Origin of the sequence: Nocardia shimofusensis NBRC 100134, from assembly GCF_001613125.1 — a bacterium.
Lineage (GTDB): Bacteria > Actinomycetota > Actinomycetes > Mycobacteriales > Mycobacteriaceae > Nocardia > Nocardia shimofusensis.
Genome location: NZ_BDBT01000003.1, coordinates 1 through 230,686 on the forward strand (window position 1 = coordinate 1; position 230,686 = coordinate 230,686).

The window sequence follows — 230,686 nt, forward strand, 5'->3', positions numbered from 1 at the left end:
GGGCCGCGGCGCCCGCCGCCTCGGCCGGACCGTCCGCGGTGCGGCGGTGCGGCGGGAGCGAGTTCGACGATGTGGCGCAGACCGTCGCCGTCGAGCGCGACGACCAGATCCGCCCCCGGTGTCCACTGCTGTTCGGCGATGCCTGTCAGCATGCCCGGCACCGGTTGCGGGCAACGCAGATCGGGGATCACCGCATCGCTGCGGTAGCGGTGGATGCCGGCCCGGCCGGACGCGTCGACGGGCAGTCGCACCCGTGTGCGCCAGCCACCGGTGGCCTCGGCGAAGCGCTCCGAGATCGGCTCCACGGTCACCTCGCGATCGAGTCCGCCGATACGGCGCAGCAGCTCACCGACGACCGAGGCCTTCAGTGCGCGCTGCGCCGCGGGAGTGGCGTACGCGAAGTCGCAACAGCCCGCGCCGCCGGGGCCGGAGACCGGGCACGTGCTGGGCACCCGGTCGGCGGAGGCCTCCAGGATCTCGATCGCGTCCGCACGACAGAACCCGCCGCCTGCGTCCTCGGTGACCCGAGCGAGCACCGACTCCCCCGGCAGTCCGTGCCGGACGAAGACCACCCGGCCCTCGTGCCTGCCGACGCAGAACCCGCCGTGTCCGGGCGGTCCGAGCCGGATCTCGAAGGTCTCGCCCAGCCAGTCGCTCACCTGATCACTACCGTTCGTGTCGTCCCCGCCGTTCCCTGGACAACTGCCCTCCCCCGGGTCGCCGCCGTTGCCCACTTCACTGTTGATCCCTGCCTTGCCGCTGATCCCCGTAGCCGCGCCGGACCGATCCCGGCGCATTGATCATCCCTGGCTGTTTGGCGGAGGCAGACGAACTGAGCTGCCACGGCACGCTGGTCACCATGACGCCCGGCTCGAACAGCAGCCTGCCCTTGAGCCGCAGCGCGCTCTGGTTGTGCAGCACCTGCTCCCACCAGCGCCCCACCACGTATTCGGGGATGAAGACCGTCACCACGGTGCGTGGGGAATCGCGGCGAACCCGCTTGACGTAATCGAGCACCGGCTTGGTGACCTCGCGATACGGCGACTCGATCACCTTGAGCGGCACCGTGACCTCGCTGCGCTCCCATTCACGCACCAGCGCCCTGGTGTCCTCGTCGTCGACGTTGACGGTGATCGCCTCCAGCATGTCGGGGCGGGCGGCGCGCGCGTAGACCAGCGCCCGCCGGGTCGGCAGGTGCAACTTGGAGACCAGCACGATCGCGTGCGACCGGCTGGGCAGCACGGGGTCCCATTCGTATTCGTCGAGTTCCTTGGCGACCGCGTCGTAGTGGCGCCGGATCATCTTCATCACCACGAAGACCACGACCATCAGCAGGATCGCGATCCAGGCGCCGGCGAAGAACTTCGTCACCAGCACGATGATCAGCACCGCGCCGGTGGCGGTCAGGCCGACGGCGTTGACCACCCGCGAACGCTTCATCCGGGCGCGATGCGACGGATCGGTCTCGGTGCGCAGGTGTCGCGTCCAGTGGCGGAGCATGCCCGTCTGGCTCAACACGAACGAGACGAACACCCCGACGATGTAGAGCTGGATCAACTTGGTCACCTCGGCGCCGAAGGCGACCACGAAGGCGATCGCCGCGCCGGAGAGGAACAGGATGCCGTTGCTGAACGCGAGCCGGTCGCCGCGGGTGTGCAACTGGCGCGGCAGATAGCGGTCCTGGGCGAGAATCGAGCCGAGCACCGGGAAGCCGTTGAACGCGGTGTTGGCGGCCAGCACCAGGATGAGCGCGGTGACGATGGTGACGAAGAAGAATCCGATGGGGAAGCCGTCGAACACCGTGCCGGCGAGCTGGGCGATGAGCGTCTTCTGGTGGTAGTCCTCGGGCGCTCCGGTCAGATGGTCGACGTCGTGGGCGTAGACCACGCCGATCTTCTGCGCCAGTATCAGCATGCCCATCAGCAGTGTTATCGCGAGGACCCCCAGCAGCAGCAGCGTGGTCGCGGCATTGCGGGACTTCGGTTTGCGGAAGGCGGGAACGCCGTTGCTGATCGCCTCGACACCGGTGAGCGCGGCGCAGCCGGAGGAGAACGAGCGTGCGATCAGGAACACGAAAGCCATCCCGTAGAGATGCTCCTCCTCGGCATCCAACCCGAACCCGGCGGACTCGGCACGCAGCGGTTCGCCGAGCACGTAGGTCTGGATCAGCCCCCAGCCGAGCATCAGGAACATGCCGAACATGAAGGCGTAGGTGGGAATCGCGAACATGGTGCCGGATTCGCGTACGCCGCGCAGATTGAGCGCGGTCAGGATCGCGATGGCCACCACCGCGAACAGCACCTTGTGGGTGTTGACGAACGGGATCGCCGAGCCGATGTTGGCGGCCGCCGACGAGATGGACACCGCCACGGTGAGCACGTAGTCGACCAGCAGCGCGCTGCCCACCGTGAGTCCCGCGGTCGGGCCGATATTGGTGGTCGCCACCTCGTAGTCGCCGCCGCCGGAGGGGTAGGCGTGCACATTCTGCCGATAGCTGGCGACCACGATCGCCATCACGAACGCGACCGCCAGGCCCACCCAGGGCGCGTAGAGATAGGCCGACACGCCAGCGACGGACAGCATGAGGAGGATCTCCTCGGGCGCGTATGCCACCGAGGACAACGCGTCGGAGGCGAAGACCGGCAGCGCGATGCGCTTCGGCAGCAAAGTGTTCCCCAGCGAGTCGCTGCGAAAGGGCCTGCCCAGCAGCATGCGCTTGGCTGCTGTCGTCAACTTGGACACCGGAGCGAGCATAGATCCCCGGACGCTTGTGCGCGCCGGGGGTCGGCGAACGCGCCGCAGACCGGGTTTGGCGCTGTTCACGGTGGGGAAACCGGCCCTCGGGCAACCGGGCGGGTAGGTTGTGAGCGCACCGCCGCTCGCCCGGTCCCACGGACCGTCCCCCCGGGTGGGCAGGGCGCGTGCGGCGGCGGTGATGTCAGCAGGAACGAGGGTTGTGCGGTGTTCGTAGTTGTCATGGGGTGCGGGCGGGTCGGCTCGGCACTGGCGCGTGCCCTGGTGCGGGTCGGACACGAGGTCACCGTCATCGACCGGGACTCCAGCGCCTTCCTGCGGCTCGGCGAGGATTTCGCCGGTCAGCGCGTGGTCGGCGTCGGCTTCGATCGCGACGTGCTGACCCGGGCGGGACTCGGGCGCGCGGACGCCTTCGCGGCGGTCTCCTCCGGTGACAACTCCAACATCATCTCCGCGCGGGTCGCGCGGGAGACCTTCGGTGTCGAGCGGGTCGTGGCCCGTATCTACGACGCCAAGCGCGCGGCCGTCTACGAACGCCTCGGCATCCCCACCATCGCCACCGTGCCGTGGACCACCGACCGGTTCCTGCGCACGATCATCGGCGACACCGGCACCACCACCTGGCGCGAACCCACCGGCACGGTCGCGGTCACCCAGCTCGCACTGCACGAGGACTGGTTCGGCCGCACCGTGCAGGATCTGGAGCGGGCGGTCCGCGGCCGGGTGTCGTTCGTGCTGAGATTCGGGCAGGCGCTGCTGCCCGAGAGCAAGACCATCGTGCAGGCCGATGACATCGTGTATGTGGCGGTGCCCTCCGGCCAGGTCGGCGAGGCCGTCGCGGTGGCGGGCGAGCCCCCTGTGAAAGAGGACTGATCATGAAGGTGGCCATCGCGGGCGCGGGCGCTGTCGGGCGTTCGATCGCCAGGGAACTGTTGCGCGGCGGGCATCGGGTGATGCTGCTGGAACGCCAACTCGACCACATCGACCACCAGGCCATCCCGGACGCGGTGTGGGTGCACGCCGACGCCTGCGAACTCGCGCTGCTCGAGGACGCCGAGCTGGAGACCTACGAGGTGGTCATCGCGGCGACCGGCGACGACAAGGTGAATCTGGTGCACAGCCTGCTGGCCAAGACCGAGTTCGGCGTACGCCGGGTGGTGGCGCGGGTCAACGATCCGCGCAACGAGTGGCTGTTCGATTCGGCGTGGGGCGTGGACGTGGCCGTGTCGACCCCACGGCTGCTCGCCTCGCTGGTGGAGGAAGCGGTCTCGGTGGGCGATCTGGTGCGCCTGATGACGCTGCGCCAGGGTCAGGCCAACCTGGTGGAGATCACTCTGCCCAGCGACACCGCGCTCGCGGGCAAGCCGGTACGGGCGCTCACCTTGCCGCGCGACGCCGCGCTGGTGACGATCCTGCGCGGCGGCCGGGTCATCGTGCCGCAGGCCGACGACCCGTTCGAGGGCGAGGACGAGTTGTTGTTCGTGACCTCGGTGGAGGCCGAGGAGGATCTGCGCGTGGCGCTGGCCGACCACGGCATCAGGCCGTAACACCCCGATACGTCTGCTGCCCGGTCGGTTCCCGTCATGCGGCGGTCTCGAACTGCGCGCGCAGCTTGTTGAGCGCGCGGTGCTGCATGACCCGGACGACACCGGGGCTGGTGCCGATGGCCTCGGCTGTCTGAGCGGCCGACCAGCCGAGCACGATGCGCATGACCAGCACCTCCCGATGGGCGGGCGCGAGCACCTTCATCAGTTCCCTGGTGGCGGCGCGGCGCTCCAGGGCCAGCGCCCACTCCTCCGGGCCCGCCTCGGTGGTCGGGGTGTCGGGCACTTCGGCCACCGGGTAGGTCGGGTGCACCTGCGAGCGACGGAAGGCGTCGGCGACCTTGTTGGCGGCGATGCCGTAGACGAACGCCAGGAAGGACTTGCCCTGGTCCTGGTAGCGCGGCATCGCCTTGACCGTCGCCATCAGCACCTCCTGCACCACATCGTCGGCGGTGACCTGCAGATGCGCGGTGTTGCCCAGCTTGGCGCCGCAGTAACGACGCACCAGCGGGTGGATCGCGCGCAGGATGTCGGAGATCGCGCGCTGATCACCGGCGGCGGCCGGGCCGATCAGCTTCTCCACCTCGGCGGCCACCCGGCGGCTCTCGGTGAGTGCGGGCCCCGCGGGGGCGTGGGTGCGGTTCCTGGTGCGGGTCTGCTTCTCGATTGCCATCGGTGCGGTCCAATCTCGGGAGATCGTTCACGTTTTTCGTGTCGATAACGATCGTCCGTCGAACAGGACCCGGCGACCAGATACCCCAGGGTGGGTACCTGCCCACCTCTGCGGGTGTCTTCGCGCACCCCCGCCCATCGAAGCCGCTGCGGCAACGCGAGATTCGATAGGCCGCGGCTGGGGCTACGCGCCGGAGTGCACCGGCAGATGGCCTGCCCGGCGCACCGCCCAGATGGTGACGCCGAACGCGACCGCCGTCAGCGGCCAGCCCATGCCGATCCGGGCGGCGGCCAGCCAGCCCGTCTGGTCGGAGTCGTAGAGTTCGGACTGCACCAGGTACCTGGCGCCGAACACCAGCGCCCAGATGGCGGTCGCGACATCGTAGAGACGCACCAGGCGACGGTCGGAGCGCCACACCGAGCCGTGGCCGTTGAGCGCACCCCAGATCACCCCGACCAGCGGTCTGCGCACCAGGATGGACAGCACGAACCCGGCCGCGTAGACCAGGCTGGTGTAGATGCCGAACAGGAAGTAGCCCTTGGCCTCACCCATCCGCCAGGCGATGAACGCGCAGATGCCGACGCCGACGAAACCGGAGATGGCGGGTTGGATCGGGCTGCGGCGGATCAGCCGCCAGATCAGAATCGCGGCGGCCGCGCCGAGCGCCGCCCAGAGCGCGGCGGTGAGCCCGAAGAAACTGTTGACCGGGACGAAGACCACGACCGGGACCGTCGAGTAGATCAGGCCGCTGAAACCGCCCATCTGCTCGAGCAGAGTCTGCTCGGTGCGCGGCACCTCGGCGGCCTCGGTGTGGGGGGACGTCTGCTGCTCGGGTGCGGTGGCTCGTACCGGTGCGTCGGCCGGCGAGCCGAAGTCGGCGCCGTTGTCGTGGCTGGATGGCATACGTGTCAGCTGTTCCCGCGCAATTCGTAGTAGGGGTTGAAGATCACCTTGCGTCCGTCGCGTTCGCCGATACGGCCGCGTACCAGCAGACGGCGTCCCGGCTCGATGCCGGGAATCCGGCGGCGGCCGATCCAGACCAAGGCGATCGCGTCGGTGCCGTCGAAGAACTCGGCCTGCACACTGGCGCCCGCCGACTTGGAACACGCTTCCACACTGCGGAGCCGCCCGAGCATGGTGACTTCCTCACCGCGACGGCAGTCCGCCACCCGGCACGCGCCCGACGCGTCGGCTGTCTCGGCGAGTTCTTCTGCGTCGAGTTGATCGATGTCCTCGGTCAACCGCCGGCTCAGACGTCGGAAGTAACTCGAGGCTGCGGATGGCATGGCAAGCACTCCTGCTCTCGGTCGTACACCCGCCACTGTAGAGCCCCGGCAGCACCCCCGCTACGCTCGACCCGATGTTCGACTCACCACACCCGGCGATCCCGCGGCAGTGCGTGCCCGCGCGCGTGGTCGCGCTGCCCGGGACCGGCTCCGATGCCGATTTCGCCCGGCGCGCGTTCGGATCCGCGGCCGCCGAGCGCGGTCTGCGATTTCGCGCTGTGGAACCCGATCCCCGGGACGTGGTGGCCGGTTACCGCGCGGCGCTGGACGAAGCCGCCGAGGACGGTCCGGTGCTGGTCGCCGGGATCTCCCTGGGCGCGGCGGTAGCCGTGGAATGGGCTGCCGCCAGATCGGAACGGGCTGCCTCCGCTGCGGCGGTGGCCGGGGTGGTGGCGGCGCTGCCCGCCTGGACCGGACCCGACACGACCGGATGTCCGGCCGCGCTGTCCGCCGCGTATACCGCTGCGCGCCTGCGGGCCGACGGGCTCGAGGCAGTGATCGAGCAGATGCGGGCCGGCAGCCCGGGCTGGCTGGGCGCGGCGCTGACCCAGTCGTGGCGTTCGCAGTGGCCGTGGCTGCCCGGGGCGCTCGAGGAGGCCGCGGCCTATGCGTGGCCCGATGCCGAGCGGCTCGCGGCGCTGAACGTGCCGGTCGCGGTGATCGCCACGACCGACGATCCGGTCCACCCGCTCGCGGTCGGCGAGCGCTGGGCGGCGTTGATCCCCGGCGCGACCCTGGACTGTCTCACCCTCGACGAGCTGGGCGCCGATCCGTCCGTGCTCGGGCACCGTGGATTCGCTGCCCTGTCACGGGTGCTGCCGCCGATCGCCGCGCCGGTCGCGTCCGAGGCGGCACCGGTCGGCTGACTTCGCCCCCGATCTCCGACCCGCTCCCATCGAAAAACCCGCTCCGATGCCTCCCGGGGCCGGAGCGGGTTCGGAAGTGCCGACAGTCAGTTCAGCCCGAGCTGCTGCATGGCCGAGCCGCCGGTTCCGCGCCGGGGCTCCTGCGGCACCGGCTGCGGAGTCGGCACCGGCTGCGGCTGCTGCGGGGCGGCCTGCTGCTGTTGCGCCTGTACCTGCGCCTGATGGGCGGCGGCGAGCTGCTCGGCCAGCTGCGCGGGCAGCACCACCGGCAAGGGATCGCGCACGGGCAGCGGATCGGTCCCACGGCGCACCACGGTCTCGGCCATGATCGCGCGCGCGGCGGCGACCAGCGGCAGACCTTCCGCCGCGGCGCCCGACGGGCCCGCCGCGACCAAGCGCACCATCCAGCGGTAGCCGTCGACGCCGATGAACCGCAGGTCCGCGGTCGCGGTCTCGGCGTGCAGTTCCCGGCCCCACGGGCCGGTCTCCACCGAGACCCGCGCGCCGTCCTTGCGCAGTGATTCGGCCAGGTCGGCGGCCACTGTGCGCCACTGGCCGGGCGACTTCGGCGCCGCGTAGGCCGCGACGGTGATCCGTCCGTGCTCGGTGGCCAGGTGCACCGCTTGCGGCGCGCCATCGGGGGTCATCTCCACCTGCAGCTGACCACCGGGCGGGACCGGCAGGATCACCGAGCCGAGATCGAGGCGCTGATCGGTGACGTTCTCGAGCAGTTCGGCGACATCGTCGTAGTCATAGGGGCCGGTGCGCTGTTCGCCCGGTCCGGCCGCGGCGGGGGCGCCGTCGTACCCGGCGTCGTAGCCCACGTCCTCGTAGTCCTCCGCGTAGCCGGACTCGTAGTCGTCGTACCCGTCGTCGGTGTACCCGTCGTCGCCGTATGCGTCGTCGCTGTACTCGTCGTCGCCGTACTCGACGTCGCCGTATCTGTCGCTGTCACGCTTCTTCTTACCGAAAAGTCCCATGTCACCCCTCCTGACCGGCGCGCGCCATGTGCTGCGCGCCCGGCGTCAAGCTCGCATGTCCACCGCTGGAGCCGTAACCACCGGCGCCACGTGTCGTGTCGTCGAGCTCGTCGACCTCGACGAAATCCACCAGTTCCACGCGCTGGACGAGCAACTGCGCGATCCGGTCGCCCCGGCGCAGCTCGATCGGCTCGCGGGGATCGTGATTGATCAGGCAGACCTTGATCTCCCCGCGATAGCCGGCGTCGACGGTGCCCGGAGTGTTCACCACCGACAGGCCGGTCTTGGCGGCCAGCCCGGAACGCGGATGGATCAGCCCCACGGTGCCGACCGGCAGGGCCACGGCGATGCCGGTGCCCACCAGCGCACGCTCCCCCGGCGCCAGCACGACGTCCTGGGTGGTGCACAGATCCACCCCGGCATCACCGGGATGGGCGCGGGAAGGTACCGGGATACCCGGATCCAGTCGCCGCAGCGGTATCGCTGAAAGTGCGCTCACATCGGACGAGCCTACGCGCACCTGGGCGGCGCGCAGCGGTGACGGTGACTTACTGTGGAAATGTGTCGGACCAGCCCAACCCGTCGTCGACCGAGCCTCGCGACAGCACCGTGACCGCCTACCGAGAGCGCCTCTGGGTGCCCTGGTGGTGGTGGCCGATCGGCTTCGGTGTCACCGCGCTGCTGGCCGCCGAGATCCAGATGGCCACGGGCGGTTCCTACGGCTGGCTGCCCTACGTGTTGCTGTTCCCGGTGCCGGTGTGGGTGCTCGTGTGGTTGAGCAGGCACAAGGTGCAGGTGAACCCGGATGCGTCGGGAACGCCGGAACTGCACGTGGGTCGGGCCCACCTGCCGGTGAACTTCGTCGCGCGCGCCGCGATCGTGGCGCCCAGCGCGAAGAGCGCGGCGCTGGGCCGTCAACTCGACCCGGCCGCCTATGTCCAGCACCGCCCCTGGGTGGGGCCGATGGTGCTGCTCGTCCTCGACGATCCGGACGATCCGACGCCCTACTGGCTCGTCAGTACACGTGAACCAGAACAGGTTCTGGCCGCGCTCGGACTACCGAGCGCGGGATGAGAATCTCCCGCTCGGCCCTGGCCGGAGGCCGGCCGGACCGGCGATGACGCCGGCGATCAGGCGGCGCAATCCATGCAGATCAGCTGACCGCCCGCCTCGCTGGCCAGCCTGCTGCGGTGATGCACCAGGAAGCAGCTGGAACAGGTGAACTCGTCGGCCTGTTTGGGAACCACTCGGACCGAAAGAACTTCCTCGGACAGGTCTGCGCCGGGAAGCTCGAACGACTCCGCGGTATCGGATTCGTCGATATCCACGACGGCGGACTGTGCCTCGTTGCGACGAGCCTTCAGCTCCTCCAGCGAATCCTCCGACACATCGTCGGACTCGGTACGCCTCGGTGCGTCATAGTCGGTTGCCATGTCGTCTTCCCCTCGTCCTTACTCCGTATATCCCGGACCGGCAGCGCCCACGCGGCGATTCCTACCCGGAACCGAACGTGAACCCGCACCGCCCCGCCGGTGGTGCACATCACAAGTGCTCCGCCTCGCGCATCAGGACGGATCCGGCGGACCCTTACCCGATTGCGCTCGGTAAACGCAGGACATGCCCTACTTGTTCCCGCGACCGACCACCGAATTGTCCGCCGATGTTTCGATCTGGGCCGCCAGACAATAGCGGACCCGTAGACAAAAGTCGCAATCAAAACTCACCGTTGGCGAAACCGATCGGGAATCGACACCGAGTCGGCGACGCATCGAGACCAACCGCCGCCTCCGGTCACACTTTTCGTAGAGTGTGCTGGTGGTTTCACTGATCACCGAAGGCAGCGCGACCGATCCTCAGGGTCGCCTCTATCCTCGGCGTCGCCCGCGCGCGTGGCTCATCATGCTCGGCGTCCTCGCACTGATCTGCTCGATCGTCTGGATCAAGGCGCTGACCACCGAGAACACCGACACCACGGCGATGGCGTGCAACTCGCCGAGCCCGGCCACCGAGCCGGGCGCGGAAGCCGCGCCCGCGCTGGGGCAGCGGGTCGGCGCGTCACGGCTGCAGGACGTCGAACCCGCGGCGCTCGCCCAGTCCAGGGTGCGCGTGCTCAATGCCAACAATCAGCGCGGCCAAGCCGCGCACGTGGCCTCCCGCCTCGGCGATCTGGGCTTCGCGAGTACCCCGGACACTCAATACGGTAACGATCCGATCTACACCAACGGCGACCTGGAATGCACCGGCCAGATCCGCTTCGGAGTGAACGGCAGGCCGGCCGCCGCCTCGGTGCAGCTGGTCGCGCCGTGTGCGGAACTGATCGAGGATCAGCGCGAGGACGACACCGTCGACCTGGTGCTCGGCTCGCTGTTCCGGGACGTGCAGCCCAACAACGACGCCGAAGAGGTGTTGCGCTCGCTCAAGAACCCGGCCCCGGGCGACAGCCCGAAGATCGACATCGACCTGCTGGCGGCCGCCCGCACCGCGCACTGCTGACCAAGCGCCCCTGCCCGCGAGGCCGCGCTCCGATCGGAGCGCGGCCTCGGCGTCTGTCCGGGGCCGTTCGGTCTACTCGTCCGGGATCGGCTCCGTCGCGCCCGCCGCCGCCAACAGTGCCGCGAGGTCGTCGGCGATACCCGGGGCCGCGGCGACCACCAGATCGCCCTGTGCACCGGTGTGCGAGGCGGGCGGCAGAGTGAGCAGTGCGCCCGCCTCGGCGGCGATCAGGGCGCCCGCACCCCAGTCCCACGGATTGAGCCCGTGCTCGAAGTAGGCGTCCACGCGACCGGCGGCCACGTGGCACAGATCGAGCGCGGCCGCGCCGAACCTGCGGATGTCGCGGATCTCCGGTAGTACCCGGCCGATGATCTCGGCCTGGCGGGTCCGTCTGCCGCGCCCATAGGCGAAGCCGGTCGCGACCAGCGCGAGATCCAGCTCGGCGGCCGGTGAGCAGGTCAAGTGTTCGACCGCACCGTCGGTGGATGCCGCGGTCGCGCCCGCGCCCAGACCGGCGCTGTAGGTCACCCCGTGCGCTACGTCGACCACCGCGCCCGCCACCGAGCGACCGCCGCGCATGGCCGCGACCGAGACGGCGTAGCCGGGCACGCCGTAGAGGAAGTTCACCGTCCCGTCGATGGGGTCGACCACCCAGGCGACCGCGTCGTCGGCGCCGAGGCTGCTGCCGCCGCCTTCCTCGCCGAGGATCGCCTCGCCGGGGCGCTGCGCGGCGAGCAGTTCGCGGATCAGCTCCTCGGACTCGGTGTCGACCACGGTCACCGGATCGGTCGCGTGCGACTTGGTCCGGACCGAGTCCGATCCCTCGCCGGTTCCCGGGCCGAACACCTCCGGGCGGCGAGCACGGACATGCGCGGCGGCGCGTTCGGCGAGTTCGACCGCGGTGCGGCGCAGGTCCGCCACGGTCTCGGGAGATTCGGCGACGGCGTGGGTTGCTGATCTTGTCGAGTGCGGCACGCCTCCATCGCTACCACAGATCCCGGCCGCGAGGCGGCGCGCGGACCGCTGCCGGGCGCCGCCGAGGCACGCATTGCCCGTGCGGTAGGACATCCGGCGGCCCGATCGGACATAATCGCCTGTCATCACAGGAGTCGGCTACGCAGAACGAGGGGTTGTCATGTCCGCTCGGGGGCACGCATTCGGTATCGATATCGGCGGCAGCGGCGTGAAGGGCGCTGCGGTCGACTTGGCCACCGGCGAGCTGGTCCACGAACGGATCAAGATCGCCACGCCACGCCCGGCGACCCCTGACGCCGTCGCGGACACCACCGCCCGGCTCGTGGCCGAGGCGGGCTGGGACGGACCGGTGGGGATCACCATGCCCGCGGTGGTTCTCGGCGGCGTCACCCGCACCGCCGCCAACATCGACAAGAGCTGGATCGGCACGGACGCGCGGACACTGTTCTCCACCGCGCTCGGCGGGCGCGAGGTGACCGTGCTCAACGACGCCGACGCAGCCGGGCTCGCCGAGGACCGTTACGGCGCGGCGGCGGAATACAGCGGTCTGGTCCTGCTGCTCACCTTCGGCACGGGCATCGGCTCGGCCCTGCTCTACAACGGCACCCTGGTGCCCAACTCGGAGCTGGGTCATCTCGAGATCGGCGGCATGGAGGCCGAGCATCGGGCCGCCGCCTCGGTGAAGGACCGGCGCGGACTCGGCTACGAACAGTGGGCCACCGAGGTCTCCACCGTGCTCTCCGGCCTCGAGGATCTGTTCTGGCCGAACGTGATCGTCGCGGGCGGCGGCATCAGCCGCGACGCCGACCGGTGGATTCCCTTGCTCACCAACCGGACTCCGGTGGTCGCGGCGCGCCTGCGCAACACCGCGGGAATCGTGGGCGCGGCGATGGCCGTGGAGACACACCTGGTGCCGTGACCTGCGCGCACAACACCGCTCCGGCGAGGACCGGCGCGCGGGAACGCGGCATCGTGCCATGAGTACCCTGGTCGGATAGTTACAATGGAACATGCCCGGCGGAGAGCCGGAGCCCGACCGGCCCTCCGCCGGTGAAACCCGACAGACCGCTCCGCCGGAACACAACTCTGGCGTGACGCCGCACGAGACCGTCACGAAAGGGCGTACGTGGTAGCCACGACCCGTCAGACCGCCGGTTCGGCCGACGCCGACTCCGAAGAATCCACCGCAGCTCGGCCGGTCCGCAAGGCTGCCGCCAAGAAGGCACCGGCCAAGAAGGCCGCTGCCAAGAAGGCGCCCGCCAAGAAGGCCGCGAACGCGGGGAAGGCCGCTGCCAAGAAGGCGCCTGCGAAGAAGGCCACCACCAAGAAGGCCGGTGCCGACGGTGAGCCCGGCGCCGACGAGCCGATCGACGACGAAGCCATCGACCTCGCCGATCTCGACGACATCGAGGTGGACGAGACCGACCTCGCCGAGGACGGCGAATTGGTCGAGGCCACCGAGGAGGCGGCCGAGGAAGAAGCCGACGAGCCCACCCCCGCCGACAAGGCCTCCGGCGACTTCGTCTGGGACGAGGAGGAATCCGAGGCCCTGCGCCAGGCCCGCAAGGACGCCGAGCTCACCGCCTCGGCGGACTCGGTGCGCGCCTACCTCAAGCAAATCGGCAAGGTCGCGCTGCTCAACGCCGAGGAGGAGGTCGAACTCGCCAAGCGCATCGAGGCAGGCCTCTACGCGGCGGAGAAGATGCGCGAGTTCGCCGAGACCGGCGAGAAGCTGCCGGTCGCGATGCGCCGCGACTTCAACTGGATCGTGCGCGACGGCAACCGCGCCAAGAACCACCTGCTCGAGGCCAACCTGCGACTGGTCGTCTCGCTGGCCAAGCGCTACACCGGTCGCGGCATGGCGTTCCTGGACCTCATCCAGGAAGGCAACCTCGGTCTGATCCGCGCGGTCGAGAAGTTCGACTACACCAAGGGCTACAAGTTCTCGACGTACGCCACCTGGTGGATCCGCCAGGCGATCACCCGCGCGATGGCCGACCAGGCCCGCACCATCCGTATCCCGGTGCACATGGTCGAGGTCATCAACAAGCTCGGTCGCATCCAGCGCGAGTTGCTCCAGGACCTCGGCCGTGAGCCGACTCCGGAGGAGCTGGCCAAGGAAATGGACATCACCCCGGAGAAGGTCCTCGAGATCCAGCAGTACGCGCGCGAGCCCATCTCGCTGGATCAGACCATCGGTGACGAGGGCGACAGCCAGCTCGGCGATTTCATCGAGGACTCCGAGGCCGTCGTCGCGGTCGACGCGGTGAGCTTCACCCTGCTGCAGGATCAGCTGCAGTCGGTGCTCGAGACGCTGTCCGAGCGTGAGGCGGGCGTGGTGCGGCTGCGTTTCGGCCTCACCGACGGCCAGCCGCGGACCCTGGACGAGATCGGTCAGGTCTACGGCGTGACCCGCGAGCGCATCCGGCAGATCGAATCCAAGACGATGAGCAAGCTGCGGCACCCCAGCCGCTCCCAGGTGCTGCGGGACTACTTGGACTAGCACTCGGGACAAGTTCTCGGCAACGCTACGGCGCCCGGCGGTCACCACCGCCGGGCGTCATCTCTTCCCTGGTTCGCCCGACTCTTCCCGGCGCTACGCGCGGCGGCCGGTGCCGACCGGGCGAACCCACGCGCCGAAACCGCCGAGCACCCGCTCAAAACGTGATCGAGACCACTTGTTGTTGCCACACTTTCGCTGTCCGGTCCACGCTCGCCTGACGTACAGTCTGTCGCAATCATTCGTCATCGCCGGGGGTCTCGGCCCGGCTCTGGGGTTTTACACGTGCTCGACATTCACCACTTCAGTTACGGCTGGTTGACACCCCTGCTGGCCTACGTCATGTCCTTCACCGGGTCGTTGCTGGGACTGCAGTGCGCCATGCGGGCGCGCTCGGGCACCAGCAGACCGATCTGGCTCACCCTGTCCGCACTGTCGATCGGCGGGGCAGGAATCTGGGTCATGCACTTCATCGCCATGCTCGGCTTCTCGATCCAGGGAGCCGAGGTCCGCTACGACGTGCCGCTCACCTTGCTCAGCGCGGTGTGCGCGATCACACTCAGCGGACTCGGGCTGTTCCTGGTGGTGCGCCCGCGACCGTCGGTGGCGATGGTGGCCGGTGGCGGCGCGGTGACCGGAATCGGCATCGCCGCCATGCATTACGTGGGGATGGCCGCGCTGCGAACCGACGCGGCGATCGAGTACCAGCCGTTGCTGGTGGTGCTGTCGGTGCTGATCGCGATCGCGGCGGCCGGCGGCGCGCTGTGGTTCGCGGTGCGCGTGGAGGGACTGCTGAGCACAGTCGGCGCGGCGGCGATCATGGCGCTGGCCACCTCCGGTATGCATTACACCGGGATGGCGAGCCTAGAGGCGCAGTCCGGACACCGGCACGGCCCGCCCGAAGGCGCGGGCGCGATGCAGTTGCTGGTGCCGTTGATCGTCGGGATCAGCATCGTCACCATGCTCCTGCTCATCACGGTGAGCCTGACCTCGATCGAGCGGGCCGTCGACCTGCCGCCACTGGAACCGGTTCAGGTGCGTCCCGCCGCGGACGATTTCGCCACCGGTCCGCTGCCCGTCGTCCGTGCGGGCCAGCACGCCCGACCGTCGGCCGTTCCGGAATCCCGTGCGGTGACATCCTCGCGCCCGGCTGCCGCGCCCGCGGCTGCGGCGCCGCCCGCGGGATATCGTCTGCCGCCCGCGCATCGGACGCCGGAGCCCGTCGCGCCGGCGGCGCCCGAGCCCGCGCCGCGGCGGCAGGAGCCCAACCAGAGCCGGCCGAACCGGGGGAAGTCCGCGCCCCAACCGGTCGCCGCCGCCCAGACATCCGGGACGCAGTATTGGCCGACGACCGACGACATCCGGCGGCGCGGCAAATCCTGAGCATCGCCGCGGCGATCGTCACGCATACCGCGCTGTCCGGCCGGCCGCCGCTGCCTCAGCGGCGGCCGGGATCGTCCTCGGCGAGCGCGGCGAACACCCCGTCGGGACCGGGACCGAAGTCCGTCACGGCGGTCACCGCTTCCAGTGGCAGCGGGCCGTAGAGGTGTGGGAAGAGCATCCCGTCGGGATCGCCGGGCACGCCGGGCTCCCAGCGGATCGGGGCTCCGACGCGGCGGGCGTCGACGTGCAGCAGGATCAGGTCGCGGCGGCCGCGGAACAGACGGTTCGCAGGCAGGTGGACCTGCGCCGGGGACGACAGATGCACGAACCCCGACTCGGCGAGCGACGGTGGCCGGTACTGCCCCGCATGCGACGCGGCCGACCAGTCGTCGCGGGTGCAGAGGTGAACGAGCAGCTGGGTGTCCGCGCGCACGGATTCGTCTCCCATCGGGCCGGGGGTACGGGCGCCCGGAGCCACCGGGAGCATCACACAAGCTTCACACAGGAGCCTGGGGGCTCTTCACCGGTCACGTCTTGACTCGGTGGGGAGAGAAAGGTGGTGCCGGTGACATGATCAGCTGGCGGAAGAAGACGGCCGCGCTCGCGGCGGGAGCGACGCTCGGTGTCGCGGGAGTCGTCACGGCTGTCGCGGTGGCGCAGGACCTCGTGCCGACGCAGCAGTCGGACGAGGGCGCCGCGGGAGTTCTGTCCGCGCGGGAACTGTCCGATCTGCGGACGATGCGGGAGGAGGAGCGGATGGCGCACGATCTGTACCACCGGTTCGCGCAGCAATGGGGGGCGAGAGTCTTCGAGCGCGTCTCCGCGAGCGAACAGCGCCACTACGAGGCCGTCGGCGCGCTGCTCGCGCGGTATGGGATCGAGGACCCCTCGGCCGGGTCGCCTGCCGGAACGTACACCGTGCCGGAGGTCCAAGGCGATTACGACAGATGGCTCGCACGCGGCCTGAACTCCGTCGAGGAGGCGTACGCGGTCGGAGCCGAACTCGAGACCGCCGATATCGCCGATCTGACCGCCGCGACGGAAGCGAGTGACGAGGAGGCGATCGACAGCGTGTACGGGAAGCTGCGCACCGGCTCCGAACACCATCTGCGCGCCTTCGAGGCGGCCGCGAACGGGGAGCTGCCGAGCGGCGGGCACGGCCGAGGGATGGGGCAGGGCAACGGTCCTGGGCAGGACGGCGGCCACGGCGAGCCGCACAAGTCCGGCCGAGGAGCGCACCACCCCGCATAGCCTCCGGCATCCTGGATGCCCGTCCCGCGCCACAGCGCAGGGACTCGATCGTCGGCTACTCGCCTGGCAACGGCAGTCGCAGGGTGAAGCGCGCTCCCCGGCCGCGACCGGGCGAGTCGGCCGACAACTCGCCGCCGTGAGCGCGCGCGATGTCGCGGCTGATGGTCAGGCCGATGCCGGAGCCGAGATCGTGCTCGCCACGGCGCCGGGAGGGAACTCGATAGAAGCGCTCGAAGATCCGCTCCACCTCGTCCGAATCCAGCCCCTCGCCGGTGTCGGTGACGGTGACGACGGCCGCGTCCCTGGTCGAGGTCAGATCCACTTGTACGCCGCCGGTCTCGGTCGCGGCGAGGGCGTTGCCGAGCAGATTGGTCAGCACCTGTGTGATTCGGTCGGCATCGGCCCACACCACGATCGGCCGGGGCGGCGGCCGCACCGACACGCTCAGCCCGGCGTCGTCGAACTGCGGGCGCAGCCTGGCCGCCACCTGTGTGGCGAGCGCGCCCAGATCGACGTCGGTCACGAGCAGATCCAGCCGGCCCTCCTCCGCCCGTGACAGGGTGGACAGGTCGTCGGCGAGCCTGCGCAATCTGCCCACTTCGGTGTCGATCCTGACCAGTTCGGAGGTCGGGAAGACGCCGTCGAGGACGCCTTCGGCGTAGCCGTCGATCACCGTCAACGGGGTGCGCATCTCGTGGGCGACCTCCGACAGCAGCCGCACTCGCCTGGCTTCGGTGTCGCCGAGGCGGATGGCCAGATCATTGATGTCGGCGGCGAGCGCGGCGAGTTCGGCCTCCGGTGGCACGGGTATGCGGTGCCGGTAGTCGCCGGTGGCGATCGCGCGGGTCCCCGACCGCAGCGACCGCAGCGATCGCAGGAGTCGCCACGACGACAACAGGCCCAGTGCGGTGGCCGCGACGACTCCGGCGAGCACCCCGAGCAGCAATGCCGTCGTCACGGCCTCGGCGACCACCTCGCGCAAGGGGGCGAACCCGTTCCCACGGTTGCGACCGCCATACGGCCCGGCGGCGCGTTCTTCGAACAACACCGGTGCCGCGGCCCGGACGACGGCGAAGGTGACCAGGATTGCCACCACGGCGACCAGGAGATGGGAGAGGAACAGCCGCGTCGTCAGACTCGGGATCGGGTATCGGCGCCATCCCGGATTCATCGGTCCGCTCCGGCCGGAGCCACGAATTTGTAGCCGACACCGCGGACGGTGCCGATGAAGCGCGGCGCGCCGGCGTCGTCGCCCAGCGTCCGGCGGATGCTGCGGATGTGCACGTCCACGACCCGTTCGTCACCGAAGAAGTCGCCGCCCCACACCTTTTCGAGCAGTTGCCGGCGTGAGTACACCCGGCCCGGCGCCCGGGCCAGCGCCAGGAGCAGGTCGAACTCGAGAGCCGACAGTTGCACCGGCGTACCGTCGACCGTCACCTCTCTGGTGTCGGGGTCGACAGTCAGGCCGGAGGCCGCCACCCGCGAGGTCGCAAGGCCGGTGTCCCGGGCGCGGCGCAGCACGGCGCGAACGCGAGCGGCGACCTCGCGCGGCGCGAACGGTTTGGTGATGTAGTCGTCGGCGCCCGCCGCCAGTCCCACCAGCTTGTCGGCCTCCTCGGAGCGAGCGGTCACCAGCACGACGTAGACGTCGGAGAATCCGCGGATCCGGCGCAGCACCTCGAGCCCGTCGAAGTCGGGCAGCCGGATGTCGAGCAGCACCAGGTCGGGGCGAAAGGACCGCGCGAGCGCTACCGCGTGCGAGCCTGTCGCTGCTTCGGCGACGCGGTAGCCGTCGGCCTCGAGATAGCCACGCAGAACGCGGCGGATGTGCGGTTCGTCGTCGACGACGAGAACGCTGCGAGGCACGGTCTCCCCCTTTCGATCCGGCGGGCCGGTCCGACCGGCGGTCCGTGGCGGCGAAGTGCCGGGCAGCGAAGTGTCGGGCAGCGACGCAGCGTCAGTCGACGTGTTCGACCGGCAGGCCCAGGGTGATCCAGTCGTGCAGGCCGCCACGGTAATACGCGAGCGCGGCGGCGGGGTGGCCTGCCTCGATCAGCTCCCGGATGGCCGTCGGCGACTGCGGGCACTGGGGGCCGTTGCAGAACACCACGGTCGTGCCCGCCGGGTCCAGTTCGCCGCGGCGCTCGACGATCTCGCCGTGTGGGACGTTGAGCGCCCCGGGCAGGCTCACGCCGCCGCGCGAGTCGGGGACTCGGGTGTCGACCAACCGGGCGCCTGCGCGGACCAGCTCGATGACCTCCAATTCTCCGACCGTGGGAACCCCGGCGGCGCACTGCAGCGGTTGCAGCTCCCCCCAGGTGGTCTCGACCGTCACCAGGTCGGCTTCGCCCTCGACCGGGCGGGGAACGTTCTGCGGGTCTCCGGTCCGGGTGCGAGGCGCCCGGGACATCGGTGCGTTGTCGTTCGCCATGGCACCGAGCGTAGCTCCGGTCGGCCGAAGAACCGGGGAATCACCGAGCGCCCGCCTACGTACGCGCAGACGGGCGTCGGCGCCGAACGCGGTCAGCGGAAGAGCGAACGCAGCGTCGTGGCCTGGCCCCGGGAGGGGGCGGCCTTCTGTTCGCAGCTGCACCGCTGCGCGGCGGGCACGGAACGCATGACGGCGTCGACGTGCTGTCCGCAGCCGCCCCAGCCGGTCTTTCCGCACTTCGGGCATGCGACGGGATAACACATGGGATTCTCCTCTAATCGGGTGACGACGATAGGTCCAGCCGCGGGTCGGCGCCCGCGGCGGCTTTCTTGCTCAGCTGCCCGCTGTGGGGCTCGGTTACGCGGGGACGTGCGCCTCCGCCCAGGCGTTGTAGCCGCCGAGCAGGTCGGAGACGTTCTCGAAACCCTGGGCCCGCAGCAGCGAGGCCGCCACGCTCGAGCGCCATCCACCCGCGCAATGCACGACGATCGGCTTGCCGGTGGGCACATGCTCGAGGCGAGTCCGCAGCTGCGCCAAGGGGATCGGCACAGCACCCGGAATGACGCCGAACTCGCGTTCGCCGGGATTGCGGATGTCGACCAGCGTCACCGCGTCCGCGGCCAGCAACTCGTCGAGTTGCTCGATGGAAGTGCGCGGCGCGGGCTCGACCAGGTCGGTCAGCTCGGCCGGGAACATCCCGTCGTGGTCGACATTCAGATACCCGATCGCGTTGTCGGAACCGATGCGCGCCAGCCGCATCGCCGCGTCCTGTTCCTCACCGGGATAGGTGATCAGCACGATTCGCTCACCCACCTCGGCGACCATGCCGCCGGTCTCGGCGAATCGGCCGTCGAACCCGACATTGACCGAGCCGCGCAGGTGCCCGGCGGCGAAGTCGTCCACGCTGCGCGCGTCGAGCACCCGGGTGCCCGCCACGAGCTCGGTGCGCACCTGTGCCGGGGAGATCTCCGGGATGGTGCGGGCCTGGTCGAGCAGCGGGTGGACGGTCTTGTTCAACCCGGCGTCGACGGAGAAGTACGCGGGGGCGGCGGGCTGGCCTTCGGTGACCAACGCCACGAACTGTTGCTCGGTCATCGGCTGCACCGCCGGATTGGTCATCCGCTGCTCCCCGATCGTCGAGGTCAGCTCGGCCGACAGATTCTTGCCGCACGAGGAACCCGCGCCGTGGGCAGGCATGACGACCACCGGGTCGGGCAGAGCCAGCAACTTCTGGTGCACCGTGTGGTACATCGCCCGCGCGAGGTCCTCGGTGGACGAGTCGCCGATGTTGACCAGATCGGGCCGGCCGACGTCGCCGATGAACAGCGAGTCGCCGGTGAGCACTGCGGCCGGGGTCGCGCCCGGGTGCTCGCGCACCAGCACCGAGATCGATTCCCAGGTGTGCCCCGGAGTGGACAAGATCTCGAGATCCACCTCGCCGAGGGACAGGTGTTCGCCGTCGCGGAGGCGACGGATCGGGTAGTCCGCCTCGGCGGCTTCGCCGAAGCCGATCCATGCCCCGGTCGCCTCGAGCAACTCCAGGTGGCCGGAGACGAAGTCCGCGTGGAAGTGCGTGTTGATGACGCCTTCGATGGTCAGGCCGTGCTTGGCCGCGTCGTCGAGGTACTCGGTGACATCCCGGCGAGGATCGACCACCACTGCCCGGCCGGTGCTCTCGTCACCGATCAGGTACGACGCGTGCGACAGGCACTCGATGTAGTACTGCTCGAGAATCATGCGTTCCTCCGTGAGCGGGCCGGATGTGTTTCCGGGGATGTGGACAGAATGCCATATACCCCCTAGGGTATGTCAAATACCCCCCTAGGTATTCCCCGGACGTTCCGTCACCCCCCCACCGAGGAGTTCTGCCATGAAGGAAATCGACACCGTGAACTTCGCCCGCGCCTGGGAATCCGGCGCCACCGTGCTGGACGTACGCGAGGACTACGAGTACGCCCAGGCGCATGTGCCGGGGACCACGTGGATTCCGCTCGGTCAGTTGCCCGACCGCCTGGCGGACGTGCCACCCGGCGAGATCGTGTACGTCGTCTGCGCCAGCGGCAATCGCAGCAAGCAGGGAGCGCGGATTCTCGAATCCGCGGGCCGCGCTGCCGTCTCGGTCGCCGGCGGAACCGCCGCGTGGTTGCGCGCGGGCCACCCCGTCGAACACGGCCTGGCGGCCGTCACCGACAGGAGCTGATCGTGATCGCGCTGACAGTCGCACTGGCGGTCCTGGTCGGCATCACGCTCGGCCTGCTCGGCGGCGGAGGGTCCATCCTGACCGTCCCGTTGCTCGCCTACGTCGCGGGAATGGACGCCAAAGAGGCCATCGCCACCTCATTGCTCGTCGTGGGCGTGACCAGCGCGGTCGGCGCGATCTCCCACGCACGGGCAGGTCGCGTCCAATGGCGCACCGGCATCCTGTTCGGTTTCGCCGGGATGGCGGGCGCCTACGCGGGTGGCCTGCTCTCGCGGTTCATCCCCGGCAGCATCCTGCTGCTCGCCTTCGCCGCGATGATGATCGCCACCGCCATCGCCATGCTGCGCGGCCGCAAGAACACGACCGGGTCCGCCGAGGCGCCGCACGCCATGCCGGTGGGCAAGATCGTGCTCGACGGCGCCGTCGTCGGCTTGGTGACCGGCCTGGTCGGCGCGGGCGGTGGATTCCTCGTGGTGCCCGCCCTGGCGCTGCTCGGCGGACTGCCCATGCCGGTGGCCGTCGGCACCTCGCTCATCGTCATCGCCATGAAGTCCATCGCCGGCCTCGGCGGGTACCTGTCCGCCGTGCAGATCGACTGGCGCCTCGCGGCGATGGTCACCGGCGCGGCCGTGGTCGGCAGTCTGATCGGCGGCCGGCTGACCGCCGTGGTCGATCCGGAGGCACTGCGCAAGGGCTTCGGCTGGTTCGTCCTGGCCATGTCCTCGGTCATCCTGGCCCAGGAACTCCACCCGGCGGTCGGCGCGGCCACGGCAGCGCTCACGCTCGCGGCCGCGAGCGCCACCTACGCCTGCGGGCGCAGCGAGCACTGCCCACTGCGACGACTCCCCCGGCGACCCGAGGCGGCGGTCCCCGCCGTCTGAGCCGAGGGGCGATGGGACGACATCGGCGACCCACCACCGACAGCGACGGAGGCTGCCGACAACGAAGATGACGAAACGTGCGTGTGAGTGTCACAGCGCACGGGTAGTCTCCAATCAGACCAACTGGACAGGCGTCAATCACGGGGTGATCGAGGGTGTTTCGATCCGGGACCGAGTGTGTTCGCTCTGGGCGAAATCCCAGGTCGTGTTAGAGAAAACACACCGGATTCCCTACGGGAACAAACCCCGCGGCGCGAACGTCTGACAGAGTAGTCATACCACTGCTGGGAAGTAGCGGTAGCGAGCTCGTGGTGAGTGACCACGAGCCCCACACCAGGTGAACGGACTAGTGCCGGGAGCCAGGACGGAGGAGTCATGCCAGGAACCCTGACTAGCACCCCACTGACCGCGGTCGATCGTTGCGACCGTTGCGGGGCTGCCGCCCGTGTGCGCGCAGTGCTGCCCGCCGGTGGAGAGTTGCTCTTCTGCCAGCATCACGCGAACGAACACATGGATCGACTGCGTGAGCTCGAGGCCGTCATCGACACGGAATCGGCTCCCGCCCCCTGAATCCCGCTTCGCGATGATTTCTCGCTCCGACGTTCTCGCGTCCTGACACAACAGCATCGAACAACAGAAGATCGTCTTCCCCGGCAGCGGGCGACCCCCTCGGTCGCCCGCTGTCGGTGTCTCCCGGCAGTTCACCGAAGGGGCCGCTACCGGTGTGCGGCGGCTATAAGTGCAGGTCGGCGAGAATGCCGTCGATGAGCTTGGCCAGGCCGAAGGCGTAGGCGCCATCCGGATCAGCGGGCGCCTGATGGATCTCGCCGACCGCTTGTCCCACCCTGGTCGCCAGCGGGAACTCCGAGCCGGGCATCACCCGCGCCAACTCCGGGCCGACCTGTTCCCACCACTGCGCGTCACTGACCTCCCCGGTCTCCCTGGTCGCGGCGACCGCCAGCCGCGCGTTGCCGGTGGCGAAATCGGTGAGCACCGCGATCACCCGGTCCATCTCGACATCGGACAGCCCGATCCCGTCGATGGCCATGAGTTGCCGTTCGTAGCGCCGCATCCGGCCGGGGCCGAGCACCAACCGCCACGGCGGCACCTCCAGCATCCACGGATGGGCGATGATCTCGGCGCGGACGCCGTCGGCGATCGCGGCCATCCGAGCACGGACATCGGCCGCGGGATCGATCGGCCGGTCCCGGTCGGCGACGGCGTCGACCATGAGGACGGTCAGCGCTTCCTTGCTGGGCACGTAGGTGTACACGCTCATCGGGCGAAGGCCGAGTTCCGCGGCGATGGCGCGGATGGATATCTTCTCGTACCCCTCGCGGTCGGCGAGCGCGACGGCCGCCGCGACCACCTCGTCGACGCTGACCGCAGGTTTGGGCCCACGCGCGACCGGCCTGCCGGGCAGTGAGTGCCGCCACAGCAGAGTGAGCAATCGCCCGGCCGCACCGGGGTCGTCCTGGGCCACGTTCCTCCTCATGTGTTCCGAACAGCGGCATGGCGCCGTGCCGCAACGCTACCCATGCCGGCACAGCCGACGATCGCCCCGTATACCCCGCCGGGAACAAAGTCCGTACGGTGTACGTTATCCCGACGCATCATCGAACGCGACGCCCGGAGGTAGTCCTGCCTGTCCCCGAATCCACCGCGCCCACCATTCCCGCTCCCGGCACCACCACGCCGACTGTCGGCACCATCGAGCCCGGGGCCGACCAGCGCCGGGTGGCGAGCCAGGCTACCTACCTCCCCGATCGGCACCTGTTCGCGCTGTGGACCTGGTCCGGCCGCGCACCCGGCGGCGCCCCCGCCGAACTGGGCACTACCGAGCGCATCCCCTTGGTCGTTCCCGTCGGTGACCGGCTGGAGGTGACCGAGGTCGACTGCGCTCTGATCACCCCGCACGAACTTTCCGAGATCTCGTCCATATCGGCCACTCCCTCGCTGCTCGCCTGGCAGAACGTAGTGCGCGGGGCCACGCCCGCGCCGACGATTCCCTTGGCCGCACACGCGATCCCCGACGCCGTGGGCGAGTCGGTGCTCGCCCCCGCCACGGCATTGCGGGCGCTGGCCACCACCGAGGCCGTCACCGCCGAACTCATCGGCGCCCTGCGCGCGGACCTGCGCGGCTATCAGGCGCGCGGGGTGGGCTGGCTCCGCGAGACCGTCGAGGCCCACGGCGGCGCGATCCTCGCCGACGAGATGGGGCTGGGAAAGACGGTGCAGGCCATCGGTTTCCTGCTCGGCCGCGCCGACGGACCGCAGCTGGTGGTCTGTCCGACCTCGCTGGTGGGCAACTGGGTGCACGAGATCGAACGGTTCGCGCCCGGTCTCCGGCCGCGCGCCTGGCGAGGCGGTGACCTGGACACCGAGCCGGGCACGGTCGTGGTGGCCGGCTACCCGACGCTGCGCCTGCACGGCGAGCGACTGGCCCCGGCGCGGTGGCGCAGTCTGATCTTCGACGAGGCGCAGGCACTGAAGAATCCCCGCACGCAGGTGGCGAAGGCGGCTCGCTCGCTCACCGCCGAAGCGCGCGTCGCCCTCACCGGCACCCCCGTGGAGAATCGGCTCGACGAGCTGTGGGCGCTGCTGCATCTGGTCGCGCCGCGACTGTTCGCGCACCGCACCCAGTTCCGTCGGCGCTTCGTCCGCCCCATCGAGGAGGGATCGCCGAGCGCGCCCGCCCGGTTGCGGGCCGCCGTCGAACCGGTCCTGCTGGCCAGGACCAAAGGCCAGGTCGCCGCCGCGCTGCCCGCCAAGATCCAGGTGGACCTGCGCTGCGATCTCACCGAGGAACAGCAACGGCTCTACGACGATCTGCTGGCGCGGGCCGTGGACGACGGCTTCGGCGACGGCGCGCAACGACAGAGCCGCGTGCTCGCCGCGCTCACCGCACTCAAACAGGTCTGCAACCACCCCGGCCTGATCACCGGCGACCTGATCGAACTCGGCGGGCGCAGCGGCAAATTCGACCTGTGCACCGACATCGTCGCCGCCAACCTGGCGACCGGCTCGCCCACCCTCGTCTTCACGCAGTACCGGCAGACCGGCGAACTGCTCGTCCGGCATCTGGCCGAACAGTTCGCGGTCACCGCACCGTTCTTCCACGGCGGCCTGAACCAGGCCGAGCGCGCTCGCATCGTCGCGGACTTCCAGTCCGAGGACGGCCCGCCGGTACTGGTACTGAGCTTGCGCGCCGCGGGCACCGGCCTGACGCTGACCCGCGCCGCCGACGTCATCCACTACGACCGCTGGTGGAATCCGGCGGTGGAGGCACAGGCTTCCGATCGGGTCCATCGGATCGGTCAGACCCGCACCGTCACCGTCACCACGTTGACCTCGGACACCACCGTGGAGGAACACATCGCGGGGATGCACGACCGCAAATCGGCGCTGACCGACCTGTCCGGCGCCTCCGCGGTGGCCGCGCTGGCGAAGCTCGACGACGAGCAACTGATCGAGATTCTGCGACGGAAGCGGGGAAACTGATGGCGGACAACGAATTCGGCTACACCGCATGGGGCATGGATTGGGTGCGCCTGGCCGAGCCGCTGCACCGCACGCGCCCCGAACCGCTGCTGCCCCGCGCCCGCAGTATCGCGCGCAACCACGGGGTCGGCCTCGAGATCGAGGGCAGGATCGTGCGCGCGCACATCCACCGCGGCGGGCAGGCGTCGGTCAGCCATCTCGAAGTCGAACCGATGCCGCGCACGATCGTCTCGGCGATCGCCGAGATCGTCTCCGACCCCGGACAACTCACCGATGACACCCATCGCGCGCTGATCGACGCGGGTATCGCCCTCGCGCCCGTTCTGAGCAGCACCGACTGTTCCTGCTCGGCCCGCACGGCGTACTGCCTGCACGTCTTCGCCGTGCTGTACTCCCTCGCCCGCCGCGTCGACGAGAATCCGCGGCTGGCATTGGAGTTGCGAGGCTACTTCGATGCGGACCCCCTCGAGGCGAACGTGGATGCTCCGCCGCCGCGATGGATACCGCTGCACGCGATCGACCCGACCGGCTACTTCGAGCCGGCCCGGTGAGGCCGATCAGGCATTGGTGCCGCTGTCGACGGTGAGCACGGCGCCGGTGATGCTGCGGCCCGATTCACCGGCGAGGAAGGCCACCGCGGCGGCGATGTCGGCGGTGGAACCGAACCGGCCGAGCGCGGTGAGCCCGACCTGCGCGGACGCGTGATCGCCGGCGGCCGGATTCATGTCGGTGTCGGTCGCGCCGGGCTGCACCAGGTTGACGGTGATGCCGCGCGGGCCGAGTTCACGGGCGAGCGCCCTGGTGAAGCCGTTGAGAGCGGACTTGCTGAGGTTGTAGAGCGACAGCCCGCCGAAGGGGGCGTGATCGGTGAGATTGGTGCCGATGCCGATGATCCGGCCACCCGCGCCCATGTGCTTCAGTGCGGCCTGCGCGGCTACGAAGGCGGCGCGCGCGTGCACGTTCAGCGCCTCGTCCACCTCGTCGAGGGTGAACTCCTCGAAGGGCTTGCTCGGAAAGATGCCCGCGTTGTTGACCAGGACATCGAGCCCGCCGAACTCGTCGGCGGTCCGGTGCACGGCGGATACCACCGCCGCGGCATCGGCGCTGTCGGCGCGGATGGCCGCGGCGCGCCTGCCCAGCGCTCGGATCTCGCCGACGACCGCGGCGGCGGCCGACTCGCCGTTGCGGTAGGTCACCGCCACGTCGGCGCCCTCGGCCGCCAACTGGCGGGCGATCTGCGCCCCTATTCCTCGACTCCCCCCGGTGACCAGCGCCTTCTTACCTTCGAGACCTGCCATCGCCGACCCTTTCTTATTTTTGTATCGATCACTACAAAAGTATCTGATCTCATGAGGTGCCGCTGAGTCAAGCGGTATCTTCAGTCGGTCGGTACAGAAAGGAGCTCGGCGTGGCCAACCGTGGACGTCCCCGCGCCTTCGACCGGACCGAGGCGCTGCGTCGGGCCATGGAGGTGTTCTGGGAACACGGCTACGAGGCCACCTCGATGAGCGACCTGACCGCCGCGATGGGCATCAACTCGCCCAGCCTCTACGCCGCCTTCGGCGACAAGGAGGCTCTCTTCCGGGCCGCGATCGAGTTGTACGGCAGCACATTCGGCAGTTACACCGCCCGCGCCCTGAGTGAGCAGCAGACCGCGCGGGCCGCCGTCGAGACGATGCTGCGCGACAACGTCCGCGTCTACACCCGCGCGGACGTGCCCCACGGTTGCATGGTCGTGCTCGCCGGATCGGCATACACGACACGCAATTCCGGTGTCCGCGACTTCCTGTCGGATAAACGCCGACAGACGAACGAGGACATCAGGCAGCGGCTCGAACGCGGAATCCGCGACGGTGATCTACCCGCCGGGACCGACACCGCCGCACTGGCGCGCTTCTACACCACGGTCCTCTACGGCCTGTCCGTCCAGGCCAGGGACGGCGCGGCGCCGGAGGAACTCGATGCCGCCGTCGACTGCGCGCTGACCGCCTGGCCGTCGAGCTGACCAGCCCAGACACGGGATTTTCCTGCGCTACGAGCCACCTGCCAGCGACCCTGCGCCGCCGCTCCGGAACCTCGGTTCGGCACTCGCTCACCGCGCGGGGCGCATCTGCGGGTCGTGATCACCGACGACGCAGAGCGGCGATCCGGTCGTGCAACTGCTCGGCGGAGGCCAATGCCGTCGGCGGACCACCGCATTCGCGCCGCAACTCGCCGTGGATGACGCCGTGCGGTTTGCCGGTGCGGTGGTGGTGCATGGCGACCAGGCTGTTGAGCTCGCGGCGCAACTCGCCCAGTCGATCGGCGGTGGCGACCCGCTCGGTCGCCGCGGCGACGGCGGGGCCCGCGACCGGCTGCGGCGCCGACAGGGCCGAGCGTTCGGCGACCTGCTTGGACTGACGCTCGCGGAGCAGGGCGCGCATCTGGTCGGCGTCGAGCAGGCCGGGGATGCCCAGGTAGTCGGCCTCCTCGTCGCTGCCCGCGAAGGTGGCGGTGCCGAACGAGTCACCGTCGTAGATCACCTGGTCGAGTTCGGCGTCGGCGGCCAGAGCGACGAACTTGCGCTCCTCCTCGCCCGGCTCGTCCTTCTGCTTGGCCGCGTCGATGAGCAGTTCGTCGTCGAGGCCGTTCTTCTCCCGGTGCGGCTTGCCGATGACATGGTCACGTTGCAGTTCCAGCTGCGCGGCCAGGTCGAGCAGCACCGGCACCGACGGCAGGAACACACTGGCGGTCTCCCCCTGCCGCCGGGCACGCACGAACCGGCCGATCGCCTGCGCGAAGTACAGCGGGGTCGCCGCGCTGGTCGCGTAGACACCGACGGCCAGGCGCGGTACGTCGACGCCCTCGGACACCATGCGCACCGCGACCATCCACGGCGTGGTGCTCTCGCTGAACTCGGCGATGCGTTTGGACGAGCTCGGGTCGTCGGACAGCACGAGGGTGGGTTTGGTCCCGCTGATGTGTTCGAGCAATTCGGCGTAGTCGCGGGCGCGTTCCTGATCGGTGGCGATCACCAGACCACCCGCGTCGGCCATGCCGGATTCGCGTTTCTGCCGCAGCCGGATGTCGGCGGCGCGCAGGACCGCGGAGATCCAGTCACCCGCCGGATCGAGGGCGGTGCGCCAGGCTCGGGCGGTCTGTTCGGGGCTGAGCGGCTCGCCCAGACGCGCGGAGTGCTCCTCCCCCGCACTGTCGCGCCAGTGCGCGTCACCGGAGTAGGCCAGGAACACCACCGGGCGCACGACGCCGTCGGCCAACGCCTCGGCATAGCCGTAGGTGTGGTCGGCGCGCGATTTCGGGAACCCGGATTCGTCGGGTTCGTAGGTGACGAAAGGGATCTGGCTGTCGTCGGAGCGGAACGGCGTACCGGTCAGCGCCAGCCTGCGGGTCGCGTCGCCGAACGCCTCGGCCGTCGCCTCGCCCCAGCTCTTGGCATCGCCCGCATGGTGGATCTCGTCGAGGATCACCAGCGTGCGGCGGTTCTCGGTGCGCACCCGGTGCCGAGTGGGATGGGCGGCGACCTGTGCGTAGGTGACGACGACGCCGTGGTAGTCGCCGGAGGTGCCGCCCGTGGAGTTGGAGAAGCGCGAGTCGAGCTGGATGCCGTTGCGCACCGCGGAGGCCGCCCACTGATGCTTGAGGTGCTCGGTGGGCGCGACCACGGTCACCTGATCCACCGTGCGATCAGCCAGCAACTCCGCGGCGACCCGCAGGGCGAAGGTGGTCTTACCGGCCCCGGGGGTAGCCACCGCGAGGAAGTCGCGCGGCTTGGTGGCCAGGTACTTGGTCAGGGCTCGTCGCTGCCATGCGCGGAGGGAGCCACCACCCGAACTCCTCGCCGCGCCACCTTCCGAACCTGTCACGGCAATGACAGTAGCGGCCCGCGGCGGCGACTCGCCAAACCGACTCGGCAGCGTCACAGCGATTCGCGCCGGCCTGCGACGAGCGTCACAGACCCGCGCGGACGCACCGCCTGCCACCGACACGGAACCACCGTGGCCCGGCGCACCGGCACCGAGTGCGGGATGCTGTAAGCACCATGAACGACGACAGCCCGCTATCCGAAGCACTCGCTGTGACCCCGGAGGTCCACGGCGGCGGTGCGGGCGCGCCCACACCGGGGGCCGGACGCCTCAGCACCCGGCTCCGGCACGCGGGCAGGCAGACGCGCAGAGTGGCGGTCCGGGTGGCGGTCAAGGCGTGGGGCGATTCGATCTTCGCCAAGGCGGCGACAGCGGCGTTCTGGCAAACCTTGTCCCTGGCGCCGCTACTGCTGGGGCTGCTCGGCAGCCTCGGCTATGTGGGCGGCTGGTTCGGGCCCGACACCGTCGAGATCGTCGAATCGAAGATCCTTGCCTTCAGCCGGGATCTGTTCAGCGAAGCGGTGGTAACCGAACTCATCGAGCCGACCGTGACCGATGTGCTCGGGCAGGGGCGCGGCGCGGTGGTCTCGTTCGGCTTCGTGTTGTCGCTGTGGGCGGGTTCCTCGGCGATGGCGACCTTCGTCGACGCCATCGTGGAGGCCCACGATCAGCAGGACGCCAGGCACCCGGTGTGGCAGCGGGTGTACGCGCTGCTGCTGTACGTGCAATTCCTGATCGCCGCGGTGTTCATCCTGCCGCTGGTGGCGCTGGGACCTCAGCTGATCGGGCGGATCCTGCCGGGTTCCTGGCGCGAACCGGGCCTGCGACTGATCGACTCGTTCTACTACCCGGCGGTCGGACTACTGCTGATCGTGGGTCTGACCACGTTGTACAAGTCGGCGCTGCACAAGTCGCTGCCGTGGCATCGGCTCTTCGGCGGGGCACTGGTGGCGGGTGTGTTCTTCATGACGGCCAGCGAAGGGCTGCGACGCTACCTGTCCTGGATCACCGGGACGGGCGTCAGCTACGGCGCGCTGGCCACCCCCATCGCCTTTCTGCTGTTCACGTTCTTCCTGGGCTTCGCGGTGGTGCTCGGCGCGGAGTTCAACGCCACGGTGCAGGAGTTCTGGCCCGCGCGCGCCACCCGTCTCGAGCAGATGCGGGAGTGGCTGAGCAATCAGGTGCGCGGGGACAGCGGCCCGACGCAGGACGAGCGCGGCTGGGCGATCCCCAGCGAGGCCGACAGTGAATCGGCGGACGTCGACGGCTCGCGGCGCAGCGACGAACCGGGCGAGTGCGCACCGGACGTCACGAACAGCCGGACCTCCGACGCGATCACCGGGCGGGCGGCGGACGAGGTCGCTGTCGGCCCGGCCACGCGGGGCGACGAGCCGACGAGGTCGCTCCCCAGCGCGGGCTGAGGGACCGCGACGGTCAGTCGCCGCCCTTGCGCAGGGTCTCGTAGACCTTCTTGCAGTCCGGGCACACCGGCGAACCGGGCTTGGGCGAGCGGGTCACCGGGAAGACCTCGCCGCACAGCGCGACCACCATGGTGCCCATGACAGCGCTCTCGGCGATCTTGTTCTTCTTCACATAGTGGAAGAACTTGGGGACATCGTCGCCCGTCGTCTCGTCGGTGCTCGTATCCGGGCGAGCCAGGGTATCGGTACTCACGGCATCCATGATGCCGCATGGCCGCCCGCCCGGCACAACACCACCGCCCGGCACGAATCCCGCGAGGCGCGACCACCACGGCCGACGCGCACCGGGTCGATCCGACCTCGGGGTGTCGCGGACAAGCCCGGAGTGCAAGACTCGTAGGTATGCAGCAGCACGGCGACGCTCCCGACGCCGACGGCGGCCGCGGCGATCGCCGCGACACCTCGGCGGCTTCTTCCCGATCCAAGGGCTATTTCCCGAAAGGCGACTTCCCGGGCAACGAACACCGCCGTGCCGCGCTCATCACCGAGGCCGCGCCGTCGCTGGAGGATCAGCATCGCTCGCGGGTGCGCCGCTACACGATCCTGATGGCGATCCGCATCCCGGCGCTGATCCTGGCCGCGGTCGCCTACAGCCTCTGGGGTAGCGCGCTGATCTCGCTGCTCATCATCGGCGCGTCCATTCCGCTGCCGTGGGTGGCGGTGCTCATCGCCAACGACCGCCCGCCGCGCCGCCGCGACGAGCCCAGCCGCTGGGACCGGCCGCGCCCCGCGCTCGAGGCGCGCACGCACGACGCCATCGACGGCTGAGTCCGGCGCACGCATGATTCGATGGGTCTGGACGTTCATCGATCGTCCCGAGGACCGGTTCGAATCCTGTCTGCGGTTCTGGTCCACCATCACCGGCACCACGCCCTCGCCCCGGCGCGGTGAGCACGCCGAGTTCCTCACCTTGCTGCCCGGCCCGGCCCACGGTACGAGCGCGGCGATCAAGATGCAGTCGGTCGGCGGCGCCGGCGGCACCCACCTCGATCTCGATGTCGAGGACATCCCCGCCGCGCGGAGCGCAGCCCTGGCCCTGGGCGCCGTCCCGGTCGCCGACCATCCCGACTACACGGTTCTGCGCTCCCCCGGCGGTCTGCTGTTCTGCCTCACCCCCGCCGCGCCCGAGGCCGGCACGCCCGCCCCTGCGGTCGACGCCCCCGACAGCACCCGTTCCCGGCTGGACCAGATCTGCGTGGACATCGGCACGAGTGATCACCCCCGCGAAAGCGCCTTCTGGCGGGATTTGACCGGATGGGCGCACACCACGGGCAGGCGCCCCGAGTTCTCCCGCCTGCGCGCCGGCGCGCCCATGCCGGTGTCGCTGCTGCTGCAACGCCTGGACGAGGACCGGCCGACAGGCGCACACATCGATCTGTCGTCCAGCGATATCCAGGCGACCGCCACTTGGCACGAATCCCTCGGCGCTCGCGTGGTCGCGCGCTTCGAACACTGGATCGTGCTGCACGACCCGGCGGGCGTGGCGTACTGCGTGACCGCCCGCGACCCGGACGGCGTCTGAACTCCGGCGCGCGATCTCCCGCAAGCTGCCCGTCCGCGGCGGCGACACCGGCGGCTGATCGATTCGGTGCAGACCAGCGCGCCGTCTCCGACTGGTACCCGGCCCCTCCGGGAGCGCTCGCACGGCGGTGGCAGAGTTACCGCTGTGCACACCGACCGAACGACCACCGGTTCCCTGCTCACCGCGCTGTGCCCGGATCTGCGCTCGGCGCTGACCCGGGTGCGTTACGACGCCGACACCCTGCTCGACGTGCTCGGCCCCGACGTGCACGCCGCGCTCGGCCGTTCCGAGCCGGTACCGGTGCGCCGCGCCGCGCGCGACGCCGGTGACCTCGGCACCCTGATCAGGCTGCTGTTGCTGGGCGACGGAATGCCCGCGCGCGAGGTCGCCGCCGCGCTGGCTCCGCTCGACCTCGACCGGGCAGTCGCCGCCGGCCTACTCGAGCGCGACGGCGACGAGGTCAGGGCGGCACTGGACCTACGGCCGTTGGACGCGGGCTCGGGCAACCGCTGGATCCTGTCCGACCTCGACGACTCGATGCGTCGGCGCACCCTCGCCGAGGACCATGTGCTCGGCGTCGGCCACGCCTCGCTGTCGCTGTTGCGAGCCACCCCGACCCGGCCGGTCGGCACGGTACTCGACCTGGGCACCGGCTGCGGCGTGCAGGCGGTGCACGCCGCCTCCTACGCGAACGCGGTCACCGGCACCGATGTGAACCCACGCGCCCTGTGGCTGGCCGAGGCCACCGCGGCGCTGAACGGGCTCGACATCGAACTGCTCGAGGGATCGTGGTTCGACCCCGTGGCCGGGCGCCGGTTCGACCAGGTGGTCGCGAACCCGCCGTTCGTGGTCGGCCCCGCCCGGATCGAACACACCTACCGCGATTCGGGGCTGGCGCTCGACGGCGCCAGCGAACTGGTGATCTCCCGGGCGGCGGACCTGCTCGCTCCCGGCGGCACCGCCGCGATGCTGTCGGCCTGGGTGCACGCCGAGGGCGAGGACTGGCGTTCGCGGGTCTCGTCCTGGCTGCCCGACCACGGTGTCGACGCCTGGATCGTGCAGCGCGATGTCGCCGATCCCGCCCTCTATGTCGGCACCTGGTTGCGTGACGCGGGTTCGGACCCGCGCGATCCGGCCGCGCAGGCCCGCGCCGAGCAGTGGCTCGACGCTTTCACCGCCGCCGAGGTCGAGGGCATCGGTTTCGGGTTCGTCTATCTGCGCGCCATCGACGGCCCCAGCGAACTGCTCGCCGAGGAACTCACGCACGGGTTCGACGATCCGCTCGGTGATGAGGCGACCCGGTACTTCGAGCGGTCGGCCTGGCTGCGCGCCGTCGCCGCCGACCCGGGCGTCGCCTGGTCCTCGCGCTTCGAGGTCGACGCGAACACCGCGCTCGAGCGGGTCAGCCTGCCCGGCGCGGACGGCTGGCACGAATGCATCGCGCGCCTGCACCGCGGCGACGGCCCCCGCTGGCAGCACGAAGTGGACGAGGCGACCATCTCCTTGGTCGCGGGAATGCGACCGGACGGTCTGCCGTTGTACGACGTGGTCGAACTCCTCGCGCTCGCCCGTGGTGCGGACGAGGTATCCGCGGATTTGGCCGCCGATGCGTTGTCCGTGGTCTGCGGTCTCGTGCGGCACGGTCTCGTCCGGCCGGTTTCCTGACGGCCGTACGGGAACAACCGCGGCCGTCACGGCCCGCCGGCGGCGGCGCAGGCACCGGACTCCGGCGTGGGTTCCCGATCGGGCGTTCTCAGGAACTTCTCAGATGCTGCGCGAAAACCCGCAGCTCAGAGCTGTTTATCACACTGGGAGCGGGGAACTTTCTCTTTGTCGGGTCCGTTGATCGGATGAGACACCACCGACAGGAGGCAAGTCATGACCAGCCCCGCCACCACTCGTGTGCGCCCCAGCGATTCCGACCTCGACGCCCAGAGCCCTGCTGCCGACCTGGTACGTGTGTACCTCAACGGGATCGGCCGCACGGCGCTGCTGACGGCTGCCGACGAGGTCGAGCTGGCCAAGCGCATCGAGGCGGGCCTCTACGCTCAGCACCTGCTGGAGACGGGCAAGCGCCTTTCGGCCGCGAAGAAGAAGGATCTCGCCTTCCTCGTGCGCGACGGCCAGGCCGCCCGCTCGCACCTGCTCGAAGCCAATCTGCGGCTCGTGGTCTCCCTCGCCAAGCGCTACACCGGTCGCGGCATGCCGCTGCTCGACCTGATCCAGGAGGGCAACCTCGGCCTGATCCGGGCTATGGAGAAGTTCGACTACGCCAAGGGCTTCAAGTTCTCCACCTACGCGACCTGGTGGATCCGCCAGGCGATCACCCGTGGCATGGCCGATCAGAGCCGCACGATCCGGCTCCCGGTCCATCTCGTCGAGCAGGTCAACAAGCTCGCTCGGATCAAGCGGGAATTGCACCAGCAGCTGGGCCGAGAGGCCACCGACGCAGAATTGTCCGCCGAGTCGGGCATCCCCGTGGAGAAGATCGCCGACCTGCTCGACCACAGTCGTGACCCGGTGAGCCTGGACATGCCGGTCGGCAACGACGAAGAGGCCCCGCTCGGCGATTTCATCGAGGATTCCGAGGCCACCTCGGCCGAGTCCGCGGTGATCGCCGGTCTGCTGCACCACGACGTGCGCAGCGTGCTGTCCACCCTCGACGAGCGTGAACAGCAGGTCATCCGGCTGCGCTTCGGACTGGACGACGGCCAGCCGCGCACCCTCGATCAGATCGGCAAGCTGTTCGGTCTCTCCCGCGAGCGGGTGCGCCAGATCGAGCGAGAGGTCATGTCCAAGTTGCGCAAGGGCGAGCGGGCGGACCGGCTGCGCGCCTACGCGAGCTGACAGACGGTCCCACCGCCGACAGACCGATGCCGGGTCGCTCCAGCGGAGCGACCCGGCATTTTCGCTGTTCACCGACCGGATGTGATCGAAGGGCCGGACGGCGGAGCGCGGCGATCAGGTCGCGTCGACCTCGATGTCGTAGTTGACCGTGTCCCCCTCCACCGAGGTGACGGTCACCGTCATGGTGCGGGTGACGCCGTCGGCGGTCAGGCTGCACTCCATGACGGCGCCGACCTCGCCCTTCAGATCGTCGGGGCAGTCGACGTTCTCGGGCTCCTGCCCGACCTGATCGGCCAGCGTCTGCGTGACGGAGCGTTCCAGGTCGGTTTCCTCGACGGTGGGCGTGCTCGAGCCGATGTTCACCGAGCAGCCTGCCGCGGTGAGGCAGGCGAGCGCGATCAGTCCGGCGAGACGACGAGCATTCATAGGTACGACCTTCCTGGCGGGGACCGCGTCCCCTTCTCCGGCACGCGTCGAATCCCACCATAGATCGCGGCCTGCACCTGCGCTGTTAACGCCGAGCATCCGGAAGCGACCGATTCGCAACCGGCTGCAGTGTCCGGATCATCCGGACGGCATCCCTGCTACGCGATCTTCGGCACTCATGCTTCGGCACTCATGCCAGCCTGCGCGGGCCTTCGTCGAATCGGCTCGGTTCGGGACCGATACGCCCGCGGGCGTAGAGGATTTCGGCCGAGGTCGGCGATGCCAGCACCGGATCGAATGCCAGTTCACGCATCTCGGGTAGATCGTCGAACAGCGCCGAAATCCGTTGTGCCAGTTCCACGAGCGCGCCCTTGTCCACGCGCGGGCTGGCCGGAGTGCCGGACAGCAGCGGGGCGGCACGGGGTGCGTCGATCAACGCGGCCGCTTCGGACTCGGTGAGCGGCAGCGCACGGTAGGCCCGGTCGCCGAGCATTTCGATGATCAGCCCGGACAGCCCGAATTCGATCACCGACCCGAACGACGGATCGTCCTGCACCCGCAGTATGCAACCGACGCCCTTGGTCGCCATCCGCTGGATGTGCAGGACCGGGTCGCCACACATCCGTACCAGGTCGAGATAGGCCTGACGCACCGCCTCCGGGCGCCACAGGTCCAACCGCACACCGCTGAGATCGGCTCGCTTGCGCCATATTTCACCGGTCGCCTTGGCCGCCACCGGATAGCCGAGTTCCTCGGCCGCCGCCACCGCCGCGTCCGCGTCGCGGACCTCGCGGAACTCGACGACCGGAATGCCGTAGCAGTTGAGCAGTTCCACCACTTCCAGATCGGTCAGTCTGCGCCCGCCCGATTCGGCCATCCACGTCGCCACCAACGCCGCCGCCCGGTCGGCGTCGATGCCGTCCGGACGAACCACCGTCGAGGCAGGCCGGTCGCGCCACCGGGCGTAGCGGTGGACCCGAGCCAGCGCCCGGGCGGCCCGTTCCGGATCGGGATAGGACGGGATCGAACCACGGACCGCCATGCCGTTGCGGCCGCGCACCGAGAGCAGATTCGGCAGGCCCTGTTCGGCGACGAAGGTCGTGAGGATGGGCTTGCCCGCCTCAGGGACCGCCGCCGAAGCCGCACGGATGGCATCGGCGAAACTGGCCATCGGCACCGGCACCGGCGGCGCGAACACCACGATCAGCGCATCGCAGGCATCGTCGCGCAGCGCCTCGACCACCGCGTCTAGGTAGGCGCCGGGTGTGGCGTGCGGTCCCACGTTCACCGGTTCGGCGACCTCGAGCCCTTCGCCGCGTGCCGCGTCGACGGCCAGCCAGCTCAACGCGGTGCTGTTGGAGATCACCGCCAGGCGCGGCCCGCGGGGCAGCGGCTGATACCCGAGCATCGCCGCGCAGTCGAACAGTTCGGAGATGGAGTCGACCTGCACGATGCCTGCCTGGGCGAACAGGTCGCGCACGATGGATCGGTCGATGTCACCGCCCGGCCGCCGCGTGCGCACCGAACGTCCGCTGCTCACCGCCACGATCGGTTTGGTACGCGCGACACGACGCGCGATCCGCGAGAACTTGCGCGGATTGCCGAAACTCTCCAGATACAGCAGCACCACATCGGTGGCCGGGTCGGTGTCCCAGTACTGCAGCAGGTCGTTGCCCGACACGTCGGCGCGATTGCCCGCCGAGGCGAACGTCGACAGCCCCAGATTCCGCGCCGCGGCCTCACCGAGGATCGCCACGCCCAGCGGCCCGGACTGACAGAAGAAGCCGATGCGCCCACGCGGCGGCAGTACCGAGGCCAACGTCGCGTTCATCGCGACGGCCGGATCGTTGTTCGCGATGCCCAGCGCGCTCGGCCCGACCACCCGCATACCGTGCCCGCGCGCGGCGGCCACGAGTTCGCGTTCGGCGGCCAGCCCCTCGGGACCGGTCTCGGCGAACCCGGCGGTCAGCACCACCAGCCCTTTGACGCCCTTGGCGAGACAGTCGTCGAGCACCGAGTCGATCTCCTGCGCGGGCACCGCCACCACCGCGAGGTCGACCTCGTCGGGAATCTCGCGCACCGTGGCGTAGGCCCGCACACCCCGTACCGATCTGCGATTCGGGTTGACCGGGAACACCGGCCCCTGGAAGCTGCCGGACAGCAGGTTGGCCAGCACCGCACCGCCGACCCGACCGGTCCCCGGCGTCGCGCCGATCACCGCGATCGACCGCGGCGCGAGCAGATTGCCGACGCTACGTGCCTCGGAGGCCCGCTCACGCGCATCGCGCACCGAGACCAGCGCCTCGGTCGGGTCGATGGCGAACTCGAGATGTAGCACAGTGCCGTCGCGGCTGCGTTCGACCTGGTAGCCGGCTTCCCGGAAGACGGTCACCATGGCGAAGTTCTCGGCGAGGACTTCCGCGACGAAGGTCTGGATCCGGTTCTCCGCCGCCGCGCCCGCCAGATGCTCGAGCAGGATCGATCCCAGACCGCGCCCCTGATGTTCGTCGGCGACGACGAAGGCCACCTCGGCCGCGCGCGGACCCGGCCGGTCGATGAGTTCGTAGCGGCCCACCGCGATGATCGCGTCGCCCAGTTCGGCGACCAGCCCGACGCGATCGCGGTAGTCGACGTGGGTGGTGCGGTGCAGATCCTTCGGTGAGATCCGCGGGTACGGGCCGAAGTAGCGCAGGTATCTGGTGCGATCGGACAGCGCGGTGTGGAAGGCCTGCATCCTGTCGGCGTCGTCGGGGACGATCGGCCGCAATCGCACCACACCGCCGTCGGAGGCCAGCACATCGGCGAACCAGTGTTGCGGCGGGGCGATGGCCGGTGCCTCGGTGTCGGGCGATGTGTCCGCGGTGCTCGCCCCGGCGAGGGTGTCAGGGGTCGGGTCAGTCACGGGGATCCTCCGGGTCCAGTCCGAGTAGCGCGAAACTCGCGCGGCGGGTGGCGAGTACTGCGGAATCGACCGAACGTTGTGCTCGGTCGACGCGGGCGTCCCCGGTCTCGACCGTGCCGCCCGGCCCGTCCCACGGACGATATGCGCTGTCGCCGCCGTCGCCCATCGTGCTCGGCGGCTCGACCGCGGGCGCGGCGGCGCGCACCAGATCCGTCCACGAGGCCGGGATCGGCGTCGCCGGGTCCACGTCGCGACCCAGCGCCGCGGCCAGCAGATGCGTCCACGCGCGCGGCACCACCCGCACGAGCCCGTACCCGCCGCCGCCGAGTGCCAGCCAGCGGCCCTCGGCGTAGCGGTCGGCCAGCTCGCGCATCGCCAGAATCGCCGCGCGCTGGCCGTCCACGGTCAGTTCGAGATCGGCCAGCGGGTCTTCCCGATGGGTGTCCGCGCCGCACTGGCTGATGATGATCTGCGGCCGGAACGCCGCGATCGCGCCGGGCACGACGGCATGGAATCCGCGCAGCCACTGCGCATCCCTGGTCCCCGGCAGCAGCGCCAGATTGACGGCGGTGCCCTCCGCCGCGCCGAGACCCGCTTCGTCGGGCCAGCCGGTGTTGGGCCACAGGGTCGCCGGATGCTGATGGATCGAGATCGTCAGCACGCGCGGGTCGGTGTAGAAGGCGCGCTGCACGCCGTCACCGTGGTGGACGTCGACGTCGATGTAGGCGATGCGGTCGTAGCCGTGATCGAGTAGCCACGAAATCGCCACAGCCGCATCGTTGTAGATGCAGAAGCCCGCCGCCGAGGACGGCATGGCGTGATGCATGCCCCCGCCGATGCTCACCGCCCGGCGGGTGCGCCCCTCGGCGATCGCCCGCGCGGCCGCCAGCGTGCCGCCCACGATCACCGAGGCCGCCTGGTGCATTCCCGGGAACACCGGGTTGTCCGCCGAGCCGAGTCCGTAGGGCGGTGAGACGGGCTCCCCCGGCGGCTGTATCGCGTGCTCGACGGCTTCGATGTAGTCGGCGGTGTGGATGCGCAGCAGTTCCCCGCGTCCGCACTCGGCCGGCTCGAGAGTCTCCACGCCGTCGAGTATTCCCAGGCTGCGGGCCAGCGCCATCGTCAGTTTCAGGCGCGCGGGTTTCATCGGGTGCCGCGGTGTCCAGGTGTAGTCCAGGAACCGGTCCGACCAGACGACGGTGCCGGTATCTGCCGGTGCGGCGTGACCGGGAGGCGGCGCCGAGGATGCAGTGGCCATGGGCGCAACGGTACGCGGGAAGGGACGGACCCCGTCCGCCGTTGTCATGCAGTAGAAATATGGCATGAGCGCACGCGGCGACAGGCCGTGCGCCGACAAGGTCCCCGTTGCGGCGTGTTCGAATGAGCCGGTAACCGTGTGTACCGCCGTGCCTGGGTAGAATTCGTGCAGACGAAGGGGTAACTGGTGAAGGATCTGGTCGACACCACGGAGATGTATCTCCGTACCATCTACGACCTCGAGGAGGAAGGCGTCGTGCCGCTGCGCGCACGCATCGCCGAGCGCCTCGAGCAGAGCGGGCCGACCGTCAGCCAGACCGTGGCGCGGATGGAACGTGACGGGCTCCTGCTCGTGGCAGGCGACCGGCACCTGGAGTTGACCGACAAGGGCCGCAGCATGGCAGTCGCGGTCATGCGCAAACACCGGCTCGCCGAGCGGTTGCTGGTCGACATCATCGGCTTGGACTGGCAGAACGTGCACGCCGAGGCGTGCCGCTGGGAGCACGTGATGAGCGAGGACGTCGAACGTCGTCTCGTCGAGGTGCTCAATCACCCGACCACCTCTCCTTACGGCAACCCCATCCCCGGTCTCGACGAACTCGGCATCGCCGCGCCCCGGCACTACGAGGAGCAGTTGATCCGGCTCTCCGATCTGCCGCACGGCCTCGGTCAGGCAGTGGTGGTCCGCCGTCTCGCCGAGCACATCCAGAACGACCCCGAGGTGATCGGCCGACTGCGCGAGGCGGGCGTGGTTCCCGACGCTCGGGTGACCGTCGAGTCCAGGCCCGGCGCGGTGATCATCACGGTGCCCGGTCACTCGGAATTCGAACTGTCCGACGAGATGGCGCACGCCGTCCAGGTGAAGCTGGCCTGATACATGAAACTTCTCGTGACGGGTGGCGCGGGCTACGTCGGCGGCGTCTGCGCCCAGGTATTGGTGGAAGACGGCCACGAGGTCGTGGTCGTCGACGATCTGTCGACCGGGAACGCCGAGGGTGTGCCCACCGGGGCGCGTTTCGTCGAAGGCGATGTCGCCGAGGCCGGCGCCGATCTGCTGGCCGCCGAGACCTTCGACGGTGTGCTGCATTTCGCTGCGCAATCGCTGGTCGGCGAGTCGGTGCAGCGGCCGGAACAGTACTGGCACGGCAATGTGGTGACCACTCTGTCGCTGCTCGAGGCGATCCGCCGGACCGGTACCCCGCGGCTGGTGTTCTCCTCGACCGCCGCGGTGTACGGCGAGCCGGAGCAGGTGCCGATCACCGAGGACGCCCCGACGCGCCCCACCAATCCCTACGGTGCGACCAAACTCGCCATCGATCACGCCATCTCCTCCTACGCCGTCGCGCACGGGCTGGCCGCGACCAGCCTGCGCTATTTCAATGTCGCGGGCGCCTACGGCGGTCTCGGCGAGAACCGGGTGGTGGAAACCCATCTCATCCCCTTGGTGCTGCAGGTGGCGCTCGGGCACCGGCCCGCGATCTCGGTGTTCGGCACCGACTGGCCGACCCCGGACGGCACCGCGATCCGCGACTACATCCACATCAGGGACCTGGCCGACGCGCATCTGCTCGCGCTGACCACCTCCGAGCCCGGCTCCCACCGCATCTACAACTTGGGCAGCGGCACGGGTTTTTCGGTGCGCGAGGTCATATCGGCATGCCAACGGGTCACCGGACTGCCGATCGCCGTGCAGGACGCGCCGCGCCGGGCGGGCGACCCGGCGGTGCTGATCGCCTCCAGCGAGCGCGCGATCACCGACCTCGGCTGGAAGCCCCAGCACACCGATCTCGACGAGATCGTCTCCGACGCCTGGGGTTTCCTGCGTTCGCTCGGTTCACGCGCGCACAGCGCCCGCTGAGCCGCCGGGGCGCTCACCGCCTCATCGGCCCCAGATCGACGCCGAGGCAGGCGGCCGTGTCGTACCCGCTGCGCGCCAGCTTGCGCAGATGACTCGGCCGCATCCCCGCCCGCAGGGCGGTGTCGAGCAGGACGGCCATCGCGTGCGTCGGGTCGGCGCGCAGCGCGACCTCGAGCGCGATGCCCGCGAAGGGCCCGTCGCCGCGCACGTAGGCGCTGTAGGCCACCAGCGTGGCCGGATCGGCGCGGTCGGGACCGGTGCAAGCGCGAGCCAGCCGCATCCACAATCGCTCCGCCGCGTCCGCGTGATCGCCGACAGCCAATCCGAAAAGCGCGTCACGGACCGCTCGTTCGCGCAGCGTGACGAGCGCGGCGGCGATCTCCTCCGCATCCGGGATCGTTCCCGATTCCATCGCCGCGATCTGCTGGAGCACGCCTTCCAGTGCACGCCTGCGATATCCGAGCACGTCGCCGCAGCGCAGCGCCCGGACGAATCCGGTCCGCGCCCGAGTGGCGACCGAGCCGATCCGTGCGGCGACGTTCGCGCGCAATTCCTCGTCGGGCTCGAGCAAGGCGACCAGTTCGTCCCGTGAGGGCAGGATCGCCCGGCCTTCCAGCACGTTCGCCAGCGCCACCGCCGAGGCGGCGGGGTCGGGCAATTTGCCCACTCGCGGCGATCCGGACAGGTTCCACCACGGCATTCCGGCGGCGATGCCGCGGGTCGCCCAGGCCCCGCCGACACGCAGTCCTTCGCGCTCGAAGCACCGCACCACCCGGCTCATCAAGCGCGTCCCGGAAAAACCCGCGGTGGCCTCCGAGACGGCCGGCGTGACGAGCCGATCGTCGACCATCACCGCCAGCACATCCCTGCTCTGCGAGGTCGTGGCGATATTCACCGTGCACGCGGCATACCTCGCGGCGGCCTCGGCGACGCGGCCCTCGCCGGGTTCGAGGTCGAATCGGACCACCGATCGGATCTCGGCGACCCCCGCCAGCGCCGCCTCGGGCCCGAGCACCGCCACCACGAGGGACCGTTGTGGGAAGAACCCGACCAGCGCGGGCAGCGCCGCGATCAGCTCCCCCACCGCGTCGAGCCGCAGCCGCTGTTCGGGACCGCTCGCCCCGTAGCGCGGCGCCGCCTCACCGCATTCGGTGGTGACGTCGACCGGCGGCGGCAACACCACACCCGCGAGCGGATCCGGCAGCGAGTCGTCGGTCGGCGGCACACCGACCCACCACGGAGCCGAGCGCGTGAATCGCTCCTGCTCAGGCGCCTCGCCGGACCGCCCATCCGACCGGCTCGCCGTCGGAGAGATGCCCCCGGGGGACACCCCCTGCGACGACTGAGCGGGGACCTGTGGCCCGCCGGGCGCGCCATCGGATTCGCGCTCCGGGCGCGGCCGACGCGAGGACAGGACCGTGGGCCGCACACATACCCCGCCACGCAGGCCGGCGGAACGCGGGCCACGGACGCCGGAGCCGGTCTTCGGCGGAATCGGTACCGAGGCCGGCACAGATTCCGGTTCCGACGCCGACGCGGGCGCCGACTCGGCGGCCGGAGCCGACGCCGACGTGGGAGCCGGAGCCGACGCTGACGCGGGGGCCGGAGCCGACGCCGACGCCGGTACCGGAGCCAGACCCTGAGCCGGAGCCGGTACCGACGCGGGGGCCGGAGCCGACGCCGAGGCGGGGGCCGGAGCCGGAGCCGACGCCGACGCGAGTGCCGGAGCCGACTTCGGGGCTGGTGCCGGAGCCGGTGCCGACGCCGGAGCCGGAGTCGATTTCGGGACCGGTGCCGGGAACCGAGACGAGACCGACCCCGGCACCGACCTCGATTCCGACGCCGAACCGTCTCGTGGCCGGGACTGCACCGGATGAAGCGCGGTGTCCACCGGCCCCGGCGCACCGGCGCACGGGACCGCGGGCCGCCTGCTCGACGGCACGGACGAACCGGTGCGCGACGCGGCGTCACCGGCGGGATTCAGTGGTGTGCTGGTCATGCCGCCGAGACTGCCCGCACACCCCACTGCGCCGCGCGCCGCGACCTGGGCTTTTGTCGAGCCTGTGGATAACCGCCCGGCTGTGGACAACCGCTGGGCAAGCGAGTCCGTCTAGCCGGCGGCGACCTTGTCCACCGCCGTGGCGAACAGTTCTTCCAGCGCCGCGTCGTCCTGCGGCCCGTCGCCGAAGATCATGTAGGTGACCAGTACCCGCACATCGCCGACCTGGGCGACGTACGTACGCATCCGTTGTGTCAGACCGACCCCGCCCACATCGGGCGCTACGACGCGTTGCAGCGACAGCGAGTCGTCCGCGTCCACGGCCGGGGCCGTGCCGAGCGTCGTCGTCACGGTCGTCGTCGGCCCGACGCCCGTCACGCGGATCTCGCCGCAGCGACGCACCTGTTCGGCCAGCGACGACAGCGGGATTGCGGTGCGCACGAGTTCGACGGTGAGCGTCGCGCGGTTCTCCTCCGAGGTGCCGACCGCCACCGCGGTGTGGTCGGGGCCGTACTGCTGCTCCGGTGGCGCGCAGTCCGCGGGATCCACCTGGGCGCCACGGGCGACCCCGTCGAGGTCGCCCGCCGCTTGGGCGGCGGCGTCCGGGGGCAGCACGACGGCGGGGTAGCGATCGGGGAACTGCGCGGGATCGGGGAGCAACGAGACCAGTTGGGCGTCGTTGCGCTCACCTACCGTGGCGCGCTCGACGGCGACCGGCGCGCCGTCGACGGTGGACCCGCACCCTGTCAGCATCGCCATGCCGACCGCGAGTGTCAGGACCGACGACCGGCCACGACCGCGAAGCCGACGATTGCCAAGCACCATGATCACCCGCCCACTGTGCCGCACCCCCGCTCGCCCCTGGCGATGCCACGCCGACCGGCAACCGGCCTGCGGCGCAGGCGAGGTTGCGCGCCGCGGCCCCGATCCGGTAATCACCCCTGTCGGGGAGCCGACGGGAATGCCGGGTACGGCGCGGACGTTGGTTCATCCCAATGGGTCGCAGTCCCGATCACGTTCGGTGTGTGTCGCCGCGATGAGGGACAATGGACACCGGTTCCCCGCCACGCCATCCGGGTACGGCAGGAGCGCCCGGGCAACCGTGGTGAAGGAACGCGCAGGAAGGAGTACGCGATGGATTACGAGTCGCGAATGTACGAACTGGAGTTTCCCGCTCCGCAGCTGTCGTCGGCCGACGGCTCGGGCCCGGTTCTCGTGCACGGGCTCGAAGGGTTCACCGACGCGGGCCACGCCGTGCGGCTGGCGACCACACACCTGCGCGAGAGCCTGGAGAGCGAACTGGTCGCCTCGTTCGACGTGGACGAGCTGCTCGACTACCGATCGCGCCGGCCGCTGATGACGTTCAAGAACGATCACTTCTCCGACTACGCCGAGCCGGAACTGAATCTGTGGGCGCTGCGCGATACCACAGGCACGCCGTTCCTGCTGCTGTCCGGTGTGGAACCGGATCTGCGCTGGGAGAAGTTCACCACCGCCGTCCGGCTGCTCGCCGAGCAACTCGGGGTGCGCCGCAGCATCGGTCTGAGCGCGATCCCGATGGCCATCCCGCACACCCGCCCGCTGAGCGTCACCGCGCATGCCTCCGACAGCGCGCTGATCGGCGAGCACCAGCGCTGGCCGGGTGAGCTGCAGGTGCCCGGCAGCGCGTCGTCGCTGCTGGAGTACCGGCTGGCCCAGCACGGGCACGAATCGCTCGGATTCTCCGTGCACGTTCCGCACTATCTGGCCCAGACCGCCTACCCGGCGGCGGCACAGACCTTGCTGGAGAACGTCGCGGGCAACGCCGGGCTGGAGTTGCCGCTGGCCGCCCTGGGCGAGTCCGCGGCCCGGGTGCTCGAGCAGGTCAACGAGCACATCGCGGGCAATCCCGAGGTGGAGACCGTCGTGCAGGCGCTCGAGCGTCAGTACGACAGCTTCGTGACGGCCCAGGAGCGCCAGTCCAGCCTGCTGGCCGCCGAGCAGGATCTGCCCAGCGGCGAGGAGCTGGGTGCGGAGTTCGAACGTTTCCTGGCCGAGCAGGCCGGTTACGACGGTGACGAGGACTGATCCGTAAGCTGCTCGGAGTGGATCTGACCGAGCTGCTCGACATTCCAGGGACCGACGCCGACGCGCTGTACGAGTCGTTCGGCATGTGGGCCGCCGAGCAGGGCACGCCACTGTATCCGGCCCAGGACGAGGCGGTGCTCGAGCTCGCCTCCGGCGCCAACGTCATTCTCGCGACGCCCACCGGTTCCGGTAAGTCCCTGGTCGCGGTCGCCGCCCACCTGTTCGCGCTCACCCAGGGCATCCGCAGCTACTACACCGCACCGATCAAGGCGCTGGTGAGCGAGAAGTTCTTCGCGTTGTGCGAGGTGTTCGGCGCGGACAATGTCGGCATGGTGACCGGCGACGCCTCGGTCAACGCCGACGCGCCGATCATCTGCGCGACCGCGGAGATCCTGGCGAATCTGGCATTGCGGCAGGGGCCGGACGCCGACCTCGGTCAGGTCGTGATGGACGAGTTCCATTTCTACGCCGATCCGGATCGCGGTTGGGCCTGGCAGGTACCGCTGCTGGAGTTGCCGCGCGCGCAGTTCCTGCTGATGTCGGCGACTCTGGGCACAGTCGATTTCTTCGCCGAGGATCTGCGGCGGCGCACCGGCCGGGAGACCGCGATCGTGGCGGGTGCCGAACGTCCGGTGCCGCTGCATTTCTCGTATGTCAGGACGCCGATCACCGAGACGCTCGAGGAACTGGTCACCACCCATCAGGCACCGGTCTACGTCGTGCACTTCACCCAGGCCGCCGCGCTCGAGCGGGCCCAAGCGCTCACCAGCGTCAATTTCGCCACCCGGGCCGAGAAGGACGCGATCGCGGCCGCCCTGGGCGAATTCCGGTTCGCCGCCGGCTTCGGCAAGACGCTGTCGCGACTGATCCGCCACGGCATCGGCGTGCATCACGCGGGCATGCTGCCCAAATACCGCAGACTGGTGGAGAAGCTGGCCCAGGACGGGCTGCTGAAGGTGGTGTGCGGCACCGACACGCTCGGCGTGGGCATCAATGTGCCGATCCGCACCGTGCTGCTGACCGGTCTGACGAAATACGACGGTGTGCGCACCCGGCGTCTGAACGCGCGCGAATTCCACCAGATCGCCGGACGCGCGGGCCGCGCGGGCTACGACACCGTCGGCTCGGTCGTCGTGCAGGCTCCCGAACACGAGGTGGAGAACGCGCGACTGCTGGCCAAGGCGGGCGACGATCCGAAGAAGCAACGCAAGGTGCAGCGGCGCAAACCGCCGGAGGGATTCGTCTCCTGGAGCGAGGAGACCTTCGACCGGCTCGTGGCTGCCACCCCCGAACCGATGGTGTCGCGCTTCAAAGTCACCAACGCCATGCTGCTGAACGTGATCGCCCGGCCCGGAAACTGCTTCCAGGCGATGCGCCATCTGCTCGAGGACAATCACGAACCGCGCCCGGCCCAGCGCAGGCACATCGTCCGCGCGGTGCGCCTGTACCGTGCCCTGCGCGACGCCGGCGTAGTGCAGCAACTCGACGAACCCGACGCTCAGGGCCGCTACGCCCGGCTGACCGTGGACCTGCAGCGCGATTTCGCCCTCGACCAGCCGCTGTCCCCGTTCGCCCTGGCCGCCCTCGACCTGCTCGACAAGGACTCGCCCACCTACACCCTCGATGTCATCTCGCTGATCGAGTCGACGCTCGAGGACCCGCGCCAGCTGGTGATGGCCCAGCAGCACAAGGCGCGCGGCGAAGCGGTCGCGGAGATGAAAGCAGACGGCATCGATTACGACCAGCGGATGGAACTGCTGGAAGAGGTGACCTGGCCCAAGCCGCTGGCCGAGCTGATCGAGCCCGCCTACGAGACCTACCGCGCCGGACACCCCTGGGTGTCGGAGTTCGCCCCCGCCCCGAAGTCGGTGGTGCGCGACATGATCGAGCGCGCCATGACCTTCGCCGAACTGATCTCCTACTACGAGCTGGCTCGCTCCGAGGGAGTGGTGCTGCGCTACCTGGCCGACGCCTATCGCGCGCTGCGCCGCACCGTGCCGGATTCGGCGCGCACCGAGGAACTCGATGACATCGTCGAGTGGCTCGGCGAACTCATCCGGCAGGTGGACTCGAGCCTGCTCGACGAATGGGAACAGCTCACCAATCCCGGCGCCGAGGCCGACGCCGACCAGGTCGCCTTCGGCGCGGAGACCGTCCGCCCGATCACCGCCAACGAGCGCTCCTTCCGGGTGCTGGTGCGCAATGCGATGTTCCGGCGCGTGGAGCTGGCCGCGCGCAGGCGCTGGGACGAACTGGACGAGCTGGACCAACGCGGCACCGGACCGGACTGGGAGAGCGCGCTGGAACCGTACTTCGCCGAGTACGACAGCATCGGCACCGATCAGAACGCCCGCGGCCCGAGGCTGTTCCAGGTCGAGCAGCGCACCGGCTTCTGGGATGTGCGCCAGACACTCGACGACCCGGCGGGCGATCACGGCTGGGCGGTGCGCGCGGTGGTGGATCTGGAAGCCTCGGATGCGGCGGGCGAGGTCGTATTCGACGAGGTCACGGTAGTGGCGGGCTGACCGCGGAACCGGTTGCCCGCCGGGTGCGGACCGTGAACCGAGACGGCCCGGCGAGCGGTTGCCGCGGATTCGTTTCCCGGTCGGGGCCGCTGATACTCTCTGCGCTGCTGCCCACGCGAAAGTGCCCACGCGAAAGATCAACTATGCCCGAATCTCCGTACCTTGTCATCCACCCGGAGCGTGTCCGCCGGAATTTCCGCGCACTCGATGCCGCGGTCGCCGGCCGTGTGCCCGGCGATGCGCGCATCCGGTACGCGGTGAAGGCGAGCCCGGTGCCGGAGCTCATCCGGCTGCTGGACGACGAGGGCGCGGAATTCGACGTGGCCAGCATCGGCGAGATCGCGCTGTGCCTCGGGCTGGGCGTGGCAGCGGACAAGCTCTGCTACGGCAACACGGTCAAGAAGGCCGCCGACATCGCGCGCGCGTACGCCGACGGGGTGCGCCGCTTCGCCTTCGACACCGAGGAGGACCTGCTGCGCATCGCCGAGCACGCGCCGGGTTCGCAGGTGGAGTGCCGTTTCCTGGCCTCGGCCCCACAGTCGCGCACGCCTTTCGGCACCAAGTTCGGCTGCGCGCCCGAGGAGGCGCTGCGGTTGCTGGTGCGCGCCCGCGACCTCGGGCTGTCCCCGGCCGGGCCGTACTTCCACGTGGGCTCCCAGCAACTGGACCCGAACGCGTGGCGGATCGGCATCGAGCAGGCCGGGCAGATCGCGAAAGCACTGGCCGACAAAGAGATTTCGGTCACTTCGGTGAACATCGGCGGCGGGCTGCCGATCGCCTACGCCGACGCCGCGCCGGACCTCGGCGAGATCGCCGCCGTGATCACCGAGACCGCCCTGCGCTGCCTGCCCGCCACCGCCACCCTGGTCGTCGAGCCGGGGCGGGCGCTGGTCGGCAACGCGGGCACCATCCACGCCGAAGTCGTCGCGGTGCGCATCGCGCCGGACGGACGTCGCTGGGTCTATCTCGACATCGGCCGCTACAACGGCATGGCCGAGACGGAGAACGAGTACATCGCCTACCGCTTCGTCACCGAACGCGACGGAGACCCCGTCGACGAGGCTGTGGTGGCCGGTCCTACCTGCGACGGCGACGATGTACTGTATCAACGCACGCGGGTCCTTCTGCCGACCACGTTGCGAGCCGGTGATCGCATCCAGATCCTCGACACCGGCGCATATACCGCGAGCTATTCGTCGGTGTCCTTCAATGGTTTTCCGCCCTTGACCGTTCATGTCTCGGGCGCTGAGCGAGAGTGAGTTTGCCTATGACGGCGGAATTCACCGGTTGGCATGTGCTGGCCGAGTTCGGTGGTGTCGACACAGACCTGTGCGACGATCTCGAACGACTCGAATCGGCGTTGCGTGAGTCTCTGATCGCGGCGGGCGTCACTATCTGCGATGTCGTACACAAGAAGTTCGAACCGCAGGGGGTGACCGTCCTCGCGCTGTTGTCGGAGTCCCACGCCTCGATTCACACCTATCCGGAGTCCGGCGAGATCTTCGTCGACGTCTTCACCTGCGGCAGCATCGGTGCGGGCGCGACGAAAGCCGTGGACCTGCTGCGAGACGCCTTGTCCCCCAAGGATGTCCGCATGCAGGTGATTCAGCGCGGGCACGGCTCGCAGCGGATCGAGGAACCGGTGGGCGCAGGCCTGACCCGGATCTGGGATCTGCACGAGGTGATCGTCGACACGAACACCCCGTTCCAGCACATGGTGATCGCGCGCACCGAGCAGGGCATCAGCCTGTTCTCCGACGACGACCGCCAGTCCACCGAGTTCTCCCAGCTCACCTACCACGAGGCCATGATGGTTCCGGCTTTCGTGCTCGCGGAGAAGCTGGATTCGGTGCTGATCATCGGGTCCGGCGAGGGCGTGGCCAGCCAGATGTCGGTCGCGGCGGGCGCCACCCGCGTCGACCACGTCGACATCGACCAGCTCGAGGTCGAGTTGTGCGCGCAGCACCTGCCCTACGGCTACACCAGCGACGAGCTGGCCGCCGCGGTGCGCGGCGAGGGACCGATCACCGTGCACTACGCCGACGGCTGGGACTTCCTGCAGAAAGCGCAGCAGGCGGGCACCCGCTACGACGTCATCGTGATCGACCTGCCCGACGAACGGGTGGAGGACGCCCAGCACAATCGTCTCTACGAGGCGGAGTTCCTGTCCCGCTGTAAGGCGCTGCTCGCTCCCGGCGGCGTGCTCAGCGCGCAGGCCGGATGCGCGACGATGTGGCGCAACGAGACCCTCAAGCGGTCCTGGCAGCGGTTCCACGAGCAGTTCGGCACCGTCGTGCACTACGGCAGCGACGAGCACGAGTGGTCGTTCCTGTTCGGCTTGGTGGACCGGATCGAGGATCCGGTGCCCGGCATGGTCGACCGCCTGGTCACCTTGCCCTACCGGCCGGAGACGGTCGACGCGCGCGCCCTGGTGCGTGGCGCGGTCGAACCGCACGCGTTGCGCGCGGGTAGCTGAACCTCGCGAACGGTGTCCCGACGGCGCCGGACGGCTACGGCTGTCCGGCGCCGTCGGCGTCGGCTGTGCCGGCTGTGTCGGCTGTGTCGATGACGGTGGCCTGAATCCTCTGCCACGGAGCTCCCATCGGCCGGTGCGCCCGGATGATCGCGGCCAGATGCTCGTAGTCCGGCGCGCGGACGCTCGAGGACCGGAACACCAGCCCGATCGTGCGTCCCGGCGCCGGTGCGGCAAACCGCGCGACATCCAGTGAGCCGCGCCCGGTCTCGGTAGCCACGGCCATCTCCGGAATGAGAGTCACACCGAGTCCGCCCGCTACGCACTGCACCACCGTCGCCAGCGACGCGGCCCTCGTGTCGCCCACCGCCGGGGGTGGATCCACCGACGTGGTGCGGCACAGTTCCATCGTCTGGTCGCGGAGGCAGTGCCCCTCGTCGAGCAACAGCAGGGGCAGTCCGGCCAGCACGCCGGGAGCCAGGTCGGCCCGGCCCGCCAGCTCGTGGCCGGGCGGAGTGACCAGCACGAATTCTTCGGTGAACAAGGGGATCTCGGTCAGTCCCGGCCCGTCGCCGGGCAGCGCGAGCAGGGCGATGTCGAGCACGCCGGTGCGCAGCCCCTCGAGCAGCCGGGCGGTCTGGTCCTCGACGATCTGCGGCACCAGGGTGGGCAGCCGGTCGCGCAGCGGTCTGAGCAGGCCGGGCAGAATGTAGGGCGCCACGGTCGGGATGATGCCCATCCGCAACGGCCCGCCCAGGGCATCGCCGGTCGCCGAGGCGACGAAGCGGTCGGCGGCCTCGAGGGTCGCGAGCGCTTGGGGCAGCAACCGCATCCCGGCGGCGGTGACGAGGACCCGCCGGGTGCTTCGCTCGATCAGCTGTAGCCCGAGCCCGTTCTCCAGCGCGGCGAGCCCCTGCGACAGTGTGGGTTGACTCACACCCAAACGCGAAGCGGCCGTGCCGAAATGGCGATGCTCGGCGATTGCCGCGAACGCACGCAGCTGTGACAGGGTGGGCTGATAAGTCTGATCGGCCATACCTATCAGTCTAGTGCCACTGATCACCTTTACCTTTCGAAGGGTACTGGGCAAGATGAGTCGGGAAGCGTGAATTCACCGAAACGAACGAGGAGAAACAGCATGGCCCTGCTGACCATCGGCGACCAGTTCCCGGCGTACAACCTCACCGCGGTGATCGGCGGTGACCTGTCGAAGGTCGACGCTCAGCAGCCCGACGACTACTTCACCCAGATCACCAGCGACGACCACGCGGGCAAGTGGCGCATCGTCTTCTTCTGGCCGAAGGACTTCACCTTCGTCTGCCCGACCGAGATCGCCGCCTTCGGCAAGCTGAACGACGAGTTCGCCGATCGCGATGCCCAGGTGCTCGGCGCCTCGGTCGACAACGAGTTCGTGCACTTCCAGTGGCGCGCCCAGCACGAGGATCTCAAGACCCTCCCCTTCCCGATGCTCTCGGACCTCAAGCGTGAACTGGCCTCGGCCACCGGCGTTCTCAACGCCGACGGCGTCGCCGACCGCGCGACCTTCATCGTCGACCCGAACAACGAGATCCAGTTCGTCTCGGTGACCGCGGGTTCGGTGGGCCGCAACGTCGACGAGGTGCTGCGCGTGCTCGACGCCCTGCAGTCCGACGAGCTGTGCGCCTGCAACTGGAAGAAGGGCGATCCGACCATCAACGCCGGCGAGCTGCTCTCCGCCAGCGTCTGAGTCGAACCGACCACTCCTCCCTTTTCCGCTCCCCGAGGGGAGCGGAACCTTTTCCACTCCCCTCGGGGATCTCCCTCCCCTGCCGCCCGCCGGATGGCGGCCTACCGCGAAAGAGGTCATGAAGATGAGCATTGAGAACCTGAAGAACTCCCTTCCCGAGTACGCCAAGGACCTCAAGCTCAATCTGTCCTCCATCGCCCGGACCACCGTGCTGAACGAGCAGCAGCTGTGGGGCACACTGCTGGCCTCGGCCGCCGCCACCCGCTCGGCCACCACGCTGCGCGAGATCGCCGAGGAAGCCGCCGACGTGCTGTCGGAGGAGGCGTACAACGCCGCCCTCGGCGCGGCCTCGATCATGGGCATGAACAACGTGTTCTACCGTGGCCGCTCGTTCCTGGACGGTCGCTACGACGACCTGCGGGCCGGTCTGCGCATGCAGATCATCGGTAATCCGGGCGTGGACAAGGCCGATTTCGAGCTGTGGTCCTTCGCGGTCTCCTCGATCAACGGTTGCGCGCACTGCCTCGAAGCGCACGAACACACCCTGCGTGAGGCGGGCGTGTCTCGCGAGGTGATCTTCGAGTCGCTGCGCGCCGCCGCGATCGTGGCCGGCGTCGGCCAGGCCGTGCAGTCCACCGAGACGCTCGCCGCCGTGTCGGTCTGATCCGGCCGGTTCCCGGTCGGCGACCATCGCCGCAGTCGAGGGCCCGTCGCGCGCGCGGCGGGCCCTCGCCGTTCCCGCACCCGGTCAGGGCAATTCGCGCAGCTCCCGCACGAGCACCTTGCCGCTCGGATTGCGCGGTAGCTCATCGAGGAAGACCACATCGCGGGGCACCTTGTAGCGGGCGAGCCGGGTGCGCACGTGATCGCGGACGTCCTCGGCGGTGAGCGTGTGCCCGGCCCGGCGCACCACAGCCACCCGCAGACGCTGCCCGTATTCCTCGTCGTCCACGCCGAACGCACTCACCTCGGCTACCGCGGGGTGGGCGGTCAGCAGATCCTCCACCTCGCCGGGGAAAACGTTCTCGCCACCGGAGACGATCATGTCGTCGGCCCGGCCGTCGACGAAAAGCCGACCGGCCGGATCGAAATGGCCGAGGTCGCCGGTGGACATGAGTCCGCGCACCCGCTCCTTGTCGCCGCCGCCGGTGTAGCCCTCGAACTGGTAATCGTTGCCGACGAAGATCCGCCCGGTCCGGCCCGCGGGCAGTTCACGACCGTCGTCACCGAGGATCTTCACCACCGCGCCGGGCACCGGCGGTCCCACGCAGCCCGGTGCGGCGGCCAGATCGGCGGGGGTCGCGATGGTCGCGTAGGCGGCCTCGGTGGAGCCGTAGACGTTGTACAGCACCGGCCCGAACGCCTCGACGGCTCGCGCGTACAGCGGCGCGCCGAGCTGCGACCCCGCGACGAAGATGATCCGCAGGCCCGACAGGTCGTAACGGGTGCGGGCATCCGGGCAGGCGTCGACCATGCGCCGCAGCATCACCGGCACCACGACCAGGGTGTCGGCCCGGTGCTCGGCGAGGCTGTCGAGCACCGCTCGCGGGTCGAACCGGCGGCGGATCACCAGGGTGGAGCCGAAGCCGACCGCCATCATCGTGTGCGCGAAGCCGAGCGTGTGGAACAACGGCGCCGGGCACTCGACAACCTGCCTGGCGCGCAACGGGACTCGGCCGAGGATGCCGCCGAGCGGGGTCAGCGACGTCGGTTCTCCGCGCGGCGCGCCCTTCGGCGTTCCGGTGGTCCCGCTGGTGAGCAGCACGATCCGGGCGGCGGCGCGCGGGCGGCGGGCCGGGCGGCGCGAACCGCCGGCGATGAGATTGTCGAGGGTGTCGATCGCCGGGGCGTCGGTCCAGGCCCGGTAGCGGCCGCGGCGTGGGCGGTGATCACCGAGCAGCGCGGTGAACTCGTCGTCGCACACCAGCAGATCCACCCCTTCGCGCGTCATCACCTCCCGCAGTTGCTCGGCCCCGAAATCGGTGTTCAGCAGGATGATCCGCGACCCACACTTCGCCGCGGCGAACACCGCGTAATGGAAGCCGCGATGATTGCGGGTCAGCACGGCCACGCCCTCGCCGTCGCGCAGCCCGCGCGCCCGCCAGGCATTGGCCAGCGCCGTGGTGCGCTCGTCGAGCTCGCGGAAACTGACGCTGCCACGATCGTCGATCAGCGCGGCGCGATCGCGGTAACGCAGCGCGGCCACCGTGGCCAGGCCACCGAGCATGCCCGAGCGCGCCACCGCCAGCCCCATCCGAGCCAGCCGATCCGGGCGCTCCGGGGTCACCAGCCCGGCCCGTACCGCCAGTCCCGCCGCATAGGTCTCGCCGACGATCCGCCGAGCGATCCCCGTGCCTGCCGCCACGGTCTCGGTCACCGACCTCACCTCACACCACACGCGCACACCACCTCCATCGACACCGGGGCGCGGAATCGACGCCCCTTGCGCACCCGATGTGATCCGGCCGACCGGACCCGTCCGCGCGGACTCGTCCTCCTGGCACCTGCACCACCCCCGACCGCCGTGACGAATGCCTTCACCCTAGGTCGTGATCGGCGCGCCCGTCGAGGCACCGCGAGCCGCGAAGGAATGCGACATCGGCCCGCCCGGTAGTCTGGGGAGGCAATGACCAGGACAGCTACCACCGGAGCCCGCGAGCTCCGTACCCGCCTGGCGAATCTCTCCCTCCGCGACGAACACCGGCTGCGCCGTAAGCTCGACCGCGCACGGGGCACCGACCTCGACGAGATCGCCGCCGCCATCACCGCCGCCGAGGCACGTATCGCGTCCAGGCGCGCGTCGGTTCCCCGAATCAGCTACCCGGAACAGTTGCCGGTCAGCGCGCGCCGCGACGACATCGCCGCCGCCATCGCCGCCCACCAGGTCGTCGTGGTGGCCGGCGAGACCGGTTCGGGCAAGACCACCCAGATCCCGAAGATCTGCCTGGAACTGGGGCGCGGCATCCGCGGGGTCATCGGCCACACCCAGCCGCGCAGGCTGGCCGCCCGCACGGTGGCCGAGCGGATCGCCGAGGAGTTGGGCACCGAGCTCGGCGAGACTGTCGGCTACACGGTGCGCTTCACCGATCAGGTCTCCGAGCACACCCTGGTCAAGCTCATGACCGACGGAATCCTGCTCGCCGAGATCCAGCGTGACCGGCTGCTGCGCCGCTACGACACGATCATCATCGACGAAGCGCACGAACGCAGCCTCAATATCGACTTCCTGCTCGGCTACCTGGCGCAGCTGTTGCCGCAGCGTCCGGACCTGAAGGTGATCATCACCTCGGCCACCATCGACCCGGAGCTGTTCGCCCGCCATTTCGCCGCCCCGGACGGCACACCCGCCCCGATCGTCGAGGTGTCGGGCCGGTCGTATCCGGTGGAGATCCGCTACCGGCCGCTGAGCCTGGAGCTGCCCGCCGGCGACGACGAGGACGACGACTCCGGCGCGTCAGTGGTGGACCGCGATCCGGTGGACGCCGTCGGTGAGGCCGTGCGCGAACTCTTCGCCGAGGGCGACGGCGACGTACTGGTGTTCCTGTCCGGTGAACGCGAGATCCGCGACACCGCGGACGCCCTGCGCGATCTCAAACTGCCCCGCACCGAGATCGTGCCGCTCTACGCCCGGCTCTCGGCGGCCGAGCAGCACAAGGTGTTCGCCCCGCACACCGGCCGCCGCGTGGTGCTGGCCACCAACGTCGCCGAGACCTCGCTGACCGTGCCGGGCATCCGCTACGTGATCGACCCCGGCACAGCGCGCATCTCCCGCTATTCGCTGCGCACCAAGGTGCAGCGCCTGCCGATCGAACCGGTCTCCCAGGCCTCGGCCCGCCAGCGATCGGGCCGCTGCGGTCGGGTCGCGGACGGCATCTGCATCCGGCTGTACTCCGAGGAGGACTTCGAGTCCCGCCCGGCCTTCACCGAGCCGGAGATCCTGCGCACCAACCTGGCCGCGGTCATCCTGCAGATGACCGCGCTCGGCCTGGGCGACATCGAGAAATTCCCGTTCGTCGAAGCTCCCGATCGACGCGCCATCCGCGACGGCATCGCCTTGCTCCAGGAGCTGGGCGCGCTCGAAGGACCCGAGACCGCAAGCACCGCGCAGGCAGGCATCGCGAACGGCATCCGCGACGCCGACGGTCGAGCCGAGGACCCCGCGGACCGCCCCCGGGCCGGCGCCCCGGCACGGGACAGCGGTCGAGTGCGCCACGAAGACAAGATCGGCGGCGACAGAGCCGGGGATACCGGCGAGCAGTCCGACGGCACGAACCCTGCCCGGCGCCACACAGGGCGTGGTGATGCCCCGGCCGATCGCGTCGACTCCACGGGCCCCTCCGACTCGGCGCAGCCGGACTCGACGCAGCCGGACTCGGCGCAGCCGGAGTCGGCGCAGCCGGAGTCGGCACAGCCGGAGTCGGCACAGGCTCACCGCACGTCGCGCAGGCGGCAACGCGGCGAGGGCGCGAGCGGAATGGCGCTGACGGCCATCGGCCGGGAGATGGCGCAGCTGCCCGTCGATCCGCGGATGGCGCGAATGTTGGTACAGGCCAACCGGAACGGATGCCTCGGCGATGTGCTGGTGATCGTCGCGGCGCTGTCCATCCAGGACGTACGCGAGCGGCCCGCCGATCACCAGCAGGCCGCCGACGCCCAGCACGCCAGGTTCGTCGTGGAGGGCTCGGACTTCCTGGCCTACCTGCGCTTGTGGGATTACCTCGCCGAGCAACGCACATCCCTGTCCTCCAACCAGTTCCGGCGGATGTGCCGAGACGAGTTCCTGCACTACCTGCGGATCAGGGAGTGGCAGGATCTGCACGGGCAATTGCGCACCATCACCCGCGGTCTCGGCTGGACCTCGCAGCGCCGCGATCCTGCCGGCGAGGTGGACTCCACCGCCATCCATCAGTCGCTGCTGGCGGGCATGCTCTCCCATATCGGCGTGCGCGAAGCCGAGTCGCGCGAGTTCCTCGGCGCGCGCGGCGCGAAGTTCATGATCTTCCCCGGTTCCTCGCTGGCCAAGAAGCCACCGCGCTGGGCGATGGCCGCCGAACTGGTGGAGACCTCGCGCCTGTGGGGACGAATGGCGGCGAAGGTGGAGCCGGAGTGGGCCGAGCGGCTGGCCGGACACCTGGTCAAGCGCACCTATTCCGAGCCACACTGGTCGGCCAAGCGCGGCGCGGCCCGCGCCTACGAACGGGTCACCCTGTACGGGGTCCCGCTGGTCACCGGGCGGCCGGTGGACTACGGGCGCATCGACCCGGAGCTCTCGCGCGAACTGTTCATCCGCCATGCCCTCGTACAGGGTGAGTGGCGCACCGAGCACCGGTTCTTCCACCGCAACCGGGAACTGCTCGACGATGTCGCCGATCTGGAACACCGCGCCCGCCGCCGCGACATCCTCGTCGACGACGAGGTGCTCTTCGAGTTCTACGACAAGCGGATCCCCGCCGATGTGGTGTCGACACGCCATTTCGACACCTGGTGGAAGAAGGCCAGGCGCGCGAACGCCGAACTGCTGGACTTCACCACCACGACCGTCGTCAACGACACCGCGGCCGCGCTCGACCCCACCGACTTCCCCGACACCTGGCGTCAGGGCGAGCTGAGTTTTCCGCTCACCTACCAGTTCGAGCCGGGCCGCGACGACGACGGCGTCACCATTCGCATCCCCGTCGAGCAACTCGCGCACGTCCGCCCGGTCGGCTTCGACTGGCTGGTGCCGGGCATGCGCGCCGAACTCGTCGGCGCGCTGATCAAGACCCTGCCGAAATCCTTGCGCCGCAGCGTGGTCCCCGCACCGGACTTCGCCGCCGCGGCGCTGGCGGCACTCACCGCGCGCTCCGAGCCGCTGCGGATCGGTCTGGCCAGGGAGTTGTCACGGCTGGGCGGCCTCACCATCTCCCCCACCGACCTCGATCCGGCCGCGTTGCCCGCGCATCTGCGGATGACCTTCGCCGCCGTCGACCGTTCGGGCGCGGTACTCGCCTCCGGCAAGAGCCTGACCGAGTTGAAAAGCCATCTGGCCGAACAGGTCTCCCGATCCGTGGCCCGAGCGACCGCGGGCGCCGAACGCGCGCCCGCCACGGTGTGGACCTCCGAGTCGCTCGGCACCGTGCCGGAGAAGGTCCGCAGGCAGGTCGCCGGTCAGACGGTGACCGGCTATCCGGCGCTGGTGCCCGAGGGCGCGGGCGTCGCGGTCCGGGTGCTCAGCTCCCCGGCCGAACAGGCCGCCGCCATGCGGTCGGGCACCCGCGCCCTGGTGCTGCAGGCGATCCCGACCTCGGTGCGCACCGTCACCTCCGGCCTGACCTCGGCCGACCGGCTCGCCCTGAGCCAGAACCCGTACGGCTCGCTCGACGCGCTGGTGGAGGACTGCCGCGCCGCCGCGGCCGAGGAACTCGTCGCCGCCGCGGGCGGGCCGGTACGCGAACCCGAACGCTTCCAGGAACTGCTGGCGACCATCCGGCCGCGCATGGCGAGCACGGTCGCCGCGATCGTGCGGCTCGTGGTGCCGGTGCTGGCCGAAGCGCATCGGGTGACCACCGCGCTGGCAGGCACCAGAGAAGCCGACATCGCCGAGGACGTGCGCGCGCAACTGGGTGAGCTCGTGTTTCCCGGATTCATCGCGGAGTTCGGCCGGGTTCGGCTACGGGAACTGCCCCGCTATCTGCGCGCGGCCCGGGTACGCCTCGAAGCGCTGCCCGGTTCGGCCGTGCGCGACCGCCAGGGCATGACCGAGGTCGACCGCGCGCTGGCCGCCTACGACCGCTTGCTGCGGGCGTTGCCCGAATCCCGGCGCACCGCACCGGAGGTCGTGGAAATCTGGTGGATGATCGAGGAACTGCGCGTCAGCCTCTTCGCCCAGAAACTCGGCACCCCGTACCCGGTCTCGGCGAAGCGGATCGAGAAGGCGATCAGCACGATTCGCCGCTGATCGGCGACGGCCTGCCTTCAGTCCGCCGACGCGCCCGCGCCCGCCCGGGCCGCCCGCATGGCGCTGATCTCGCGTTCGAAGTCCTCGGCCGAGGTGAACGACCGGTAGACCGAAGCGAAGCGCAGATAGGCCACCTCGTCGAGATCGCGCAGCGGGCCGAGGATGGCCAGGCCGACCTCGTGGCTGGGAACCTCCGGCGAGCCCTTGGCACGAACCGCGTCCTCGACCTGCTGGGCCAGCAGGTTCAGCGCGTCGTCGTCGACCTCCCTGCCCTGGCAGGCGCGGCGCACGCCACGGATGACCTTCTCGCGGCTGAACGGCTCGGTGACGCCGCTGCGCTTCACCACCGAGAGGATGGCGGTCTCGACGGTGGTGAACCGGCGCCCGCAGGTGGGACAGGAACGCCGCCTGCGGATGGCCGCACCTTCCTCGGCTTCGCGCGAGTCGACGACCCGGGAGTCGGGGTGTCGGCAGTACGGGCAGTGCATCCGAGATCCTTCGTCCGTGCGTGCCCCTCGCATCCGGTCGTCCTGTGCGGGCGGCCGAGCCCGGCGAGCACGTGTCCAGGCAGGTAGGCAGTATGCCGAGTTTACCTGCCCGGCTCGCGACATCACGTGCCCCTGCGTGCCGAGATCGGCGAGCAGGTCGTCGGCGGTGGCGCGCACGGTCGCCGGGGAGAACACGTCAGGTGCAGGCACCCCCGGCACAGTCCCGGCCCGGCGGCGAGGCTGCGCGGTGCCCGGCGCGACGACGTGCCGGTCGGACATGAGCCGATGTCACGACAACTCCCCAGTTCATGGCATCCACGCCACAGGTGACACGCGTTCGGATGGGTGCGGCGATTCGGTCAGGCCGTAATGCGACGGCGCGGCCGGATCGGGCGCGCCGGACCGCCACTGCGCCAGCAACAGCATCGTCACCACGAACAGTGCGGTGACCAACGCCGCCACCGCCAGCGTCGCGAAGCCCACCTGCGCGCGCTCGACCCGGACAGCGGGCGAGGGCGCATGGGGGCGACGACGCGGCGCGACCCGGACCCGGTCGTAGCGCACCGGCGCACCACCCGGCCTGCCGACCAACGGCCTGCGGTCCACCCGCCGGACCCGCTGAACGTCCCGACCGGAAACGCGTCGCCCGCGCACCGGAAGCAGACGCCCGGCCTCGGCATCACCAGGCCCTGGAGCGCACGTCGCCGAGCGGTGTTCCACGATGCCGCCGCGCACCGCGCCGCCTTCCCCGGTACCACGGCGCATCGCGCCGGACACATCCGCTCCGGAAGGTTCGTCGCGGGCCGGTGATGCTTCGGATATCGGTGCGATGGAACGGATCTGGTGGTTCATCGGCCAAACCTCCGTGGGGGATTTCCAAGGGAAACCGTCGTGATGGGGCTATCGGCGGGAGACGCGCGGTCTCCTCGGTTCGGGGCGCACAGCCGGTGCGTCTTTCGCTCACATGTTCGGAAGAACGTATGTTCGAATTTCTATCACGCGAGTTCAGCGATGTCACCACCAAACGCCGACGCGAGTCGAACGGATGTTTGAAGATTCACCGCGGCCGGACTAGATTCGGACGCGACGACAGACGACGGGAAGGGCGGGTTGTGGTGAGCCGTACAGACGACACGGGTGAGGAGAGCGGAGTCGCCGTCGACCCCGCCCTGAACGGGAGGGATCTCACCGTGCGTCAGCGCAAGGTACTCGACGTCATCCGGTCGTCGGTGAGCGAGCGCGGCTATCCGCCGAGCATCAGGGAGATCGGCGACGCCGTCGGTCTCACCTCCACCTCCTCTGTCGCCCATCAACTGCGCGCCCTCGAACGCAAGGGCTACCTGCGACGCGACCCGAATCGGCCACGCGCCGTGGACGTCCGGGGCCTGGACGAGGCCGTCCGCGCGGTGACCGCACTGCCCGGCGGCGCCGAGGCACGCGAATCCGCCGCCGCCGACCCCTCCCGCCCGACCCCGACATTCGTGCCGGTACTCGGCCGGATCGCCGCGGGCGGCCCGATTCTCGCCGAACAGGCCGTGGAGGACGTCTTCCCGCTGCCGCGCGAACTCGTCGGCGACGGTTCGCTGTTCCTGTTGCGCGTGGTCGGCGAGTCCATGGTGGACGCGGCGATCTGCGACGGCGACTGGGTGGTGGTGCGCCAGCAGAACGTCGCCGAGAACGGGGACATCGTCGCGGCCATGATCGACGGCGAGGCGACGGTCAAGACGTTCAAGCACATCGGCCAGGACGTGTGGCTGATGCCGCACAATCCCCTGTTCGAACCGATCCCCGGTAACGACGCTCGCATTCTCGGCAAAGTCGTCACCGTCATCCGCAAGGTCTGACCCGTGGCCGCCGACCGGCGGCATCGAGGACGAACGACGTGACGAACGGGCATGAGGAAGACGAGCAGCGCGGGTCTCCCGCGTGGGTCTGGTACGCCGCCTACGGGTCCAATATGCATCTGGATCGCTTGCGTTGCTATCTGGCCGGCGGACGTCCGCACGGCGGTTCGATCGAACTGCCCGGCGCACGCGACTCCGGCGACCCGCTGCGCTCCCTCGCCGTCGAGATCCCGGGTGTGCTGTATTTCGCCACCGAGTCGCTGACCTGGACCGGTGGGCGCGCCTTCTACTGCCCCGACGCGGCCGGGCGCACGGCGGCGCGCGCCCATCTGCTGACCGCGGCCCAGTTCGCCGACATCGTCGCGCAGGAAATGTACCGCCCGCCGGGCGCCGACCTCGATCTCCGCGAAGTGCTGACCGCCGGTCGCGCCCGGCTCGGGCCGGGTCGTTACGAGACGCTTGTGCGGGTGGGCACCCTCCACGGGCAGCCGATGCTCACCTGCACCGCGCCATGGCACCACACCGGCGTGCCCTGGAATCCTCCTTCAGGCGCCTACCTGCGACATCTGGCCGCCGGGCTGGCCGAATCGCACGGCTGGCCGGTCGCGCGTATCGCCGTCTACCTGGCCACCCGCCCCGGCGCGGCTGCGGCGTGGTCACCCGAAGCGGTGGCCGAAGTGATACGGACCGGACTCTGATCGAGTCCCGCAACACACCTGTTTGGTCGTGAGGGCCGGGGGTATGACCACGTGAGTCGAGTCCAACGGCAGCGAGAAGCATACGAGGGAGATATCCCATGCGCGAGACCGCCGCGCCCGCCCGGACCGCGAACAACGGCTCCGAGGAGCGACGTAAGAGCCGCCACACCGAAGACACCTACGACAACATCGAACCCCGGTTCGCCGAACTGGCGGCACTGCCGGGCACCGATCCGCGCAGGGAAGCGCTGCGCGAACACATCATCGAACTGTGCCTGCCGCTCGCGGATCACATCGCGCGGCGATTCACCGGCCGCGGAGAAGCCTTCGACGACCTGCATCAAACCGCTCGCCTCGGCCTCGTACAGGCCGTCGATCGGTTCGATGTGAGCCGGGGCAGCTCGTTCCTCGCGTTCGCGGTACCCACCATCATGGGCGAAGTCCGCCGCCACTTCCGCGATCACACCTGGGCACTGCGGGTCCCGCGCCGGGCCAAGGAGCTCCAGGCGCTGATCGGCCCGGCCACCGAGACTCTGTCGCAGCGCCTCGGGCGGATGCCCTCGGCGCGCGAGATCGCCGACGAGCTCGAGATCGAGCTCAGCGAGGTGACCCGCGCGCTGGTCGCCGCGAACGCCTACTCCACCAACACCCTGCACGCCGTCGGCCGCGACGACGACGGCAATGTGGGCCTGTCGGTCGGTGACAGCCTCGGGTCCGAGGAGCCCTGCTACAAGCTGATGGAGGATGCGATGGCGGTGCGCCCGCTGATCGCGGCACTGCCCGACCGCGAACGTCAGGTGCTGATCTGGCGCTTCTACGACTCGCTGACCCAGTCGCAGATCGCCGAGCGCCTCGGCGTGTCGCAGATGCAGGTCTCGCGCATCCTCAACCGGACGCTGAACCAACTCCGGGAGTCGGCGCTGGCCGAACCGGTCGCAGCCGTCGCCTGAATCCTCGCACCGCCCGCGCCCGCGGGATTGCTGAGCCGCCCGCGGGCTCGCCGCATACTGCCGCCACGGTTTGATCCGCACATTTCCTGGGTAGTTGCTGTTGGATTGCTATCACTGTTCAATAGCCATCAGGTTCGTGCGGATCTTCCGCTCATCACGGAAACCACTGCTGTATCCGCAGTGCGTGACGTTTTTCCAGCAGGACATGCATGTGCTAGTCGCAGGACGTGTTTTCGGCAGGAATGGCACCACCCCTTACGCAGGAGGATGAGTCGTGGGCGTTCGGTCTGGTTCGAGCTCTGATTCTGTGCCGCGAGGCGGCGACGGCGCGGGTCTGGCGGATCCGCGCGGCGGGATGCACATCGTGCTCGTCGCCCCGCCGTACTTCCAGGTTCCGCCGACCGGTTACGGCGGCGTCGAGGCGGTCGTGGCGCAACTGGCCGACGCCCTCGTCGCTCGTGGTCATCGGGTCAGCCTGATCGGGGTGGGTGAGCCGGGCACCGGGGCAGCTTTCGTCCAGGTCGCCGAACGCGGCGCCGCCGAACAACTCGGTGAGGCCTATCCCGAAGTCCTGCACGCACTTCGAGTGCGCCAGGCCGTCGAGGAGTTGGCCGCGCGGGAGCCGATCGACGTGGTGCACGATCACACCTTCGCCGGAGTGCTCAACGCACCGTCCTACCATCGGCTCGGCATTCCGACGGTGCTGACCGTGCACGGCGCGGTCGACGGCGAATTCGCCGAGTACTACCGGCGTATCGGCGGCACCGCGGGCTTGGTCGCCATCAGCGACCGGCAGCGCGCGCTCGCGCCCGATCTGAACTGGGTCGGCCGGGTGCACAACGCCCTGGTTCCGAGGCAGTGGCCGTTTCGCGCCGAAAAAGATTCCTACGCACTGTTTCTCGGCCGCTTCTCGCCGTGCAAGGGGGCCGATCTCGCGGTGCGCGCCGCGCACGAGGCCGGCGTGCCGTTGATCCTGGCCGCCAAGTGCATCGAACCGATCGAGAAGGAGTTCTTCGAGGACTGCGTGCAGCCCTTGCTCACCGACGACGATCTGGTGTTCGGCGAGGCGGATTCGACGCAGAAGCGCACGCTGCTGGCCGACGCGCGCTGCCTGTTGTTCCCCATCCGCTGGGAGGAACCCTTCGGCATGGTGCTGATCGAGGCGATGGCCTGCGGCACGCCGGTCGTCGCGATGCGCGGCGGCGCGGTCGAGGAGGTGATCGAGCACGGGGTCACCGGCTGGGTCTGCGACGAGGTCGCCGCACTGCCGGAGTACATGCTGCGCAGCGACGAGATCGATCCACGCGCCTGCCGTACGCGGGTGGAGCGGTTGTTCAGCGTCGATCGGCTGGCCGCCGGCTACGAGGCGGTCTACCTCGACACGGTCGCCGGCCAGCTCGACCCGGTCGCGAAGGCCCGGCCCCGGTCGGCTGCGCTCGTGACGGCGGTGCGGTGATGACCGCGCCGCTGCGCCCCCTGGCCGGAACCGCGACCGTCAGCTTGGTCCAGCCCGACACGGGTTGCCTGTGTGTGAGCGACCGGGGCGGCGACATCCACCGCGATGCCACCCAGGGCCTGTTCTATCGCAACGCGCGGGTGCTCTCGCAGTGGGAGCTGACCGTGGAGGGCCGCGCCGTCGAACAGATCGCGTTCGACAATGTCGGCCCCGGCCAGACCCGATTCCTGTTGCGGGTGACCCCGTACTCCGGTTGCGCGAGCACCGTTCTGCTCGAGCGGCACCGGATCCTCGGGCACGGACTGACCGAGTCGATCACGGTGCGCAATCTCGGCCACGAAGACACCGCGCTGACGCTGACCCTGGACGTGGACGCCGATTTCGCCGATCTGACCGCCGTCAAGCACGGTAGGCCGGAGGCGGGCGGAGGCGACGTCACCGTCACCGGCGAGGAGATGCTGTTCATCGACGACAGCGATGCCGGGCACGGGGTGGCCGTCCACGCCACCGGCGAGCCCAAGGTGACGCCGGGGTTGTTTCGCTGGCGCGCGGTGGTTCCCGCGCAGGGCCGCTGGCAGACCGAGGTCGGGGCGCAGCCGGTGAACCGGTATCGCCGGATGCCCATCGTCGGCTCCGAAACCCCGCGCGAACCGGACGAGCCGACGGTCAGCTGGCGCAACACCCCCACCCGCGTACACGCGACCGCCACGGAATTCGCCCGGGTGCTCACCTACACCGAGAACGATCTGGCAGCCCTGGCCATCCACGACGAGACCGGCGCACCCGCCTATCTCGCCGCGGGCGCACCCTGGTCGATCCAGTTGTCCGGCCGCGACAGCCTGCTCAGCGCCTGGATGACGCTGCCGCTGAATCCCGGTCTGGCGCTGAGCACCCTGACCAGGCTCGCCGCCCTGCAGGGGGTGACCAGCGATCCGCACACCGAGGAGGAGCCCGGTCGCATCCTGCGCGTCCACCACGGCCCGGTCGACGCCACCGATCGCGCGGGCGCCTGCTACGGCTCGGTGGATACCACGCCGCTGTTCGTCATGCTGCTCGGCGAGGCGCTGCGCTGGGGGGCCGACCCTGCCGAGGTGCGCAGACTGCTGCCCGCCGCCGACGCCGCGCTGACCTGGATCGACGAGTACGGCGATCTCGACGGAGACGGCTTCGTCGAATACCGCAGGCACACCGACCGCGGCCGGATCAACCAGAGCTGGAAGGACAGCTGCGACTGCATCAACGACGCGCACGGTCATCGCGCCGATCCGCCGATCGCGCTGGCCGAGGTCCAGGGCTACGCCTATGCCGCCGAACTCGCGCGCGCCGACCTGGCCGACGCGTTCGGCGACCAGCGCAACGCCGAGCGACTGCGGGCGCGTGCCGCCGAGCGCAAAGCCAGGTTCGACGCCGCGTTCTGGATCCCCGAGCGCGGCCACTACGCGCTCGGACTGGACGGGCACAAAGCCCACATCGACGCACTGACCAGCAACCCGGCGCACTGCCTGTGGACCGGAATCGTCGCCGACGAACGCGCCGCGCGTCTGGTCGAATCCCTGGCGGGCCGCTCGATGGGCAACGGATTCGGCCTGCGCACCCTGAGTTCGGACATGGCCGCCTACAACCCGATGAGCCACCACAACGGCGGTGTGTGGCCGCACGACACCGCGATCGCGGTGGCCGGGCTACTGCGCTACCGGCACGTGCCCGGCGCCAAGGCGCTCGCCGAGACCCTGACCGCCGGGCTGCTCGACGCCGCGGGCTTCTTCGACGGCCGGTTCCCTGAGCTGTTCTGCGGCTTCGACCGCACCGAGTTTCCCACGCCCCTACCGCATCCGGCGGCCTGCGCACCGCACGCCATCTCGGCCGCGGCGCCGCTGTTATTGCTGCGCTCCTGGCTGGGTCTGCAACCGGACGTGCCGCAACGTACCCTGGTACTGCACCCGCGGCTACCACTGAACTGGGGCACGGTGCGCATCGGCGACCTACGGCTCGGGCCGGCGACAGTGAACATCACCGCGCACGCGAACTCCGCGGAAGTCACCGGCCTGCCGGCGGACTGGGAACTGTGCAAGGCGGTCCCGGCACGCTCGGCACAGTCCGTCGACACCCAGCCCTGGGACGACGACCAGGCGTCGGTGGCGACCAACTGAGCGAGGCACATCGTGGCTGAACCGATCTGGAATCCGCTGCTGCGCGAACAGCTCGACTGGCACTGGAAGAATCAGTTGCGCGCCCGTCTCGACGGCCTCACCGATGCCGAGTATTTCTGGGAGCCGGTGCCCGACTGCTGGAACGTCCGCCCGCGCGGCACCGGCACGGCGCCCGTGCAGGCGGGCAGCGGGGCGATGACCATCGATTTCGCGTTTCCGCCACCGGATCCGGCACCACTGACGACGATCGCCTGGCGGCTCGGGCACGTGATCGTCGGGGTGCTGGCCATGCGCAACGCCGCGCACTTCGGCCGGTCCGGGCAGACCGACGCGATCGGGCGCGAACAGCGGATCGACTACCAGTCCTTCGACTACGCTCCGACCGCCTCCCTGGCATTGGCGCAACTCGACGCGGAATACACCACCTGGACCGCCGGTGTCGAGGCACTGGGCGACGACGATCTGCTGCGACCGTGCGGACCGGCCGAGGGGCCGTGGGCCGACCAGCCGATGGCCACGCTCGTGTTGCACATCCACCGTGAGGTCATCCATCATCTCGCCGAAGTGTGCCTGCTGCGCGATCTGTATCTGCGCATGTGGCCGGAGGCCTCGACGCGCTGACACCGGACACGCCGGCAGCCGTGCCGTCCGCCCATCCGAAGCGTCACCGGGTTCGAACCTGAAGGGACAAGAACTCTTTCAGGACGAGAGGTGATCGATGGCACCCGGTCGGCACACCAGCGCAGGTCGGCGCACCGATGCCGGAAGGCACGCGAGCCCTGAGGGGCCCACCGTCGTCGGCGGGCGGACAGGGGCCGGGCGGCACCGCGCGGTCAGTCCGTCCCGGCGGCGAGTAGGTCTCGCGGTGGCTGCGGGCGCAGCGCCGGTGGTCCTCACTCTCGCCGGAACCGGTACGGCCGCGGCAGGTTTCGAGCAGGCGACCGCCGTCGCCGAGGATGCGCAGTCACCGGGCGCCGGGCCGGGCTCGCCGGAGTGGCCCGCCGCCGAGGCGCCGAACGTGCGCCCATATCACGGGATCCGCATTCCCGAGGACACGCTCAGTTCCCTGCAGTGGGCGCGCCCGGCACCCGCACCGGAGTACCTCTCACCGGTGGAAGAGCTGCACACGCCGGTCCCGGTCGCGCCGGTGCCGCCGATCGCACCGCCGCCCGAGACGCTGCGCTTCGGGGATGTCCAGGTCGAACCGCCGGAGTGGTTGCCGCGCGAGCACGCCATCCAGCTCAACGACGCCGCGGCGGTGCAGGAAGCCGGACTCGCGACCTTCCTGGACTCGGTCGGCATGGAACGCACCCGCTCGGACCGGGTCGCCGGCCAGACCATCGGCGCGGCCGCGCTCGGCGCCGCCGCGGGCGCCGCCGTCGCGAGCCCTTTCGCCCTGATCGGCGCCGGAGCGGGCGGTGCGATGGGACTGTTCATCGGAATGCCGTTCGCGCCCATCGGACTGGCCGCGGTGCCGGTCGGCGCGGCCTACGGTGCGGCGCTCATGGTCGCCCCGCTGGCGGTCATCGGCGCCGGAGTCGGCGCGACCGTCGGCGCGGCGCAAGCCCTCACCGCACCGCCGCGCGCGCTCGGCCCCGCGCCGCAGTGAACCACGGCCCCGAATCCGTGGCGCCACAGCCCGTGACGCCGGGGCCGTCGAACACCGCCACTACGCCGGAGAGTGTCGCGCCCGGCGCTACCCCCGTCCGAAACGCCGGAACCCCGGTCCCCTCGAAGGGATCGGGGTTCCGCATCGGATCGCTCAGCTCTGGAACGCGAAACGCAGCAGCGCCTGCCGGTCGCCCTGCTTGATCTTGCCCTTGCGATCGAGCACTTCGAGCTGCCAGACCGGGCCGTTGCGGAACGCGCGGGCGATGGCGTTGGCGTTCTCGGTGCCGAGCATCGACGGCCAGATCTCGGCGACCTGTTGGCTGCTGCCACCGGTGGCGTCGTAGATCTTGAACGCGATGTTGTTGGCCTTCTCGAAGGAACTGCCCTTCTTGAACGCCGCGGCGACGAAGATGATCGAGTCGATCGCGGCGGGAACATTCGCGAAGATGACGTGCACGGTCTCGTCGTCGCCCGCGGCCGCACCGGTCTGCTCGTCGCCGGAGTGCAGGACCGCGCCGTTGCCGAACGGATCGAGGGAGTCCAGGCCGGCGAAGCGGACCGGATCGCCGCCCTGCGCGCAGATCGCGATGAGATCCAGATCGACGCCCTTCTTGCGGCGCGCGATGCCGAGCAGGCCGCCGCTGCTACCCGCCGACGGATCCCAGCTGACGCCGACGCTCAGATTGGTGATGCCGGCCAGGTCCGCGGGACCGTCCTCTTTGCGGAGAGTGATCATGTGCTGCGATCGCCTTTCGTGTAACGCGGTTGTCTCGGGTGAAGCGATGAACGGAAACTGATTTCGGATTCTGTGTCGGTGGTCGATGGTGTCCGTGTCGATGATGCCCAATCAGCTCGCGTCCTGCCCGGCTCGTGCCGCGGGCAGCAAGCGATGGAGCACGTCGGTGATCGTGATCAGTCCCAGGGGATCGGCGCCGGGGTCCTGGACGACGGCGATCTGACTGCGGGTCTCGCGCATCGTCCGCAACGCCTCGTACACCGGCGTCGATGTCGTGAGGGTGAGCACCGGGCGCATCACGTCCCGCGCGGTGGTCCGGCTCGGCGCACTCAGGCTGTCGCGCACGTGCACCACTCCCCTGATCCCGGCCGCATCGCGCACCAGCAGGCGCAGGTGGCCCGATTCCCTCGACACCGACTGGATCGTTGCTGGGCCGGCATCGGGGGCGACGGCGATCGGGGCGGCATCGGGGTGGACCAGGTCGCCGACGGTGAGCGCCTCCAGTTCGAGCGCGCTGATGAGATGCCCCCGATAGCGCTCGTCGAGCGTGCCCGCGGTCGCGGAATGCTCGACGAGGTGGCGTAATGCGGCCGGGTCCTGGCCGGAATCGACCTCGTCGACGGGGGTGACTCCCACCTTGCGCAAGCATCGGTTCGCGAGATTGTTCAGCGCGACCAGCAGCGGCCGCGCCAGCCACATGAACGCCCGCATCGGCAGCGCCAGCAGGATCGCCGACTTCTCCGGATGCGCGATCGCCCACGACTTGGGCGCCATCTCACCGACGACCAGATGCAGGAAGGTCACCACGATGAGGGCCAGGACGAACCCGGCCACGTCGGCGACCCACAGCGGTGCGCCCAGGGCGGCCACACCGGGCGTGATCCAGTGGTGCACCGCGGGTTTGGTGATCGCACCGAGCGCAAGGGTGCACACCGTGATGCCCAGCTGCGAGCCCGCGAGCAGTACCGACAACTCCGAAGCGCTGCGCAGGGCCGCGCGGGCGGGCAGGCTGGTGGCCGCGGCGTCCTCGAGGCGATGCCTGCGGGCGGCGATGAGCGCGAACTCCACGGCAACGAAGAACGCGCTGGCCGCGATCAGGGCAATGGTGACGGCGGCGATGATCCAGGGACTACTCATCGGTGGCGCCTTCCTGTGTGGCCGTGCGCACGGCGACGAACACCCTGGACGGCACGCGGTTGGCCACCTGACGCACCTGCGCCGCCAGCACCCGCTGCGGCGAGGCGTCGCCGCCGAGCAGATCGGTGACGTCGGGCCCGAGTTCGATCACCACGCTGTCGCCGACGGAGGGCAAGCCGCCGAGACCTGTGATGACCAGCCCCGCGACGGTTTCGGCAGCACTGTCGGGCAGGTCGACGGCGAGCAGTCGCTCCACCTCGTCCAGGTGCAGGTCACCCGGGATCACCCAGCCGTCGGCTTCGGCGACGATGTCCGGGCCGGTGTCGGGGTCGTGCTCGTCGTCGATCTCGCCGACCAGCTCTTCGGCGATGTCCTCGACGGTGATCACGCCGGAGAAACCGCCGTACTCGTCGATGACCAGCCCCATCTTCTCCCCGGCCGCCGTCAGGGTGGCGACGACATCCGGCAGGGCCAGCGTGGCGGGCACCAATACCGCCCGCCGCGCCCGGTCACCGGCGGTCACACCGTCGGCGTCGCCGTCGAGCAGATCGTGCAGGTGGACCGTTCCGCGCAGATCGTCGCTGGTTTCGCCGATCACCGGATATCGCGTGTGCCCGGTACTCATCCGCGCGAGCACCGCCGCGACGGGTTCGTCCATATGCACGACGTCCACCCGCGCGCGGGGGATCATCGCGTGTTCGGCGGTGCGCGTCGGGAAGTCGAGTACCCGATCCAGCAGCACGGAAAGTTCCGCTGGCAGCTCGCCGGCCTCTCGCGAAGCAGCGACGATGTGCTCCAGATCACGCGGAGTGGCCGAATGCTCCACATCGTGCACCGGCTCGATCCGCACCACGCGCAGCAGCAGGTTCGAGGCCTGGTCGAACAACCAGATCAGCCAGCCGAAGAACGCCAGGTAGACAGTGGTGGAGCGAGCGAGGGCCAGTGCGACCGGCTCCGGCCGGGCGATCGCCAGATTCTTCGGGAACAACTCACCGAAAACCATCTGCACGATGGTGGAGAACACGATGGCGAGCACCGCGCCGATCGCGATCCCGGCGCCGGCGGGCAAGCCCACTCCGTCGAGCAGTTCACCGAGGCCCTCGCCGATGAGCGGTTCGGCGACATAGCCCACCAGCAGACCGGTGACGGTGATGCCCAGCTGGGCGCCCGAGAGCATGAAGGAGGTTCGCCGCGTCACCGACAGCGCCCGGCCCGCCGCGGCGTCACCGCTCTCGGCACGGGCTTTCAGCCGGGATCTGTCCACGGCCATGAAGGCGAATTCCTGGGCGACGAAGTAGCCGGTGGCGGCGGTGATCAGCAGGACGACGAGGACTCCGAGGCCGATTGTCGCCACGGTCAGCATGCCCGCTCACCCGTTTCGGGCGGGGAGCCGGGGCACGCTCGGAGCGGCTCGGGTAATCGGCGTTTTCGGGGACGCTTCATCAGCTCGTTTCTGTCGTGGGGATACGGATGCGGGTGGGACGCTCTAACGAACGCCCCACCCGTATGGTTTCCGGACCGGGTGTCCGGACAGGGTCAGACGGTGACGCCGAAGTCCTGCGCGATGCCCGACAGACCGGAGGTGTAGCCCTGGCCGATAGCACGGAACTTCCACTCCGCGCCGTTGCGGTAGAGCTCCCCGAACACCATCGCGGTCTCGGTGGACGCGTCCTCGGACAGGTCGTAGCGCGCCAGCTCTTCGCCGTTGGCGCGGTTGAGAACTCGGATGTAGGCGTTGCGCACCTGACCGAAGGACTGGCTGCGCGCGTCGGCATCGTAAACCGAGACCGGGAACACGATGGATTCGATGTTCGGCGGCGTCGCGGCGAGATCGACATTGATGACCTCGTCGTCGCCCTCGCCTTCACCGGTGCGGTTGTCGCCGGCGTGCTCGATGGCGCCCTCCGGGGACTTCAGGTTGTTGAAGAACACGAAATGCTTGTCGGAGACGACCTTCTTGTCCGCTCCCAGCGCGATGGCGCTGGCGTCGAGGTCGAAGTCGGTGCCGGTGGTGGTGCGCAGATCCCAGCCGAGCCCGACCGCGACGGCGGTCAGGTTCGGCGCCTGCTTGGTCAGCGAGACATTGCCACCCTTGGACAAACTGACACCCATGGACTGATTCCCTTTCACGTCGACGGCGACCGACCATCGGCACGCCGCGCTCCCGGACGAGGCCGGGCCCTACTGATCGGTCCCGCCGATACACCCGGCGGGACCGGCACCACGGCGGAAGAGAGCGGAACCGGAGGCGACATGACGATCGCCGAATACGGCGCCGCGTTCCCCGAATTCGATACTGCCCCCCGCGAGTGTCCGGGCGCCAGGCGCCGCGCCGTCACCGGCGACCGGCGCCACCGCTGCCGAGGACATGGCGAGACCGGTGGCGGCGCTGTCGGACACGATTCACACTAACACGTCACAATGTCCGAATTGTCCGGACTATCGGCGTTCTCGCAGGCCGGGAACCGCCTATCCCCGGCCCGGCGTACCGATGGTCGTGGGGTGTCGTTCGGACATCGACAGTTCGGCCGCCGGACTGAGGGGGCACACGCCCCCAAAAAAACACCGAGGCGGGACATGACGTCCCGCCTCGGTGCTACGAAATCGCTGCGATCAGGCCAGCTTCAGCGAGCGGCCGATGATCTCCTTCATGATTTCGGTGGTGCCGCCGTAGATGGCCTGGATGCGAGCATCCATGTAGGCCTTGGCGATCGGGTACTCACGCATGTAGCCGTATCCGCCGTGCAGCTGCAGGCAACGGTTGATGAGGTCGATCTGCTCCTCGGTGCTCCACCACTTGGCCATCGCGGCGTCCTCGGCGGAGAGCTTGCCCGCGTTGAGGTCCTCGATGAAGCGGTCGACGAGCACGCGCACCGCGGTGGTCTTGGTGGCGAGCTCGGCCAGCACGAAGCGGGTGTTCTGCAGGGCGCCGATCGGCTTGCCGAACGCCTTGCGGTCACGCACGTACTGGCAGGTCATCTCCAGGCATGCCTCCATCGCACCGGCGGCCATGACGGCGATGGACAGGCGCTCCTGGGGCAGGTTCTGCATCAGGTGGATGAAACCCTGACCCTCGGTGCCCAGCAGGTTCTTCGACGGCACGCGCACATCGGTGAAGCTCAGCTCGGCGGTGTCCTGCGCCTTGAGGCCGATCTTGTCGAGGTTGCGGCCGCGCTCGAAGCCGGGCATACCGCGCTCGACCACGAGCAGGCTGAAGCCCAGCGCGCCCTTCTCCGGGTCGGTCTGGGCGACCACGATGACGATGTCGGCGTTGATGCCGTTGGTGATGAAGGTCTTCGCGCCGTTGATGACCCAGTCGTCACCGTCGCGGACCGCGCGGGTCTTGATGCCCTGCAGGTCCGAGCCGGTGCCGGGCTCGGTCATGGCGATCGCGGTGATGAGCTCGCCGGAACAGAACCCGGGCAGCCAGCGCTGCTTCTGCTCGTCGTCGGCCAGCTCGAGCAGGTAGGGCGCGATCACGTCGTTGTGCAGCGAGAAGCCCAGGCCCGAGTACTGCAGACGGGAGGTCTCCTCGGTGATGATCGCGTTGTAGCGGAAGTCCTTCACTCCGCCGCCGCCGTATTCCTCCGGCACAGCCATGCCGAGGAAGCCCTGCTTGCCCGCCTCGAGCCACACTTCGCGGGGGACGAGGCCGGCCTCTTCCCACTCCGCGTGGTTCGGCGCCACGTGCTGCTCGAGGAACTTGCGGTACGACTCCCGGAACAGCTCGTGCTCGGGCTCGAACAGTGTGCGCTCCACACCAACCTCCTAGTGACCACACGGACCGGTCCACACCGACCCGTCGTTACCCGATACGGTACCCGGAACCCAAACCACGGTTCACTTCGCATCGGAGATCTTGGGTTTCACCTGGAACAGTAGCGCCACCCTGTGACACAGAGCGAGACCGGTCGCAAACCTACTCACCAGTCGACACGGCACGAACGGTAATAGTCATCCACTATCACTCCGGTAGTCCGAGGCCGCGCGCCAAGACCGGCCAGGACTGCTTCAGTGCGTCCTCCCAATATCCCCAGGAATGTGTGCCGTACGGCTCGAAGACGTAGGTGGCCTCGATACCCAGCCCGGTCAGCCGGTCGCGCATATTGCGCGTACAGAAGTCGGTGGCGGCCTCGAGCAGTCCGCCGAGGACGACCTGGTTGACCAGCCCGCCGACACCGGGCTGGGCGCGCGGCCCGTTCAGCTGATCCCAGCGGCCGGGCAGGCCGCTACCGGTGGACAGGAACAGTTCCACTCCGCGCAGCCCCTCGGCGTTGACATACGGATCGTTCGCCGCCCACATCGGATCGTCCGGCGGGCCGTACATGTTCACCACATCGCCCTGCCCGGCCGCCACCACCGTCTGCACGAGCTGATGGCCGAGCGGGTCGCTGATCTGGGCGCACCCGCTGTAGGCGGCCACGGCGCGATAGCGACCGGGAGCGGCGATGGGCAGTTGCAGGACCGAGGTCCCCGACATCGACAGACCCGCCAGCGCGTTGAGCCCGTCGGTGCCCAGCGCACCGTCGATCACCGGCGGCAACTCCTCGGTGAGGAACGTCGTCCACTTGTTGACCCCGAGAACCGGATCGCGGGCACGCCAGTCGGTGTAGTAGCTCCACGCCCCGCCGATGGGCTGGACGACATTGACCGGGTGCGCGGCCAGGAAGTCCAGCGTCGAGGTCCGCGCCGCCCAGGTAGCCGAATCCTCGCCACCGCCCGCGCCCGCGAGCAGGTAGAGGGTCGGCCGGGGCACACTGGGGTCGGCGGGCCGCTGCACGTCGAGTTCGATCACCTGATCCATGGCGGCGGAGTAGACGCCCAGCCGCAGACTCCGCTCACCGACGACACGGAAGTCGACCAGCCGTGAGCCGTCGGGCGAGACCGGGGTCGCCGACGGCGCACCGGAGCGGATGACCGGATCGACCATCGCGGGCGTGGCGACATCGGGATCAGCGGTCGGCGAGGCGTCCATGCCGGGGTCGGCCGCCGCCACCGTGGCCGACACGAGGGCCACCACGACTGCGGCGGCGGCCCCGGTCAGCGTCGATCCGATCCGCGTCCACGCCATTTCCTCACGCTACGTATCGGATGCCGAAGATCAGCTGGAAAGCCGGCGCTGTTCGGGGATCGTTGTACACCGAAAACGGGACGGTGACCGTGCGGCCTGTCCGGCTGGGATTCGCCGTCCCGGGCTCAGCTGCCCAGCAGACCGCGGACCCGGCCACCGAGCGTGCGACCGGAATCGCGCGCACGCTCGGCGAACAGGTAGCGGATCTCCTCCTCGAGCGCCTTGCGCACCACATCGCGCAAGTCGGCGGCCGCGGCGTCGAGATCCTCGGCGCCGACCCACGGCGCCGGATCGATCGGCGTCCCCGCGGAGAAGTAGAACCGCTCCGGGCGCGGAATCGGCCCGAGACCGTGCACCAGCGGCGGCGTGAGGTTGCGCTTCAGACCGAGCGCTTCGACGGCCCAGCGCACCGGCCGCATGAGCGAATGACGGCCGTCGACCACGATGTCGTACGCGTCGTCGACACCGATCATCGCCACGGGCACGATCGGCGCTCCCGCCGCCAGCGCCATCCGCGCGAATCCGGTACGGCCCTCCCACTTGAGCACGTACTTCTCGTTCTTGCGGCGAACGGCCTCACGGCCGCCCCCGGGAAACACCAGAACGGCCTCGCCGCGTTCGAGCAGCGTCTGGCAGTTGTGCCGATTACCGCGCACCGAACCGTAGTAATGCAGGAAATGCCGCACCCCCGGCACCCCGATGAGCAGATCTTCGGCGAGTCCGCGGATCAGCCTGCCGCGGGTGCGCAGCACCTCGGGCATCAGCAGCGGCGCGTCGATGAGGCCGAGCAGATTGTGATTGGCGACCAGCAACACCGGCCCCTCGGCGGGAATGTTCTCCAGGCCGTAGAAGCGCGGGCTGGTCCAGGCCCGCAACGGTGCGAGCAGGGTGTCGAGCACCCGCAGATCGTTGTCGTTCAGGCGCACGTCCAACGGTGCGCCGTCGGTCAATACCGCCCGGGCGGGCGCTGATTCACGCATAGGTGGTTTCCCATCGAATGTCGGATTCCCGGCACGTCGTCGTACGGAAAACGCGGTGGTACGGAAAAGTGGTATGTCCCCTGCGCCGCGACATCGCGGCTCCGAGTTCCACCGTACCGAAAGCACTGGAACCAGTTATAGAAAAATCCGCCCATCGTGGGGAATTTCACCTCGTCACGTATGCCGCCGAGCCCGGCGACATACGTGACGGTCGGTTCTAATTCCGCCGGTCCTCACCGCAGTCGCCGGGAGCAGCGCCCGCGTGCGCGTATTCCGCCAGCGCGGCGGCCAGCGCGTGCGGCACCCTGGCCCGCAGCCGGGTGCCGCCCTCCTCGTGCTCGGACTGCAGGATCCGGCCGTCGGCGTGCACCCGGGCGAGCAGGTCGCCCCGGGTGTAGGGCAGCAGGACCCCGACCTCGACATCGAGATCGCCGAGAATCTCGGCCAGCCGTGCCCGCAACCGGTCGATACCCGCACCGGTGCGCGCGGAGACGAACTCCGCGTGCGGCAACATCCCGCGCAATTCCGTGCGCTGCATCGGCGACATCGCATCGATCTTGTTCACCACCAGCAGTTCCGGCGGCGCCGTCGCGGTGTCTGCCCCGGACTCCTTGATCACCTCGGCGATGACCTCGCGCACCGCCTTGATCTGGCCTGCCGGATCGGCGTCGGAACCGTCCACCACATGCACCAGCAGATCCGCGCCGGTGACCTCCTCCAGCGTCGAGCGGAACGCCTCGACCAGCTGGGTCGGCAGGTGCCGGACGAAACCGACGGTATCGGTGAAGACGACTTCGCGGCCGTCGTCGAGCTGGGCCCGCCGGGTGGTCGGGTCCAAGGTCGCGAACAGCGCGTCCTGCACCAGCACACCGGAGCCGGTCAGCGCGTTCATCAGGCTCGACTTGCCCGCGTTGGTGTAGCCGACGATGGCGACCTGCGGAACACCGGAGCCCGCGCGCCTGGCGCGCTTGGTGTCTCGTGCGGTCTTCATCTCGCGGATCTCACGGCGCAGTTTGGCCATGCGCTCGCGGATGCGACGGCGATCGGTCTCGATCTTGGTCTCACCGGGACCACGCAGACCCACACCGCCGTTGCTGCCCGCGCGACCGCCCGCCTGCCGCGACATCGACTCGCCCCAGCCGCGCAGCCTGGGCAGCATGTACTCCATCTGGGCCAGCGACACCTGCGCCTTGCCCTCGCTGGAGGTGGCGTGCTGGGCGAAGATGTCCAGGATCAACGCGGTCCGGTCGATGACCTTGACCTTGACGACCTTCTCCAGCGCGGTCAGCTGCGCGGGGGTCAGCTCGCCGTCGCAGATCACCGTGTCGGCACCGGTGTCGAGCACCACCGTGCGCAGTTCGTCGGCCTTTCCCGAACCGATATAGGTCGCCGGATCCGGCTTGTCACGGCGCTGGATCAGCGCCTCGAGCACCTGAGAACCCGCGGTCTCGGCAAGCGCGGCCAGCTCGGCCATGCTGGCCTCGGCCTGGGCGGACGTGCCCGAAGTCCACACCCCGACCAGCACGACGCGCTCGAGGCGCAGCTGCCGGTACTCGACTTCGGTGACGTCGGTGAGTTCGGTGGACAGACCCGCGACCCGGCGCAGCGAAGTGCGCTCCTCGAGCCGCATCTCGCCGGTGGTGGGCTCCGCGGCGGTCCAGCCGTTGCGCTTCATCCGGGCCGCGCGTTCGGCGATCACGTCGCCTTCGTCCGGGTACTCGCCGCCGCCGTATTCATCGCCGCCATATTCATCATCGCCGCTGTCGAAGTCGGCGTCCGTGTCGTCGGTGTCGCGGTGATCGGCGCCGTCGAAGTCGTTGTCGGCGTCGCTGTTGTCAGGGGGGAATCCGGCCTGGTCGGCGGTGTCGTTTCCGCTGGAGGTCGAAGTGATGTCGAACGTCTCTGATTTCCTCATACACCATCCATGCTGCCACGATTCAGGCCCCGTCCGCATTTCTATTTCACGCGAACGGTCTTCGCCGGACCCAGGCGACTCAGCCGAGGTCCTGCCACCAGTCCGCGCCGAGCCGACCGGTCGCGACCAACACCGACGGTCCGCGCAGCCAGGCGCGGCCCGCCGACAGGCCGACGCGCACCTGTCCGCCGGGCACCCGGACGGTCACCTCACCGGACCCGGTCGCCAGATCGAACCCCTCGGCGCTCAGCGCGGCGGCCGCCGCCGCGACGGTTCCGGTGCCGCAGGAGCGGGTCTCGCCGACACCGCGCTCGTAGACGCGCATGTCCACCCCGCGCTGCGCGTCGATCGGGGTCAGGATCTCGACGTTCACGCCGTGTGAGAACAGATCGGGGTCGTAACCGGGTGAGACTGTCAGATCGAGTTTGGCCAGCGCTTCGGCGGTCAGCGCCGGGTCGACGCAGGCCAGGTGCGGATTGCCCACATCGATGCCGAGCCCGGACAGCCCCCAGCCGCCGATGGTCGCGGTGGACGGACCGAGGTCGCGTACCTCACCCATCGCCACGGTGACCTCACCGTGCACCGGCCCCGCCGCATGCACGGTGACCGGGCGCGCGCCCGCGCGGCTGCCGACCACGTGCTCGGTCCTGGTCTCCCGGCCGGTCGCGGCCAGATAGTGCGCGAACACCCGCACGCCGTTGCCGCACATCTCGGCGATCGAGCCGTCGGCGTTGCGGTAATCCATGAACCAGTCCTGCTCGGCGATGCCCTCGGGCAGTTCGGTGAGCACGCCGGCGGCCCGCAGCGCGCCCGCGCGAGCGACCCGGAGCACACCATCGGCGCCCAGACCCCGCTGCCGGTCACACAAGGCACTGATCCGCTCGACGGTGAGTTCGAGGCGGACGTCCTCGTCGGGCAGCACCACGAAATCGTTCTGGGTGCCGTGGCCCTTCGTGAACTCGATGTCCGTCACTCGGGATTCTCCGTTTCCATTGTCCCGTTTCCATTGTCAGCCCGGTCGTCGTGTGCAGTGTGGCCGTTCTTCCGGCGGCCGGTCATCGAACGAACGTCCGGCGCTGCCGCGATATTTCGTACAGGGCGACCGCGCCCGCCGAGGGCGCGCCCAGGGAGCTGGCGGTGCCACCCATCGGGATGGACACCAGATCGTCACACACATCCTGCCAGGCCGCGCTCATGCCGCTGGTCTCGTTGCCGACCACCAGGACGGTCGCCTCCCGGAAATCGTGATCGAAGACCGCGGATGTGCCGCGTTCGTCGGTGCCGACGATCCGGGTCGGAATGCCACGCGCGATCTGCCGGTCCCGGAACTCGAGCACCTGAGCCGGTCCGGCCACCCGGAATACCGGCACCGCGAACAGGGAACCGGTGGAGGCCCGGACCGCCTGCGGGTCGTACTGATCGGCACCGTGCCCGCTGACCACTACCGCGTCGGCGCCGAAGGAATCCGCCGAGCGGATCAGGGTGCCCAGATTGCCCGGCGAATTCGGCCGGTCGAACACCACCACGACGGGGGCGTCCTCGCCGGGTTCACCGGGCTCGTAATCGGCGAGCTCGAGCTGTCGCGACACCGCGACGGCAATCAGTTCCGGTGTGGCGTCGGCCTTTTCGCCGAGCTCGGCGATGAGCTCCGGCACCAGCCCGACATGGGGCACCGCACTGGCCTCGAGCGCCTCGCGCGCCCAGGTCGACAGTTCCGGACCGCCCAGCCGGTACAGCATGGTCTCCAGCGGCCATCCCGCCGCCAGCGCCTGCGTGATCGGCCGCACGCCCTGCACCAGGAAGCGCCGGTCGCGATGGCGCTTGGTGCGGTTGTGCAGGTAGGCCTGCCACACCTGCACCGAGGCATTGCGGGTGCTGACACGTCGAGTCACTGTGGAGTCCGTTCTGTGCTGGCCGGATCGATGTCGTCCGCCGGATCGACGCTCGCGGTGGTCGGCGGATCGACAAGGTCGGCATCCTGCGACGTCGGCACGGTGGCAGCATCGGCGCGGCCCTCGGCGATCAGGTCGAGCGCGGTGGTGACCAGGCCGGGATCGGCGCCGTCCAGCCAACGCACTCTGGGGTCGCGCCGGAACCAGGAACGCTGCCGCCGCACGTAGCGCCGGGTTCCGATGAGCGTGCGTTCCTGCGCGTGGCGCAGATCGTATTCACCGTCGAGGTAGGCCAGGACCTGGGCGTAACCGATCGCGCGGCGCGCGGTGACGCCCCTGCGCAGGCCGCGCTCGACGAGTCCGCGCACCTCCTCGACGAGGCCCTCGGCGAACATCAGCGCCGTGCGGCGTTCGATGCGCTCGTCGAGTTCGGCGGTGTCGCGGTCGACACCCAGGATCACGGTGCCCCAGCGCGGTGTACCGATACCGGGCGCGGACGCGGCGAACGGCTTGCCGGTGAGTTCGACGACTTCGAGCGCGCGCACCATGCGCCGCCCGTCGGTGGGCAGAATCGTCTGCGCCGCAACGGGATCGGCCGCACACAGGGCCTCGTGCACAGCCGTCGCTCCCCCGGTCTCGAGCAACCGCTCCCACTTGGCCCGGACCGCCGGATCGGTGGCGGGGAACTCCCAGTCGTCGAGCAGCGCTTGGACGTACATCATCGAGCCGCCCACGATCACCGGGGTCCGCCCGCGCGCCATGACGGCCTCGACGTCGGCGATGGCGTTGCGCTGATAGGTGGCGACGCTGGCGGTCTCGGTGACGTCGAGGACGTCGAGCTGATGATGGGGAATGCCGCGCCGTTCGGCGAGCGGCAGTTTGGCCGTACCGATGTCCATGCCGCGGTAGAGCTGCATCGCGTCGATATTGACGATCTCGCCGTCGAGCCGCTCGGCCAGTGCGAGCCCGAGGTCGGATTTGCCGGTGGCGGTGGGTCCGACCACTGCGATCGGCACCGTCATCGCGCCCTGCCTTCCCGGTCGTCCCCCGGACGCCACACGCTCACGTGATAGCCGACGCCGAACGGCGCGTCCCGATAGTAGGTCCGCACGGTCGGGTCGGCGGCGTCGGGGGCGAACAGCCCTGCCAGCACCTGATAGGCGGCGCGACCGTCGACGCCGAGTCGCGCGCACTCCGCCGGATCCAGGACACGCAGCCCGGCGCGGTCACCGACGTCGAGTGCATCGTCGATCCGGCGCTGGAGCTCGGGCGCCCGCTCCTCGAAGTAGCCGGGGGCGCCGGTGGACAGGGTCCGGGCGCCGTCGGCGACGACGAGCACGCCGTGCGGCTCCGGATCGGCGTCCAGTTCGCCGCGCAACCGCGCACCGAGCGCGACGCATTCGTCGGCCGAGACATCCGCGGCGACCAAGCGGGCACGGGCCTGTACATCCGGGGCGGCCGCACCCCGCAACCATGCGGCGATCAGCACGGCCAGCGGAACCTCCGGGTCCGGTTCGGTACCCGAGGACAGGGCGGACGCGGACATCCCGACGGTCACCTCGGCTCCGAATCCCCGGAACGTGCCCACCAGATCGCAGCCGTACTCCCTGGTCGGAGTGATCCGCGCGCCCGACTTCTCCGCTGTGGGGGTACCCGCGCCGGTGCCGTCGGCCGGATCGGAGCAGGCCACCGACAGCGAGGCCTCGACGCCGACGACGGTCCACCGGTCCACCCCGGCGAGTTCGCCGACGGCCGTCAGCGCGGCGGCGCGGACCCGCGCCACCTCGGCGACCGGATCGTTCCCGGTCACCCCGGAGTTCCCGGTCACCCCGGATCGAGCGCCGCAGAGTTCGGGAACCAGGACCGGCGGCGAGGGGACGAGAGCCGCAATGCTGAACACGTCGCCAACCGTATCGGTTCCGGTGTGACGCGCCGACGCGGCGCCGGGTGGGCGGCCGGGTGCGGGTTCGAGTGTCTGTCGGGTCAATTCCTGCCGGGATTGATAGTGTCGGGGGTGCGACAACCCAGGTCACCACGGGTTGTCACCCCGCACAGACCCGTGGGCCACCCTCGCGCCCACGAGTGATCCGGACGCGACCGTGCGGCGGCTGGAGAGCAGGTCGAAACGGGATGAACCAGGGCGTAACCAGGCAGCCGTGACGCGCGGCAAAGGACGGAGAGCAATGACCGACAGCAACGGAACCGCGAAGGCCACCCCCGGCAGCGCGCCGCGTCCGTCCGGTGCCCCCAAGCCGGGCGGATCGAAGCCCCATCCCAAGCCGCACGCGGTCAAGCCGGCACCCGGACCGGCCCAGCAGCATCCCCATCCGGTCGTGGTGCCCACGGTCACCGATCCCGCACGATGGGGCCGGGTCGACGAGGACGGCACCGCCTGGGTGAAAACCGCCGAGGGTGAGCGGGTCGTCGGCTCCTGGCAGGCCGGCGACGCCACCGAAGGTCTGGCCCATTTCGGCCGCCGATTCGACGATCTCGCGACCGAGGTCGCCCTGCTCGAGGCGCGTCTGGCCGCGGGAGCCGACGCCCGCAAGACCAAGGCCGAGGCCATCCGGCTCGCCGAGTCGCTGCCCACCGCGGCCGTCATCGGCGATATCGACAGCCTCGCGCAGCGGCTGCGGGCGATCACCGAACACTCCGAGGAAGCCGCCGCGCACGCCAAGGAGGAGAAGGAACGCGCCCGCCACGAGCACACCGAGCGCAAGGAAGCGCTGTGTGCCGAGGCCGAGCAGATCGCCGCCGAATCCACCCAGTGGAAGCACGCCGGTGACCGGCTGCGCGAGATCCTGGACGAATGGAAGACCATCCGCGGCGTGGACCGCAAGGTCGACGACGCGCTGTGGAAGCGCTACTCGAAGGCCCGCGAGGCGTTCAATCGCCGACGCGGCGCGCACTTCGCCGAGCTGGATCGGGAGCGGGCGGCGGCCAAGACGCGCAAGGAAGAACTGTGTGTCCAGGCCGAGGAACTGTCCGGCTCCACCGACTGGGCAGGCACCGCGGCCGTCTTCCGCGAACTGCTCAACGAGTGGAAGGCCGCGGGCAGGGCGCCGCGGGAGGCCGATGAAGCACTGTGGCGCCGATTCAAGAGCGCCCAGGACGTGTTCTTCGCGGCCCGCAACGCCGCCGTCTCCGAACGCGACGCCGAGTTCGAGGCGAACGCGGCCGCCAAGGAGGAACTGCTGGCCGCCTACGCTCACCTCGACCCCGCTCAGGATCTCGACGCCGCCCGCGCCGGGCTGCGCGAGCTGCAGGAACGCTGGGAAGCGATCGGCAAGGTGCCGCGCGAGCGGATGCACGATCTCGAGAGCAGGCTGCGCGCGATCGAGAAGCGTGTCCGCGAGGCCGTCGACGATCAGTGGCGGCGCACCGACCCCGAGGCGATGGCGCGCGCCGCGCAGTTCCGGGAGAAGGTCGCGCACTTCGAGGAGCAGGCCGCCAAGGCCGAGGCGACCGGTCGCGCCCGCGACGCCGAGAAGGCCCGCGAACAGGCCAAGCAGTGGCGCGAATGGGCCGAAGCCGCCGAAGGCGCGGTCAGCAACCGCTGACACCACGAAACGAACGGCGCCGCCGGGTTCTCACCCGGCGGCGCCGTTTCTCGTTCGGAACTACTCGTCGCCGGAGAGGCGCTTGCGGTCACGCTCCTCCGCGGTGGCAGCGGCATTGCGGCGCTGTTCCTCCGCGGCCAGCTGTACCGCGGTGCGGCTCCACACCACGCGCACCCAGTGGAAGGTCAGCACGACGATCGCGATCGTGCCGATGAGCAATCCGACACCCGGCCCGGCGCCCACGTAGTTGTCCAGCCCGGGGGTCTGGCGATGCCAGATCGAGAGCACGCCGAAGAAGGAGGCCAGCGCCGAACCGGCGACCGCGAGCCAGGCGAGCACCCAGCGCCTGGTCATCAGCGCCAGCAACGAGAAGCCGATGCCGAAGACGGCGGTGAACCAGACGAACAGCCGCGAGGGCAGGCCGATGTGCTCGATGCGCGCGGCATCGGTGCCGAGCAGCACGTCGAAGCCGCGCGCGCTGCCCGTGTGCGAGAGCACCAGCGAGAACAGCAGGACGAAGACCGCACCGGCCACCACCATCGCGCGGACCCCGGGATCGATCTCCCCGGCGATGCGCCGTTCGACGGCATCGAGCTCGTCACGGAACTGATCGAAGTCTCCCTCGATACTCCTGCTACCGCTGCTGTTGCTGCTGTGCTCGACGGAGCTCACCGCGTCGCCTCCTGGGTCGTCGTCGCCGGCATCGGATCGGTCCCGATCTACGTCCTGATCTACGTCCTGATCTACGTCCTGATCTGCATCCCGATCTACTCTGCCACCCGCGCTCGAATCCGCCGCACCCGGCCCACTACGAGACGTAGTATCAGGGTCGGGGTCGTCGTTGCGGTCGCGGTCCTCCCGGTTCGGACCGCTCATGAGCCGCACCCGGTCGAGCAACCCGCGGCGACCGGCTCCGGCACGGGGGCGCCGATACCGGGCAGGCCGAGTCCGACGCCGATCGGCGCGGTCTTCGGGGTGATACCGCGTTCGTGCGCGTCACCGGCGCGGGTGCGCCGATGGTTCTTGATCGGGGAGTCGGCGATCAGATGGTGCGGCGCGGCCTCGGTGACGTCGACGGTGACCAGGTCGCCGGGGCGGATCGGCTCGGCGGTTCCCCCCGGCCGGAAGTGCACCAGCCTGCCGTCGCGGGCCCGGCCGCTCATTCGCGCGGTGGCGGCGTTCTTCTTGCCCGCGCCCTCGGCGACCAGCAGTTCGACCTCGGCGCCGATCAGATCACGGTTGGCCGCCAGCGAGATCTCCTCTTGCAGGGCGATGAGCCGGTCGTAGCGCTCCTGCACCACCTGCTTGGGCAGCTGATCGGGCATCTCGGCAGCGGGCGTGCCCGGACGCTTGGAGTACTGGAAGGTGAACGCGCTGGTGAACCGGGCCTGCCGCACGACGTCCAGGGTCTCCTGGAAGTCCTCCTCGGTCTCGCCGGGGAAGCCGACGATGATGTCGGTGGTGATGGCCGCGTGCGGCATGGCCGCGCGCACCTTCTCGATGATGCCCAGGTAGCGCGCCTTGCGGTAGGAGCGACGCATGGCCTTGAGCACCCGGTCGGAGCCGGACTGCAACGGCATGTGCAGTTGCGGGCAGATATTGGGCGTCTGCGCCATCGCCTCGATCACGTCGTCGGTGAACTCGGCCGGATGCGGCGAGGTGAAGCGCACCCGCTCCAGGCCCTCGATGGTCCCGCAGGCGCGCAGCAGCTTGGCGAAGGCGCCACGATCGCGCGGCTCGTCCGGATCGGCGAAGGAGGCGCCGTAGGAGTTCACGTTCTGCCCGAGCAGGGTCACCTCGAGCACGCCCTGCTCGACGAGCGCCTGCACCTCGGCGAGCACGTCGCCGGGCCTGCGGTCGACTTCCTTGCCGCGCAGCGACGGCACGATGCAGAAGGTGCAGGTGTTGTTGCAGCCCACCGAGATCGATACCCAGCCCGCGTAGGCGGACTCCCGCTTGGCGGGCAGCGTCGAGGGGAACGCCTCGAGCGATTCCAGGATCTCGACCTGTGCGTGCTCGTTGTGCCGGGCGCGTTCGAGCAGCACCGGCAGCGAGCCCAGATTGTGGGTGCCGAACACCACGTCCACCCAGGGCGCCTTGCGCACCACGGTGTCGCGGTCCTTCTGCGCCAGGCAGCCGCCCACGGCGATCTGCATCCCCGGCCGGCCCGCCTTCACCGGCGCGAGATGGCCGAGCGTGCCGTAGAGCTTGTTGTCGGCGTTCTCACGCACCGCGCAGGTGTTGAAGACCACGAGGTCCGCCGTCGCCCCGGACGCGGCCTTGACGTAACCCGCGTCCTCGAGCAGACCGGACAAGCGTTCGGAATCGTGCACGTTCATCTGGCAGCCGAAGGTGCGGATCTCGTAGCTGCGTTCTCCGTTCATCACCTGTCCGATCGATTCCACCCGTCCAGGGTACGGGGGCGTTCGCGGGCGTCGCATTCGGCATCCGCGCAGGCCCGGCGGGCGCACGGGGATCACCCCGCTCGGTTACGAGGGCGTGACGCCCCGGCGTGGCAGTACGGCGTGTCGCGGAAAGCGGGGCAAAACGCTGATTTCCCCTTAAGGTCAGAGACCATGAGCGATGCCGCCGCCCCGACCGGCACGACCGGCGACGACCCGAAATCGGCCACCGCCACCGCGGGCTCTGCGCCGCCGATGATCTCGATGCGCGCTGTCGACAAGCACTTCGGCAAGCTGCACGTGCTGCGTGACATCGATCTGGAGGTCCCGCGCGGACAGGTCGTGATCGTCCTCGGCCCCTCCGGATCAGGGAAATCGACGCTGTGCCGGACCATCAATCGGCTCGAGCCCATCGATTCCGGCGCCATCGCCGTCGACGGTGTTCCGCTGCCGTCGGAAGGCAAGGCGCTGGCCGCGTTGCGCGCCGACGTCGGCATGGTGTTCCAGTCGTTCAATCTGTTCGCGCACAAGACGATTCTCGACAATGTGATGCTCGCCCCGATGAAGGTGCGCCGGGTCAGGAAGGAACAGGCGCGCAGCCGGGCGATGGAACTGCTCGAGCGCGTCGGCATCGCCGACCAGGCCGACAAGTACCCCGCCCAGTTGTCGGGCGGTCAGCAGCAGCGGGTGGCCATCGCGCGGGCATTGGCGATGAACCCCAAGGTCATGCTGTTCGACGAGCCGACCTCCGCGCTGGACCCGGAAATGGTCAACGAGGTTCTCGACGTGATGGTCTCGCTCGCCAAAGAGGGCATGACCATGCTGGTCGTCACGCACGAGATGGGATTCGCCCGGCGCGCGGGCGACCGGGTGCTGTTCATGGCCGACGGCTCGATCGTCGAGGACACCGACCCCGAAACCTTCTTCACGACACCGAAATCCGAACGAGCCAAGGACTTCCTGGGCAAGATTCTCAGCCACTGAGCATCCCCGTCCCGAACCACGGCAGCGAAATTCACACAAGGAGTTAGGAACTCGATGAGGATCACCCGTGCACTTCGTTTCGGCATCGGGGCGCTCGCCCTGGCCCTGGCCGCCACCGGCTGCGGCGGCGGCGACGAGGGCAACGCTCTCGAACACGCCGAGAAAGGCAAGCTCACCATCGGCATCAAGTACGACCAGCCCGGTCTGGGACTGCGCACCAAGGACGGCACCTTCACCGGCTTCGACGTGGCGGTCGCCGAGTACGTGGCGGGCAAGCTGGGCGTGCAGCCCGAGGGCATCACCTTCAAGGAGGCTCCGTCCGCGCAGCGCGAGACGCTGATCGAGAACGGCCAGGTCGACTTCATCGTCGCCACCTACTCGATCAACGACAAGCGCAAGGAGAAGGTCGATTTCGCCGGTCCCTACTATGTGGCGGGCCAGTCGCTGCTGGTGCGGGCCGACAACACCGACATCACCGGCCCGGAATCGCTGAACGGCAACAAGAAGCTGTGCTCGGTGAAGGGCTCGACCCCGGCGCAGAACGTCAAGGACAAGTACGCCAACGAAGTCCAGCTGCAGGAATTCGACACCTACTCGCTGTGCGTGGAGGCGTTGCGCAACGGCTCGGTCGACGCGGTGACCACCGACGACATCATCCTGGCCGGTTTCGCCGCCCAGTCCCCCGGGCAGCTCAAGGTGGTCGGCGAGACCTTCACCACTGAGAACTACGGCATCGGCCTGGCCAAGGGTGATCAGGAAACGCGCGACCGGATCAACGACGCGATCGAGGAGATGATCAGCTCGGGCGCGTGGGAGACCGCGCTGAAGGAGAGTGTCGGCGCCGCCGAATTCACCCCGTCGCCCGCACCGCAGGTCGACCGCTACTGAGGCGGAGATGAGGGGCGGCCCGCCGACTCGGGCCGCCGCTCATCCGATCGATCCTCGCTCGACCACAACACACCGATGGGAGGGACGCGCCGGCCGTGTTCGACCTGATCTCGGAATACGACACCCAGATCCTGGAAGCGTTCTGGGTCACGATCAAACTGACCTTCTTCTCCGCGATCGGCGCGCTGATTCTCGGCACGATCGTCGCCGCGATGCGCGTGTCCCCGATCCCGGTCGCTCGCTGGGTGGGCACCGCCTACGTCACCGTCTTCCGCAACACCCCGCTGACCCTGATCATCGTGTTCTGCTCACTCGGCCTGTATTCGGCACTGGGCTGGACGCTGGCCGGTGATTCCATCGTCGACAACAACTACTGGTGGGCGATCGTCGGCCTGAGCGTCTACACCGCGGCGTTCGTGTGCGAGTCGCTGCGGTCGGGCATCAACACCGTGCCGCTGGGACAGTCCGAGGCGGGCCGCTCGCTCGGCTTCGGTTTCGCTCAGAACTTGCGCTTGGTGGTGTTGCCGCAGGCGTTCCGTTCGGTGATCGCCCCGCTGGGCAGCGTGCTGATCGCGCTGACCAAGAACTCGACCATCGCCGCGGCCATCGGCGTCGCCGAAGCCGCGCACCTGATGGCCGAGATGATCGAGAACGAAGCCGCCCTGCTCGCCATCGGCGCGATCTTCGCCTTCGGCTTCGTCCTCATCACCCTGCCGACCGGCCTGCTGTTCGGCTGGCTCGCGAAACGATACGAGGTGTCCCGATGAGCGGTCACGCAGGACGCCTGCTCATCGACAGGAGGTCGCGCCGATGAGTGCTGGAGCTTCGGTTCTGTTCGATGCGCCCGGCCCCCGGGCCCGGATCCGCAACCACATCTTCTCGGCGCTGGTCGCCGCCGCGATCATCGCGGCAGGCTACTACCTGTTCCGAGTCTTCGAGGACAAGGGCCAGTTCGAGGCCGCGAAGTGGACACCGTTCCTCGAGCAGGAGGTCTGGACGACCTATCTGCTGCCCGGTCTGCGGGGCACCATCATCGCGGCGGTGCTGTCCATCGTGTTCGCGATGGTCCTCGGCATGATCTTCGGCATCCTGCGTCTGTCCGAGCACCGCTCGGTGCGGATCGTGGCGGGCACGGTCGTGGAGTTCGCGCGCGCCATCCCGGTGCTGATCCTGATGATCTTCCTGTTCGCCCTGTTCAGCGAATACAACGTGTTCAGGTCCGACGATCTGGCGCTCGCCGCGGTCGTCACCGCGTTGACCATCTACAACGGCTCGGTCATCGCCGAGATCGTGCGGGCGGGGATCCGCTCGCTGCCGCGCGGGCAGACGGAGGCGGCGCTCGCGGTCGGTATGCGCAAGAACCAGCTGATGCGGCTGATCCTGCTGCCGCAGGCGATCACCGCCATGCTGCCCGCTCTGATCTCGCAGATGGTGGTGGCGCTCAAGGACACCGCCCTGGGCTACCAGATCACCTATGTCGAGATCGTGCGCTCCGGCCAGCAACTCGGCGCGTCCGAGAGCAACACGATCCCCGCGCTGGTCGTCGTCGCGCTCGTCATGATCGCGCTCAACAGCACACTGACCTACGTAGCGACCGCGGTGGAGCGGCGGTTGCGCTCGGGCAAGCGGGCCAAGGGCGGCGGCGCGGTGCTGGCCGCCGATTCCATCATCACCGACGCCGCCCCCGGAATGGATCTGGAGAAGAGATGAGTGCGGCGAGCGCCGCCGGTCGGCCCATCGTCCGGCGGCGCTACGGCTGGTACTTGTAGAAGCCCTCGCCGGTGGCGATGCCGAGCTTGCCCTTGTCGATGTAATTCGCCTTCAACCAGGCCGCGAGCCGCTGGGCATCCTCGTCGCCGTGCACGAGGATGTTGTAGGGGGTGGTAAGCCCGATGACATCGAGGATCTGGAACGGGCCCAGCGGCGCGCCGGTGCCGATGCGCCAGGTCTTGTCGACCGCCTCGGGGTCGGCGTATCCGCCCGCGGCGAGTGCCATCCCCGCATCGAGGAGTGGCACGAGCAGCGAGTTGAGCACGTACCCCGCCTTCTCCTTGTGCATTTCGATCGGCACCATCCCGATGGCCTCGGCGAAAGCGGCCACCGCCCGGAACACCGCCGGGTCGGTATCGGTGGTGCCCATGACCTCGGCGGTGTTCATCTTCCACACCCGGTTGGCGAAGTGCAGGGCGAGGAATCGATCGGGGCGACCGGTGAAATCCTTGATGTCGCTGGGCAGCAGCGTCGAGGAGTTGGTGGCGAAGATGGTCCGCTCGGGCGCGAGTTCACCCAGGCGTTCGTAGGTGTCGCGTTTGATGTCGAGCACCTCCGGGACCGCTTCGATCACCAGGTCGGCCTCGGCAACGGCCGCAGCCAAGTCCGTGGTCAGCGTGATCGCGGAGCGGGCCTGCTCGGTCTTGTCGCCGGTGGCGCCGGGCACTTCCTCCCGATAGGTGGCGGCCAGCGTCGCCAAGCGTTCGCGCGCGGTCGCCAGCGCCTCCTCGCTGATGTCGTAGGCGGTGACCTCGAAACCTCGGAACGAGGTCTGGAACGCGATCTGCGAGCCGAGCACACCGGTCCCCAGAACGGTCACCTTCTTGATCTCGAAGCCCATCGTGTTCTCTCCCTTCCCGCGAGACGACCCTCGCCTCGCGACACCGCCACCGCCCATCATGGTCGATGGTCCGGCCGGGAGAGATCATTGCCCGCCGACCGCCGTCGCCGATCGGCCGACTACCCGTTTCCGCGGTGACGACACGGCAGACGCGTGGCGACTCCTGTCCCGGCGCGCACACCCGGGCCGGCCGCGACCGTATCGGAGCGGTCCGTGTCGACGTCCCCGTCCGACCGCGCGGTGGCGGCTCGTCGTGGCGCTCAGTCGATGCGGTCCGGCGGCGAATCGGCAGCGTCGAGCGCCCTCATTTCCTCTTTCACCACGGCGTACGCCGTCGACTGGCTGTAGCCGCGCCGGGCGAGCATGCCGACGAGACGGCGAAGAGCCTTGTCGCGCTCCAGATCTCGCGGCATGGTGCGCAGTTTGCGACGGACCATGTCGGCGGCGCGGACCCGTTCGTCGTCATCGCTGACCGCGGCGAGCGCGGCGGCCGCGTCCGAGGGCGCGACGCCCTTGCGACGCAGTTCCTGGGCCAGAGCCTGCCTGCCCTTGCCGGAGTAGGTGTGCCGCGAATTCACCCACTGCTCGGCGAAGGCGGCGTCGTCCACGAGCCCGACTTCGGCGAGACGCTGCAGCGTGCTCTCGACGATCTCCGGGGTGAACCCCTTCGCGGCGAGACGCTGCGCGAGTTCGGCACGGCTGCGGGCGCGAACAGCGAGCAGGCGAAGGCACGCGTCCTTCGCCTGCTCGACCGTCCCACCGTGCGGGGTGCGCCCCGGCGTCGACCGGCTCTCGCCCGCCTCCGTCTCCCGCGCATCCCACTCGGATCCGGCCGCCACCGGATCCGCCCGGCGGGCCGCGCGACCCGCGCGCGCCGACCGGGAGCTCTTCGGCTTCCTGTCTCGCTCTCCCCCGCCGTAGCGACCTCCCCCACGGGCTGCTCCGCCTTCGGCTGTTCCCTCACGGGCCGCGTCGCCGTCGGGTTCGACGTCGCGCTCCTCGGATGCGCTGGGGCCCACGCCGGGGTCTCGACCACCGTGGCCGCCGCTGTGGTTGCCGCCTGCGCCGACGATCTGGCGGGTGGACCCGGTCGAGCGCGCCCGCTGCGGATCGGGCTCGCTCGACCGGGTTCCCGGGCTGTCCACGTCGGTCGAACCACCTTCGACCCACGGGACCCGTTCATCGCCCGCTCGCCGCTGTGCCGCGGCGGTGTCGGTCCGGCTGCGGCCGGCGGCGAGGAGTTCGTGCAGCCGGCGGCGCACGTCGTCGACCGGATCGGACCGTTGTTCGGCAGAACGATCCGGCACGACCCGCCTGCCGGCGACCGGCTCAGAAATCGGCGGGCACCTCGGCCGTAGCCTCGGCGGTCAGGTCGGCGCCGATACCGAGCTTCTCCTTGATCTTCTTCTCGATCTCGTCGCGGACGTCGGTGTTCTCCAGCAGGAACTTGCGGGCATTCTCCTTGCCCTGGCCGAGCTGGTCGCCCTCGTAGGTGTACCAGGAGCCCGACTTGCGGATGAAGCCGTGCTCGACACCCATATCGATGAGCGAGCCCTCCTTGGAGATGCCGTGCCCGTAGAGAATGTCGAACTCGGCCTGCTTGAAGGGCGGGGACACCTTGTTCTTGACGACCTTGACGCGGGTCCGGTTACCGACCGCGTCGCTACCGTCCTTGAGGGTCTCGATGCGGCGCACGTCCAGACGCACGGAGGCGTAGAACTTCAGCGCCTTACCGCCGGTGGTGGTCTCGGGCGAGCCGAACATGACGCCGATCTTCTCGCGCAGCTGGTTGATGAAGATGGCGGTGGTGCCGGAGTTGTTGAGCGCGCTGGTCATCTTGCGCAATGCCTGGCTCATCAGGCGGGCTTGCAGGCCGACGTGGCTGTCGCCCATCTCGCCCTCGATCTCCGCGCGCGGCACCAGGGCGGCCACCGAGTCGATGACGATGATGTCGATGGCGCCGGAGCGAACCAGCATGTCGGCGATCTCGAGCGCCTGCTCACCGGTGTCGGGCTGGGAGACCAGCAGCGCGTCGGTATCCACGCCCAGCTTGCGGGCGTAGTCCGGATCCAGCGCGTGCTCGGCGTCGATGAACGCCGCCACTCCGCCCGCGGCCTGCGCGTTGGCCACCGCGTGCAGCGCGACGGTGGTCTTACCCGAGGATTCCGGACCGTAGATCTCCACGACGCGGCCGCGCGGCAGACCGCCGATGCCCAGCGCCACGTCCAGCGCGATGGAACCCGTCGGGATCACCGAGATGGGCTGGCGGGCCTCCTCGCCGAGGCGCATCACCGCGCCCTTGCCGAAGCTCTTCTCGACCTGGGCGAGTGCGAGCTCGAGGGCCTTGTCGCGGTCGTAGGCCTGTGGTGCCATGTCCTGTCCCCTTTTCGACGGGTAGGTCTGTTGTCCTGGTTGGCGCCCACAGTAGAGGGCGGCACCGACAAGTTCTGACGCCGAGCCTAGCCGAACAGATGTTCGACTCCAAGTGACTCGCCGGACCGATCGGATCACCCGCCGACGGCCCGGCGATCAACCCCTCATCGAGCTGAGACAACACGGCCCACCCCGGCACGGCCCACCCCGGCACGGCCTACCACTGTGGCAACGGCGCGTCGTCCTCGTCGGGGCCGCGCGCGCCGAAGATCCGCCGGTCGGCCTCGGCGATGGCGACGTCGTTGATGCTCGCCTCCCGGCGCGACATGAGACCGTCCGCCGCGAACTCCCATTGCTCGTTGCCATAGCTGCGCCACCAGCCGCCCGCCTCGTCGTGCCATTCGTACTGGAAGCGCACGGCGATGCGGTTGCCGTCGAAAGCCCACAGCTCCTTGCGCAGCGCGTATCCGTTCTCCTTCTCCCACTTCCTGGTGAGGAAGTCGACGACGGCCGACCGGCCGACGAAGTACTCGTCACGGTTGCGCCACACCGAATCCTCGGTGTACGCGGCGGCGACCCGTTCGGGATCGCGGGTGTTCCACGCGTGCTCGGCGGCACGCACCTTCTCCGCCGCGGTCGCGCGGTCGAACGGGGGTAGCGGTGGTCGCATGAGGAAGTCCTCTCGGTGGGGAGTCATGGGTACGTGAGCGGGAAGGCCAGAGGTCAGGGATTGACCGGGGACAGTTCGGCAGCGCCCCAGCGCAGCGGGCCGTCCGGCCACTCGAACACCTCATCGACGGTGAAATCGATCGAGCACTGTGCGCCCGGCGCGAAGGTCGCCGGGTCCCAATTGAATTCGGCCGTCCCGGTCAGCTGCAGCGCGCCGCCGGTGGTCCAGTCCGGGATCAGCAAGCCGCAGCGCGGGTGGGCGAGGAGATTGCCGAGTGTCATGAACATCGAGTTGCCCCGGTAGTCCGGCCAGCGCAGCCGGGTCGGCGACAGCACGCTCAGGAAGCCGGGATTTCCGCCGCGGTGCGAGGCGTCGGCGTCACCGTCGGTATCCGCGGTGGCGACGAAGAAGGTGTCCGCCGCCGCCACGGCAGCCCGCTGGGCCGGGTCGAGTTCCGTGCTCCTACGGGGCTCACCGGCGAGGTGATCCATCGAATGGGCGACCACCTCGCGGCGCGCGATGTACTTCGGGCAATTCGAATAGACCTGTTCGGTGGTGATCGCGAGACCCCCCTCGCGCGGCAGGGACCTGCCGTTCACCCGCATCCGCCTGCGCTTGGCCGGTTGCAGCGCGATCATGCCGATGCGGGCGGGCGCGGACAGCGCCGCGGCGAGCGGATCGCCGACGGCGGGGCGGGCGGCGAGGTCGATCGAGGTGCTGTCGTCGGCCCGGGCCGGCGGGACCACCCGGAGGAAGCCCGGCGCCCCCGACAGCGCGCTCGCCCACAGCCTGCCGTCGCCGTCGGCGGCCGACACCACGACCATCGGCTGCGCGGCCAGGAATTCGGCGGCCACGGGCGGGATGCCGGTGCGGATGGTCCGGCCGACCTTGGCCGCGACAGCGTCCTGCCCCATTCGCCGCTGGACGGCGAGTTCACCGGGATGAAAGGGTCCCACGATCGCCACCCTCAGAAGAAGCCGCAGGTGGGTGCGGCTCCGTGGGGCGCGGGAGCGGTTTCGGCGCCCGCGGGCGCGTACACCTCCAGCCGGATGCCGTCGGGGTCGGTGAAGAAGATGCCGCCCGAGGACACGCCTTCGCCGTGCGCCACCACGCCGTCGTGCACCAGGTCGACGCCCAGTTCCCGCAGCTTCGCCTCGACCGAGCGCACCTGCTCCATGTCGTCCACCTGGAACGACAGGTGATGCAGGCCCGGCGTACTCGTGGAGAACTCACCGTCGGACTGAGCCCAGAGCGCGAGCATCAGCCTGCCGTCCAGGCCGAGGAACACGAAGCGGGTCCGGCCCTCTCCGCCGCTGGTGATCTGTTCGAAACCGAGCGCGCGCCGATAGAACTCGGCGGAGCGATCGATGTCGGAGACGTTCATCCCGACATGTCCCGTCGTGAGCACGGGCGCGGCCACCGTTGTCGTCGAGCCTGTCATTGCGTCCTCCTGAAATATCCAACCGCCTTTTGCGGTTTCAACGGTTAGAACCGTATGGCCGACGGGCACACAGTGTCAACCCCCTAAATGTGATTTAGTGGTTAGAAAGGCGGTGACCATGACGCGGACAGACCGCGGCTCGATACCCTCGGGCATGCCCGATCCGCGCCCGCACCTCGGTGAACCGCTGGCACTCGACCTGCTCAACACCCGTTGGATGGACAACGGTCCGCGGGATCTGCTCACCGACGTGACAGGTTTGGGCATCTGGCTGACCTCGGCCGGGCTCGCCGAACAGGCCACGGCCGACGAGCCGACACTGGCGGCGGTCCTGGAAGCACGCGCGGCCATCTACGACGTGGTCGTCTCGGGCATGCGCGAGACACGCACCCACGCCGCTCTCAACGCAGTCCTCGACCACGGGCGGATACGGCGCGCTCTGCGGGCTTCCGGCCCCGTCGCCGAACCCGAGGTCGCGACGGCGGCTCGGCTGCCCGGCTGGCTCGCCGCGGAGAACCTGCTCGAACTACTCGCCGAGGCGCCGGATCGCATCCGTCAGTGCGCCCACGAGCAGTGCGTTCTGTTCTTCTACGACACCTCGAAAAACGGCACGCGGCGGTGGCATTCGATGTCCACGTGCGGCAATCGCGCCAAAGCCGCCCGGCACTACTCCAAGAAGTCGTGAACCGCCCGGCGGGGCCGGACCAGCCGAGAAGGGCTGAACCAGCAGCTCACCAGCGGGACTTCGGAACGTCGAACTCGGCGCACAGCGCCCGCCACACCTCGCGCGGATCGATACCCGCCTCGATCGCCTGCGCTCCGGTGCGGCCGCCGAGGGCCAGAATGGTGTGATCGGCGAGCAGGGCGTCGCCCCGCACACTGCCGAACTCGGTGTGCAACAGCTCCTGGAACTCCGTCAACCGCATCGTCCCGAAGATACTCGCGCCGGTTCGCCACCCGCACCGTGCCCAGCACTCGCGGTCCGGACGCCCTCGGCTGTCAGCGCGAGCGCACTCGGTCGAGCACCCGGCGGCACAGTTCGACCGGATCGCCGACCTCGGCAGCACCCATCGACGCCTCCTCGGCGGCGGCGGTGTAGCGCGGATGATCGAGCATTTCCTGCACGGCGGTACGCACCGATTCGGCGGTCAGCGGCCGGACGATGATCGAACTGCCTTGCCGCGCCGCACGATTGGCCAGTTCCCATTGATCTCCACCGCCGGGCACGGTGATGATGGGGACCCCGGCGAGCAGGGTCTTGGCGAGCAGGCCGTGCCCGCCGCCGCCGACGACCACCGCCGCGTGCCGCAGCAGTTCGTCCTGCCGGCCCAAGCCCGCGGTGGCCCAGGACGGCAGATCGGCGGGTGGGGCGTCGAGCATCGAGATCGCCACCCGCACACCCGCTCCGTCGAGCGCGCGCAGCACGGTATCGACCATCCCCTCGACCCCGGTGTGCGCGGTGGACGGGGCGACCATCACCAGCGGATCGTCGCCCGGCGGCAGCTCGAGCACATCGTCGGTCGGCTCCCACAGCAACGGGCCGACCAGGTGCGCGTTGTCCGGCCAGTCCGGGCGCGGAACCTCGAGCGCGGGCAGCGTCGCCAGCAGACGCGCCGCCGGTCCCGGATCGACGGAGGGCAGGCCGACGCTCTCGCGGGCACGGGAGCGCTGTTGTTCGCCCTTGCGTACGGCACGGTCGGTCATCGCCCGCAGTACCGAGTCCCGCAGTCTGCCACGCACACCCTCGCCCACCGCGAGCCCGCTTCCGATGGGCGGCAGGCCTTTCGACGGCAGATACAACGGATGTGGCGAGAGCTCCACCCACGGCACGCGGAGCCGTTCGGCGGCCATTCCACCACCGGCGGTCAATACATCGGAGACCACCAGCTCCGGCAGCATGGCACTGAGGTCGGGCAGGATCTCGGTGGAGATGTGGGCGGCGCGCTCGTGGATGCGCCGCCCCGCGTCGGCGTCGTCGTCGATCGCCCTGGGCGCCAGGCCTTTCAGCCTGCGCACCGGAATGCCGGCGCCTCTGGCGGTATCGAACCAACGCGGTCCGGTGAACAGCACCGGTTCGTCGCCCGCGGCGAGGAACCGCTCGCACAGTGCGAGCGCAGGGAACGCATGGCCGGGGTCCGGACCGGCGACGACCGCAACACGCATCGGCTCAGCCTGCCACACCCGGGGCCCGGCACCGGGCACACCCCTGGCGCTCCCGGACGAAACTCTCACGAGAAGAAATACAACCGGACCCCCACCGCCCGCTCGGCCGGGAAACCCTCGATCGGTGCGGTGACCATGTCGATGACGGTTCGCGCCTGCTGCTCCACCGGTTCGGGGCTCAGCGCCTCCAGGTAGCGCCGGTGCGCGGACAGCGAGATCACCGCCTGGTCGACGGTCTCGGTGACATCGACCGCGTGCGTGGGCCCCGGGCCGGTCACCGCCGCCCAGCGCGCGAGCCACGGTTCCAGGTCGGCGATCTCGGGGAAGATCCACTCGTTACCCGCGTCGGAGACCGCGTCCAGGCCCGCGCGCCCCACCGCGCGGTGGTCGGCGCTGTTGACATATCCCGAGGCCCAGGTGTCGCCGAAGTTCCCCAGGATCACCATTTCGGGACGATGTCTGCGAATGGCGGCGGCCAGATCCTGTCGCAATCCGAGGCTCGCCTCGAGGCGGCCGTCCGGGTAGCCGAGGAACTCGACCTCGTTCACCCCGACGGCGGCCGCGGAGGCCAGTTGCTCGCGTTCGCGCAGCGGCCCGGATTCCGCCGGCGGCAGGCCCGCGATGCCGGCCTCACCGCTGGTCACCAGCACGTACCTGATGTCCTTGCCCTGCGCTGTCCAACGGGCGACCGCAGCGGCGAGGCCGTACTCGATGTCATCGGGGTGAGCCACGATCACCAGGCCACGATGCCAGTCCTCGGGTATCTGCTCCATGCGCCCATTCAACACCGGCTGTCGCGGCGGCCACCGTGCTTCCGCCGAAGCGCCTTGCCCGGCCCGAAGACCGGCCCGGTGAGCAACTGCACAGCTCATGATGTAGACACATGCGCATGATGAAGCTCACACGTGCCGTGGCGGTCCTCGCACTGGCGCTGTTCACCGTCTTCGCACCGGGCCCGCTGACCGCGCCGAACGCGCACGCCGACACACTGCCCCGGGTCTATCTCGACCTGGCCATCGGCAATGCGCCCGTGGGCCGGGTGGTGATCGAACTGCGCTCGGACGTGGCGCCGCGCACCGCCGAGAACTTCCGCGCACTGGCCACCGGCGAGCAGGGCTTCGGCTACCGCGGCTCGTCACTGCACCGGGTGATCCCCGGATTCATGGCTCAGGGCGGGGATTTCACCAACGGTGACGGGACCGGCGGCACCAGCATCTACGGCCCGTCCTTCCCGGACGAGAACTTCGAGCTGTCCCATGACGGACCGGGCGTGCTCAGCATGGCCAACCGTGGACCCGACACCAACAGCTCCCAGTTCTTCATCACCCTCGACGCCACCCCGTGGCTCGACGGCAAGCATGTGGTCTTCGGTTCGGTGGTCGAGGGCCTCGAGGTGGTTCGGACCGTCGAGCAGGTCGGCACCGAGGACGGCGGGACCTACCTGCCGGTGACGATCAGCGACAGCGGCGCGCTCTGAGCCGGCGCTCGCGACCGAGCCGTCTCGAGAACAACACGGGCCGTTCACCTTTCGCGAGGTGAACGGCCCGTGTTGTCGACGGCGGGTAGGGGGTCAGGGCTTGCCGACCGGCGTGCGGTCGTTACTCGACACCGCCTTGAACAGCAGATACGCACCGAAGACGAGGGCGCCGACCACCAGGACCGGGAACAGCCCTTCAATCAGCGCGCCGATGATCGCCAGCGCGATCCAGACGATCGCTACGACACCGATGATCTTCCACAGCATTTCCAGCCTCCCGGAGGTCTTCTCCGATCGTCGTCCGACGACCCGACACCTTCAGACTGGCACTCAGGTCACCGGAAATCAGCAGGTCAGGCGGGATATCCGGGTGGAAATCAGGGTTCACCCCCAGTGCGGACGCAGGGTGTGCTGGTCGGCCAGCTCGGTCAGTGCCTGGGCCCAGCCGTCGAGCCGGTCCGCGGCGTCGCGCAACTCGGCGACAATGCCCACGAACTGATAATCGACGACGTAATTCTCCGGGACGGCCAGCACGTGACTCGCCGCGGCCAGCACCTGCTCGTATTCGCCGACGCCGTGGTCGAGCCTGGCCAGGGCCGCGCGCACCGTCTCGGCCAGCGACGAGGAGACCCGAGCATTCGCCTGCCCGACGACCTCCAGCGCCTGCTCCATCTGCACGATGTCGGCGGCGAGCGCGTGCAGGGCGGCGGCGCCGGCGGCGGCGGTCTCGGCCAGTTCGGCGAGTTCGGCGGGCGGGAGCCTGCGACCGGCGGCGATCTGGGCGGTGACGCCGTGCATCACCCGTTCCGCCCGGACCAGCCGAGCGATCGACGTACGGGCCGCCGAGCGCAACGGTGGCTGCCGCCGGGGCTGGAAGCGGGGCGGCGGCAGCGGAACGTCGCGCATCTGCAGGTAACGCCGCGTGTTGTAGGCGGCGCCGGTGACCGCGGCCACCGCTCCGCCGCCGAGGGCGACGACCGCCCAAGCGGGCGCCGAGATGATGACCAGGCCGACCAGGCCGACGGTGGTGATCCCGGAGACCGTGCCGAAGCGGACACTGCGCCTACGAGCCCGACGCCGCTTGCGCAGTTCACGTTCCCGCGGGTCGGCCCAGCGACGCACCGCGCCCAGTGCCTGCTCACCCACGTCACGCAAGGTGTCGGGCAAGGCTACCGGCGCCGGTGCGCCGTACGGTGCGTGCGCGTACTCGGCCGGGGCATACCCGGCGGCAATTCGCTTGCGGCTCATGTACTTCCTCACACCTGCCACGAACCGAGCACCGTCGGCTCACCTGATCGTGGTTCTACTGCTGAGCGGTCTGTCCCTTGTTCAACTGTGGCTGGGCCTGGGCCGGATCGGCTTGGGCGGGGTTCAGCGCGGCGTCGGCGCCACCGGCGGGCAGCGCGTCGCCGCGCATGGAAGCACGAATCTGCTCGAGCCTGCTGTGCCCGGCCATCTGCACGCTGGCCTGCTGCACTTCCATCATGCGGCCCTGCACCGAGTTCTGGGCCAGTTCGGCCGAGCCGAGCGCGTTGGCGTAGCGGCGCTCGATCTTCTCGCGCACGGCGTCCAGGCTCGGGGTGCTGCCCGGCGCGGACAGCGTGGAGTCCATCTGCTGCAGCGAGGCCGAGACCTGCTCCTGCATCTTGGCCTGCTCGAGCTGGCTGAGCAGCTTGGTGCGCTCGGCGACCTTCTGCTGCAACAGCATCGCGTTCTGCTCGACCGCCTTCTTGGCCTGGGCGGCGGCCTGCAGCGACTGGTCGTGCAGCACCTTGAGATCCTCGACGGCCTGCTCGGCGGTGACCAGCTGGGCGGCGAAGGCCTCGGCGGCATTGGTGTACTGGATGGACTTCTCGGTATCGCCCGCGGCCGCCGCCTGGTCGGCGAGCAGGACGGCCTGCCTGGCGTTGGCGTTGAGCTTCTCGACCTCGTCGAGCTGGCGGTTGAGCTTCATCTCCAGCTGTCGCTGGTTGCCGATGACCGACGCGGCCTGCTGCGAGAGAGCCTGGTGTTGACGCTGAGCTTCCTCGATAGCCTGCTGGATCTGCACCTTGGGGTCCGCGTGCTCCTCGATCTTGGAATCGAAGAGGGCCATCAGGTATTTCCAGGCCTTGACGAACGGATTAGCCATCGATTGATCCCGCCTCCATCTGATGTACCGCTTGCTGCGGCCCGGGGGCGCGACCCTCGCGCACCCGGTTGTGCTTGTCCTCCACGACGCGGCACCTGGACCGGACCGACCCGGCCCAACCGACGCTTACTACAGAATCTAGCCGCTTTCGGCATCCTCCCCCAGCGTCGCAGGAAGCATCACCGCCGCGGCGATCGTCAGTTGCTCTTGACCAGCACCAGCATGTCCGCTGTCGGGGCGGGGATGACGATGCGGGTGTCCTCGTCGATCTGCGGACGGACCGCCGTGGCCGACATCGCCGTGCCCGCCGGTTCGCCGTCGGGAACCTCGTGCCCGGCGGGAGCGGGAAGAGCCGGGCCGCCGGGATCGGGCGCGACCGCCACAGGAGCGGGTTCCGCGTCACCGCCGGCCATCACCGCGCTGACATCCCACAGCACCCGCGACAGCGGCACGTCCAGCGCGTGGCAGATGGCGGCGAGCAGCTCGCTCGACGCCTCCTTGCGGCCCCGTTCCACCTCGGACAGATAGCCCAGGCTCACGCGCGCCGAGGTGGAGACCTCACGCAGGGTTCGGTGCTGGGCGAGACGTGCACGCCGCAGACTGTCGCCGATGGCCTCTCGCAGCAGCGTCATCTCGATCTCCTTCGCTCCGATCACCGTGCGCCGCGTCGGCGACCTGGCCTGGCGCGCACCGCTCTTTCTGGCACAACGTCCGGAGACGCCCGGCGGTTCCCGGGAGGTGGATTCGTCGTGCGGCGAGTCAGCCGCCCTGGACGCACCGGAGCAGTTCCCGTACCGCGGACTGTGTCGCGGTGTGTCTGATGGTCCACCTGTCGCCGGAGAGCCGCAACCGCATCACCTCGGTATGGCACGGTCCGGACAGGCCCAGGAACACCGTTCCGACCGGATGACCGTCCTGGCTGTCGGGCCCGGCGACCCCGGTCAGCCCGACGCCCCAGTCCGCCGCGCAGCGAGTACGGGCACCGACCGCCAGCTGCTCGGCGGCGCCCGCGGAGACCGGCCCCACCGTGGCCAGGAGTTCCTCGTCGACATCGGCCAGGGTGTGCTTGAGATCGGTGGCGTAGACCACCAGTCCACCGCGCAGCACCGCGCTCGCGCCGGGCACCCCGGCCAGGGTGGCCGACAGCAGGCCCGCGGTCAGCGATTCCGCGGTGGCGACGGTCTGCCCGGCGGCGCTCAGCGCGCGCACGAGTTCGGCGACGGGTGCCCCGGCCGTCAGCGGGTCGCTCATGCGCCGCGCAGCCGGGACGAGCCGGCGAACCACACCCGCGCGGCCTGGCCCACGTAGTCGAGCCCGGTCACCACGGTGAGCACCAGCGCGAGGTACATCAGGATCATCCCGAAGGTCTCGAACGCGCCCGACAGCGGCAGCAGCAGCACCGCGATGGCCACCGACTGCACCAGCGTCTTGAGTTTGCCGCCGCGACCGGCCGGGATGACGCCACGGCGGACCACGATCAGACGCAACGCGGTGATGCCGATCTCCCTGCCGATGATCACCAGGGTGATCCACCACGGCAGATCGCCGAGGGCGGACAGACCGATCAGCGAGGCCCCGATCAGCGCCTTGTCGGCGATCGGATCGGCGAGCTTGCCGAAATCGGTGACCAAGCCGTATTTGCGGGCCAACTGCCCGTCGAACCGGTCGGTGACGGCGGCGAGGCCGAACAACGCGGCGGCACCTACCCGCCAGCCGGTCTCGTGGCCGTCACCGGCGAACAGCGCGAGCAGGAACAACGGGACGATCGCGATCCGCAGCATCGTCAGCACGTTGGCGATGTTCAGCAGCGGCACGGGCGCGTCCGAGGACGCGGCGACGAAGTGCGGGCGCTCCGGGGCAGGCGCGGGCGCGGGTCGCGACCTCGCCGTCTCCGTGGGCGCGAGATCACCACCATGACTGTCGATCACGCGCGGACCTCACTCCCGCGCGGGGGGCTCATCGGGCCGCGGACCTGCGGTTGCGCTGCCCCGACGCGATGCGGTGGGCGGAACGACAGGATGTGCGGCACACGATCAGACTATCGGTAACCCGGCCGACTACTGTGCACCCCATGACCTCTCGGGGACCGATCAGTGGTCCGACCAGCGATGCGCAGCCCGGCGCGACCTCCCCCGCTCCCGGCGCCGAACCGGTCGTTCGCCGTGCCCGAACCTCCGACGTCGCCGAGATCAAACGGCTGGTCGACGTCTACGCCGGTCGCATCCTGCTGGAGAAGAGCCTGGTCACCCTCTACGAGGCGGTGCAGGAATTCTGGGTCGCCGAGCTGGACGGCGCGGTGGTCGGGTGTGGCGCATTGCACGTGCTCTGGGCCGATCTCGGCGAGGTGCGCACGGTGGCCGTGGATCCGGTGGTGAAGGGTCGAGGCGTCGGCGGGCTGATCGTGCGCAGGCTGATCACGGTCGCCAGGGAACTGGAACTGCGCAGGCTGTTCGTGCTGACCTTCGAGGTGGAGTTCTTCGGCAGGCACGGCTTCGCCGAGATCGACGGCACGCCCGTCACCGCCGAGGTGTACGCCGAGATGTGCCGCTCGTACGACACCGGCGTCGCGGAGTTCCTCGACCTCAGCTACGTGAAACCGAACACGCTCGGCAACACCAGGATGTTGCTGAATCTGTGAGCCGCACGTCCGTCCGAGCGTGCTCGCGCCCCGCCCGACCGACCAAGGAGCGATATCCGTGCCGACCTTCGCCGTCCACTACACCTACTCCGAGGCCACCGTCCCCGCGCGCGACGCCCATCGCCCCCGGCACCGCGCCTGGCTGACCGATCAGGTGGAGTCCGGGGCGCTGCTGACCAGCGGCCCCTACACCGACGGATCGGGCGCGCTGCTGCTGTTCCGCGCCGAGGACGAGGCGAGCCTGCGCGTACTGCTCGCCCACGACCCGTTCGCACAGGAGCGGCTGATCGATGCGGTGCGGATCGACGAATGGCAGCCGGTGCTCGGCGCCTTCTCGGCCTGACCGGCCGATCGTGTCGGCCCGAGGCGACGAGGAGCCCGGCGTGCGGCCCCGCCGGGCTCGTCGTGTCGGCTCCGACTAGTGCTCGGCCTTGTCCGATGTTCCCGGCGCCGCCTTCGCCATGTTCCTGCCGCGCGTCTTCACCAGGCTGGCGACCGTGGCCACGACGAGCACGCCGAGGATCACCGCCAGCGAGAACGGCGTGGAGATCTCCGGCACGCTGACGTGCTCACCGCCGTTGACGAACGGCAGTGTGTTCTCGTGCAGCGCGTGCAGCACCAGCTTCACACCGATGAAGGCGAGGATCGCGGCCAGGCCGTAGGACAGGTAGACCAGCCGGTCGAGCAGACCGCCGATGAGGAAGTACAGCTGGCGCAGACCCATCAGCGCGAAGGCGTTGGCGGCGAACACCAGGTAGGGCTCTTCGGTGAGACCGTAGATCGCCGGGATCGAGTCGAGGGCGAAGAGCAGATCGGTGAAGCCGATCGCCACCAGCGCGAGCAGCAGCGGGGTGACGACGCGTTTGCCGTCGATCCGGGTGACCAGCCGGTCGCCGTCGTACTCGTCGGTGGTGGGCAGGACCCTCTTGGCCAGCGCGACGATCCTGCTGTCGCGTTTCTCCTCGGCCTCCACCTCGTGCCCGCTCTCGCGCAGCAGCTTGATCGCGGTGTAGACCAGGAACAGGCCGAACAGGTAGAACACCCAGCTGAACGCGTTGATCGCGGCCGCACCGACGGCGATGAAGGCGCCGCGCATCACCAGCGCGAGCACGATGCCGATCAGCAGGACCTTCTGCTGATAGATCCGCGGCACCGCGAAGGTGCTCATGATGATGAGGAAGACGAACAGGTTGTCGACCGACAGCGCCTTCTCGGTGACGAAGCCGGCGTAGTACTCCCCCGCGTAGGTCGAGCCCCATTTCCACGCGACATAGCCGCCGAAGACCAGCGCCAGTCCGATGTAGACCGCCGACCAGAATCCGGATTCCCGGAAGCTGGGTTCGTGCGGGGTCCGGACATGGGCGAAGAAGTCGAACACGAACAGCCCGAGAACCACCGCGACAGTGATCACCCACTCGAGCGCACTCACCTGCATGCTGAACTCCGATCGCCGATCATGACCGCCATAATGCCGGATTTGTCCACTATCGCCGACGCCTGAACCTCGCCCCCATACTTCCACATCACACCGTTCCCGCTGGTGACAGCGTCGGCGGGGTGAAAGGTGTGCCAGAGCCGAACCCCGCCGTGGTGAGCATGATCACCCCGATACGGCGGCGAACGCGGCCCGCCGTATCTTCGGAACCGCCATGTTGACTCTGCTTCCTGCGCTCGCCGGTTTCGCCTTCCTCGATTCCCTGGATCTGTTGCTGGTGGGCGTCACCGCCGCGGTGATCTACGACAGCAGACTGCGCAGGCGTTCGCCGGTCCCCGCCGGTCTGGGGTTTCTGGCGGGTGTTTTCGTCGCCACGGTGGCATTCGGCGTCTGCACCGTGCTCGGCATCGGCTGGCTCACCGACCTGTTCGATTTCCGACTCACCCCCGCGATCAGATTCCGGGGCGAACTGCTCGCCGGAACGGTCCTGCTCGTCCTGGCCGCGCTGCCCGCGACCGGTCAGCGCAGCACGCCGCCCGCCTGGGCGATCGAGTTGCGCGGCAGGCCGCTCGTGCTGGCGCTGGCCGGCCTGGCGATCGGTGTCATCCAATCGACCACCTCGGTGCCGTATCTGGCGGGTCTGGCGATGCTGTCGGCCTACCACGCGTCCGCGACGGTGTGGCCGTCGATCCTGGTCGCCTACGGGGTGATCGCGCTGCTGCCGCCGATGCTGCTGCTGGCGCTGGCGACCCGGCGAACAGCGAACGCGCGACAGGCGTACCGGCGCATCACCAGGGCCGTCACCCGATTCGGACCACCGTCGGTGCGCATACTGTTCGCGCTGGCGGGCATGGCGCTCGTCGGCGACGCGATCGCCCATCCGGCCGACCTGTGGTGAGCGTGTCCCGGCCGCGGATCCGATCATCCGCGCGCCCAGAGCGCGTCAGTCGGCGGATTCCTCGCCGTCCTCGGGGCCGCCCCCACGGATCGAGAACAGCAGACCGTCGAGTTCGTCGGGCTTGACCAGCACATCGCGTGCCTTGGAGCCCTCGCTCGGACCGACGACCCCCCTCGTCTCCATGAGGTCCATGAGCCGCCCCGCCTTGGCGAAGCCGACCCGCAGTTTGCGCTGCAGCATCGAGGTCGAGCCGAACTGCGAGGTCACCACCAGCTCCACCGCCTGCAACAGCAGGTCGAGGTCGTCGCCGATATCGGGATCGACGTCCTTCTTCTCCCCGGCCTTGGCCGCGGTGACGCCTTCCTGGTAATCGGGTTCGGCCTGATTCTTGGTGAAGTCGACGACGGCGTGGATCTCCTCGTCGCTGATGAACGCGCCCTGCAGACGAGTCGGCTTACCCGCGCCCATCGGCAGGAACAGCCCGTCGCCCATGCCGATCAGCTTCTCCGCGCCCGGCTGGTCCAGGATGACCCGGGAGTCGGTGAGCGAAGAGGTCGCGAACGCCAGGCGCGAGGGCACATTCGTCTTGATCAGGCCGGTGACGACATCGACCGAGGGCCGCTGGGTGGCCAGCACCAGATGGATGCCCGCCGCGCGCGCCTTCTGGGTGATGCGCACGATCGCGTCCTCGACGTCGCGGGGCGCGGTCATCATCAGGTCGGCGAGCTCGTCGACGATGGCGAGGATGTACGGGTAGGGCCGGTAGACCCGTTCACTGCCCAGCGGAGCGGTGATCACGCCCGACTTCACCTTCTTGTTGAAGTCGTCGATGTGGCGGACCTTGTTGGCCTGCATGTCCTGGTAGCGCTGCTCCATCTCCTCCACCAGCCAGGCCAGCGCGGCGGCGGCCTTCTTGGGCTGGGTGATGATGGGCGTGATCAGGTGCGGAATGCCCTCGTACGGGGTCAGCTCGACCATCTTCGGGTCGATGAGGATCATCCGCACCTCTTCTGGCGTGGCCCGCTGCAACAACGAGACCAGCATCGAGTTCACGAAACTCGACTTGCCCGACCCGGTGGAGCCCGCGACCAGCAGGTGGGGCATCTTCGCCAGGTTGGCCGAGACGAACTCGCCCTCGATGTTCTTGCCGAGACCGATCACCAGCGGGTGGTGGTCGTTGCGGGTCGAGGGCGCCTTGAGCACGTCGGCCAGGCGCACCAGCTCGCGATCGGCGTTGGGCACCTCGATACCGACCGCCGACTTGCCGGGGATCGGGGCGAGCAGACGCACGTTCTCGGTCGCGACGGCGTAGGCGATATTGCGGGTCAGCGCGGTGATCTTCTCGACCTTCACGCCCGGCCCGAGTTCCACCTCGTAGCGGGTCACCGTCGGGCCGCGCACGAATCCGGTGACCGCGGCGTCGATCTTGAACTGCACCAGCACCTCGGTGATCGCCTCGATCATCGATTCGTTGGCGGCACTGCGCTTCTTGGGCGGATCGCCGTCGGTGAGCAGATTCATCGGCGGCAGCGTGTAATCGCCCTCGATGACCCGGTCGGCGACGAATTCCGGCTCGGGGGGCGGCGGCGGAGTCTGGTCGGCGGCCTTGGGCGCGGCCCGCTTGCGCGGTGCGGGCGCCGCCTCGGCCTGCGGGGCGGCGATCTGCTTCGCCTCGCGCAGCGGCGGTTCGCCGGGCACGATATCGCCGAGCATTTCGGTGACGGCGTCGGATCCGGCGAACTCGTCGGGCGGGTAGTTCTCCTGCGGAGTGCGACCGCGACGGCGGGAGCGGCCGCGGGGCGGACGCCCCGCGGGGTCGTAGCCGACCGGTTCGAAGTCTTCGTCGTATCCGTCGGCCCCGTATCCGTCGGCCCCGTATCCGTCGGCCCCGTATCCGTCGGCCCCGTATCCCTCGCGACCGTATCCGTCGTGACCGTACTCGTCGCCGCCCGCGGCGGTGCCGAACAGCTCACGCAGCCGGTGCGGCACTTCGCGCACCGTGGTTCCGGTGATCAGCAGCAAGCCGAAGACCATGGCCAGCAACAGGATCGGCACCGCGAGCCAGGCGGTCAGGCCATCGGCGAGCGGTCCGCCGAGTACGTAGCCCACGAATCCGGCGGCGTGCGCGCGCTCGTGCGCGCCGGTCGGCGCTCCGGCGGCGAGATGCCAGATCCCCAGCGCGGGCAGCCCGATCAGCACTCCGCCGAGCACCAGTCGCGGCCGGACCTCGGGACGTGCCTCGGTGCGCATCAGCACCACCGCGATACCGGTGGCGACGAACGGCAGTGCCGCCGAGGCGGAACCGGAGATCCAGCGGATGACGCCTTCCACCCACCCGCCGATCGGACCGCCCGCCGAGAGCCAGACCGCGGCGGCGACGACCGCGCTGAGCGCGAGCAACGCCAGCGCGATGCCGTCGCGGCGGTGTCCGTGCTCGATCTCGCCCGCCCGGCTCAGGGTGCGGGTGGTGGCGCCGACACCGCGCGCCACCATGGTCCAGCCACTGCCGAGGCCCCGGCTGAGCACGGCCAGCGGGGCGGTGTCGGAACGGCCGCGCACGGGCTTGCGGGCCGTAGTGGCGCGGGCGCGGGGGGTTCTGTTCGGGCGCGGGGTGCTCGCTCGCGGGGTACCCGAGCGCCCGGTACTCGCGCGGGGCGCGGCTGTCTCGCCCTGTCCTCGGGTACGCGCCGCCGTGGTCCTCCCCCGGGCCGATCCCGCCCGCGCCCGACTGGTCGTGGTGCTGCGGGACTTACCTGCCATGCCCCCAGGCTAGCCGCAAACGCCCCATCGAAACCATCCGCAACACCCGTATCGGGGGTCGAAGGCGTCCGAGGCACTCGCGGCAACGCCGGGATTCAGATGGAGCGGTCGAGCGCGAGCACCGTCCGGACCGCGTCGTCCGCGCCCGTCGCCGCGATCCGCACCTCATCGCGCCCGAAGGCGTGCAGCAACAGTTCGGAGGGCTTCCCGGTGAGCGTCACCCCCGGTCCGTCACCGGAGACGACGGCCACGCTGCGCCCGTCCGGGGTCGCCAGCATGATCGGCACCGGCGACTTCCGATAAGCCAGCCTGCCCATCCTGCGCAGCAGCTTCCACAGCTGATCCTCGTCCTCGGCGGCCAGCTCGCGTGGTTCCCAGCCGGACTCGGCGCGGCGCACATCCTCGTGATGGACGAACATCTCGCTCAGATTCGCCACCGCGTCCACCGGCTTGAGCGGCGACCACCAGGGCGGACCGGTGCGCACCAGTTCCAGCAGACGCTCGAACGGCTGAACGGCCACCTTCGCCTGCACCGACTCCAGCCGTGCGGCCAGCGGGCGCAACAGGATGCCCGGCGCGGCATCGGGCCTGCGTTCCCGAACGATCAAGTGCGCGGCGAGATCTCGCACCGTCCAGGTACCGCACAGGGTCGGCGCGTCCGGCCCCGCCGCATCCATCGCCTCGACCAGTGCTCGCCGTTCACGCTGTGCCATGCTCACATGCCGAACCTATCCGATGAACTCCCAGGGGACATCCCCGCGGCGTGGAACCAGGCGCGTGTTGGCTTTTCGTGGCCGCTGCCGGTTAGCTTGTCAGGGCGTCCATCGGGTCATGGACCATTCATCGAAGGGGAATCGTCTTGAAGAAGTTCTTCGCCGCTGCGGCGGTGATGGTTGCGACCGTCGCGTCGATGCTGGGGGCCGCGGCGCCCGCGCAGGCCGACTACGGCTTCTACGGCGCGATCGCCACCTCGCGCGACGGCGCGTACGGCATCGCGAACAACTACGGCAGCTACGGCGACGCAGAGCAGGCCGCGGTGGACGCCTGCGGCGGGGGCTGCCGCGTCCTGGTCTCCTGGTCGAACGGCTGCGGCGTGCTCGCCAGTTCCTCGAACATGTGGAGCGCCGCCGCGCGATCCAGCTACACCGCCGCGCGCTCGGCCGCTCTGAGCCGACTGTCCGGCGGCTGGGTCGTCGACTGGCGCTGCACCGCGGGCTACTCGCTGTAACCGGTCACCTCACCGTCCCGCCGTGTCGGCGGGCAGACCATTCCGGCGCGTGCCGCACCGGCGGCGCGCGCGAGACTTCCATTCAGGGGAAAACGTGAAGAACCGTACGTTCCGGACGACGCTGGCCATCGCCATGACCGCCGCCGCCTTCGCGCTCGGCGCCTGCAGCTCCGACAGCGACAGCACCTCCGACTCGTCGAGCGCCGCGGCGACCACCGCGCCCGCCGGGCAGTTCGAGGCGGGCGTCGAGGAAGACGCCGCAGTCGAAGGCGTGGCCCCGACCTCCACCACGCCGCCGAACCTGCCCAAGCCCACCGCCGCCGAACTCAACGACCGGCTCACCCGCGCGTTCGACTCCTCGGTCCCCGCCGAGGAGAAGACCTCCTGGATCCAGGACGCCGAGCGGGATCCGCAGCTGGTGGACAAGCTGGTGAACGCGGCCGAGACCAACAACGTGAAGGTGGAGATCACCAACGTCGGTGAGCCGGTGGACGGCAAGCTGAAGGCCGACGCGAACGTGACCATCGACGGCCGCCCGGTGGAGGGCGCCTACGTGGAGTTCGTCGCCGAGGGCGACACCTGGAAGGTCTCGCACGATTTCACCTGTGACATCGTGCGCTCGGCGAAGCTCGATTCGGCCGCCTGCCAGGCACAGTGAGCCCGCGCGGATGACGACCCGCGCGTAGTGACACCCGAAGGGCCGGGAGGAATCCGATTCCTCCCGGCCCTTCGGTTCGATTGCGGCCCTTCGGTTCGATGCGCCGCTTCGAGATGTCCGGGGCGGCTCAGACGCCGATGACGGTGGGCACGATCATCGGGCGGCGACGATAGGTGTCGGCCACCCAGCGGCCCACCACGCGCCGCACGCTCTGCGCGATGCGATGGGTCTCGGTGACGCCCTCGCTCGCCAGCCGCTGCAGTTCCGACTCCACCAGTTCGGCGGCGTCGGCCAGCGCGGTCGGGTCGTCGGAGAAGCCTCGCCCGCTCAATTCCGGTGCGCTGACCGCCTTTCCGGTGGTCTCGTCGATCGCGACGGTGATCGAGATGAAGCCGCCTTCGCCCAGCACCAGACGATCCGACAGCGTCGACTCGCCGACATCGCCGACCGAGAGGCCGTCGACATAGACGTGGCCGACCGGGACCCGCCCGACGATCTCGGCGATGCCGTCCACCAGATCGACCACCACGCCGTCCTCGGCCAGCACCACCCGCTCCTCGGGCACGCCGGTGGCCACCGCGAGCGCGGCATTGGCGCGCAGGTGCCGCCATTCGCCGTGCACCGGCATGGCATTGGTGGGCCGCACCGCGTTGTAGAGGTAGAGCAGTTCGCCCGCCGAGGCGTGCCCGGAGACGTGCACCTTCGCGTTCTGCTGGGTGATGACCGAGGCGCCGAGCCTGGCCAGGCCGTTGACGACGGCGAAGACCGAGTTCTCGTTGCCGGGGATCAGCGAGGACGCCAGCACGACGAGATCGTCGGGACGGATGTGGATCTGCCGGTGATCGCCGCGTGCCATGCGCGAGAGCGCCGAGAGCGGCTCCCCCTGGGAACCGGTGGAGATCAGCACGAGCCGGTCGCTGGGCAGGGTGGCGGCCACGTCCAGGTCGACCACCACGCTCTCGGGCACGGTCAGGTACCCCAGATCCTGGGCGATCTGCATATTGCGGACCATCGAGCGGCCGACGAAACACACTCGGCGGCCGTACTTCTGGGCCACGTCGACCACCTGCTGGATGCGGTGCACATGACTGGCGAAGGAGGCCACGATGACCCGGCCGCGCGCCTTGCCGATGACGGTGTCGAGCACGCCGCCGATCTCACGCTCGGGAGTGACGAATCCGGGCACCTCGGCATTGGTGGAGTCGACCAGGAACAGGTCAACGCCCTCGTCGCCGAGCCGGGAGAATCCGGCCAGGTCGGTGAGCCTGCCGTCCAGCGGCAGCTGGTCGAGCTTGATGTCACCGGTGTGCAGGACCACGCCGGCCGGGGTACGGATGGCGACGGCCAGCGCGTCCGGGATGGAGTGGTTGACCGCGAAGTATTCGCATTCGAACGGGCCGTGGACGGTGGTCTCGCCCTCGGTGACCTCGATGAGCTTGGGGTGCAGCCGGTGTTCGCGGCACTTGGCGGCCACCAGCGCCAGGGTGAACTTGGCGCCGAGCACCGGGATGTCGGGTCTGTTGCGCAGCAGGAACGGCACCGCGCCGATGTGGTCCTCGTGGCCGTGGGTCAGCACGATGGCGACGATGTCGGCCATCCGGTCCTCGATGGGCCGGAAGTCGGGCAGGATCAGGTCGACGCCGGGCTGCTGGTCCTCGGGGAACAGCACGCCGCAGTCGACGATCAGCAGCTTGCCGCCGTACTCGAAAACGGTCATGTTGCGGCCGATTTCGCCGATGCCGCCGAGCGCGAACACCCGTAGCCCGTTCTTGGGCGCCTTCGGCGGAGTGCCGAGCCGGTCCTGGGCGGCCACCACCGGCGCGGACACCGGTTGCTGCTCGCGACCACGCCCCTGCCTGCGGCCGGAGCGCCTGCTACCACCGCCGTCGCCGCGCTTGGCGTCGCCGGTGGTCTTCGCGGGTTCTGAGGCGCTCTTTCCGCTCGCACCGGCATTCCTGCCCGCGTCGCCCGCGGACTTCCCGCCGCCTTCACGACGCGCCTGCGGGGCGACGGCTTCCACGGATGCGCTTGCCTGCGTGGACTTCTCGGCGGGCGTGCCGCTACCGGACGTGTCGGCACCGACGCTCGCGGCGGGCGGCTGCGCGACGACTTCCGCTGCCGGGGCGGCCTGCGTGGCAGCAGCGGACTGTTCCTCCACCGGTGCGGGCGCACCCGCCGGACGGCTTGCGGTGCGACGAGAACGGCGCGGTGATGTCATACGAGTACCCCCGCTGTCCGCAGGTCGGCGGACAGCTGATCGAGTTGCGCGGAATTGGGCATGAGCTGCGGCAGCCTGGGCTCGCCGACATCGATGCCCAGCAGGCGAAGGCCCGCCTTGGTCATCGAGACGCCGCCCAAGCGGGCCATCGCGGCATTGAGCGGCACCAGGCTCGCGTTGATGTCGCGAGCGCGCACCACGTCGCCGGAGGTGAAGGCCTCGTACATCTCGCGCAGCCGCTCGGGCACGAGATGACCGATGACACTGATGAATCCGACCGCGCCGATGGACAGCCACGGCAGGTTGAGGCAATCGTCGCCGGAGTAGTAGTCCAACGACGTGTTGGCGATGATGTCGGCGCCGGAGTTCAGGTCGCCCTTGGCGTCCTTGACCGCGACGATGCGCGGGTGTTCGGCGAGGACACGCAGTGCCTCGGGACCGATCGGAATGATCGATCTGGGTGGAATGTCGTAGAGCGTGACCGGCAGATCGGTCGCGTCGGCCACCGCGGTGAAGTGAGCGATGAGCCCGTCCTGGCTGGGCCGGGAGTAGTACGGGGTGACGACGAGCAGACCGTGCGCGCCCGCGCGCTGGGCATTGCGCGCCAACTCGATCGAGTGCGCGGTGTCGTAGGTGCCCGCGCCCGCGATCACGGTGGCGCGGTCGCCGACGGCGTCGACGACGGCGTGGAGCAGATCGAACTTCTCCGACTCGGTGGTGGTCGGCGATTCACCGGTGGTACCGGAGATGGCGAGCAGGTCGACACCCCGGTCGACGAGGTGGGCGGCCAGGGAGACCCCGGCATCGACATCCAGCTTGCCGTCAGCGCTGAAGGGGGTCACCATCGCGACACCTACCGTGCCGGATGCACGCAGCTCCGTGGGCGTCGATTCACCGTTCGTCATGGTCAGAAAGGCTACCCGGTGCCCGTTCCGCCCTCGACATCGTGACCACCCTACGCGCCGCGCCGCGAACCGGCAGCACATTTCCACGACATCGAGATGATGTCATCTTTTCCTTGCTTGACGCCATTCATGACATCACACTGGTGTCATGAATCTTGAGAAATACACTGCGCAACTACGCGAGAACTTGATATCCGCCGCCGCGCTGGGCGACGAGAAGACCCAGGCCACCGCTGCCGCCCTGGCCTCGGCCACCGAGAACGCCGCACGGCTGGTGCTGCTGGAGGCGCTGTGGGACCTCGCCGCCGACATCGGCGCCGCCCTGCCCGACCGGACCGTGCATCTGGCGACCAACGGCGCCGAGGTCACCGTCGACGTGCGCAAGGACACCGGCGCCGAGCCGCCCACCTTCGAGGAGATGACCGGCGACATCAGCCGGGTCACTCTGCGTCTGGTGGAGCAGATGAAGGCCAAGGCCGAGGAGGCCGCCGCCGCCAACGGGGTCTCGCTGAACTCCTGGCTGTCCCGGGCGGTCGACGGCGCGCTGCGCGAGCAGATGCGCGGCTACGGCCACGGCCACAAGCGCGACACCGGCCGCACCGGCTCCCCCGAGCGACCCAAGCGCGAGGGCGGCGAGGGCGGCGAGGGCGGCGGCTACACCGAACGCGACAGCGCCGACGGCAACAGCTGAGCCGCCAGCTCCGCGGCCAGATCGCCGCGATCGCCGATCACGACGTCGTCGAGTTCGAGCCAGTCGGCCATCTCCCGCAGGGAGCCGGCCAGCGCCCGAGCGACCTGCACCGGATCGTGGCCGGGTTCGGCGAACGCGCCCGGCACCACCAGCCGCCCGTTCGCCCGTTCGGCGCGCAGATCGACACGCCCGGCCAGCCGATCGCCGAGCAGGAAGGCGAAGACGTAGTAGCCGTGCACCCGCTGATCGGCCGGGGTGTAGATCTCGATGCGGTAGTGGAAGTCGAAGACCCGCCGAGCGCGCGGGCGGAAGAAGATCACCGGGTCGAACGGGCACAGCAGCGCGGCAGCCGACATCCGCCTGGGCACCGCCGCGCCGGAGCGCAGGTAGGCGGGGGCGTCCCAGCCGTCGACCGACACCGGCTCCAGCTCTCCAGCGTCCACGAGATCGGCGACGGCGGGAACGGTCTGGGCGCGATGCAGCCGGTAGTAGTCACGCAGGTCGGCCTCGGTGGCGATGCCGAGCGCGGTCGATGCCCGGCGCACCAGTTCACGCACCGCCTCGTCCTCGGGCACGGCGCGGGCCAGTATGTCCGGTGCTATCACCCGCTCGGTGAGGTCGTAGTACCGGGTGAAGCCCACCCGGCGGTCGATGGCCAGTTCGCCGGCGGCGAAGAGCTGCTCGCAGACCAGTTTGGTGTCGCTGAGATTCCACCAGCTGCCCTTCGGGCGTGGCCGGTCCAATTCGAGATGTCGTTCCACCTCGCTCGCGGTGCACGCGCCCTGTTCCCGGACCACGGCCAGGATGTCGTCGCCGAGACGCGGGTTGCGCTCGAGTGTCCGGCGCATCCCGGCCCAGCGCCCGTACCGGTACTTCTCCATCCGCCAGCGCATCAGCGGCCAGTCCTCGACCGGCATCAGCGCGGCCTCGTGTGCCCAGTACTCGACGAGCCTTCGTGGCCTGCGGGCGCTATGGCTCCAGGCCGCCTCGTCGAGCAGCGCGCGATCGTAGGGCCCGATGCGGCTGAACACCGGCGCGTAGTGCGCGCGCACCACTGCCGAGACCGAATCCAGTTGCAGCAGCTGGGTTCTGGCGATCACGTCGAGAACAGATCGCCGGGTGGGCGGCGACGACCGCGTCCCGCGCCTGCCGAATCCCTGGGCCGCCAGCGCCGTACGCCGTGCGGCGGCCGCACTCATGCTCCGCATGGGGCGAACTCTGCCACGCCCCACCGACATTCCCGGCCGGCTCAGGTGCTGACCGTCGACCGGCCTTCCCGATCGATGTCCGTGCGCCGGTCGACGGACCCGCCGTCGACGAGGACGGTGGCCAGCAGTCTGCGAGCGGGAGGCAGTACCCGGATGGTGACGGTCCCGCATTCGGCGGCGGTGAGTTCCTCGACGGCCAGCGCGAAGACCTGCTCACGGACGGTGCGCGCGACGCCGGCGAAACCGCCGTCGTCGAGCAGCACCACCTCGACCCCGCGGGAGCGGGCGATACGGGCCGCGCGGCCGATCTCGTCGGTGGCCAGTTGCGGCGCGCGCAGCCGGTCGCGCAGTTCGGCTTCCAGCAACCGGCACTGTTCCCGCTCGCCCGGGTCCAGGTCGGCGCCCTCGGCGATGCGCTCGAGCATCGGGCGCGCGACCTTGTCCAGCTCGGCCAGTTGCCGATCGCGTTCGGCGTTCTCGGCGGCCAAGGTGGCCTCGGCGGCCGCTCGCACGGTCGCCTCGGTGCGCAGCGAGCGCAGCGAGCGCTGGGTCGGACCCATGATCGCGACCGCCACCGAGACCGCCGCGACGGTCATCATCGGCACATCCGTGGCCGTGAACGGACTGTCGATCCCGGCCAGGTCGGTCAGCAACACCACCAGCATCACTCCGGCGACACCGCCCCAGGCCACCCAGAACCGGCCGCACAACACCAGAATGGCCAGCACATAGAACGCGGCGAAGATGGTGGCCGGAGTGACCACCGCGCCCTCGCGGGGGAAACTGCGGCTCAGCGTGGTCGCGATCAGCACCGCCACGATCACGGACAGCGACGCCCGCCACGGCAGCGGCTCCTGCTCGACCAGCACCACGATCGCGCCCGCCACGGCGATCAGCACCAGCACCATCACCGCAGGGATCAACCGGATGGTGCCGAAATTGTGCAGGGTGTACAGCCCGAGAGTCGCCTGCAACAACACCAGGAACTGCCAGGCCCCCCGACCGCGCAGATGGAGCAGTTCGCGCAGACTCCCGTCCACGGCCGATTCGCTGGTCATACTCCCTCCCGTGGCACAGTCAGCGCACGTCCCCGGTCCCGCGCGAGCGGATCCCGATCAGCCGGCCGGGCCGAATCGCTAACCGGGAGCGAGTCGACCATGTCCTGTCGGTCGGCGGATTGCGCCAGGTCGATCAGCGCCTGCGGGGCCGAGTGTTCCTGTCGAGCGGTCCAACTCAACGTGACCGCGGTGCCCTGCCCGGGACGCGAGACGATCTCGGCGGCGCCGCCGGGAACACTGCGCATCCGGCCGAGGATGCTCACACTCAGGCCGAGGCGGTCGACCGGCACCTTGTGCGGGTCGAATCCGGCGCCGTCGTCGTCCACCCGCACCCGTACCCCGGTCCGGTCCACCGTCAGGGCGCACCCGCGCCGGACGACGCGACCACCCGCCGACGCGTGCCGCAGGCTGTTGCGCACCGCCTCGACGGCGGCCGCGGTCACGGTGCCCACGGTGTCGACCGGCATCCGCAGGGCCTCGCCGCCGGGATCGCAGCTCACCTCGACGGCGAGGTCCGGGTCCACCTCGCGCACCGCCGCGATCAGGAACGTGCTCACCGCGTGGGCGTCGAACCGTTCGGAGCCGCCGGTACCCCCGCGCAGGGCGTCCAGTTGTTCGAGGGTGCGGGCGGCCTGATCGCGGAGCACCGGCGACTCGGTGCCCGCGCGGGAAGCGTCGAGCAGGGTCGAGAGCACGGCGTCATGGATCAGCGCGGCGAAGCGGGCGCGTTCCCTGTCGCGCGCGGCTGCGCCGGCGACTCGGGCGGCGCAAGCGCCCGCTTGGGCCGCCTCTCTGTCCACGGCGGCCGCGCCCGCCTGAGCGTAGATCGAGCACCACATGAACAGCGCGCACAGCCCGATGGAGCGCAAGAGCACCCCGAAATACCACGACACCGAAGGGTCGGTGATGACGGACAGGCTCCCGAGCGCGAGCACCACGTTGCCCACCAGCATGTAGGCAATGGCCGGGCAGGGACGCCAGGCCAGCGAGGCCGCGGTCGCGCCGACCGAGAAGACCCGGAACATCCAGGTGGCCATCGACTCGGGCACCGTCTGGTCGAAACCGACCGACACCAGCGTCGCGGCCGCGAGATAGCTCACCGCGGTGGCACCCGCCATCGACCGGACGAACCGTACCGAGCCGATCACAGCCACCGCCGCCAGCACGGGGAACAGCGCGAAGGCGGCGATCGAGGCCGCCGTCGCCCAGCCGCTGAGCGCCGAGAAGTGCTCGAGCAGCTTGGGCAGGTCCAGCACCGCCGCGATCAGGCCCGCACACCCGACCGCCAGAGCCAACCGCCGCACCATCCGGTCCGCGGCGGGTTCGGGGCGCATCCCCAGCAACGGACGCGACTCCCACTGCCGCGACAACCACTGCCACATCGGCGCCCGGCCGAGGGTACGGGTGTCCGCGGGCGCGGTCATCCGCGCGGCGCTCGCTCGGGAACCGGCAGCCATCCGTCCTCGACGGCGCGCTTGTAGAGATCGGTCTTGGTGGGCGCGGGCCTTCCGGCGTCGGCGTATTTCTGGCGGATGCGGCCGAGGTAATCGTTGACGGTCTGCTCCGACAGCCCGGTCATCCGCGCCACCCTCGACGCCTTCTCCCCCGAGGCATAGAGGGTGAGCACTTCCTCCTGCCGCGGGCTGAGCCCGACATCGGAGAGCTGCGGGTCGCCGTCGATGGCGGCCGCCCAGTCGGTGGTCACCACCTGTTCCCCGGAAGCGGCCCGGCGCACCGCCGCCACCACCGTCTCCGCGCTCTCGGACTTGCGCAGCACCCCCAGCACACCGGCCTTGGCGGCCGAGCGCACCAGGAAGGGATTCTCGGCGCCGGTGAACACCAGGACCTCCGCACCGCGTTCGCGCAGCGTGCGCACATTGTCCTCGGGGGCGGAGCCGTCGGCCAACCGCAGATCGAGGATGACCAGATCCAGGTCGAGCTCGCGCCCGGTCCGCTCGAGCAGCCCGGCGACCGTGCGCGCCGAATGCACCACCTCGAGGTCCGGTTCACCGGCGAGTATCGCGGCCAATCCGATCGCGACCGACTCGTGATCCTCGACCAACGCGATCCGATATCGCTTCCCCACAACGGAACTCACCACACGCTCCCATCCTCTGCACGCCTGTCGACACCCTATGATGTCAACTTGCAGTATGACGGTTCACGAACAAACATGTTCGGTCAGCATGCGTCGACCGGGTCACCCCATCAGTGTCGCGGCGACGGTCGCGCCGAGATTCCAGCACGCCTCCACCTCGGCCTTGTCCGGCTCGCCGGAGACCACGACGGTGTCGACGGCCTGTTCCCAGCCCAGACCGGTGGTGATGGCCGTCAGCGCGCGCTGAGCTCCCTCGGTGCCCTCGTTGCCGTGCAGCCAGACCCCGAACGGCCTGCCCCGCGTCGAATCGAGGATCTGGTAGTAGGCGCTGTCGAAGGCGTGCTTGAGGGCCCCCGAGATGTACCCCAGGTTGACGGGGGTGCCGAGCAGATAACCGTCGGCTGCCAAGAAGTCGGCGGGCGAGCAGGTCAGCGCCGGACGCCGGACGACCTGCACCCCGTCGATCTCGGGATCGGTGGCCCCGGCCAGCACCGCCTCGAACATTTCCTGGCAGTGCGGAGACGGGGTGTGGTGGACGATCAGCAGCCTCGCCATCGCTCAGTCCTCCTGTTCCCGGTCTTCCTGTCGCCGGCCCTCCTGGTCGCGGGCTCCGTGTTCGCGTTCCAGCCGCTCGAGGGCGACCGCGCGGCGCATGGTCTCACGGGCACGCGAGCGGTCGCCGGCGTAGTCGTAGGCGCGGGCCAGCCGGTAGGAGACCCGCCAATTGTCCGGGTCGGCCTCCCATTCCCGCTTGACCTGCGCGAACAATTCGTCGGCGGCGACGCGCTCGATGCGTCCGGACGGCCTGCGCGGCAATTCGGAAACATCCAGTTCCAGCCCCTCGTCGTGCATGCGCCGGGCCAGGTGCTGGTGGGCGAGCGCGGCGCGTATCGAGCCCACCACCATCCACACGCCGAGGATCGGCAGCAGCAGTACACCGACGCCGATGGCAGCGCCGGCGACCTCACCGGAGGTGAGCAGGGCGAACGCCATCCGGCCCAGCAGTAGGAAGTAGAACGCCAGTGCCAGGACCAGCATCGCGATGAACGCGACGGTCTTGGCGCTCCGGCGGCCGTCGCCGGAGCCCTCCGCCGGGCTCACCGGCGCGCCTCGGCGAAGACCAGGGCGGATCCGTGCGGGACCGACGGCTTCCGGGGGCTCACAGATCGAGGAACGGGTCGAGGCCCACCGTGAGCCCGGGGCGCTTCGCGATCTCGCGGACGCCGAGCAGCACGCCGGGAGCGAAGGAAGACCGATCGATCGAATCGTGGCGGATGGTCAGCGTCTCGCCCTGGGTGCCGAAGAGCACCTCTTGGTGGGCGACGAGCCCGGCCAGGCGCACCGAGTGCACCCGGACGCCGTCCACATCGGCGCCGCGCGCGCCCTCGAGTTCGGTGGTGGTGGCGTCGGGACTGCGCCCGACACCGGCGCGCTGCCTGGCCTCGGCGATCAGCCCGGCGGTGCGGTAAGCCGTACCGGAGGGCGCGTCGGCCTTGTTGGGGTGATGCAACTCGATGACCTCGACCGAGTCGAAGAACCGGGCCGCCTGCTCGGCGAAGCGCATCGACAGCACCGCGCCGATGGCGAAGTTCGGCGCGATCAGCACGCCGGTGCTCGGGCTACCCGACAGCCGGTCGCGCACCTCGTCCAGGCGGGCGGCGTCGAAGCCGGTGGTGCCGACGACGGCATGGATGCCGTTGTTCACCAGGAACTCCAGGTTGCCCATCACCACGTCGGGATGGGTGAAGTCGACCACCACCTGGGCGCCGGACTCGATGAAGATCTCCAGCGCGTCGCCCTTGTCGACCTCGGCGACCAGTTCCAGGTCGTCCGCCGCCTGTACCGCCGCGCAGATCTCCTGTCCGACTTTCCCGCGTGCTCCCAGCACTCCGACCCGAATGGTCACCGCACCTCCTCGTATCGCTGGTGTCGCCGCAAAGCCTATCGAGCGCCCGTGCACGACGAACGCGGCCCCGCTCCCGATCGGGGCGAGGAGCCGCCGTGCCCGGCGTATCGGGAAACGCTGGAACGGCGCGTTCGAGTCAGTCGAACACGATCACCTGGCGCAGGGCGTGCCCCGTCGCGAGTTCGTCCATCGCCCGATTGATCTGGTCGAGTCCGATGTGCGCCGACACCAGGCGTTCGACCGGCAGCTCGCCCGCGCGCCACAGGCGGACGTAGGCGGGGATGTCGCGCGAAGGCACCGCCGAACCCAGATAGCTGCCGACGATGGAGCGGCCCTGCGCCACCAGTGCGAGCGGCGAGATGCTCGCCCGCGCGTCCGGGGCGGGCAGGCCGACGGTGACGGTGGTGCCGCCCGCGGCGGTCGCGCCGACGGCGGTCTCGAAGGCGCGCACATTGCCCGCGGCCTCGACGACCACCTCGGCCTGCACGCCCTTCTCGGTGACCTCGGCCGGGGTATAGGCGGCGGTGGCGCCCAATTCCCTTGCCGATGCCAGCTTTTCCGGCACGGTATCGACCGCGATCACCTCCGGTACGCCGAGCGACACCGCGACCAGCACCGCCGCCATGCCGACGCCGCCGAGACCGACCACCATCACACGGTCGTTCGGCCCCGGCTTCGCCGAATTCAGCAGCGCGCCGCCGCCGGTGAGCACCGCACAGCCGAGCACGGCCGCCACCTCCGGCGGCACATCGTCGTCTACGGGCACCACCGAGCGGCGATCGACCACCGCGTGCGTGGCGAACGCGGAGACCCCGAGATGGTGATGCACCCGCTCGCCGTCGCGCCGTAACCGGCTGCCGCCGTTGAGCAGCACCCCCTCGTTGTTGGCGACGCTGCCCGGCACGCAGGGCATCCGCCCTTCGCTGCGGCAACCGGCGCAGTCCCCGCAGCGCGGGAGGAAGGTCATCACGACCCGCTGCCCGACGGCGATGTCGCTGTCGCCGGAACCGACAGCCTCGACCCGGCCCGCCGCCTCGTGCCCCAGCAGCATCGGCACCGGCCGGACCCGATTGCCGTCCACCACCGACAGGTCCGAGTGACAGAGCCCGGCCGCCTCGATACGCACCAGCAACTCCCCGGGCCCCGGCTCCGCGAGTTCCAGATCGCACACGCTGATCGGCCGTGACTCGGTGAACGGAGCCTGCGCCCCGATCCGCTCCAGAACCGCGCCTCGAATCCTCATACGCCGCACGCTACCGCCGCGGTGCCCGGTCCACGAGGCCCGTGTCCCTCCGACCGCCGGGGTTGGCTCGACGACCGTGGGTGACGGTCGGCCGTCACAGGGGCGGTCAGCGCACGACGGCGTCGATCCGGTTGCGGCGCAGGCCGAGCCCGGCCGCTCCCAGGCAGGCCACCGCGACCAGCGTGATGAACCACGGGAACACCTGCTCGATGCCCCAGGTGGTGGCGGCCCAGCCCGCCGCCACCGTGGGCAGAGCCATCGCCGAGTAGGCGAGCAGGTAGTAGGCCGACATGGTTTCCCCGCGCTTGTGCTGGGGCACCACCTCCGACAGATGCCGCAGCGAGCCGCCGAAACCGAGGCCGAAGGTGGCGCCGAGGGCGATGCCCGCGCCGAGTACCGCGATCCAACTGTGGGTGGCGAGCGCGGGCACGGTGAGCAGCAGCGCGGCGGCCATGCCGGTGTCGCCGATGATGGCGGCGCGACGGGCGGGGACGCCGTGGGCCACCAACTGCACGGCAGCGCCGGACAGCGCCGTCGAGGCGACCACCGCACCGCCGAAGACGAGATTGTGGATGCCGGTCTGCTGCGCGGCCAGCGAGGGATACAGCGACAGCAATACGCCGAGCACCGACCAGGCCGCCATCACGCCGATCGCCGAGAACCAGAAGTCGGCGCGAATCTCCTGCGGCACGGCAGGTTTCGCGATACGAATGGCGCCGGGAACGCGCGCGCCGTGCGGTTCGCGCAGCATCAGCACACCGGCGCCGACGGCCAGGCAGAGCACGGTGATCACGACGTAGGGCGTGCGCAGCGGGTGCGGCGCGTACTGGGCAAGCAGTGCCGAGCCCAGGATCGCCACGGCCATACCGACATTGAAGGCGACGCCGCTCAACTGCCCGGACCGGGCACCGTGCCGCGGGCGCAGGTCCAGCAGCGCCGCGGCGCCCGCCACCACCGTCGAGCCGACCGCGAGACCGTGTAATGCCCTGGCCAGCAACAACATCGGCACCGAGTCGGCGAGCAGGAACACCGCGAGTCCGGCGATCAGGACGACGAAGGCGCCGATCAGCACCGGCTTGCGGCCGACGACGTCGGAGATCCGCCCCGACACCAGGACCGCGGCCAGCGCGGCGAGCGCGTACACCGCGAACACCAGCGTCGTGGTGAACGGCGACAGTTGCCATTGCTGTTCGTAGAGGCCGTACAGCGGCGCGGGCACGCCGGAGACGCCGAGAGCGACACCGGTGGCCGCCAGCACCAGTCCGTAGGCCCATCGCTGCGTGGCGGGCCGATCGTCGACCACTGTCGTCAACGCTGTCATCGACGCTCCCCATCCGGTAAGTTTGATGTAGATCAAACCCAGGTTACATTTGGTTCGATGATCGTCAAACCACCGGGGAGAATCGCATGACCGACGCGCAACCCGAACCCGCACCGCCCGTCGCCGCGCTGCCCACCGTGCTGGGCGCGCTCCAGGATCCGGTCCGCCTGGAGATGGTGCGCAGATTGAGCAACGCCGGTGACGCGGTGCGCTGCAGCGCCCTCTACGACGCGATCAACAAATCGACCGCCACCCATCACTTCAAGATCCTGCACAAGGCCGGTCTGGTGGAGCGGGTCGTCATCGAAGGAAACACCTGCCAGCGTCTGCGCACCGAGGACCTGGAAACCGCGCTGCCCGGCCTGCTGGCCTCGGTGGTCGGCGCGGCCAACCGCGCGCATCGGGACTGACGCCTCTGTCCGCTCAGCAGGTGTCGTATCGCCAGGTTCCGTCGACGTACTTCCACGTGGCGGGCTCGGCGTCGTCCTCTCCCGCCCGCTCGTCGGTGTGCCGGACGGTGACCTGCCCGGTATCGCCGGTGACGGCCACGGTGATGTCCGGTTCGGACGCGCCGAGGTCCCGGCCCGCGTATCGCTGCGACATCTCCTCGACGTACGCCTCCTGGCCGAGCGTGAGCCGGCAACGCGCCGAGTGGAATCGGTAGGCCGCCGGATAGTCGCCCTCGGCGATGGCCCGCGACCACTGCTGCGCGGCCGTACGCAAGGCGGCCTCGCTCGATCCCGCCGACCCGGCGGAATCGTCGGCGGCGCCGTCGGCGCAGGCACCCGCCACCGCTGTCACGATCATGAGCGCACCCGCCGCGCGAACGACTCGTCCGATTCGGATCATCCGATCTCCTCTACCGATGAGGGGCCGTCCCCGCGCGAGGACAGGCCAGGAACCGGCCGCCACGGTATCGCGGCAGCGGGGAACGGCCCCCGGGTGGTATCGCCCCGCCCGCTCAGGCGACCAGGCGACGGACCGCGGCAGGCAGATCTCGGGTCCGCCGGTACGGTCCGGTGACCGAGGCAGCGAACGGCCGTGACAGCAATGTCGAGGCGATGGCGGCGACCTCCTCGGTGGTCACGGCATCGATGCGCGAGAGTGTCTCGGACACACTGCGGTGATTGCCGTAGCTGAGCTCACTGCGCCCGATCCGGTTCATCCGCGACCCGGAATCCTCCAGACCGAGCACGAGCCCGCCACGCAGCGAGCCCTTCGCGCGGGCGCATTCGGCATCGGTGACGCCGTGCTCGGCGATCTCCTCGAGCACCCCGCGCGCCAGCTCCGCGACCTGTCCGAGGTTTTCCGGCTGGCAGCCCAGGTACACCGAGAACGCGCCGGTGTCGGCGAAGGTGTCCACACTCGAATACACCGAGTAGGCCAGTCCGCGCTCCTCCCGGATGCTCTGGAACAGCCGCGAACTGAGTCCGCCGCCGACGACGGTGTTGAGCACCGACAGCGGCCAGCGCCGCTGGGCCTCGTGACGACCGAACGCGCGCACCCCGAACACCAGGTGCGCCTGCTCGCTGTCGCGGAAGCTGCGCCGCAGCTCCGGCACGGCCCGCCCGCGAAAGGTCCCCTCCCGCCGCGGCGCCGGCTCGGCCGACAGGTCGAGGCGATCAGCGAAGGCGCGGTGCACCAGTTCGACGGTGTGCTCGTGCTCGACATTGCCCGCCACCGCGACGACCATCCGGTCCGGGCGGTAGCGGCGCAGGTGGAACCCGCGCAGTTGGGCGGCGGTCATCGACTCGATGGACTCCACCGACCCGATCACCGGCCGCCCGATCGGATGATCGCCGAACAGCGCGGTCAGGAAGGCGTCGCCGACCAGATCCTCGGGATCGTCGTCGCGCATGGCGATCTCCTCGAGCACCACCTGCCGCTCCACGTCCACATCGACCGACCGGCACAGGCCGTTGAGCACCACGTCGGAGACCATGTCCACCGCGAGCGGCAGATCCTCGTCGAGCACGTGGGCGTAGTAACAGGTCTGTTCCTTGGCGGTGAAGGCGTTGAGCTCACCGCCGACCGCGTCCATCGCCTGCGCGATCTCCAGCGCCGAGCGCGTCGGCGTCGCCTTGAACAGCAGATGCTCGAGGAAGTGCGCCGCACCCGCGACGGTGCGGCCCTCGTCGCGCGAGCCCACGCCGACCCATACCCCGATGGATGCCGACCGCACGCCGGGTACGTGCTCGGTCACGACCCGCAGGCCGCCGGGCAGCACCGTCCGGCGTACGCCGGTGTCCACCGCCTCGCCGACCTCCCGTGGGAGTACCGGGCCCCCCTGCGCAAGCAGGGGGGCCGTCGTCTTCTTCGTGCTCACAGATTCGTCTTGCTCGGTTTCATCGTGCTCGAGGACAAGTGCTACTCGGTTCCGGCGTCGACGGCATCCGCGGCGGCGGGCTCCTCGGCGGCCTCTTCGACCGGGACCAGAGAGATCTTGCCGCGGTTGTCGATGTCGGCGATCTCCACGCGCAGCTTGTCGCCGACGTTCACCACGTCCTCGACCTTGGCCACACGCTTGCCCTGACCCAGCTTGGAGATGTGCACCAGACCGTCGCGGCCCGGCAGCAGCGAGACGAACGCGCCGAAGGCGGTGGTCTTGACGACCGTGCCCAGGAAGCGCTCGCCGACCTTCGGCAGCTGCGGGTTGGCGATGGCGTTGATCGCGTCGATCGCGGCCTGCGCCGACGGGCCGTCGGTCGCGCCGACGAACACGGTGCCGTCGTCCTCGATGGAGATGTTGGCGCCGGTGTCCTCGGTGATCTGGTTGATGACCTTGCCCTTGGGCCCGATCACCTCGCCGATCTTGTCGACCGGGATCTTGATCGCGGTGACGCGCGGCGCGTAGGGGCTCATCTCGTCCGGGGTGGCGATGGCCTCGGCCATCACGTCCAGGATGGTGGTGCGGGCGTCGTGCGCCTGGCTCAGCGCACCGGCGAGCACCTGCGAGGGGATGCCGTCGAGCTTGGTGTCCAGCTGCAGCGCGGTGACGAAGTCGCGGGTGCCCGCGACCTTGAAGTCCATGTCGCCGAAGGCATCCTCGGCGCCGAGGATGTCGGTCAGCGCGACGTAGCGGACCTCGGACTCACCCTTGTCGTTGGTGACGGTGTCCGACACCAGGCCCATGGCGATACCGGCGACCGGCGCCTTCAGCGGCACACCGGCGTTGAGCAGCGACAGGGTGGAGGCGCACACCGAACCCATCGAGGTGGAGCCGTTGGAGCCCAGCGCCTCGGAGACCTGACGGATGGCGTAGGGGAACTCCTCCTGGCTGGGCAGCACCGGGATCAGCGCCCGCTCGGCCAGCGCGCCGTGGCCGATCTCGCGACGCTTGGGCGAGCCGACGCGACCGGTCTCACCGGTGGAGAACGGCGGGAAGTTGTAGTGGTGCATGTAGCGCTTGCTGGTCTCCGGGCCGAGCGAGTCGACCTGCTGGGCCATCTTGACCATGTCCAGGGTGGTGACGCCCATGATCTGGGTCTCGCCACGCTCGAACAGCGCCGAACCGTGCGCACGCGGGATCACGGCCACCTCGGCCGAGAGCGCGCGGATGTCGGCCAGACCGCGGCCGTCGATGCGGAAGCCGTCGGTCAGAATGCGCTTGCGCACCAGCTTCTTGGTGACCGAGCGGAATGCCGCGCCCAGTTCCTTCTCACGGCCGGCGAACTTGTCGGCCAGCTCGTCGAGCACGGCGAGCTTGATCTCGTCGGTGCGCGCCTCGCGGGTCTGCTTGTCGGCGATGCTCAGCGCCTGGTCCAGGTCGGCCTTGGCCGCGGCCTCGACCGCCTCGAACACATCGGCCTCGTAGGGCGGGAACAGCGGGAACTCACCGGTCGGCTTGGCGGCCAGTTCGGCCAGGTCCGCCTGCGCGCGGCACAGCCGGGCGATGAACGGCTTGGCGGCCTCGAGGCCCTCGGCGACGACGGCCTCGGTGGGCGCCTGCGCGCCGCCCTCGATCAGCTCGATGACCTTGTCGGTGGCCTCGGCCTCGACCATCATGATCGCGACGTCACCGGACTCGACGACCCGGCCCGCGACGACCATGTCGAAGACCGCGCCCTCGAGCTGCTCGACGGTCGGGAACGCGACCCACTGGCCACCGCGCGCGGAGCCTGCGGAGTGCGCATTCTGGTCGGGGATCAGAGCGACGCGCACGCCGCCGACGGGGCCGGAGAACGGCAGACCGGCGATCTGGGTGGAGGCGGAGGCGGCGTTGATGGCCACCACGTCGTACAGATCGTTCGGATCCAGGCTCAGCACGGTGACCACGACCTGGATCTCGTTGCGCAGGCCGTCGACGAACGACGGGCGCAGCGGGCGGTCGATCAGGCGGCAGGTCAGGATCGCGTCGGTGGAGGGACGGCCCTCACGACGGAAGAACGAACCCGGGATGCGCCCCGCGGCGTACATCCGCTCCTCGACGTCCACCGTCAGCGGGAAGAAGTCGAACTGGTCCTTGGGCGAGCGGCCCGCGGTGGTGGCCGACAGCAGCATGTTCTCGTCGTCCAGGTAGGCCACGACCGAACCGGCGGCCTGACGGGCCAGGCGGCCGGTCTCGAAGCGCACGGTGCGGGTGCCGTAGCTGCCGTTGTCGATCAGCGCGACCGACTCGAAGACACCCGGCTCGACCTCGACGGCCGAAGACTTGCGTTCAGTTGTCTGCGTCATCTTTTCTTCTCTCAACCTCTCGTCTCGCCGGATCGTGGTGAGACGCCCCGAGACTTCTCGGGACGCCGGACGATCCGGCTGTCGTCAGCCGTATCCGGCACGGTCGCGCGGTGACCCTCGTGGCCACGACGCGCGCACCCGGCCAGTTCCCCCTTGGGAACGGCGACGCGGAGGCGGTCATCGATCGAAGCCCGCCGGGCGAAATCATCGAGGTCGTCGATATCCGCTCGAAAGGCCACTACCGAAGACCGACGCCACGCGACGGGTGCTTACGGCTGTGCACATGTTGTTACTGCCGGAAGGGCGTCTACCCATCCAACACGAATAGCCAACGGGGAAGAGTGTACGTCTCCCCGTTGGCTATCGACCTACCGGCTCGCACAGAGCAGGTTCAGCGGCGCAGACCCAAGCGCTCGATCAGGGCGCGGTAGCGCTCGATGTCGTTGTCGGCCAGGTACTTCGACAGCCGCTTGCGACGACCGATCAGCGCCATCAGACCGTGGCGGGTGTGGTGGTCGTGCTTGTGCTGCTTGAGGTGCTCGGTGATGTCGGCGATCCGCTTGGACAGCAGCGCGATCTGCGCCTCCGGGGAACCGGTGTCCTTCTCGTGCAGGCCGTACTCGGCCAGGATGGCCGACTTCTGTTCGGTGGTCAGCGCCATGGGGCATCCACTCCTGTTTCTCAGTTCCGCGCTCGAATGTCACCGGGGAATCCCGGGCGGGCAGCCACCGCAGACCGCAGCAGACCCGAGGAGCCACCTTACCGGAGCCGGTCCGCCGGTACCTCCGCGGCCCCCGGCGGGCTCGTCACTCGGAGAGGACGCGGCGCGCGTTGTCCACGTCGCGGCCCATCGCCTCGATCAACTGATCGAGTCCGTCGAACTTCTCCATACCGCGCAGGTGCTCGACGAAGTCGACAGCCACGTGCTGGCCGTACAGGTCGGCCTTGCCGTCGATGACGTAGGCCTCGACGGTGCGGGCGCGGCCGGAGAAGGTGGGGTTGGTGCCCACCGAGATGGCCGCCATCGCCCGTTCGCCCGGAGTGACGGTGCCGATGGTGGGGCCCGGCCCGAGCACGGTGAACCAGCCCGCGTAGACCCCGTCGGCGGGGATGGCCGCGAACATCGGCGGCGCGACATTGGCGGTGGGGTAGCCGAGTTCGCGACCACGTCCGTCGCCGCGCACCACCACGCCCTCGACGCGATGCGGGCGGCCCAGCGCCTCGGCGGCCGAACGCATGTCGCCTGCGTCGACACAGGCGCGGATATAGGTGGAGGAGAAGGTGACCGCGTGCTCACCGACCAGCTTGACCCCGTCGACCTCGAAGCCGAAGCGCTGCCCCAGCTCGTTCATGGTCGCCACGGTGCCGGCCGCCTTCTTGCCGAAGGTGAAGTTGTCACCCACCACCACCTCGGCGACGTGCAGCCGTTCGACCAGCAGATCGTGCACGTAGCGACCGGGAGTGAGCTTCATGAAGTCGGTGGTGAAGGGCATCACGCAGAACACATCGATGCCGAGTTCCTCGACCAACTCGGCGCGTCGGGTCAGCGTGGTCAGCTGGGCGGGATGGGAACCGGGTCGCACGACTTCCATCGGGTGCGGATCGAAGGTCATCAACACCGCCGGAACGCCGCGCGCGGCCGCCGATTTCACCGCTCTGCCGATCAGTTGCGCGTGGCCACGGTGCACCCCGTCGAAAACGCCGATCGTGAGCACGCAGCGGCCCCAGTCCGCGGGCACATCCTCGAGACTTCGCCATCTCTGCACACGCGAAGCCTACGCAAACCGGGCCGTGAACAATATTCCGGCCAGCCGATGTCACACGCCGGGTCACATGTCGCTTCCGGTGTCGTATACGGCCGGTGAACTCGCCACGGGGATGTGTGCAACGGCGGCAGAATGCCTAAGCTCGCAGATGTGCCCGGTAAACGAGATGTCGCCACCCGCCGCGAGCTGAACGACGCCTCCGTGAACGCTACGGTCGCGACGGACGCCACGGTCGAGGGTGTCACGACGGTCGCACCGGATCTGACCTCGGTCGCGCAGGATTACCTGAAGGTCATCTGGACCGCTCGGGAGTGGTCCCGGGAAGAGAAGGTCACCACCAAGCTGCTCGCCGAGCGCATCGGCGTCTCGGCGTCCACCGTCTCCGAGGCGGTGCGCAAGCTCGCCGATCAGGGCCTGGTGGAGCACGCCCGGTACGGCTCGATCACGCTGACCGAGCACGGCAGCCGGGCGGCGGTGGCGATGGTGCGCAGGCATCGGCTGCTCGAGACATTCCTGGTCAACGAGCTCGGCTACGGCTGGGACGAGGTGCACGACGAGGCCGAGGTGCTCGAGCACGCCGTCTCCGAGCTGCTGATGGCCCGTATCGATGCCAAGCTCGGCTACCCCGACCGCGATCCGCACGGCGACCCGATCCCCTCCGTCGACGGTGACGTGCCCACCCCGCCCGCGCGCCAGCTCAGCGAGTTCGCGGCGGGCCAGCACGGCAGGGTGGCCCGTATCTCCGATTTCGATCCGGACATGCTGCGCTACTTCGACTCGGTCGGCATCGCGCTGGACACCGTCATCGAGGTGGTCGAGCGCCGCGACTACGCCGGGACGATCGCGGTGCTGATCGGCGGCGCGGACACCGCGGTCGACCTCGGCAAGCCCGCGGCCGAGGCCATCTGGCTCACCAGCTGAGCGGTCACCCGCACCGCCTGAGCGGGCGGTCAGTCGACCAGGCCGCGCGGGCGCACCACGAAGACCGGTGCGGCGCGCTTGCCTTTCTCCTCGAGCAGCGCGATCGCGGTCCCGTCGGCGGTCAGTGCGGCGTACACGCCCTTCATCCCGATCGGGTCGAGCCATCGGCCGTCCCGCAGCGACTGCGCCTGGTCGTCGTCGATCGTCCGGTGCGCGAAGGCGATGCGTACGGCCTCGTCCATGTCCACGTTCAGGACGGGATCGTCGGCGAGGTCGCCGAGCGTGCGGGCGTGCTCCAGGGTGAACGGACCGACCCGGGTACGCCGCAGCGCGGTCAGGTGTCCGCCGACGCCCAGGGCCGCGCCGAGATCGCGGGCGAGCGCGCGCACGTAGGTGCCCGAGGAGCATTCGACCGTGACATCCAGGTCGACCGCGCCCTGACCGCCCGAGCCGCCCGCGTCCGCGTCGCCGGGGAGGTCACGGCGGGCGAGAATGTCGAAGCGCGACACCGTGACCGGCCGCGCCGCCAGCTTCACCTCTTCGCCTGCGCGGTGCCGGGCGTAGGCGCGTTCCCCGCCGACCTTGATGGCGCTCACCGTGGCGGGCACCTGCTGGATCTCGCCGGTCAACGCGGCCACTCCGGCCGCGATCTCGGCGTCGGTGAGATGAGTCGCCGGGGTCGTGCTCAGCACATCGCCTTCGGCGTCGTCGGTGGTGGTGGCGCTGCCCAGCCGGATGGTGGCGGTGTAGGACTTGGTGGTCAGGGTGAGCAGGCCGAGCAGCTTGGTGGCCCGCTCCACGCCGAGCACCAGCACGCCGGTGGCCATCGGATCGAGGGTGCCCGCGTGCCCGACCTTGCGGGTGCCGAGGATCTTGCGGCAGCGCGCGACCACGTCGTGGCTGGTCAGCCCGCCGTCCTTGTCGACGATGAGCAGTCCGCCGAGCACGTCGACGCGTCGGGCGGGAGCGTTCGCCGCCGCCATCAGTCGTGCACGATCGCGGTCAGGATCAGCCCGTCGGTGATCAGCCAGCGGCCCTCGAAGGAGGTCAGCGGGGTGCCGCCGTCGTTGACCTGCCCCGGCACCAGCAGTTCGGAGCGGAAAGTGCCCGCCCCCGAGATCGCCCCCGCCTCACCCGACTCCTCGACGGTGAAGCTTATGCGCGCGTCCTCGAAACCGAGCCAACGCGTCGTCAGCGGGAACCAGGCCTTGTAGGTCGCTTCCTTGGCGCAGAACAGCAGACGATCCAGATGGAGCCCGGAATCGGTGTCGCGCAGCCACTCGCGCTCCTGCGGCAGACTCACCGAATCGAGGACGCCGGGAGGCAGCGCGTCGTGCGGTTCGGCGTCGATACCGACCGACCGGAAGCGCAGCTTGTGCCCGAGCGCCGCGGCACGGTATCCGTCGCAGTGGGTGAGACTGCCGACGATCCCGCGCGGCCACACCGGCGCCCCCCGCTCGCCCCTGCCGATCGCCACCGGCTTCTCACCGAGCGCTTCCATGGCCTGACGAGCGCAGTGCCTGGCCCCGATGAAATCGCGACGGCGCTTCTCCACCGCATTGGCGATGAGGTGCTCTTCGGCCGGATGCGCGCGCAGGTCGTCGGGGAAGTCAAGCAACTCGGCGGCGGCGACCCCGCTGGGCAGAATGTTCTCGATCATCGTCGACGAGCCTAGTCCAGCGGATCACTCACCGGGCCGGCCCCACTCACACGCCCCGGCGCCGCTGGGCCTTGGCGCGCATCTCGGCCGCGGCGGCCTCCATCTCGGGTGTCAGCGTGAAATGCCCGCCCCATTTGTTCAACGCGCCCGGCGGGTATTCCGGGACGGGCAGGATCTGGCGCAGCAACCGGTCGGGCAGGCCGCGGCGCTGCCATTCCCTCGGATAGCCCAGCGAGACCTCTTCGAAGCGGACGCCGTCGTAGTAGGAGGTGCGCGGGATGTGCAGATGGCCGTATACCGAGCAGACCACGTTGTAGCGGGTATGCCAGTCGGCGGTTTTTACCGTGCCGCACCACAGCGCGAACTCGGGGTAGAACAGTACGTCCGTGGGTTCGCGCACCAGCGGGAAGTGGTTGATCAGCACCACCGGCGTGCCCTCGGGCAGTCCGTCTAGCCTGCGCTGGGTCACCTGCACACGGTCGTGGCACCAGGCGTCACGGGTGAGATACGGGTCGGGTGAGAGCAGGAACTCGTCGGTGGCCACCACATTGCGCGAGCGAGCGATGGCCAGGCCGTCGGCCTTGCTCGACGCGCCCTCGGGCAGGAACGAGTAGTCGTAGAGCAGGAACATCGGCACCAGCGTCACCGCGCCGCCGTACGCCTCGCTGCCCGCGCCGCGCCACACCGGGAACGGGTCCTCCGGCGTCACCACATCCAGGTCGCGGCAGATCGAGACCAGGTAGTCGTAGCGAGCCACCCCGTGCATCTGCACCGAATCCTTGGCCGTGGTCCACAACTCGTGGTTGCCCGGTACCCAGATCACCTTCGCGAACCGCTCCCGCAGCAGCCCCAGCGCCCAGCGGATCTCTTCGGTCTTCTCTCCCACGTCACCGGCCACGATCAGCCAGTCCTCGGGCGAATCGGGCCGGATCTGTTCCACGACCGGCCGATTGCCCTGGTGGCCGACGTGAATGTCGCTCACCGCCATCAACTTGGGTATCACCCGCTCCACCTTGTCACATCGACGGCGCCCGTTCCTCCGCCCCACCGCGCGCGGCGAACTCCGCGTCCGAGGCGGTGGTGTTCGCGGTGGCCGGGTGGATCTGTCCGACTCGGCCTCGCTACGTCGCCTCGCGCGGCGGTATCTCGCCCGGTCGGTCCGGTGAGCGCGCCGCCCAGGTTCCGGACGTCGCACTCGCTAGGCGGGGTGTGACCAGTGCATACGCGCGGACGGCGCGACACCGGGGGCGACCCGCAGCCGGCCGTCGGGCTCGCGCCTGCACGAGGCGACCCCGACGTGGCAGGGGCGGGGCAGGTCCGCCGGGACGGTGACGCCGCCGTCGATCTGATACCGCATGTTCGTGACCTTCCAGGCACGCGCGCCCGGTTCGTCGTGGGTCAGCGGCGGCCGGTCCGCGCGCACGACGACCATCACCTCGGTGACCCCGACGGGCCAGTCGAAGACGAGCAGCCCGCCGCTTTCGGCCAGGTGCGCGACGACCGGAATACCGCCGGGCATCGGATCGTCGGGGACCGGATCCGCTCGCGGTAGATCGCTCGTGGCAGGGGCCGCCGCGCCCTGCGCCGCCCACGCCGGGACGGGTGCGGTCGCCTCGCCGTGGTGCTCGGCCGCGGTGGACTCCCACGCGGAGTGTTTCGGCATCTGCGACGGAGCCGTGGTCGCCGCGGAGGCAGGCGCGACCTGGTCCGAGGACGACCGGCGCGGGAAGCGGGTGTCATCGATGCGGCCGGTGGACGCCGAGGGGGACGCGATGTCGGTGCGGGCGGTGGCTGGGCGGGGCGCGGCGTCGGAGCGAGCCGGCTCGGAGTAGCGGCCGCCGATCGCCGTGGCGACGGCGTAGACGGGGATGTCGTCGGCAGGGGCGCCACCGTCTTCGATCTCGGTACTGTTCGTGCGGCCGACGACGCGCCAGGAACCGTCCGGCCGCAGGCAGGTGACGCGGTAGTCGGCGCGTTCGGTGCTCGGCGCGGACCAGGTCACCAGGACCGACCCGTTGGGCAGCCGTCTGGTCGTCACGCCGGTCGGGGCGGGCACGGGGGTGTCGGCCAGCTGGCGGGTCGCCGACACGTGGTCGGCGCAGCGGGTCAGCGCCAGGGTCAGCAGGCGGGCGCGTTCGAGCGGAGAGGCAGCCGCCGCGGTGCCCACGAGCCGATCGGCCTCGGCGACAGCGGCTTTCGCCTCCGCGCCCAACGCTTCCAGGCCGACGTCGTAGCCGGTGGGCGGGGGCACGTCCAGGGCGGTATGACGCAGACGGTCGACCAGGTCGAGCACTTCGGCGTACCGATTGGCCGCACGGGCGGCCGTCGCGGCGCGCCACCAGCTCGCCGCCTCGGCCAGCACCCGCTCGACATCGTCGGCGACCGAGCGGATCTGGGTGGTGCCGTCGCGGTGGGTGTCGAGCATGCGCGCGTCGGCGATGTGGCGGGCCGCCTGTTGCGGACGGCCCGCGCGCAGGGCGGCGCGGGCGGCCTTCAGCGGCTCCATCCATTCGTGGCGAGCCGCCGGAGCCGGGCCGGTGACCGGCGTGGGCGCAGGGCCGGGCGGGGTGAGCGGCGGTGGCGTACCCGCGCGTACCCGTGCGCCGAGCTCGCGCGCCAGTTCCTCGAGAACCATGGCCGCACCGGACGGGTCGAGACCGGACTCGACGGCCTCCTCGAGCAGGAAATCGTAGTCCTCGCCGGCCAATTCGTCCTCGACGAGCACGGCCGCCCTGACCTTCGGCCGGAGCCGTTCGGCCACGTCGGACACCACCGAGACCACATACTCCTCGGCCACGTCCGCGCCGGGTTCCAGCAGATCTCCCACGTGCACGAGCAATTCGTCGAGCACCACCCGCATCCGCCCCGGCGGGAGCTCCCTGGCCCGCGCGCGCAAGGCGTCGGCACGCAACCGGATCTCCTCGGTGTGCCCGGCGCGGGTCGGGTCGAGGCCGATGAGCGCGAGCAGGGTCGGGGTAGGCGGCCCGTCGACGAGCTTGGCCCATTCCGCCAGCAGACGGCGGATCTGGGTGCGGCGTTGTTCGGTGAGCAGGGTCGGCGCCGGCTGAGCGGTGGTCGAGGCGTCCTCGACGACGCGATGCCTGCGCAACCGGCCCGCCACTTCGGCGGGAGCGAGCCCGCCCATCGCGCCGATCTCCTCCAGACCGGCGACCTTGCCCGCAGGCACGCCGCCGTGGCGCTCGACCAGCCGGGCGATGGCCGCGTCGAGCATCGCGAACCGCTCGGCGTCGCGCTCCTCGCGTTCGCGCCGGATGCGCAGTGCCTCGGCTCGGCGCGCGGAGACGTCCAGCAGCAGATACGACAGCCGTTCGTGGTTGTCCACGAGCAATCCGACGAGCACCCGGTACTTGGGATGGTCGCGTTGGCGTTGCCAGAACCCCCATACCTCGGTCACCCGGGCGGCCACCTCGGCGTCGGTGAGAGTCTCGGCCAGCTCGAGCGGGATGTCGTAGAGCTCGAAGGCATCGGAATGCTCGATGCCGCCGCGGCGCTCGACCGCGGCCAGCACCCGTTTGCGGTAGTCGTTCGGATCGAAGGGTTGCATGTCGGTCAGGTGTCGCGCCGCCGGGAGCGCTGCAACTGCTCGAGTTCCCTGGCGACATCCGCCTGCGACAACGTCGCGCCGGTCTGCGCCGACAGGATCAGCGGCATGTCGGCGTCCACGTGGTGCGCGGTGACGTGCAGGACGCCGTCGAAACCCATCTCGAAGGTCACCCGCACCTCACTGCCCGCCGGATAGCCGGGGGGAATGCCGCGAATCCTCCCCTCCACCAGCACTTTCGTGTCCTCCGGCCGGATCGACTCGGCCTGGCCCTGCTGCTCGACGATGGTGAGCTCGATCTGATCCTGGTCTGCGCGCACCGTGCCGAACGACCGGCGCACCCGCACCGGCAACGTCTGATTGCGATGCACGAGCCAGGCGGCTGCCAGGCCGTAGTGCGAATCCAGCGCCAGCACACCGAAACCGCGTGAGACGACGGTGTCGACCTGGATTTCGAGCATGCGCCGGACCACGCTCACCGGCTGGCCGAACGAGGCGGCCACCCGGGCCACGGCCTGTTCGAGATCGGGGGGCGCGGCCTCGGTGAGAGCGCCGCCGGCGCGCAGTCTGCCCCTGGTCACCAGATCGGCGAGAACGAGCCGTTCCATCTCCAGTTTCTCGCCGTAGAGCGCCGCGCCCCTGGCCACCGACAGATCCGGATCGCGCAGTTCGCCGTCGAGCCCGAACTCTTCGCGCAGCCCACGGGCCACCATCGGCATCCGCGAGGAGCCGCCCACCAGCAGCAGCCGGTCGACTCGGGCGACACCGCGTTCGGCGGCCTCGGCCAGGCAGTCGCGGGTGAGGTCGATGGTGCGGCGCAGGAGCGATGCGGTCATCGCCTCGACGTCGGCGCGAGTGAGGGTGATCACCGAGCGGGCGCCGTCGTGGGCGACGACGACCTCGGTGCTCTCGGCGTCGGTGAGGTCGTGCTTGGCACGTTCGGCGGCGAGTACCAGCATCTGGGAACCGGCCGAATCATCGAGCGGGTCCTCCGCATCGGGATGTTCCGCGCAGAAACGCTGTGACAGGTGCAGCGCGATGCGTTCGTCCCAGTCGGCGCCGCCGAGCTGGTGATCGCCCTCCACGGCGAGCACCGAGATGCGCCGGTCGGCGAGCTCGATGACGGTGGCATCGAAGGTGCCGCCGCCGAGGTCGTAGACGAGCACCGTCTCCCTGGCGCCGGACTTGCCGATGTCGATGCTGCCGTCGAGCTTGCCGAAACCGTAGGAGAAGGCCGCGGCGATCGGCTCGGAGAGCACGCCCGCGACATCGAAGCCGGCATAGGTGCCCGCCTGGATGGTCGCCTTGCGTTCCTCGTCGCCGAAATAGGCGGGCACGGTGATCACCACGCGCCGCACCGGCTCACCGCCGGAGAACTCCGCGTCGGCGGCCAGGCTCTTGAGGATCAGCGCCGAAACCGCGGGAGCGGACCACATCTGGCCGTGCGCGGTGAACCGCCAGTCCGCGTCGCCCATCCGACGCTTGACCAACGCGCACACGTGCTCGGGGTCCAGCCGGGCCTGGCGCCGGGCGCCCTCACCGACGAGGTGATCGAAGGCGGATGCGAACAGCACGACGGAGGGAACCGTCGGTTCCCCGTTCATGCCGATCAGTACTTCGGGCCGGCCGTCGGCGTCGATCCGCGCGATAGCCGAGTTCGTTGTGCCCAGGTCGATGCCGTAGACCCCCATGCACGGGGATGCTAGCAGCCTGGGGCGACAATGCCGTCCTCCCCGTCTGCCCTTCCTCCGCAGCGGTTCTCGCTACTGCGAACACCGCCGCTCCCGGCCCGCGCCGGACCGGGCTATCGTGCCTGTGACCGGCAACGCGCGCCGCGCCGCGCGAGAGCACTCGATGTCAGGGGAGATCGCCATCACCGAACAGCGTGACGCGCAGGCCATATCCGCCGGGGCCGCCGGATCCACACCGGCGTCACCGTCCGCTGCTGCACCGGTGGCTCGGGCCGGAGCCGAGAGCGCCGGAGCCGCACGGTCGCTGGCGACATTGACCGAACGCATCGACGATCTCACCCGGATCGTGGCCAGGCAGGCCGCCACGATCGAGCGGCTGGCCGACGAGGCCAAGGCCAGGGATCGCCGGTCTCGCGCGGGTGCGGACCTGCCGTTGGTGGTCGACCTGTTCGCGCTGTACGGCGACGCGGTCGCCTGCGCGCAGACCGCGGCCTCCGACGACGACCGCGCCGCGTTCACCGCGCTGGCCGTCCGGCTCGAACGGCTGCTGACCGGTCGTGGGGCAGCTCTGGTGAGGCCCGCGCCGGATTCGGTCTTCGATTCCCGGACGATGGAGGCAACCGACGTGGTCGACACCGACGACCCGGACGCCGACCGAACCGTGGCGACGCTGCTCGCCCCAGGGCTGCAGGCCGGAGACCGCTCCGTGCGTCCGGCGAGTGTGGTCGTGCGCCGTCACCGGCCCGCGCCCGAGCGCTAGTTTCGGCTCCTGCGCGCACCGCGACGGCGGCGCAAGGAACGAGTCGCGCTGCGCGGCGACAGCTCAGTCGCACCGGTTGTCGCGCAGACAGGCGAGCAGAAGTTGGGTGACATCGGCCCGCGGGGGCGTGGTGGCGCGCGGCTGGGCGGCCAGCGGAATCTGCGGGAAATCGGCGGCCTGCACCGCCCCGAGCCGGGTGGCGGAGCGGAAGCCGTAGCGCTTCCACGCGATGTCCTGGATTCTCGGATCCTGCAGCGCGGGGATGAGTTCCCGCGCGGGCTCGCTGAGGGTGAGCAGTGGATTGCTGTTGAACAGGGTCGGCTCCGGATACAGCATCCGCGCGTTCGCCACCAGCGCGTCGGTGGCGGAGGCATTGTCGTGATAGGCCACCAGTTGCTGCAGGATCTGACTCTCGTAGCCCGCGTACAGCGAGCTCGCCCCTTGGATGAGCCATTCCCGGAACCCGCCGTCGGAACCCGCCGACTGCAGTCCCTGCGCGTCGTAGAGGGCGCGCACGGTCGGCAGCCCGGACCTGGCCTCCTCGACGGTCGGGGGCTGGTACACGTCGCCGGAGGCGATCACCGTCAGTTCCAGTTGCAGCAGGGTGAACCCCGAATTCGACGATTCCGGATCGGTGCTGGTGATCCGGATGGGACCGGCAGGCTCGTCGGTGGCCAGCACGTCCCACTTCGCCCGGGCAAGCACGTAGTCCAGCAGCAGGCGCTGGAAATCCACCAGGTAGTAGGCATCGTCGCGCCGGGTGACCAGGCCGGCGCGGATCAACGCCTCGGTGGCGGCGGCACCCGCGTAGATGACCTCGGGGGTCTCGAGCACCGATTCGGCGCGATACCCCGGGAAGTCGTCGGTGTCGTGCGATTCCTCGAAGACGCTGCGGGCGCTCGCGGATGCGGGCCACAGACAGTCGATCGCCCGGGAACGCAATTGCTCGGTGGGGATCTGCACCATGTCGTAGGAGCCGCGTTCCTCGAAACGCACGGCGATGCCGTAGTCCTCGCGCAGCACCGCACGCACCTCGGAATCGGCCATGAACGCGGATTTCTCCGAGCCGCCCAGGCAGGTGAGTTCGCGCGCTCGCGGGGGTTCGCTCGTGGAGTCGCGGATCACCAGAACGCCGACCACCAGGGCGACGACGGCGACCACGATCGCGAAGAAGACAGGCCTGCGGGATCTGTTCACGTGTCCTCACTCGGGGGGAGCCGCGGCGGATTCATGAGTTCCAGGTGCGCCAGATCCCGGAAGAAGGGTGCCAGATCGGCCTCGCCGATCTGGTCGGCGCTGTGCGCGGCGAAGTGCTCGAAACCGGCCAGGGTGAGGCGCCCACGGGCCAGCAGCGCCTCGGCGTCACGGTAGGTCGAGGCGTTGTCCTGGATCTCGACATACCGGCGCAGCGCCGACTCCACGCTCGCCAGGTAATCGAGCAGCTTGCCCGCGATCACGGGCAGTCCGGCGGGGTCCACCGCCTCGGTGCGCGCGAGCAGGTGCGGCACGACGCCGCAGGCCGACAGCAGCGAGGCGCGGGTATCTGCGTCCCATACCTGCACCGCCAGCCCTTCGACCCGGCGGTTGGTCGCCGCCACCTGCCGGATCTGCTCGGTGCGCCGCCTGATCGCGCCCACCGACTGTCCGGCGAGTCCGGCGAGCACGGCGGCGCCGAATGCGGTCGCCGCCGCGCCCGCCGCCGAACCGAGCAGTGCGTACAGACCGAGGAAGAGGGGGACGAACACCGCCAGCGCCGCGAACACCGCGAGATTGCTCGGCATCGGCGCCCCTACCGGTATCCGGTGGCCTGACGCAACGCCGCGACCAGATCGTCGGTGGTGAGATACGACCCGCCGGTGCGTTCGGCGATCCGCCGGAGGGTGCCCTCGCGCACCTCCGAACCGAATCCCACTGCCACCACCGGTATCCCGGCGGCGGCGATGTCGTCGAGGCCGCCGCCCACGGTGTCCTCACCGTCGGTCATGAGGATCACCAGCTTCTTGCGTACCGGTTCCTCGGCGCCGACGAGGCCGGGGGCTGCCAGGAGGTTCGCCGCGGTGTCCAGGCAACGGTAGATGCCGGTCTCGCCGCTCGGTCTCCGGTCGCGAACGGCGGTTCGCACCGCGGCCAGCGCCTGCTCTCCGTCACCGTCCGCCCACAGCGGGCCGGTCGACTGTTGATCGAACATCAGCACCGCGGTCCGGTCCCGCGGACCGGGCCGCAGCAGATATTGCTCCGACCGCACCGGATCGAAGAGCAGATCGGCGGCCCGCTGTACCCCGGCCCAGCCGCCGTTGCCCGCCATGCTCCCCGAGGAATCGATGCAGTACACCAAGTCGGTCGGGGTGCGGTAGACGGTCCGGTAGTTCTCCAGAGCCGCATCGATGACCTCGGCGACCGGGAAGGTGACGGGCTGTCCGGACAGGGTCGGACGCACTCCCCACGACGTGTCGAACACCTCCGGCGGGGCGTCGGGCAACGACAGACCGATGCTGGTGACCGGCCTGCGGCCGAGGGCGGTCAGGCGCTGCTGGGTTTCGGCCGAGAGCAGGAAATCCTGCAGCTTGCCGAAGTTGGCCGCCTTCTCCGGGCGATCGTCGTGCGGCAGGAAGCCCAACGGCGCGTCCGAGATCGCCAGCACACCACGGGGATAGACGACGTGCCACGGTTCCTCGCCCGCCGCCACCAGTTCCCGATTGCGCTCGATCACCAAGTCCTCGTAGGTGAACATGGTCTGGCAGTGCTGTGGCGTGGCCAGGCATTCGTCCATCAGCAGACCGGTGGACGGTGGCGTTCTGGCGAACGCCCGGGCGAACCGGGTGATTCCGGCGCGCACGGGTTCCGACTCGAGCTGGGCCCGGGTCAACGGCTCGCCGGGACCGTTGCCCGCGAAGTAGTTCAGGAAGCCCAGCAGTACGGTGGCACCGGAGTTGGACTGGGTGGGATTGGTCATCCACGCCGTCGTCCGCTGCGCTTCGACCGCCGCGAGGATCTCCTCGATCCCGACCTCTCGATCGAGAAAACCCAAGGCGTCGAGCTCGGCACGCCTGCCGGCGAACACCAACGGGGTACTGAACATAGGCCGCACCTGCTGTAGGCGATGCCCGGTATCGCCCAGTTGCTGGAACACGCTGCTGGCGAACCAGAACGCGTCGTAGGGGGCCTCCCCCGCCTCCAGCAACCGGGCCTGATCGACCGAGCCCAGCGCCGTCATCGTGCAGGTCAATCCCTGATCCCGGCACCACGGCCGCACGATCTCCTCGAACACGACCGTGTGCTCGGAGCCCGCGACGATATTCAGAACCGTGGGATCCTCGTCGTATTCGCCGATCGGGCCGGACTTCGAGTCCTCGCCGCAACCGGACAGCAGGCCACCCAGCACAGCCGACACCGCGATCAACACCACCGTGAGGCGATACCGCATCCGCCACCTCCCCCTCGTTGATGCGAGGGTAGGCGAGCCGATCGAGGACGACGGTGAACAAGCGGTGACGAACAGAGGAATCTCTCGGCGACGCCTACCCGCCGCGCTCAGCCGTGGGCGCGGGCGGGTGCGGGCACGTCCGCGCCCACCCGCGCCCAGCGTCCGGAGAGGGTGCGGCCGCCGACCGCGGCCAAACGCAACACCATGAAAATGCCCAAGCCCGACCAGATTCCGGCGATTCCCCAATCGAACGCCAGCGACAGCCAGATGACCGGCAGGAACCCCGCCACCGCGGCCGCGAGTGTGGCGGTCCGCAGGAAGGCCGCGTCACCCGCGCCGAGCAGCACCCCGTCGAGCGCGAACACGACACCGGCGATCGGAATGAGGGCGACGAAGAACCACCAGGCCACGCCGGCGCGATCGAGGACCTCGGCATCGGTGGTGAACAACGTGGGGATCACCGCGTAGCCGGCCGCGAACACCGCGGCCAGCACCAGCGCGAACACCTCCGACCATCGGGTGACCCGACCCGCCAGCCGTTTCGCCCCGGCCGCGTCGCCGCCGCCGAGCGCGGCGCCGACGAGAGTCTGCGCGGCGATGGCCAGCGCGTCCAGGGCGAGGGCGAGGAAGCTCCACAGTTGCAGCACCAGCTGATGCGCCGCCACCGAGGCGGCGCCGAACCGGGCCGCCACCGCGGCCGCTGAGACGAAACAGGCCTGGAAGGACAAGCTGCGCAAGATCAGATCCCGCCCGAGCACCAACTGCGCACCCATCACCGACCAGTGCGGCGTCAGCGGCGTCCGTTCCCGCACCAGCGCGGCCACGAACAGCCCGGCGGTCACCACCTGCCCCGCGACATTGGCCACCGCCGAACCCACCAGTTCCATGCGCGGCGCGCCGAGCAGCCCGTGCACCAGCACCGGGCACAGCACCGCCGAGAGCGCCAGACCCGCCACCACGAAGACCAGCGGACGGCGCGTCTGCTGCACACCCCGCATCCAACCGTTGCCCGCCATGGCGATCAAGATCAGCGGCACCCCGCACAACGCGATCCGCAACCAGGGCAATGCCTCGGCCGCCACCTCTCCGCCGCCGGCGATCACATCGGTCACCGGCCGGGCCGCCGCCTGCATCACAGCCAGGATCAGCAGGCCCGCCGCGATCGCCAGCCAGGTCGCTTGGACGCCCTCGGCCACCGCACCGTTCCGGTCGCCCGCCCCGTGCCTGCGCGCCGAGCGCGCGGTGGTGCCGTAGGACAGGAACGTCAGCTGGGTGCTCACCTGCGCGAGTACCAATCCGCCGACAGCGAGGCCCGCCAGCGCGAGAGCGCCGAGCCTGCCGACCACTGCCAGATCGAACAGCAGATAGAGCGGCTCGGCCACGAGCACGCCCAGGGTCGGCACGGCCAGGCCGAGAATCCGGCGTGGACCCGCGTCCGCGGGGTCGGTGGCCGCGCCGGACGGCTCCGGCGGGGAGTCGGACTGCTCGGACGTCATGATCGAATGCGGCCCGGATCAGCCGATCGCTCGCAACAGCGCCGCGACGATCTCCTGCGGACTTCCCTCCGTGGTATACCCGGCCGCGAAGCGGTGCCCGCCACCCCCGAGCGCGGTCGCCACCTCGGCGACATCCACGCCGTCGTCGGCGCCCGGACCCGAATTCCGGGAACGCAGCGAAACCGTCCAGCGGTTCTCGGTCGTCCGCGATTCCTTGAACACCGCCGCGATCCCGGCCTCGGCGGCCGTGCGCACGATGTCGACGACGCTCTCGACCTCCTCCGGACGCACCCCGAGCACGTCGTCACGGCCGATCACCACGTACGCCAACCCCGCGCCGCCACGTACCTCGGGTTCGAGTCGTGCGGTCGCCAACACCCGCGAGAGCATGGGCAGCCAGGCGAAGGGGTGGGTGTCGAGCAGTCCCCTGGTGATCTCCGCGCCGTCGATCCCGGTGGCCAGCAGTCGCTCGGCCAGCGCGTGGGTACCAGGCCGCACCCAGCGGAACGATCCGGTGTCGGTGACCAACCCGGCATACAGGCAGTGCGCCACCTCCGCGTCGATGGGTTCGCCCCAGGCGTCGAGCACCCGGGCGACCAGCCCTGCGGTGGACTCGGCTCCCGGATCGACCACATTGATCGCGCCGAAGCAGGTGTTGGACCGGTGGTGGTCGATCACGATCGAGGTCGGCGCCCGCGTCAGCAGATCGGCCAGCACACCCATCCGGCTCGCGCTGGCACAGTCGACGGCGACCACGAGATCCACCTCGCCGGGCACCTCGGCCGACGGCACCAGCAGGTCCACGCCGGGCAGCGTCCGCATGGACGCGGGCAGTTCGACGGGATCGGCGAACGAGACCCGCACGTCCATGCCGCGCCTGCGCAACACCAGTCCCAACGCGAGCCCGCTGCCGATGGTGTCGGCGTCGGGCTGCACGTGGCTGACCACGGCGACCCTCTTCGCGGCATCCAGTGCCGCGACCGCCGCGCGCAGTTCGGCGTCGAAGGAGCCGTCGGCGCTGATCGTCATGCGGGTGGCGTCACTCGTCCTCGTCGCGATCGACCTTGTAGGGGTCGGGGTCGCCCGCGGGTTTCGCGTTGGCCGCCGCCCGGGCCGCTGCCTCGTCCGAGGCGCGTGCCCTCGCGAGCAACTCTTCCATCTCGCGCGCGACGTCGGGCACCCGGTCGAGCACGAAAGCCAATGTGGGAGTGAACTTCACGCCGGTACCCGCACCCACCTTGGAGCGCAGCACCCCCTTGGCCTTCTCCAGGCCGGCGGCCGCGGCCTGATAATCGGGTTCGGCATCGATGGTCTCGCCCATCACCGTGTAATACACCGTGGCTTCGCGCAGATCACCGGTGACCTTCGCGTCGGTGATCGTCACGAAACGCAGCCGCGGGTCCTTGATTTCGTACTCGATCGCGGTCGCCACGATCGAGGAGATCCGCTTCGCGAGTCGGCGTGCCCTGGCTTGATCCACCATGGCTTTTCCTCCTCACTGTCGATGAACTCACGTGCCGGCTAATCCTCCGGGCCGAAGACCCGGCGGCGTACTGCCAGCAACTCTAACTCCGGGCGAGCGGCGACGTGCCGCTCGCATTTGTCGAGTACCGCGCTCAGGTGACTCATATCAGGACTGACCATCGCCACTGCGAGCAGCGTGCGCCGGTACCTGTCGTGTTCCCCCGCCTCGGCGGTACTCACGCCGAATCGTTGCAGCTCGGCGAGCACCGGCCGGATGACCGAACGCTTCTCCTTCAGGGAGTGCACGTCGCCGAGCAGAATGTCGAACTCCAGTGCACCCAGGTACACCCATACACCTTCCAGTACCGGCGACCGCGCCGCGCGGTGCGCACCCCGGATCTACGGGCGCGCACCACGCGGCGTGGTCGATCGAGGCGTCAGTCGCGCGGCTTCTCGCGCAGCTCGTAGGCCTCGACGATGTCGCCTTCCTTGATGTCGTTGTAGGTCAGCGTCATACCGCACTCGTAGCCTTCGCGGACCTCGGTGGCGTCGTCCTTCTCGCGCTTGAGCGAGGAGATCGTCGTCGTCTCGGCCACCACCACGTTGTCGCGCAGCAGGCGCGCCTTGGCGTTGCGCTTGACCGAACCCGACAGCACCATGCAGCCGGCGATGTTGCCGACCTTCGAGGAGCGGAAGATGGCACGGATCTCGGCGCGACCCAGCTCGACCTCTTCGTAGATCGGCTTGAGCATGCCCTTGAGGGCCTTCTCGATCTCGTCGATGGCCTGGTAGATCACCGAGTAGTACCGGATGTCCACGCCTTCGCGGTTGGCCAGCTCGGTCGCCTTGCCCTCGGCACGCACGTTGAACCCGATGATGATCGCGTTCGACGCCGACGCCAGGTTGACGTTGGTCTCGGTGACGCCACCGACACCGCGGTCGATGACCCGCAGCCGCACTTCCTCGCCGACCTCGATACCCATGAGGGCCTCTTCGAGGGCCTCGACGGTACCGGAGTTGTCGCCCTTGAGGATCAGGTTGAGCTCCGAAGTCTCCTTCAGCGCGGCATCCAGATCTTCCAGGCTGATCCGCTTGCGGCTGCGCGCGGCCAGTGCGTTGCGCTTGCGCGCATTGCGCCGGTCGGCGATCTGGCGGGCGATGCGATCCTCGTCGACGACCAGCAGGTTGTCACCGGCACCGGGCACGGAGGTGAAGCCGACCACCTGGACGGGCCGCGACGGCAGCGCCGCGTCGACGTCGTCGCCGTGCTCGTCGACCATGCGGCGCACGCGACCGTAGGCGTCGCCCGCCACGATCGAGTCGCCGACCCGCAGGGTGCCGCGCTGGATGAGCACCGTCGCCACCGGACCGCGACCGCGGTCGAGGTGGGCTTCGATGGCCACGCCCTGGGCGTCCATGTTCGGGTTGGCGCGCAGGTCCAGTGCCGCGTCGGCGGTCAGCAGGACCGCTTCCAGCAGCGCGTCGATATTGGTGCCCTGCTTGGCGGAGATGTCGACGAACATGGTGTCGCCACCGTATTCCTCGGCCACCAGCCCGTATTCGGTGAGCTGCTGGCGGATCTTCTCCGGGTTCGCGCCTTCCTTGTCGATCTTGTTGACCGCCACCACGATCGGCACGTCGGCCGCCTGCGCGTGGTTGATGGCCTCCACCGTCTGCGGCATCACGCCGTCGTCGGCGGCGACCACCAGGATCGCGATGTCGGTGGCCTTCGCGCCACGGGCACGCATGGCGGTGAACGCCTCGTGACCCGGGGTGTCGATGAAGGTGATCAGGCGATCGTCCTCACCGAGGTGGGTGAGCACCTGGTAGGCGCCGATGTGCTGGGTGATGCCACCGGCCTCGCCCTCGCGGACGTTGGCCTTGCGGATCGTGTCGAGCAGCCGGGTCTTGCCGTGGTCGACGTGACCCATGACGGTGACCACCGGCGGACGGATCTGCAGATCGTCTTCGTCGCCCGCGTCCTCGCCGTAGGTGAGGTCGAAGCTCTCCAGCAGCTCGCGGTCCTCGTCCTCCGGGCTGACGACCTGGACGACGTAGTTCATCTCGCCGCCGAGCAGCTCGAGGGTCTCGTCGTTGACCGACTGGGTCGCGGTGACCATCTCGCCGAGGTTGAACAGCGCCTGGACGAGAGCGGCCGGGTTCGCGTCGATCTTCTCCGCGAAGTCCGACAGCGACGCGCCGCGAGCGAGGCGGATGACCTCGCCGTTGCCGCGCGGCAGCCGAACGCCGCCGACCGACGGAGCCTGCATCGAGTCGTATTCCTGGCGCTTCTGGCGCTTGGACTTGCGGCCACGACGCGGAGCGCCGCCGGGACGGCCGAACGCGCCCGCGGCACCGCCACGACCACCCGGACCACCCGGACGACCGCCGCCACCACCGGGACGACCACGGAAACCACCGGCCGCGGGGGCGCCTGCACCGGCACCGGGAGCGCCGCCACCGCCACCGCGGTAACCACCACCGCCGCCGCCACCGCCGGGACGACCCGCACCACCGGGCGCGCCGCCGGGACGACCCGGACGACCACCCGCGCTGGGGGCGGGACGCGCCGAACGAGCGGGCATCGCACCGGGATTCGGACGCGGAGGCATCGAGCCGGGGCTCGGACGCGGGCCACCGGGACGCGGCGCGCCACCCTGGGCGGCCGCCGGACGCGGACCCGGGGTCGCGCCACCGGGACGCGGAGCGCCCTGACCGGGGCCGGGACGCGCGCCACCCTGCGCGGGGCCCGGACGCGGGCCACCGGGACCGGGACGCGCGGCGGGACGCTCACGCTCACGGTCGGGAGCCGACGAGAAGGGGTTGTTGCCCACACGCGGGGGCTTCGGACCCGGCTTCGGGCCGGGGCGCGGGCCACCCTGGGCCGGGGCGCCCGGACGCTGCTGCTGCTGGCCGGGACGCTGCTGTTGCTGCTGCGGCTGAGCGGGACGCGGACCACCCGGGGTCGGGCGCGGGCCGGCCGGAGCCGAGGGAGCCGCAGGGGCTGCCTTGGCCGCGGGGGCTTCCGGCATCGCGGGCCGCGGGGCCGGAGCCGGACCGGGCTTGGCGCCAGGCCCGGGACGGACCTCGGACGGCCGTGCGACCTGCTCGGCGGGCGCCTGCTGCGCTGCGGCAGGAGCACTCGCGGGGCTCGGGGTGCGCGGACCCGGACGGGGGCCGCCGGGGACCGGCTTGGGGCCCGGACGGGCCGACGACGAAGGACCGGGCCTCGCACCGGTCTTGGCGCCGTTCGCGGGGGCCGATTTCGACGCGAACGACTCGCGCAGCCGACGCGCGACGGGCGCTTCCACTGTCGAGGACGCCGACTTCACGAACTCGCCTTGCTCCTTGAGCGTTGCGAGTAGTTCCTTGCTCGTGACACCGAGTTCTTTGGCCAACTCGTGCACGCGGGCCTTGCCTGCCACTGCTCTCCTCACTGAGAGGTCGAGCAGCGCCACCGATTCAGGGACGGCGGCCCGCACGACCTCGGGTTATCTCCGATGGACGTTCATCGTTGGTACTTCACGGTGTGCTCATGAGTGCTCGTGCCTGTTCTCGAGGTACTGCTCCAGGGCTGAGATATCCAGATGTCCGGACACTCGTAGTGCTCTGCCGAATGCTCGGCGTCGAACCGCTGCGGTCAAACAAGCGGAAAGGGGGTGCACCCAGGCACCCCTTCCGGGAAGTCTGCGCCGAGGATCGGGAACGACCACGACGATACGGGATCCGTCGCCGGTGTCCCGATCTCGCGCCACGATCCGTAGCAGTTCGACGGCCGACTCTTGCTTCCGGCATCCGATACACGTACGCACCGGAGCCGACCGGCGCGGAGACGTCCGGTGCTGCTCGGTGGTGCGCTCGGGCAAAGTAGCCGAGGGCTCGAGTCGAACCTCTGACCACTCTACAGCCGAGACGCCGTGTTCACCGAACCCGTCCCCCTTCGGAGTGACGAACCGATCCCGCGGGCCCACCGATTCCCGGCTCGCACCGTGTACTCCGCTCAACTGCGATGCGCCTCCGTGCGGGCGCTGTCGTCCACGTCCCCGGCGGCATCGCTGCGGATATCGATGCGCCACCCGGTCAACCGGGCCGCCAGGCGGGCGTTCTGGCCCTCCTTGCCGATCGCCAGCGAGAGCTGGAAGTCGGGCACCACGACCCGCGCGGCGCGGGCGTCGGGATCGACGACGGTGACGGAAACCACTTTCGACGGCGAGAGGGCATTACCGACGAACGTCGCCGGATCCTCGGCGTAGTCGATGATGTCGATCTTCTCCCCCGCCAGCTCGCTCATCACATTGCGCACCCGCTGCCCCATCGGGCCGATGCAAGCGCCCTTGGCATTGACCCCGGGGACGGTGGCGCGGACCGCGATCTTGGACCGGTGCCCGGCCTCACGCGCCACCGCGACGATTTCCACCGAGCCGTCGGCGATCTCGGGCACCTCGAGGGCGAACAGCCGGCGAACCAGATTCGGGTGGGTGCGCGAGAGGGTGATCTGCGGGCCGCGCGGGCCACGGGAGACGCCGACGACGTAGCACTTGACGCGGTCGCCGTGCTGGTAGGTCTCGCCGGGAACCTGCTCGGCGGCCGGGATCAAGCCCTCCGTCCCGTGCAGTTCGCTGCCGATGCGCACCACGACGGTGCCGCGGGCATTGGCCCGGGCGTCGCGCTGCACGACACCGCCGACGATGTCGCCCTCATGTGTGGAGAACTCGCCGAAGGACTTCTCGTTCTCCGCGTCGCGCAGCCGCTGCAGCACCACCTGGCGCGCGGTGGTCGCGGCGATGCGGCCGAACCCCTCCGGGGTGTCGTCCCATTCGGAGACGACGTTGTTGTCGGCGTCGAGTTCGACCGCCATGACGCGCACGGCGCCGGTCTTCTGGTTGATGTCGACACGCGCGTTGGGCTGGTGCCCCTCGGTGTGCCGGTAAGCGGTCAACAGTGCCGACTCGATCGCGGAGATCACTGTCTCGATCGAGATCCCCTTGTCGGCGACAATCGCCCGCAGGGCTTCGATTTCGATGTTCATTCCACGATCCCTTCGCTCGGCTCGGACGCTGGTGTTGCGGGTGAAGCGGGTGGTGCGGGTACTGCGAGAACGTCGTCCTGAGCCGGTTGCGGCCGGCCGGGTGCCACCCCGCCCGCGAGTTCCAGTTCCCTGGCCCCCGGCGGGGAGAACTCCACCTGCACGACCGCGCGCTCGATGTCGGCGAGCGGTACGCGCACCCGGTGCGGCTTGCGTTTGCCACCGAGCACCAGCGCGACCGTCTCCTCGCTCAGCGCGCCGACCCGTGCCTCGAAGCGCACCGATCCGCCGGGGTCGGGAGGTTCGGCGCCCGGCCGCAGCGTGATCCGCACTTTGCGGCCCTGCGCACGACGCCAGTGCCGCGGTTCGGTCAACGGGCGGTCGACCCCGGGGGTGGTGACTTCGAGCAGATACGGCGACTCGCCGAAAACGGCCGCGTCGTCCAAGACTACCGAGATCTCCGAACTGAGTTCGGCGACCGCGTCCAGGTCGGCCGATCCGTCGCTGTCCACGGTCACCGTGATCCTGGTCTGCGCGTCCGCACGGCCGCCCGCCCCGACGATCTCCACGCCCTCGAGATCGAAACCCCGGCGTTCGACGAGTCCAGCAACCAGCTGGCTCACCCTTTCCTCGGTCGGCATGGGCATGTGCGGCGGCTCCCTGGTTCAGTTGTGACGCGGTCCAGTTGTGGCACGGTCGTGTGTGACACGGCGAGAAATCCGGTACCGAATCTCTAGCGTAACGCGCCCGGAGAGTGTATAGGACCGTCAGCTCACAGCAATAAGCCGCTGGCGTGGCGTGTGTTCCTGGCGTGGCGGCGGTGACGGACGGGGCTCGGCGGCGAGTCCGAGGCGGCGAATCTGGCACGATGGTCGCGTGCCATTCCGCCTCTCCACGCCGTCGCAGGCCGGGCTTCCCACCCACCCCCTCGCGCACCGGCACGACACCTCGCAGAACGTGACCGGACATCCCTGCCCGGTCGGCGCGGAAGCCGGCTCCTTCGCCCAACAGCACGGCGCCGCAACGGGATCCGTCCCCGGCGGTGTCGGCGCACAGGGATACGCTACGCGTCCGGACACGGCCGTCGAGCGCCACCGGGCATCGTCGTTCGATCGGCGCACGGCGCTGCGGGCAGCGGGCGCGGGCGCGCTCGGCGCCCTGACGGTAGCCGCGGTCGCCGCATGCGCCGAGGAGCCCGTGCACGACCCCGACCCGCTGGCCACCCACGAACTCCAAGCCCGCGCCGACGCCGCCGCCGCGAGCGCGGCGATCGCCCTGGCCCCCCACTTGCAGTCCCTCCTGAGCACCATCGCGGCGCAGCGCACCGAGCACGCCGAAGCCCTCGCCGCGGAGATCGCCCGACTCGTCGGCGTCTACGGCGACGGGACCACCCCGGTCCACAAGACCAGACCGCCGAGCGCACCCCCCGCCGCGATCGCCGCGCCCGGCATCGAGCAGTTGCGCGATCAACTGTCCCGTTCACGCCGGGCCACCGCCGAACTCGCCGTCACCCTGTCCGGTTACCGCGCCGGCCTGCTGGCCTCCATCAGCGCCGCCTGCGCCGTGCACGCCGAAGGACTCATCACCGCATGACCGACGAACGTCAGACCGTCCTCGACGCCCTGCGCGCCGAGTACATCGCCGTCTACGCCTACGGTGTCATCGCCGCCTACGGCTCTCCCGAACGGCGGGAGCTGATCGCCGAGCACACCGCCGCCCACCGCGCCCGCCGCGACGCCACCCTGGAGACCCTGCGCGCCGCGGGCGTGGCGGCCCCCACTCCCGACCCGGCCTATACCGTGCCGTTCCCGGTGGACAATCCGGTCGACGCGGCCCGGCTGGCCGAGACCGTGGAGGCCGACGCCGCCGTCGCCTGGCGGGCGGTGGTCGAGCAGAGCAGCACCGAGCAGAACCGTCGCATGGGCGTGGACGCTCTGGCCGAAAGCGCGCTTCGCCTGGCGACCTGGCAGAACATCCTCGGCACGCCGAGTGCCGCACTGCCGGGCGCGGTCTGAGCCGGACGCCCATCCGGCACGGGGGCCGTGGCGAATAGTCCTTCGCCAGCGTTCCCCCCGATGGGCTTGCCGGAGGACAGGATTCGATGAATCGCGCCATGCGCCGCGCCTGCGTGCTGCTGATCATCCTCGCCGCCGCCGTCACGGCATTCCGCACCGCGGCACCCGTCCGCGCCACCGGCGGACCGAACGATCTCGTTCGCGACTACACCGACATCTGAGCGGACCGCCCGCATGTCCCAGCGGGTCGAGTCGCTGCCGCGCGTCCCCGGTCGGGCCGCATCGGCTCGATCGCTACGGCCCCGTCCGCGACGACGCCCCCGGTCCTCGTCGGACCGGGGGCGCGGACGGAAGTCTCAGCCGCGGACGCGCGCGATCACCGTCGACACGGCGTCCGCGGCGGGCACCTCTTCGGCCTCGCCCGTGAACCGGTTGCGCAGTTCCACGGTGCCCTCGGCCCAGCCGCGGCCGACCACGAGCACCCACGGCATGCCGAGCAGTTCGGCGTCCTTGAACTTGACGCCGGGCGAGGCGGTGCGGTCGTCGAACAGCACGTCCAGGCCTTGCGCGTCCAGCCCGGCGACGACCTCTTCCGCGCCGGCGCGGGCGGCGGCGTCCTTGTTGGCGATGACGACGTGCACGTCGAACGGCGCGACCTCCGCCGGCCAGCGCAGCCCCTTCTCGTCGTGCTGCTGTTCGGCGATGACCGCGACCATGCGGGAGACACCGATGCCGTAGGAGCCCATGGTCAGGCGCACCGGCTTGCCGTTCTCGCCGAGCACGTCGACCTCGAAGGCGTCGGTGTACTTGTTGCCCAGCTGGAAGATGTGACCGATCTCGATGCCGCGCGCCGCGACCAGGGTGCCGCGTCCGTCCGGCGAGGGATCGCCGTCGCGGACCTCGGCGGCCTCCACGGTGCCGTCCGGGGTGAAGTCGCGTCCGGCGATCAGCCCGACGACGTGCTTGCCCTGGATGTCGGCGCCGGTGATCCAGGACGTGCCGGTGCCCACCCGCGGGTCGACCAGGTAGCGGATGCCGTTGGCCTGCAGGGCCTTCGGCCCGATGTAACCCTTGACCAGGAAGGGGTTCTCGGCGAAGTCCGCGTCGGTGAGCAGTTCCACCTCGGCGGGTTCGACGGACGCGCCCAGGCGCTTGTCGTCCACCTCGCGGTCGCCGGGCACGCCGATGCCGACGATCTCGGTCTTGCCGTCCGGGTGGCGCAGCTTGACCATCACGTTCTTGAGAGTGTCCGCGGCGGTCACCGGGCGGCCGAACCGCTCGGCGATACCGGCGGCGTTCGCCCAGTCGACGAGCGCGGCGATGGTCGGGGTGTCCGGGGTGTCGTGGACGACGGCCTCGGGCCTGCCCTCGATCGGCTGCGGCTCGGGCGCGGGTGTGACCACCGCTTCGACGTTGGCCGCGTAGCCGGATTCCCGGCACAGCACGTAGGTGTCCTCGCCCACCGGGCTGTCGGCCAGGAACTCCTCGGAAGCGCTGCCGCCCATCGCGCCGGAGGTGGCCGCCACGATGACGTAGCGCACCTTCAGGCGCTCGAAGATGCGCTGGTAGGCCTCGCGGTGCGCGTTGTAGCTGGCCTTCAGGCCGTCTTCGTCGAGGTCGAAGGAATAGGAGTCCTTCATGATGAACTCGCGCCCGCGCAGGATGCCCGCGCGGGGACGTTCCTCGTCGCGGTACTTGGTCTGGATCTGGTAGAGCGTGACCGGCAGATCCTTGTAGGAGTTGTACTCACCCTTCACGGTGAGCGCGAAGAGCTCTTCGTGGGTGGGGCCGAGCAGGTAGTCCGCGCCCTTGCGGTCCTGCAGACGGAACAGGCCGTCGCCGTACTCGGTCCAGCGGTTGGTGGTCTCGTACGGTTCGCGCGGCAGCAGCGCGGGCAGCGAGATCTCCTGGGCGCCGATCGCGTTCATCTCCGCGCGCACGACGTCTTCGACCTTGCGCAGCACCTTCAAGCCCAGCGGTAGCCAGGAGTACACACCCGGGGCGATGCGGCGCACGTATCCGGCGCGAACCAGCAGTTTGTGGCTGGGCACCTCGGCGTCGGCGGGATCGTCGCGCAGGGTGCGCAGGAAGAGGTGGGACAGGCGGGTGATCACGGCGAACAGCGTAGTCCCCGTCCGATCGCGCACTCAAAGGCATTACCGTATCGGCTCGTGCTGGTGCTGCTGCCTCCTTCCGAAACCAAGTCCGACGGCGGAACAGGTCCTGCCCTGGACCTGGATGCGCTGTCGATGCCACAGCTCACGCCGGTGCGGGACAAGCTCATCGACCAGCTGATCGCGCTCGCCGCCGATCCGGACGCCAGCCGCGCGGCGCTGGGGCTCGGCACAGGCGCCGAGACCGAGATCGCCCGCAACGCCGCACTGCGCACCTCCCCCACCCGGCCCGCGCTGGAGCGCTATACCGGCGTGCTCTACGACGCGCTGGACGCGAAGGCGTTCACCAGGGTCCAGCGGGAGAAGGCCCGCGCCCGCCTGGCGATCGGCTCGGCCTTGTTCGGTGTGGTCCGCGCGGGCGACCCGATCCCCGCCTACCGTCTCTCCGGCGGCTCGAAACTGCCGGGCCTGCCGACGCTCTCGGCGCTCTGGCGCGACCATCTGCCCGCCGCGCTGGCCGAGGAAGCCGCCGGTGAACTCGTCGTCGATCTGCGCTCGGGCGTCTACCAGCAGCTCGGTCGTGTACCCGGCGCGGTCACCGCGAATGTGCTCACCGAGCATCCGGACGGCTCGCGCACCGTGGTCAGCCACTTCAACAAGCACCACAAGGGTCTGCTGGCCCGCGCGCTGGTGCTGACCCGCGCCGAGCCCACCGACATCCGCGGACTGGCCCGAGTGGCGGTCAAGGCCGGGCTGCGGATCGAGATCGCCTCCGCGACGGAACTTCTCGTGCTCACCTGACCGGAACACCACGCGGTGCCGCGCGACTCGGCCGCACCGAAAGAACACACGGCAGCCGCTGAGCGATGACACTCAGCTGCGCTGGGCTTCGTCCTGCGCGTGCTGGGCCCGGGCGATGTCCTGCGGTGTGAAACGCAGGGTGAGCGCGATCAGGCCGATCACCAGCGCGACGCCCGCGCACACCGCCAGCACCAGGGTGTAGCCCTCGCCGAGCGCGACGATCTCGGCGTCGGTCATCCCGGAGACCGGGCCGGTCGACCCGCCCATGGACAGCGTGCGCGAGACCGCGACCGGGGTGAGGATGCCGATCGCCATCGGCGTGCCCAGGTTCATGAACATCTGGCCCACTGCCGAGAGCGGCCCGATATCCGACGGCGGCACACCGACCAGCACGCACAGCGGCGTGACGACCATCGCCACGCCTACACCGGCGCCGATCACGATCAGCAACGGCAGCAGCACGGAGACGTAGGAGACCTCTTCGTGCAGCGTCGAGCCGACCACCAGGCCGCCTGCCAGCACCAGCGCGGCGGCGAGCAGCAGCCAGCGCGGCGCGATCGTCATGGCCAGCTTGGAGGCCAGCGCACCGCCGATACCGATGCCGACGGTGAAGGGGATCGAGGCGGTGCCCGCCTGCAACGGCCCGTAGCCGAGCACATTCTGCAGGAACTGGGCGACGAAGTAGGTCATCGCGCCGAGCACACTGCCCGAGAGCAGGATGAGCAGGAAGGTGGTGACCCGGTCGCGGCTGTCGAACAGCGACCACGGCAACAGTGGGTTGTCGACATTGCGTTCGGCGACGACGAACACCACCAGCAGGATCGCGCCACCGATCAGCGAACCGACGACGGCCGGGTTGGTCCAGCCCAGCCCCGGGCCCTCGGTCGCGCCGAACACGACGGCGGCGCAGGCGAGGGTGCCGAGCACCGCGCCGCGGATGTCCAGGGTCATGCGCTGGTGGTCGGTGTCGGCCAGACAGTAGATCGCGCCGACGATGATCAACGCGCCGATCGGCACATTGATCAGGAAGATCCAGCGCCACGACAACTGGGTCAGCGCGCCGCCGACGACCAGGCCGCCGACCGAGCCGATGCCGACCATCGAGCCGACCACGGCGATCGCCTGATTGCGCGCCTTACCCGGCGCGAACGTCGTCGCCACGAGGGCGAACGCGGCCGGAGCCGCGACCGCCGCGCCCGCGCCCTGCAGAGCGCGCGCGGCGACGAGCATCCATTGCCACTGGGCCAGGCCGCAGAACAGGGAGGCCAGCGTGAACAGGGCGACACCGATGATGAGCATCCGCTTGCGGCCGAAGGCGTCGCCGAGACGCCCGCCGAGCAGCATGAGCCCGGCAAAAGTCAGACCGTAGGCGGTGACGATCCAGGCGCTGCCGGAACTGGTCAGGCCCATCTGGTCCTGCAGGCGGGGCAGGGCGAAGATCACCACCGTGCCGTCGAGCACGACCATGAGCTGCAACCCGCTCAGGACGAGGATCGCAAGGCCGAAGGCCCGCTGCTTCACCGGAGACTGCGTCGTCGCAGCGGGGTTCTCGAGCACAGTGAGCCACCTTAGTGGACGGTCGAACAGTTTCCGGTACGCACGGGTACGGCTACCCGTTCTCCGATCCGGTCAACACTTCGGCGTCGTCGACGGCGAACGCGGCGGTCGGCCCGACGACGATGATCGCGGGCGGCCGGATGCCTTCGGCCCTGACCCGGGCGGCCACGGTACCGAGATCGGCGCGCAGGACCCGCTGGGTACGCAACGTGCCCTCCTGGATCACGGCGGCCGGGGTGCCGGCCGGGCGACCGCCCGCCAGCAGCGCGTCAGCGAACTGCTCGATGCGTTCGACGGCCATCATCAGCACCAGGGTGCCGCGCAGCCGCGCCAGGGCAGGCCAGTCGACCAGCGAATCCGGGTGGTCCGGGGCGACGTGCCCGCTGACCACGACGAACTCGTGGGTCACGCCGCGATGGGTGACCGGGATGCCGGCCGCACCCGGCACCGAGATGGGACTGGTGACGCCGGGCACCACGGTGACCGGCACGCCGGCCGCCACGCAGGCCTCGACCTCCTCGTAACCGCGGCCGAACACGTACGGGTCGCCGCCCTTGAGCCGCACCACGAACTTGCCCGCCTTCGCGCCTTCGACGAGCGCGGTGTTGATCGCCTCCTGCGCCATGGCCCGCCCGTAGGGGATCTTGGCCGCGTCGACGACCTGCACGTGCGGTCCGAGTTCGGCCAGCAACTCCGGCGGCGCGAGCCGGTCGGCGACCACGATGTCGGCGCGGGCCAGCAGGCGTCTGCCGCGCACGGTGATGAGGTCCGGGTCGCCGGGCCCGCCGCCGACGAGCGCGACCCCGGGGGTGACCGGGGTGGAGTCGTCGGCGACCGTGCCGGACTGCAGGGCCTCGAGCAGTCCGTTGCGGACCGCGGCCGAACGCCGGTGCGCGCCGCCGGCCAGCACGCCGATCGACAGGCCCTCGTAGCGAGCGGTGGCGGGGGTGACGGCGGTGCCGAGGCGGGCGTTGTCGGCGCGCACGCAGAACACCCGGCGTCGCTCGGCCTCGGCGACGATCGCGGCGTTGGTCTCCGGTTCGTCGGTGCAGGCGATCGCGTACCACGCCTCGGCGAGGTCGCCGTCGGCGTAGTCGCGCAGCGTCACGGTGATCTGCCCGGCGCTCGCCATCCCCTCGACCGTCGGCGTCACTTCCCGGCTCACGACGTGCACGTCGGCTCCCGAGGCGATCAGCAGTCCCAACCGGCGAGCGGCGACCGTCCCGCCGCCGACCACGACCACGCGACGGCCGCGCAGATCGAGTCCGACGAGGTAGTTCGGCTCCGTGCTGGGCTCGGTGACGTGGTCTTCGCTGGTGTCTGACGTGTTCGGCACAGTCGTCCAGCCTACGGCCAGCCCGGAGCAGGCGCGCACGCAGACCGGCGCCCCGCGCAGCCACCGACCGCACGGCGTGTCACCCGGCCTTTTCACCGATTCCACCACCGCGATGGAACTGAAACGCGTTACATTCGCACTCGTTCCCCGCGACCCGCGCGGAGTGGCTTGCCAGTGCCGAGGAGGTTCCCGATGAGCGAGGACACGGACCCGACACTGCGGCGGCAGCTCACCGTGAGCGAGCGCGATCCCGAAGCCCTGGCCGCGGACCTCTCGGCCTGGCTGCGCAGCCGCACCGACGCCGAGGGCACACCGGTGGTCTCGAACGCGAGCATCCCGCAGAATTCGGGACTGTCGAGCACGTCGGTGTTCTTCGACGCCACCTGGCAGGTCGGCGGGATGCGCGAGGGCGGTTCGTTCGTCGCGCGGCTGGCGCCGGACCCACGAGACTTCCCGGTCTTCCCCACCTACGATCTGGCGACCCAGTTCCACATCATGGCCGGCGTCGCCGCGGCCACCGCGGTGCCGGTGCCACCACTGTGCTGGTTGGAGACCGACGCGAGCGTGCTGGGTGCCGAGTTCTTCGTCATGCGCCGCGTCGAGGGCCGGGTCCCGGCGGACAACCCGCCCTATGTCTTCCTCGGCTGGCTGTTCGAGGCCACCCCGCGGCAGCGAGCGGAGCTGGCGGCCAGAACCGTCGAGATCATCGCCGCGATCCACGCGGTGCCGGATCCGGGCGCGCGCTTCCCGATGCTCGACGGTCCGGGTCAAGCGCTGCGCAGACATGTGGACTGGCATCGGGGCTGGTACGACTGGGCGCTGGCCGCCGACGGCTACCGGATCCCGATCATCGAGCGCGCTTTCGACTGGCTGGAGACGCACTGGCCCGCCGATCCCGGGCCGGACGTGCTCTGTTGGGGCGACGCCAGGCCGGGCAACATCATCTTCGACGGTTTCGAACCGGCCGCGGTTCTGGACTGGGAGATGGCGGCACTGGGCCCACGCGAGGTCGATCTGGCCTGGGTGGTGTTCATCCACCGCTTCTTCCAGGACATCGCCACCCGCTTCGACCAGCCGGGCCTGCCCGACTTCCTGCGTCTGAGCGAGACGGTCGCCACCTACGAACGCGTCAGCGGACATCAAGCGCGCGACATGGACTTCCACCTGGTCTACGCCGCGCTGCGCCACGCCATCGTGATGGCCAGGATCAAACGCCGCATGCTGCACTTCGGCGAGGACACCGACACCGCCGACCGTGACGACTACGTCATGCACCGGGCGCTGCTGGAATCCATGCTCGACGGCACCTGCGCGTGGGATTGAGGACATCGTGCACGCACCCCGCATCCCCGGTTCGACACCGTCGCCGCTGGACGAATACCCCATCCACCAGACCCCGCTGCCGATGACGCGGGTGGCCTCCAGCGACCGCAACTTCTACGACCGCAGCTATTTCAACGCCCACGACCGCGACGGCGGCACCCTGGCGATCACCGGTTTCGGCGTGTACCCGAACCTCGGCGTGGTCGACGGGTACCTGGCGGTTCGCCGCGGCGAGCAGGTGAGTTCGGTGCGGTTCTCCGACGCGCTCGGCGACCGCGGCATGGACCTGCGGGTAGGCGGCTACCGCGTCGAGGTGCTCGAGCCGCTGCACCGGCTGCGCGTGATCTGCGAGCACGACGAGCTGTCCTGCGACATGACCTGGACCGGTGCGTTCCCCGCGGTCGCCGAACAGCCGCACCTGATCCTCACCGGCGCGCGCCCGATCATCGAGGCCTCCCGTTTCGCCCAGGTCGGCTCCTGGTCGGGCACGCTGTCGATCGACGGCACGGACATCGCGCTCGACGACCGGGTGTGGACCGGCACTCGCGACCGCTCCTGGGGCATCCGCCCGGTCGGCGAGGCCGAGCCGCCCGGTCGTGCGGCAGCCGAACCCTCGGGCGGCTTCTGGTGGCTGTACGCGCCGCTGCGGTTCGACGGGTTCGCCGTGGTGGTGATCGTTCAGGAGAACCCGGACGGCTATCGCACCCTCAACGACGCGGTGCGGGTATGGCCGGACGGCCGGGTCGAGCAGCTCGGCTGGCCGCGCGTAGAGATCGACTACCGCTCCGGCACGCGCCACCCCGCGGCCGCCCGCCTGTCCCTGACCGCCTCCGACGGAACTCCTCTCGACATCGAGATCACCACGGGCACAGCCGTTCCGCTGCATGTCGGGTGTGGCTACAGCGGCGACCCGGACTGGCAGCACGGCCTGTGGAAGGGCCGCGGCTGGACGGACTTCCGCCGCTACGACCTCACCGATCCCGCCGTGGCGGCCCGCATCCCCTACGGCGTCACCGACCACGTCGCCCGCGCCCGCTGCGGGGAAGCCGTCGGGTGGGGGTTGTTCGAACACGCCAGTCTCGGCAGGCACGACCCGACCGGATTCGGGGATTGGGGATCCGTCGCGCCCTGAGGCCGGCCGCCGCGGCCGAGCGCCTACGCCAGTCGCCGGGCGAGGGCCACGGTCACCCCGGCGTGCACGGTTTTGGCCCGCACCAGGGGCCCGCCCCGCGCCGCGAGAACAGCGGCGGCTTCGGCCACACTCGCCGTTCCGGTCGCGGCGTCGACCCGCTCGCTGGGATGCGGGACAGCGATGGCGGCCAGCTCGGCCGACGAGAACGTCACCACCGGAATGTCCAGTTCCCTTGCCGCGGAAAGCAATCCGGGTTCATCACCGCGCCGGTCCAGTGTCGCCAGGCAGCAGCAGTCCGAGTCGGCGAGGACCGTGCGCACCGCCGCCAGAATCCGATCGGCGCCGGTCCCGGGGCGGAAGCCGACCCCGACGGCAACCGGTGCTCGGGAAACGCGCTGAACCGTCACGGTGACTCGCCCGCACCCGACGGGCTACGCCGGGCCACGGCCCCGATCCGGCGTCCGCGCGCGCCGTCGCCGTTGCCTGCGGATCGCCCGCGCCCGGCGCGCGGAAGCTCCGCCCGGCGCCCGCGCGCGCCGTCGCCGTTGCCTGCGGATCGCCCGCGCCCGGCGCGCGGAAGCTTCGCCCGGCGCACCACATCCACGGGCGGGCGGAACCCCGGGTCAGTGTGTCGCGCGCGCGGTCGCATACTCGGCCGCCGCGGCGACGAATCGGGCCGTCGCGGAGGGGTTTCCGGCGGGATGGGTGTGCAGGTAGGAAGCGTGCACCCGGTGGGTGACCAGTCCCTCGCGGACCGCCGCGCCCGCCGGGTCGCGCCAGCCCCAGGCAGGCCGGGAGGTGTCGGCGCGGACCAGGCGGGTCCGGTGGAACTCGTGGCCGCGCACCCGTTCGCCCGCACGCCACAGCGGGGAATCCGCTACGGCCACGGCGTCGCGATAACCGAGGGTCAGGCGGGGACCGAACTCGGCGTCGGCGTCGAGGACACCGGCCATCGCGTGGCCGTCGAGCGAGCGGGTGAGGTACAGCAGCCCCGCGCATTCGGCGTGGATCGGCAGGCCTGCGGCCGCCTGGGCACGGATCTGCTCCAGCAGCGGCGTATTGGCCGCCAGCGCCGCGGCATGCTCTTCGGGGAACCCCCCGGGGAGAACGAGACCCGCGGTGCCGGCGGGCAATTCGTCGCGCAGCGGGTCGAAGACGACGACGCGGGCGCTCGCCGCGGCGAGGACTTCGCGGTGTTCGGCGTAGCCGAAGGTGAAGGCGGGACCACCCGCCATCGCCACCAGCGGGCCGTCACCACCGACACCGGAGCGGTCTTCGATGGCGAGCGGGCCCACTTCCGACGTGCTCGCCAGTTCGTCGGCGGGATTCCAGGCCGGGCCCCCCACCGTGCCGCGCGCCAGAGCGGCGACGGCGGCGAGATCGACGTGCGCGGCCACCAGGTCGGTCATCGCGGCGACCGCCGTGGTGGCCGCGGCCCCGTGCTCGACGGCCGGAATGAGCCCGAGGTGGCGGGACGGGACTTCCAGTTCGGCCATGCGCGGCAGCGCCCCGAGCACCGGCAGCCCGACGCGAGCGCAGGCCGCGCGCAGAACCTGTTCGTGGCGTTCGCTGCCGACCCGATTGAGGATCACCCCGCCCAGCCGGATACCGCTGTCGAAGGTCGCGAAGCCGTGCAGCAGCGCGGCCAGACTCTGGCTGTGCCCGCGGGCGTCCACGACCAGCACGACCGGCGCGCCCAGCAGGCTCGCCACCTGAGCGGTCGAGCCCTCGGCCACCGGACGGACGTCGGCGTCGTCGATGCGGCCGTCGAACAGCCCCATCACGCCCTCGACGACCGCCAGATCACAGCCGGCACTGCCGTGCCGGTACAGCGGCGCCACCCGATCCGCGCCGACGAGCACCGGATCGAGGTTGCGGCCGGGACGACCTGCCGCCAGCCCGTGGTACCCGGGGTCGATGTAGTCCGGGCCCACCTTGAACGGCGCGACGCGATGCCCGGCCCGCCGCAGCGCGCCGATCAGACCTGTTGCCAGCGTGGTCTTCCCGCTGCCCGACGCGGGCGCGGCGATCACCACCGCCGGCGCGGCGCGGTCGCCGGCCGGCGTGGAGTACCCGGCGCCGTTCACCACTCGATGCCGCGCTGGCCCTTGCGGCCCGCGTCCATCGGGTGTTTGACCTTGGTCATCTCGGTCACCAGATCGGCGGCGTCGAGCAGCGCTTGCGGGGCGTCGCGCCCGGTGATCACGACGTGCTGGTTACCCGGCCGATCGACCAGGGTGGCGACCACGTCGTCGACATCCACCCAACCCCATTTGAGCGGATAGGTGAATTCGTCGAGCACATAGAAGCGGTGTTCTTCGGCGGCCAGGCGTCGCTGGATCTCCCGCCAGCCGGAGAGCGCGGCGGCGGCGTGATCGTCCTCGCTGCCCTGTTTGCGGGTCCAGGACCAGCCCTCGCCCATCTTGTGCCATTGCACCGAACCGCCGACGCCGGTCTGCTCGTGCAGCGTGCCCAGGGTGCGGAAGGCGGCCTCTTCGCCCACCTTCCACTTGGCGCTCTTCACGAACTGGAACACCGCCACGTCGAAGCCCTGGTTCCAGGCGCGCAGGGCCATGCCGAACGCCGCGGTCGACTTGCCCTTGCCCGGTCCGGTGTGTACCGCGAGCACCGGCTGGTTACGGCGTTGCCGCGTGGTCAGCCCGTCGTCGGGCACCGTCTCCGGCACACCCTTAGGCATCGCTACTCCTCGTGTTCCCGTGTCCGCCCGGCCGAATCGACAGGGCGGAGTCTTATCTCTCAGGCGGCTCGCGCCGGTCGGCCGGTCGGGGCACGCCCGGCGCCGGCACGCACCACCTCGGCGACGGCCTCACCGGTCAGCTCGCCGAGGCGCACCACGCGGCCGCGCAGGGCGCGCGCCAGTTCGGCGGCCAGACCGAGCCGGATCATGCCGCGTTCGCAGTCCACCACCATCGCCGTCACCCCGTCGCCCGCCAGCAGGCCCGCGGCGGTCTTCGCCCGGCCGACCGGGTCGGCGCCGCCGGTGGCACGGCCGTCGGTCAGCAGCACCAGCATCGGGCGCCTGCGCGGATCACGCACCCGCTCGCGGTGCACGATCTCGCGGGCCTTCAGCAGGCCGGCCGCCAGCGGCGTCTTTCCGCCCGTGCGCAATCCGGCCAGCCTGCGCACGGCGATGTCCACCGACGAGGTCGGCGGCAGCACCAGTTCGGCCTCCGCGCCGCGCACACTGATCACGGCCACCTTGTCGCGCCGCTGGTAGGCGTCGCGCAGCAGGGTGACGACGGCGCCGGTCACCGCGGCGAGCCGGTCGCGCGCGGCCATCGAGCCGGAGGCATCGACGACGAAGACCACCAGATTGCCTTCGCGGCCCTCGCGATAGGCGCCACGCAGGTCTTCGGGGGCGAAGGTCATCCTGCCCTCGGTCCGTTCGCGCAGATGCTGGCGCGGGGCGGCCGCGAAGACGGTGCCGAGCAGATGCAGCCCGGTGCCGGGTTCGGTGGTCGCGCGCACCACCCGGCCGTTGCGGGTCTGTGCGCGGGAGCGGCGACCGGGCGCGCCCTCGCCGACACCGGGCACCTCCCAGCGCGGCGGCTCGGCCGCGCCGGAAACCGGTGTGCCCGAACGACCTTCGCGGGCTCGCCCGCTACCGGGGCCGTCGGTGCCGGGACCATCCGGGCCGGGGTCGTCCGGGTCCTCGTCCGGGCCGGGTCCCGCGGCGCCGGTGTCGTTGTCCTGATCGCCGGGCCGGTCGCCGGGGTCTCCTTCGTCGGCATCCTGCCCCGCCGAGTCGGCGCCGTGTCGGTCCTCGCCCGAATCCCGCTCCGGCGCGGGCGGTTGCGCCTGATCGACCGCGTCCGCGGCGTCGCGCATGGCCTGATCGAGCTGGTCCTCGCTGATGCCGGGCTCGTCGAAGGGATCGCGGCGACGGCGGTGCGGCAGCGCCAATTCCGCCGCGACTCGCACGTCCCGCTCATCGACCGCGTCCGCGCCGCGCCACGCGGCGTGCGCGGTGGCGGTGCGGGCCACGACCAGATCGGCGCGCATACCGTCGACGTCGAAAGACGCGCACAGGGCGGCGATCCGGCGCAGTTCGGTGTCGTCGAGCGTCACCTCGCCGACCCGCTCGCGCGCCTTCAGGATGCGTTCGGCGATCTCCCGGTCGGCGTCGGCGTAGCGGGCGGCGAACGCGGAGGGGTCCGCCTCGTAGTCCAGCCTGCGCCGGACCACTGTCATCCGGGTGTCCACGTCGCGGGAGGCGGCCACGTCGACGGTGAGGCCGAACCGGTCGAGCAGCTGCGGACGCAGCTCGCCCTCTTCCGGATTCATCGTCCCCACCAGCACGAATCGCGCCGGATGCGAATGCGACACGCCGTCGCGCTCCACATGGACCCGGCCCATCGCGGCGGCGTCGAGCAACACGTCCACCAGATGGTCGTGCAACAGGTTGACCTCATCGACGTAGAGCACGCCGTGATGGGCGGCCGCCAGCAGGCCCGGCCGGAATGCCTGCTCGCCGTCGCGCAGCACCCGTTCCAGATCCAGCGAGCCGACCACCCGGTCCTCGGTCGCGCCGACCGGCAGCTCCACCAGTCGCGCCGGGCGCGCGCCGGTCTCGTCCACCACCGGCGGCAGCAGATTCGCCAACGCGCGCACGACCGTCGACTTCGCGGTTCCTTTCTCCCCGCGCACCAGCACACCGCCGATGCCCGGATGCACCGCGCACAGGGTCAGCGCCAGTTGCAGCTGCTCCTGCCCGACCACGGCGGAGAACGGAAAGCCTGCCTCGGAACCGGGCGCAGGCGCAGGCACGACGACAGTCTGCCGTCGTTCGGCGTGGGACCGTCGTTCGGCATGGGACAAGGACATGTCCCTACCCTAGGCCGGAGCGCATCGCCCGCGGTCGCCACCCTGTGGGCCCGCGCATCCCCTCGACACGGGCGGGCAAGCGACCCAGCAGCCGACCGGCCCCCGACGGGCCTTCGGGCCGCCACTGTCGGAGGGGATGGAAGACCCGAGCCCGGCGGCGAATCGAGCGGTCAGCCCCGGCGCATCGGCACGTGCTCGATGCCGTCCTCGATGAACGTGTCACCGTCGACGACGAAGCCGTGCTTGGCATACATGTCGACCAGGTAGGTCTGGGCATCGAGTCGCACGGTCGACTCCCCTGCCTCGGCCAGCGCCGCCTGCAGGACACGGGTGGTGTAGCCGTGCCCGCGCACTTCCTTCGCCGTACAGAGACGGCCGATGCGAAAGGACTTCACGCCGTCGGCGTGCTCCTCGAGCAGCCGCAGCGTGCAGATGATCTCGCCTTCGTCGTCGAGCCAGAAATGGCGCGTCTCCGGCAACAGATCGAGCCCGTCCAGTTCCGGGTACGCGCATTTCTGTTCGACGACGAAGACTTCTACGCGAAGCTTCAACAGCTGGTACAGGGTGGCGGTATCGAGATCCGCGGCCCACGAACGCTTGAGCGCAACCGTTGACATCATCGCGCTTTGCTATCACACCTAGGCGCTGGGCGCGACCCCTACCGGCTGCGGCGTGTTCGCCGCGCCCGCCTCGGTCAGGCGAAGGGCCTTGTTGGTCCAGTTCCAGACATCGTGGAACAGCGCCTTGTCCTCGGACAGCTTCACCCCGAGCGAGGGGATCATCTCGCGCAGGCGCGGAGTCCAATCGGCGTACTCGCGCGGGAAGCAGCGCTGCAGCACATCGAGCATGGCGGTCACACAGGTCGAGGCGCCGGGCGAGGCGCCGAGCAGACCCGCGATCGAGCCGTCCTGGGCCGCGATGACCGCGGTGCCCAGCTCGAGCACGCCGCCCACACCCTTGCGGCGGATGATCTGCACGCGCTGACCGGCGGTGATCAGCTCCCAGTCGTTGCCGTGGGCGCGCGGGACGAACTCCTCCAGCGTGACGACCCGGCCGGACTGCGACTTCAACAGCTCCGAGACCAGGTACTTCACCAGCGACAGCTCTGTGACGCCGACGCCGAGCATCGGGGCGAGGTTGCCCGCCCGGATCGACTTGAACAGATCGGCATTGCTGCCGTCCTTGAGGAACTTCGGCGTCCAGCCCGCGTAGGGACCGAACAGCAGGCCGGGCTTGCCGTTGATGACGCGGGTGTCCAGGTGCGGCACCGACATCGGCGGAGCGCCGACGGCGGCCTTGCCGTAGACCTTGGCCTCGTGCTTGTCGATCAGCGAGGGGTTGGTGCAGCGCAGGAACTGCCCGCTGACCGGGAAGCCGGCGAAGCCCTTGATCTCCTTGATGCCGGACTTCTGCAGCAGCGGCAGCGCGCCGCCGCCCGCGCCGACGAATACGAACTTGGCCAGCACGGTGCGGCTCTCGCGGGTGCGCCTGTTGCGCACGGTGAGCTTCCAGCTGCCGTCGGACTGTTTGGTCAGGTTGCGTACCTCGTGGCCGAAGGCCAGGTCGGCGCCCACCGAGCCGAGGTAGCCGAGCAGTTCCTTGGTAAGCGAACCGAAGTCGATGTCGGTGCCGTTGTCGGTCCAGTTGAGCGCGATCGGATCGGAGAAGTCCCGGCCCTTGGCCATCAGCGGCAGGCGACGGCTGAACTCGTCGGGGCTGTCGATGTACTCCATGCCCTCGAACAGCGGGTGCGGGGCCAGCGCTTCGTAGCGCTTGCGCAGGTACTGCACGTCATCGGCGCCGTGCACGAAGCTGACGTGTGGAATCGGGTTGATGAACCGCGAGGGGTCGCCGAGGACGCCGTTCTCGGTGGCGTAGGCCCAGAACTGCCGCGAGACCTGGAAGCGCTCGTTGATGTCGATGGCCTTGGTCACATCGACCGAGCCGTCCGGCTTCTGCGGGCTGTAGTTGAGCTCGCACAGGGCCGAGTGGCCGGTGCCCGCGTTGTTCCAGGGATCACTGCTCTCCGCGGCCGCGGCGTCGAGCCGCTCGAAAAGCGAGATCGACCACTCCGGCTGTAACCGGCTGATGAGGGCACCGAGGGTGGCACTCATGATTCCGGCGCCGATGAGCACCACATCGGTCTTTTCAGTCATGGCAGCGTTCGGCACGGCTTGATCGACTTCCTTGTCACTTCTGCGGCGCGGCCCCCGTTGGCCTGCCTTGGTTGTAGCGAGCCTGGCGTGACTCGGCGGGGCTAGGTTACCCGCCGTTCACCTGTGCCCAATTGTGCACCTCATGACCTTCGATTTCGGCAACGGACCCTGCGAATGTGATAAAGATTCCTCTCCCGTCGCTGGTCGCGCCGGGTCTATATTCCGGCCGCCGCCTGGCCTAGATTGATTCTCGTGACCGATCGAACTCCTGAGCGCGTGTCCGACATCACCGTGACGAATTCCGGCATCGCCGACGGCCCGGCGCAGTGGCAGGCGGATGTTCTCGGCGCCGGCTATCAGCAGCACACCATCGAGCTGGGCGAGGACCCCGACGGCGAGGGCGAGGTGGTCGCGACACTGGTGCGCCACCTGCCCGACACCGGCACCGAAACCGACGAGACAGCCGAGACCGCCGTGCTGTACGTCCACGGGTTCACCGACTATTTCTTCCAGCGCCATCTCGCCGAGCACTTCGCCGGGCGCGGACATCGGTTCTACGCCCTGGATCTACGCAAGTGCGGTCGCTCGCTGCGTTCCGGGCAGAGCCCGCACTATGTGACCGATCTGACCTTCTACGACGCCGAACTCGACGAGGCGCTGCGCATCGTCCGGGCCGAAACCGGCGCGAACGTGCTCCTGGTAGCGCACTCCACCGGCGGACTGATCCTGCCGCTGTGGCTGGACCGGCTCAACCGCGCGGGCGGCGTCGCCGAGGCAGGCATCATCGGCCTGGTACTCAACAGCCCGTGGTTCGACCTGCAAGGCCCGTCCTACTACCGGACCATCGGCACTCCGCTCATCGAGTCCCTCGGCCGATTCCGGGCAACCGCGCGTCTGCCCGGCGGCGGCCTGAGCACCTACGGCGACAGCCTGCACCACACGGTCGCCGGTGAATGGGACTACAACCTGGATTGGAAGCCGCTGGCGGGCGCGCCGGTGCGCTTCGGCTGGCTGCGTGCGATCCGGCGCGGCCACTTCCGGCTGCACCAGGGTCTCGACATCGGGGTGCCCGCGCTGATCCTGCGCTCGAAGCTGACGAAGTTCTTGCGCACGTACGGCCCGGCCGCCGATGTGGCCGACACGGTGCTCGACGTCAAGCAGATCCAGCGCTGGTCCGGCTGCTTGGGCGACCGCACCAATATCGTGCCCATCGACGGTGCCCGCCACGACGTGTTCCTGTCCGCGGAGCGTCCACGCGCCCAGGCTTTCGCCGAACTCGATCACTGGCTGAACTGGCTGGACGAGTACCGGCGGGTCGAGCAGGGCGAACCGGCCGAAGGCTGAGTCCACGAGCCGAAGGCTGAGTCCACGGCCGAGGGCTGAGTCCACGACGAGGCCGGTCCGATCGGGCAGCGGATCGGACCGCACGCACTCACCAGAGGCTGGTGCGCAACACGATCTCCGTGGCCAGTTCGTGCGCGGCCTCGGTGGCCACGTCGTCGGCGTCGACGTCGACGACTCGGAACTCGCCGTAGACGAACCGTCCCGACGCCTCTGCCGTCGCCCGATCCATGCCCTTGGTGACCAGCACGGTCACCGGCAGTTCCAGCGGGCGGCAGGTCGGGTCGGCGGCCGAGCCGCCGGGTCCGGGCACGGCGGGATGGGCGCGATCGGCGACCACCATGCTGATGTAGCGACCGAAGGTTCCCGCGCACACCCGCCAGGCCAGGTCGGCGCCCGCGCCGCGTCCGGCGACATGGGCGTACGGCACGCCGAGCTCGTCGAGCAGAACGGGTACGTCGGCCGGGGTGAGACCGTCGATCGACTCGACCGCGAGGGTGCGCAGATCGGAGGTCGTCAGCCGGGCCACCACCTGGTCGTAGCCGTCGACCAGGTCGCCCTCATCGGGCAGCAGCAGCACCGTGTGGCGCGTTTCCGGGCCGTCGACGCGAACCGTGAAGGCCCGGTCGCCGACCGTGATCCGGCGGGACTCCATGCCGGAACGGTACACCGCCGCGTCCGTCCGCGAGCGCGTCCCACCGGGGTCGGGCACAGCCCTACGCCCGGCCGACCGTCAGCACCGGCAGCCCCGCGGGCGCGCCACCGGTGACGATGCGCTCGAGCGCGTCCTGATCGAGGTGACGCTCCATGAGATCGGCGAGCAGATCGAGCTGTCCGGCGCGCACCCCCGCGACCGAGGTGTCGGGCGACACCGCGAAGTCCGGGCGTCCCGCGCGCTCGGCGACCTCGCACAACCAGGCACGGCGGAACTCGTCGCTCTCCAGCAGTCCGTGCACGTGGGTCCCCCGGGCCGCGCCCGCCACCGACCCCTCCGGTGCACCGTCGAGTTCGAGCCAGCCCGGATCACCCGTGCGCCGCACCCGGCCGTGATGGATCTCGTATCCGTGCCATGCCGTCGCCGACCGCGGGTCCCTGCCGTCGACACGTCGTAGCACTTTCGGTTCGTCGAATTCGATGTCCAGGTCGAAGATCCCGAGCCCCTCGACCTCACCCGCTCCCGACTCCACCCGGTCCACGATGCGACGCCCCAGCATCTGGTACCCGCCGCAGATCGCCAGGATCGGCCGCCCGTTCACCGCCCGCTCCCGCAGCGCCTCCGCGATCCCGGTGCGGCGCAACCATTCCAGATCCGAGACGGTGGACTTGCTGCCGGGTACCACCACGAGATCGGCATCGGCCAGGCGCGAGGGTTCGCTCACCCAGCGCACCGCCACACCGGGCTCACACGCCAGCGCCTCCACATCGGTGGAATTGGAGATGCGCGGCAGCCGCACCGCCGCGACGGTCAGCCACCGGCCACCCACGGGCGGTCGCGGACGCCCGACCGGCGCGTCGGCGACGGTGCCGAGCGAGTCCTCGGCATCGATCCACAACTCCTCGGCGAACGGGACCACCCCGAGGGTCGGCCTGCCGGTCAATTCGGTGAGCCTATCCAGCCCCGGCCGCAGCAGATCCACGTCGCCGCGGAACTTGTTGACCACGAACCCCGCGATCAATTCCTGATCCTCGGGGTCGAGTACCGCCACCGTGCCGAACAAATGGGCCAGCACCCCGCCCCGGTCGATGTCGCCCACGACGAGCACCGGCAGATTCGCGGCCCGCGCCAGTCCCATGTTCGCCAGATCGGTGGCGCGCAGATTGATCTCGGCGGGCGAGCCCGCGCCTTCGCAGATCACCACATCGAATTCGGTACGCAGCGACGCCAATTCGTCGGCCACCACCTGCCGCAGTGCGGTGCGATGCCGGAAATAGTCGGCCGCGCCGACGGTGTCGACCGCCCGCCCGCGCACCACCAGTTGCGAGCGCCGGTCACTGCCCGGCTTGAGCAGCACCGGGTTGAAGCGCACGCTCGGCTCCAGCCCGCAGGCGCGCGCCTGCAACGCCTGGGCGCGGCCGATCTCCCCGCCGTCGAGGGTGACGACCGAATTGTTCGACATGTTCTGTGCTTTGAACGGCGCGACCCGCACTCCTCGCCGTGCGAGCATCCGGCACAGCCCGGCCACCACCACGCTCTTGCCCGCGTCCGAGGTAGTGCCCGCGACCAGGAGCGCGCCTCTCATCGCGGGACCGCTTCGACGGCAGCGGCGTTCACGGCAGGGTGAGTACTTCCGCGCCCGTCTCGGTGACCACGAGGGTGTGTTCGAACTGCGCGGTCCACGTGCGGTCCTTGGTGACCACGGTCCAGCCGTCGTCCCAGATCTCGTAATCGATGCCGCCCAGGTTGATCATCGGCTCGATGGTGAAGGTCATGCCGGGTTCGATGACCGTCTCCACCGCGGGCTGGTCGTAGTGCAGGATGACCAAGCCGTTGTGGAAGGTCGGGCCCACACCGTGACCGGTGAAGTCGCGCACCACGCCGTAGCCGAAGCGGTTGGCGTAGGACTCGATGATCCGCCCGATCACATTTAGCGCCCGGCCCGGCTTCACGGCCTTGATCGCCCGGTTCGTGGCCTCCTCGGTGCGTTCGACCAGCAGCCGCACCTCCTCCTCCACCTCACCGGCGAGAAAGGTCCGGTTGGTGTCGCCGTGCACGCCGTGGATGTAGGCGGTGACGTCGATATTGACGATGTCGCCGTCCTGGATGACGGTCGAATCCGGGATGCCGTGGCAGATCACCTCGTTCAGCGAAGTGCAGCACGACTTCTGAAAACCCTTGTAGCCCAGGGTGGACGGGTAGGCCCCGTGATCGCACATGTACTCGTGGGCGATGCGATCCAGTTCGTCGGTGGTCACGCCGGGCGCGACGGCCTTACCGGCCTCGTCGAGCGCCCGCGCCGCGATCTTGCTCGCGATCCGCATCTTCTCGATGGTCTCCGCCGACTGCACCCAGGGCTCCCCCTGTGCCTCCTTCGCCGTCTTCTTCCACGCGTACTCGGGGCGTTCGATGGCGCGCGGCACCTCCCTGACGGGTGAGAGCGTGCCGGGAACCAGGGGCTGACGAGTGCGCACGGACATGCGATCAGCTTATCGGCCGCTCAGGGACACGCCGATGGGGCGCGGTCCGCCCCGCGATCGGGAGTGCAGGCGACCCTCGAGGCGGCAGGAATATCGAGGGTCCACCCACCGTTCCCAAAGTGGTTGACATAGAAACTTCCTGGAAGGACGCGCTGTGGAACTGGGACTCACGACATTCGCCGAGCGGTACCCCGTCGCCGACCGGCCCGCACCGACCGCCGCGCAACGACTGCGTGAAGTCGTCGAGGAGGCCGTGGCCACCGAAGCCGCCGGGCTGGACGTCTACGGCGTCGGTGAACACCACCGCGTCGATTTCGCCGCCTCCGCGCCCGCGGTGGTTCTGGCCGCCATCGCCGCCCGCACCGAACGCATCCAGCTGACCAGCGCGGTCACCGTGCTCAGCTCCGCCGATCCGGTGCGCGCCTACCAGGAGTTCGCCACCCTGGACGCGCTGTCCGACGGTCGCGCCGAGCTGATGGCGGGCCGCGGCTCCTTCACCGAGTCGAACACAGTCCTGGCGCGAACTCGCCCCTGACCAGGGGCAAGGACACCGACCGAACCACGCCGATCACCTCAATCGCTCTGACCTGCTGGTTTGCAGGTTCGCCAGGAGGTCGCGGTGAGCCGAGAAATCCACCCGAGTTCCGCACCGCAGACTACCGACAGCCACGAACCCGAGACCAGCAACACCTCACCGTTCGGTCGCGGACTGCCACTTCCGAAGTTGCAACCACCCCGCACTACCGATGCCCTCTACACGGTCCGCCCGATCGACTACAACAGTCGCGTCCAAGCCCTCGGAGTGCTGCCCGTACTCGGCTGGCGCGGTGGCGACAGGCTTCGTTGGCAGGTGAAGCACAACCTGATCGTGGTGACCCGCCTCGATCCCGATAGCCGCACGCCCGGCGACAGCGCCGCGATCACCCGTGTGGGCCACCTACGTCTGCCCGCCCAGTCACGTCACGCCGCCCGGCTGAGGATCGGAGACCGGGTTCTGCTCGCCGCCGGGCTGATCCCCGACGTGCTCATCATCTGGCCCATGCCGATCCTCGACGACGCACTCCTGCCCCACGCCACCGACGCCGCAACCGGGAGACTCGTGTGACGACCGACTCCGCACGCGAAAGCAACCTCATCGCCGCACGCCTGCTGCTCGAACGCCTCGACCTCAAGCCCGAGGACCTTCAGGGGCTACCGAGTTCACCGCGCGAGGTGCCGACTTTCGCCGAATACATCCCTGTCGTCCTGGCATCCATGCCTGTCGGACACAGGACCCGCACGGGCTACAACTCCTACTGGCGGAAGCTGCTCGATTACGGCTGGGCAGACCGACGGATCGACGAGCCCACCGTGACCGAACTCAAGACCATGGTCGAACACTTCCGAACGACCCGGCAGGTGCGGCGGGCCGACCGCGGTGGCCGGGGAACCGTGACAACTTCGATCAGCGCGTTGCGCTATCTGTACCGCTACGCCATCAACGACGGCTTCATCGACGCGCTCGACGACCCCGCCGCCAGACTGGTCAAGCCGGCGCCGCTACCGCCCACCCGTCGAGCACTACCCGACCAGATCCTCGAAGCGATCATCGAGGCCGCCGATACGACCGGAGACGACCCCGAACTCGACTCCCTCATCCTGCGCCTGCACATCGAAACCGCCTGCCGAGCATCCGGAGCACTGTCACTGCGGCCGAAAGAGCTCGACCCGACCCAGTGCCTGATCCTGTTGCGGGAGAAGCGGGGAACCGTCCGCTGGCAACCGGTCTCCCCCACCCTCATGAACGCACTCCTTCGTCACGCCACCGAACGAGGCGCACCCGACGACGGCCGCCTCCTGCGGTACCGCAACGGCAACCCCATCACCAATCGCCGGTACGGCAGCCTGTTCGAACGCCTGGCCGCGCACGTTCCGGCCGTGCGCTCCCATGGCATCACTGCGCACTGGATCCGCCACACCACCCTCCGCTACGTCGAACGGCGCTTCGGAACAGCCGTAGCGAAATCCTATGGCGGGCACTCCGACAACTACCGCACCGCCAATGACATCTACACCCGCGCTGGAATCGAGGAGGTCGCCAGAGCACTGTCGGAGATCACCGGGGAGCCACATCCGCTCGCCCAGCCGGACATCTCATTCTGGCGAGGGCCACAGCCGATTCCTACGCAGGAGGTTCCAGAGGAGTTGCAGCCGGATTAGGTGACGGTTGGTCCAGGAACCGCCTCGACCACCAGGTCGAACGGAGCCGCATCGACATGCCCCGACGTTGGTGCGACCCCACGGCCCTTCCGCTGCAAGAACTCATCGGGCACGCGAACGCCCCTCCTCAGACGACAAGCTCCGGAATCTTTCAACTCCTCACACCGTTGCACCCCATAAGGTTGACATAGAAACTATCGAGAGGGACCGGCCATGGAACTGGGACTCACCACCTTCGCCGAACGCTATCCCGTCGACGGCCGCCCGGCACCCACAGCAGCTGAACGCCTGCGCCAGGTCGTCGACGAGGCCGTTGCAGCCGAAGCCGCGGGACTCGACGTCTACGGCGTCGGCGAACACCACCGTGTCGACTTCGCCGCGTCCTCGCCCGCGGTGGTGCTGGCCGCTATCGCCGCGCGCACCGAACGCATCCAGCTGACCAGCGCAGTCACCGTACTCAGTTCCGATGACCCGGTCCGGGTGTACCAGGACTTCGCCACACTCGACGGGCTGTCCAACGGCCGCGCGGAGCTCATGGCCGGCCGAGGAAGCTTCACCGAGTCGTTCCCGTTGTTCGGCCTCGACCTCGGCGACTACGACCAGCTATTCGAAGAGAAACTCGCCCTGCTCCTGAAGCTTCGCGAGGAAAAACCCGTCACCTGGGAAGGCAAATTCCGCTCCCCACTACGCGAGACGATCGTCTACCCCCGCACCGACAACCGGCCACTGCCGGTCTGGATCGCGGTCGGCGGCAGCCCCGAATCCGTCATCCGCGCAGGGCTGCTCGGCCTACCCCTGGCGATCGCCATCATCGGCGGGCAACCGGCCCGCTTCGCGCCACTGGTCGATCTCTACCACCGCGCCCTCGACGAAGGCGGTCACGAGAAGCAGCCCGTCGCCGTGCACGCACACGGCTACATCGCCGACTCCGAAGAGGCCGCAATCAGCGAATTCTGGGAGCCCTACACCAGGGCCATGAACGTCATCGGTCGGGAACGCGGCTGGGGCCGCATGACCCGCGCCCAGTTCGACGCCATGCGCGGCCCGGAAGGCTCCCTGTTCCTCGGCACCCCCGACGTCGTGGCCGAGAAAATCGCTACCGTCCGCGACACCCTCGGCCTCGACCGCTTCATGCTCCACACCAGCGTCGGCACCCTGCCGCCGGACAAGGTGCACCACACCATCGAACTGCTCGGCGCCAAGGTCGCCCCGCAGCTGCGCTGAACTCGATCGGACAGCAGCGAAGGCCGCGGCGCGTAGCCACACGTACCGATCGCTGTCCAGCCGATACGTGGCGTTCGACTTCATCCTGGCGCTCTGACCTCACATCGCTGAGAGGGCGCCAGCTGCTTGTCCGGCCGGAGGGGCAATGACGGGCTCCGTCGTCCGGTCCACGGTGAGCGAGAGTCGTTCATCGGTGTGTGTGCAGGTTGCAGCGTATCCGGCCAGGGTGCGGTGGCCCAGGGCGGAAGGTCTGGGGTGGCGATAAATCGGTGCCGCCACTTCGCCACAGTCATCGCTGTCACCCCGACCGCCGCGGCAACGTGCGCGTTCGCTGCACCGGGTTCCGCGCACGCCAGCACGATCCGGCACCGCAACGCATACGCGTGCGTCGATGTCGCCACCCACGCACTCCGGACCAGTTCCCGCCGCTGCGCCTGCGACACCGTCAACTCCCGACCGCAGCCTCCCTGTCGTCGCTACGGCCGAATCCTACTCGTAAGAAACGTATTTCAGGCGCATGGCACTAGCCGGGCAGGCAAGGTGACGGCCCTATCCTGCTCGTCGTCAGCGGCATTCAGCGGCGCTGCGCTCGCCAGAACTCGCTGCCGATTAGAGGTGGCGCATCGCACCCCCATGCCTCTCGCGTCGGGGTGAGCAGTCCTACCAGGCCCGCCGGCTGCGGTTCTCCGACCTCTACGCGCCGCGCGGGAGGAAGTCCGTCCAGCACCCGGAAGGGCAGCAGCCGCCCCGCTACCACGCCGGAGCGTGCGGCTGCACTGACGAACACCGCTTCACTCCTTTCAGGGTGAAGTTCCGGTGGTAGATAATCTCCGTCAGGGGTGACACGCGCCCGCGCGACCCACGCTTCGTTGATCATGACGACCGCATCAGCGTCTAGTTCCAGAGCAGTTTGTGCTACCTCGCTCGCTACAGCCTGCTTGCCGTGCACATCGGCGGCCATGTGCAGTCGACTTCCCACCATTACACCTCGGCGGAAGTAATGTGTGAACCATCCGTGATCCTGGCCAGACTGCAGAATACCGACAGCCAGCTTCGCGTAGAGGCTTACGAGAGCGTTCAGTTGATCTACCTTCTGCAAGCCGCCTAGCGCCTCGACCGAGAACTTCGGCGCCTCCCCGTACGGCTTCTCCAAGGCCAGAAATCTCCGGACTTCTGGATCGGATTCAATGCGATGGCTCCTGAATTCGGTGATAACGCTTCCATCGGAAAAGCGGCGCCGAGTTGTCCGAATCGAGCGGCTCGAGACCATACAGGGAAGCCTTCCGCCAAGAGGATACTCGTCGATTTCCTCGACATTTGCCAGCCTGGACTCGGTATCATCGAGTACCGAATATGACACGATGGCAGGGATGTACCCGAGGAGCTTGTGACAGTTCATCACCAACTCGCGAAGCCGACCGTAAGCGTGCGATAGCACGGTGAGAAGCTCGTGGTCCGGCATATCGTCGGCAACCCAGCGACGTTCGAACAAGACACTCGCTCGCTGCCTGGCCATCATCGACATCTTCGTCTCGTTCAAAGCAGACATCACCTCGTCTACTGTGAGCTCAACAGGCGCTTCGGTGGTCGACTTCGCTGCGGCGACATAGTCTGCGCGCAGAAACTCTTCCCACGAGCGACGCTCCGAGTTCGCGGCGGCCGCCTCCTCCTCGTAGTTGACGACCAGGTGCACCATCATCCGAGAATGAGTCTTCAAGTCACCTTGCTTCACTACCTTATTTCGCGAGTCGACGATCCAGCGAAGGATTCGGTCAGCTCTCATCTTCGCCTGTTCGGACGGATACCACGAGTCGAAGTCCGGGATTTGAGATTTCGCGCTCTGGAGGACGAAGGTTACATTCCGGAGCGCTTGGATCGCGGAGTTCAAGGCATCCCGAAAATCATCGGGGTCGAGGTAGGACTCGCCACACTCGTGCCAACGTCGATGAGCTTCGCGCAAGCGGGACTCAGCAGCTTCGAGCGGACAGCCGTCCGGGCACGCCCTGTACTCATACTCACACCATGAAGCTGGCTTGATCAGGATTTCCTCCACGGGGGAACCATAGGACGCAATGAGGTCCGCGAGCAACGACTTTCGCGCGCATCTCGGACCCGCCTTCGAATGACAGGACGTGTCGCTTCTTCCGCAATTGCCAGCCCCTCGAAGCACGTCTTCGCTGAGCGCCGTCAAGCTGACCGGGACCGACGCCCGAGAGCGACCTGAGCCGCCGAGGCCCCCGGTCGCCCCGGATCGGCGCGCAACGAGCAAGTATCACTGTCCACCGCAGCGAAAGACACATTGCGAAGTAGGTCGATCCATGAAATATTTCATGGATGAACCTACAGCCTCAGCTACTTGTGGACTCCCTGGTTCGCGAGCATGAGTCGGCGCTGGCGCGTTTGCATGCCGACCTGCACGAGGCAGTGCTCGAATCTGCCACCCGATGGGCCGACCGGTTCACCGACCCCGCCGATCTCGGTGGTCAGACGCGATGTGTGACCGTGCGCCAAACCTTGCTGCACATGGACGAGTGCAGGCCGACTGATTCCGGCGCTTCGCTGATCATGTCCACCGGACCTGGCATGTCGGTTGTCCTGCGTGACAGACACGGCCACCGAGTGCGGGTTCGCAAGTACCCGACCGATAACTTCGGGACCAGGCTGCGGGTGGTCATGACTCCGCCACCAGGTCAGCGCGAGACCGCGGCCGAAGGCCAGCAGCTCGTTCTCGACGAGGGCCAGGAGCACCCGGTTTTCGATCCGGCCACGACAGCCGGGAAGTTCGACCTGTTCATCCTGTGGTGGCTCGACAGCGAACAGCTCGGACTCGCGGGAGCCGAACTGGCCGCCGTGGTCGAGATCGACGACGCGAAGATGGTGCGGATACTCGCCAGCTGCCCCTTGCCTGCGCCGACACCCCGCACTTCCACGACCGATACCGAGACCGACCCACTGCTGGTCGACGACTTCGACGAGTTCGACGAAGATGGTGAACAGACCGGTGACGCCCCTGCCTGATCACCAATCGGGCGGGTCGCCGCAGCGGCCGATCGGCGATCTTGTTGAATCGACGATGCGATGACAACAGTCGATGTGTACGGACTCCGGATACGGCAGGCGCGGGTGCTGCGCCGAATGACCAGCAAGGCAGTGATGGCTGAGCTGGGATGGAAGGGCGCCCGGCAAACCCGGCTCGAGCAAGCCCAGCAGACCACACTCGACGCGGCGGAGGCCGAGAAGCTGGCTCACGTGCTCCGGTTCTCTACGTCGTTTCTCACCACACCGCCACGCTCCCGGGTCAGCGCGAGCGATCTGCTCTTCCGCGCGCCGCGGTCGACGAGCGCGGGCGAAAAGGAGTACCTGGCCCAGTTCGCCGCGGTGGCCGGCGACTTCCTCGACGAACTCGATGGCCGATGGCCTCTGCCCCCGGTCAAAGTACCGTCCCTCGACAGCAGCACGGCAACCGCCCTCGCTGCGGCGCAAGTGCGGCAGCGGCTCGGCGTCGAGACCGACGCCCCGATCCCCTACCTGACCTACGAACTCGAGCGAGCAGGCGTACCCGTGATCATGCGCGTCCGCCACCGCAAATCCACCAACTCACTCAGTTGGACCCCCGGAGACGACGACTCCGGCCTGAGCGAGAAGCATCTGGGCTACTCGACCCGCGTCGGCGAGTACAGCGAGCGCCCGTTGGTCGTCGTACGCACCAGCGAGTCCTGGGAACGCACCCGATGGACCATCGCCCACGAGATCGGGCACCTCACGCTCCATTCCCGGGCACCGGAGATCAGCGCCGAGGCAGAACTGCAGGCATCGCTCTTTGCCTCGGAACTGCTGGCACCTGCCCGCGCAATCGCTCCTGAATTGCCGAAGGTGCCCTCCCTGCTCAACCTGGTACCGCTCAAGCTCAAGTGGGGGATCTCGATCGGAGCCTTGATCCGGCATCTCGAATCCTCCGGGCTGATCGACACCAACCGATACGAAATGTTGAGCAGGCAGCTCTACACCCGCATCAATCCCGATACCGGACACACCTGGGGCAGAACCGAACCCGGCTGGGACGCACGGCAAATCGAACGTCCCCGTCTCCTCGCACGATGGGTGGAGCGCTGCTACGGCGCGACTTCGGCAACGATGCTCGCATCCCAGCAACTCATCTGGCCCCAGGACCTCATCGAAGACTTCCTCGCAGGCCAACGCTCAGCACCGAACCGGACCCCATTCACCCCCCGCGAATCCCAGCCGCTTCACACCGAGACATCGGTGATCGTCGCAACCGACAGATTCCGCGAGCGTCGACGCGCCTGAGAAATTCCGATCTGCCTCCCGCACAACGAACTACGGCTACGACGGGCGACGGTACGGTGCGACGAGAAGGCGGGGTCTTCCACGACCGAGGGGCGCCTTCGCGACGATTCCACTCCTACGAGTACATAGATAGGTGGGGCAGACCACGATCATCCACTCATGCACCAGTTCCGTGCAACGTTCGGCATGCGATCGAGACCCCGGTGGCGAAGCCTGCCTCCGAGTACGAGAGACTACCTCGCCGCAACTGCTTGCGGCGGTGGGATGCGGCGCTCTGTTCCGGCCGGCAAAGGACAGCGGGGGTACACGTGTTTGTTTCCGAAATCGTGACGAGCAACTTCCGGTCGTGCCGTGAGGTTCGCGTGCCACTTCGTGCTGGGGTCACCGTTCTGGCCGGCGAGAACAACGCGGGCAAGACAACGGTGATCGATGCTCTACGCCACCTGACCGACGCGCTGGACGGCCGACGAGGACCCGCGCTGGCGGAAGGCGACGTGCACGACGGTAGCGGGCCCGACGACCAGGTGCGATTGGAGGCGAAACTCGCCGGGATCGGCCCTGAGCAGTCCGGCACCTACTACGAGGCCCTTCTGCCCGGTGCCGGTCCTGACGGTGAGCGCTCGGCTCACTGGTCGTTGACCTACACCCGGCCCGAATTGGGTCGTCGCCGTGGTACGACGGTGTGGCACCAGGGACAGGGGCGTGAGGTTGCGGGCGAGCCTGCCATCCGGACGGCAGTCCGCCACGTCCACTTTCCGGCATTGCGTGACGCAGTTCGGGACATGGGCGTCGCGGGCGGTGCTCGAATCCGAGTAATGCTGGAGGCATTGCTCGGGGCGCGAGAGCAGGTCGATGCGTTCGTCGATCGTGCAGGCGGAATTCTCACCAGTCTGGCAGAAGACCCAACCATGAAGGCGGTGAGCAAGGCCGTCAATGCACCGTTAGGGGCCATTACCTCCGGCGCTCATCATCAACAGGCTGGGTTGTCGGTGACCGACCCCAGCCTGGCCGCGATCTCGCGTGCGCTACGGATGCTGCTCGGTGACGCCGAGCTCCCGCTCACCGCCTCTATCGACATTTCCGGGCTGGGCTACGCGAACGCCCTGTACATCGCGACGGTCCTCGCCGAACTCGATACCGCCCGCGAAGCGGATCTGACCCTGCTTCTGGTCGAAGAACCCGAAGCGCATCTCCACCCTCAGCTGCAGATGCTGTTGCTGCGTTACCTCAAGCGCCGCACAGAAGAGTCACGCAAGCGAATCGCGGACGATCCAGCACAGCCGGCCGGTCATATCCAGGTCGTGTTGACCACCCATTCACCGACGTTGTCTGCAGCAGTGAGCATTCAGGACCTGGTGGTGATGACACGCACTCCTCGGCAGGAAGGCGCGGGCTGGCAGGCTCGTCCCATCGCCGTCGCCGAGATGGGCTTGGCCCCCAAACAGATCAAGCAACTCGACCGGTATCTCGATGTAACCAAGAGCGCGATGCTCTACGCAGCGCGAACGATTCTGGTCGAAGGGCTCTCGGAGGCCTTGTTGCTGCCGGCGATGGCCGATCTCGTGCTCGCCGCACCCCTACAGGCGGACTCGGAGCAGCGGGCGGCGGCGAGGGAATCGACCGACCGGTTTCACGGTTCGACGGTGATCCTCGTCGATGGGGTGGATTTCGACCCTTACCTGAAAGTCTTGCTGACGCCGGTCAGGAGCGCCCGTATCGGTCAGCGCATCGCTGTCATCACCGATACCGACACCTCAACCAAGGGCGAGGAGCCATCACGCGTCGGGAAGGCCCGTGCTCTGGCCCGACAGACCGGTGCAGACGCAGATGTCCTAAGCATCTTTCTGGCCCAGCACACGTTCGAGCCGACGCTGATGTGCCCGCAGAATATGGAACTGCTGCATGCAGCGTTCAAGGAGTGCGCTCCGAACTCCGAGCATCGATGGAAACCAATCATCGATGCCGAGGTCACGCAGCGACCTGAACTCTTCCGGCTTCTGTTCGTGCGCAGCGACAAGGATTCTGCGGCCCAAGGAACGGCGATCTCGAAGGCCGAATTCGCCCACGCCCTCGCTGATCGCCTTACCCCTGGTTGCGGATTCGTTGTGCCCGACAATCTCGTACAAGCGATCCGCTACATCGCCGGTCCCGTCCAGACCGATAGCCAGTGACGTCCGCCGTCGAGCGCACCCGTGACGCTCAAGAGCGAGCGATCTCAGCACCAGCACCGCTGTTCATCCGCGCCTGCCCCGGTGCCGGCAAGACCCATGTCGTCGTGACCCGGCATCTGCGTGCTCCAGCCCATTCCCTACGCAGAGGCCGTGCCCTGCTCTCGTTCACCCGAGCAGCTGCCACACAGATGCGCAGTCGCTGCCACCGCGAGGGGCGCCCGGAGGCAACCGCCTTCCCGCACTACATCGGGACCCTGGACGCCTTCATCTGGGACATCCTCGTCGAGCCGCACCATCCGGCCGGCTCCCCGCTGCAGCGACTCGACAGCTGGGACCGAGTCCAAGCTGAAGTGAAGCTCGACCGCCAGATACCGCTGAGCACGTTCACATTTCAACGGAACACCCAGACCGGGCGCGACTCGATCCGGCGAGATCTGATGAAAGACGAGTACCAACGGCTCATCGAAAGCAGTCGTTTCCCGTGGGAGGTCTGGGAGAATTCAGCGCTCAAAGAGCGCAAGGCACAGTACGAATCCGGTTACGTGACCGGTCACGAAATTCGTCACCTTGCGTTCAAATACCTGGCTCTCGGCCAAGAAGTCGAGGATCCACTGCGTTCGCGGTTCGCCGAGATCGTCGTGGACGAGGCACAGGACTGCTCGGTGACCGACCTCGAAATTCTCGATCGACTTCACAACACCGGCATCCCGATCGTCGTGGTCGCCGACCCGGATCAGATGATCTACGGATGGCGCGATGCGGACCTCCGCCAACTGTCAGCGCTCACCGAGAAGCTGGGTCAGACCGTGGAACTCATCGGCAACTGGCGCAGCTCGACCACGGTATGCCGTCTCGCTGCCACGTTGCGGGACGGAAGCAGGCCGCCCGATCCGGCAATCCGGCCCCCGGTACCCGAACCACCGGTCATCCTGCTGCCCACAGATTTCCCCAAGGGCCGGCAGGCTCGGCACACGACCAGCCGACAGGCCGTCGTCGATGTGTTCCTCAGCCACGCTCAGAATTACGGGATCCTCCCGGAGGACTGTCTGATCACTTCCTACAAGAAGACCCACCTACCGACCCGAAGACGCCAGCCAGCAGGCAACCCGGCCGCACAGTTGGCCTTCGCCCGGCAGGTGATCCACTCTGGCACCGCCGACCCCGATCTCCTCGACAGTGCGCTGCTGATCGCAGGGCGACGCCTCCTGCGGTACTGGTACCCGGATGTGGCTGCCCGGGGCAGCCTGCACACTCGATGTGAAAGGGCTGGCATCGCGCACAGCGACCTCATCCGCTATGCCTACGCATTCCTGTTCTCCCTTCCCGCAGCGGGCGCCAGCTGGCTCAGCGATGTCAACACCAAACTGAAGACATCGCCACGCCCATCGACTGCAAGACCGAAAGGCACCACAGGGCAGCTGCGCAGCAGACCCGATACAGCGAGCCCCTCTGGAGACCCAGGCGGACAGCATCGTGTTGCCAACATTGCCCAGGTCAAGGGTGACGAGCACCTCGCCGTGCTTCTGCTCCTGCCCGACAGTGACACCAGCACCCGCTGGATCAGTGGTCACCCGGCAACGGACGAACTACTGCGCAACTGGTACGTCGCAGTCACCCGCGCGCAGAAATTGGTCGCCATCGCTACCAGAGCGAACCAGATCCAGCAACTGTCTGAATACCTCGACACACAGCAAATCCCAACCCTTGTCTATTGACCGGGGGCTGGCGCACGGATAGGTGGCAGGTCAGATCAAATCGACGGGTCGGCGGTTTACGAGCTGCCCGTCGCTCTTCGAATTCCAGTGCCCGGGGGACGACCGCCCGGCCAGGTGCCGCACTGACATGCGGAAGACGATCCGCACGCGCGCGGGGCCGACCGCGTTTCCTTGGGGAACCCTTCGCACAGCGGCGGACCGTTTCACCCACGCGGGACGGTATATCTCACCGAGTTGGATCTCTGCCGTTCTGCCGTCGTGTTCCTGCGCACCGAACTTCCGCGCGACGAGTCGATCGGCGCGGCAGGCCGCCACCCACAGCAGGCACGAGCCCTGCACGACCGCGTCGTGACGCCGCCGCGAACACCGGACCGATCTGGCGGCTGATCACCCGATGGATGGCCGCCAACCTCGATCAGCCTGCCCTACTCGCCGCGCATCCACACAACGGGCACGCCGTGCTTCGGCGCTTGGGGCCGGACAGCGCATCGGACGCTGCGACGCCTGCACCCGCAACGGCGTCGTCCATGCCGACAACTACTGCACCAGCTGCCGCATCGACCTCGGACTCGTCCCCACCAGCCGCACGACAGCAGCCGCCTGACCCTGCTCGAGTCCTTCGTCCCCTGTTCCCCGGTCCGCCGCGGTGCCGACTCCCCGCGGGGGACCGGTCCACCACTGCCCTCAACGACAGGAGCGCCACCGTGACTGCCAACAACCTCCACGCAGCACCCACGGCCACACCCTCGCCGCCCTGACACTCGACCCCGACACCACCCCGCTCAAGGCAGCCCGCGCGAGGCCACGGTCCTGACCGGCCCGCGTCATCACCGAGCGCCTGCGCGCATGACCGCATTAGGGAACGGACCACGCCCGCCGGTCCACTACTTCCCACTTCCCAGACACACTTCCCCTATCGCTCCCACAAGCGCCCCTTCCTCCACTCCCTCTTCCCCTCCTCCACACGGCCACCCTCCGCAACCTCCCCTCCACGCCCCACCCCTGCTCTTTCCCACTCTCCTCAAGCACACCTCTTGCATCCAGGCGCGTTTCCCGGACTATCGCCGGAAAGGCGACATCAGCCAACCCCCCTCGACAACTCGATACCCCCACCGGTTCAGGCACGGTTCGGTTACGTCCTGGGGTTTTGCACGTTCACCGATAAATTGGCCGATCCGCCCCCTCGACAATCCGGGTTTCGTAGTGCTGTATGGATTCATGACCGCGACGATCCACAAAGTCGTCGCAGGGAACGGCTACGAGTACTACCTGCGAAATATCGCGGCACACGACACCGATACCCGCGGCCGATCCTCCCTGTCCGACTACTACTCCGCCCACGGCGAAGCCCCCGGCCGCTGGCATGGCACCGGCCTGACCTCACTCGGCATCAACGACGGCGCGGAAGTGACCGAGTCACAGATGAACTCGCTGCTCGGCCTGGGCCGCCACCCCAACGCCGAAAGCATCGAAGACACCGTGTTCGCCCGCGAATCCGCAGCCGGGAAGACACCGAAGCAGGCCAACGATGCCGCCGACCGAGCCTCCCGGTTGGGCAATCCTTATCGCATCTACACCGCGAATTCCGATTTCCGGAAACGCTGCGCCGACGCCTACTTCGCACACAATATCGAACACGCGAAACCTCGAAATGCACTTATTTCCGCCGAGGATCGGGCACGGATTCGTACGCGCGTCGCGTTCGATATGTTCACCGACGAGTACTCCCGGCCACCTCGAGACACGCGCGAGTTGTCGGGGTGGATCGCCAAGAACTCGCGCCCGACCACGACCGCGGTGGCCGGGTTCGATATCACTTTCAGTCCCGTCAAATCGGTCTCGGCCCTCTGGGCATTGGCACCCAGAGACGTGTCAGCCAGGATCGAGTCCGCCCACCAGGCCGCCGTTCACGACGCGCTGCGCTGGTTGGAGGACAACGGGACCCACACGCGTCTGGGCCGCAACGGCATCCGCCAAGTCGACGTCGAGGGGATCGTCGCCGCATGTTTCACCCACCGCGACAGCCGCGCCGGGGACCCAGACCTGCACACCCACGTCGTCATCGCCAACCGAGTCCGCGCCGCCGACGGTCGCTGGCGCACCCTCGACGGCGCCTCCCTCTACCGGGTGGTCGTCACCGTCAGCGAGATCTACAACACCCGACTCGAACACCACCTCGAAGAAGCCGTCGGCGTGGAGTTCGTCGAACGCCCCGGCCTCGATCCGTCCAAACGCCCCATCCGCGAAATCGCCGGCATCCCGACGCAGTTGATCACGGCGTGGTCGCGACGCGAAACCGCCATCCAAGACCGCCTCGGCGAGCTCACCGCAACGTTCCAACAAGACCACGGCCGCGAACCGATCCCGAAAGAAGTACGCGATCTCGCGCAGCAGGCGACCCTGGAAACCCGCCCGCCCAAGCACCAACTCCGCTCGTTCGCCGAGCAACGCCACGCCTGGCGACAAGAGGCGGTCGAACTGCTGGGAGACCGTGACGCGCTCGCTCGAGTCCTGGCAGCCGCGTTCGATCCAGTACGTACACCACGGATTCAGCCCACCACGAAATGGATCGCGCGCACGGCCGACCGGGTGGTCCGGACCGTCGCCGAGCACCGATCCACTTGGCGATCGGCCAATGTACGCGCCGAGATCGAACGCCACCTCCGCGGCCATATCAAGGCCATCGACTGGGAACGGACCGCTGAGGCGGTACTCGTCGCAGCGCTGTCGCCGTCTCGGTCGATCCCGCGTGGTGACCCCGATGTCGCCGACGAACCCGAACTCGCCACCATCCCGGTCTCGTTGCGGCGCCGCGACAACAGCAGCGTCTACAGCCCCGCAGGTTCCCGCCTCTACACGTCAGCTCGAATTCTCGCTGCCGAAGACGCACTCATCGACCTGGCCGTACAACCCGGAGGTCGCCGACTCGAACTCGCGCTCGTGGCCGATGCGATCCGCGACTACGACGCCGCCAACCCCGACCGTTGCCTGAATATCGGCCAACGCACAGTGATCGAGGGATTCGCGACTTCCGGACTGCGCCTACACACCGCCGACGCACCCGCCGGAACCGGTAAAACCACCGCAGTCGCGGTACTGGCCGCCGCATGGCGTGCCAGCGGCGGCACGGTGCTGGGACTCGCACCCACCGCCGCCGCGGCCGCTGTCCTGAGCACGTCGATCGGCACACGCTGCGAGACCGTCGACAAGCTCCTCACCATCATCGACCACCACACGCCGACACCGAACGAGGCACAACCAGACCGCGATCTGTCGTCCCCGCTGCCGCAGTGGGTCCTCGACATCGACGCCGACACCGTCGTGATCGTCGACGAACACGTCCAACTCGGCACCCTGCGACGACTCGAACTGTTCCGGTTCCTCGCCGACCGCGGCGCGACGATCCGCTGCCTCGGCGACACCCAGCAACTGCCCTCCATCGACGCCGGCGGCGTCGAAGCCGACATCACCGACTCCGCACCCGAACAGCAACTCACCCTCACCCAGGTCGTGCGGTTCGCCTCCACCGCCGAAGCCCGCGCGAGTTTGATGCTGCGCGACGGCGACCCCGCCGCCCTCGGCTGGTACCTCGACAACCAGCGCATCCACGCCGGGCACACCGGCACCACCCGCGACGACGCCTACACAGCGTGGTTTACCGACCGCGCGAAGGGGGCGGACAGCATCATGCTCGCCGCCAACCACGACACCGTCACGGCCCTGAACGAACGCGCGAGAACCGACCGAATCCGCCGAGACGGCGAACTGAGCGGCGCGACGGTGAAGCTCTCCGACGGCCTGGTCGCGAGTGCGGGAGACACCATCCGCACCCGCAGAAACAACCCGAAGTTGCGTCTCGGTGTCCGAGATTGGGTGCGCAACGGCTACGTCTGGACCGTCGAAACGGTGCATTCCGACGGCAGCATCACCGCCCGACGGCACACAACCACCGGCGCGCGAGTACGTCTTCCAGCCGACTACGTGGCACAATTCGTGCGCCTCGGCTACGCGACAACGATCGATTCCGCGCAAGGAATCACCGCGGATTCCTGCCACGTCGTCCTCACCGGCCGCGAATCCCGACAACAGATGTACGTCGCAGTGACCCGCGGCGTACACGCCAACCACGTCTACGTCCCGACCGCGCTGAGCGGGGACGAAACGTCCTTCTACACCGAACCCGCGGTCTATCCGCGCACCGCAGTCGAACATGTTGTGCGGATTCTGGGCCGGGACGGAGCACAGAAATCCGCGCACACACAGCTGCGCGACGCACTCGATCCGTTCCAGCGCCTCGGACGCGCACTCGACATCTACCTCGACACACTCGGCGTCGCCGCCGAAAACGCCCTCGGCCCGACCAAGCTGGCGCGCCTGGATGCGGTCGCCGAATCCCTGCACCCAGGGTTGACCGACTGCCCGGCGTACCCGGTGTTGCGGCACCAGCTGGCGATGCTGTCGGCATCCGGAACCGACCCGATCACCGAACTACGCGCCGCGGCCGCTGCCCGCGAACTCGACACCGCCGACGACCCGGCCGCGGTCCTGTCCTGGCGCCTGGACCCCAGCGGCGGTGCACAATCCACCGGAACCGGACCCCTGCCGTGGACACCCGCCATCCCTTCCACCCTCGCGTCCGACAGCACCCAAACCTCGGCGCGAGCACAAATCGTGAGCGAACTCGCCACCCGGATCCGACACGACACCACCGAATGGACCTCGACCACCGCACCCCCATGGGCACGACCACTCCTGTCCACAGACCCCGACCTGGTCGCAGAACTCGCGGTCTGGCGGACCGCCCTGCACATCGATGACACCGACCCACGCCCCACCGGCCCCCGCCGCTACCCCGTCCTCGAACGCACACATCAACGCCACCTCGACACCCGCATCAACGACGCACTCGGCGATACCCAACGCGCAGCCACACGGTGGGCCGACACCCTGCGCGCGATCGAACCCCGCATTCTCGCCGACCCATACTGGCCGGTGATCGCAGACCGAATCGATACCGCCGCGCGTGCGGGCATCGACATCGCGGCCCGTCTCACCGACGCCGCCGCACTGCGGCCGCTACCCGACGACCTGCCCGCCGCCGCACTCTGGTCGAGGCTGGAAATGGACCCCAGCACACTCGACAACGCCCACCACCGCTCCACCGATCCGGACCAAGGCGACAACGTCGACGGCAACGACCGCATCCATCAAGACGCGGACACCGCGATCATCGACTGCTCGCCAGCCGCGCCAACGGACTCCCGATCCGACCGCCACACCAGCGAGCCGGACCGCTCATCCACCACGCGGGAATCACCCGGCCGGCGAGTAGATGACGAGTCGATTACCGACATCCTCACGGCAGACGAAGTGATCCACGCCGCGATCGGCACCCTCGACGACATGCATTACGACGCGAACGCCGCCGAATACGGCGACGCCGACACTGAATTCGAAGAGCAATGGCACGCCTCTGATCCTGGCTACGGACTGTAAGGAGAGGCATCGTCAGCCCGTGGTCCGAGAGAACCCCACCCCTTGCTGAACTGGCAGGAGGTGAATCACCGGGGGCGAACACCATCACACGCAGCAGCAGCCCGGCAATCGTGGCCTGGACTGTGTGCAGAGCATGACACCCGAACCAGGTCCTTCACTTCGCTGGCTTTGTCCGGCGCAGAGATCGATCGTGGAACGTAAACTCGCCACCGATGAGGGCAATATCGAAGAGTCCGTTTCCGGCGCTGCCACCCGCGTCCATCTCCGATGCCGCAGCGATCCGTGACAACGACTGGGCCGCCTTCCGTCAACTGGAGCGAGTCGACGATCACTGGACCCTGAAACCCTGGGCACCAGGACAGTCCGGCTTCTACTGGTATCTGACCTTCGATGCCCCGGCATTGATCGAGCTCGCCGCCCGATGCCAGAAGGAACTCGCCGACGACGGCATCGACCCCGTGCCCCTCGACGGACTCCATCTCACACTCCTGAAAGCGGGAGAATCTCCAGACCTGTCCGGGGCACAGATATCGACCATCACCGAGGCCGCGCGCCGGCATCTCACCGAGGTTTCCCCGTTCGATCTTCACATCGGCCCGCTGGCAGGGTCTCGCAGTGCGCTGCGATTCTCGGTCACACCGTGGGACGACCTGCTCGCACTCCACCGCGCCCTTCGCGAAGCCACCGCCGCAGCGCGCCCCCACACCGCACTGTCGGAGACCACTCAATTCCGCCCACACCTGGGAATCGGCTACATCAATACACCGCAATCCGCGATGCAGCTCATCGACGACGTCGCCACACTGCGTGACCTCCCACCGGTCACCGTGCCGGTGACCAAGGTTCGATTGGTGCAACTACGCCGTGAGAACAGGTGCTATCGCTGGACAGACCAGGCTGTCGTGGCACTCGGTACCTAGCCGGGAGGCGCGGCAAATTCTCGTGCTGTCGTGCTCCATTCACGCAAGGTGGCCACGTAATCGGCGGATGCCCGCGCGGGGATCGGTCCGATGAGGTCACCGAGTTCGTGGGCGCGCTGCCAAACCGACCGGATAGGACGATCGCTCGACGCCGCCAACGCCTCGACGCCGAGGCTCACCGCCTGCTCGACATCGCAGCGCTCACCGGCCGCCAACGCCGCAGCCATATCGATGCGGACCAACGAACGACTCCACACCGAATCGGACTCGTTGACACGTTCCTCCACGCGCCGACCGTAGTCGAGAGTGCGAGCGTGATCACCGACCGATAAGAACGCGGTAGCCGCATTGGCCATCAGACGCGCCTCACCGTAGGGAGCGAAGTCCAACGCAGGAGTCAACCCCGCGCCGGTACTGAACCGGGCCGCTGCCGCAGTGGCCGCGTCGATCGCAGCGGCGACACCGTCGCGATCACCGACCTTGCCGAGCGCGCGTGCGAGTCCATTGGAGTACAGCCGGATCGACTGTGGTCCCTCCTTCGCCAAGTCGAGGCCCTCGTATGCCGCCCGGACAGCAGCGGCGTAATCGTGCTGGTAATAGGCACAGAAACTCTCAGTCCCCTTCACCCAAGCCTGCAATTCACTGTCCTCGAGCAACCCGCCCAGCGCGAAGGCTTCGCGGCAGTACATGCGTGCGTGCCCGAACCGTCCACGGTTCACCGCCATGTACCCAAGGACAGCGGACAGCCGTGCAGCGATCGCATACAACTCCTTCAGCTGCACGGGGTGGCGGCGCTGGCCGAGCAACCCCTCGACCTGGCGGCGCGCCTTCACCACCGACGGCGCCAATCGCTGTGGCCCCTCCAGCTCGTAGCAATCGATGACGTCATCGATCGTCAACGACAGGATGTCGAACGTATCCCTGTCCGCATCCAACTCGGCCAGACTGCGCACCCGGGCGGCGATCTCGGTCGATGACTCGAACGGCTCGGTCGCGACCGGGTGAACCATATTCACCGCACCGGTCAATTCGGTCTGGAACCGGGCCCGCTCGGAGTCGGTCAGGCGATGCAGGAGGGTGTCCATGGCCGCGGCGTATCTGCCTGCCAGCTCAATGGTTTCGCGTCGGCCTTCCCACTTGCGCACCACTGCCACCGTGAAGCCGAGGGTCTCGGCGAACTCCTGCTGAGTGATGCGCAGCGCCGCGGTGCGAAGTGCGCGCACCTCGATACCTGTCCACTTGGTAACGATCATCGGAGCCGCCCCGTGTTCGACGTTCGTCTGTGCCACGAGCGTAGATGTTCCGTGGTAACCGCGAGGCCTCGAGCATCGATCTGGCGACCAGAGTTGACCGTAACGTCGGCGACGAGGACATACCATGAACGCTTGGCACCGGGTGACCGCGATCCCTACCCACCAAACGAGAAACCCCCACCTCATGCAGGCGAAAGCAACGAGGCTGCTGCACGATGAGGTGAGGCAGACCATCCGCGAGGTTAGAGTTGACCGGTGATCCGGTCTGTGGTGCTCGATGTCGGTGAGACACTGCTCGATGACACTCGTGAGTTCGGCGCCTGGGCGGACTGGATCGGCGTACCGCGTCACACGTTCTCGGCGGTGCTCGGCGCGGTGACTGCGCAAGGCCGGAACAACGCCGAGACCTTCCAGTACTTTCGTCCCGGCTTCGACCTGGAGCGGGAACGACAACGCAGGGAGGACGCCGGGCGCGGCGAACAGATCGACGAACAAGACCTCTACACCGACGTGCGACCAAGCTTGGCCGCCCTCCGAGAACGCGGAGTGTGGGTCGGAATCGCGGGGAACCAGACCGCCCGAGCCGCAGCACTGATCAGAGCCCTCGGACTTCCGTGCGACGCCGTCGCGACTTCCGGTGAATGGGGTGTGGCGAAGCCAGATCCGGCGTTCTTCGACCGCGTGGCGGAATTCGCGCCCGGAACCCGGGACAAGATTGTCTACGTCGGTGACCATCGCGACAACGATGTGATTCCGGCCCGCGCGGCTGGCTTCAAGACTGCGCTGATCCGCCGGGGGCCCTGGGGACATCTGTGGGCGGACGAGGTCCGCGAGAACCGCGCTGCCGACTGGGTGATCGACTCACTGATCGATCTGATTTCGGTTCTGGACTAGCAACTCAATCGCTCGACCATCTCTTTGACGTAAGGGTGCGCGTGAGTGTGCTGAGGCGCGACGGCCTCGGCCATCCGGAGAGCGGCTCGCGCGTCATCGCGCTGCCGGGTCTGCATGTAAGCCCGCGCGGCATCGATGTAGAAGTGTGATCGCCGCTCGGCCGGAATCTTCTCGGGCGGTGCCCAACTGCGTGCGGCGGATATCGCCGCACCGACGTCGCCCAATTCCACACCGAGTGAAAGTTCGTGAATCCTGACCGAGCCTGGGCCGAAAACCGTTCCCAGATAGACGTTTTCGGTCACACGTCGCGCCACCTGAGCAGCTTCGTTCAGGTGTGCTCGCGCGACGTCGGAGCGGAACTCTCTGGCTGCCACGACAGCTGCACGCATGTGAATCGATCCATAGGTGGCCGCGTCTCGCTCGGATCGTGTGGGATCGATGGCCTCGGCGGCACGTTCCAACAACCGACGACCGATCGCCAACTGACCGTTCGCGAAGAACGTTTCGGTTCGAACATATGCGGCGGTGGCGACCAGCAAATCGTCGTCGGACTCCGTGGCCGCGTGGTGCATCATTCCGATGATCCGAGCAGACAGGTCCAAATACCCGAACTTGTCGGCGATGGCGTCAGCGGCTCGATAGGCATGAACAAGGAGACTCGCGATCTCGGCGGCGGCCGATCCCGTGCACATGAAGCGGGCGCGGTGCAAGTCTGTCAGTAGCGCTGGAAGTTCGCAGGCGAGATGCACGTAGTTGGAGTTGACACGGTCGTGGATCGCGATCCCTACCGCACGACGCAACTGGTCAGCGGGACGCACAGGACCGTCGTCCGGCAGATCAGCGGAATCGAGCACCCGACGCAGTTCCTGGAGCCGGGAGACTACCGCGGCGATGACCTCGTCGGATCGGCGAGACAGCAACGGCTGTGCAGACAAGGCCGCCTGGAAGCGAGCCAGTTGGTGCTCCTCGAGGCGGGCCAGCAAGGTATCCATCGCCTCCGCGAACTCGCCGGCGAGGGTGATCGTAGAACCCCTGCCTTCCCATTTCCGCACTACTGCCACGGAGAATCCTGTCATCTCCGCAAGCGCGGGTTGGGTGCAGCGAAGAGCGTATGTGCGCAGCGCGCGCACCTCGACTCCCGTCCACTTCGTCACGATCATGACGATCCGCCCCATCCGTAGGTCATAGCCCGTAGGTGCAGCGTAGAGGTTCCGTAGCAGTCACGTCGCTTCAATGGCTGCCACCTCCACGCAACGATCAAATCAGCCCCGCCGCCGGGTTGATTCCGTGCCCGCATCGGATCCTCGGCGGCGGGTGCTCACCACACCGAGAAGAGGGGCGACCCATGCAACTCGTTGCGCGAGTCATCAACGAAAACCCGATGTTAGGCCTGGTCGGGCGGGAGAAGAGCCTTCCGACCGTCTGCACGTCCTCGCCGGTGACAGGACCCACTCCATGAGCACCACTTCATGCGAAGCGTCCCGTCGCGCGGTCAGGGACAGCTCGCCCTTTGATACCGGTACTGAGTTGCGTGTTCCGCTCTATACCGCCGAATTCGCCTCCGCGCCTATGGCCGCCTACGCCCGGATGCGTGAGGAGTTCGGTTCGTTGGTGCCGGTCTGGCTGGCTCCAGGGGTTCCGGCGACGTTGGTGATCGGCTATTGGACTGCGCTGCGGATCTTGAACGATCCCGAGCATTTCCCCGCCGATCCCTCCCTGTGGCAGCGCGGCATTCCGGCCGGGTGCCCTGTGCTGCCGATGATGCAGAAGCGACCGAATGCGCTGCGCAGCAGCGGTATCGAACACGCCCGCTACCGGGCGGCCAATGTCGATGCCCTCGGCCGGGTGGACCTGATCGCGTTGCATGCGGTGGTCGAGCGCAGCGCCGTTGGGTTGATCAACGGGTTCAGCGCCCGAGGGCGGGCCGATCTGCTCGGCGACTACGCGTTCCCGCTGGTGTTCGAGGTGATCAGTGCATTGATCGGCTGCGATCCCGATATCAGCGAGCAAGCCGCGAACGGTATGGCGATGATGTTCGACACCACCGCCGACGCGGTCGAAGGCAACCAACTCGCGGTGGCCGCACTCACCGAGCTCGTCGCCCGAAAACGCTTGCGACCGGCCCAAGACGTCACCTCATGGTTGTTGGCCCATCCGGCTGGGCTGAACGACGAGGAGACGGTGCATCAGCTCTTCACCCTGTACGCGGCGGCCACCGAACCGCTGACGAATCTGATCGTCAACACGGTGTCGCTGATGATGACCCGCCCCGACTTCGGGGGCAGGGTCGTCGATGGCGCGGTCTCGACCCGCGACGCCCTCACCCATGTGTTGTTCCGTGACCCGCCGCTGGCGAACTTCTGCATGACCTACCCGCGTCAACCGCAACTCATCGACGAAAAGGTCTGGGTGCCAGCACATCAACCGATCGTGATCAGCCTGGCCGCCTGCAACAACGACCCAGGCGTCCTAGGCGGCAACATCTACGGCAACGAATCCCACCTCGGACTGGGTGCCGGCCCGCATCGCTGCCCGGCCCGCACACAGGCGGAGCTGATCGCGGGGGACGCGATCGATCAGCTTCTCGACGCCCTGCCCGAGATCGAATTGGCAGTTCCTGTCGACGAGTTGAGGTGGCGGCCGGGACCGTTTCATCGGTCTTTGGAAGCCCTGCCGGTGGTTTTTGCTGCTGTTCCGTCACTGTCCGTTCCACCCGCTCGCGCAACGATAGGCAACCCGCGATGACCGATCTGCAACCCACCCACGCCTCCATACCTGGCCCTGCTTCTGCTCCGGTCGTACTGGATGTCACCGGCACCGACATCCCCGGCGAAGCCATCACACTGCGCGATCGAGGACCGCTGGTACCGGTGGTACTGCCCGGCGACATCCACGCCTGGGCGGTCACCGACCCCGAAGTGCTCAAGGCACTGTTCACCGACTGGCGAGTGTCCAAAGACGCCCACCAGCACTGGCCGACCTTCCGCACCGGTGGTGTGCCTTCGGATTGGCCGTTGATCACGTGGGTGTCGGTGCGCAACATGTTCACCGCTTACGGCAAAGACCACCAACGCCTGCGCAAACTCATCGGCCCGGCCTTCACCCCACGCCGGGTCACCGCCCTGCGCCCGCAGATCACGATGATCATCCGCAGGCTCCTCGACGACCTCGCCACCCGCCCCGACGGGCAGGTGATCGACCTGCGCGAGGACTACGCCACCCAAGTACCCCTACGCGTGATCACCACCCTGATGGGCGTCCCGCAAGACCTCCAGACACGGTTGCGAGTGTGTGTCGACGAGATCTTCTCCACCACTCCCCAGCGCGATCCGCAGGACACGTTCACCGAGCTGGTCGCCACCTTGACCACGCTGGTGCAGCGGCGTCGGGCCGAGCCGGGTGAGGACATGACAAGCCTGCTCATCAACCACCGCGACAATAACGACCGGCTCACCGAGGAAGAGTTGGTGCACACCTTGTTGCTGGTGATCAGCGCCGGATACGAGACAACGGTCAACCTGATCGACCAGGCCGTCTACCAGGTGCTGACCCGACCCGGACTGCTGGGACAGCTGCGGACCGGCACCGCCACCTGGTCGCAGTTGATCGAAGAAACATTGCGATATACGCCGCCGGTGGCGAACCTTCCGCTGCGTTACGCGATCACCGACATCGACATCGCCGACACCCACATCAAGGCAGGAGAGGCGATCATCGCCGCGATCGCCGCAGCCAACCGCAACCCCAACCGGCACGACCCCAACCCCGACGCGTTCGACCCGGCCCGCCCGAACACCGAACACCTGTCTTTCGGATACGGACCACATCACTGCCTGGGGGCAGCTCTGGCTCGCCTGGAGGCCACCGAAGCCCTGCCCGCACTGTTCGGACGCTTCCCCGAACTCACCCTCGCTGTCGAGACAGACGAGCTGAAACCGTTGCCCAGCTTCATCTCCCACGGACACCAGTCCCTGCCCATCTACCTGGACAGGCCCCACGGCATCGAAGGGGGATGCCGTGGGGCCTGACACCGCCCGACAGATATCCCCGCCCGCCGGCTTGGTCGTCCCGATCGGCTACGCGCCCAGCCTCCGCGAGGCCTGGACCGCCGCCGAGCGTCGCCACGACAACCCGCACTGGCCCGTGCGCTCACCCGCCGACGCCGCGAACGCGCTACTACTCCACGGCGAATGCCCCTGGCACTGCTCCACCCGCGTCGCCGCACTGATCGTCAGCTGCAACGACTACCAGTACTTCCGCGACCGGACCAAGGAGTGAGCCGTGGACACCACAATAGCAGTCGTGAACCTCACGGTCACCGAATCCGAGACCGACGACCAAGCGACCCTGGAGACCTTGGCCGCGTGGCGCGGATGTCGGCTCGCGAAGGTGCTCACCATCGACGCCGATACCTATATGCCGACCACGCTGATCGCCCACACCGCCCACACCACCGGCGCAACCACCATCCTCGCGCCCAGCCTCGCCCACTTCGGCACCGCCACCAAAGCCCTCACCCTGGCCTGCACCCTGGTCGTCCCCCAAGCCGTCATCCCACGCGTCCCCGGCTGGACTCCGAACCCCTGACCCCGCAGCCGGTTTGCGCTCGCACAGGAGATCTCACCATCATGCCCCTATACCGCATCCACGCCCGCGCCCTCACCGCCGCAGTCCTGTTCACGATCACCGCCAGCGCCTGGACGTGGTGGCCCGAGCCGGCAGTGAAGCCGAGACCTGCCGTGGTCGAACAGCCCGTCCATATCCCGGCCGGTGATCAGTTTCCTGAGATCGCAATTGCGGACTGCACCAGCAGCGCCCCGGTCGCCATCACCGGCACCGGTTCCGCGGCCCCGCTGCGATCCTCGGATTCCAGCACGCCCACTACCCCCAACGTGACGTCCAGACCGCCCGCCGTCACCTCCCCGACAACGCCGACATGCAGCCAGCGGAGGTGAACGGTAGTGCCAGCGATTCAACCTCTCCCGAAGGAGGATTCGCTCCCCGGACGCCTACACGCCGACCCGACGCGCTCGTTCCAGGATCTTCATCGTTTCGAGCGCATCGCGGGCGTCGACAGGAACGGGAGCACCGTCGAGCAGTGTATCCGCCATCGCGCGGTAGTAGCAGCGGTAGTCCCCCGGTAAGGAGGGCACGCGTCGGGTGTCAGGTTCTTCGCCCAACAGTCCCCAGCGCTCGGGGTCCACTGCTCCCCAATGCTTCTCATGGTCGGGGGTTCTGCCCGCACGTAGTTGTGCTTCCTGTGGATCGGCGCCGTACACCACGTAGGCGTTCTCGGAGCCCAGGACACGGAACCTGGGGCCGTGTTGTGCGGCGACGGCATTCATCCACAGATGCGAGCGAACGCCGTTGGCATGTGTGAGGGCAAGAAAGGCGTCGTCATCTGCTCGCACCCCGGCACGACGTCGGTCGAGTTCGCAGTAGATGTCGGCCACGGGGCCGAACAGAGTGAGAGCTTGGTCAATGAGGTGGCTGCCGAGGTCGTAGAGGTACCCGGCGCCGTCGGTGTGGTCGCCGAGTTCACGCCAGCCTCCTTTGAGTGTCGGGCGCCATCGTTCGAGTCGGGACTCGAACCGGCGTACCTGTCCCAGGCGACCGTCGGCGATCAATGACGCGACAGTTCGGAAGTCGCTGTCCCAGCGCCGATTCTGGAACACCGACAGCGGAATCCCGGCCTGCTCCGCTGCGGCGATGACTTGCTCGGCCTCACCTACAGTGACCGTGAAGGGTTTGTCCACCACGACCGGGAGCCCTGCCACGATCGCCCGCATGGCCAGCGGTGCGTGGCTGCGGTTGGGTGTCGCGATCACTACCAAGTCGATCCCGGAGGGATCAGCGAACAACTCGTCGGCCGTCGACAGCACGCGTGCCCGCGGGTACTCCCGGTCCGCTCGTTCAGCCCGCTCGGCGGACGAGGTGACCACCGCGGCCACCCGCATCCGTGGTTCGGCCGCGATCATCGGTGCGTGGAACACGGCTCCGGCCAGTCCATATCCGACGATGGCAACTCCGAGGCGTGACACCGTTCACTTTCCTTTCCGTCGATGACACACGGCTCCCCGGCTGGCTGGCGTGGCGCAACGCCGCAGACCGGGGCTGCGGCCACGCCACGATGGCGGCCTTCATTCCTGTAATTGCGCCCGGATCTCCTCGGCAAGGTCGATGTTTCCGGCGGCGATGAACTTCTTGCGTTTGTTCATCGCCTGGTTGATTTCGGTCATCGTGTCGAGGTTGTAGTCGAGCGGGATCGGTTCTCCGTGCAGGTCGGTCACGACTCCACCTGCCGCGTGCAGGATGTAGTGGCCCGGGGAGAGGTCCCAGATGGCGAACCCTTTGGCGAATTCGACCATCGCGTCAGTGAAGCCTGCCGCGACGTGGCATAGGCCGATGGATCCGAAGTCGACTCCGATACGTCCTCTGGCCTTGCCGTCCTCCGACTCGGCGCTCAGCGCGGTCAGGAGCTGCTGTTGCCGTGCCAGCGGCTGGAATCGCTGACCGGGGCGCATGAGGTAGTTGGTGACCAGCGCCTCGGACAGGCTTGCCGGTGAGGGCCGCTCGAGCCGGTGCCGAGCGCCGTCGGCGGTGACCATCCACGCCTGATCCGTGCCCGTGTCGTCGAGGGCGGCGGAATAGATCTGGATGTGGTGGAAGATGTCACCGACCACGGCGATGATCGGTCGGGCGCGGACACGCGAGTAGACAAGTACGTGGGTGTAGCCGTAAAGCCCTCGCACGGCCAGCTCGCTCGTGTCGAGCGGATCGACCAGAACGACGAGATCGGGATCGGTATCGGGTCCGATGACCTCCGCGTCCGCTTCCTCCGAGGCGTACACGAACGACGGGATGCGCCGGATGAGGAGTTCCTTGTAGCGCTCGTGCATCCACAGATCGTGGTCGGACAGGAAATTGTCGCTGTGACGGGTGTTCTCGTTCTCGCCACGTCGACCGGTGAGCGCGGCCTGGATCAGTCGGGGACGGATCTCGGTGATCATCCCGCGAACCAGGTCCGCGATGTCGTCGGCCAGGTCCAGGATGACGTCGGTGTTGCCGCGGGCGGCGGTGCCGTTCTGGTCGGTCATCGCAACTCCAGTGGTGGCTCGATTCCGGGCGGGTTCATGGTGGCCGCGATGAAGACGGCTTCGAGATGGGCGGCGCGCATGATGTCGGCGCCGGTGAGGTCGTCGAAACTGTTCACCCGCAGGTCACGGTTTTTGGTCATCGCTCCGAAGACAGCGAAGTACAGCTCTGCCGCCGGATACGTTTCGCGGATTCTGCGGGTGAGGTATCCGATGACGTCGGCGTGTTTGACCTCGAAGTCGCAGATGACGATCGTGGTGGCCCTGTCGTCGGCGGGGAAGAACGAGGCGTCGTCGAGGCCGATGCCGTCGCGGGTCTTGTTGCAGCGTAGATACCCGATCTTGCAGCGGGAGAAGCGCGATGAGGCCAGGAAGGTCGCCATGACCAAGCCGGCTTCATTGACCCCGAAGCAGATGTCGACCTCGAGGCGCCGACCGAGGTTCTTGATCTGTTCCGCCAGCCGCTGCACGCCGTACCCGAAGGTCTCCCAGGTGAGGTCGAGCAGCTGGCCGGGTCGAGGGTTCGGCAGAGTGAAGACGTGGATCTCGGCGTTGCCATTTTCAATCGTCGGTGCCGAGAGGATGAACTCGTCTCCCACCTGGCTCGCCGGATCACTAGAGACGGAGATCATGCCTCGGAGCGACGCCATCAGCGGTGGCTGCTGCCGCGCCGGCGGCCTGTTTTCGGCGGTGAGCTGCTTGAGGGAGAGCTGATCCTCGATGGACAGACGCTCGTATGCCTCGGCGACCAGTTCACTCGGTGAGATGTGTTCCTCGGCGACGCCGAGCGGGCCCCGACCGTAGGCGGTGCACAGGATGAGCAAGCTCGACAATGATGGCGCTGAGCCCCGGCCTCGTCCGCGCGCCCAGGTCTCCCACGCGTTGATGGAGGTTCCGCCCAGGGCGGTTTGGTTGCCGGTGACTTCGTTGTAGCGTTGCGCGGCTTGATCCTGGGACAGGCCCGCGCCATATCGATAGGCCTGCAGGCTCGGCACGTCCGGATATCGAGCCATCAGCTCGGTCGCCGCGCTGGTCACCGAGCTCAGCTCGGTCCACAGTCTCTTGCCCATCGAGGCCATTTCCCGGCCGCGCGCCTGCGGACTCGGGCGGTGGTCGGCGTGAGAGTTCGAGTCGGTCGGCTTCGACGATCCCATCACGACTGACCGTCCTCCTCCACCCGCGGAAACGTCACAGCGCGCCAGCCTACCCACCACGATGGGCATTCTGCCGATCCTGGACGAAACCGCAGATCAGGCTTGCCCATGAACCGGGTGGCCATCGCCTGCTCGCACAGGTGTGCGGGGCGGACCGCGCATGCGACCGTGGGACATCTATCAGGAGGCAGTGCAGCCACCCACAGAGCACGAACGGGGCTCTCATGCGAAACATGCACTCCCTCAACTTGATTCACGAAAGGGACGACCCGAATGCCCGAGAAGGTCAGCAAGGACAAGGTGCTGGTCTATGTCGTCCACGACGGAAAGCTGCTGGTGTTCCGCCATACCGACTTCAGCTACGAGGAGGTCGGACTTCAGGTACCCGCCGGCAGCATCCGGCCCGGCGAGTCACCAGAGGCAGCGGCGCTGCGCGAGGCCCGGGAAGAGACCGGGCTGAGAGATTTCCAGATCGTGCGCAAGCTCGGCGAATACACCTACGACATCTCCCCGTACCGGTGGGAGATCCAGCATCGACACGTATTCGAACTCGAACTGCGCGAACCCGCACTCGAGCGGTGGACCAGCCAGGAAGACCACGACGGTCAGGGTGAACCGACCCGGTTCGAGTGCTTCTGGATACCGCTGGACACCGCACACATCCTGCAATCCGGCCAAGGCGCGCTCCTCGGCCGGCTCTTCGACTGATCCACACGACCACCGATTCCGCCAGGGGGTTCATCATGGAAACAGAGGTCACGACAACCGGCACACCGGGCCAGGTGTACCTTCCGCTACTCGAAAACGACACGGCTACAGCGGTATCGGTCATCGTCAAGCTTCGTGGGGAGACCTGCGACATCGATTGCGTCTTCTGCTACGAGAAGCGCAAGGAATCCCCCGGCGGTGCGCGTGTCGAGGTCGCCGATATCGCCCGGCTCACGGACATCTTCGGTGACCGGCCGCTGGTGATCGAGCTGCACGGTGGTGAACCCCTGACAGCCGGAAAGCGCTATGTCCGTGAGGTACTCACGACGCTGGCCACGCTGCCGACCGTCGTCCGGGTCACGATGCAGACCAACGCGGTCCGGCTCGACGACGAGTGGCTGGATCTGTTCGACGAGGCTTATCCGGGATTACACCTGGGTGTGTCACTCGACGGCGACCCCCAAGGCAACGCGTGGCGGATCGGCTACGACGGCTCCCCGACCTACGACCGTGTCGCCGCAGCATTGCGACTACTGGCCGACCGTGGCCGCAAAGTCGGCATCATCACCGTCGTCACACCTCGTGTCCTGGGCCGAGCAGCGGCGGTGCTCGAACACCTCGCGGGCTTCTCCGCGGTCAACGCGGTCAGTTTCGTTCCCTGCTTCGACTCGGGCGTACGTGCCGCCACCGCGGTCTCCACGTCACGGACCCCGGTCTCGAGGACCGTTCAGCAGAACGGAATCTCCGCGAACGGACCGGCATGGGCGATCACCGGTGACGAGTACGCGGCGTTCGTGCTGGACGCGGCCTCGCATTGGGTTCGGTCGGGGCTGTCCGCGCGGATCAAGCTGGAGCCGGTCGTATCCACGATCCGTACCTTGAAGGGCCTCGACACCGGGTTCTGCCACTTCTCCAACCTCAAGTGCGACCACGTGTTCACCCTGTACCCCGACGCCGGGATCGGCAGCTGCGACGAGCTGCCCTGGCCGGCCGCACGACTTGGGCGGGTCTCGGACTTCCCCGGCGAAAACGAAATCGCCACTGCCCAACGGGCGTTGCCGCTTCTGGTCGAGGGGCGGACCGTCACGACCAAGTGCGAGACCTGCCGCTACCGCCAGACCTGCGGCGGCGGGTGCATCGCGACCCGGCTGCGCTCGATCCGGGCAGTGGGCGACGATCAGGACTACTGCCGGTATCGGATGCGGCTCGTCGACGGCGTCGCGGCGCTGATCACACAACCGGAGACACCCACCGCCCTGTCCTGCGGCACTGTCCGCGCACGGCCGCATCAGCCGAACGCGATGACCGACGTCGCCGGATTCCTGCGACGCTGGCGTGACCCCCGCGCCGACCGTCCCGTTGTCCGGATCAACACGAGCGCACACGGCAACATCAACACGACCGGCTCGCCAGGTATCCATGAGGCCGACGACCTCGACCCCCTGCATCCGGCGTGGCGCGAGGCGATCGAGCCGGGTATCTGGCCACTGGTCGACCCACTCACCCGCCTCTGGGGCCTGGTCACCTACGACAGCTGCCAAGGCCACGCCTACGAGGGCCTGGCGCTCGCTCCTGCTGAACGCCGCGTCGGGATCCTGCCGCGAGACCGCGGCGAATACGCCTCTATAGCGGCCGCCCTGTGTCGAGTCGTCACAGCCTCGTCCTGCGGCCTACCGAAATCCGTTCGTGTCGTTGTGGGGCGTGCGGAATTGACCTGCACCACGACAGGCGATCTGTTCCCAGTTCTCGACCTCCGCCTCGAGCGTTCCGAACACGCCGACTGGCCGACGTACTTCGCCGCAGTCGACGAGGTCTGCGCGACCATCGCCGACCACCTGAGCATCCACCGGCCAGACCAACGCACCACGTGCACCTGCGCGCCGCGAATCACCGAGAGGACGACGAGATGACCCGCATCGACGTACTCACCGCCAATCAGCTTCTCGGAAGACTGGTCTATTTCCACACCCTGTTCATCGAACCGAAACTGCCTGGCCGGCCACTCCGATCGCAGGTGGCGTTGTGCTGTCGACACGATCAACGGTCGAACTCGAACATCCGCAGCCCCGAAAACACGCCACGCGCCCCCTGGGAGGTCTTGATCGAGGTCGCCGGTGGTCGCCGAGCCGTCCAGTGCATCCCGTCGGCGGGCGAATGCTGCGTCCCCTGTCGCGTGCGCTCTTGCGCGGCTGCGATCGCCGAGACCTGGCTCACTGTCGAGAGTGATTCCTACGGTGGATATCTCACCAGCGCCAATCATCAGGCCTGGGCCGCGTCGATCGGCGGCGTGATCGCCGAGGTGTGTGCCGAACTCGATGACGCGGACTGCGCACGTACCGAGGACTACATCGGCGCAGTGACGCCGCCAGCCGACTACTTTCCGCTGAGCAGTGAGTTGGCTGCGCTGTGGTCAGCGACCGATGCCGGCAGCCCGGTCATCAGCTGGCTCAACCACTGCGCCGGACTCGACGACATCGCCCGCCGCGTTCAACTGCGAGGTGCGGCATGAACCTGTATCCGGCGATCGGGCTGAACGAAACCCTCGCGGTCGGCAGCATCGAAGAGTTCCTCTCCGCACACGAACTCGCAGAACTGGAAACGATCATGGATCGGTTCGCCGGCCAAGATCACGTCCGCGCCGTCCACGACCAGCTGCGCACGGATTCCATCCACGAGATCCCCGGCCAGAGTGCAGCGGTCGCAATGTCGACCTACGAACCGAACGGCCGCGTCGAGATCACCGGAATACCGAGCGAAGCCGAATCCTTGCTCCAGGCCGCGTTCGACCGCGCTCGTCCCCGGATCAGCAGAACCCTTCCATCGGTTACCTCCTGCCGACCCTGGACCTACGTCGAATACGGTCCACGCCAACACATCACCGCCCACCTCGACGGCATCGCCCCCGACCCCACCTCGTGGCCACGGCAGATCGCCGGCATCAGCGTGACCTTGCGCTCCACCCATACCGGAGGTGACTTCTTCGTCGAGACCACCGCCGACGACAGCCTGTGGGACCCGGCACTGACCGGACCCGTACCCGGATACCAACCCGACATGTCCTTCGCCCACGACGGCGCCGACAATTCCTCTCCCTGGTTCGCCGCCATGCCCCGCACTCGCTGGACCGTCTCACCCGCGGCCGGGACAGCGCTGCTGTACGGATCCCAGCTCGCCCACGGCACCCAGCCCGTCCACACCGGGCGCTGCCGCAAGTTCATCTCCTGGCTCTTCGCCGACCAACCCTGACCAGTAGGGCTACCCATGAAGATCGCTATCGAGGGCATCGCAGGCGCCGGCAAGAGCACCCTGCGCGACCGGATCCTGACACTGGCCCACCAGCACGAGCTTCGGGTCCGGCACGTCGGACAGTTCTCCTGGCTGTCACCCGCAGCCACCCGAACGCTGGTGAACATACGGACCGGACGTGCCCCGGTGCTCGGACCGGACGCCATCGACGCGGCTCGCGACGACCTGCTCCTGCACGCCGAGCACAACCTGAAAACCGCCCACCCCAACGAGCATGTGCTCGCCGACCGACTCGTGCTCTCCACCGCATGCATGATCGAACTCGCCCACACCGGAACAGCCCACGCCTGCCTGACAGAACTGGCCTCGGTGGAGAACGCGCGACCTGACCTCACCGTGCTGGTAACCACCCCCGCCGACCTCTGCACGCGCAGGCTCGCCACCCGATCCACCTCGCGGCCCCTCGACGACCCCAGCACCGCAGCCCAGCTGCGAGACCTCTACGAGCACTGCGCCGACACATGGAGCCAACTCACCCGGACACCGGTCCGGCGATACACGCTCGCAACCAACGAGGACTCCGAACACGCGGCCCACGAACTGATCGCGGAGCTGAAAGGCAACCCCGCCGGATGAAACTGCACCCACTCCACCCCGCCAGTTGGGTGCTCGACCAGCTACGGGACCACTACAGGCAGATCATCGACCTGCTGGCATTCACCCGATCCAGCACGCTGGTGTTGGCCGCGCGCCCTGGTAGTGAACCGGTCGTCGTCAAAGCCGGATTCGGCAGCAACCACGTGCTCGAGGCCCTGCCCGTGGACGAACAGAAGGCGGCGTACGGGTTCTACTGGTATCAGCAGATGACCCCCGCCGAACGCGGACTCGCCCGCGCCGACTTCCGCTACGAACGCGACCTCACACGCGCAGGCAGCGGGGCACCGCACGTCGTCCCTCTCCTCGACGAAGGCTCCTACGACCAATTCGACTGGTACACCATGCCGCACTACCCCGGCGGCAACCTCCGCACCCTGATAGACACCGAGCCCCGGACCACCCGCATCGCCACCTGCCTGCCCGTCTTAGCCGACGCCGCCGAAGGCCTGAACGAACTACACCAGCGCGGAATCGTCCACCGTGACGTCTACCAGGAGAACATCCTGACCAGCGAAGGCCGCGGGTACATCACCGACCTCGGAGCAGCCCGGCACTCGCAATCACCACGCGGACCCGCCCACCGTGGCCCCGAAGTCCACTGGCCACCCGAATACCAGCGCGACTACGCGAATGCCACAACCGCAGCGGACGTGTTCAGCCTGGCCGTACTCACCTACCGCGTCCTGTTCGCCGACCTCCCCAGACTCGACGGCCCTGCTCACCAAGACGGTCTCCCCCGGGCACTCATCGACGTCGTCCGCGCCGCCCTGGCATACGCCCCCGCCAGCCGACTCACCATGCCCGACCTACGTGACGCACTCCGCGCCGCCACTCACCCACGAACGAAGGAGGACAGCGACCGAATCATCCACATGACATGACGTAATCATCTACTCCAGAGAGGTTTTCACCATGAGCTACACCACCACGACCGACGACAGCACCGCCGCCTTCCTCGCCGCAGTCGAGGAACTTCGCAAGGACGAGGGCACCCTGCGGACCACCGCTCACACCTCGAGCATCATCGCCCAGGGCTGGCCCGGCATCGAAGCCTGATTTATCGAATCGATCGTGGGCCGCGACATCACCGCGCGGCCCACGACCGACCCCAAAATGAAGAAAGACCAGCCCATGGACCAAATGACCAGCGCGCTCGAGTTCGAGCCCATCGCCGCGGTACACCGCGCCCGAACCCAGTCAATTCACGCCATCTTCACCGACACCACCGAACCGGTCCACGAACCCACCGGTAGCCCCCTCGACTACGCAATCGGGCACCACTTCCTCGAAGGCGCCGAACGAGCCGCCCGACAACGCGATCACGACACCTTCACCTGGTACCGCCACCACATCGCCGAGCCTATGCAGCACTGGACGACCCTGGCATCCCTCGGACCCGTCATCACCCTGCCCCCCCGCCCGGCTGACCTTCTCAGCTCCCCGATCGCCGACTCCCCCTACTACCTGCTCGGCCCAAACACCCGTCAAGCATCGAGCAATGCCGTTGAGCTCGTCAGCGCCGCATTCGACATCGCGGCCACACACGGATTCGGCAGCCTCCTCGCCCGACACGCACCGATCATCTGCCTGCTGACACAACGAGACCTCACCAGCCCACTCAACAGCTGGACCATCACCCGCCTACCCGGAACCGTGTTCCTCGACCACGCCGACGACCCCACCCTCCTCGCCCGCGACCTTATCCACGAAGCTGGACACAACTGGCTCAACGACGCGCTCACCGCAACCAAGGTGACCCTCACCGACACCAACACCTACTACTCCCCTTGGAAAGACTCCCAGCGCCCCACATTCGGCTACCTGCACTCCTGCTGGGCGTTCCCCCTCACCATGATCTTCGCTGCCCGCGCAGCCGACACCACGACCGATCCGATCCGAACCATCCTCAACGCCTACTTCGCCCAGCACCAGGAACGGCTCGCGGCGACCAACACCGACCACAGCACAGCGACGACCGCCATAACGAATCGGGACATCCGCGAGCGCCTCCTCACGATTCATCAGCTCGCACAAGGCCAGACAACCGCTAAATTGACTTCGCCGAAATAGGTTCGACGAGTCAGTTGTTCGGCGATCGATCCTTACCGAACGCATGACCGAGGCCCCAACAGCGGACCGTAGGACCAGGTGTTCGGAAGTCCGTTCGTCAGCCGCTGCAGGTGCCGAGAACGAAGACCGGGGCATGGTAATCGACGACGAACCCAGCAGTGCTACGGCGCCGCAGCCCTGTCTGCGGCGCGCTGTGTCAGCCACGCTTCCAGCGCAGCCTCCGTCACCTCACCGATCTTGAGACCGTCGGCAAGTGCTGCCTGACGCACTCGCAGTTCCAGATCGTCATCGATGCTGGTGGACAGGTTGGCCCGCCCCGCCCCGCCGCTGCCGCCGCCGGCCGCTGCGCGAGTTCGAGCCAGGGAAATCTATCGATGACCTCCTTGAAGTGCGTGTGGGTCAGCACGATCGGATCCCCTGCCTCGAACCATTGCAGGATCTCGCAAGTGGCAGCGCCGTCAGCACGGGCGACACCCCCACGGTGAGCGACGTCGTTTCGCAGCTTGCGTAGGTCACCGAAGAAGGGGATCTGGAGATCGCGGGGCTTGCACCCATGCACAGCAGCGAGTTGATGCCGGTAGTCCTCTTCCCAGCGTGAGAAGAACGTCGGCAGCCACATTCGACCACCCCACGCATGGTGCTCGCTGCCGAAGGTAAGCGCGTCAAGCAGCAGGTCAGCTGCGACGGTCGTCGACGATGTCGTCCAACCGGGTCGAAGTCCGTCTGGATCGCACACATCGAAGACCGCCGGGGCCATTCCCCTCGTCGGACTGTAGCTGTAGGTCCGCCCCAGGAAAGGAATCTGGATACCCTTGATCAGTTGAGCGGCAAGTACACCCGCCCGCGGCGCCATCCGTGCCACCGCAATCGTGAGCAGTAGCTCTGTGCGGATGCGCTCCAGGATATCCACAACAGCATCCGCATGATCTTCGGCTGCCTTCGTGCCTTGAACAGGGTCCATGGCCTGATGTTCTCACCGGGCACTGACGCTATTTGGCAGATGCCCACCGCGTGCGACTTCGGTTTTCGGTCGACTCGCCGCGGACAGAGGACGGTGAGCCGCTGGCTCGGGCCTCCGGCTACGTTTCAGGGGCTGTCGATAGATTCTTCCTCCGTGGCCGGTGCCTCGGTGTCCTCTACCGAGATTGGCAAGGGGCCGCCCCAAGGTCAGTCTTGGCCGTTCAAGATCTGTAGAAGTCGGGTTTCGGCGTGAGCGAGGGGGATGGCTTCCTGCTCGATTCGGCGGAACGGGGTGGGGCCTGCGGTTGCAATGGTGTTGTACGCGATGGTCTCGGCTTCGGAGAGGTGGGGCAGGGTTGCCGGTGACGGCTTGATAAGGCGGCCTCCCTTGTCGTGGTTGGTGCCATGCTCGGCGTAGTGGTGCAAGTCGGTGGCGTCCATGAGGATGGAGATGACGGGCTTCGCCGGCGCGCCGTCCGGGGCGGGCTCGGACAGTGTGGCGCGGAACTGGTTGAGGATCGCGTACCCGTCCGCGTCGATGTCGCCCCAGTAGACGACGTGGTCCGCCGCACGGATCCAAGGCACGTTCGCGAGCAGGGCGGCCGCGGCCTTGCCTCCGCCCTCGACCACGATCGCGTCCCTGACCGGCGGGAACCAGAGGCGGGAGTCGCGATTCTCTACGACGAGGACGGCGCGCGGCCGGTAAGCGATGTCGTGCACGTCACCGGTGGTCCATGCGTCGTGCCTTCGGCGGCCGGACGCAGCATGATGAGGATCGACATACGTCAGGTGCACAACGGTCAGCCGGGGCCGGACTTCTTCCCGGACATCACGTCCAGCGGCATCACGCAGGAGTGCGCCGTGGGTGTCGAGCCATTTCGTGTGCATTCCGGGGACCGGGAGTTGTCGCAGAGTCCATGTGCTGGCGTCGGGGTGTTGGCGTAGCCATGTCACGGCGCTGATCAGAACTTGCACGTCGATGGCCTGCAGACGGTAGACGGCTCGAAGCGTGGATGGAGTGAGGATCGCGCCGGCGGACTGCAGCGCTGATGCGAGCGCACGGGCATGGTCGATGTCCACGCTCGGAGGTTCAGCATCGGTATAGGCGTCGGATAGGAGCGAGACGGCGCCGTCCAGGTCCGCAGTGAGCGTGGCGGGGAAATCGCCGACGACTCCTCGGATGGTTGTCGCCTTGCGGATAAGTTCCACACCAGCAGGGAGCCGGCCGGTGAATTTGCGCCACTGCATATGCCATTCGTGCCAGGCGGCGTGCCCGAGCTGTGAGACGGCCTTGCCTGTGGACACGCCGGGGCGGAGCGGGACGGAGAAGGTGACTCGGTCGCCGACACCGAAGTCCGCGCATACAGCTTCTGCCCACTTCTGATCGATCTTGCGGCGGACGGTTGTGGCGGCGTCTTTAGGGGTGAGGAGTGTGCTCATGCGTCCGGTACACCGACGAGAGGTTTCGCCCAGGATCGGCCCTGAGTGTTCTTGAGGATCAGGTATTCCGCATCCACGTGCGGTTCGATCGCGCTGTGTTTGTCGTTGGGGGCGCCAATGACGAGTTGGAAACCGAGGCCACGCCAGGCGCCGATGGCCCGGCCGGTGAAGTGTGCGTCCGCCTTGATCAGCGCCTCGTCGAGGAAGACTGGGGCGTAACGGGGGCGAGCGGCGCCGGCGTCGCCCAGCTGATACCGCAACGCGGCCCCGACGATGAACGCGACCAGTTCCTGTGACTCGCCGCCGGATTTCTCGCCGATGTGGTCGTATACCGCGACGTGTTCGCCGTCGAGATCGCGTTTCTCGGCACTGATTCGAACATGGTTGCGCACGTCGACGAGGTCGGCGAAATCAGGCGCGGTGCGCCGAATGCGATCGATCACCTTGGCCATCCGGTGATAGGCGCGTTCTCGTTCGTCGTCCGTGGCCGATTGGTCGATGAAAGCGCGCACCTCGCGCAGCTCCTTGCGGAATCGAGCGCGCACTGCGGAGTGGCTCTCCTGCGGGTCGATGCGCAGTCGGTGTTTGTCGTCAGCGAATGGCAGTTCGGCGAGGATGCGGTTGACCGGGTCGATCCGGTCCCGGATCTCGCGAACAGCTGCGGCGAGCTCGCTGTCCAGACCGGTCAGGTCGTTGCCGGACAGTTTGAGCAGGCTGTCCCGCCACTCGGTCTCCAGCTCGTGCAGCCCGTTGGTCTCCAGGTCGGTGAGCAGGCGATCGAAGTCGCGGTAGGAGGCGTCCGCGTCGATGCCGAGGTTCGGATTCGGCCAGCGCTCAACGAATGTCGAAAAGGTGTTAAGCAGCGCCTTTTTGGACCTTTCGATTGTCTCTACCGCGGACTGCCGGTCGGCGCGAATCCGCTCGGTGGCCCGTTTCACTGCCGTGTCGAACTCTGCAAGCACCTTCGCCGGGGAGGTGCTGTCGGGGTCGCTCTCGAACTGCGCCTCCAGGTACGCCCGACGTTCCTGACCGATATCAGCGCCGCTCTCCGCGGCTGAGCCGAGCGCCATCCGGGCGTGGTCCACCTCGTCGACCGTCGACTCCCAGGACTCACCGAGTCCTTGAGCGTTCTCCTTCTGTCGGCCGACGCGTTCGGTCAGTTCCCTGACCTGCTCCTTGAGGTCGTCCAGTTGGCGCTGCAGCTGGCCAATCCTCGGATTGCCTGCGCGAACCGCGTCGATGAGCCCGGCCCAGTGGTCCCGTTCGCCCTTGACAGAATTGACATCCACCTGATCCCAGGACAACTCCGTCACGGTCTGGTAGCTCGTGCGTCTGGATTCGAACGAGTTGAGGTTCGCCTCCGCCTTCGACACCCTGTCGATAGCATCGTCGAGACGTTTCTGTGCAAGGCCGATCCGGTTCTCGAGGCCGGCAAGCAATCTGCTGTTGGTGAAGCCGAGCACATTGGCGCGGCCATGACCGCCGTGCGCGCCGCGACCGCCTTCAGATGTCTGGCCGGTGATCGTGAGTGCCTTGGGGTACTGCGCCAGGAGCCTGGGCGTCTCGACGCAGACGAAGTCGAACCGGCGAGCGAGTTCGCTCTTGAGCCATGCGGTGAACGGCGATGGCCGGTAGTCGAGTCGGCCGGGGAGCGTCTTGCTGTCCAGCCCGATCTCGTCGCGCAGGCCGGTGCGCACGCCCTCGAACTGGACCCGCCGGGCTGTCGGCACCGCGTTGATCGCCTCGCGGAACGACTTCAGGCTGCCGATGTCAATCAGCATCCGCGTGGCAAATCCGCCGAGCGCCAGGTTGAACGCCTCGCGCCACGGCTCGAACTCTGTCCGCACCTCGATCAGCTCGCCGACGAACGGCAAGTCGTCCGGGGTGAGTCCGGCGGCCTGCGCCAATGTCGCGCGAGCCGCGTGCAGTTCAGTCGGTATGTTGCCCCGACGAGTCTTGACTGCTTGGTGCTCAGTACGCAATTGCGCCGACTCGCCCTCGGCCTCCTTCTTTTCCGCCATCGCCTCTGCGAACTGGTTTCGGGCGGTCGTCCTGGCGTCGGTGTCAGCCAGGGAGCGATGTGCCATCTCGACCAGTGCGGTGAAGTCCTCTCTGGTTGAGATGGTGGTGCCGGTGGTGGCGAGCGCCCGGTCCAGTCGTTCCCGTGCGCGTTCAACGTCCCTCAGCCGCTGCTCCACGCCGCGGAGCTCCCGGAGTGCGGTCTCGAGGCGATCACCACCGGAAGCGCGAAGGGTGTCAGCTACCCCGTCGCGCTGTGATTCGGTCGCCTTGACCAGGGCGATGGTCTCCTTGAGTTCTTTCTCTGCCCGGTCGCGCCGCCGGGACAGGTCCTGCTCTACCGCGCGCAGCAGGTCGAGTCGGCGTTCATAGCGCCACAGCGCGGCAGGTGACGAGGCGTCGGTAAACGAGCCGACCTCGTCGATCAGGCGCAGCCGGTCCGCCGCTTGGTCGATGGTGTGCCGGTGTTCGCGTATCGGGGTCAAGGCTTTCACCTGTTGGCGGGCGGTGATCATCCTGTCCCGGGTCCCGGACAGATCGTCGAACTGCTGTACCACCGCGTCTGCGGTGGCCAATGTGGACGGCTCCTCGAGGACCATTGTCTTGTACAGCGCATCGACAGTGGTGATCTGTTGACCAGCCTGGATCCGCCCCAGTAGAGCCACCGCCTTGTGCCCGTCGCCCGCAGCACCGATGCCGAGCGTGGTATGCAGACGCGCAGTGAAATCCCGGTCGGTATCGAGGCAGTTCAGGCCGGTCGCCGAGACCTCGGCACGGGCAAACTTCTTGTTCGCAGGACCTTCCAGCATGCGCAATTGGTAGGCGTGCTCACAGGTGGCGCGCACCGCCACGACGTCGTCGAGGATGCGGGCGGACGACGGGACGTACCAGGCCCGGAGCGCGGTGAACTCGGCGCCGGTGTGGTCGGCCCATGTCATCGCAATGGCGGACCAGGTATCACGGCCGTCCCCGCGCAGCACTCGCGACTTCGTCTCGCCGTCGGTTCGGGACTCGTCGAGCTTCCCGCGCGCATAGGAAAGGATGTTGCGCTGGTCTTTCCCTCGAGGCCGGCCGACCACTCCACCATTGGACGCCCCATTGAAGGGAGTCGTGTGCGGCATGAGCAACGCGATGTAGGAATCCATCAGCGTCGACTTTCCGGATCCTGAACCTCCGCTGAGCAGCGTCGCACCGGGCGCGAATCGTAGGTGATGATAGCCGTCATAGCCGCCCCAATTGACCAATTGCAGGTCCCGTGCCACCCACTGCTGGCCACGGGACGCCGCCGGGATCAACCCGAACAGCGTGTCGATCATGCTCACGCCGTGCCCTCGTTCCGTCCGCGCAACCACTGATCCAGTTCGGCGAGCTTCGCGGTGCTCAACACGACCTCCACCATCGGGGTGATCCGGTACCGGCCTGCAGATTCCTCGGCGAGTAGGCCTTCAGTGACCAGTCGCTGCACCGCGTTACGGACCTCTTGCTGGCCGCGGGCCAGATTGTGATCGTTCGGATCGAAGTAGGTCAACACAGTCTGCTCCAGCTCCTCGATGTCCACCCGCGCGGACGACTCACCCGTACCGCGTTCCCGCTGGAAAACCGTCCGCAGGTGCACCAGCACCAAAGTCTCGGCCCGGTTATAGGGGTCGTCCTTGAGCAGGATCGGCACGTCCAGCTCCACCGAGCGCACCTGCTGCTTGTAAGCGACTCCCCGATCATGGTCGACCACGAGACGGACGAACAGATCGTGCATCCGCGATTCGATGATCTGCTGGTTCTCCAGCAGCGTGCGCCACTGCACAGAGTTCTTCTCGGCCAGAAGGAACTTGCGCCGCAACAACTGGACCAGCACCCGCCGCACGTCTGCGCCCAAGGTGCCCGCGTCGCCGGCAAACAGCTCGGCGGGATCATCCTCCATCGAGATCGGGTCGATGAACCCAGCTTCCCCACCTTCCGACCAACCGTCCTCGACGCCCTCCGATTCACTCATCGCCACCGCTCCTGTCCACACTCACCGGGTTGGCCGCCACCACACCACCGAGGGCGAACCGTCGCCGGGTCCGGTCGGGTCGGACCGTGTCGACCACCGCAACCTCGGCCAGCTCGGTCATCTCAGCATCATGGGCGATTTCCAGCAGACCGAGCAGGTCGACGGGCCGCCGGATGTCCTCCTCCGCCGCACGGAACGCGTCCGTGACATTCACGCTCTCAGCGTCGCCCGCAAACGCCGCCAAATGCGCGCGCAACTCGGCATACCGGGGGCCGCCCCATGCCCGAGTATCCGCAGTCGCCATGTCTTCCACCTCGTCCCATTCCCGCAACGGCTCGGGCGGTTGTGGTGGCCTGAGGTCGCTCATCCGCTGCCGCAGGTGACCGACGTCGACCACCGGCAAACGGCGCAGTGCCTCGACAGCCTCGCCGCGACGTGAGACAGGAACCCACTTGTGGAGACCGGACATCACATCCCTCAGAAGTTCATCCACCTGGCGATCCCGCATCGGATCGTGGTTACGTACCTGAGTGGTGATCACATGGGATGCCTGCCGCTGCGCGGTCAGAACCTCCTTGACACCCTGCTCGATCCGGCGCGAGATCTCGGTGAGCTCCCGCCGCTGCTGCTCCGGCAGCAGATCGGTGAACCCGTGACGCAGCACCGTACGCAGCTGGCTCCACAGGTCATCGATCTGCGCCGGGTCGCCGATAAGACGCAACGCCCCCGCGAACGCACGACCTTCCGGTGTCGCGTCCAATATCCGCTGACCACGGGACAGATACTCGCGGAGCACCTCACCAGTAGGTCGCACATCGTGCCGTAACTCGGCGACGACGTCGCGCTGGATAGCTTTGATCGACTCCGCCACGCGGGCGAAGTCCGCAGGCAGCTCCCGCGCCAAATGCAATACGTTCTCCGCCGCCTCGAGCAGCTGCTCGTCCTCGACATTCTCTACAGCACCGCCCTGCTCGAGCTGCGCAAGTTCCTTCTGGCGCTCCTGAATCTCCTCATGAAGGCGCGATATCCGGGCCATCACGTCCGGATCTGCGTCCTGTGCAAGTCGCTGGATAGCCTCCAGCAGCGTCCTCACCCGAGACTCCGATACCCTGGTCCGCACTCCGCCGACCCGCCCAGCCACCTCGAGTGCGCCAACGCCGTACGCGGACAACCGGTAAACCTCGACATCATCGTCGGACACCTGCCGCACCAACCACCCCGCCTGCACCCACTGCCTGCACAGGTCCCGCGCATTCCCAGTAGGCAGCGGCTGATTGTCCTCATCGCCGTAGCCCGCGGCCCGCAACTGGTCAAGGGCGTCGTTGATCTCTGCGTGCGAGTCCGCCACCGCCACCCACGGCCGGTCCGCAGTGAAAACCATCGCCAACACCGTCACCACGAACGGCGCGTGCGTCTGATGAAGCAGAGCCAGCATCGGATTCTGAAACGCCCGGAGTGCGCCCTGGTAAGCGCCTTCCACCCCTCGTGTCACCATCCACCACAGCGTACGGCGGGCGTACGACACAAGGCAGCTTGCGCGAATGTGAAGGCCACACTGACCTGCTGCCGAGGTCGACACCGATGAGATCGAACCCGACCACGACATAGGCTTGCCGAATCAGGCTGTGCAGCAGCCTCATTTACGCGCCGGAAGTCCGAAGGCGGCGCTGCACTGGTAGGTGACATCATGCTCCCTCCAACAATGCGGGAAACCTCATTCCGACGATTCCTCTTCACCTCGTGAAGGTGAGGGCAAGTGTCCGCGTTCGTGTCGGTGGCCAGTTGTACGGTGCGCCAGTCCAATCCGGCACGACCAAATTGATAGGTGGGATGAATGCCCAATCCGAGTGCACTGGTTGACGCGATCCGAGCCGCGGTGGGGGATACAGCAGTGGCGGCTGTCGCGATCGAGCACGACCTCGAGCCGATCGACGGCCCCGGTTCGGCGGTTTCCCCGCCGACGTATCCGTCGAACGACGTTGCTGAGCATCCATATTCGCCAGAAGGCACAGTGCCCATCCCTTCGGACGGTGGGTGGCTCACCAAGCTGGCTACCGGTGAAGACGGGCGGCCGGCGTCGGCACCGTTGGTCATCCTGGACGATGTGCAAGCCCAGTCTGCACGGGCCAGCCAGGCACTATGGGAGCACCGTGTCGAGTTGGGCGGATTGCCGGGCTTTGTCCTGCGCAGCGACGAGGACCGACTCGGGAACGGCACCAACAGCGTCGAGGCACTCCTTGCTGATCTGTCGTTGTCGTCGTGGACCCTCTCACATCGGCACGCCGATTCGTGGATCCAGACCGCCGCGGCGAATCCTGACGGACAACCAGTGTGGAAGTCGAACGACGACGGTCTGGCCGACGTGTTGACCGGGATCAACAGTACGGTCGATGCCACCTCGGCATTCACGTATGCACCGAACTCGCTGCTGTACGGGTTCTGGCTGTCGGCTGATACGGTGCGGCGACATAGGCAGGCGCGCGCCTACCGGACACGGATCATCGGCTATGGCGCGCGGCCGGTGCGCAGCGGTGCAACCAAGGTTGATCTGCTGCCGATCTCGAAAGCTTCTCAGGTTGATCGGGCAGCATTCGGGTATGGCCCGGCCAAGACGAAGGGCTCGAAGGCCAAGGCGGAGCGCACGGACAGGCCGTCCAATCTTGGGTTCGGGCCCAACCCGGGAAGTGTGGGCGTCCATGGTTATGGGTGTGAGCGTATCGCTGCGCGTGGTGCGATCTCATTGCAGTTGTTGCGGTCACTCCAGTTCGGCGGTGATCGGGCGAAGCAGTCGGCCGCGGCGACGGCGCTGACCGTCTTGGGGTTGGCCGGCGATGTGTTGCTGCGGCGTCGGATGTTCTTGCGGTCGGGGTGCGATCTGTTCGCCACAGCCAGCCGCTACGGGTTGTGGCGGCAGGGTCGCGCGGTGCCGGAGACCTTGCCGGTTGATGTCGCGGCCGACGTGTCGTGGTGGGCACAGGCGCTCGAGAGCGCGCTCGAAGACTGCCGATCGGTGGGGCTGGAATTCGCTGCACCGGTCCGGCTGTACCTGTCGGAACCGCAGCGCAAACTAGTGCGAGAAGGGGCGGAGGCATTGCGGTCCGGGGCACCGGTGGAGGACGGCTCCCAGTGATCCGGATACGCCTGCACAACCCAGCACTGCTGTGGACCGCAGCGCACAAGACTCCGCGGCGGACCGAGATACAGTGGCCGCCCTCGCCATGGACCGTGCTCGCCTCGCTGGTAGCCGGCGCCCACGCCACGGCTGCCCCGGAACCTGCTCGCCAGGCGATTCACGTGCTGGCAAAGGCCCCCGATCCCGACATGTGGCTCCCGCAGGTGCATATCCATCGGGTGCCGGGCCGCTACGTCGGCAAGACCGGACCGCAGGACGCCGAGAAGCATTGGACGGTGTTGGACGGTTCCCGCGTGGGATTGGACGACGAGCGCACGAAGCACCTGTGGTTCACCGCGCGCGCTGAATGGACCCATCCTTGTGCCTTTCTCGACTTTTCCGCCGTCCTGGATGGCGAGCAGATTTCCGCCCTCGCCGCAGCAGCGTCGGCGACACCATATGTGGGGCGGGCTACAGACTGCGTCATGGCCGGGGTACTGACACCGCATGATGGAGGCTGGGTCGACCACACCAGCACCGACGGCTACGCGGATCCCGAACTGGCCGAGCCGGGATCAGCTCATGAACGGTGGCAGCCGACCGCGGTGCCAGGTCCTGTGCGTGCAGCGACACCTGATCTGCTGGCGGTGCTGGACCTGTGTCACGAGCGCCGTCATCGCTACGGGTTGCCGGGCCTACCAGACCACGTCAGAGGCCGCCCGGTGACTTACCTGCGACGTGATCCCTCAACGTCGGCGACCTCGGCTACACGAGTTGTGCTGCTGCTGAACAAAGGCAGAACTCAACAGCAGGTGATGTCCTCGCTGCCGGATACGGCTGTTTTGCTCGGCAGCGACAAGCCGTGGGCGGTGTCGTTCGAGAGCCGGGAGCAAGCCGCCGCGGCGGCACAGAGCACACCCGAGTTGTTCCGTGACGGTCAACCGCAGGAGAGGCACATCGACCGCTATTACGGTCGTCCTGCCGAGTCCTGGATCTCAGCGGTGCCGATGGTGGCGCACCCGGATCGCCGGATCGCCGAGCACGAGATCACAACGGGGCTCCAGGATGTCGGAGCCGACGGCTTCGTGGAGAAGCTGAAGCCCTGCGGCCCCTGCCCCGAGCTGGCACACCTCACATTGTGGCGGGCGTGGATACGTCTGGATCACCCCTATCCCGGCCCCTTACGACTCGGGCAAGGACAGCAGTACGGGTACGGACGGTTCCGCAAGGACGAGGACGGTGAGCACTGATGGGATTTCCCACCTTCGCGGAGTTCCACGAAGGCCTCTACGGCCACAGTCCGTTCCCCTGGCAACACACACTGGCCGAACGCGTGGCCGCTGAAGGCTGGCCGGACACCATCGATATCCCCACCGGCCTCGGCAAGACCCGCACCATCGCCATCGCGGTATGGCATCTGGCCCACCAGATCGCCCACCGCGGACCACGGACCGCCCCGCTACGAATTCTGCATGTCGTAGACCGCACCACCATCGTCGACCAAACCCACCGAGATCTTCAGATCCTGCACGACGGACTCCACCGCGCCGATCACCGATCCGTGGCGGTCGTCGCGCACGTGCTGCACGAGGCATTCGGCACACCGTTGGTCATCGGCAAAATCCACGGCGGCGTCGCTGATGACGGCGAATGGATCGCGGTCGACACACCTACCGTCATCACGATGACCGCGCATCAAGCCGTGTCCCGCGCCCTGTTCCGCGGATTCGGTGTCTCACCGGCCATGGCGCCGGTGCATGCTGCGCTGCTCGGCGTCGATTCGCTGATCCTGCTGGACGAGCCACATCTATCGGTAGCTGCGCTCTCCACGCTGCGCGCGTTGAAGGAACACCAACAGGCCCACGAACTGAGTGTGCCGACAGGCAAGACCGTGCAGATCGGTGCCACTGTCCCACCGATCCCGGACGGTACTGTGCACCGCATCACCGATGCCGACAGCGCAGACCCCGTCGCCGCAAGGCGACTGGCCGCACCGAAAACGCTGACACTGCACCCATGCGGCGGAACCGACAAGAACACCGAGGACGCACTGGTCAGGGCCGCCCGCACTGTCCTGACCATGACCGAAGGGTCCATCGCGGTGGTTGTGAACACCGTGGATATGGCCCGGAAGGTCCACGCCGCGCTCACCTCCGGCCGCAATCCTGTCGTATCAGAGGAGGATGCGTTGCTGGTGACCTCACGCATCCGCAAATACGAACGAAAGCACCAGGACGGGCGCCTCACCGGCGATCTGATGCCGCGTCTGTTGGTGGCCACCCAAACAGTCGAAGCAGGTATCGACTTCTCGGTGCAGATGCTGGTCACCGAGGTATGCGACTGGCAAGCCCTGATACAGCGCCTCGGCCGGCTCAACCGGCGCGGCGAATTCGACACGGCCACAGCGCATGTAGTTATCCCTGAGAAGCCCCGCCCGGGAACCATGGCCGTGTACGGGGAGGGGCCCGCCACCGGGCTCGGCGAGCTCCTGACAAGTCTCGGGAGCGGGACGCACCTGTCCCCCGTCGCGCTGGCCGACATCGCAGCGGAGCATGCAGCCGCGGTCGAGCGAGCGACCCGCCCCACACCGCCGGTGCCGACCCTCATCCGTGAACTACTGCCCACGATCGCGCACTCCCGGCCGGTTCCAGCGGCAGATCTCACGGTGCAGCGCTACATCACCGGCATCCCGGACACCGAACGGGTTACCGACGTGACCGTGCTGTGGCGCCACAGCCTCGACCCGGAACTCGCCCGCTGGATGCCACCCGATCCCGGCGAAGTCGTCACTGTGCCGGTGGCCGCGGTCAACGCGCTGATCGCCGATCGGGTCCCTCGGGGGAAACCTCGCGCTGCGGTGATCGCGGATGACGGAGAGTCCGCCTTCGAATCCACCTCTTCATCCGCTTGGACTGTTCCCCGGTCCCAGCCAGCGCCGGTTCTGGTCTCCGACGGCAAAACATGGGTGGGGGCGTATTCGGACCGCGACATCACTCCCGGCGCCACGATCATCCTGCCCAGCAACATCGGCGGCCACGACGCCACCGGATTCCATGCCACCTCAACCACACCCGTGATCGACTTGTCGGCCACACTGCGATGGCGCTCAGGACGGTGGTGGCACGCCGACAGCAACAGTCTGCCCACCCTCGGTGTCGAATTCCAGGACATCGACTTCGACCAACTGACCGGACTCGGCGACCGCGACCCCGAGGAGATCGACGAACTCCTGCCCCAGCTCCTACCCGAGCACCTGCTGGGGCCGACGCAGTACGGCCCGCTCACCGACACAGGTGTGTGGCTTCGCGCACCCGTGGATCAACGCGATGAACACCTGGTCCCGCTAGCCGACCATGCCGCACAAGTCGCCACCGAAACCGACACTGCTGCCCGACGAGTCGGGCTGGCTCCCGACACCACCGCGTTGCTGGTCAAAGCCGCCTACCACCACGACGACGGCAAACTCGACCCAGCATTCCAAGCCGCGCTGGGTGCGCAACCGGATGGTCCACCACTGGCGAAACTCGCTCCGGGTGCGACCTTCCGGCGACATCTGATCCCGCCGGGTTGGCGACACGAATCCGCCTCCCTCGCTCGCCAGCATCAGGAAGCCCATCCGCTGGTACGGCACGTCATCGCCGCACATCACGGCTGGGCCAGGCCCCTGCTCCCTGCCGCCGAAGGCCCCGATCAAGCCCTCCCCACCGCCGACACGTTCACGCAACTCAACCAGCAGTACGGCGTATGGGGCCTCGCCTGGCTGGAGACCGTCATGCGGCTGGCCGACCACCGCGCCAGCCGACATCCCGAAAACGGACACACTCCACCCAACCACGTCCACACCCCCGCTGCGCTCCGCGCCGTTTCCGTAGACGGTTGCGCGGCCGTCGAACTGACCGGAGTACCGGTCGACTCTCCACTGGCTTGGTGGGCCACCGCCGGGGCACTCGCCGCCGCCACCGACCTCGACCCCGACGCGACCATCACCTACACCCCCGGCCTCGCCGGCCACATCGCGACAATCCACACCACAACAACACTCGACAACATCGCCAACCAGGTCGTCACTATCGCAGGCGAACTGGGCGACTACCGCCAGCAACTGGCGATCAAGAACGAAAAGCCACCCGCAGACTGGGTGCGGACCACCGTCGCCGGACTCGACACCACAGGACCAGCCCGGCAGATTCTTGCCTCAATTCTCAACGACACTGCAACCCCCGACGCGAACGGCAAAATCCCCCTACGCACCGTCTGGATCCACAACAACTCGACCCTCATCGGCGCTGTCGCCAAATCCCGCCACAGATCCGAGCAGATCACCGACGTGCTCAGCCGCCAGACTCCACAGCAGTACGACGGCGGCCACCACTTCGGCATGACTCCACAAACCGGCACCACGATGATCATCTCCGGTCTTCCTGAGAAGAACGTCCGCTCACCACTGCAAACGCTGCTGTTCGCCGCAACCGCACGCCTGCACCCCACCGGCGGAGCGCGACCAGCGGGACAAACACGCGCCGGACGGATGCACCTCCCACTGCCCAGTCGACCGACGAGCTGGAACGAACTCGTCGCTCTGCTGCAAACACTCAGCACCGACAAACGACACTGGCGAAGCGTTGGCGTGGATCACCTCCCCTACCAACGCACTGCGCTGGACCACGCAAAGAGCCACGCTTGGGAACTCGCAGAGGAGACACCATGACCACCACGGACCACCTGATCCTCACCACGCCCCGCATCGCCGAGGAAATGAACGCCGACCGGGAAACCGGCCATCGCATGACAATGTCGCTGTTCCCTCACACCGACGCCCCCGACGCACGAGCCGCCTGGAACGTGCTCTGGACCGTTCTCCCCGGCTCGACTGTACTGATCCGCACCAGTTACACCGAAACGCTCCGACTGTCCGACTGGGTCAAACAGTACGACCACCACGCCACTACCCCACGTGCAACCGGTGAGCATGTCAGCTTCACGGTCGAACTCGCCGCCCTCCGTACCCCACGTGTCCACGTCGACCCTGCCGTACATGCCAAGCTCAAAGCAGGCGCCGACGGCACAGCCCGACCACCCGGCCAGGGAAAAGCCTACCGAGCCAACAAGGTCCCGGTGCCCCGCGACCAACTGGATGAATGGCTGTCCACAAAGCTCACCCGGCACGGAATCGCAGCCGAACGTGTCGAAGTCCAGTGGTACCGCACCATCCGGCTCCCCAACCACCGCGACTCGCTCCCGATCACCCGAATTCACGCCACCGGAGTCATCACCGACGCGGACACCTACAACGAAACGAAGCAAGACGCCCGCAACCTAGGCAAAGGGAAGTCGTACGGCGCAGGGCTCATCGTCGAAGACAACGAACTAAATGAAAATCGACCATAGTGTCGGCATCGGCGCAGGTCAGGAAGTGTCGTTCCCGCGCACGCGGGGGTCGTCCCTGCGCGATCACCGGGGCCAGGGCGAGAGCGATGTCGTTCCCGCGCACGCGGGGGTCGTCCCTGGATGCTCGGGAAGGGGTTCGGGCACAAGTGGTCGTTCCCGCGCACGCGGGGGTCGTCCCACCTCGGAGAGCACGTCCTCGTCCCAGGCGCCGTCGTTCCCGCGCACGCGGGGGTCGTCCCCCGCTGCACAGCAGGAAGCGCCTACCCCTAGGGTCGTTCCCGCGCACGCGGGGGTCGTCCCGCATCCACCACCCGCATCGGCCGCGACACATGGTCGTTCCCGCGCACGCGGGGGTCGTCCCCGTGCGTCCCGGTCTCCGTCCCGAATCACTGAGTCGTTCCCGCGCACGCGGGGGTCGTCCCTCGGCGACCAGATTGTGCTTCATCGCGAGGAGGTCGTTCCCGCGCACGCGGGGGTCGTCCCACCGGGTCGCGGCGCTCAAACCGCATGCCTTGGTCGTTCCCGCGCACGCGGGGGTCGTCCCGCGGGCGAGACCTGGGCGCGGATCGCCACGGCGTCGTTCCCGCGCACGCGGGGGTCGTCCCTCCGATGAGGACGCCGTGCGCTCGCTGACCGGGTCGTTCCCGCGCACGCGGGGGTCGTCCTCGGTCGCGGTACTCGTCGAGCGTGAACCCGTTGTCGTTCCCGCGCACGCGGGGGTCGTCCCTGGGCAGTCGCCAATGCGGTGTCCACGTTGACGTCGTTCCCGCGCACGCGGGGGTCGTCCCTCACCGCAGTTCTGCAACGAGCGCGCGACGAAGTCGTTCCCGCGCACGCGGGGGTCGTCCGTTGTTGGATGCGAACGACACGCGGGCGCCGGTGTCGTTCCCGCGCACGCGGGGGTCGTCCCCGGCAGGTGCCGATGATCCACGGGTAGTCGTCGTCGTTCCCGCGCACGCGGGGGTCGTCCCGGCCCGTGACGTCGTAGGACTCGAACTGTCCAGTCGTTCCCGCGCACGCGGGGGTCGTCCCTTGGACGGCACGTTCAAGCCCATTCAGATCAGGTCGTTCCCGCGCACGCGGGGGTCGTCCCCAGCAGCCCCCAGGGCGTCGCGAGCATGTGCAGTCGTTCCCGCGCACGCGGGGGTCGTCCCGGCAAAGCGCCGACCGGCCTGCACGGCGACTAGTCATTCCCGCGCACGCGGGGAGTCGTCCGCGGCAATCACCCCATGCTCCTTGAGCCAGTCAGTCGTTCCCGCGCACGCGGGGGTCGTCCACAGACCGAGGCGCAGGCCATCGCCGGCGACGTGTCGTTCCCGCGCACGCGGGGGTCGTCCGGACAGAATCATGCCGATCAGGCCACCACCCAGGTCGTTCCCGCGCACGCGGGGGTCGACCCAGATCAGACATGGTGCCTTCCGCTCCTGGTGCGTCGTTCCCGCGCACGCGGGGGTCGTCCGTGAATGCCGGTGCTGATGCCCTCGGCGGCCCGGTCGTTCCCGCGCACGCGGGGGTCGTCCCGCGATCTGCAGCAGCCGCTCACCATCGGTGGTGTCGTTCCCGCGCACGCGGGGGTCGTCCCTCCCAGGTCTGGATCCCCAGGCCGGTGTTCTCGTCGTTCCGTGCACGCGGGGGTCGTCCGGTGTCCGGGATCAACCTGGACGAGGCCGTGATGTCGTTCCCGTGCACGCGGGGATCGTCCCGCCTACATCCCCGGCGAGGGATCGGTGGCCGAATCGTTCCGGCGCACGCGTTTTCGGAGCGTCCCTGCACTGCTGGTGGCGAAAATGCGCATGGTCAGCTTTCATGGGGTCAGGAGGATCAGCAGGCGCCACATGAGACAAGGCCTGACAATGCCTCCATCAAGTCCTCGTACCACCCGAACTAGGTCATCCGACAGCAGTCGCGAGCTGCGCACCGGATCGCCAGCCCCTGAAGAACACGGCCAGCGGCCGGGCGATCGGGACATGTTCTCGCAGAACCGCTCTGAAGCACTCGATTTCGATGCGGTCTTCGCCCTCGCTCGCCCCGCTGGCCATGCCATGAGTATCCCGTTCGCATTCCCGGGCCCGACCAACTCGCCGCTTAGCGGATTGCACTGTGCAGGCGCGACGATCGATGATCACGGCCGTCTGTCGAATCGGTCCACCGTGCGGGCCCTCGGATGGGAGCCGGGTCAGCATGTTGTGTTCGGAGGCGACCATCGGATGATCGTGGTGGGGTGCGCTCGGCGGAGCCGGTGGTCGGTCTCGCGGAGCGGCTATCTGAGAGTCCCCGCCGCCAGTCGACACCGATGCAATGTGAATCCAGGTGATCGATTCCTTGTTGCCGCCGACACGGATCGCGATCTGCTCGCGGTGGTCCCGTCGGCTGTGCTCGGTGCGGCGCTGTGGGCGCACCTGTCGGATATCTGGCGACTGCCGTCATGAACGGCGAGTTGGACGCGGCTCTGCGGCTGATCAGCGCCCACCTCGGAGCCCATGAACCCCAGGATGCAGATGACCTACGACCACCAACGCTGCCTACCTTCTCCGAGTACATCGCGCATCTGCGTACCGCCCTTCCGGCCACCACCGTGCGGAACTACTCGTCCTATTGGGTTGTCGTGGAGCAGGAGTGGGCGGAGCGTCGGCTGGATGAGCCTACGGCCACGGAAATCTCGGATCTGGTGCAGCGTCATCGCCGCCGCGCGGCTGTGCGTTCGAATTCCCGGGGCGGCCGTGGCGCAGTCATGAACATGGTGTCCGCGCTGCGTTGTGTGTACCGCCACGCAGAGCTCGACGGGCTACTCACCGAGAAGGAGAACCCGGCGCGGAGGGTGGCGCGACCCCGGCGGCTGGCGAGTCCTCGGCATGCGCTGACGCGGGAGCAGATCATCGAACTCGGCCGGGTCGCAGCCACAACCGGCAATGACACGGAGTTGGACGCACTGATTGTCCGGCTGCATGTCGAGACAGCGTGCCGGCGCGGTGGCGTACTCGGACTGGAGGTGGGTGATCTGGATCGCGAGGACTGCTTGATCCGGTTGCACGAGAAGGGTGAAACAGTTCGCTGGCAGCCGGTTTCGCCGTTGCTGATGACCAAGTTGGTCGAGCACGTCGAGCATCGTGGCGGTGAGGCCACGACGCGGAAGGTGCTGCGCTACCGCAGCGGGCGTGCGATCACCGGGCGGCGCTACGACTATTTGATCGACCGGGTCCGGACGCATTTGCCGTGGGCGGCGCGGTTGCAGGTGACGCCGCACTGGATCCGGCACACCACATTGACGTTCGTCGAGCGCGAGTTCGGTGAGGCAGTCGCGCGGGCGTATGCCGGACACGCGCCCAGCGGCCCGAGTGGTGCGACGCCGATCTATACCCGGGCCGGGATCGTCGAGGTCGCCGAAGCGCTGGTCGCGGTGACAGGTCAACCGCATCCGCTGGCTCGTGCGGTTCGCTATCCGCTTGCTCCAACGGACCCCCGTGAGGGTATTGTTTGACGTTATGGACACGCAGATGCTGCGAGTTCGCCCCTCTTCTGGTGTTCGACCACCGAATCCTTCCCGCTGTTCGGCTACGACCTGGCCGACTACGACGAGCTGTTCGAGGAGAAGCTCGGGCTGCTGCTCCGTCTGCGGGAGGACGGCCCGGTCACCTGGTCCGGCAAATTCCGCCCCGCGCTGCGCGGCACCATCGTCTACCCGCGTACCGAGCACCGTCCACTGCCGGTGTGGATCGCGGTCGGCGGCAGCCCCGAATCGGTGGTCCGCGCGGGCCTGCTCGGCCTGCCGCTGGCCATCGCCATCATCGGCGGCGAACCGGCCCGGTTCGCTCCGCTGGTCGAGCTCTACCACCGCGCACTCGCCGAGGGCGGCCACGAGAAGCGACCCGTCGCGGTGCACGCGCACGGCTACCTCGCCGACACCGAAGAGCAGGCCGTCGCCGACTTCTACGATTCCTACGCCGTCGCGATGGGCAGGCTCGGCCGCGAGCGCGGCTGGGGTCCGATGACCAGGGCGCACTTCGACCAGCTGCGTTCGCCGCAGGGATCGCTGTTCGTCGGCACCCCCGACCAGGTGGGCGAGAAGATCGCGACCGTCCGCGACACCCTCGGACTGGATCGCTTCATGCTGCACACCAGCGTCGGCACCCTGCCACACGAGAAGGTGCTCAACAGCATCGAGCTTCTGGGCACGAAGGTTGCCCCGGCGGTGCGTACCCGCTCGGCTGATACCCAGCGTCAGCTAACATAGGCAAGGCTCAACTTCCTCCACGCTGGGGAAAGGCAGCGCCTGCCCGTACCCGGCGCCCCCGGACCGGGCGGGCGCAGTTGTTCAGAGCCCCGAACTGCGCCGCTCGACGAAGGAAGTACCTGTGAATCGCACCATCCTGCGCTTGGCCGCCCTCGGTGCGGTAGCCGCCCTGGGCCTGACCGCTTGCTCCAGCGGCGAGGACACCGATTCCGCCTCCGGCGACGCCGTGCAGTGTGTGGGCTCCGGCGATCCGAACACGCTCACCGTCTACTCCGGTCGGACCGAGAAGCTCGTGAAACCGCTGTTCGACCGGGTGGACGAGAGCGTTCTCGGCCCCGGCGTGAAGCTCGAGGCGCTCTACGATCAGAAGCCGGTGAAGATCCTCGAGGAGGGCCCGCGCAGCCCGGCCGACGTGTGGTTCGGCCAGGACGCGGGTGAGCTCGGAGCACTGGGCGAGGCAGGCTACCTGGGCGAACTGCCCGACAGCGTGGTGAATCTGGTGCCGGAGGAGTACGTCGATCCCGGCAAACGCTGGGCGGCCGTCACGCTGCGCTCGCGGGTGCTCGCCTACGATCCGCGCCAGGTGCCCGAGGCCGAGTTGCCCACCGGCATCGACGCCCTCGTCGACGAGAAATGGCGCGGCGCGATCGCTTACGCCCCGACCAACGCCTCGTGGAAGAGCTTCGTCACCGCATTGCGCGTGCTGCGCGGTGAGGACGGCGCCCGTGAGTGGCTGGAGAAGTTCAAGGCGGTCGAGCCCGTGGAGTTCGACGGCAACAACGCCTTGCTGACGGCCGTCGAACAGGGGCAGGTCAAGGTCGGTTTGACCAACCACTACTACTGGTTCATGAAGACCGCCGCCGAGGGCGCCGAGAACGTGCAGACCAGGATTCACTACTTCAAGGGAGACACCGAACCGGGCGCACTGGTCAACATCTCGGCCGCGGGCATCCTGAACTGCTCGGACAACAAGGAAGCCGCGGTCAAGCTGGTCGAGTTCCTGCTCGCTCCCGATTCACAGCAGTACTTCGCCGACCAGACCGGTGAGTACCCGGTGGTCGCCGGCGTCACCCCCCGGCACGACCTCCCGCCGCTCGCGGAGCTGGCCCAGCCCGCGATCGATCTCAACGAGCTGCAATCGCTCGCGGCCACCGAAGAACTGCTGAAAGACGTCGGTCTGCTGAAATGATCTCCGGTCCCACCGGAGCACGATCGACGGCGCGGCGGGTGGCATTGTCGCTCGCCGCGCTGCCCGCGGTGATCGTCGCACTCCTGCCACTGGTGTACACGGTGCTCCGCGCCACCGACCGCGGTTGGGGACCGGTGTGGCGATACGCGTTCTCCTCCCGCACCGCCGAACTCGCGGGCAACACCGTGACACTGCTGGCGGCGGTGACCGCCTCCTCGGTGGTGCTCGGTACCGCGGCGGCCTATCTGCTCGCTCTCACCGATCTTCCCGGCAGACGCGTCTTCCTCCCGCTGATGGTGATGCCGCTGGCGATTCCCTCCTTCGTGGCGGCCTTCTCCTGGCTCGCGCACTTCCCGGATCTGGCGGGTTTCACCGGCGCGTGGCTGGTGTTGACCTGCGGTAACACGCCGCTGGTGATGCTGCCGGTGTACGCCGCGCTGCGCAGCCTCGACGGCGCGCCCGCGGAAGTCGCGCGTTCGCTCGGCGCGGGGCCGGTGCGCGCGTTGGCCACCGCCACACTCCCGCAGATCCGGCTGCCGTTGCTGGCCGGCGCGCTGCTGGGCGCGCTCTACGTCCTGCACGACTACGGCGCCGTCGCGATGATGCGCTACGAGACGTTCACCAAAGGCATTCAGTACGCCTACAACGCCGGCTTCGACCGGACAGCGGCCAGCGTGATCAGCCTGGTACTCGTCGTCGCGGCCCTGCTGTTCGCACTCGGCGAGTCCACGGCGCGCGGCGCGACGACCGTCCGCAGCGGCGCGGCCGCACGTCCGGCCGCGACCATCCGGCTGGGTATCGCGCGACCTTTCGCCCTGCTGCTCTGCATCGCCTTCGTGGCGATCTCGGTGGTCGTTCCGCTCGGTGGGCTGCTTCCGTGGCTGGCCGGGCGCACCACCGGGCGTCTGGACGCGTCCGAACTCGTCGCGGCGCTGGGCAACACGCTCGGCTTCTCGATCGCGGGGGCACTGATCGCGTTGCTGCTCGCCCTGCCGGTAGGGATCATGGCCGCACGGTCGCGGCATCCGCTCGCGCGTGGCATCGAATTGGCCGCGTACGCCGGATACGCGCTGCCCGCGATCTCGGTCGGGTTGGCACTCGTCTACTTCGGCATCAACAGCGCGCCGTCGTGGTACGGACAGGGCCGGATGGTGGTGCTGGCCTACGTCGCGCTGTTCCTGCCGATCGTCATCGGCGCCGTCCGCTCGGCGGTGGCCGCCGCGCCTCGGCAGTTCGAAGAAGTGTCGCGCTCGCTGGGCACCTCGGCAGTCGGCGCACTCGCCAGGGTGACGGTGCCGCTGTCGGCGCCGGGCATCCTCGCCGGCACCGCGCTCGTCTTCGTCAGCTGCGCGAAGGAACTGCCCGCGACGATGATTCTGCAGCCGCCGGGTCGGAACACTCTGGCGTTGGAGTTGTGGAAGCACGCCGAGGTACTCAATTACACCCAGGCCGCGTGGTACGCGATCGCGCTGGTCGTCGTCGCGGTACTGCCGACGATCGTGCTGCAGCGCGTGGCCGAGGGTTCGATCGGGAAAGCAGGTGCGTCGTGAGCGAACTCGAGATCGCGGGCCTGGACGTGGGCTATCGCGGCAAGTCCGTGCTGCGGGGGGTGGATCTTCGGATTCCGTCGGGGAGCCTGACCGCGGTGCTCGGCCCCTCCGGGTGCGGGAAGACGACGCTGCTACGCGCCGTCGCCGGATTCCTGCGACCGACGGCCGGAACCATCCGGATCGGCGGGCGCGAGGTGGCGAGCGCGACGACCTCGCTGCCGCCCGAGCGCAGGCGGGTCACGATCGTGCCGCAGGAAGCCGCGTTGTTCCCGCATCTGTCGGTCGCCGCGAACATCGGCTACGGACTGCCCGGCTGGAGCGCGCGAGCGCGCCGAGCCCGCGCCGAGCGCGTCGCCGAACTGCTCGAGGTGGTCGGTCTGGCCGACCACGGCGCGCGGCGGCCACACCAACTCTCCGGCGGACAGCAACAGCGCGTCGCGCTGGCCAGGGCGCTGGCGCCGCGTCCGGCCGCGGTGCTGTTGGACGAACCGTTCTCCGCACTGGACGCCGGTCTGCGTGAGCAGGTACGAGGTCATGTGCGCGACATCCTCACCGAACTCGGCGCGACTGCGGTGCTGGTCACCCACGATCAGGACGAAGCGCTGTCCATGGCCGACCAGGTGGCGGTGCTGCGCGACGGCCGGGTCGCGCAGGCGGGGGCGCCTGAGGAGATCTACGGCAAGCCCGTGGACATCGCGTTGGCCCACTTCCTCGGCGAAGCCGTGCTCCTGCCCGCCACGGCGGCAGGCGAGGACGCGACCAGCACGCTGGGCCGCATCGTCTTGGCCGGTCCGGCCCACGGTGCGGGCTCGATCCTGTTGCGCCCCGAGCAACTTCGACTGTCCCCCAACGACGACACCGACGCCGACGGCACGGCGGTGGTACGGCGGATCAGTTTCCACGGTCACGACGCGATGATCACCCTGAGCGCCCGCTCGGGCGAGGATCTGCTGGCGCGAGTACCCGCACCCCTGACCGTGCGCCCCGGCGACGAGGTCAAGGTCGAGGTGCTCGGGAGCGGGGTGTTCTTCCCCGCTCCCGCGTAGCGCGGTCGAGGACGACCGCTCTCCGCCACTAGGATCACCAGGTGTCGCTGCTTCCACTGATCTTCACCGCGGGCTGGGCCAGCGGGATCAATGCCTACGCGGTCGTGCTGCTGCTCGGATTGTTCGGGCTGACAGGGCTTTCCGACGACGTGCCGGAAGGACTGCAACGCACCGATGTGCTGATCGCGGCCGGGGTGTTGTTCGCGATCGAGCTGATCGCCGACAAGATTCCGTACCTCGATTCCTTCTGGGACTCGCTGCACACGGTGATCCGCCCGGCCTCGGGTGCGGTGGTGGCCGCGCTCATCGCCGGTTCCGACGAATCGCTGACCACACTCGCCGCCGCGGCGGTGGGTGGGACGACGGCCCTGGTGAGTCACCTGGTGAAGGCCGGATTGCGGGCGGCGATCAATACCTCGCCGGAACCGGCGAGCAATATCGTCGTCAGCACCGCGGAGGATGTCGGCGTCGCGGGCGTGATCACCCTGGCGATCTTCTACCCCGTGGCCGCCGCGATCATCGCGGCGCTGCTGCTGCTGGCGGGCATGGGGCTGATCTACATCCTGGCCGGACGTATCCGGCGGTATCGGCGACGCAGGCGCGAGCGCAGGACCGGCGCCTCCCCGCAAGAAGTGTAGGAGCGTGCGTATCGTCTCGGGACCTACCGACCGGCTGGACGACCTTCCGACCGGCCTGTACGCCGACACGGGCGTGCCGCGCCGGTCCACGACGCGGCACGCCGGGCCGAGCGCCTCATTGCGCCCGCCGTCCCTGTGTCGGCGACGTGGCGGGGCACTCGCGCCCTGATCTGCGGTTACTGCCCGGGCAGGCGCCTGCGGCCGTCGGCCACATCGGTGACCAGGTCAGTGTATCCGTCGACCAGTTCGGCCAGGCGATACCAATACTTGTGCGTGAGGCCGCTACGGGCGCCGTCGCTGTCGATGGCCTGGTTGGCGTCG

208 protein-coding genes, 3 pseudogenes and 2 CRISPR repeat arrays (1 of these 213 cut by a window edge) are annotated in these 230,686 nt (G+C 68.8%); of the genes and pseudogenes, 94 read left to right on the forward strand and 117 right to left on the reverse strand.

Annotated elements, in window-relative coordinates; genetic code table 11:
* Together NS3_RS03730 and NS3_RS03735 are read right to left on the reverse strand one after the other, a co-directional pair.
* Positions 1-659 (reverse strand): TRAM domain-containing protein (locus NS3_RS03730; RefSeq protein ID WP_157101158.1); only part of this gene is annotated, 659 nt, incomplete at its 3' end.
* A gap of 76 nt (positions 660-735) precedes the next feature.
* Positions 736-2,742 (reverse strand): APC family permease, encoded by a 2,007-nt coding sequence (locus NS3_RS03735; RefSeq protein WP_067854449.1) that lies wholly within the window; start codon positions 2,740-2,742, stop codon positions 736-738.
* Between the two features lie 219 nt (positions 2,743-2,961).
* On the opposite strand from NS3_RS03735, the gene NS3_RS03740 reads away from it, so the two are divergent.
* Positions 2,962-3,627 (forward strand): potassium channel family protein, encoded by a 666-nt coding sequence (locus NS3_RS03740; RefSeq protein WP_067853626.1) that lies wholly within the window; start codon positions 2,962-2,964, stop codon positions 3,625-3,627.
* Between the two features lie 2 nt (positions 3,628-3,629).
* Entirely contained in the window at positions 3,630-4,301 is a 672-nt protein-coding gene (locus NS3_RS03745; protein WP_067853628.1) for a potassium channel family protein, read from the forward strand.
* Between the two features lie 34 nt (positions 4,302-4,335).
* Here the strand turns inward: NS3_RS03745 and NS3_RS03750 are convergent, their stop codons facing one another.
* The 3 genes from NS3_RS03750 to NS3_RS03760 form a co-directional block, all read right to left on the reverse strand.
* Positions 4,336-4,971, reverse strand: coding sequence for a sigma-70 family RNA polymerase sigma factor (locus NS3_RS03750; protein WP_084495017.1), 636 nt, complete (start codon positions 4,969-4,971; stop codon positions 4,336-4,338).
* Between the two features lie 183 nt (positions 4,972-5,154).
* Entirely contained in the window at positions 5,155-5,874 is a 720-nt protein-coding gene (locus NS3_RS03755; protein ID WP_169811589.1) for a DUF3159 domain-containing protein, read from the reverse strand.
* 5 nt (positions 5,875-5,879) lie between these two features.
* A complete protein-coding gene (locus tag NS3_RS03760; RefSeq protein ID WP_067853631.1) occupies positions 5,880-6,257 on the reverse strand; it encodes an OB-fold nucleic acid binding domain-containing protein in 378 nt (125 codons plus the stop codon).
* 74 nt (positions 6,258-6,331) lie between these two features.
* On the opposite strand from NS3_RS03760, the gene NS3_RS03765 reads away from it, so the two are divergent.
* On the forward strand, positions 6,332-7,123 hold the full coding sequence (locus NS3_RS03765) for an alpha/beta fold hydrolase (protein WP_067853634.1): 792 nt from the start codon (positions 6,332-6,334) through the stop codon (positions 7,121-7,123).
* An 86-nt stretch (positions 7,124-7,209) separates the two neighbouring features.
* Here NS3_RS03765 and NS3_RS03770 read toward each other — a convergent pair whose 3' ends face one another.
* Positions 7,210-8,103, reverse strand: a complete 894-nt coding sequence (locus NS3_RS03770; protein ID WP_067853637.1) for a DUF3710 domain-containing protein — start codon at positions 8,101-8,103, stop codon at positions 7,210-7,212.
* A gap of 1 nt (position 8,104) precedes the next feature.
* Positions 8,105-8,602 (reverse strand): dUTP diphosphatase, encoded by a 498-nt coding sequence (gene dut, locus NS3_RS03775; RefSeq protein ID WP_067853640.1) that lies wholly within the window; start codon positions 8,600-8,602, stop codon positions 8,105-8,107.
* Between the two features lie 62 nt (positions 8,603-8,664).
* Between dut and NS3_RS03780 the strand changes: the two genes are divergently transcribed.
* Complete coding sequence (locus tag NS3_RS03780; protein WP_169811590.1) at positions 8,665-9,177, forward strand: DUF3093 domain-containing protein; 513 nt, start codon at positions 8,665-8,667, stop codon at positions 9,175-9,177.
* A 56-nt stretch (positions 9,178-9,233) separates the two neighbouring features.
* Here NS3_RS03780 and NS3_RS03785 read toward each other — a convergent pair whose 3' ends face one another.
* Positions 9,234-9,536, reverse strand: coding sequence for a DUF4193 domain-containing protein (locus tag NS3_RS03785; RefSeq protein ID WP_040797238.1), 303 nt, complete (start codon positions 9,534-9,536; stop codon positions 9,234-9,236).
* A 382-nt stretch (positions 9,537-9,918) separates the two neighbouring features.
* Here NS3_RS03785 and cei point away from each other — a divergent pair, with 382 nt between their 5' ends.
* The gene (gene cei / locus NS3_RS03790; RefSeq protein WP_067854461.1) at positions 9,919-10,596 is read left to right on the forward strand and encodes an envelope integrity protein Cei; all 678 of its coding nucleotides are present in this window, start codon (positions 9,919-9,921) and stop codon (positions 10,594-10,596) included.
* Between the two features lie 72 nt (positions 10,597-10,668).
* Here cei and NS3_RS03795 read toward each other — a convergent pair whose 3' ends face one another.
* Positions 10,669-11,571: an inositol monophosphatase family protein gene (locus NS3_RS03795; RefSeq protein ID WP_281204749.1), complete on the reverse strand. Its 903-nt coding sequence runs from the start codon at positions 11,569-11,571 to the stop codon at positions 10,669-10,671.
* Between the two features lie 160 nt (positions 11,572-11,731).
* Between NS3_RS03795 and ppgK the strand changes: the two genes are divergently transcribed.
* From ppgK to NS3_RS03810, 3 genes are all read left to right on the forward strand, one after another.
* Positions 11,732-12,490, forward strand: a complete 759-nt coding sequence (gene ppgK / locus NS3_RS03800) for a polyphosphate--glucose phosphotransferase (RefSeq protein WP_067853643.1) — start codon at positions 11,732-11,734, stop codon at positions 12,488-12,490.
* Positions 12,491-12,697: 207 nt separating this feature from the next.
* Complete coding sequence (locus NS3_RS03805; protein ID WP_067853646.1) at positions 12,698-14,074, forward strand: RNA polymerase sigma factor; 1,377 nt, start codon at positions 12,698-12,700, stop codon at positions 14,072-14,074.
* Positions 14,075-14,356: 282 nt separating this feature from the next.
* Complete coding sequence (locus NS3_RS03810) at positions 14,357-15,454, forward strand: MHYT domain-containing protein (protein WP_067853649.1); 1,098 nt, start codon at positions 14,357-14,359, stop codon at positions 15,452-15,454.
* 55 nt (positions 15,455-15,509) lie between these two features.
* Here the strand turns inward: NS3_RS03810 and NS3_RS03815 are convergent, their stop codons facing one another.
* Entirely contained in the window at positions 15,510-15,902 is a 393-nt protein-coding gene (locus NS3_RS03815; RefSeq protein ID WP_067854468.1) for a DUF952 domain-containing protein, read from the reverse strand.
* A 122-nt stretch (positions 15,903-16,024) separates the two neighbouring features.
* Here NS3_RS03815 and NS3_RS03820 point away from each other — a divergent pair, with 122 nt between their 5' ends.
* Positions 16,025-16,705: a DUF2202 domain-containing protein gene (locus NS3_RS03820; RefSeq protein ID WP_067853652.1), complete on the forward strand. Its 681-nt coding sequence runs from the start codon at positions 16,025-16,027 to the stop codon at positions 16,703-16,705.
* 55 nt (positions 16,706-16,760) lie between these two features.
* Here NS3_RS03820 and NS3_RS03825 read toward each other — a convergent pair whose 3' ends face one another.
* The 5 genes from NS3_RS03825 to NS3_RS03840 all read right to left on the reverse strand — a co-directional run bounded on the left by NS3_RS03825 (position 16,761) and on the right by NS3_RS03840 (position 20,873).
* Positions 16,761-17,876 carry a sensor histidine kinase gene (locus NS3_RS03825; protein WP_067853655.1) on the reverse strand — a complete coding sequence of 372 codons (1,116 nt, stop codon included), beginning with the start codon at positions 17,874-17,876 and terminating at the stop codon, positions 16,761-16,763.
* Positions 17,873-18,571 (reverse strand): response regulator transcription factor, encoded by a 699-nt coding sequence (locus tag NS3_RS03830; protein WP_067853658.1) that lies wholly within the window; start codon positions 18,569-18,571, stop codon positions 17,873-17,875. Before NS3_RS03830 ends, NS3_RS03825 begins: the two co-directional genes overlap by 4 nt.
* A gap of 91 nt (positions 18,572-18,662) precedes the next feature.
* Positions 18,663-19,136, reverse strand: coding sequence for a rhodanese-like domain-containing protein (locus tag NS3_RS03835; protein WP_067853660.1), 474 nt, complete (start codon positions 19,134-19,136; stop codon positions 18,663-18,665).
* 92 nt (positions 19,137-19,228) lie between these two features.
* Positions 19,229-19,399 (reverse strand): DUF8730 family Cys-rich protein, encoded by a 171-nt coding sequence (locus tag NS3_RS29405; RefSeq protein WP_169811591.1) that lies wholly within the window; start codon positions 19,397-19,399, stop codon positions 19,229-19,231.
* Positions 19,400-19,493: 94 nt separating this feature from the next.
* Entirely contained in the window at positions 19,494-20,873 is a 1,380-nt protein-coding gene (locus NS3_RS03840; protein WP_067853663.1) for an MBL fold metallo-hydrolase, read from the reverse strand.
* A 133-nt stretch (positions 20,874-21,006) separates the two neighbouring features.
* On the opposite strand from NS3_RS03840, the gene NS3_RS03845 reads away from it, so the two are divergent.
* The 3 genes from NS3_RS03845 to NS3_RS29905 all read left to right on the forward strand — a co-directional run bounded on the left by NS3_RS03845 (position 21,007) and on the right by NS3_RS29905 (position 22,787).
* A complete protein-coding gene (locus NS3_RS03845) occupies positions 21,007-21,336 on the forward strand; it encodes a rhodanese-like domain-containing protein (protein WP_067853667.1) in 330 nt (109 codons plus the stop codon).
* Positions 21,337-21,338: 2 nt separating this feature from the next.
* Positions 21,339-22,217: a sulfite exporter TauE/SafE family protein gene (locus NS3_RS03850; protein ID WP_067853670.1), complete on the forward strand. Its 879-nt coding sequence runs from the start codon at positions 21,339-21,341 to the stop codon at positions 22,215-22,217.
* 375 nt (positions 22,218-22,592) lie between these two features.
* Positions 22,593-22,787, forward strand: coding sequence for a DUF7455 domain-containing protein (locus NS3_RS29905; protein WP_040797248.1), 195 nt, complete (start codon positions 22,593-22,595; stop codon positions 22,785-22,787).
* A 163-nt stretch (positions 22,788-22,950) separates the two neighbouring features.
* On the opposite strand, the gene NS3_RS03860 is transcribed toward NS3_RS29905, so the two are convergent.
* On the reverse strand, positions 22,951-23,700 hold the full coding sequence (locus NS3_RS03860; protein WP_245649456.1) for a TetR/AcrR family transcriptional regulator C-terminal domain-containing protein: 750 nt from the start codon (positions 23,698-23,700) through the stop codon (positions 22,951-22,953).
* 290 nt (positions 23,701-23,990) lie between these two features.
* Between NS3_RS03860 and NS3_RS03865 the strand changes: the two genes are divergently transcribed.
* Entirely contained in the window at positions 23,991-25,718 is a 1,728-nt protein-coding gene (locus NS3_RS03865; RefSeq protein WP_067854473.1) for a DEAD/DEAH box helicase, read from the forward strand.
* Positions 25,718-26,269, forward strand: coding sequence for a hypothetical protein (locus NS3_RS03870; protein WP_067853673.1), 552 nt, complete (start codon positions 25,718-25,720; stop codon positions 26,267-26,269). The genes NS3_RS03865 and NS3_RS03870 overlap by 1 nt, the downstream gene beginning before the upstream one ends.
* Positions 26,270-26,275: 6 nt before the next feature.
* Here the strand turns inward: NS3_RS03870 and NS3_RS03875 are convergent, their stop codons facing one another.
* Positions 26,276-27,016 carry an SDR family NAD(P)-dependent oxidoreductase gene (locus NS3_RS03875; protein ID WP_067853676.1) on the reverse strand — a complete coding sequence of 247 codons (741 nt, stop codon included), beginning with the start codon at positions 27,014-27,016 and terminating at the stop codon, positions 26,276-26,278.
* A 110-nt stretch (positions 27,017-27,126) separates the two neighbouring features.
* Here NS3_RS03875 and NS3_RS03880 point away from each other — a divergent pair, with 110 nt between their 5' ends.
* The gene (locus NS3_RS03880; RefSeq protein ID WP_067853681.1) at positions 27,127-27,723 is read left to right on the forward strand and encodes a TetR/AcrR family transcriptional regulator; all 597 of its coding nucleotides are present in this window, start codon (positions 27,127-27,129) and stop codon (positions 27,721-27,723) included.
* A 118-nt stretch (positions 27,724-27,841) separates the two neighbouring features.
* Here NS3_RS03880 and NS3_RS03885 read toward each other — a convergent pair whose 3' ends face one another.
* Positions 27,842-29,581 (reverse strand): DEAD/DEAH box helicase, encoded by a 1,740-nt coding sequence (locus NS3_RS03885; protein ID WP_067853684.1) that lies wholly within the window; start codon positions 29,579-29,581, stop codon positions 27,842-27,844.
* A 176-nt stretch (positions 29,582-29,757) separates the two neighbouring features.
* On the opposite strand from NS3_RS03885, the gene NS3_RS03890 reads away from it, so the two are divergent.
* The gene (locus NS3_RS03890) at positions 29,758-31,002 is read left to right on the forward strand and encodes a YihY/virulence factor BrkB family protein (RefSeq protein WP_084495019.1); all 1,245 of its coding nucleotides are present in this window, start codon (positions 29,758-29,760) and stop codon (positions 31,000-31,002) included.
* 13 nt (positions 31,003-31,015) lie between these two features.
* Here NS3_RS03890 and NS3_RS03895 read toward each other — a convergent pair whose 3' ends face one another.
* Entirely contained in the window at positions 31,016-31,255 is a 240-nt protein-coding gene (locus NS3_RS03895; RefSeq protein ID WP_067854479.1) for a DUF3039 domain-containing protein, read from the reverse strand.
* A gap of 149 nt (positions 31,256-31,404) precedes the next feature.
* Here NS3_RS03895 and NS3_RS03900 point away from each other — a divergent pair, with 149 nt between their 5' ends.
* The 4 genes from NS3_RS03900 to NS3_RS03915 all read left to right on the forward strand — a co-directional run bounded on the left by NS3_RS03900 (position 31,405) and on the right by NS3_RS03915 (position 35,431).
* Positions 31,405-31,830 (forward strand): DUF3099 domain-containing protein, encoded by a 426-nt coding sequence (locus NS3_RS03900; RefSeq protein WP_067853686.1) that lies wholly within the window; start codon positions 31,405-31,407, stop codon positions 31,828-31,830.
* A gap of 13 nt (positions 31,831-31,843) precedes the next feature.
* A complete protein-coding gene (locus tag NS3_RS03905; RefSeq protein ID WP_067853689.1) occupies positions 31,844-32,584 on the forward strand; it encodes a VOC family protein in 741 nt (246 codons plus the stop codon).
* Between the two features lie 144 nt (positions 32,585-32,728).
* Positions 32,729-34,249, forward strand: a complete 1,521-nt coding sequence (locus NS3_RS03910; protein WP_067853693.1) for a DUF7782 domain-containing protein — start codon at positions 32,729-32,731, stop codon at positions 34,247-34,249.
* 213 nt (positions 34,250-34,462) lie between these two features.
* Positions 34,463-35,431, forward strand: coding sequence for a sigma-70 family RNA polymerase sigma factor (locus tag NS3_RS03915; RefSeq protein ID WP_067853696.1), 969 nt, complete (start codon positions 34,463-34,465; stop codon positions 35,429-35,431).
* A 114-nt stretch (positions 35,432-35,545) separates the two neighbouring features.
* Here NS3_RS03915 and NS3_RS03920 read toward each other — a convergent pair whose 3' ends face one another.
* The 3 genes from NS3_RS03920 to NS3_RS03930 form a co-directional block, all read right to left on the reverse strand.
* Entirely contained in the window at positions 35,546-35,857 is a 312-nt protein-coding gene (locus tag NS3_RS03920; RefSeq protein ID WP_067853699.1) for a DUF4333 domain-containing protein, read from the reverse strand.
* A gap of 190 nt (positions 35,858-36,047) precedes the next feature.
* The gene (locus NS3_RS03925; protein ID WP_084495020.1) at positions 36,048-38,759 is read right to left on the reverse strand and encodes a bifunctional acetate--CoA ligase family protein/GNAT family N-acetyltransferase; all 2,712 of its coding nucleotides are present in this window, start codon (positions 38,757-38,759) and stop codon (positions 36,048-36,050) included.
* Positions 38,752-40,017, reverse strand: coding sequence for an acetoin utilization protein AcuC (locus tag NS3_RS03930; RefSeq protein ID WP_067853703.1), 1,266 nt, complete (start codon positions 40,015-40,017; stop codon positions 38,752-38,754). The genes NS3_RS03925 and NS3_RS03930 overlap by 8 nt, the downstream gene beginning before the upstream one ends.
* A 186-nt stretch (positions 40,018-40,203) precedes the next feature.
* Between NS3_RS03930 and NS3_RS03935 the strand changes: the two genes are divergently transcribed.
* Together NS3_RS03935 and galE are read left to right on the forward strand one after the other, a co-directional pair.
* The gene (locus tag NS3_RS03935) at positions 40,204-40,890 is read left to right on the forward strand and encodes an iron-dependent transcriptional repressor DtxR (RefSeq protein WP_067853706.1); all 687 of its coding nucleotides are present in this window, start codon (positions 40,204-40,206) and stop codon (positions 40,888-40,890) included.
* Between the two features lie 3 nt (positions 40,891-40,893).
* Positions 40,894-41,874, forward strand: coding sequence for a UDP-glucose 4-epimerase GalE (gene galE, locus NS3_RS03940; RefSeq protein ID WP_067853708.1), 981 nt, complete (start codon positions 40,894-40,896; stop codon positions 41,872-41,874).
* Between the two features lie 13 nt (positions 41,875-41,887).
* On the opposite strand, the gene NS3_RS03945 is transcribed toward galE, so the two are convergent.
* On the reverse strand, positions 41,888-43,099 hold the full coding sequence (locus NS3_RS03945; RefSeq protein WP_067853711.1) for a DUF4192 domain-containing protein: 1,212 nt from the start codon (positions 43,097-43,099) through the stop codon (positions 41,888-41,890).
* Positions 43,100-43,292: 193 nt separating this feature from the next.
* Between NS3_RS03945 and NS3_RS29680 the strand changes: the two genes are divergently transcribed.
* Positions 43,293-43,517 (forward strand): hypothetical protein, encoded by a 225-nt coding sequence (locus NS3_RS29680; RefSeq protein ID WP_067853714.1) that lies wholly within the window; start codon positions 43,293-43,295, stop codon positions 43,515-43,517.
* A gap of 467 nt (positions 43,518-43,984) precedes the next feature.
* Here the strand turns inward: NS3_RS29680 and NS3_RS03960 are convergent, their stop codons facing one another.
* On the reverse strand, positions 43,985-44,632 hold the full coding sequence (locus NS3_RS03960; RefSeq protein WP_157101159.1) for a sensor domain-containing protein: 648 nt from the start codon (positions 44,630-44,632) through the stop codon (positions 43,985-43,987).
* 375 nt (positions 44,633-45,007) lie between these two features.
* On the opposite strand from NS3_RS03960, the gene NS3_RS03965 reads away from it, so the two are divergent.
* From NS3_RS03965 to speD, 4 genes are all read left to right on the forward strand, one after another.
* Entirely contained in the window at positions 45,008-45,940 is a 933-nt protein-coding gene (locus NS3_RS03965) for a proteasome assembly chaperone family protein (RefSeq protein WP_067853720.1), read from the forward strand.
* Between the two features lie 17 nt (positions 45,941-45,957).
* The gene (locus NS3_RS03970) at positions 45,958-48,465 is read left to right on the forward strand and encodes a DEAD/DEAH box helicase (RefSeq protein ID WP_067853723.1); all 2,508 of its coding nucleotides are present in this window, start codon (positions 45,958-45,960) and stop codon (positions 48,463-48,465) included.
* A 143-nt stretch (positions 48,466-48,608) separates the two neighbouring features.
* Positions 48,609-49,724: a type III PLP-dependent enzyme gene (locus NS3_RS03975; protein ID WP_067853726.1), complete on the forward strand. Its 1,116-nt coding sequence runs from the start codon at positions 48,609-48,611 to the stop codon at positions 49,722-49,724.
* Positions 49,725-49,732: 8 nt separating this feature from the next.
* On the forward strand, positions 49,733-50,941 hold the full coding sequence (gene speD, locus NS3_RS03980) for an adenosylmethionine decarboxylase (RefSeq protein WP_067853730.1): 1,209 nt from the start codon (positions 49,733-49,735) through the stop codon (positions 50,939-50,941).
* A 34-nt stretch (positions 50,942-50,975) separates the two neighbouring features.
* Here speD and NS3_RS03985 read toward each other — a convergent pair whose 3' ends face one another.
* A complete protein-coding gene (locus NS3_RS03985) occupies positions 50,976-51,974 on the reverse strand; it encodes a hydrogen peroxide-inducible genes activator (RefSeq protein WP_084495022.1) in 999 nt (332 codons plus the stop codon).
* Between the two features lie 102 nt (positions 51,975-52,076).
* Here NS3_RS03985 and NS3_RS03990 point away from each other — a divergent pair, with 102 nt between their 5' ends.
* Positions 52,077-52,664 (forward strand): peroxiredoxin, encoded by a 588-nt coding sequence (locus tag NS3_RS03990; protein ID WP_067853733.1) that lies wholly within the window; start codon positions 52,077-52,079, stop codon positions 52,662-52,664.
* Positions 52,665-52,788: 124 nt separating this feature from the next.
* On the forward strand, positions 52,789-53,328 hold the full coding sequence (gene ahpD / locus NS3_RS03995; protein ID WP_067854487.1) for an alkylhydroperoxidase, AhpD family: 540 nt from the start codon (positions 52,789-52,791) through the stop codon (positions 53,326-53,328).
* Positions 53,329-53,412: 84 nt separating this feature from the next.
* Here the strand turns inward: ahpD and NS3_RS04000 are convergent, their stop codons facing one another.
* Complete coding sequence (locus tag NS3_RS04000) at positions 53,413-55,041, reverse strand: acyl-CoA synthetase (RefSeq protein WP_067854490.1); 1,629 nt, start codon at positions 55,039-55,041, stop codon at positions 53,413-53,415.
* Positions 55,042-55,290: 249 nt separating this feature from the next.
* Here NS3_RS04000 and hrpA point away from each other — a divergent pair, with 249 nt between their 5' ends.
* A complete protein-coding gene (gene hrpA / locus NS3_RS29910) occupies positions 55,291-59,601 on the forward strand; it encodes an ATP-dependent RNA helicase HrpA (protein ID WP_067853736.1) in 4,311 nt (1,436 codons plus the stop codon).
* 17 nt (positions 59,602-59,618) lie between these two features.
* Here hrpA and nrdR read toward each other — a convergent pair whose 3' ends face one another.
* Together nrdR and NS3_RS28875 are read right to left on the reverse strand one after the other, a co-directional pair.
* A complete protein-coding gene (nrdR, locus tag NS3_RS04010; RefSeq protein ID WP_067853739.1) occupies positions 59,619-60,089 on the reverse strand; it encodes a transcriptional regulator NrdR in 471 nt (156 codons plus the stop codon).
* 306 nt (positions 60,090-60,395) lie between these two features.
* Positions 60,396-60,941 carry a hypothetical protein gene (locus tag NS3_RS28875; protein ID WP_157101160.1) on the reverse strand — a complete coding sequence of 182 codons (546 nt, stop codon included), beginning with the start codon at positions 60,939-60,941 and terminating at the stop codon, positions 60,396-60,398.
* Between the two features lie 317 nt (positions 60,942-61,258).
* On the opposite strand from NS3_RS28875, the gene lexA reads away from it, so the two are divergent.
* From lexA to NS3_RS04050, 7 genes are all read left to right on the forward strand, one after another.
* Entirely contained in the window at positions 61,259-61,933 is a 675-nt protein-coding gene (gene lexA, locus NS3_RS04020) for a transcriptional repressor LexA (protein ID WP_067854493.1), read from the forward strand.
* A 38-nt stretch (positions 61,934-61,971) separates the two neighbouring features.
* Positions 61,972-62,631: a histone deacetylase gene (locus NS3_RS04025; RefSeq protein WP_245649457.1), complete on the forward strand. Its 660-nt coding sequence runs from the start codon at positions 61,972-61,974 to the stop codon at positions 62,629-62,631.
* Between the two features lie 98 nt (positions 62,632-62,729).
* Positions 62,730-63,581: an RNA polymerase sigma factor SigF gene (locus tag NS3_RS04030; RefSeq protein WP_067853745.1), complete on the forward strand. Its 852-nt coding sequence runs from the start codon at positions 62,730-62,732 to the stop codon at positions 63,579-63,581.
* A 355-nt stretch (positions 63,582-63,936) separates the two neighbouring features.
* Positions 63,937-65,037, forward strand: coding sequence for a glycosyltransferase family 4 protein (locus tag NS3_RS04035; protein ID WP_067854499.1), 1,101 nt, complete (start codon positions 63,937-63,939; stop codon positions 65,035-65,037).
* On the forward strand, positions 65,037-67,187 hold the full coding sequence (locus NS3_RS04040) for an amylo-alpha-1,6-glucosidase (RefSeq protein WP_084495023.1): 2,151 nt from the start codon (positions 65,037-65,039) through the stop codon (positions 67,185-67,187). The genes NS3_RS04035 and NS3_RS04040 overlap by 1 nt, the downstream gene beginning before the upstream one ends.
* Positions 67,188-67,199: 12 nt before the next feature.
* A complete protein-coding gene (locus NS3_RS04045) occupies positions 67,200-67,808 on the forward strand; it encodes a DinB family protein (protein WP_067853747.1) in 609 nt (202 codons plus the stop codon).
* A gap of 244 nt (positions 67,809-68,052) precedes the next feature.
* On the forward strand, positions 68,053-68,796 hold the full coding sequence (locus NS3_RS04050) for a hypothetical protein (protein ID WP_067853750.1): 744 nt from the start codon (positions 68,053-68,055) through the stop codon (positions 68,794-68,796).
* Positions 68,797-68,949: 153 nt separating this feature from the next.
* Here NS3_RS04050 and NS3_RS04055 read toward each other — a convergent pair whose 3' ends face one another.
* The 12 genes from NS3_RS04055 to NS3_RS04115 all read right to left on the reverse strand — a co-directional run bounded on the left by NS3_RS04055 (position 68,950) and on the right by NS3_RS04115 (position 82,429).
* Entirely contained in the window at positions 68,950-69,534 is a 585-nt protein-coding gene (locus tag NS3_RS04055) for a TerD family protein (protein ID WP_067854502.1), read from the reverse strand.
* A 111-nt stretch (positions 69,535-69,645) separates the two neighbouring features.
* Entirely contained in the window at positions 69,646-70,671 is a 1,026-nt protein-coding gene (locus tag NS3_RS04060; RefSeq protein ID WP_067853753.1) for a hemolysin family protein, read from the reverse strand.
* The gene (locus NS3_RS04065; RefSeq protein ID WP_067853756.1) at positions 70,664-72,034 is read right to left on the reverse strand and encodes a hemolysin family protein; all 1,371 of its coding nucleotides are present in this window, start codon (positions 72,032-72,034) and stop codon (positions 70,664-70,666) included. The genes NS3_RS04060 and NS3_RS04065 overlap by 8 nt, the downstream gene beginning before the upstream one ends.
* Positions 72,035-72,207: 173 nt before the next feature.
* Positions 72,208-72,783, reverse strand: coding sequence for a TerD family protein (locus NS3_RS04070; protein ID WP_067853759.1), 576 nt, complete (start codon positions 72,781-72,783; stop codon positions 72,208-72,210).
* Between the two features lie 501 nt (positions 72,784-73,284).
* On the reverse strand, positions 73,285-74,430 hold the full coding sequence (locus NS3_RS04080) for an acyl-CoA dehydrogenase family protein (RefSeq protein WP_067853765.1): 1,146 nt from the start codon (positions 74,428-74,430) through the stop codon (positions 73,285-73,287).
* A gap of 205 nt (positions 74,431-74,635) precedes the next feature.
* The gene (locus NS3_RS04085; protein WP_067854504.1) at positions 74,636-75,646 is read right to left on the reverse strand and encodes an alpha/beta hydrolase; all 1,011 of its coding nucleotides are present in this window, start codon (positions 75,644-75,646) and stop codon (positions 74,636-74,638) included.
* Between the two features lie 221 nt (positions 75,647-75,867).
* The gene (locus tag NS3_RS04090; protein ID WP_067853768.1) at positions 75,868-76,722 is read right to left on the reverse strand and encodes a lysophospholipid acyltransferase family protein; all 855 of its coding nucleotides are present in this window, start codon (positions 76,720-76,722) and stop codon (positions 75,868-75,870) included.
* Between the two features lie 217 nt (positions 76,723-76,939).
* Complete coding sequence (hflX, locus tag NS3_RS04095; RefSeq protein WP_067854508.1) at positions 76,940-78,397, reverse strand: GTPase HflX; 1,458 nt, start codon at positions 78,395-78,397, stop codon at positions 76,940-76,942.
* 319 nt (positions 78,398-78,716) lie between these two features.
* On the reverse strand, positions 78,717-79,601 hold the full coding sequence (dapF, locus tag NS3_RS04100; RefSeq protein WP_067854511.1) for a diaminopimelate epimerase: 885 nt from the start codon (positions 79,599-79,601) through the stop codon (positions 78,717-78,719).
* Between the two features lie 91 nt (positions 79,602-79,692).
* The gene (locus tag NS3_RS04105; RefSeq protein WP_067853771.1) at positions 79,693-80,529 is read right to left on the reverse strand and encodes a TrmH family RNA methyltransferase; all 837 of its coding nucleotides are present in this window, start codon (positions 80,527-80,529) and stop codon (positions 79,693-79,695) included.
* Positions 80,526-81,551 (reverse strand): tRNA (adenosine(37)-N6)-dimethylallyltransferase MiaA, encoded by a 1,026-nt coding sequence (gene miaA / locus NS3_RS04110; protein ID WP_084495025.1) that lies wholly within the window; start codon positions 81,549-81,551, stop codon positions 80,526-80,528. Before miaA ends, NS3_RS04105 begins: the two co-directional genes overlap by 4 nt.
* Positions 81,548-82,429 carry a class III extradiol ring-cleavage dioxygenase family protein gene (locus tag NS3_RS04115; protein ID WP_067853774.1) on the reverse strand — a complete coding sequence of 294 codons (882 nt, stop codon included), beginning with the start codon at positions 82,427-82,429 and terminating at the stop codon, positions 81,548-81,550. The genes miaA and NS3_RS04115 overlap by 4 nt, the downstream gene beginning before the upstream one ends.
* A 283-nt stretch (positions 82,430-82,712) precedes the next feature.
* Here NS3_RS04115 and NS3_RS04120 point away from each other — a divergent pair, with 283 nt between their 5' ends.
* Positions 82,713-84,089: a DUF349 domain-containing protein gene (locus NS3_RS04120; protein WP_067853778.1), complete on the forward strand. Its 1,377-nt coding sequence runs from the start codon at positions 82,713-82,715 to the stop codon at positions 84,087-84,089.
* 60 nt (positions 84,090-84,149) lie between these two features.
* Here NS3_RS04120 and NS3_RS04125 read toward each other — a convergent pair whose 3' ends face one another.
* Both NS3_RS04125 and miaB read right to left on the reverse strand, forming a co-directional pair.
* Positions 84,150-84,761, reverse strand: a complete 612-nt coding sequence (locus tag NS3_RS04125) for an Rv2732c family membrane protein (protein ID WP_067853781.1) — start codon at positions 84,759-84,761, stop codon at positions 84,150-84,152.
* 200 nt (positions 84,762-84,961) lie between these two features.
* The gene (gene miaB / locus NS3_RS04130; protein WP_373865280.1) at positions 84,962-86,473 is read right to left on the reverse strand and encodes a tRNA (N6-isopentenyl adenosine(37)-C2)-methylthiotransferase MiaB; all 1,512 of its coding nucleotides are present in this window, start codon (positions 86,471-86,473) and stop codon (positions 84,962-84,964) included.
* A 273-nt stretch (positions 86,474-86,746) separates the two neighbouring features.
* Between miaB and NS3_RS04135 the strand changes: the two genes are divergently transcribed.
* From NS3_RS04135 to NS3_RS04150, 4 genes are all read left to right on the forward strand, one after another.
* Positions 86,747-87,475 carry an amino acid ABC transporter ATP-binding protein gene (locus NS3_RS04135; RefSeq protein WP_067854514.1) on the forward strand — a complete coding sequence of 243 codons (729 nt, stop codon included), beginning with the start codon at positions 86,747-86,749 and terminating at the stop codon, positions 87,473-87,475.
* Between the two features lie 54 nt (positions 87,476-87,529).
* Positions 87,530-88,363: a glutamate ABC transporter substrate-binding protein gene (locus tag NS3_RS04140; protein ID WP_067853787.1), complete on the forward strand. Its 834-nt coding sequence runs from the start codon at positions 87,530-87,532 to the stop codon at positions 88,361-88,363.
* Positions 88,364-88,458: 95 nt separating this feature from the next.
* On the forward strand, positions 88,459-89,130 hold the full coding sequence (locus NS3_RS04145; protein ID WP_067853790.1) for an amino acid ABC transporter permease: 672 nt from the start codon (positions 88,459-88,461) through the stop codon (positions 89,128-89,130).
* Positions 89,131-89,173: 43 nt separating this feature from the next.
* Positions 89,174-90,073 carry an amino acid ABC transporter permease gene (locus NS3_RS04150; RefSeq protein ID WP_067853794.1) on the forward strand — a complete coding sequence of 300 codons (900 nt, stop codon included), beginning with the start codon at positions 89,174-89,176 and terminating at the stop codon, positions 90,071-90,073.
* A gap of 40 nt (positions 90,074-90,113) precedes the next feature.
* On the opposite strand, the gene NS3_RS04155 is transcribed toward NS3_RS04150, so the two are convergent.
* From NS3_RS04155 to NS3_RS04180, 6 genes are all read right to left on the reverse strand, one after another.
* Positions 90,114-90,974, reverse strand: coding sequence for a 3-hydroxyacyl-CoA dehydrogenase (locus NS3_RS04155; protein ID WP_067853797.1), 861 nt, complete (start codon positions 90,972-90,974; stop codon positions 90,114-90,116).
* A gap of 260 nt (positions 90,975-91,234) precedes the next feature.
* A complete protein-coding gene (gene recX / locus NS3_RS04160) occupies positions 91,235-91,813 on the reverse strand; it encodes a recombination regulator RecX (RefSeq protein WP_084495064.1) in 579 nt (192 codons plus the stop codon).
* Between the two features lie 490 nt (positions 91,814-92,303).
* A complete protein-coding gene (gene recA, locus NS3_RS04165) occupies positions 92,304-93,347 on the reverse strand; it encodes a recombinase RecA (RefSeq protein WP_067853800.1) in 1,044 nt (347 codons plus the stop codon).
* A gap of 217 nt (positions 93,348-93,564) precedes the next feature.
* On the reverse strand, positions 93,565-94,017 hold the full coding sequence (locus NS3_RS04170; RefSeq protein WP_067853803.1) for a nuclear transport factor 2 family protein: 453 nt from the start codon (positions 94,015-94,017) through the stop codon (positions 93,565-93,567).
* 53 nt (positions 94,018-94,070) lie between these two features.
* Positions 94,071-94,931 carry a pyridoxamine 5'-phosphate oxidase family protein gene (locus NS3_RS04175; protein WP_067853806.1) on the reverse strand — a complete coding sequence of 287 codons (861 nt, stop codon included), beginning with the start codon at positions 94,929-94,931 and terminating at the stop codon, positions 94,071-94,073.
* A gap of 53 nt (positions 94,932-94,984) precedes the next feature.
* Positions 94,985-95,458, reverse strand: a complete 474-nt coding sequence (locus tag NS3_RS04180; protein WP_067853810.1) for a VOC family protein — start codon at positions 95,456-95,458, stop codon at positions 94,985-94,987.
* Between the two features lie 154 nt (positions 95,459-95,612).
* Between NS3_RS04180 and NS3_RS04185 the strand changes: the two genes are divergently transcribed.
* Entirely contained in the window at positions 95,613-96,143 is a 531-nt protein-coding gene (locus NS3_RS04185) for a CGNR zinc finger domain-containing protein (protein ID WP_067853813.1), read from the forward strand.
* Positions 96,144-96,189: 46 nt separating this feature from the next.
* Here the strand turns inward: NS3_RS04185 and NS3_RS04190 are convergent, their stop codons facing one another.
* From NS3_RS04190 to NS3_RS04200, 3 genes are all read right to left on the reverse strand, one after another.
* A complete protein-coding gene (locus NS3_RS04190; RefSeq protein WP_067853815.1) occupies positions 96,190-96,384 on the reverse strand; it encodes a DUF3046 domain-containing protein in 195 nt (64 codons plus the stop codon).
* A gap of 73 nt (positions 96,385-96,457) precedes the next feature.
* A complete protein-coding gene (locus tag NS3_RS04195) occupies positions 96,458-97,621 on the reverse strand; it encodes a glycosyltransferase (RefSeq protein WP_067853817.1) in 1,164 nt (387 codons plus the stop codon).
* 65 nt (positions 97,622-97,686) lie between these two features.
* Positions 97,687-98,394 carry a PIG-L deacetylase family protein gene (locus NS3_RS04200; RefSeq protein WP_067853820.1) on the reverse strand — a complete coding sequence of 236 codons (708 nt, stop codon included), beginning with the start codon at positions 98,392-98,394 and terminating at the stop codon, positions 97,687-97,689.
* Between the two features lie 116 nt (positions 98,395-98,510).
* Here NS3_RS04200 and NS3_RS04205 point away from each other — a divergent pair, with 116 nt between their 5' ends.
* The gene (locus NS3_RS04205) at positions 98,511-99,098 is read left to right on the forward strand and encodes a peptidylprolyl isomerase (protein ID WP_245649458.1); all 588 of its coding nucleotides are present in this window, start codon (positions 98,511-98,513) and stop codon (positions 99,096-99,098) included.
* Positions 99,099-99,191: 93 nt separating this feature from the next.
* Here NS3_RS04205 and NS3_RS29410 read toward each other — a convergent pair whose 3' ends face one another.
* From NS3_RS29410 to pgsA, 6 genes are all read right to left on the reverse strand, one after another.
* Entirely contained in the window at positions 99,192-99,365 is a 174-nt protein-coding gene (locus tag NS3_RS29410; RefSeq protein WP_169811592.1) for a hypothetical protein, read from the reverse strand.
* A 117-nt stretch (positions 99,366-99,482) separates the two neighbouring features.
* A complete protein-coding gene (gene pspM, locus NS3_RS04210; protein WP_067853826.1) occupies positions 99,483-100,346 on the reverse strand; it encodes a phage shock envelope stress response protein PspM in 864 nt (287 codons plus the stop codon).
* 55 nt (positions 100,347-100,401) lie between these two features.
* Entirely contained in the window at positions 100,402-101,229 is an 828-nt protein-coding gene (locus tag NS3_RS04215; RefSeq protein ID WP_067853828.1) for a PspA/IM30 family protein, read from the reverse strand.
* A 197-nt stretch (positions 101,230-101,426) separates the two neighbouring features.
* A complete protein-coding gene (locus tag NS3_RS04220) occupies positions 101,427-101,861 on the reverse strand; it encodes a helix-turn-helix domain-containing protein (RefSeq protein ID WP_067854520.1) in 435 nt (144 codons plus the stop codon).
* Between the two features lie 127 nt (positions 101,862-101,988).
* Entirely contained in the window at positions 101,989-102,480 is a 492-nt protein-coding gene (locus NS3_RS04225; RefSeq protein ID WP_067854523.1) for a CinA family protein, read from the reverse strand.
* Entirely contained in the window at positions 102,477-103,154 is a 678-nt protein-coding gene (gene pgsA, locus NS3_RS04230; RefSeq protein WP_067854526.1) for a CDP-diacylglycerol--glycerol-3-phosphate 3-phosphatidyltransferase, read from the reverse strand. The genes NS3_RS04225 and pgsA overlap by 4 nt, the downstream gene beginning before the upstream one ends.
* 146 nt (positions 103,155-103,300) lie before the next feature.
* On the opposite strand from pgsA, the gene NS3_RS04235 reads away from it, so the two are divergent.
* Both NS3_RS04235 and NS3_RS04240 read left to right on the forward strand, forming a co-directional pair.
* Complete coding sequence (locus NS3_RS04235; RefSeq protein ID WP_067853831.1) at positions 103,301-103,867, forward strand: amino-acid N-acetyltransferase; 567 nt, start codon at positions 103,301-103,303, stop codon at positions 103,865-103,867.
* Positions 103,868-103,925: 58 nt separating this feature from the next.
* On the forward strand, positions 103,926-104,210 hold the full coding sequence (locus tag NS3_RS04240) for a YciI family protein (RefSeq protein WP_067853834.1): 285 nt from the start codon (positions 103,926-103,928) through the stop codon (positions 104,208-104,210).
* Between the two features lie 75 nt (positions 104,211-104,285).
* On the opposite strand, the gene NS3_RS04245 is transcribed toward NS3_RS04240, so the two are convergent.
* Positions 104,286-105,302: a TerC family protein gene (locus tag NS3_RS04245; RefSeq protein ID WP_067853837.1), complete on the reverse strand. Its 1,017-nt coding sequence runs from the start codon at positions 105,300-105,302 to the stop codon at positions 104,286-104,288.
* A gap of 214 nt (positions 105,303-105,516) precedes the next feature.
* On the opposite strand from NS3_RS04245, the gene NS3_RS04250 reads away from it, so the two are divergent.
* The gene (locus NS3_RS04250; protein ID WP_067853840.1) at positions 105,517-106,200 is read left to right on the forward strand and encodes a GAP family protein; all 684 of its coding nucleotides are present in this window, start codon (positions 105,517-105,519) and stop codon (positions 106,198-106,200) included.
* Between the two features lie 45 nt (positions 106,201-106,245).
* Here NS3_RS04250 and NS3_RS04255 read toward each other — a convergent pair whose 3' ends face one another.
* Positions 106,246-108,960: an FtsK/SpoIIIE family DNA translocase gene (locus tag NS3_RS04255; protein ID WP_067853843.1), complete on the reverse strand. Its 2,715-nt coding sequence runs from the start codon at positions 108,958-108,960 to the stop codon at positions 106,246-106,248.
* Between the two features lie 95 nt (positions 108,961-109,055).
* On the reverse strand, positions 109,056-109,679 hold the full coding sequence (locus NS3_RS04260; RefSeq protein WP_067853846.1) for a TIGR03085 family metal-binding protein: 624 nt from the start codon (positions 109,677-109,679) through the stop codon (positions 109,056-109,058).
* Between the two features lie 140 nt (positions 109,680-109,819).
* On the opposite strand from NS3_RS04260, the gene NS3_RS04265 reads away from it, so the two are divergent.
* Both NS3_RS04265 and NS3_RS04270 read left to right on the forward strand, forming a co-directional pair.
* Positions 109,820-110,188, forward strand: a complete 369-nt coding sequence (locus NS3_RS04265) for a DUF4189 domain-containing protein (RefSeq protein ID WP_067853849.1) — start codon at positions 109,820-109,822, stop codon at positions 110,186-110,188.
* Positions 110,189-110,282: 94 nt separating this feature from the next.
* A complete protein-coding gene (locus NS3_RS04270; protein ID WP_067853852.1) occupies positions 110,283-110,846 on the forward strand; it encodes a WKL family lipoprotein in 564 nt (187 codons plus the stop codon).
* A gap of 127 nt (positions 110,847-110,973) precedes the next feature.
* Here NS3_RS04270 and NS3_RS04275 read toward each other — a convergent pair whose 3' ends face one another.
* Positions 110,974-113,064: a ribonuclease J gene (locus NS3_RS04275; RefSeq protein ID WP_067853855.1), complete on the reverse strand. Its 2,091-nt coding sequence runs from the start codon at positions 113,062-113,064 to the stop codon at positions 110,974-110,976.
* On the reverse strand, positions 113,061-113,969 hold the full coding sequence (dapA, locus tag NS3_RS04280; protein WP_067853858.1) for a 4-hydroxy-tetrahydrodipicolinate synthase: 909 nt from the start codon (positions 113,967-113,969) through the stop codon (positions 113,061-113,063). Before dapA ends, NS3_RS04275 begins: the two co-directional genes overlap by 4 nt.
* Before the next feature lie 148 nt (positions 113,970-114,117).
* Between dapA and NS3_RS04285 the strand changes: the two genes are divergently transcribed.
* Positions 114,118-114,660 (forward strand): toxin-antitoxin system HicB family antitoxin, encoded by a 543-nt coding sequence (locus NS3_RS04285; RefSeq protein ID WP_067853861.1) that lies wholly within the window; start codon positions 114,118-114,120, stop codon positions 114,658-114,660.
* Here the strand turns inward: NS3_RS04285 and NS3_RS04290 are convergent.
* The 9 genes from NS3_RS04290 to NS3_RS04330 all read right to left on the reverse strand — a co-directional run bounded on the left by NS3_RS04290 (position 114,624) and on the right by NS3_RS04330 (position 123,494).
* Positions 114,624-115,868: a winged helix-turn-helix domain-containing protein gene (locus NS3_RS04290; protein WP_067853864.1), complete on the reverse strand. Its 1,245-nt coding sequence runs from the start codon at positions 115,866-115,868 to the stop codon at positions 114,624-114,626. The genes NS3_RS04285 and NS3_RS04290 overlap by 37 nt on opposite strands.
* Positions 115,869-115,909: 41 nt before the next feature.
* Positions 115,910-116,926, reverse strand: coding sequence for a DUF8320 family protein (locus NS3_RS04295; RefSeq protein WP_067853867.1), 1,017 nt, complete (start codon positions 116,924-116,926; stop codon positions 115,910-115,912).
* Positions 116,923-118,383 (reverse strand): sensor histidine kinase, encoded by a 1,461-nt coding sequence (locus NS3_RS04300; RefSeq protein ID WP_174550433.1) that lies wholly within the window; start codon positions 118,381-118,383, stop codon positions 116,923-116,925. Before NS3_RS04300 ends, NS3_RS04295 begins: the two co-directional genes overlap by 4 nt.
* Positions 118,347-119,024 (reverse strand): response regulator transcription factor, encoded by a 678-nt coding sequence (locus NS3_RS04305; protein ID WP_245649459.1) that lies wholly within the window; start codon positions 119,022-119,024, stop codon positions 118,347-118,349. The genes NS3_RS04300 and NS3_RS04305 overlap by 37 nt, the downstream gene beginning before the upstream one ends.
* Positions 119,025-119,126: 102 nt before the next feature.
* Positions 119,127-119,579 (reverse strand): flavodoxin family protein, encoded by a 453-nt coding sequence (locus NS3_RS04310; protein WP_067853873.1) that lies wholly within the window; start codon positions 119,577-119,579, stop codon positions 119,127-119,129.
* Positions 119,580-119,582: 3 nt separating this feature from the next.
* Positions 119,583-120,062, reverse strand: a complete 480-nt coding sequence (locus NS3_RS04315) for a hypothetical protein (protein WP_067854529.1) — start codon at positions 120,060-120,062, stop codon at positions 119,583-119,585.
* Between the two features lie 121 nt (positions 120,063-120,183).
* Positions 120,184-120,930, reverse strand: a complete 747-nt coding sequence (gene dapB, locus NS3_RS04320) for a 4-hydroxy-tetrahydrodipicolinate reductase (RefSeq protein WP_067853876.1) — start codon at positions 120,928-120,930, stop codon at positions 120,184-120,186.
* 136 nt (positions 120,931-121,066) lie between these two features.
* The gene (locus NS3_RS04325) at positions 121,067-122,173 is read right to left on the reverse strand and encodes an alcohol dehydrogenase catalytic domain-containing protein (RefSeq protein WP_067853879.1); all 1,107 of its coding nucleotides are present in this window, start codon (positions 122,171-122,173) and stop codon (positions 121,067-121,069) included.
* Positions 122,174-122,279: 106 nt separating this feature from the next.
* Positions 122,280-123,494, reverse strand: a complete 1,215-nt coding sequence (locus NS3_RS04330) for an MFS transporter (RefSeq protein WP_067854533.1) — start codon at positions 123,492-123,494, stop codon at positions 122,280-122,282.
* 86 nt (positions 123,495-123,580) lie between these two features.
* Here NS3_RS04330 and NS3_RS04335 point away from each other — a divergent pair, with 86 nt between their 5' ends.
* Positions 123,581-123,904, forward strand: coding sequence for an ArsR/SmtB family transcription factor (locus tag NS3_RS04335; protein WP_067853882.1), 324 nt, complete (start codon positions 123,581-123,583; stop codon positions 123,902-123,904).
* 13 nt (positions 123,905-123,917) lie between these two features.
* Here the strand turns inward: NS3_RS04335 and NS3_RS04340 are convergent, their stop codons facing one another.
* From NS3_RS04340 to NS3_RS04360, 5 genes are all read right to left on the reverse strand, one after another.
* Entirely contained in the window at positions 123,918-124,343 is a 426-nt protein-coding gene (locus NS3_RS04340) for a nuclear transport factor 2 family protein (protein ID WP_067853885.1), read from the reverse strand.
* Positions 124,344-124,455: 112 nt separating this feature from the next.
* Positions 124,456-125,793 (reverse strand): M16 family metallopeptidase, encoded by a 1,338-nt coding sequence (locus tag NS3_RS04345; RefSeq protein WP_067854536.1) that lies wholly within the window; start codon positions 125,791-125,793, stop codon positions 124,456-124,458.
* 68 nt (positions 125,794-125,861) lie between these two features.
* A complete protein-coding gene (locus NS3_RS04350; protein ID WP_067853888.1) occupies positions 125,862-128,168 on the reverse strand; it encodes a polyribonucleotide nucleotidyltransferase in 2,307 nt (768 codons plus the stop codon).
* A gap of 391 nt (positions 128,169-128,559) precedes the next feature.
* On the reverse strand, positions 128,560-128,829 hold the full coding sequence (gene rpsO, locus NS3_RS04355; RefSeq protein WP_067853890.1) for a 30S ribosomal protein S15: 270 nt from the start codon (positions 128,827-128,829) through the stop codon (positions 128,560-128,562).
* A gap of 145 nt (positions 128,830-128,974) precedes the next feature.
* Positions 128,975-129,934 (reverse strand): bifunctional riboflavin kinase/FAD synthetase, encoded by a 960-nt coding sequence (locus NS3_RS04360; RefSeq protein WP_067853892.1) that lies wholly within the window; start codon positions 129,932-129,934, stop codon positions 128,975-128,977.
* Positions 129,935-130,066: 132 nt separating this feature from the next.
* Here NS3_RS04360 and NS3_RS04365 point away from each other — a divergent pair, with 132 nt between their 5' ends.
* On the forward strand, positions 130,067-130,855 hold the full coding sequence (locus tag NS3_RS04365; RefSeq protein WP_084495065.1) for a metal-dependent transcriptional regulator: 789 nt from the start codon (positions 130,067-130,069) through the stop codon (positions 130,853-130,855).
* Positions 130,856-130,884: 29 nt separating this feature from the next.
* Here the strand turns inward: NS3_RS04365 and truB are convergent, their stop codons facing one another.
* The 5 genes from truB to NS3_RS04390 form a co-directional block, all read right to left on the reverse strand.
* Positions 130,885-131,838, reverse strand: coding sequence for a tRNA pseudouridine(55) synthase TruB (gene truB / locus NS3_RS04370; RefSeq protein WP_067853895.1), 954 nt, complete (start codon positions 131,836-131,838; stop codon positions 130,885-130,887).
* Positions 131,838-132,515, reverse strand: coding sequence for a 4'-phosphopantetheinyl transferase Npt (gene npt, locus NS3_RS04375; protein WP_067853898.1), 678 nt, complete (start codon positions 132,513-132,515; stop codon positions 131,838-131,840). Before npt ends, truB begins: the two co-directional genes overlap by 1 nt.
* 46 nt (positions 132,516-132,561) lie before the next feature.
* Positions 132,562-133,518, reverse strand: coding sequence for a metallophosphoesterase family protein (locus tag NS3_RS04380; RefSeq protein ID WP_157101163.1), 957 nt, complete (start codon positions 133,516-133,518; stop codon positions 132,562-132,564).
* A gap of 195 nt (positions 133,519-133,713) precedes the next feature.
* Complete coding sequence (locus NS3_RS04385) at positions 133,714-136,080, reverse strand: SaeA-related protein (protein WP_067853903.1); 2,367 nt, start codon at positions 136,078-136,080, stop codon at positions 133,714-133,716.
* A 5-nt stretch (positions 136,081-136,085) separates the two neighbouring features.
* Positions 136,086-137,768 carry an Hsp70 family protein gene (locus NS3_RS04390; protein WP_067853906.1) on the reverse strand — a complete coding sequence of 561 codons (1,683 nt, stop codon included), beginning with the start codon at positions 137,766-137,768 and terminating at the stop codon, positions 136,086-136,088.
* A 262-nt stretch (positions 137,769-138,030) separates the two neighbouring features.
* Here NS3_RS04390 and grpE point away from each other — a divergent pair, with 262 nt between their 5' ends.
* Entirely contained in the window at positions 138,031-138,528 is a 498-nt protein-coding gene (grpE, locus tag NS3_RS04395) for a nucleotide exchange factor GrpE (protein WP_067854541.1), read from the forward strand.
* A 63-nt stretch (positions 138,529-138,591) separates the two neighbouring features.
* Here grpE and NS3_RS04400 read toward each other — a convergent pair whose 3' ends face one another.
* The 11 genes from NS3_RS04400 to rimP all read right to left on the reverse strand — a co-directional run bounded on the left by NS3_RS04400 (position 138,592) and on the right by rimP (position 150,585).
* The gene (locus NS3_RS04400; protein ID WP_067853908.1) at positions 138,592-139,725 is read right to left on the reverse strand and encodes a hypothetical protein; all 1,134 of its coding nucleotides are present in this window, start codon (positions 139,723-139,725) and stop codon (positions 138,592-138,594) included.
* The gene (locus NS3_RS04405; protein ID WP_067853911.1) at positions 139,722-140,309 is read right to left on the reverse strand and encodes a hypothetical protein; all 588 of its coding nucleotides are present in this window, start codon (positions 140,307-140,309) and stop codon (positions 139,722-139,724) included. Before NS3_RS04405 ends, NS3_RS04400 begins: the two co-directional genes overlap by 4 nt.
* 8 nt (positions 140,310-140,317) lie before the next feature.
* Complete coding sequence (locus NS3_RS04410; RefSeq protein ID WP_067853914.1) at positions 140,318-141,952, reverse strand: VWA domain-containing protein; 1,635 nt, start codon at positions 141,950-141,952, stop codon at positions 140,318-140,320.
* Between the two features lie 107 nt (positions 141,953-142,059).
* Positions 142,060-143,448 (reverse strand): MATE family efflux transporter, encoded by a 1,389-nt coding sequence (locus tag NS3_RS04415; protein WP_067853917.1) that lies wholly within the window; start codon positions 143,446-143,448, stop codon positions 142,060-142,062.
* An 18-nt stretch (positions 143,449-143,466) separates the two neighbouring features.
* Positions 143,467-144,477: a DHH family phosphoesterase gene (locus NS3_RS04420; RefSeq protein ID WP_067853919.1), complete on the reverse strand. Its 1,011-nt coding sequence runs from the start codon at positions 144,475-144,477 to the stop codon at positions 143,467-143,469.
* 10 nt (positions 144,478-144,487) lie between these two features.
* Positions 144,488-144,931 (reverse strand): 30S ribosome-binding factor RbfA, encoded by a 444-nt coding sequence (gene rbfA, locus NS3_RS04425; RefSeq protein WP_067853922.1) that lies wholly within the window; start codon positions 144,929-144,931, stop codon positions 144,488-144,490.
* A gap of 38 nt (positions 144,932-144,969) precedes the next feature.
* On the reverse strand, positions 144,970-145,260 hold the full coding sequence (locus tag NS3_RS04430; protein ID WP_067853925.1) for a DUF503 domain-containing protein: 291 nt from the start codon (positions 145,258-145,260) through the stop codon (positions 144,970-144,972).
* 89 nt (positions 145,261-145,349) lie between these two features.
* Positions 145,350-148,337: a translation initiation factor IF-2 gene (infB, locus tag NS3_RS28265; protein WP_084495027.1), complete on the reverse strand. Its 2,988-nt coding sequence runs from the start codon at positions 148,335-148,337 to the stop codon at positions 145,350-145,352.
* Positions 148,338-148,445: 108 nt separating this feature from the next.
* Complete coding sequence (locus NS3_RS30420; protein ID WP_307609066.1) at positions 148,446-148,988, reverse strand: YlxR family protein; 543 nt, start codon at positions 148,986-148,988, stop codon at positions 148,446-148,448.
* Complete coding sequence (nusA, locus tag NS3_RS04440) at positions 148,913-149,941, reverse strand: transcription termination factor NusA (RefSeq protein ID WP_067853931.1); 1,029 nt, start codon at positions 149,939-149,941, stop codon at positions 148,913-148,915. Before nusA ends, NS3_RS30420 begins: the two co-directional genes overlap by 76 nt.
* A complete protein-coding gene (rimP, locus tag NS3_RS04445; RefSeq protein ID WP_067853934.1) occupies positions 149,938-150,585 on the reverse strand; it encodes a ribosome maturation factor RimP in 648 nt (215 codons plus the stop codon). The genes nusA and rimP overlap by 4 nt, the downstream gene beginning before the upstream one ends.
* A 229-nt stretch (positions 150,586-150,814) precedes the next feature.
* Here rimP and NS3_RS04450 point away from each other — a divergent pair, with 229 nt between their 5' ends.
* The 3 genes from NS3_RS04450 (at position 150,815) to NS3_RS30290 (ending at position 152,174) form a co-directional block, all read left to right on the forward strand.
* Positions 150,815-151,531, forward strand: a complete 717-nt coding sequence (locus NS3_RS04450) for a hypothetical protein (protein WP_245649460.1) — start codon at positions 150,815-150,817, stop codon at positions 151,529-151,531.
* Positions 151,528-151,953 carry a ferritin-like domain-containing protein gene (locus NS3_RS04455; RefSeq protein ID WP_067853937.1) on the forward strand — a complete coding sequence of 142 codons (426 nt, stop codon included), beginning with the start codon at positions 151,528-151,530 and terminating at the stop codon, positions 151,951-151,953. Before NS3_RS04450 ends, NS3_RS04455 begins: the two co-directional genes overlap by 4 nt.
* A gap of 86 nt (positions 151,954-152,039) precedes the next feature.
* On the forward strand, positions 152,040-152,174 hold the full coding sequence (locus NS3_RS30290) for a hypothetical protein (RefSeq protein ID WP_281204819.1): 135 nt from the start codon (positions 152,040-152,042) through the stop codon (positions 152,172-152,174).
* A gap of 135 nt (positions 152,175-152,309) precedes the next feature.
* On the opposite strand, the gene NS3_RS04460 is transcribed toward NS3_RS30290, so the two are convergent.
* On the reverse strand, positions 152,310-154,067 hold the full coding sequence (locus tag NS3_RS04460; RefSeq protein WP_067853940.1) for a proline--tRNA ligase: 1,758 nt from the start codon (positions 154,065-154,067) through the stop codon (positions 152,310-152,312).
* A gap of 57 nt (positions 154,068-154,124) precedes the next feature.
* On the opposite strand from NS3_RS04460, the gene yaaA reads away from it, so the two are divergent.
* Positions 154,125-154,868, forward strand: a complete 744-nt coding sequence (gene yaaA / locus NS3_RS04465) for a peroxide stress protein YaaA (RefSeq protein WP_067853943.1) — start codon at positions 154,125-154,127, stop codon at positions 154,866-154,868.
* 72 nt (positions 154,869-154,940) lie between these two features.
* Here yaaA and NS3_RS04470 read toward each other — a convergent pair whose 3' ends face one another.
* Complete coding sequence (locus NS3_RS04470; protein ID WP_067853946.1) at positions 154,941-156,425, reverse strand: MFS transporter; 1,485 nt, start codon at positions 156,423-156,425, stop codon at positions 154,941-154,943.
* A gap of 52 nt (positions 156,426-156,477) precedes the next feature.
* The gene (cobA, locus tag NS3_RS04475) at positions 156,478-157,761 is read right to left on the reverse strand and encodes a uroporphyrinogen-III C-methyltransferase (protein WP_067853950.1); all 1,284 of its coding nucleotides are present in this window, start codon (positions 157,759-157,761) and stop codon (positions 156,478-156,480) included.
* A gap of 192 nt (positions 157,762-157,953) precedes the next feature.
* Here cobA and NS3_RS04480 point away from each other — a divergent pair, with 192 nt between their 5' ends.
* Positions 157,954-159,084: a phosphotransferase family protein gene (locus NS3_RS04480; RefSeq protein ID WP_067853952.1), complete on the forward strand. Its 1,131-nt coding sequence runs from the start codon at positions 157,954-157,956 to the stop codon at positions 159,082-159,084.
* Positions 159,085-159,091: 7 nt separating this feature from the next.
* Positions 159,092-160,216 (forward strand): Rv3169 family protein, encoded by a 1,125-nt coding sequence (locus tag NS3_RS04485; RefSeq protein WP_507762078.1) that lies wholly within the window; start codon positions 159,092-159,094, stop codon positions 160,214-160,216.
* 23 nt (positions 160,217-160,239) lie between these two features.
* On the opposite strand, the gene NS3_RS04490 is transcribed toward NS3_RS04485, so the two are convergent.
* From NS3_RS04490 to mqo, 6 genes are all read right to left on the reverse strand, one after another.
* The gene (locus NS3_RS04490; RefSeq protein WP_084495029.1) at positions 160,240-160,623 is read right to left on the reverse strand and encodes a cobalamin biosynthesis protein; all 384 of its coding nucleotides are present in this window, start codon (positions 160,621-160,623) and stop codon (positions 160,240-160,242) included.
* A gap of 216 nt (positions 160,624-160,839) precedes the next feature.
* Positions 160,840-162,303 carry a cobyrinic acid a,c-diamide synthase CobB gene (locus NS3_RS04495; protein ID WP_067853955.1) on the reverse strand — a complete coding sequence of 488 codons (1,464 nt, stop codon included), beginning with the start codon at positions 162,301-162,303 and terminating at the stop codon, positions 160,840-160,842.
* Positions 162,300-162,914, reverse strand: coding sequence for a cob(I)yrinic acid a,c-diamide adenosyltransferase (gene cobO / locus NS3_RS04500; protein ID WP_067853959.1), 615 nt, complete (start codon positions 162,912-162,914; stop codon positions 162,300-162,302). The genes NS3_RS04495 and cobO overlap by 4 nt, the downstream gene beginning before the upstream one ends.
* Positions 162,915-162,973: 59 nt before the next feature.
* Positions 162,974-165,061, reverse strand: a complete 2,088-nt coding sequence (locus NS3_RS04505; protein WP_084495031.1) for a magnesium chelatase subunit D family protein — start codon at positions 165,059-165,061, stop codon at positions 162,974-162,976.
* Between the two features lie 170 nt (positions 165,062-165,231).
* The gene (locus NS3_RS04510) at positions 165,232-165,681 is read right to left on the reverse strand and encodes a GNAT family N-acetyltransferase (RefSeq protein WP_067853966.1); all 450 of its coding nucleotides are present in this window, start codon (positions 165,679-165,681) and stop codon (positions 165,232-165,234) included.
* Positions 165,682-165,699: 18 nt separating this feature from the next.
* Positions 165,700-167,232, reverse strand: a complete 1,533-nt coding sequence (gene mqo, locus NS3_RS04515) for a malate dehydrogenase (quinone) (protein WP_084495032.1) — start codon at positions 167,230-167,232, stop codon at positions 165,700-165,702.
* Between the two features lie 291 nt (positions 167,233-167,523).
* Between mqo and NS3_RS04520 the strand changes: the two genes are divergently transcribed.
* Entirely contained in the window at positions 167,524-168,561 is a 1,038-nt protein-coding gene (locus tag NS3_RS04520; protein ID WP_067854554.1) for an alpha/beta hydrolase, read from the forward strand.
* A gap of 88 nt (positions 168,562-168,649) precedes the next feature.
* Here NS3_RS04520 and NS3_RS04525 read toward each other — a convergent pair whose 3' ends face one another.
* The 3 genes from NS3_RS04525 to map all read right to left on the reverse strand — a co-directional run bounded on the left by NS3_RS04525 (position 168,650) and on the right by map (position 171,693).
* On the reverse strand, positions 168,650-169,213 hold the full coding sequence (locus NS3_RS04525) for a hypothetical protein (protein ID WP_067854558.1): 564 nt from the start codon (positions 169,211-169,213) through the stop codon (positions 168,650-168,652).
* A 61-nt stretch (positions 169,214-169,274) separates the two neighbouring features.
* On the reverse strand, positions 169,275-170,798 hold the full coding sequence (locus NS3_RS04530; protein WP_067853971.1) for a cobyric acid synthase: 1,524 nt from the start codon (positions 170,796-170,798) through the stop codon (positions 169,275-169,277).
* Positions 170,799-170,826: 28 nt separating this feature from the next.
* The gene (gene map / locus NS3_RS04535) at positions 170,827-171,693 is read right to left on the reverse strand and encodes a type I methionyl aminopeptidase (RefSeq protein ID WP_067853973.1); all 867 of its coding nucleotides are present in this window, start codon (positions 171,691-171,693) and stop codon (positions 170,827-170,829) included.
* A gap of 154 nt (positions 171,694-171,847) precedes the next feature.
* Here map and NS3_RS04540 point away from each other — a divergent pair.
* From NS3_RS04540 to NS3_RS04555, 4 genes and pseudogenes are all read left to right on the forward strand, one after another.
* Positions 171,848-172,198 (forward strand): annotated as a pseudogene (locus tag NS3_RS04540) (LLM class flavin-dependent oxidoreductase); the annotation flags it as partial.
* A gap of 114 nt (positions 172,199-172,312) precedes the next feature.
* Entirely contained in the window at positions 172,313-172,798 is a 486-nt protein-coding gene (locus NS3_RS04545; RefSeq protein ID WP_157101164.1) for a hypothetical protein, read from the forward strand.
* On the forward strand, positions 172,795-173,892 hold the full coding sequence (locus tag NS3_RS04550) for a tyrosine-type recombinase/integrase (RefSeq protein WP_084495034.1): 1,098 nt from the start codon (positions 172,795-172,797) through the stop codon (positions 173,890-173,892). The genes NS3_RS04545 and NS3_RS04550 overlap by 4 nt, the downstream gene beginning before the upstream one ends.
* Positions 173,893-174,105: 213 nt before the next feature.
* Entirely contained in the window at positions 174,106-175,116 is a 1,011-nt protein-coding gene (locus tag NS3_RS04555) for an LLM class flavin-dependent oxidoreductase (protein ID WP_067853981.1), read from the forward strand.
* Positions 175,117-175,196: 80 nt separating this feature from the next.
* Here NS3_RS04555 and NS3_RS30485 read toward each other — a convergent pair whose 3' ends face one another.
* Both NS3_RS30485 and NS3_RS04560 read right to left on the reverse strand, forming a co-directional pair.
* Complete coding sequence (locus NS3_RS30485) at positions 175,197-175,559, reverse strand: helix-turn-helix domain-containing protein (RefSeq protein WP_169811593.1); 363 nt, start codon at positions 175,557-175,559, stop codon at positions 175,197-175,199.
* A 131-nt stretch (positions 175,560-175,690) separates the two neighbouring features.
* Positions 175,691-177,169, reverse strand: coding sequence for an Ea47 family protein (locus tag NS3_RS04560; RefSeq protein WP_157101165.1), 1,479 nt, complete (start codon positions 177,167-177,169; stop codon positions 175,691-175,693).
* A 281-nt stretch (positions 177,170-177,450) separates the two neighbouring features.
* Between NS3_RS04560 and NS3_RS04565 the strand changes: the two genes are divergently transcribed.
* The 6 genes from NS3_RS04565 (at position 177,451) to NS3_RS04595 (ending at position 189,726) form a co-directional block, all read left to right on the forward strand.
* Entirely contained in the window at positions 177,451-178,134 is a 684-nt protein-coding gene (locus NS3_RS04565; RefSeq protein WP_157101166.1) for a hypothetical protein, read from the forward strand.
* A gap of 60 nt (positions 178,135-178,194) precedes the next feature.
* Positions 178,195-179,424 carry an ImmA/IrrE family metallo-endopeptidase gene (locus tag NS3_RS04570; RefSeq protein ID WP_067853990.1) on the forward strand — a complete coding sequence of 410 codons (1,230 nt, stop codon included), beginning with the start codon at positions 178,195-178,197 and terminating at the stop codon, positions 179,422-179,424.
* Between the two features lie 326 nt (positions 179,425-179,750).
* The gene (locus tag NS3_RS28880; protein WP_218018188.1) at positions 179,751-181,595 is read left to right on the forward strand and encodes an ATP-dependent nuclease; all 1,845 of its coding nucleotides are present in this window, start codon (positions 179,751-179,753) and stop codon (positions 181,593-181,595) included.
* Positions 181,592-183,310, forward strand: a complete 1,719-nt coding sequence (locus NS3_RS04585; protein ID WP_084495037.1) for a UvrD-helicase domain-containing protein — start codon at positions 181,592-181,594, stop codon at positions 183,308-183,310. The genes NS3_RS28880 and NS3_RS04585 overlap by 4 nt, the downstream gene beginning before the upstream one ends.
* A gap of 1,218 nt (positions 183,311-184,528) precedes the next feature.
* Positions 184,529-188,806 (forward strand): MobF family relaxase, encoded by a 4,278-nt coding sequence (gene mobF, locus NS3_RS04590; RefSeq protein WP_084495067.1) that lies wholly within the window; start codon positions 184,529-184,531, stop codon positions 188,804-188,806.
* A 212-nt stretch (positions 188,807-189,018) separates the two neighbouring features.
* The gene (locus tag NS3_RS04595; RefSeq protein ID WP_067854004.1) at positions 189,019-189,726 is read left to right on the forward strand and encodes a 2'-5' RNA ligase family protein; all 708 of its coding nucleotides are present in this window, start codon (positions 189,019-189,021) and stop codon (positions 189,724-189,726) included.
* Here the strand turns inward: NS3_RS04595 and NS3_RS04600 are convergent.
* Complete coding sequence (locus NS3_RS04600) at positions 189,723-191,015, reverse strand: helix-turn-helix domain-containing protein (protein WP_157101168.1); 1,293 nt, start codon at positions 191,013-191,015, stop codon at positions 189,723-189,725. The genes NS3_RS04595 and NS3_RS04600 overlap by 4 nt on opposite strands.
* 231 nt (positions 191,016-191,246) lie before the next feature.
* Between NS3_RS04600 and NS3_RS04605 the strand changes: the two genes are divergently transcribed.
* A complete protein-coding gene (locus tag NS3_RS04605) occupies positions 191,247-191,873 on the forward strand; it encodes an HAD family hydrolase (protein ID WP_245649463.1) in 627 nt (208 codons plus the stop codon).
* On the opposite strand, the gene NS3_RS04610 is transcribed toward NS3_RS04605, so the two are convergent.
* Positions 191,870-193,048 carry a helix-turn-helix domain-containing protein gene (locus tag NS3_RS04610; RefSeq protein WP_157101169.1) on the reverse strand — a complete coding sequence of 393 codons (1,179 nt, stop codon included), beginning with the start codon at positions 193,046-193,048 and terminating at the stop codon, positions 191,870-191,872. The two genes, NS3_RS04605 and NS3_RS04610, sit on opposite strands and share 4 nt — an antisense overlap.
* A gap of 280 nt (positions 193,049-193,328) precedes the next feature.
* Between NS3_RS04610 and NS3_RS04615 the strand changes: the two genes are divergently transcribed.
* The 5 genes and pseudogenes from NS3_RS04615 to NS3_RS30690 all read left to right on the forward strand — a co-directional run.
* Positions 193,329-194,618, forward strand: a complete 1,290-nt coding sequence (locus NS3_RS04615) for a cytochrome P450 (protein ID WP_067854013.1) — start codon at positions 193,329-193,331, stop codon at positions 194,616-194,618.
* Positions 194,615-195,901: a cytochrome P450 family protein gene (locus tag NS3_RS04620; protein WP_067854016.1), complete on the forward strand. Its 1,287-nt coding sequence runs from the start codon at positions 194,615-194,617 to the stop codon at positions 195,899-195,901. The genes NS3_RS04615 and NS3_RS04620 overlap by 4 nt, the downstream gene beginning before the upstream one ends.
* Complete coding sequence (locus tag NS3_RS04625) at positions 195,891-196,151, forward strand: hypothetical protein (RefSeq protein WP_067854019.1); 261 nt, start codon at positions 195,891-195,893, stop codon at positions 196,149-196,151. Before NS3_RS04620 ends, NS3_RS04625 begins: the two co-directional genes overlap by 11 nt.
* Before the next feature lie 3 nt (positions 196,152-196,154).
* On the forward strand, positions 196,155-196,460 hold the full coding sequence (locus NS3_RS04630; RefSeq protein ID WP_157101170.1) for a hypothetical protein: 306 nt from the start codon (positions 196,155-196,157) through the stop codon (positions 196,458-196,460).
* A 271-nt stretch (positions 196,461-196,731) separates the two neighbouring features.
* A pseudogene (locus tag NS3_RS30690) lies at positions 196,732-196,788 on the forward strand (hypothetical protein); the annotation flags it as partial.
* A 94-nt stretch (positions 196,789-196,882) separates the two neighbouring features.
* Here NS3_RS30690 and NS3_RS04635 read toward each other — a convergent pair.
* The 3 genes from NS3_RS04635 to NS3_RS04645 all read right to left on the reverse strand — a co-directional run bounded on the left by NS3_RS04635 (position 196,883) and on the right by NS3_RS04645 (position 200,124).
* Entirely contained in the window at positions 196,883-197,914 is a 1,032-nt protein-coding gene (locus NS3_RS04635; protein WP_067854025.1) for a Gfo/Idh/MocA family protein, read from the reverse strand.
* Positions 197,915-198,013: 99 nt separating this feature from the next.
* On the reverse strand, positions 198,014-198,970 hold the full coding sequence (locus NS3_RS04640; protein WP_067854028.1) for an inositol monophosphatase family protein: 957 nt from the start codon (positions 198,968-198,970) through the stop codon (positions 198,014-198,016).
* On the reverse strand, positions 198,967-200,124 hold the full coding sequence (locus NS3_RS04645; protein ID WP_157101171.1) for a hypothetical protein: 1,158 nt from the start codon (positions 200,122-200,124) through the stop codon (positions 198,967-198,969). Before NS3_RS04645 ends, NS3_RS04640 begins: the two co-directional genes overlap by 4 nt.
* A gap of 270 nt (positions 200,125-200,394) precedes the next feature.
* On the opposite strand from NS3_RS04645, the gene NS3_RS04650 reads away from it, so the two are divergent.
* From NS3_RS04650 to NS3_RS04680, 8 genes are read left to right on the forward strand one after another with little or no spacing between them, the layout of a single operon-like run.
* The gene (locus NS3_RS04650) at positions 200,395-200,829 is read left to right on the forward strand and encodes an NUDIX hydrolase (RefSeq protein ID WP_067854034.1); all 435 of its coding nucleotides are present in this window, start codon (positions 200,395-200,397) and stop codon (positions 200,827-200,829) included.
* A gap of 35 nt (positions 200,830-200,864) precedes the next feature.
* Positions 200,865-202,739 (forward strand): radical SAM/SPASM domain-containing protein, encoded by a 1,875-nt coding sequence (locus NS3_RS04655; RefSeq protein ID WP_067854036.1) that lies wholly within the window; start codon positions 200,865-200,867, stop codon positions 202,737-202,739.
* Positions 202,736-203,338: a hypothetical protein gene (locus tag NS3_RS04660; protein ID WP_157101172.1), complete on the forward strand. Its 603-nt coding sequence runs from the start codon at positions 202,736-202,738 to the stop codon at positions 203,336-203,338. Before NS3_RS04655 ends, NS3_RS04660 begins: the two co-directional genes overlap by 4 nt.
* Entirely contained in the window at positions 203,335-204,075 is a 741-nt protein-coding gene (locus tag NS3_RS04665; RefSeq protein ID WP_067854042.1) for a hypothetical protein, read from the forward strand. The genes NS3_RS04660 and NS3_RS04665 overlap by 4 nt, the downstream gene beginning before the upstream one ends.
* Before the next feature lie 15 nt (positions 204,076-204,090).
* Positions 204,091-204,711 carry a hypothetical protein gene (locus NS3_RS28885; protein ID WP_067854045.1) on the forward strand — a complete coding sequence of 207 codons (621 nt, stop codon included), beginning with the start codon at positions 204,091-204,093 and terminating at the stop codon, positions 204,709-204,711.
* Complete coding sequence (locus tag NS3_RS04675) at positions 204,708-205,613, forward strand: protein kinase domain-containing protein (RefSeq protein WP_067854048.1); 906 nt, start codon at positions 204,708-204,710, stop codon at positions 205,611-205,613. The genes NS3_RS28885 and NS3_RS04675 overlap by 4 nt, the downstream gene beginning before the upstream one ends.
* A 31-nt stretch (positions 205,614-205,644) precedes the next feature.
* Positions 205,645-205,788 (forward strand): hypothetical protein, encoded by a 144-nt coding sequence (locus NS3_RS29415; RefSeq protein WP_169811595.1) that lies wholly within the window; start codon positions 205,645-205,647, stop codon positions 205,786-205,788.
* 15 nt (positions 205,789-205,803) lie between these two features.
* Positions 205,804-206,802, forward strand: coding sequence for an aKG-HExxH-type peptide beta-hydroxylase (locus tag NS3_RS04680; protein ID WP_067854051.1), 999 nt, complete (start codon positions 205,804-205,806; stop codon positions 206,800-206,802).
* A gap of 223 nt (positions 206,803-207,025) precedes the next feature.
* Here the strand turns inward: NS3_RS04680 and NS3_RS04685 are convergent, their stop codons facing one another.
* From NS3_RS04685 to NS3_RS04705, 5 genes are all read right to left on the reverse strand, one after another.
* On the reverse strand, positions 207,026-207,763 hold the full coding sequence (locus NS3_RS04685) for a hypothetical protein (protein ID WP_157101173.1): 738 nt from the start codon (positions 207,761-207,763) through the stop codon (positions 207,026-207,028).
* A 206-nt stretch (positions 207,764-207,969) separates the two neighbouring features.
* Positions 207,970-209,202, reverse strand: a complete 1,233-nt coding sequence (locus NS3_RS04690; protein WP_067854057.1) for a Wadjet anti-phage system protein JetD domain-containing protein — start codon at positions 209,200-209,202, stop codon at positions 207,970-207,972.
* Positions 209,199-212,537: an ATP-binding protein gene (locus NS3_RS04695; protein WP_245649473.1), complete on the reverse strand. Its 3,339-nt coding sequence runs from the start codon at positions 212,535-212,537 to the stop codon at positions 209,199-209,201. Before NS3_RS04695 ends, NS3_RS04690 begins: the two co-directional genes overlap by 4 nt.
* A gap of 2 nt (positions 212,538-212,539) precedes the next feature.
* The gene (locus NS3_RS04700) at positions 212,540-213,211 is read right to left on the reverse strand and encodes a DUF4194 domain-containing protein (RefSeq protein WP_067854561.1); all 672 of its coding nucleotides are present in this window, start codon (positions 213,209-213,211) and stop codon (positions 212,540-212,542) included.
* A complete protein-coding gene (locus NS3_RS04705; RefSeq protein ID WP_067854063.1) occupies positions 213,204-214,706 on the reverse strand; it encodes a DUF3375 domain-containing protein in 1,503 nt (500 codons plus the stop codon). The genes NS3_RS04700 and NS3_RS04705 overlap by 8 nt, the downstream gene beginning before the upstream one ends.
* A gap of 339 nt (positions 214,707-215,045) precedes the next feature.
* Here NS3_RS04705 and NS3_RS04710 point away from each other — a divergent pair, with 339 nt between their 5' ends.
* The 10 genes and pseudogenes from NS3_RS04710 to NS3_RS04755 all read left to right on the forward strand — a co-directional run bounded on the left by NS3_RS04710 (position 215,046) and on the right by NS3_RS04755 (position 230,365).
* A complete protein-coding gene (locus NS3_RS04710; RefSeq protein ID WP_084495040.1) occupies positions 215,046-216,341 on the forward strand; it encodes a type I-G CRISPR-associated protein Cas7 in 1,296 nt (431 codons plus the stop codon).
* 164 nt (positions 216,342-216,505) lie between these two features.
* Positions 216,506-217,573, forward strand: coding sequence for a hypothetical protein (locus NS3_RS28890; protein WP_157101174.1), 1,068 nt, complete (start codon positions 216,506-216,508; stop codon positions 217,571-217,573).
* Positions 217,573-221,031, forward strand: coding sequence for a type I-G CRISPR-associated helicase/endonuclease Cas3g (gene cas3g, locus NS3_RS04720; protein WP_067854071.1), 3,459 nt, complete (start codon positions 217,573-217,575; stop codon positions 221,029-221,031). The genes NS3_RS28890 and cas3g overlap by 1 nt, the downstream gene beginning before the upstream one ends.
* A complete protein-coding gene (locus NS3_RS04725; RefSeq protein WP_067854073.1) occupies positions 221,028-221,711 on the forward strand; it encodes a type I-E CRISPR-associated protein Cas6/Cse3/CasE in 684 nt (227 codons plus the stop codon). Before cas3g ends, NS3_RS04725 begins: the two co-directional genes overlap by 4 nt.
* Before the next feature lie 27 nt (positions 221,712-221,738).
* A CRISPR array of direct repeats spans positions 221,739-222,866; the repeat unit is 29 nt; unit sequence GTCGTTCCCGCGCACGCGGGGGTCGTCCC.
* A 93-nt stretch (positions 222,867-222,959) separates the two neighbouring features.
* A CRISPR array of direct repeats spans positions 222,960-223,293; the repeat unit is 29 nt; unit sequence GTCGTTCCCGCGCACGCGGGGGTCGTCCC.
* 843 nt (positions 223,294-224,136) lie between these two features.
* Positions 224,137-225,189 carry a tyrosine-type recombinase/integrase gene (locus NS3_RS04730; protein ID WP_067854076.1) on the forward strand — a complete coding sequence of 351 codons (1,053 nt, stop codon included), beginning with the start codon at positions 224,137-224,139 and terminating at the stop codon, positions 225,187-225,189.
* A gap of 45 nt (positions 225,190-225,234) precedes the next feature.
* Positions 225,235-225,942: pseudogene (locus tag NS3_RS04735) on the forward strand (LLM class flavin-dependent oxidoreductase); the annotation flags it as partial.
* A 121-nt stretch (positions 225,943-226,063) separates the two neighbouring features.
* Positions 226,064-227,131, forward strand: coding sequence for an extracellular solute-binding protein (locus NS3_RS04740; protein WP_067854078.1), 1,068 nt, complete (start codon positions 226,064-226,066; stop codon positions 227,129-227,131).
* 38 nt (positions 227,132-227,169) lie between these two features.
* Positions 227,170-228,681, forward strand: coding sequence for an ABC transporter permease (locus tag NS3_RS04745; protein ID WP_218018189.1), 1,512 nt, complete (start codon positions 227,170-227,172; stop codon positions 228,679-228,681).
* Positions 228,678-229,727 (forward strand): ABC transporter ATP-binding protein, encoded by a 1,050-nt coding sequence (locus NS3_RS04750; RefSeq protein WP_067854081.1) that lies wholly within the window; start codon positions 228,678-228,680, stop codon positions 229,725-229,727. The genes NS3_RS04745 and NS3_RS04750 overlap by 4 nt, the downstream gene beginning before the upstream one ends.
* 41 nt (positions 229,728-229,768) lie before the next feature.
* Positions 229,769-230,365: a DUF4126 domain-containing protein gene (locus NS3_RS04755; RefSeq protein WP_067854084.1), complete on the forward strand. Its 597-nt coding sequence runs from the start codon at positions 229,769-229,771 to the stop codon at positions 230,363-230,365.
* 176 nt (positions 230,366-230,541) lie between these two features.
* Here the strand turns inward: NS3_RS04755 and NS3_RS04760 are convergent, their stop codons facing one another.
* Positions 230,542-230,686, reverse strand: partial view of a DUF4254 domain-containing protein gene (locus NS3_RS04760; protein WP_084495042.1) — the 3' portion only. 299 nt of this gene lie beyond the right edge of the window; only the last 145 of its 444 coding nucleotides appear in the window; the start codon falls outside the window, past its right edge; its stop codon occupies positions 230,542-230,544.

What these genes read in the sequence shown, in the direction of transcription:
- NS3_RS03745 (WP_067853628.1), top strand. Translation starts at nt 3,630, where the DNA reads ATGAAGGTGGCCATCGCGGGCGCGGGCGCTGTCGGGCGTTCGATCGCC.
- NS3_RS03750 (WP_084495017.1), bottom strand. Translation starts at nt 4,971, where the DNA reads ATGGCAATCGAGAAGCAGACCCGCACCAGGAACCGCACCCACGCCCCC.
- NS3_RS03755 (WP_169811589.1), bottom strand. Translation starts at nt 5,874, where the DNA reads ATGCCATCCAGCCACGACAACGGCGCCGACTTCGGCTCGCCGGCCGAC.
- NS3_RS03760 (WP_067853631.1), bottom strand. Translation starts at nt 6,257, where the DNA reads ATGCCATCCGCAGCCTCGAGTTACTTCCGACGTCTGAGCCGGCGGTTG.
- NS3_RS03765 (WP_067853634.1), top strand. Translation starts at nt 6,332, where the DNA reads ATGTTCGACTCACCACACCCGGCGATCCCGCGGCAGTGCGTGCCCGCG.
- NS3_RS03770 (WP_067853637.1), bottom strand. Translation starts at nt 8,103, where the DNA reads ATGGGACTTTTCGGTAAGAAGAAGCGTGACAGCGACAGATACGGCGAC.
- NS3_RS03785 (WP_040797238.1), bottom strand. Translation starts at nt 9,536, where the DNA reads ATGGCAACCGACTATGACGCACCGAGGCGTACCGAGTCCGACGATGTG.
- ppgK (WP_067853643.1), top strand. Translation starts at nt 11,732, where the DNA reads ATGTCCGCTCGGGGGCACGCATTCGGTATCGATATCGGCGGCAGCGGC.
- NS3_RS03815 (WP_067854468.1), bottom strand. Translation starts at nt 15,902, where the DNA reads ATGGGAGACGAATCCGTGCGCGCGGACACCCAGCTGCTCGTTCACCTC.
- NS3_RS03820 (WP_067853652.1), top strand. Translation starts at nt 16,025, where the DNA reads ATGATCAGCTGGCGGAAGAAGACGGCCGCGCTCGCGGCGGGAGCGACG.
- NS3_RS03825 (WP_067853655.1), bottom strand. Translation starts at nt 17,876, where the DNA reads ATGAATCCGGGATGGCGCCGATACCCGATCCCGAGTCTGACGACGCGG.
- NS3_RS03835 (WP_067853660.1), bottom strand. Translation starts at nt 19,136, where the DNA reads ATGGCGAACGACAACGCACCGATGTCCCGGGCGCCTCGCACCCGGACC.
- NS3_RS29405 (WP_169811591.1), bottom strand. Translation starts at nt 19,399, where the DNA reads ATGTGTTATCCCGTCGCATGCCCGAAGTGCGGAAAGACCGGCTGGGGC.
- NS3_RS03840 (WP_067853663.1), bottom strand. Translation starts at nt 20,873, where the DNA reads ATGATTCTCGAGCAGTACTACATCGAGTGCCTGTCGCACGCGTCGTAC.
- NS3_RS03845 (WP_067853667.1), top strand. Translation starts at nt 21,007, where the DNA reads ATGAAGGAAATCGACACCGTGAACTTCGCCCGCGCCTGGGAATCCGGC.
- NS3_RS29905 (WP_040797248.1), top strand. Translation starts at nt 22,593, where the DNA reads ATGCCAGGAACCCTGACTAGCACCCCACTGACCGCGGTCGATCGTTGC.
- NS3_RS03870 (WP_067853673.1), top strand. Translation starts at nt 25,718, where the DNA reads ATGGCGGACAACGAATTCGGCTACACCGCATGGGGCATGGATTGGGTG.
- NS3_RS03875 (WP_067853676.1), bottom strand. Translation starts at nt 27,016, where the DNA reads ATGGCAGGTCTCGAAGGTAAGAAGGCGCTGGTCACCGGGGGGAGTCGA.
- NS3_RS03890 (WP_084495019.1), top strand. Translation starts at nt 29,758, where the DNA reads ATGAACGACGACAGCCCGCTATCCGAAGCACTCGCTGTGACCCCGGAG.
- NS3_RS03900 (WP_067853686.1), top strand. Translation starts at nt 31,405, where the DNA reads ATGCAGCAGCACGGCGACGCTCCCGACGCCGACGGCGGCCGCGGCGAT.
- NS3_RS03905 (WP_067853689.1), top strand. Translation starts at nt 31,844, where the DNA reads ATGATTCGATGGGTCTGGACGTTCATCGATCGTCCCGAGGACCGGTTC.
- NS3_RS03915 (WP_067853696.1), top strand. Translation starts at nt 34,463, where the DNA reads ATGACCAGCCCCGCCACCACTCGTGTGCGCCCCAGCGATTCCGACCTC.
- NS3_RS03920 (WP_067853699.1), bottom strand. Translation starts at nt 35,857, where the DNA reads ATGAATGCTCGTCGTCTCGCCGGACTGATCGCGCTCGCCTGCCTCACC.
- NS3_RS03930 (WP_067853703.1), bottom strand. Translation starts at nt 40,017, where the DNA reads ATGGCCACTGCATCCTCGGCGCCGCCTCCCGGTCACGCCGCACCGGCA.
- galE (WP_067853708.1), top strand. Translation starts at nt 40,894, where the DNA reads ATGAAACTTCTCGTGACGGGTGGCGCGGGCTACGTCGGCGGCGTCTGC.
- NS3_RS03960 (WP_157101159.1), bottom strand. Translation starts at nt 44,632, where the DNA reads ATGGCGATGCTGACAGGGTGCGGGTCCACCGTCGACGGCGCGCCGGTC.
- NS3_RS03965 (WP_067853720.1), top strand. Translation starts at nt 45,008, where the DNA reads ATGGATTACGAGTCGCGAATGTACGAACTGGAGTTTCCCGCTCCGCAG.
- NS3_RS03975 (WP_067853726.1), top strand. Translation starts at nt 48,609, where the DNA reads ATGCCCGAATCTCCGTACCTTGTCATCCACCCGGAGCGTGTCCGCCGG.
- speD (WP_067853730.1), top strand. Translation starts at nt 49,733, where the DNA reads ATGACGGCGGAATTCACCGGTTGGCATGTGCTGGCCGAGTTCGGTGGT.
- NS3_RS03985 (WP_084495022.1), bottom strand. Translation starts at nt 51,974, where the DNA reads ATGGCCGATCAGACTTATCAGCCCACCCTGTCACAGCTGCGTGCGTTC.
- NS3_RS03990 (WP_067853733.1), top strand. Translation starts at nt 52,077, where the DNA reads ATGGCCCTGCTGACCATCGGCGACCAGTTCCCGGCGTACAACCTCACC.
- ahpD (WP_067854487.1), top strand. Translation starts at nt 52,789, where the DNA reads ATGAGCATTGAGAACCTGAAGAACTCCCTTCCCGAGTACGCCAAGGAC.
- hrpA (WP_067853736.1), top strand. Translation starts at nt 55,291, where the DNA reads ATGACCAGGACAGCTACCACCGGAGCCCGCGAGCTCCGTACCCGCCTG.
- nrdR (WP_067853739.1), bottom strand. Translation starts at nt 60,089, where the DNA reads ATGCACTGCCCGTACTGCCGACACCCCGACTCCCGGGTCGTCGACTCG.
- NS3_RS28875 (WP_157101160.1), bottom strand. Translation starts at nt 60,941, where the DNA reads ATGAACCACCAGATCCGTTCCATCGCACCGATATCCGAAGCATCACCG.
- NS3_RS04030 (WP_067853745.1), top strand. Translation starts at nt 62,730, where the DNA reads ATGCGCGAGACCGCCGCGCCCGCCCGGACCGCGAACAACGGCTCCGAG.
- NS3_RS04035 (WP_067854499.1), top strand. Translation starts at nt 63,937, where the DNA reads ATGCACATCGTGCTCGTCGCCCCGCCGTACTTCCAGGTTCCGCCGACC.
- NS3_RS04040 (WP_084495023.1), top strand. Translation starts at nt 65,037, where the DNA reads ATGACCGCGCCGCTGCGCCCCCTGGCCGGAACCGCGACCGTCAGCTTG.
- NS3_RS04055 (WP_067854502.1), bottom strand. Translation starts at nt 69,534, where the DNA reads ATGATCACTCTCCGCAAAGAGGACGGTCCCGCGGACCTGGCCGGCATC.
- NS3_RS04060 (WP_067853753.1), bottom strand. Translation starts at nt 70,671, where the DNA reads ATGAGTAGTCCCTGGATCATCGCCGCCGTCACCATTGCCCTGATCGCG.
- NS3_RS04065 (WP_067853756.1), bottom strand. Translation starts at nt 72,034, where the DNA reads ATGCTGACCGTGGCGACAATCGGCCTCGGAGTCCTCGTCGTCCTGCTG.
- NS3_RS04070 (WP_067853759.1), bottom strand. Translation starts at nt 72,783, where the DNA reads ATGGGTGTCAGTTTGTCCAAGGGTGGCAATGTCTCGCTGACCAAGCAG.
- NS3_RS04085 (WP_067854504.1), bottom strand. Translation starts at nt 75,646, where the DNA reads ATGGACGCCTCGCCGACCGCTGATCCCGATGTCGCCACGCCCGCGATG.
- NS3_RS04090 (WP_067853768.1), bottom strand. Translation starts at nt 76,722, where the DNA reads ATGCGTGAATCAGCGCCCGCCCGGGCGGTATTGACCGACGGCGCACCG.
- hflX (WP_067854508.1), bottom strand. Translation starts at nt 78,397, where the DNA reads ATGAAGCGCAACGGCTGGACCGCCGCGGAGCCCACCACCGGCGAGATG.
- miaA (WP_084495025.1), bottom strand. Translation starts at nt 81,551, where the DNA reads ATGACGGTGCCGATCGCAGTGGTCGGACCCACCGCCACCGGCAAATCC.
- NS3_RS04120 (WP_067853778.1), top strand. Translation starts at nt 82,713, where the DNA reads ATGACCGACAGCAACGGAACCGCGAAGGCCACCCCCGGCAGCGCGCCG.
- miaB (WP_373865280.1), bottom strand. Translation starts at nt 86,473, where the DNA reads ATGAACGGAGAACGCAGCTACGAGATCCGCACCTTCGGCTGCCAGATG.
- NS3_RS04135 (WP_067854514.1), top strand. Translation starts at nt 86,747, where the DNA reads ATGATCTCGATGCGCGCTGTCGACAAGCACTTCGGCAAGCTGCACGTG.
- NS3_RS04140 (WP_067853787.1), top strand. Translation starts at nt 87,530, where the DNA reads ATGAGGATCACCCGTGCACTTCGTTTCGGCATCGGGGCGCTCGCCCTG.
- NS3_RS04150 (WP_067853794.1), top strand. Translation starts at nt 89,174, where the DNA reads ATGAGTGCTGGAGCTTCGGTTCTGTTCGATGCGCCCGGCCCCCGGGCC.
- NS3_RS04155 (WP_067853797.1), bottom strand. Translation starts at nt 90,974, where the DNA reads ATGGGCTTCGAGATCAAGAAGGTGACCGTTCTGGGGACCGGTGTGCTC.
- recA (WP_067853800.1), bottom strand. Translation starts at nt 93,347, where the DNA reads ATGGCACCACAGGCCTACGACCGCGACAAGGCCCTCGAGCTCGCACTC.
- NS3_RS04170 (WP_067853803.1), bottom strand. Translation starts at nt 94,017, where the DNA reads ATGCGACCACCGCTACCCCCGTTCGACCGCGCGACCGCGGCGGAGAAG.
- NS3_RS04175 (WP_067853806.1), bottom strand. Translation starts at nt 94,931, where the DNA reads ATGGGGCAGGACGCTGTCGCGGCCAAGGTCGGCCGGACCATCCGCACC.
- NS3_RS04180 (WP_067853810.1), bottom strand. Translation starts at nt 95,458, where the DNA reads ATGACAGGCTCGACGACAACGGTGGCCGCGCCCGTGCTCACGACGGGA.
- NS3_RS04185 (WP_067853813.1), top strand. Translation starts at nt 95,613, where the DNA reads ATGCCCGATCCGCGCCCGCACCTCGGTGAACCGCTGGCACTCGACCTG.
- NS3_RS04190 (WP_067853815.1), bottom strand. Translation starts at nt 96,384, where the DNA reads ATGCGGTTGACGGAGTTCCAGGAGCTGTTGCACACCGAGTTCGGCAGT.
- NS3_RS04195 (WP_067853817.1), bottom strand. Translation starts at nt 97,621, where the DNA reads ATGCGTGTTGCGGTCGTCGCCGGTCCGGACCCCGGCCATGCGTTCCCT.
- NS3_RS04200 (WP_067853820.1), bottom strand. Translation starts at nt 98,394, where the DNA reads ATGGAGCAGATACCCGAGGACTGGCATCGTGGCCTGGTGATCGTGGCT.
- NS3_RS04205 (WP_245649458.1), top strand. Translation starts at nt 98,511, where the DNA reads ATGATGAAGCTCACACGTGCCGTGGCGGTCCTCGCACTGGCGCTGTTC.
- NS3_RS29410 (WP_169811592.1), bottom strand. Translation starts at nt 99,365, where the DNA reads ATGCTGTGGAAGATCATCGGTGTCGTAGCGATCGTCTGGATCGCGCTG.
- pspM (WP_067853826.1), bottom strand. Translation starts at nt 100,346, where the DNA reads ATGAGCCGCAAGCGAATTGCCGCCGGGTATGCCCCGGCCGAGTACGCG.
- NS3_RS04215 (WP_067853828.1), bottom strand. Translation starts at nt 101,229, where the DNA reads ATGGCTAATCCGTTCGTCAAGGCCTGGAAATACCTGATGGCCCTCTTC.
- NS3_RS04220 (WP_067854520.1), bottom strand. Translation starts at nt 101,861, where the DNA reads ATGACGCTGCTGCGAGAGGCCATCGGCGACAGTCTGCGGCGTGCACGT.
- NS3_RS04225 (WP_067854523.1), bottom strand. Translation starts at nt 102,480, where the DNA reads ATGAGCGACCCGCTGACGGCCGGGGCACCCGTCGCCGAACTCGTGCGC.
- NS3_RS04235 (WP_067853831.1), top strand. Translation starts at nt 103,301, where the DNA reads ATGACCTCTCGGGGACCGATCAGTGGTCCGACCAGCGATGCGCAGCCC.
- NS3_RS04245 (WP_067853837.1), bottom strand. Translation starts at nt 105,302, where the DNA reads ATGCAGGTGAGTGCGCTCGAGTGGGTGATCACTGTCGCGGTGGTTCTC.
- NS3_RS04250 (WP_067853840.1), top strand. Translation starts at nt 105,517, where the DNA reads ATGTTGACTCTGCTTCCTGCGCTCGCCGGTTTCGCCTTCCTCGATTCC.
- NS3_RS04255 (WP_067853843.1), bottom strand. Translation starts at nt 108,960, where the DNA reads ATGGCAGGTAAGTCCCGCAGCACCACGACCAGTCGGGCGCGGGCGGGA.
- NS3_RS04275 (WP_067853855.1), bottom strand. Translation starts at nt 113,064, where the DNA reads ATGACATCACCGCGCCGTTCTCGTCGCACCGCAAGCCGTCCGGCGGGT.
- dapA (WP_067853858.1), bottom strand. Translation starts at nt 113,969, where the DNA reads ATGACGAACGGTGAATCGACGCCCACGGAGCTGCGTGCATCCGGCACG.
- NS3_RS04285 (WP_067853861.1), top strand. Translation starts at nt 114,118, where the DNA reads ATGAATCTTGAGAAATACACTGCGCAACTACGCGAGAACTTGATATCC.
- NS3_RS04290 (WP_067853864.1), bottom strand. Translation starts at nt 115,868, where the DNA reads ATGCGGAGCATGAGTGCGGCCGCCGCACGGCGTACGGCGCTGGCGGCC.
- NS3_RS04295 (WP_067853867.1), bottom strand. Translation starts at nt 116,926, where the DNA reads ATGACCAGCGAATCGGCCGTGGACGGGAGTCTGCGCGAACTGCTCCAT.
- NS3_RS04300 (WP_174550433.1), bottom strand. Translation starts at nt 118,383, where the DNA reads ATGGCTGCCGGTTCCCGAGCGAGCGCCGCGCGGATGACCGCGCCCGCG.
- NS3_RS04310 (WP_067853873.1), bottom strand. Translation starts at nt 119,579, where the DNA reads ATGGCGAGGCTGCTGATCGTCCACCACACCCCGTCTCCGCACTGCCAG.
- NS3_RS04315 (WP_067854529.1), bottom strand. Translation starts at nt 120,062, where the DNA reads ATGCTGGTCCTGGCACTGGCGTTCTACTTCCTACTGCTGGGCCGGATG.
- NS3_RS04325 (WP_067853879.1), bottom strand. Translation starts at nt 122,173, where the DNA reads ATGAGGATTCGAGGCGCGGTTCTGGAGCGGATCGGGGCGCAGGCTCCG.
- NS3_RS04330 (WP_067854533.1), bottom strand. Translation starts at nt 123,494, where the DNA reads ATGACAGCGTTGACGACAGTGGTCGACGATCGGCCCGCCACGCAGCGA.
- NS3_RS04335 (WP_067853882.1), top strand. Translation starts at nt 123,581, where the DNA reads ATGACCGACGCGCAACCCGAACCCGCACCGCCCGTCGCCGCGCTGCCC.
- NS3_RS04340 (WP_067853885.1), bottom strand. Translation starts at nt 124,343, where the DNA reads ATGATCCGAATCGGACGAGTCGTTCGCGCGGCGGGTGCGCTCATGATC.
- NS3_RS04350 (WP_067853888.1), bottom strand. Translation starts at nt 128,168, where the DNA reads ATGACGCAGACAACTGAACGCAAGTCTTCGGCCGTCGAGGTCGAGCCG.
- rpsO (WP_067853890.1), bottom strand. Translation starts at nt 128,829, where the DNA reads ATGGCGCTGACCACCGAACAGAAGTCGGCCATCCTGGCCGAGTACGGC.
- NS3_RS04365 (WP_084495065.1), top strand. Translation starts at nt 130,067, where the DNA reads ATGCCTAAGCTCGCAGATGTGCCCGGTAAACGAGATGTCGCCACCCGC.
- truB (WP_067853895.1), bottom strand. Translation starts at nt 131,838, where the DNA reads ATGGCGGCGGCGAACGCTCCCGCCCGACGCGTCGACGTGCTCGGCGGA.
- npt (WP_067853898.1), bottom strand. Translation starts at nt 132,515, where the DNA reads ATGATCGAGAACATTCTGCCCAGCGGGGTCGCCGCCGCCGAGTTGCTT.
- NS3_RS04385 (WP_067853903.1), bottom strand. Translation starts at nt 136,080, where the DNA reads ATGCAACCCTTCGATCCGAACGACTACCGCAAACGGGTGCTGGCCGCG.
- NS3_RS04390 (WP_067853906.1), bottom strand. Translation starts at nt 137,768, where the DNA reads ATGGGGGTCTACGGCATCGACCTGGGCACAACGAACTCGGCTATCGCG.
- NS3_RS04405 (WP_067853911.1), bottom strand. Translation starts at nt 140,309, where the DNA reads ATGCCGAGCAATCTCGCGGTGTTCGCGGCGCTGGCGGTGTTCGTCCCC.
- NS3_RS04410 (WP_067853914.1), bottom strand. Translation starts at nt 141,952, where the DNA reads ATGCGGTATCGCCTCACGGTGGTGTTGATCGCGGTGTCGGCTGTGCTG.
- NS3_RS04415 (WP_067853917.1), bottom strand. Translation starts at nt 143,448, where the DNA reads ATGACGTCCGAGCAGTCCGACTCCCCGCCGGAGCCGTCCGGCGCGGCC.
- NS3_RS04420 (WP_067853919.1), bottom strand. Translation starts at nt 144,477, where the DNA reads ATGACGATCAGCGCCGACGGCTCCTTCGACGCCGAACTGCGCGCGGCG.
- rbfA (WP_067853922.1), bottom strand. Translation starts at nt 144,931, where the DNA reads ATGGTGGATCAAGCCAGGGCACGCCGACTCGCGAAGCGGATCTCCTCG.
- nusA (WP_067853931.1), bottom strand. Translation starts at nt 149,941, where the DNA reads ATGAACATCGAAATCGAAGCCCTGCGGGCGATTGTCGCCGACAAGGGG.
- rimP (WP_067853934.1), bottom strand. Translation starts at nt 150,585, where the DNA reads ATGCCCATGCCGACCGAGGAAAGGGTGAGCCAGCTGGTTGCTGGACTC.
- NS3_RS04455 (WP_067853937.1), top strand. Translation starts at nt 151,528, where the DNA reads ATGACCGACGAACGTCAGACCGTCCTCGACGCCCTGCGCGCCGAGTAC.
- NS3_RS30290 (WP_281204819.1), top strand. Translation starts at nt 152,040, where the DNA reads ATGAATCGCGCCATGCGCCGCGCCTGCGTGCTGCTGATCATCCTCGCC.
- NS3_RS04480 (WP_067853952.1), top strand. Translation starts at nt 157,954, where the DNA reads ATGAGCGAGGACACGGACCCGACACTGCGGCGGCAGCTCACCGTGAGC.
- cobO (WP_067853959.1), bottom strand. Translation starts at nt 162,914, where the DNA reads ATGCCTAAGGGTGTGCCGGAGACGGTGCCCGACGACGGGCTGACCACG.
- NS3_RS04505 (WP_084495031.1), bottom strand. Translation starts at nt 165,061, where the DNA reads ATGTCCTTGTCCCATGCCGAACGACGGTCCCACGCCGAACGACGGCAG.
- NS3_RS04510 (WP_067853966.1), bottom strand. Translation starts at nt 165,681, where the DNA reads ATGATGTCAACGGTTGCGCTCAAGCGTTCGTGGGCCGCGGATCTCGAT.
- NS3_RS04525 (WP_067854558.1), bottom strand. Translation starts at nt 169,213, where the DNA reads ATGGAGTCCCGCCGGATCACGGTCGGCGACCGGGCCTTCACGGTTCGC.
- NS3_RS04530 (WP_067853971.1), bottom strand. Translation starts at nt 170,798, where the DNA reads ATGAGAGGCGCGCTCCTGGTCGCGGGCACTACCTCGGACGCGGGCAAG.
- map (WP_067853973.1), bottom strand. Translation starts at nt 171,693, where the DNA reads ATGTCCGTGCGCACTCGTCAGCCCCTGGTTCCCGGCACGCTCTCACCC.
- NS3_RS04555 (WP_067853981.1), top strand. Translation starts at nt 174,106, where the DNA reads ATGGAACTGGGACTCACCACCTTCGCCGAACGCTATCCCGTCGACGGC.
- NS3_RS04565 (WP_157101166.1), top strand. Translation starts at nt 177,451, where the DNA reads ATGAACCTACAGCCTCAGCTACTTGTGGACTCCCTGGTTCGCGAGCAT.
- NS3_RS04570 (WP_067853990.1), top strand. Translation starts at nt 178,195, where the DNA reads ATGACAACAGTCGATGTGTACGGACTCCGGATACGGCAGGCGCGGGTG.
- mobF (WP_084495067.1), top strand. Translation starts at nt 184,529, where the DNA reads ATGACCGCGACGATCCACAAAGTCGTCGCAGGGAACGGCTACGAGTAC.
- NS3_RS04595 (WP_067854004.1), top strand. Translation starts at nt 189,019, where the DNA reads ATGAGGGCAATATCGAAGAGTCCGTTTCCGGCGCTGCCACCCGCGTCC.
- NS3_RS04610 (WP_157101169.1), bottom strand. Translation starts at nt 193,048, where the DNA reads ATGGGGCGGATCGTCATGATCGTGACGAAGTGGACGGGAGTCGAGGTG.
- NS3_RS04615 (WP_067854013.1), top strand. Translation starts at nt 193,329, where the DNA reads ATGAGCACCACTTCATGCGAAGCGTCCCGTCGCGCGGTCAGGGACAGC.
- NS3_RS04620 (WP_067854016.1), top strand. Translation starts at nt 194,615, where the DNA reads ATGACCGATCTGCAACCCACCCACGCCTCCATACCTGGCCCTGCTTCT.
- NS3_RS04640 (WP_067854028.1), bottom strand. Translation starts at nt 198,970, where the DNA reads ATGACCGACCAGAACGGCACCGCCGCCCGCGGCAACACCGACGTCATC.
- NS3_RS04650 (WP_067854034.1), top strand. Translation starts at nt 200,395, where the DNA reads ATGCCCGAGAAGGTCAGCAAGGACAAGGTGCTGGTCTATGTCGTCCAC.
- NS3_RS04655 (WP_067854036.1), top strand. Translation starts at nt 200,865, where the DNA reads ATGGAAACAGAGGTCACGACAACCGGCACACCGGGCCAGGTGTACCTT.
- NS3_RS04660 (WP_157101172.1), top strand. Translation starts at nt 202,736, where the DNA reads ATGACCCGCATCGACGTACTCACCGCCAATCAGCTTCTCGGAAGACTG.
- NS3_RS04665 (WP_067854042.1), top strand. Translation starts at nt 203,335, where the DNA reads ATGAACCTGTATCCGGCGATCGGGCTGAACGAAACCCTCGCGGTCGGC.
- NS3_RS28885 (WP_067854045.1), top strand. Translation starts at nt 204,091, where the DNA reads ATGAAGATCGCTATCGAGGGCATCGCAGGCGCCGGCAAGAGCACCCTG.
- NS3_RS04675 (WP_067854048.1), top strand. Translation starts at nt 204,708, where the DNA reads ATGAAACTGCACCCACTCCACCCCGCCAGTTGGGTGCTCGACCAGCTA.
- NS3_RS29415 (WP_169811595.1), top strand. Translation starts at nt 205,645, where the DNA reads ATGAGCTACACCACCACGACCGACGACAGCACCGCCGCCTTCCTCGCC.
- NS3_RS04685 (WP_157101173.1), bottom strand. Translation starts at nt 207,763, where the DNA reads ATGGACCCTGTTCAAGGCACGAAGGCAGCCGAAGATCATGCGGATGCT.
- NS3_RS04690 (WP_067854057.1), bottom strand. Translation starts at nt 209,202, where the DNA reads ATGAGCACACTCCTCACCCCTAAAGACGCCGCCACAACCGTCCGCCGC.
- NS3_RS04695 (WP_245649473.1), bottom strand. Translation starts at nt 212,537, where the DNA reads ATGATCGACACGCTGTTCGGGTTGATCCCGGCGGCGTCCCGTGGCCAG.
- NS3_RS04700 (WP_067854561.1), bottom strand. Translation starts at nt 213,211, where the DNA reads ATGAGTGAATCGGAGGGCGTCGAGGACGGTTGGTCGGAAGGTGGGGAA.
- NS3_RS04705 (WP_067854063.1), bottom strand. Translation starts at nt 214,706, where the DNA reads ATGGTGACACGAGGGGTGGAAGGCGCTTACCAGGGCGCACTCCGGGCG.
- NS3_RS04710 (WP_084495040.1), top strand. Translation starts at nt 215,046, where the DNA reads ATGCCCAATCCGAGTGCACTGGTTGACGCGATCCGAGCCGCGGTGGGG.
- cas3g (WP_067854071.1), top strand. Translation starts at nt 217,573, where the DNA reads ATGGGATTTCCCACCTTCGCGGAGTTCCACGAAGGCCTCTACGGCCAC.
- NS3_RS04725 (WP_067854073.1), top strand. Translation starts at nt 221,028, where the DNA reads ATGACCACCACGGACCACCTGATCCTCACCACGCCCCGCATCGCCGAG.
- NS3_RS04730 (WP_067854076.1), top strand. Translation starts at nt 224,137, where the DNA reads ATGAACGGCGAGTTGGACGCGGCTCTGCGGCTGATCAGCGCCCACCTC.